This window comes from Klebsiella sp. CN_Kp113 (genome assembly GCF_040064585.1).
Taxonomy (GTDB): domain Bacteria; phylum Pseudomonadota; class Gammaproteobacteria; order Enterobacterales; family Enterobacteriaceae; genus Klebsiella; species Klebsiella michiganensis.
Genome location: NZ_JBEAID010000018.1, coordinates 110511 through 319827, shown reverse-complemented (window position 1 = coordinate 319827; position 209317 = coordinate 110511). Strand labels below are relative to the sequence as shown.

187 protein-coding genes, 2 tRNA genes and 7 pseudogenes (1 of these 196 running past the window's edge) are annotated in these 209317 nt (G+C 55.9%); 91 read left to right on the top strand and 105 right to left on the bottom strand.

Annotated elements, in window-relative coordinates; translation table 11 throughout:
• The 6 genes and pseudogenes from ABLV30_RS11595 to ABLV30_RS11570 all read left to right on the top strand — a co-directional run.
• Window positions 1-499: iron ABC transporter permease (locus ABLV30_RS11595; RefSeq protein WP_241182819.1), on the top strand; the 499-nt coding region annotated here is incomplete at its 5' end.
• A pseudogene (locus tag ABLV30_RS11590) lies at window positions 493-1463 on the top strand (iron-siderophore ABC transporter substrate-binding protein); the annotation flags it as partial. The gene ABLV30_RS11595 and the pseudogene ABLV30_RS11590, both read left to right, overlap by 7 nt.
• Window positions 1460-2359: a MurR/RpiR family transcriptional regulator gene (locus ABLV30_RS11585; RefSeq protein ID WP_102804043.1), complete on the top strand. Its 900-nt coding sequence runs from the start codon at window positions 1460-1462 to the stop codon at window positions 2357-2359. The pseudogene ABLV30_RS11590 and the gene ABLV30_RS11585, both read left to right, overlap by 4 nt.
• Window positions 2360-2454: 95 nt before the next feature.
• Window positions 2455-3222, top strand: coding sequence for a basic amino acid ABC transporter substrate-binding protein (locus ABLV30_RS11580; RefSeq protein ID WP_004851663.1), 768 nt, complete (start codon window positions 2455-2457; stop codon window positions 3220-3222).
• A 65-nt stretch (window positions 3223-3287) separates the two neighbouring features.
• A complete protein-coding gene (locus ABLV30_RS11575) occupies window positions 3288-4055 on the top strand; it encodes an amino acid ABC transporter permease (protein WP_004102832.1) in 768 nt (255 codons plus the stop codon).
• Entirely contained in the window at window positions 4039-4761 is a 723-nt protein-coding gene (locus ABLV30_RS11570) for an amino acid ABC transporter ATP-binding protein (protein ID WP_025108184.1), read from the top strand. Before ABLV30_RS11575 ends, ABLV30_RS11570 begins: the two co-directional genes overlap by 17 nt.
• A 100-nt stretch (window positions 4762-4861) precedes the next feature.
• Here the strand turns inward: ABLV30_RS11570 and ABLV30_RS11565 are convergent, their stop codons facing one another.
• Window positions 4862-6067, bottom strand: a complete 1206-nt coding sequence (locus ABLV30_RS11565; protein ID WP_154950542.1) for an MFS transporter — start codon at window positions 6065-6067, stop codon at window positions 4862-4864.
• Window positions 6068-6349: 282 nt separating this feature from the next.
• Here ABLV30_RS11565 and ABLV30_RS11560 point away from each other — a divergent pair, with 282 nt between their 5' ends.
• The gene (locus ABLV30_RS11560; RefSeq protein WP_025108182.1) at window positions 6350-7501 is read left to right on the top strand and encodes a M20 aminoacylase family protein; all 1152 of its coding nucleotides are present in this window, start codon (window positions 6350-6352) and stop codon (window positions 7499-7501) included.
• Between the two features lie 271 nt (window positions 7502-7772).
• On the opposite strand, the gene fdhF is transcribed toward ABLV30_RS11560, so the two are convergent.
• The gene (gene fdhF, locus ABLV30_RS11555) at window positions 7773-9923 is read right to left on the bottom strand and encodes a formate dehydrogenase subunit alpha (protein ID WP_047723678.1); all 2151 of its coding nucleotides are present in this window, start codon (window positions 9921-9923) and stop codon (window positions 7773-7775) included.
• A gap of 236 nt (window positions 9924-10159) precedes the next feature.
• The gene (locus ABLV30_RS11550; RefSeq protein WP_042945327.1) at window positions 10160-11242 is read right to left on the bottom strand and encodes a malate/lactate/ureidoglycolate dehydrogenase; all 1083 of its coding nucleotides are present in this window, start codon (window positions 11240-11242) and stop codon (window positions 10160-10162) included.
• Window positions 11243-12102: 860 nt separating this feature from the next.
• Between ABLV30_RS11550 and tssB the strand changes: the two genes are divergently transcribed.
• The 30 genes and pseudogenes from tssB to ABLV30_RS11400 all read left to right on the top strand — a co-directional run bounded on the left by tssB (window position 12103) and on the right by ABLV30_RS11400 (window position 49722).
• A complete protein-coding gene (gene tssB, locus ABLV30_RS11545) occupies window positions 12103-12594 on the top strand; it encodes a type VI secretion system contractile sheath small subunit (protein WP_014229069.1) in 492 nt (163 codons plus the stop codon).
• A 40-nt stretch (window positions 12595-12634) separates the two neighbouring features.
• Window positions 12635-14170 (top strand): annotated as a pseudogene (gene tssC / locus ABLV30_RS11540) (type VI secretion system contractile sheath large subunit).
• Between the two features lie 13 nt (window positions 14171-14183).
• The gene (gene tssK, locus ABLV30_RS11535; protein WP_116281124.1) at window positions 14184-15524 is read left to right on the top strand and encodes a type VI secretion system baseplate subunit TssK; all 1341 of its coding nucleotides are present in this window, start codon (window positions 14184-14186) and stop codon (window positions 15522-15524) included.
• Window positions 15521-16195 (top strand): type VI secretion system protein TssL, short form, encoded by a 675-nt coding sequence (gene tssL, locus ABLV30_RS11530; RefSeq protein ID WP_025108177.1) that lies wholly within the window; start codon window positions 15521-15523, stop codon window positions 16193-16195. The genes tssK and tssL overlap by 4 nt, the downstream gene beginning before the upstream one ends.
• A complete protein-coding gene (locus ABLV30_RS11525; RefSeq protein WP_129896987.1) occupies window positions 16195-17856 on the top strand; it encodes an OmpA family protein in 1662 nt (553 codons plus the stop codon). Before tssL ends, ABLV30_RS11525 begins: the two co-directional genes overlap by 1 nt.
• A 144-nt stretch (window positions 17857-18000) precedes the next feature.
• Window positions 18001-18492, top strand: a complete 492-nt coding sequence (hcp, locus tag ABLV30_RS11520; protein WP_129897003.1) for a type VI secretion system effector Hcp — start codon at window positions 18001-18003, stop codon at window positions 18490-18492.
• 158 nt (window positions 18493-18650) lie between these two features.
• Window positions 18651-21017 (top strand): type VI secretion system tip protein VgrG, encoded by a 2367-nt coding sequence (vgrG, locus tag ABLV30_RS11515; protein WP_348865600.1) that lies wholly within the window; start codon window positions 18651-18653, stop codon window positions 21015-21017.
• A 6-nt stretch (window positions 21018-21023) separates the two neighbouring features.
• Window positions 21024-21569, top strand: a complete 546-nt coding sequence (locus tag ABLV30_RS11510; RefSeq protein ID WP_224226603.1) for a DUF3828 domain-containing protein — start codon at window positions 21024-21026, stop codon at window positions 21567-21569.
• Window positions 21570-21642: 73 nt separating this feature from the next.
• Entirely contained in the window at window positions 21643-22113 is a 471-nt protein-coding gene (locus tag ABLV30_RS11505; RefSeq protein WP_025105892.1) for a DUF3828 domain-containing protein, read from the top strand.
• Entirely contained in the window at window positions 22114-25029 is a 2916-nt protein-coding gene (locus tag ABLV30_RS11500; protein WP_025105891.1) for an N-acetylglucosaminidase, read from the top strand.
• Window positions 25030-25031: 2 nt separating this feature from the next.
• Window positions 25032-25808 (top strand): hypothetical protein, encoded by a 777-nt coding sequence (locus tag ABLV30_RS11495; RefSeq protein ID WP_154950820.1) that lies wholly within the window; start codon window positions 25032-25034, stop codon window positions 25806-25808.
• Window positions 25809-25835: 27 nt separating this feature from the next.
• Complete coding sequence (locus ABLV30_RS11490) at window positions 25836-26099, top strand: PAAR domain-containing protein (RefSeq protein WP_071998059.1); 264 nt, start codon at window positions 25836-25838, stop codon at window positions 26097-26099.
• Window positions 26100-26101: 2 nt separating this feature from the next.
• Window positions 26102-27310, top strand: a complete 1209-nt coding sequence (locus tag ABLV30_RS11485) for a membrane protein (RefSeq protein WP_025105889.1) — start codon at window positions 26102-26104, stop codon at window positions 27308-27310.
• Entirely contained in the window at window positions 27303-30674 is a 3372-nt protein-coding gene (locus tag ABLV30_RS11480; protein ID WP_154950822.1) for an ImcF-related family protein, read from the top strand. Before ABLV30_RS11485 ends, ABLV30_RS11480 begins: the two co-directional genes overlap by 8 nt.
• Window positions 30675-31064: 390 nt before the next feature.
• Window positions 31065-32831 (top strand): type VI secretion system baseplate subunit TssF, encoded by a 1767-nt coding sequence (gene tssF, locus ABLV30_RS11475; RefSeq protein WP_154950824.1) that lies wholly within the window; start codon window positions 31065-31067, stop codon window positions 32829-32831.
• Complete coding sequence (tssG, locus tag ABLV30_RS11470) at window positions 32795-33877, top strand: type VI secretion system baseplate subunit TssG (protein WP_064357242.1); 1083 nt, start codon at window positions 32795-32797, stop codon at window positions 33875-33877. Before tssF ends, tssG begins: the two co-directional genes overlap by 37 nt.
• 160 nt (window positions 33878-34037) lie before the next feature.
• A complete protein-coding gene (tssJ, locus tag ABLV30_RS11465; RefSeq protein WP_064357243.1) occupies window positions 34038-34562 on the top strand; it encodes a type VI secretion system lipoprotein TssJ in 525 nt (174 codons plus the stop codon).
• A 4-nt stretch (window positions 34563-34566) separates the two neighbouring features.
• Complete coding sequence (vgrG, locus tag ABLV30_RS11460) at window positions 34567-37299, top strand: type VI secretion system Vgr family protein (RefSeq protein ID WP_154950826.1); 2733 nt, start codon at window positions 34567-34569, stop codon at window positions 37297-37299.
• 1 nt (window position 37300) lies between these two features.
• Window positions 37301-39715, top strand: a complete 2415-nt coding sequence (locus tag ABLV30_RS11455) for a phospholipase D-like domain-containing protein (RefSeq protein ID WP_265801882.1) — start codon at window positions 37301-37303, stop codon at window positions 39713-39715.
• Window positions 39712-40941, top strand: coding sequence for a T6SS immunity protein Tli4 family protein (locus ABLV30_RS11450; protein ID WP_048262264.1), 1230 nt, complete (start codon window positions 39712-39714; stop codon window positions 40939-40941). The genes ABLV30_RS11455 and ABLV30_RS11450 overlap by 4 nt, the downstream gene beginning before the upstream one ends.
• Before the next feature lie 59 nt (window positions 40942-41000).
• Window positions 41001-41084 (top strand): annotated as a pseudogene (locus ABLV30_RS11445) (type VI secretion system lipoprotein TssJ); the annotation flags it as partial.
• Window positions 41084-42343, top strand: a pseudogene (locus ABLV30_RS11440) (DUF2345 domain-containing protein); the annotation flags it as partial. The pseudogenes ABLV30_RS11445 and ABLV30_RS11440, both read left to right, overlap by 1 nt.
• Before the next feature lie 11 nt (window positions 42344-42354).
• Window positions 42355-42495 carry a hypothetical protein gene (locus tag ABLV30_RS11435; protein WP_177986830.1) on the top strand — a complete coding sequence of 47 codons (141 nt, stop codon included), beginning with the start codon at window positions 42355-42357 and terminating at the stop codon, window positions 42493-42495.
• A 218-nt stretch (window positions 42496-42713) separates the two neighbouring features.
• Window positions 42714-43148, top strand: coding sequence for a hypothetical protein (locus ABLV30_RS11430; protein WP_154950828.1), 435 nt, complete (start codon window positions 42714-42716; stop codon window positions 43146-43148).
• Entirely contained in the window at window positions 43129-43494 is a 366-nt protein-coding gene (locus ABLV30_RS11425) for a hypothetical protein (protein ID WP_129896993.1), read from the top strand. The genes ABLV30_RS11430 and ABLV30_RS11425 overlap by 20 nt, the downstream gene beginning before the upstream one ends.
• 83 nt (window positions 43495-43577) lie before the next feature.
• A pseudogene (gene tssE, locus ABLV30_RS11420) lies at window positions 43578-43856 on the top strand (type VI secretion system baseplate subunit TssE); the annotation flags it as partial.
• A gap of 13 nt (window positions 43857-43869) precedes the next feature.
• Window positions 43870-45144 (top strand): annotated as a pseudogene (gene vgrG / locus ABLV30_RS11415) (type VI secretion system tip protein VgrG); the annotation flags it as partial.
• A gap of 585 nt (window positions 45145-45729) precedes the next feature.
• The gene (locus tag ABLV30_RS11410; RefSeq protein ID WP_004851647.1) at window positions 45730-46818 is read left to right on the top strand and encodes an ABC transporter substrate-binding protein; all 1089 of its coding nucleotides are present in this window, start codon (window positions 45730-45732) and stop codon (window positions 46816-46818) included.
• A 71-nt stretch (window positions 46819-46889) separates the two neighbouring features.
• Window positions 46890-48659 carry an iron ABC transporter permease gene (locus tag ABLV30_RS11405; protein WP_154950830.1) on the top strand — a complete coding sequence of 590 codons (1770 nt, stop codon included), beginning with the start codon at window positions 46890-46892 and terminating at the stop codon, window positions 48657-48659.
• Window positions 48652-49722 carry an ABC transporter ATP-binding protein gene (locus tag ABLV30_RS11400; protein ID WP_032692928.1) on the top strand — a complete coding sequence of 357 codons (1071 nt, stop codon included), beginning with the start codon at window positions 48652-48654 and terminating at the stop codon, window positions 49720-49722. Before ABLV30_RS11405 ends, ABLV30_RS11400 begins: the two co-directional genes overlap by 8 nt.
• A 56-nt stretch (window positions 49723-49778) precedes the next feature.
• Here the strand turns inward: ABLV30_RS11400 and ABLV30_RS11395 are convergent, their stop codons facing one another.
• The 3 genes from ABLV30_RS11395 to budA are packed head-to-tail and all read right to left on the bottom strand — an operon-like array spanning window position 49779 to window position 53042.
• Window positions 49779-50549, bottom strand: coding sequence for a (S)-acetoin forming diacetyl reductase (locus ABLV30_RS11395; protein WP_047723697.1), 771 nt, complete (start codon window positions 50547-50549; stop codon window positions 49779-49781).
• Between the two features lie 23 nt (window positions 50550-50572).
• Entirely contained in the window at window positions 50573-52252 is a 1680-nt protein-coding gene (gene alsS, locus ABLV30_RS11390) for an acetolactate synthase AlsS (protein ID WP_047723698.1), read from the bottom strand.
• Window positions 52253-52262: 10 nt separating this feature from the next.
• Complete coding sequence (gene budA, locus ABLV30_RS11385; protein ID WP_004851637.1) at window positions 52263-53042, bottom strand: acetolactate decarboxylase; 780 nt, start codon at window positions 53040-53042, stop codon at window positions 52263-52265.
• A gap of 106 nt (window positions 53043-53148) precedes the next feature.
• Between budA and ABLV30_RS11380 the strand changes: the two genes are divergently transcribed.
• Window positions 53149-54021, top strand: coding sequence for a LysR family transcriptional regulator (locus tag ABLV30_RS11380; RefSeq protein WP_014229640.1), 873 nt, complete (start codon window positions 53149-53151; stop codon window positions 54019-54021).
• Window positions 54022-54049: 28 nt separating this feature from the next.
• On the opposite strand, the gene cspF is transcribed toward ABLV30_RS11380, so the two are convergent.
• Entirely contained in the window at window positions 54050-54262 is a 213-nt protein-coding gene (gene cspF / locus ABLV30_RS11375) for a cold shock-like protein CspF (RefSeq protein ID WP_348865599.1), read from the bottom strand.
• On the opposite strand from cspF, the gene ABLV30_RS11370 reads away from it, so the two are divergent.
• On the top strand, window positions 54210-54488 hold the full coding sequence (locus ABLV30_RS11370; RefSeq protein ID WP_162097154.1) for a hypothetical protein: 279 nt from the start codon (window positions 54210-54212) through the stop codon (window positions 54486-54488). The two genes, cspF and ABLV30_RS11370, sit on opposite strands and share 53 nt — an antisense overlap.
• On the opposite strand, the gene ABLV30_RS11365 is transcribed toward ABLV30_RS11370, so the two are convergent.
• The gene (locus tag ABLV30_RS11365; protein WP_213220741.1) at window positions 54433-54603 is read right to left on the bottom strand and encodes a YnfU family zinc-binding protein; all 171 of its coding nucleotides are present in this window, start codon (window positions 54601-54603) and stop codon (window positions 54433-54435) included. The genes ABLV30_RS11370 and ABLV30_RS11365 overlap by 56 nt on opposite strands.
• A gap of 464 nt (window positions 54604-55067) precedes the next feature.
• Here ABLV30_RS11365 and ABLV30_RS11360 point away from each other — a divergent pair, with 464 nt between their 5' ends.
• Both ABLV30_RS11360 and ABLV30_RS11355 read left to right on the top strand, forming a co-directional pair.
• Window positions 55068-56255: a PLP-dependent aspartate aminotransferase family protein gene (locus ABLV30_RS11360; protein WP_047723700.1), complete on the top strand. Its 1188-nt coding sequence runs from the start codon at window positions 55068-55070 to the stop codon at window positions 56253-56255.
• On the top strand, window positions 56248-57666 hold the full coding sequence (locus tag ABLV30_RS11355; RefSeq protein ID WP_047723702.1) for a Na+/H+ antiporter NhaC family protein: 1419 nt from the start codon (window positions 56248-56250) through the stop codon (window positions 57664-57666). The genes ABLV30_RS11360 and ABLV30_RS11355 overlap by 8 nt, the downstream gene beginning before the upstream one ends.
• A 122-nt stretch (window positions 57667-57788) precedes the next feature.
• Here ABLV30_RS11355 and ABLV30_RS11350 read toward each other — a convergent pair whose 3' ends face one another.
• Window positions 57789-57929 (bottom strand): hypothetical protein, encoded by a 141-nt coding sequence (locus tag ABLV30_RS11350; RefSeq protein WP_004851627.1) that lies wholly within the window; start codon window positions 57927-57929, stop codon window positions 57789-57791.
• 315 nt (window positions 57930-58244) lie between these two features.
• Here ABLV30_RS11350 and ABLV30_RS11345 point away from each other — a divergent pair, with 315 nt between their 5' ends.
• A complete protein-coding gene (locus ABLV30_RS11345) occupies window positions 58245-59153 on the top strand; it encodes a DUF535 family protein (RefSeq protein ID WP_154950832.1) in 909 nt (302 codons plus the stop codon).
• 115 nt (window positions 59154-59268) lie between these two features.
• On the opposite strand, the gene ABLV30_RS11340 is transcribed toward ABLV30_RS11345, so the two are convergent.
• Entirely contained in the window at window positions 59269-59940 is a 672-nt protein-coding gene (locus ABLV30_RS11340) for a helix-turn-helix domain-containing protein (protein ID WP_154950834.1), read from the bottom strand.
• Between the two features lie 404 nt (window positions 59941-60344).
• Here ABLV30_RS11340 and ABLV30_RS11335 point away from each other — a divergent pair, with 404 nt between their 5' ends.
• Window positions 60345-60896 (top strand): tyrosine-type DNA invertase, encoded by a 552-nt coding sequence (locus tag ABLV30_RS11335; RefSeq protein WP_014838689.1) that lies wholly within the window; start codon window positions 60345-60347, stop codon window positions 60894-60896.
• A 37-nt stretch (window positions 60897-60933) separates the two neighbouring features.
• Here the strand turns inward: ABLV30_RS11335 and ABLV30_RS11330 are convergent, their stop codons facing one another.
• The 6 genes from ABLV30_RS11330 to ABLV30_RS11305 form a co-directional block, all read right to left on the bottom strand.
• A complete protein-coding gene (locus tag ABLV30_RS11330; protein WP_154950836.1) occupies window positions 60934-61461 on the bottom strand; it encodes a fimbrial protein in 528 nt (175 codons plus the stop codon).
• A gap of 45 nt (window positions 61462-61506) precedes the next feature.
• A complete protein-coding gene (locus ABLV30_RS11325; RefSeq protein WP_154950838.1) occupies window positions 61507-62508 on the bottom strand; it encodes a fimbrial protein in 1002 nt (333 codons plus the stop codon).
• 15 nt (window positions 62509-62523) lie between these two features.
• Window positions 62524-65094: a fimbria/pilus outer membrane usher protein gene (locus tag ABLV30_RS11320; protein ID WP_154950840.1), complete on the bottom strand. Its 2571-nt coding sequence runs from the start codon at window positions 65092-65094 to the stop codon at window positions 62524-62526.
• Window positions 65095-65154: 60 nt separating this feature from the next.
• A complete protein-coding gene (locus ABLV30_RS11315) occupies window positions 65155-65844 on the bottom strand; it encodes a fimbria/pilus periplasmic chaperone (protein WP_025105871.1) in 690 nt (229 codons plus the stop codon).
• 100 nt (window positions 65845-65944) lie between these two features.
• On the bottom strand, window positions 65945-66463 hold the full coding sequence (locus tag ABLV30_RS11310) for a fimbrial protein (RefSeq protein ID WP_049079334.1): 519 nt from the start codon (window positions 66461-66463) through the stop codon (window positions 65945-65947).
• 456 nt (window positions 66464-66919) lie between these two features.
• Entirely contained in the window at window positions 66920-67468 is a 549-nt protein-coding gene (locus ABLV30_RS11305; RefSeq protein WP_032749775.1) for a tyrosine-type DNA invertase, read from the bottom strand.
• Window positions 67469-67892: 424 nt separating this feature from the next.
• On the opposite strand from ABLV30_RS11305, the gene ABLV30_RS11300 reads away from it, so the two are divergent.
• Window positions 67893-70298, top strand: coding sequence for a membrane-bound PQQ-dependent dehydrogenase, glucose/quinate/shikimate family (locus ABLV30_RS11300; protein WP_109240444.1), 2406 nt, complete (start codon window positions 67893-67895; stop codon window positions 70296-70298).
• Window positions 70299-70373: 75 nt separating this feature from the next.
• Here ABLV30_RS11300 and ABLV30_RS11295 read toward each other — a convergent pair whose 3' ends face one another.
• The 11 genes from ABLV30_RS11295 to ABLV30_RS11245 all read right to left on the bottom strand — a co-directional run bounded on the left by ABLV30_RS11295 (window position 70374) and on the right by ABLV30_RS11245 (window position 81248).
• The gene (locus ABLV30_RS11295) at window positions 70374-71339 is read right to left on the bottom strand and encodes an oligopeptide/dipeptide ABC transporter ATP-binding protein (protein WP_049102257.1); all 966 of its coding nucleotides are present in this window, start codon (window positions 71337-71339) and stop codon (window positions 70374-70376) included.
• The gene (locus ABLV30_RS11290) at window positions 71336-72316 is read right to left on the bottom strand and encodes an ABC transporter ATP-binding protein (protein WP_154950841.1); all 981 of its coding nucleotides are present in this window, start codon (window positions 72314-72316) and stop codon (window positions 71336-71338) included. The genes ABLV30_RS11295 and ABLV30_RS11290 overlap by 4 nt, the downstream gene beginning before the upstream one ends.
• Window positions 72313-73263, bottom strand: coding sequence for an oligopeptide ABC transporter permease (gene opp4C, locus ABLV30_RS11285; protein ID WP_025105865.1), 951 nt, complete (start codon window positions 73261-73263; stop codon window positions 72313-72315). The genes ABLV30_RS11290 and opp4C overlap by 4 nt, the downstream gene beginning before the upstream one ends.
• On the bottom strand, window positions 73260-74219 hold the full coding sequence (locus ABLV30_RS11280; protein WP_154950843.1) for an ABC transporter permease: 960 nt from the start codon (window positions 74217-74219) through the stop codon (window positions 73260-73262). Before ABLV30_RS11280 ends, opp4C begins: the two co-directional genes overlap by 4 nt.
• Window positions 74220-74262: 43 nt before the next feature.
• A complete protein-coding gene (locus ABLV30_RS11275) occupies window positions 74263-75966 on the bottom strand; it encodes an ABC transporter substrate-binding protein (RefSeq protein ID WP_064377223.1) in 1704 nt (567 codons plus the stop codon).
• Window positions 75967-76115: 149 nt separating this feature from the next.
• On the bottom strand, window positions 76116-77162 hold the full coding sequence (locus ABLV30_RS11270; protein ID WP_048262240.1) for an ATP-binding cassette domain-containing protein: 1047 nt from the start codon (window positions 77160-77162) through the stop codon (window positions 76116-76118).
• Window positions 77163-77224: 62 nt separating this feature from the next.
• A complete protein-coding gene (locus ABLV30_RS11265; RefSeq protein ID WP_046878498.1) occupies window positions 77225-78001 on the bottom strand; it encodes a MetQ/NlpA family ABC transporter substrate-binding protein in 777 nt (258 codons plus the stop codon).
• 22 nt (window positions 78002-78023) lie between these two features.
• The gene (locus ABLV30_RS11260) at window positions 78024-78698 is read right to left on the bottom strand and encodes a methionine ABC transporter permease (RefSeq protein WP_049102267.1); all 675 of its coding nucleotides are present in this window, start codon (window positions 78696-78698) and stop codon (window positions 78024-78026) included.
• 1 nt (window position 78699) lies between these two features.
• A complete protein-coding gene (locus ABLV30_RS11255; RefSeq protein ID WP_047723712.1) occupies window positions 78700-79923 on the bottom strand; it encodes an SfnB family sulfur acquisition oxidoreductase in 1224 nt (407 codons plus the stop codon).
• A 272-nt stretch (window positions 79924-80195) separates the two neighbouring features.
• A complete protein-coding gene (locus ABLV30_RS11250; protein WP_265801898.1) occupies window positions 80196-80834 on the bottom strand; it encodes a CatA-like O-acetyltransferase, family 1 in 639 nt (212 codons plus the stop codon).
• Window positions 80835-80864: 30 nt separating this feature from the next.
• Complete coding sequence (locus ABLV30_RS11245) at window positions 80865-81248, bottom strand: VOC family protein (protein WP_154950847.1); 384 nt, start codon at window positions 81246-81248, stop codon at window positions 80865-80867.
• A 93-nt stretch (window positions 81249-81341) separates the two neighbouring features.
• Here ABLV30_RS11245 and ABLV30_RS11240 point away from each other — a divergent pair, with 93 nt between their 5' ends.
• Window positions 81342-82112 (top strand): DeoR/GlpR family DNA-binding transcription regulator, encoded by a 771-nt coding sequence (locus ABLV30_RS11240; protein ID WP_004851588.1) that lies wholly within the window; start codon window positions 81342-81344, stop codon window positions 82110-82112.
• Window positions 82113-82125: 13 nt separating this feature from the next.
• On the opposite strand, the gene ABLV30_RS11235 is transcribed toward ABLV30_RS11240, so the two are convergent.
• Window positions 82126-82755, bottom strand: a complete 630-nt coding sequence (locus ABLV30_RS11235; protein ID WP_014229623.1) for a LysE family transporter — start codon at window positions 82753-82755, stop codon at window positions 82126-82128.
• Between the two features lie 224 nt (window positions 82756-82979).
• Here ABLV30_RS11235 and ABLV30_RS11230 point away from each other — a divergent pair, with 224 nt between their 5' ends.
• Window positions 82980-83615 (top strand): carbonic anhydrase, encoded by a 636-nt coding sequence (locus ABLV30_RS11230; RefSeq protein WP_004119381.1) that lies wholly within the window; start codon window positions 82980-82982, stop codon window positions 83613-83615.
• 106 nt (window positions 83616-83721) lie between these two features.
• A complete protein-coding gene (locus ABLV30_RS11225) occupies window positions 83722-84528 on the top strand; it encodes an MBL fold metallo-hydrolase (protein WP_154950849.1) in 807 nt (268 codons plus the stop codon).
• A 22-nt stretch (window positions 84529-84550) separates the two neighbouring features.
• Here the strand turns inward: ABLV30_RS11225 and ABLV30_RS11220 are convergent, their stop codons facing one another.
• Window positions 84551-85435, bottom strand: a complete 885-nt coding sequence (locus tag ABLV30_RS11220) for an SDR family oxidoreductase (protein WP_064377232.1) — start codon at window positions 85433-85435, stop codon at window positions 84551-84553.
• A 373-nt stretch (window positions 85436-85808) separates the two neighbouring features.
• Here ABLV30_RS11220 and ABLV30_RS11215 point away from each other — a divergent pair, with 373 nt between their 5' ends.
• A complete protein-coding gene (locus ABLV30_RS11215; protein ID WP_025105854.1) occupies window positions 85809-86201 on the top strand; it encodes a YdeI family stress tolerance OB fold protein in 393 nt (130 codons plus the stop codon).
• Window positions 86202-86222: 21 nt separating this feature from the next.
• The gene (locus ABLV30_RS11210; protein ID WP_004851580.1) at window positions 86223-86372 is read left to right on the top strand and encodes a hypothetical protein; all 150 of its coding nucleotides are present in this window, start codon (window positions 86223-86225) and stop codon (window positions 86370-86372) included.
• Window positions 86373-86409: 37 nt separating this feature from the next.
• Here the strand turns inward: ABLV30_RS11210 and ABLV30_RS11205 are convergent, their stop codons facing one another.
• The 5 genes from ABLV30_RS11205 to ABLV30_RS11185 all read right to left on the bottom strand — a co-directional run bounded on the left by ABLV30_RS11205 (window position 86410) and on the right by ABLV30_RS11185 (window position 94009).
• On the bottom strand, window positions 86410-88020 hold the full coding sequence (locus ABLV30_RS11205) for an FAD-NAD(P)-binding protein (protein ID WP_154950851.1): 1611 nt from the start codon (window positions 88018-88020) through the stop codon (window positions 86410-86412).
• Window positions 88021-88202: 182 nt separating this feature from the next.
• Window positions 88203-89777, bottom strand: coding sequence for a carbohydrate porin (locus ABLV30_RS11200; RefSeq protein WP_032749761.1), 1575 nt, complete (start codon window positions 89775-89777; stop codon window positions 88203-88205).
• 117 nt (window positions 89778-89894) lie between these two features.
• Window positions 89895-91292, bottom strand: coding sequence for a PTS transporter subunit EIIC (locus ABLV30_RS11195; protein WP_047723713.1), 1398 nt, complete (start codon window positions 91290-91292; stop codon window positions 89895-89897).
• A 7-nt stretch (window positions 91293-91299) separates the two neighbouring features.
• A complete protein-coding gene (locus tag ABLV30_RS11190; RefSeq protein ID WP_224381896.1) occupies window positions 91300-92967 on the bottom strand; it encodes an alpha-glucosidase in 1668 nt (555 codons plus the stop codon).
• 43 nt (window positions 92968-93010) lie between these two features.
• Entirely contained in the window at window positions 93011-94009 is a 999-nt protein-coding gene (locus ABLV30_RS11185) for a LacI family DNA-binding transcriptional regulator (protein WP_182157882.1), read from the bottom strand.
• Window positions 94010-94363: 354 nt separating this feature from the next.
• Here ABLV30_RS11185 and ABLV30_RS11180 point away from each other — a divergent pair.
• The 4 genes and pseudogenes from ABLV30_RS11180 to ABLV30_RS11165 all read left to right on the top strand — a co-directional run bounded on the left by ABLV30_RS11180 (window position 94364) and on the right by ABLV30_RS11165 (window position 96865).
• Window positions 94364-94866 (top strand): annotated as a pseudogene (locus tag ABLV30_RS11180) (hypothetical protein).
• A 9-nt stretch (window positions 94867-94875) separates the two neighbouring features.
• A complete protein-coding gene (locus ABLV30_RS11175) occupies window positions 94876-95322 on the top strand; it encodes a YetF domain-containing protein (RefSeq protein ID WP_025105847.1) in 447 nt (148 codons plus the stop codon).
• 12 nt (window positions 95323-95334) lie between these two features.
• Window positions 95335-95853 carry a 2-oxo-tetronate isomerase gene (locus tag ABLV30_RS11170; RefSeq protein ID WP_009653693.1) on the top strand — a complete coding sequence of 173 codons (519 nt, stop codon included), beginning with the start codon at window positions 95335-95337 and terminating at the stop codon, window positions 95851-95853.
• A 22-nt stretch (window positions 95854-95875) separates the two neighbouring features.
• Complete coding sequence (locus ABLV30_RS11165) at window positions 95876-96865, top strand: SDR family oxidoreductase (protein WP_032749757.1); 990 nt, start codon at window positions 95876-95878, stop codon at window positions 96863-96865.
• Here the strand turns inward: ABLV30_RS11165 and ABLV30_RS11160 are convergent.
• The 10 genes from ABLV30_RS11160 to mdtK all read right to left on the bottom strand — a co-directional run bounded on the left by ABLV30_RS11160 (window position 96862) and on the right by mdtK (window position 105369).
• Window positions 96862-98487 (bottom strand): alpha-amylase family protein, encoded by a 1626-nt coding sequence (locus ABLV30_RS11160; protein WP_265801906.1) that lies wholly within the window; start codon window positions 98485-98487, stop codon window positions 96862-96864. The genes ABLV30_RS11165 and ABLV30_RS11160 overlap by 4 nt on opposite strands.
• Window positions 98488-98495: 8 nt before the next feature.
• Window positions 98496-99506, bottom strand: a complete 1011-nt coding sequence (gene cydB / locus ABLV30_RS11155) for a cytochrome d ubiquinol oxidase subunit II (RefSeq protein WP_046878487.1) — start codon at window positions 99504-99506, stop codon at window positions 98496-98498.
• Window positions 99506-100909, bottom strand: a complete 1404-nt coding sequence (locus tag ABLV30_RS11150) for a cytochrome ubiquinol oxidase subunit I (protein WP_014229613.1) — start codon at window positions 100907-100909, stop codon at window positions 99506-99508. The genes cydB and ABLV30_RS11150 overlap by 1 nt, the downstream gene beginning before the upstream one ends.
• A 62-nt stretch (window positions 100910-100971) precedes the next feature.
• Window positions 100972-101853, bottom strand: coding sequence for a manganese catalase family protein (locus ABLV30_RS11145; protein WP_046878485.1), 882 nt, complete (start codon window positions 101851-101853; stop codon window positions 100972-100974).
• A 19-nt stretch (window positions 101854-101872) separates the two neighbouring features.
• Entirely contained in the window at window positions 101873-102379 is a 507-nt protein-coding gene (locus tag ABLV30_RS11140) for a ferritin-like domain-containing protein (protein ID WP_009653688.1), read from the bottom strand.
• A gap of 32 nt (window positions 102380-102411) precedes the next feature.
• A complete protein-coding gene (locus ABLV30_RS11135) occupies window positions 102412-102909 on the bottom strand; it encodes a ferritin-like domain-containing protein (RefSeq protein WP_265801908.1) in 498 nt (165 codons plus the stop codon).
• A gap of 88 nt (window positions 102910-102997) precedes the next feature.
• A complete protein-coding gene (locus tag ABLV30_RS11130; protein ID WP_004136767.1) occupies window positions 102998-103183 on the bottom strand; it encodes a general stress protein in 186 nt (61 codons plus the stop codon).
• A gap of 444 nt (window positions 103184-103627) precedes the next feature.
• Window positions 103628-103704, bottom strand: a tRNA-Val gene (locus ABLV30_RS11125).
• A gap of 4 nt (window positions 103705-103708) precedes the next feature.
• Window positions 103709-103785, bottom strand: a tRNA-Val gene (locus tag ABLV30_RS11120).
• A gap of 210 nt (window positions 103786-103995) precedes the next feature.
• Window positions 103996-105369, bottom strand: a complete 1374-nt coding sequence (gene mdtK, locus ABLV30_RS11115; RefSeq protein ID WP_014229610.1) for an MdtK family multidrug efflux MATE transporter — start codon at window positions 105367-105369, stop codon at window positions 103996-103998.
• A gap of 229 nt (window positions 105370-105598) precedes the next feature.
• Here mdtK and ABLV30_RS11110 point away from each other — a divergent pair, with 229 nt between their 5' ends.
• Entirely contained in the window at window positions 105599-106234 is a 636-nt protein-coding gene (locus ABLV30_RS11110) for a riboflavin synthase (protein ID WP_004851490.1), read from the top strand.
• Window positions 106235-106263: 29 nt separating this feature from the next.
• Here the strand turns inward: ABLV30_RS11110 and cfa are convergent, their stop codons facing one another.
• Both cfa and punC read right to left on the bottom strand, forming a co-directional pair.
• Entirely contained in the window at window positions 106264-107412 is a 1149-nt protein-coding gene (gene cfa, locus ABLV30_RS11105) for a cyclopropane fatty acyl phospholipid synthase (RefSeq protein WP_014838673.1), read from the bottom strand.
• A 298-nt stretch (window positions 107413-107710) separates the two neighbouring features.
• Window positions 107711-108895, bottom strand: a complete 1185-nt coding sequence (punC, locus tag ABLV30_RS11100) for a purine nucleoside transporter PunC (protein WP_025105838.1) — start codon at window positions 108893-108895, stop codon at window positions 107711-107713.
• 112 nt (window positions 108896-109007) lie between these two features.
• Here punC and punR point away from each other — a divergent pair, with 112 nt between their 5' ends.
• Window positions 109008-109919, top strand: coding sequence for a DNA-binding transcriptional activator PunR (gene punR, locus ABLV30_RS11095; RefSeq protein ID WP_004851483.1), 912 nt, complete (start codon window positions 109008-109010; stop codon window positions 109917-109919).
• 18 nt (window positions 109920-109937) lie between these two features.
• On the opposite strand, the gene purR is transcribed toward punR, so the two are convergent.
• Window positions 109938-110963 (bottom strand): HTH-type transcriptional repressor PurR, encoded by a 1026-nt coding sequence (gene purR, locus ABLV30_RS11090; protein ID WP_004851481.1) that lies wholly within the window; start codon window positions 110961-110963, stop codon window positions 109938-109940.
• Window positions 110964-111258: 295 nt separating this feature from the next.
• On the opposite strand from purR, the gene ABLV30_RS11085 reads away from it, so the two are divergent.
• Entirely contained in the window at window positions 111259-111348 is a 90-nt protein-coding gene (locus ABLV30_RS11085; RefSeq protein WP_049082851.1) for a YnhF family membrane protein, read from the top strand.
• Window positions 111349-111512: 164 nt separating this feature from the next.
• Window positions 111513-112679, top strand: coding sequence for an MFS transporter (locus ABLV30_RS11080; protein WP_004851479.1), 1167 nt, complete (start codon window positions 111513-111515; stop codon window positions 112677-112679).
• A gap of 56 nt (window positions 112680-112735) precedes the next feature.
• Here ABLV30_RS11080 and sodB read toward each other — a convergent pair whose 3' ends face one another.
• Both sodB and ABLV30_RS11070 read right to left on the bottom strand, forming a co-directional pair.
• Entirely contained in the window at window positions 112736-113317 is a 582-nt protein-coding gene (sodB, locus tag ABLV30_RS11075) for a superoxide dismutase [Fe] (RefSeq protein WP_004851476.1), read from the bottom strand.
• Window positions 113318-113441: 124 nt separating this feature from the next.
• Window positions 113442-114296, bottom strand: coding sequence for a C40 family peptidase (locus ABLV30_RS11070; protein WP_025105837.1), 855 nt, complete (start codon window positions 114294-114296; stop codon window positions 113442-113444).
• A 339-nt stretch (window positions 114297-114635) separates the two neighbouring features.
• Here ABLV30_RS11070 and grxD point away from each other — a divergent pair, with 339 nt between their 5' ends.
• A complete protein-coding gene (gene grxD / locus ABLV30_RS11065) occupies window positions 114636-114983 on the top strand; it encodes a monothiol glutaredoxin 4 (protein ID WP_004102692.1) in 348 nt (115 codons plus the stop codon).
• A gap of 51 nt (window positions 114984-115034) precedes the next feature.
• On the opposite strand, the gene rnt is transcribed toward grxD, so the two are convergent.
• The 4 genes from rnt to ABLV30_RS11045 all read right to left on the bottom strand — a co-directional run bounded on the left by rnt (window position 115035) and on the right by ABLV30_RS11045 (window position 118023).
• Window positions 115035-115679 (bottom strand): ribonuclease T, encoded by a 645-nt coding sequence (gene rnt, locus ABLV30_RS11060; protein ID WP_014229602.1) that lies wholly within the window; start codon window positions 115677-115679, stop codon window positions 115035-115037.
• Window positions 115680-115785: 106 nt separating this feature from the next.
• Complete coding sequence (gene gloA, locus ABLV30_RS11055) at window positions 115786-116193, bottom strand: lactoylglutathione lyase (protein ID WP_004119471.1); 408 nt, start codon at window positions 116191-116193, stop codon at window positions 115786-115788.
• Between the two features lie 79 nt (window positions 116194-116272).
• Window positions 116273-117370, bottom strand: coding sequence for an alkene reductase (locus tag ABLV30_RS11050; RefSeq protein ID WP_004851469.1), 1098 nt, complete (start codon window positions 117368-117370; stop codon window positions 116273-116275).
• Between the two features lie 53 nt (window positions 117371-117423).
• Window positions 117424-118023, bottom strand: coding sequence for a TetR/AcrR family transcriptional regulator (locus tag ABLV30_RS11045; RefSeq protein WP_014229601.1), 600 nt, complete (start codon window positions 118021-118023; stop codon window positions 117424-117426).
• 121 nt (window positions 118024-118144) lie between these two features.
• On the opposite strand from ABLV30_RS11045, the gene ABLV30_RS11040 reads away from it, so the two are divergent.
• Genes ABLV30_RS11040 through sodC form a run of 3 tightly spaced genes read left to right on the top strand, consistent with a single transcriptional unit; the run spans window position 118145 to window position 119931 of the window.
• Window positions 118145-118405, top strand: coding sequence for a DUF1289 domain-containing protein (locus ABLV30_RS11040; RefSeq protein WP_162140793.1), 261 nt, complete (start codon window positions 118145-118147; stop codon window positions 118403-118405).
• Between the two features lie 48 nt (window positions 118406-118453).
• On the top strand, window positions 118454-119350 hold the full coding sequence (locus ABLV30_RS11035) for an aldo/keto reductase family oxidoreductase (RefSeq protein WP_009654772.1): 897 nt from the start codon (window positions 118454-118456) through the stop codon (window positions 119348-119350).
• Window positions 119351-119409: 59 nt separating this feature from the next.
• Entirely contained in the window at window positions 119410-119931 is a 522-nt protein-coding gene (sodC, locus tag ABLV30_RS11030) for a superoxide dismutase [Cu-Zn] SodC (protein WP_004119475.1), read from the top strand.
• On the opposite strand, the gene ABLV30_RS11025 is transcribed toward sodC, so the two are convergent.
• Genes ABLV30_RS11025 through ABLV30_RS11015 form a run of 3 tightly spaced genes read right to left on the bottom strand, consistent with a single transcriptional unit; the run spans window position 119924 to window position 123091 of the window.
• Window positions 119924-121948: an FUSC family protein gene (locus ABLV30_RS11025; protein ID WP_025105834.1), complete on the bottom strand. Its 2025-nt coding sequence runs from the start codon at window positions 121946-121948 to the stop codon at window positions 119924-119926. The genes sodC and ABLV30_RS11025 overlap by 8 nt on opposite strands.
• Window positions 121948-122844 (bottom strand): HlyD family secretion protein, encoded by an 897-nt coding sequence (locus ABLV30_RS11020; protein WP_014229597.1) that lies wholly within the window; start codon window positions 122842-122844, stop codon window positions 121948-121950. Before ABLV30_RS11020 ends, ABLV30_RS11025 begins: the two co-directional genes overlap by 1 nt.
• Window positions 122845-122854: 10 nt before the next feature.
• The gene (locus ABLV30_RS11015; RefSeq protein WP_004851455.1) at window positions 122855-123091 is read right to left on the bottom strand and encodes a DUF1656 domain-containing protein; all 237 of its coding nucleotides are present in this window, start codon (window positions 123089-123091) and stop codon (window positions 122855-122857) included.
• 171 nt (window positions 123092-123262) lie between these two features.
• On the opposite strand from ABLV30_RS11015, the gene slyA reads away from it, so the two are divergent.
• Complete coding sequence (slyA, locus tag ABLV30_RS11010) at window positions 123263-123703, top strand: transcriptional regulator SlyA (protein WP_016810099.1); 441 nt, start codon at window positions 123263-123265, stop codon at window positions 123701-123703.
• A gap of 41 nt (window positions 123704-123744) precedes the next feature.
• On the opposite strand, the gene ABLV30_RS11005 is transcribed toward slyA, so the two are convergent.
• Both ABLV30_RS11005 and slyB read right to left on the bottom strand, forming a co-directional pair.
• The gene (locus tag ABLV30_RS11005) at window positions 123745-125097 is read right to left on the bottom strand and encodes a GGDEF domain-containing protein (RefSeq protein WP_109240437.1); all 1353 of its coding nucleotides are present in this window, start codon (window positions 125095-125097) and stop codon (window positions 123745-123747) included.
• Window positions 125098-125323: 226 nt separating this feature from the next.
• Entirely contained in the window at window positions 125324-125791 is a 468-nt protein-coding gene (gene slyB / locus ABLV30_RS11000) for an outer membrane lipoprotein SlyB (RefSeq protein ID WP_004851450.1), read from the bottom strand.
• Between the two features lie 271 nt (window positions 125792-126062).
• Here slyB and anmK point away from each other — a divergent pair, with 271 nt between their 5' ends.
• The 5 genes from anmK to pdxY all read left to right on the top strand — a co-directional run bounded on the left by anmK (window position 126063) and on the right by pdxY (window position 130767).
• Entirely contained in the window at window positions 126063-127187 is a 1125-nt protein-coding gene (anmK, locus tag ABLV30_RS10995) for an anhydro-N-acetylmuramic acid kinase (RefSeq protein ID WP_014838667.1), read from the top strand.
• Window positions 127188-127279: 92 nt separating this feature from the next.
• A complete protein-coding gene (gene mliC / locus ABLV30_RS10990) occupies window positions 127280-127603 on the top strand; it encodes a C-type lysozyme inhibitor (RefSeq protein ID WP_014229593.1) in 324 nt (107 codons plus the stop codon).
• Between the two features lie 57 nt (window positions 127604-127660).
• Window positions 127661-128317: a pyridoxamine 5'-phosphate oxidase gene (gene pdxH / locus ABLV30_RS10985; protein WP_004851446.1), complete on the top strand. Its 657-nt coding sequence runs from the start codon at window positions 127661-127663 to the stop codon at window positions 128315-128317.
• 253 nt (window positions 128318-128570) lie between these two features.
• Complete coding sequence (gene tyrS, locus ABLV30_RS10980) at window positions 128571-129845, top strand: tyrosine--tRNA ligase (RefSeq protein ID WP_004851444.1); 1275 nt, start codon at window positions 128571-128573, stop codon at window positions 129843-129845.
• A gap of 61 nt (window positions 129846-129906) precedes the next feature.
• On the top strand, window positions 129907-130767 hold the full coding sequence (gene pdxY / locus ABLV30_RS10975) for a pyridoxal kinase PdxY (RefSeq protein WP_009654806.1): 861 nt from the start codon (window positions 129907-129909) through the stop codon (window positions 130765-130767).
• Between the two features lie 47 nt (window positions 130768-130814).
• Here pdxY and gstA read toward each other — a convergent pair whose 3' ends face one another.
• The 13 genes from gstA to blr all read right to left on the bottom strand — a co-directional run bounded on the left by gstA (window position 130815) and on the right by blr (window position 142649).
• Window positions 130815-131420 carry a glutathione transferase GstA gene (gene gstA / locus ABLV30_RS10970; RefSeq protein WP_004851441.1) on the bottom strand — a complete coding sequence of 202 codons (606 nt, stop codon included), beginning with the start codon at window positions 131418-131420 and terminating at the stop codon, window positions 130815-130817.
• A 108-nt stretch (window positions 131421-131528) separates the two neighbouring features.
• Window positions 131529-133034 (bottom strand): dipeptide/tripeptide permease DtpA, encoded by a 1506-nt coding sequence (gene dtpA, locus ABLV30_RS10965; protein ID WP_032748929.1) that lies wholly within the window; start codon window positions 133032-133034, stop codon window positions 131529-131531.
• Between the two features lie 597 nt (window positions 133035-133631).
• Window positions 133632-134267 (bottom strand): endonuclease III, encoded by a 636-nt coding sequence (gene nth / locus ABLV30_RS10960; protein ID WP_004851438.1) that lies wholly within the window; start codon window positions 134265-134267, stop codon window positions 133632-133634.
• Window positions 134260-134967: an electron transport complex subunit E gene (locus tag ABLV30_RS10955; protein ID WP_004851436.1), complete on the bottom strand. Its 708-nt coding sequence runs from the start codon at window positions 134965-134967 to the stop codon at window positions 134260-134262. Before ABLV30_RS10955 ends, nth begins: the two co-directional genes overlap by 8 nt.
• 3 nt (window positions 134968-134970) lie before the next feature.
• On the bottom strand, window positions 134971-135591 hold the full coding sequence (rsxG, locus tag ABLV30_RS10950) for an electron transport complex subunit RsxG (protein ID WP_004851434.1): 621 nt from the start codon (window positions 135589-135591) through the stop codon (window positions 134971-134973).
• A gap of 10 nt (window positions 135592-135601) precedes the next feature.
• The gene (gene rsxD / locus ABLV30_RS10945; RefSeq protein ID WP_103814329.1) at window positions 135602-136654 is read right to left on the bottom strand and encodes an electron transport complex subunit RsxD; all 1053 of its coding nucleotides are present in this window, start codon (window positions 136652-136654) and stop codon (window positions 135602-135604) included.
• A complete protein-coding gene (gene rsxC / locus ABLV30_RS10940; RefSeq protein WP_154950896.1) occupies window positions 136655-138841 on the bottom strand; it encodes an electron transport complex subunit RsxC in 2187 nt (728 codons plus the stop codon).
• Window positions 138834-139412, bottom strand: coding sequence for an electron transport complex subunit RsxB (rsxB, locus tag ABLV30_RS10935; protein ID WP_025105826.1), 579 nt, complete (start codon window positions 139410-139412; stop codon window positions 138834-138836). Before rsxB ends, rsxC begins: the two co-directional genes overlap by 8 nt.
• The gene (gene rsxA / locus ABLV30_RS10930) at window positions 139412-139993 is read right to left on the bottom strand and encodes an electron transport complex subunit RsxA (protein ID WP_004102633.1); all 582 of its coding nucleotides are present in this window, start codon (window positions 139991-139993) and stop codon (window positions 139412-139414) included. Before rsxA ends, rsxB begins: the two co-directional genes overlap by 1 nt.
• Before the next feature lie 77 nt (window positions 139994-140070).
• Window positions 140071-140511, bottom strand: coding sequence for a DUF2569 domain-containing protein (locus tag ABLV30_RS10925; protein WP_004851426.1), 441 nt, complete (start codon window positions 140509-140511; stop codon window positions 140071-140073).
• 79 nt (window positions 140512-140590) lie between these two features.
• Window positions 140591-140806 carry a transcription modulator YdgT gene (gene ydgT / locus ABLV30_RS10920; protein ID WP_004134363.1) on the bottom strand — a complete coding sequence of 72 codons (216 nt, stop codon included), beginning with the start codon at window positions 140804-140806 and terminating at the stop codon, window positions 140591-140593.
• 219 nt (window positions 140807-141025) lie between these two features.
• Window positions 141026-142396 (bottom strand): GH1 family beta-glucosidase, encoded by a 1371-nt coding sequence (locus tag ABLV30_RS10915; protein WP_025105825.1) that lies wholly within the window; start codon window positions 142394-142396, stop codon window positions 141026-141028.
• A 103-nt stretch (window positions 142397-142499) separates the two neighbouring features.
• Entirely contained in the window at window positions 142500-142649 is a 150-nt protein-coding gene (gene blr, locus ABLV30_RS10910; protein WP_014229585.1) for a division septum protein Blr, read from the bottom strand.
• 188 nt (window positions 142650-142837) lie between these two features.
• On the opposite strand from blr, the gene ABLV30_RS10905 reads away from it, so the two are divergent.
• A complete protein-coding gene (locus tag ABLV30_RS10905) occupies window positions 142838-143878 on the top strand; it encodes an oxidoreductase (RefSeq protein ID WP_348865598.1) in 1041 nt (346 codons plus the stop codon).
• Between the two features lie 70 nt (window positions 143879-143948).
• Here the strand turns inward: ABLV30_RS10905 and add are convergent, their stop codons facing one another.
• Window positions 143949-144950 (bottom strand): adenosine deaminase, encoded by a 1002-nt coding sequence (gene add / locus ABLV30_RS10900; protein ID WP_025105823.1) that lies wholly within the window; start codon window positions 144948-144950, stop codon window positions 143949-143951.
• 272 nt (window positions 144951-145222) lie between these two features.
• Here add and metQ point away from each other — a divergent pair, with 272 nt between their 5' ends.
• Window positions 145223-146038, top strand: coding sequence for a methionine ABC transporter substrate-binding lipoprotein MetQ (gene metQ, locus ABLV30_RS10895; RefSeq protein WP_348865597.1), 816 nt, complete (start codon window positions 145223-145225; stop codon window positions 146036-146038).
• 84 nt (window positions 146039-146122) lie between these two features.
• Here metQ and yedF read toward each other — a convergent pair whose 3' ends face one another.
• The 5 genes from yedF to malX form a co-directional block, all read right to left on the bottom strand.
• A complete protein-coding gene (yedF, locus tag ABLV30_RS10890; protein ID WP_004102619.1) occupies window positions 146123-146356 on the bottom strand; it encodes a sulfurtransferase-like selenium metabolism protein YedF in 234 nt (77 codons plus the stop codon).
• The gene (gene yedE, locus ABLV30_RS10885; protein ID WP_025105821.1) at window positions 146353-147564 is read right to left on the bottom strand and encodes a selenium metabolism membrane protein YedE/FdhT; all 1212 of its coding nucleotides are present in this window, start codon (window positions 147562-147564) and stop codon (window positions 146353-146355) included. The genes yedF and yedE overlap by 4 nt, the downstream gene beginning before the upstream one ends.
• 188 nt (window positions 147565-147752) lie before the next feature.
• A complete protein-coding gene (gene ydfZ, locus ABLV30_RS10880) occupies window positions 147753-147956 on the bottom strand; it encodes a putative selenium delivery protein YdfZ (RefSeq protein WP_004851411.1) in 204 nt (67 codons plus the stop codon).
• Window positions 147957-148139: 183 nt separating this feature from the next.
• Entirely contained in the window at window positions 148140-149312 is a 1173-nt protein-coding gene (locus ABLV30_RS10875) for a MalY/PatB family protein (protein WP_148851299.1), read from the bottom strand.
• 47 nt (window positions 149313-149359) lie between these two features.
• On the bottom strand, window positions 149360-150952 hold the full coding sequence (gene malX / locus ABLV30_RS10870; protein WP_004119586.1) for a maltose/glucose-specific PTS transporter subunit IIBC: 1593 nt from the start codon (window positions 150950-150952) through the stop codon (window positions 149360-149362).
• A gap of 174 nt (window positions 150953-151126) precedes the next feature.
• Between malX and ABLV30_RS10865 the strand changes: the two genes are divergently transcribed.
• Window positions 151127-152155: a Mal regulon transcriptional regulator MalI gene (locus ABLV30_RS10865; protein ID WP_004851407.1), complete on the top strand. Its 1029-nt coding sequence runs from the start codon at window positions 151127-151129 to the stop codon at window positions 152153-152155.
• A gap of 25 nt (window positions 152156-152180) precedes the next feature.
• Here ABLV30_RS10865 and ABLV30_RS10860 read toward each other — a convergent pair whose 3' ends face one another.
• Complete coding sequence (locus ABLV30_RS10860) at window positions 152181-153743, bottom strand: YdgA family protein (RefSeq protein ID WP_148851271.1); 1563 nt, start codon at window positions 153741-153743, stop codon at window positions 152181-152183.
• Between the two features lie 98 nt (window positions 153744-153841).
• Window positions 153842-155020: a mannose-6-phosphate isomerase gene (gene manA / locus ABLV30_RS10855; RefSeq protein ID WP_025105820.1), complete on the bottom strand. Its 1179-nt coding sequence runs from the start codon at window positions 155018-155020 to the stop codon at window positions 153842-153844.
• 197 nt (window positions 155021-155217) lie between these two features.
• On the opposite strand from manA, the gene fumA (ABLV30_RS10850) reads away from it, so the two are divergent.
• Window positions 155218-156864 (top strand): class I fumarate hydratase FumA, encoded by a 1647-nt coding sequence (fumA, locus tag ABLV30_RS10850; RefSeq protein WP_025105819.1) that lies wholly within the window; start codon window positions 155218-155220, stop codon window positions 156862-156864.
• Window positions 156865-157006: 142 nt separating this feature from the next.
• Window positions 157007-158407, top strand: coding sequence for a class II fumarate hydratase (gene fumC / locus ABLV30_RS10845; protein WP_025105818.1), 1401 nt, complete (start codon window positions 157007-157009; stop codon window positions 158405-158407).
• Here fumC and tus read toward each other — a convergent pair.
• Complete coding sequence (gene tus / locus ABLV30_RS10840) at window positions 158397-159329, bottom strand: DNA replication terminus site-binding protein (protein ID WP_014229577.1); 933 nt, start codon at window positions 159327-159329, stop codon at window positions 158397-158399. The genes fumC and tus overlap by 11 nt on opposite strands.
• A 74-nt stretch (window positions 159330-159403) precedes the next feature.
• Complete coding sequence (gene rstB, locus ABLV30_RS10835) at window positions 159404-160705, bottom strand: two-component system sensor histidine kinase RstB (protein ID WP_014229576.1); 1302 nt, start codon at window positions 160703-160705, stop codon at window positions 159404-159406.
• Window positions 160706-161023: 318 nt separating this feature from the next.
• Between rstB and ABLV30_RS10830 the strand changes: the two genes are divergently transcribed.
• Window positions 161024-161713 carry a VIT family protein gene (locus ABLV30_RS10830; protein WP_064374892.1) on the top strand — a complete coding sequence of 230 codons (690 nt, stop codon included), beginning with the start codon at window positions 161024-161026 and terminating at the stop codon, window positions 161711-161713.
• A 176-nt stretch (window positions 161714-161889) separates the two neighbouring features.
• Here the strand turns inward: ABLV30_RS10830 and ABLV30_RS10825 are convergent, their stop codons facing one another.
• The 4 genes from ABLV30_RS10825 to iraM form a co-directional block, all read right to left on the bottom strand.
• Window positions 161890-162372 (bottom strand): glutathione peroxidase, encoded by a 483-nt coding sequence (locus ABLV30_RS10825; protein WP_048262187.1) that lies wholly within the window; start codon window positions 162370-162372, stop codon window positions 161890-161892.
• A gap of 88 nt (window positions 162373-162460) precedes the next feature.
• On the bottom strand, window positions 162461-164233 hold the full coding sequence (locus ABLV30_RS10820) for an EAL domain-containing protein (RefSeq protein WP_048262185.1): 1773 nt from the start codon (window positions 164231-164233) through the stop codon (window positions 162461-162463).
• A gap of 309 nt (window positions 164234-164542) precedes the next feature.
• Complete coding sequence (gene rstA / locus ABLV30_RS10815) at window positions 164543-165259, bottom strand: two-component system response regulator RstA (protein WP_004851385.1); 717 nt, start codon at window positions 165257-165259, stop codon at window positions 164543-164545.
• Between the two features lie 348 nt (window positions 165260-165607).
• Window positions 165608-165955, bottom strand: a complete 348-nt coding sequence (gene iraM, locus ABLV30_RS10810) for an anti-adapter protein IraM (RefSeq protein WP_014229571.1) — start codon at window positions 165953-165955, stop codon at window positions 165608-165610.
• Window positions 165956-166985: 1030 nt separating this feature from the next.
• Here iraM and ABLV30_RS10805 point away from each other — a divergent pair.
• Complete coding sequence (locus tag ABLV30_RS10805) at window positions 166986-167321, top strand: GlpM family protein (RefSeq protein ID WP_014229570.1); 336 nt, start codon at window positions 166986-166988, stop codon at window positions 167319-167321.
• Here the strand turns inward: ABLV30_RS10805 and folM are convergent.
• The 3 genes from folM to ydgH all read right to left on the bottom strand — a co-directional run bounded on the left by folM (window position 167318) and on the right by ydgH (window position 170592).
• Entirely contained in the window at window positions 167318-168043 is a 726-nt protein-coding gene (folM, locus tag ABLV30_RS10800; RefSeq protein ID WP_014838648.1) for a dihydromonapterin reductase, read from the bottom strand. The two genes, ABLV30_RS10805 and folM, sit on opposite strands and share 4 nt — an antisense overlap.
• A 36-nt stretch (window positions 168044-168079) precedes the next feature.
• Window positions 168080-169462: an amino acid permease gene (locus tag ABLV30_RS10795; RefSeq protein WP_014229568.1), complete on the bottom strand. Its 1383-nt coding sequence runs from the start codon at window positions 169460-169462 to the stop codon at window positions 168080-168082.
• Window positions 169463-169641: 179 nt separating this feature from the next.
• Window positions 169642-170592, bottom strand: coding sequence for a DUF1471 family protein YdgH (ydgH, locus tag ABLV30_RS10790; protein ID WP_032748948.1), 951 nt, complete (start codon window positions 170590-170592; stop codon window positions 169642-169644).
• Between the two features lie 522 nt (window positions 170593-171114).
• Between ydgH and pntA the strand changes: the two genes are divergently transcribed.
• From pntA to ABLV30_RS10775, 3 genes are all read left to right on the top strand, one after another.
• Entirely contained in the window at window positions 171115-172644 is a 1530-nt protein-coding gene (gene pntA, locus ABLV30_RS10785; protein ID WP_004851372.1) for a Re/Si-specific NAD(P)(+) transhydrogenase subunit alpha, read from the top strand.
• Window positions 172645-172654: 10 nt separating this feature from the next.
• Entirely contained in the window at window positions 172655-174043 is a 1389-nt protein-coding gene (pntB, locus tag ABLV30_RS10780) for a Re/Si-specific NAD(P)(+) transhydrogenase subunit beta (protein ID WP_014229565.1), read from the top strand.
• A 144-nt stretch (window positions 174044-174187) separates the two neighbouring features.
• The gene (locus ABLV30_RS10775) at window positions 174188-174376 is read left to right on the top strand and encodes a YdiH family protein (RefSeq protein ID WP_004102581.1); all 189 of its coding nucleotides are present in this window, start codon (window positions 174188-174190) and stop codon (window positions 174374-174376) included.
• Between the two features lie 128 nt (window positions 174377-174504).
• Here ABLV30_RS10775 and uspE read toward each other — a convergent pair whose 3' ends face one another.
• The 6 genes from uspE to ABLV30_RS10745 form a co-directional block, all read right to left on the bottom strand.
• The gene (uspE, locus tag ABLV30_RS10770; protein ID WP_004851366.1) at window positions 174505-175455 is read right to left on the bottom strand and encodes a universal stress protein UspE; all 951 of its coding nucleotides are present in this window, start codon (window positions 175453-175455) and stop codon (window positions 174505-174507) included.
• Between the two features lie 137 nt (window positions 175456-175592).
• Window positions 175593-176345 carry a fumarate/nitrate reduction transcriptional regulator Fnr gene (fnr, locus tag ABLV30_RS10765; RefSeq protein WP_004851364.1) on the bottom strand — a complete coding sequence of 251 codons (753 nt, stop codon included), beginning with the start codon at window positions 176343-176345 and terminating at the stop codon, window positions 175593-175595.
• Window positions 176346-176539: 194 nt separating this feature from the next.
• On the bottom strand, window positions 176540-177055 hold the full coding sequence (gene ogt, locus ABLV30_RS10760) for a methylated-DNA--[protein]-cysteine S-methyltransferase (RefSeq protein WP_014229564.1): 516 nt from the start codon (window positions 177053-177055) through the stop codon (window positions 176540-176542).
• A 454-nt stretch (window positions 177056-177509) separates the two neighbouring features.
• The gene (gene abgT, locus ABLV30_RS10755) at window positions 177510-179036 is read right to left on the bottom strand and encodes a p-aminobenzoyl-glutamate transporter (RefSeq protein ID WP_025105810.1); all 1527 of its coding nucleotides are present in this window, start codon (window positions 179034-179036) and stop codon (window positions 177510-177512) included.
• 112 nt (window positions 179037-179148) lie between these two features.
• On the bottom strand, window positions 179149-180594 hold the full coding sequence (locus tag ABLV30_RS10750; RefSeq protein ID WP_064377262.1) for a M20 family metallopeptidase: 1446 nt from the start codon (window positions 180592-180594) through the stop codon (window positions 179149-179151).
• Window positions 180594-181904, bottom strand: a complete 1311-nt coding sequence (locus tag ABLV30_RS10745; RefSeq protein ID WP_265800050.1) for a M20 family metallo-hydrolase — start codon at window positions 181902-181904, stop codon at window positions 180594-180596. The genes ABLV30_RS10750 and ABLV30_RS10745 overlap by 1 nt, the downstream gene beginning before the upstream one ends.
• 166 nt (window positions 181905-182070) lie before the next feature.
• Between ABLV30_RS10745 and ABLV30_RS10740 the strand changes: the two genes are divergently transcribed.
• Together ABLV30_RS10740 and smrA are read left to right on the top strand one after the other, a co-directional pair.
• Complete coding sequence (locus ABLV30_RS10740; protein ID WP_014229560.1) at window positions 182071-182979, top strand: LysR family transcriptional regulator; 909 nt, start codon at window positions 182071-182073, stop codon at window positions 182977-182979.
• 82 nt (window positions 182980-183061) lie between these two features.
• Entirely contained in the window at window positions 183062-183625 is a 564-nt protein-coding gene (gene smrA, locus ABLV30_RS10735) for a DNA endonuclease SmrA (RefSeq protein WP_004851345.1), read from the top strand.
• Here the strand turns inward: smrA and ABLV30_RS10730 are convergent.
• Entirely contained in the window at window positions 183622-184428 is an 807-nt protein-coding gene (locus ABLV30_RS10730) for an IclR family transcriptional regulator C-terminal domain-containing protein (protein ID WP_004851343.1), read from the bottom strand. The two genes, smrA and ABLV30_RS10730, sit on opposite strands and share 4 nt — an antisense overlap.
• A gap of 167 nt (window positions 184429-184595) precedes the next feature.
• Between ABLV30_RS10730 and ABLV30_RS10725 the strand changes: the two genes are divergently transcribed.
• From ABLV30_RS10725 to pcaC, 6 genes are read left to right on the top strand one after another with little or no spacing between them, the layout of a single operon-like run.
• Window positions 184596-185282: a 3-oxoacid CoA-transferase subunit A gene (locus ABLV30_RS10725; RefSeq protein WP_064377263.1), complete on the top strand. Its 687-nt coding sequence runs from the start codon at window positions 184596-184598 to the stop codon at window positions 185280-185282.
• Between the two features lie 10 nt (window positions 185283-185292).
• A complete protein-coding gene (locus tag ABLV30_RS10720) occupies window positions 185293-185949 on the top strand; it encodes a 3-oxoacid CoA-transferase subunit B (protein ID WP_014229557.1) in 657 nt (218 codons plus the stop codon).
• A gap of 10 nt (window positions 185950-185959) precedes the next feature.
• Window positions 185960-187162, top strand: a complete 1203-nt coding sequence (gene pcaF, locus ABLV30_RS10715; RefSeq protein WP_148849561.1) for a 3-oxoadipyl-CoA thiolase — start codon at window positions 185960-185962, stop codon at window positions 187160-187162.
• 9 nt (window positions 187163-187171) lie between these two features.
• A complete protein-coding gene (locus ABLV30_RS10710; protein ID WP_064357300.1) occupies window positions 187172-188524 on the top strand; it encodes a 3-carboxy-cis,cis-muconate cycloisomerase in 1353 nt (450 codons plus the stop codon).
• Entirely contained in the window at window positions 188514-189281 is a 768-nt protein-coding gene (pcaD, locus tag ABLV30_RS10705; RefSeq protein WP_348865596.1) for a 3-oxoadipate enol-lactonase, read from the top strand. Before ABLV30_RS10710 ends, pcaD begins: the two co-directional genes overlap by 11 nt.
• Window positions 189271-189654, top strand: coding sequence for a 4-carboxymuconolactone decarboxylase (gene pcaC / locus ABLV30_RS10700; RefSeq protein WP_046876593.1), 384 nt, complete (start codon window positions 189271-189273; stop codon window positions 189652-189654). Before pcaD ends, pcaC begins: the two co-directional genes overlap by 11 nt.
• Before the next feature lie 80 nt (window positions 189655-189734).
• Here pcaC and fumA (ABLV30_RS10695) read toward each other — a convergent pair whose 3' ends face one another.
• Window positions 189735-191390, bottom strand: coding sequence for a class I fumarate hydratase FumA (gene fumA, locus ABLV30_RS10695; protein WP_064374898.1), 1656 nt, complete (start codon window positions 191388-191390; stop codon window positions 189735-189737).
• A 51-nt stretch (window positions 191391-191441) separates the two neighbouring features.
• Entirely contained in the window at window positions 191442-192947 is a 1506-nt protein-coding gene (locus ABLV30_RS10690; RefSeq protein WP_004851326.1) for an anion permease, read from the bottom strand.
• Window positions 192948-193574: 627 nt separating this feature from the next.
• Between ABLV30_RS10690 and ABLV30_RS10685 the strand changes: the two genes are divergently transcribed.
• Window positions 193575-196352 (top strand): flavocytochrome c, encoded by a 2778-nt coding sequence (locus tag ABLV30_RS10685; RefSeq protein WP_025105802.1) that lies wholly within the window; start codon window positions 193575-193577, stop codon window positions 196350-196352.
• A 67-nt stretch (window positions 196353-196419) separates the two neighbouring features.
• Window positions 196420-197370, top strand: coding sequence for an FAD:protein FMN transferase (locus tag ABLV30_RS10680; RefSeq protein ID WP_014838638.1), 951 nt, complete (start codon window positions 196420-196422; stop codon window positions 197368-197370).
• Here the strand turns inward: ABLV30_RS10680 and dcuR are convergent.
• The 3 genes from dcuR to ABLV30_RS10665 all read right to left on the bottom strand — a co-directional run bounded on the left by dcuR (window position 197351) and on the right by ABLV30_RS10665 (window position 200684).
• On the bottom strand, window positions 197351-198070 hold the full coding sequence (dcuR, locus tag ABLV30_RS10675; RefSeq protein ID WP_004851320.1) for a two-component system response regulator DcuR: 720 nt from the start codon (window positions 198068-198070) through the stop codon (window positions 197351-197353). The genes ABLV30_RS10680 and dcuR overlap by 20 nt on opposite strands.
• On the bottom strand, window positions 198067-199680 hold the full coding sequence (locus ABLV30_RS10670) for a sensor histidine kinase (protein WP_032750118.1): 1614 nt from the start codon (window positions 199678-199680) through the stop codon (window positions 198067-198069). Before ABLV30_RS10670 ends, dcuR begins: the two co-directional genes overlap by 4 nt.
• 80 nt (window positions 199681-199760) lie before the next feature.
• A complete protein-coding gene (locus ABLV30_RS10665; RefSeq protein WP_122117984.1) occupies window positions 199761-200684 on the bottom strand; it encodes a LysR family transcriptional regulator in 924 nt (307 codons plus the stop codon).
• 107 nt (window positions 200685-200791) lie between these two features.
• On the opposite strand from ABLV30_RS10665, the gene ABLV30_RS10660 reads away from it, so the two are divergent.
• The 4 genes from ABLV30_RS10660 to ABLV30_RS10645 all read left to right on the top strand — a co-directional run bounded on the left by ABLV30_RS10660 (window position 200792) and on the right by ABLV30_RS10645 (window position 205767).
• Window positions 200792-201532, top strand: coding sequence for an SDR family oxidoreductase (locus ABLV30_RS10660; RefSeq protein WP_154950894.1), 741 nt, complete (start codon window positions 200792-200794; stop codon window positions 201530-201532).
• Window positions 201533-201763: 231 nt separating this feature from the next.
• The gene (locus ABLV30_RS10655) at window positions 201764-202669 is read left to right on the top strand and encodes an N-acetylmuramic acid 6-phosphate etherase (RefSeq protein ID WP_049082727.1); all 906 of its coding nucleotides are present in this window, start codon (window positions 201764-201766) and stop codon (window positions 202667-202669) included.
• Window positions 202670-202969: 300 nt separating this feature from the next.
• Window positions 202970-204625, top strand: a complete 1656-nt coding sequence (gene mqo, locus ABLV30_RS10650) for a malate dehydrogenase (quinone) (protein WP_025105795.1) — start codon at window positions 202970-202972, stop codon at window positions 204623-204625.
• 215 nt (window positions 204626-204840) lie between these two features.
• Complete coding sequence (locus ABLV30_RS10645; RefSeq protein ID WP_004135593.1) at window positions 204841-205767, top strand: LysR substrate-binding domain-containing protein; 927 nt, start codon at window positions 204841-204843, stop codon at window positions 205765-205767.
• Here the strand turns inward: ABLV30_RS10645 and mdcH are convergent.
• From mdcH to ABLV30_RS10620, 5 genes are all read right to left on the bottom strand, one after another.
• Complete coding sequence (mdcH, locus tag ABLV30_RS10640; RefSeq protein WP_025105794.1) at window positions 205757-206659, bottom strand: malonate decarboxylase subunit epsilon; 903 nt, start codon at window positions 206657-206659, stop codon at window positions 205757-205759. The two genes, ABLV30_RS10645 and mdcH, sit on opposite strands and share 11 nt — an antisense overlap.
• Complete coding sequence (locus tag ABLV30_RS10635; RefSeq protein WP_025105793.1) at window positions 206656-207276, bottom strand: malonate decarboxylase holo-ACP synthase; 621 nt, start codon at window positions 207274-207276, stop codon at window positions 206656-206658. Before ABLV30_RS10635 ends, mdcH begins: the two co-directional genes overlap by 4 nt.
• Window positions 207277-207278: 2 nt before the next feature.
• Window positions 207279-208238, bottom strand: coding sequence for an AEC family transporter (locus tag ABLV30_RS10630; protein ID WP_004851304.1), 960 nt, complete (start codon window positions 208236-208238; stop codon window positions 207279-207281).
• Between the two features lie 129 nt (window positions 208239-208367).
• Complete coding sequence (mdcE, locus tag ABLV30_RS10625) at window positions 208368-209168, bottom strand: biotin-independent malonate decarboxylase subunit gamma (RefSeq protein ID WP_025105792.1); 801 nt, start codon at window positions 209166-209168, stop codon at window positions 208368-208370.
• On the bottom strand, window positions 209168-209317 hold the 3' end of the coding sequence (locus tag ABLV30_RS10620) for a biotin-independent malonate decarboxylase subunit beta (RefSeq protein WP_004851300.1). It continues 684 nt past the right edge of the window; only the last 150 of its 834 coding nucleotides appear in the window; its start codon lies beyond the right edge, outside the window; it ends in the stop codon at window positions 209168-209170. Before ABLV30_RS10620 ends, mdcE begins: the two co-directional genes overlap by 1 nt.

Genomic DNA, 209317 nt, shown 5'->3' with positions numbered 1-209317 from the left:
CCCCCCCCCCGACGTGCGCGATGTTCAAACGGCGATGATCTGGCTGGCGGGCAGCCTGCACGCGGCGACCTGGCCGCTGTTGGCCGTCGCCTTCTGCTGGGCGCTGCCCGGGGCGCTGATCCTTTTTTTGACCGCCAGGGCCGCCGATGCGGCGCTGCTCGGCGACCGCACTGCCATTGGTCTCGGCGTACGCCTGCAGCAGCTAACCCTGCTGCGCTTTTTCGCGCCGGTGCTGCTGACCTCCGCCAGCGTTTCCTGCGTCGGAAGCCTCGGCTTCGTTGGCCTGATGGCGCCGCATATGGCGCGGTTTCTGCTGCGCGGCGGCCAGGTGGCGCTGCTCTGTGGCAGCGCGTTGGTTGGCGCGCTGCTGGTGTTAGCCACCGATACAATTGGCCGACTGGCTTTCGCGCCGCTGCAGATCCCTGCAGGGATCGTTATTGCGCTGGTCGGCTGTCCGTTTTTTATCGTTCTGCTCTGGCGTCGCCGTGACGCCCTGTAAATCAAAAAGGATCGCTATGCGTTGGTTCGTTTCTCTGCTGGTGCTGTTGGCGGGCGTCGCCTCGGCCGCCGATACGCAAACCTTCACCGATGATTTGGGTCGTACGGTGACCGTTCCGCTGCACCCGCAGCGCATTGTGTCGCTGCACGATCTGGATATCACCATCCCGCTGATCGAGCTTGGCGTCCCGCCGGTGGCCAGCCACGGGAGGACGCGTCCGGACGGCAGCCACTTTTTACGCGCCAGCGCACAGCTGACCGGCGTTGATTTCGATAACAGCGCGATTCGGTTTATCGGCACGGCGGATATCGATCTCGAAGCGGTGGCCGCCGCGAAACCGGACCTGATTATTACCGAGCCCAGCCGCCACGTTTCGGTGGAGCAGCTGGAGAAGATTGCGCCAACGGTCAGCATCGACCACCTGCAGGGCAGCGCGCCGCGCATCTACCGCAAGCTGGCGCAGCTCACCGGTACCCAGCCGCGGCTCTTAATCCTCGAACGCCGCTATCAGGCGCAGATAGCCCAGCTAAAGGCGATGGTGGATACGCAAAACATCGTAGTCTCGGTGATTCAGGCCAACAACGGCAAGGTTACCGTGCATCACGCCTATCATGCGCTGGGACGCGTGCTGCGCGATGCCGGATTCCGCTTCCCGCCGCTGATTGACAACATCCCCGATGGCCAGCGTATTGACGTCAGCGCCGAGCAGCTGCCGGCGCTGGATGCTGATTTCGTATTTGCCACCTGGCGTTCCGATACCGGCGGCAGGCCCCAGGATGAGCTGCAGGCGATGGAGGGCGTGATGCCCGGCTGGTGCGACTTTATGCGCGCCTGCCGCACCGGGCGCTACATTCTGCTGCCGCGCGAGGAGGTTATCTCTAACTCCTACGCCTCGCTGTCGCTGATGGTCGCCCAGGTACAGTCGCACATTGCCGGTCGTCCTTTGCCCGAGGGGCTGAAATGAAAACGGTGGTCAAAAGAGAGAAGGGGCGGGTTGACCTGTTCGGCGAACGTTTTCGCGCCCGCGCGCATCAGCTGTCGCCGCGTCTGCTGGCGGTGGTGAGCTATATCAACGAAAACCGGGAAGCGGTGCTGGAGCGCACGGCCATGGAACTCGCCGCCGCGACCAATACCTCGGACGCCACGGTGGTGCGCGCCATCCAGGCGCTCGGCTTCGCCGGACTGCGGGAGCTGAAGCAGACCATGGAGCGCTGGTTCGGCCCGTCGGCGACCTCGTCGGAAAAAATGATCTCCACGGTGAGCGCCTTATCCAGCGACGTCAATTCGAGCATCGATTTCGTGCTGGAAGGGCATCAGCGGGCCTGCGAAGTGCTTGCGCGCCCCGACAACCGCGCCGCGGTGGCCCAGGCGGTGGCGCTGCTGACCGACGCGCGCCAGGTGGGGATTTTTGGGATCGGCGCCTCGGGCATTCTGGCGGAGTATACCGCCAGGCTGCTGAGCCGCATCGGCCTGCCTTCGTACGTAATGAACCGCACCGGGTTTAGCCTCGCCGAGCAGCTGATCGGCCTGCAGCGCGGCGACGTGCTGATTATGATGGGGCAGAAGTCGCCGCACCGGGAGGGGATGACGACCCTGCGCGAGGCCCGCCGTCTGGGGATCCCGACGATTTTACTCACCCAGGCGCTGGACTCCCGCTTTAGCCAGGAGGCGCAGGTGGTCATTGAGGTGCCGCGCGGCGGCGATAATGGGCGGGTGCCGCTGCACGGGACGGTGCTGGTTTGCCTGGAGATGATCGTGCTGTCGGTCGCCTCCACCGCGCCGCAAAAAACGGTGAAATCGATGAAGCGGATCAATGAATTGCATCGGGCCATCGGGAAATCCGGCGGTAAACGAAGCTAAACGGCAGATAATTTACCGTCGGGAAGGTTTCCGGTTGCATGCCATGCTGACAGTGTGTATTTTTATGCAAAATTAATGCATAAAACGGAGTTGTCATGGTTAAGAAGTGGATGAAAGCATGCTGCCTGGTGGCGGCGATGATCGGCACCGCCCACGCGGCTCAGCAAACTTACGTGGTGGGATCCGGCGGAACCTATCGCCCGTTTGAGTTCGAGAACAGCCAGAAACAGCTGGAAGGTTTTGATATCGATATCATCAAAGCGATCGCCAAAGCGGAAGGCTTTGATATCAAACTGGTCAATACGCCGTGGGAAGGGATCTTCGCCACCCTCAACACCGGCGACCGCGACATTATTATCTCCGGGATCACTATCACCGATAAGCGTAAGCAGATGGTGGATTTCTCCGCCCCTTATTTCCCGGCCGAGCAGTCCATCGTCGTGCCGGCGGATTCAAAGGTCTCCTCCCTTGAGGCGCTGAAAAACGAGAAAGTCGGCGTGGTGAACTCCAGCACCGGCGATATCGTGGTTTCCGACGTGCTGGGCAAGAACAGTACCGCGATCAAACGTTTTGATAATACTCCGCTGATGCTGCAGGAGCTGTTTGAAGACGGCGTGAGCGCGGCGGTCGGCGACGTCGGCGTGGTGAAATACTACATCAAGCAGCACCCGGAGAAGCAGTTCAAGCTGGTGCCGGATGCCAAATTTGAGCGCCAGTATTTCGGCATCGCGGTGGCGAAAGGCAACAGCGAGCTGCAGGCGAAGATCAACGCCGGTTTACAGAAAATCATCGCTGACGGCACCTACGCCAAAATCTATAAAACCTGGTTCGACGAGAACGTCCCGACGCTGCCAGCGCAATAATTCGCATTTTTATTTTCATCACGGCTATCGACTCTGGCGATAGCCGTATTTTTTAGGGAAGGGCTATGACGGGATTCCGTTGGGAGATCATTGAGGAGTACGGTCCGCTGTTTATGGACGGTGCCCTGATGACCATTAAATGTACCATTATCTGCGTGATCCTCGGCACCCTGTGGGGGCTGACCCTCGGGCTGGGGCGGATGGCGAAAGCCGAGCACGGGGTATGGAAATACGTTCTGCGTTACCTGGTGCAGTTTCCGGTGCGCTTTTACGTCAGCGCGTTTCGCGGTACGCCGCTGTTCGTGCAAATTATGGTGGTGCACTTCGCGCTGGTGCCGCTGTTTATCAACCCGCGCGACGGACTGCTGGTGACCAGCGGCATGATGAGCGCTGATTTCGCTCGCGAGCTGCGCTCAAACTACGGCGCGTTTCTCTCCTGTATCGTGGCGATTACGCTGAATGCCGGGGCCTACGTGTCGGAGATCTTCCGCGCAGGGATCCAGTCGATCGATAAGGGGCAGATGGAAGCTTCCCGCGCGCTGGGAATGCCGTGGTGGAAAACCATGCGTCAGGTGATTCTGCCGCAGGCGTTTCGTCGCATTCTGCCGCCGCTGGGCAACAACGCTATCGCCATCGTTAAGGACTCCTCGCTGGCGTCGGCCATCGGTCTGGCGGATCTGGCCTACGCCGCGCGCACCGTTTCCGGCGCCTACGCCACCTACTGGGAACCCTACCTGACCATCTCCCTGGTTTACTGGGTTATTACTTTCCTGCTGGCGCAGCTGGTTAACCGTCTGGAAAAGAGGTTTGGCAAAAGTGATTCACATTCATAATTTACACAAGCGCTTCGGCGACAGCCACGTTCTGCGCGGCATCAGCTGCGACATTAAGCCGCAGGAAGTCGTGTGTATTATCGGCCCGTCCGGTTCCGGGAAAAGCACTTTTCTGCGCTGCATGAACGCGCTGGAAACCGTCAGCGAAGGCGAGGTTGAGGTAAACGGCTTCGCTGCCCACGATCGCGCCACCGATCTGAATAAGATGCGGGAAAGCGTCGGCATGGTCTTTCAGCGCTTCAATCTGTTCCCGCACAAAACGGTGCTGGAAAATCTGATTATGGCCCCGATGAGCCTGCGCGGCACGGCGCGCGCGGAGGCGGTGCGTCTGGCGGAAGAGCTGCTGGCGAAGGTCGGGCTGAGCGACAAGCGCGACGCCTGGCCCTCCAGCCTCTCCGGCGGGCAGCAGCAGCGGGTGGCCATCGCGCGCGCGCTGGCGATGAAGCCGTCGATTATGCTGTTTGATGAGCCCACTTCGGCGCTCGATCCTGAGCTGGTGGGCGACGTGCTGGAGGTGATGAAAAACCTCGCCAGCGAAGGGATGACCATGGTAATCGTAACCCACGAGATGGGCTTTGCTCGCGAAGTGGCCGACCGGGTTATCTTTATCGACCAGGGCATTATTCAGGAAGAGGGGAAACCGGCGCAGATCTTTAGCGCGCCGACTAACCCGCGCACCGCCGCGTTTTTGAGTAAAGTGCTGTAACGGCTACCGGCCCCGGCGCGCGACTGCGCTGCCGGGGAGAAGACCCTGCGCGGGCGATGAGGGAGCTTTCGTTCTGCCGAACCGTGCCTGCCCTTAAGCGTTACCGCGCCGCCTCGCTAATATCATCCATCTCTTCTTCGCGCTCGCGTTCGTCCGCCAGCAGGGCTTTTTCGCTTTTCCCCAGGCACTGAATCAGCAGGAACAGCGCGCCGCTGACAAACAGCGTCATCAGCAGACCATCATACCCTGCGACGCTGATCAGCAATCCGCTGACCACCGGTCCGGCGACGCTCCCCGCGGACCAAAAGAATCCCAGCAGGGCGTTGATCATAATCAGCTTCTGCCCGGAGAAGGTCTTCCCGGCGCGGACCAGCGACAGGGTATAGAGCGCCCCCGCCGCAGCGCCGAGAAGCAGGCAGCCGACAATCAGCTGGATATGCGACGCCAGCAGGAACGGTAAGGCCAGCAGGGCGAGGCAGAAGACCACCGCGCAGGTCAGATGCACGCGGCGGATACCGAAGCGGTCGGCAATCCAGCCCAGCGGCGCCTGGAATACGGCATCGCCGGTTAATACCACGGTGACCAGCAGTACCGCCGTCACTTCACTCAGCCCTTTATCCATACCGTAAAGCGGCAGCAGCGCCAGTATGCTGGCATCAAAAAAGGCGAAGCAGAATACGCCGGAAGCCAGTACTGGCAAAAAGGCGCCGAGGCTGCGCCAGCTGGCGCGTTCCGCCAGCCGTTCGCGGCTGCCGGAGGGCAAATGGCGGAGCATCAGCAGACAGGCGAGGGTCACCAGTCCGACGAGCAGCAGAGTCCATGATTGATACGCTTCTCCGGCGGAGATCAGCAGCGGCCCCGCCAGCTGACAGCCGGTAAAGGCGGAGGCATAAATGCCGGTCAGGGTTGCCCGGTTTTTACCCGCCGCGCCGCCGGTGATCCAGCTTTCGCCAATGACGATAATCACCCCTGACGCCAGGCCGGTCACCAGCCGCGGCAGCAGGAGATGAACCATATCAAACGACAGGCAGGAGGCGATGGTTGCCACCGCCAGCGCCACCAGGCTGACGGAGAGCAGAAGCCCCATCTCGAAGCGCCGGCACAGCGCGGGCGAGAGGAAGGAGGAGATCATCATCCCCGCTGGCGGTAGCGCGGCCAGCAGGCCGACGTAAACGGTATCAACCTGCTGCTGCGCCAGCTCCAGACTGATTAAGGGTACCGTGTATCCGGTGATAAATCCCACTAATGAAGCCGCCATGATCATCGCCAGCGTGGGGGCAAGACGATTCTGCTCTGGGTTGAACATTTTATTTCCGGTTAAGGAGGTCTGTAGAGTGAATTATTCGGCAAAACGCCAGTATAGCTGCATAATAATTAATCGCACGCCTTATGTCACCGTTGATATGACTACAAAAAAACGCAGTGCAGGCGGGATGCCGCGCAAAGGCGCGTTGGCGCAGGGTTTGGCGGCAGTTGTCAGCGAGCGGGCGAAAGGATATAACCAATAGGCTAGCGGGTTACCTGTAGCCCCAACGTATTGCATAAAACACTCGTTCAGCGCTGAAGCTGTGCAGGAAAGGAGTAAGACATGGCTGTATCCCCTTCACTGATCGCCGAGGCCATTCGCTGGCGACGTGATTTTCATGCTTGCCCTGAGCTGGGGTATCAGGAACAGGAAACCTCCCGCCGGGTCGCTGAACTGCTCGCTTCATTTGGCCTTCAGGTGCATAGCGGTCTGGCGGGCACCGGCGTGGTCGCGACGCTGGAGAACGGCCCGGGTCCGGTAATTGGCCTGCGGGCCGATATGGATGCGCTACCGATCACCGAGCAGAGCGACGTCGACTATAAATCGCGTAATCCGGGCGTGATGCACGCCTGCGGCCACGACGGCCATAGCGCGATGCTGCTGGCGGCAGCGGCGCATCTGGCGCAAACCCGCCGCTTTCGCGGTACCGTTCACTTTGTTTTCCAGCCCGCTGAGGAGAACCTGGGCGGCGCGCGTAAGATGGTGGAAGAGGGGCTGTTTGCGCGCTTCCCGATGGATGCCATTTACGCGCTGCACAACTGGCCGGGTATGCCGCTGGGCCAGGTGGCGATCGGCAGCGGGGCGATGATGGCCTCTCTCGATGCGTTTGAAATTACCCTGACCGGCAAGAGCTGCCATGCGGCGATGCCGGAGCGCGGGGCGGACCCGATTGTCGCCGCGGCGCAGCTGATTATGGCGCTGCAAACCATTCCGTCGCGCCGCCTGTCGCCGCAGGAATCCACGGTGGTAAGCATTACCCAGATTTCCGGCGGGGAGGCGATCAACGTGCTGCCGGATAAAGTGGTGCTGCGCGGAACCTTCCGCTGTCTGAATAACCAGGTGCGTGAGCGGGTCAGGGGGCTGATTGAAAGCTATGTCGCCGCCCAGCCGCAGGTATCAGACGTGGAAGGCAAAATCGCCTGGTATCCCGGTTATCCCGTCACCACCAACCACCCGGCTGAAGCACAAAAGGTTCGCGAGGTGGCGACCGCGCTGCTGGGGGAATCGGCGGTGAGCTGGAACGGCAATCCCTCTATGGCCTCGGAAGATTTTGCCTGCATGCTGGAGGCCTGCCCGGGCGCCTATTTCTGGATTGGCACCGATGGCGAGACGGCGTCAAAGCCGCTACATAACGCCGGATATGATTTTAACGATGCGCTGATCCCGCACGGCGTGGCGCTGTGGACGGCGCTGGTGGAGAAACTGTTGGCGTAAGAGACCGATCCCGGAGGCGATGCTGCGCATCTGTCCGGGCTACCGGCCCGCAGACGGCACTGAATCTGTAGCCAGGGCAAGGCGCGTTGCGCGCCGCCCCCGGGAACAGAGCGCAGAGTAGCTGAATTTCCCGGAGGCGATGCTGCGCATCTGTCCGGGCTACCGATCCGCAGATGGCGGTGAATCTGTAGCCGGGGCAAGGCGCGTTGCGCGCCGCCCCCGGGAGCAAAAGTGGATATGTGGGGAGATGCGCGCATCTCCCCGCGGTGTTTTACACGTTCACCGCCGCTTTCAGGCGGGCTTTCATCTCACTATAGCTTGTCCAGGCATACTGCTCGGCCCAGCGCTGATCCGCGATAGCCTCCACCTTCACCGCGCAGTATTTGGTTTCCGGCGTTTTCGAGATCGGGTCGAGATTATCCTGCGTCAGCTCATTACAGGCGCCGACCCACCATTGATAGGTCATATACACCGCGCCTTCGTTAATGCGATCGCTGATGTCGGCGCGGGTAATCACCTTACCGCGCCGCGAGCTGACCCATACCAGCTGCTGGTCGGCGATTCCGAGGCGCTGCGCGTCGGCGCGGTTGATTTGCACCCGGCCCGGCTCATCGGCAAGCGATTGCAGGGCCGCGCAGTTGCCGGTCATCGAACGACACGAGTAGTGGCCGACTTCGCGCACGGTACAGAGCACCAGCGGATACGCTTCATCCGGCGTCTCGGCAGGCGCGCGCCACGGGGCGGCGAACAGCTGGCCTTTGCCGGTTGGCGTATCGAAGAGGTTATCTTTATACAGCCACGGCGTACCGGGGTGATCCAGCGTCGGGCACGGCCACTGGACGTGGTTCATATCGCCCATTTTCTCGTAGGTGACGCCATAGAACAGCGGACAAAGCTCGCGCATTTCGTCCCAGATCTGCTGGTTGTTATCGTAATGCATCGGGTAGCCCATTTCGCTGGCCAGCAGGCTGATGATTTCCCAGTCGCGCTTAACATTACCGGTGGCGATAATCGCCTGCTCGAAGCGCTGGAAGCCGCGGTCGGCGCAGGTAAAGACGCCGCCGTGTTCGCCCCATGAGGTGGCGGGCAGCAGCACATCGGCGATTTCGGCGGTTTTGGTCATAAAGATATCCTGCACCACCACAAAATCGAGCGCTTCAATCCCCTTACGCACCAGGCCTAAATCGGCTTCGGTTTGCAGGGGATCTTCACCCATGATGTAGTAGGCTTTGATTTCGCCAGCCAGCGCTTTGTGCGGCACTTCGGTGATCCGGGTACCGACCTGGTCGTCCATGACAGCCGGGTTAACGCCCCATGCTTTGGCAAACTTATCGCGAACGCTGGCGTCGGTGACGTCCTGGTAGCCCGGGAACATATTCGGCAGGACGCCCATATCGCAGGCGCCCTGGACGTTGTTTTGTCCGCGTACCGGACCCACGCCGACGTTGGCGCGTCCGAGGTTACCGGTTAACAGCGCCAGGCTCGCCAGCCCTCTGACGACGTCCACCGCCTGGCCGAACTGGGTGACGCCCATGCCCCACATAATGGTGGCGGAAGGCGCGGCGGCAAACATGCGCATCGCCTGGCGAATTTCAGCGGCCGGCACGCCGACGATCCCTTCGACGGCTTCAGGGGAATAGTCTTTCACCGTTTCGCGATAGGCGTCCAGCCCCTCGGTAAAGCGGTCGACGTAGTCGTGGTTATACAGATCCTCTTCCAGCAGCACGTGGGCGAAGGCGTTGACCAGCGCCATATTGCTGCCGTTATTGAGCTGCAGATGGCGATCGGCGATGCGGGCGGTTTCGATACGGCGCGGGTCGCAGACGATGATTTTCGCCCCGTTTTCGCGAGCTTTAATCACCCGGCGGGCGACGATAGGGTGGGAGTCAGCGCAGTTATAGCCAAAGACCAGCAGACATTTCGAGTTTTCGATATCGCTAATCGAGTTGCTCATCGCGCCGTTACCGAGTGCCAGCTGAAGCCCGGCTACCGACGGGCCGTGGCAGACGCGGGCGCAGCAGTCGACGTTGTTGGTGTGGAGCACGCCGCGGGCGAATTTCTGCATCACATAGTTGGTTTCATTCCCGGTACCGCGCGATGAACCGGTCGTCATAATGGCGCGCGGGCCGTGCTTCTCCTTTATTTCACGCAGTTTATTCGCCGTATAGCGGATAGCTTCCTCCCAACTGACCGGGGTGAACTTACCGCCTTTCTGATAGCGAATCATCGGTTGCTGCAGACGCGGCGTCAGTAGCTGGGTGTCGTTGAGGAAATCCCAGCCGTAATAGCCTTTCAGGCACAGCTGATTTTGGTTGGTGACGCCATCGGCGGCTTCGGCACGGAGAATTTTATTGTTTTCGACGACCAGCTTAAGTTTGCAACCGGCCCCGCAATAAGGGCAAACGCTCGTGATTTTTTTCATCAGTAACAGACCTGTTAACAGAGAATAAACAACAACGACAGACCGGGCCCGGCCCGCCTTTGTCAGGGCGTCATGAGCCAGCGCACCGGCAAATGACGGGAGCGTTATGCATACGCTGTGCCAAAACTTAACTTATTGAATTTGTATAGAATAGTTGATCAGGCGGGGCGGGGCGGCGGTGATGTCGACACTAATGACGATGACATGACGCCCGTTCGGGCGTCATCGAGGAAAAATCAGGCCAGCTTCTGGCGCAGCTGCGCGAGGGTGTCGGCGGGTAAACCGACTTCTTCGGCGGCGGCGCAAATCGCCTGCCAGCTGCCGGCGTCCAGCGGTATCCCCTGCGCCAGACGCTGCTGGCGGTTAGCCTCTTCCCACTCGCCCGGGGCCAGAATCGGCGCGTCCGGGTCGTGCGGCGACCGTTTACACCAGTCGATAAACGCTTCGGTCTCGCGCTGCATATCCGGCGCATCGAACGCTTCCGGGCTGAGAATAATGGTGGTCATGCAGTTGAAGATAGCGTCCACGCTGCCCTGCAGCGTCTCCTGATGCGAGGTTTTACCGCCGGATACCGCGCCGCCGATAATTTCGCACAGCGTCGCCAGCGCGTAGCCTTTATGTTCGGCAAAGGTCAGCAGCGCCCCCAGCGGCGACGTCTGCATCACCGCCGGGTCGGTAGTGGGGACGCCGTGAGCGTCGATCAGCGACCCCGCCGGTACCGGGACGCCTTTATGCCAGGCGACGCGGGTTTTACCGAAGGCGATGGCGCTGGTGGCGTAATCCAGCAGCAGCGGCGGATGGCCGGCGCGCGGGAACACCACGCACAGCGGGTTAGTACCGAAGCGGCTGTCTTTCCCACGGAACGGGGCGACCATCACGTTGCCAACGACGTTAACGAAATGGATAGAGATCATTCCGGCGGCCGCGCACTGTTCCGCCCAGTAGCCGATGCGGCCAATATGGTGCGCATTGCGCAGCGCCACGGCGGCCATACCGTGCTCTCTGGCTTTCTTAATGCCGATCTGCATGGCTTCATGGGCCACCACCTGGCCGAAGCCGCCGTTGCCGTCCAGCGTGACCACCGCGCCCGCGTCTTTCATCACGCTGGCGTGGCGATTGAGCTGGAGATAACCCTGCGCGTGGGAGCGTACGTAGCTTGGGATCATGCCGACGCCGTGGGAATCGTGCCCGGCCAGGTTAGCGGCAATCAGATGGTCGGCGATAAGCGATGCTTCGGTGAGGGAGCTTCCCATATGGGTGAAAAGGGTTTTAACAAATTGATGCAGATCCGTGGCCTGGAAGCGATGTCCTGTTTGCACTGATTCTCTCCTGTGATTGGGTTGCGAATTCTTGTTTTAGTGTGTTTGCATTTCCATGCTGCGCTGAGCCACGGAGAAGATCAAGGTTTTGAATCTGTGACGGTAAAGAGAAGGGCTGAGGGGGAAAGTGCAGCGTTGAGGCCGGGCAGTCTGGTTATGATGTGAGGGATCATTAACGCTGAATGCTCTCTCTGGCGACTTGACTGGGATGGCTCACAGTAGAAAGACGCTGTCTCTCTCTGTCTACGGGGAGGGCGCAAGGAAGGTTATAGGACATGATATGAGTGAGAGGCATTATTGTAAGTTGTGTTTTAATATATCCGCTGAATGAAATGCCGCTATTTCTTTTTCTCTCAGCGCGAATCTATACATTGTCCGGTTTAACCATCGATACCGGATATTTGGCAGATATTATTTGTGAGTTTTATATTAATCCTAGTAGCCATTAATTATAGCCATATTAAAATCCACTACTGGACTTTTTCATGGCCGGTAAACGATAAAAAATAATTTATTTCTTACGCCCCTGCTCGCGCGCTTTTCAGTATCCGGAATGACCAGTATTTGCGTTACATATTGATTTGCATCAATCAATTCTGTGTATTCAGATATGAATTTAATTCATATTGCTGCATGAGGTATACATTCTTCCTTTATTGTAAGCAAATGGTTGTTATTACATACCGGCTTTGTTTGTCTCATGCATTTCATTTTTACATTTGCCTTAAGATGCCTGAGGAAAGTCTTATAATGGACTTTGCAACCGGCTGGTTGATATTTTTTGGCGCTTTGCTCTACTATATCCGGGTCATCACACACCGTTATCTTTAACACATTATTCCTCACGGGAAGGGACCGCTATGGCTGATACGTTCCAGAATGAGGTGCCCAAGGCACGCATTAATTTAAAGCTGGCTCTGCACACAGGAGGCGCGCAGAAGAAAGTCGAGCTGCCGCTGAAACTCCTCACCATCGGTGATTTCAGTAATGGCAAAGAAGACCGGCCATTATCGGAAAGAGCAAAAATCAACGTCAATAAAAATAACTTCAACAGCGTACTTTCGGAATTCAGCCCGGAAATCAGCCTCACGGTACAGAACACGCTGGCCGGCGATAGCGCCGAAGAAAATATTCAGCTCCGCTTCGCCGATATGAAAGATTTCGAACCGGAGCAGGTGGCCCGCCAGATTCCCCAGCTCCGCGCCATGCTGGCGATGCGGAATTTATTACGCGACCTCAAATCCAACCTGCTTGATAACGCCACTTTCAGAAAAGAGCTTGAGAAAATCCTGAAAGACCCGGCGCTGACGCAGGAATTACGCGACGAAATGAGCGCGCTGGCCCCGAAATAAACGGCGTGCGTTATTTAATGGATTAACCGGGAATATGCTGATGTCTGTAAATACTGAAACCGCCCCCGCTCAGGGGCAGACCGCTGTACTGGAAAAAGAGAGCGTTTACGCTTCCCTGTTTGACAAAATCAACCTGACCCCGGCGTCCCGCCTGGGCGATATTAACGACTTTCTGGATGATGCCGCGCTGTCCGACGCCCCGGCGGGCGAACGACTGACGGCGGCGATGCAGGTGTTTATGGACTGCATCCGTCAGTCCGGAAAGACCGTGGAGAAGCTCGACAAGACCCTGATTGACCACCACATCGCGGAGCTGGACTATCAAATCAGCCGCCAGCTGGACGCGGTGATGCACCATCCTGAGTTCCAGAAGGTGGAATCCCTGTGGCGCGGCCTGAAGCAGCTGGTGGACAGCACCGACTACCGCCAGAACGTCAAAACCGAAATTCTGGACGTCTCCAAAGACGATCTGCGCCAGGACTTCGAAGACGCGCCGGAGCTGATTCAGAGCGGTCTCTACTGGCACACCTACACCGCCGAGTATGACACCCCGGGCGGCGAGCCGATTGGCTCGGTGATCTCCGCGTATGAGTTCGACGCCAGCCCGCAGGACGTGGCGCTGCTGCGCAACATCTCCGGCGTCTCCGCCGCGGCGCATATGCCGTTTATCGGCGCCGTCGGCCCGGCCTTCTTTCTGAAAGAGTCCATGGAAGAGGTCGCCGCCATCAAGGATATCGGCAACTACTTCGACCGCGCCGAGTACATCAAATGGAAATCCTTCCGCGACACCGACGACGCGCGCTATATCGGCCTGGTGATGCCGCGCGTGCTGGGCCGCCTGCCGTATGGACCGGACACCGTGCCGGTGCGCAGCTTCAACTACGTCGAGCAGGTGAAAGGCCCGGACCACGAGAAATACCTGTGGACCAGCGCCTCGTTCTCTTTCGCGTCCAACATGGTGAAAAGCTTTATTAATAACGGCTGGTGCGTGCAGATCCGTGGCCCGCAGGCGGGCGGAGCGGTGAAAGATCTGCCGATCCACCTCTACGATCTGGGCACCGGCAACTAGGTGAAGATCCCGTCGGAGGTGATGATCCCGGAAACCCGCGAGTTTGAGTTCGCCAGCCTCGGCTTTATCCCGCTGTCGTACTACAAAAACCGCGACTACGCCTGCTTCTTCTCGGCCAACTCGGCCCAGAAGCCGGCGCTGTACGACACCGCCGACGCCACCGCCAACAGCCGCATCAACGCGCGCCTGCCGTATATCTTCCTGCTGTCGCGTATTGCGCACTACCTGAAGCTCGTTCAGCGTGAAAACATCGGCACCACCAAGGATCGCCGCCTGCTGGAGCTGGAGCTCAACACCTGGGTGCGCGGTCTGGTGACGGAGATGACCGACCCGGGCGACGAGCTGCAGGCCTCACACCCGCTGCGCGACGCGAAGGTGGTGGTGGAAGATATCGAGGACAATCCGGGCTTCTTCCGCGTGAAGCTGTACGCGGTGCCGCACTTCCAGGTGGAAGGGATGGACGTGAACCTGTCTCTGGTCAGTCAGATGCCGAAAGCGAAAGCGTAAGGCGGGGGCAGGGATGAAAATTTATCGTCCGCTGTGGAGTGAGGGGGCGCTGCTGTCCCCTCAGCAATTCCAGCAGCAGTCAGCGTGGGAATCTTTTCGCAGCACAGGCGTTGCGGCTCTCTCTTCGCCGTTTTCATGGGGGGTTGAGCGGGTTGAATTCGATGAGAGGCTGCTGGGCTCGGGCCTGATTCAGATCTCTCAACTGCGGCTCTGGCTGCCTGATGGCACGCTGGTGGATACGGCCGTCAGCGATCTGCCGCCTGAACCTCGGGAACTGGAGTTAGCGCAGCATTCAGACGCGGTCACGGTGATGATTGCGCTGCCGCTCATGCAGCCTGGGCTGAATAATGTGCAGCGGGAATCGGCTATGACCGAGCGGCCGCTCCGCTACCGTGAGGAGTGGGTGAATGTTCAGGATGCGTTTGGCAGCGAGGAGGAGTCCGTTGCCGTTGCCCGCTTTAACCTGGCGATCCGTTTTGACCATGAAGATAACGCGTCATGGCAGTGCTGCGCGATCGCGCGGTTGATCCGCGATCGACAGGGATGGTGCCAGGATCCGACATTTATTCCACCCCTGGCATTGTTCTCTGCCAGTCCGGCGATGCGTGAAAGACTGGCGCTACTGAATCGTCAGCTTCGTTCCCGCCGTCAGCGTTTGATGTCCATGCGCCGCGAGAGCAACGAACGCCTGGCCGATTTCGCTGTGGCGGACGTCTCTCTTTTCTGGTTGCTCAATGCGCTTAACTCCCATGCGCGCGTGCTGGTGGAGTTTGAACGTTCTCCTGCCCGTCATCCGGAGCAGGTGTGGGCAGAGCTCGTCCGTCTGGCGGGCAGCATGCTGACGTTCTCTCTCGACAGCGATCTGGATGCCATTCCCGCCTATGACCATGCAGAACCTGAAAAAACGTTTCCTCCACTGTTTGAACTCATCACTGCTTTGCTGGAGGCCAGTTTGCCGTCCCGAGTGGTCGCACTGGAGATGTCCCGACCGGACGAGCAGACGTGGAAAGCCGCGCTGCACGACGCTCGCCTGCGCGAAGACGCCGATCTCTATCTTTCTGTCCGGTCTGATGTTCCGGCCTGGCAGGTAGCTGAGAAATTCCCTGCGTTATGCAAGGCGGGTTCACCGGATGAGGTGAATGCGATTTCCGCCGTCGCGCTGCAGGGGATCCCGCTCATTGCCGTTAGCCGCGTTCCGGCAGCGTTACCTGTGCGGATGGAAAACCAGTACTTCGCGCTGGATATGGAGAGCTCTGCGGCCCGGGACATGCTGGAGCAGGGGGTATGCATGTTTTACGTGCCGGCCCTCCTGGGACGGCTGGAACTTGAACTGTTTGCGGTACTGCGATCATGAGAAAAGACATTGATATTGATGAACTCATGGCGGAAACCTGGCTTACCGTCACCATGCTTAAGAAAGGGGCAACAACGCCCGACGGCAGCGCGTTATATGACACCTGCTGTAAACACGTGGAAGGCGTGCGCGAGGCGCTGGAGCGCGCCGGGTACGATGAGGCAAGCATCGGGCATATCTCTTATGCGCAATGTGCGCTGCTTGACGAAGTGGTAATGAGCAGAACGCTGAGTGCAGGTGCCGAAGCTGATGCGGGTCAGGCGGCATGGCGAAAAGCGCCGCTACAGGCGCGCTATTTCGGGTCATTACACGCAGGCGAAGCCCTCTGGGATCGTATCACTGAGGTCTTACGGCAGCCTGCGCCGAATATAGCCGTTCTGACCTGTTATCACCGGGTGATCGCGCTGGGGTTTCGCGGATTATACAGCATCAGTTCAGTTAGCCAGTCACAGCGGGAAGAGGTGATTAAAGCGCTTTCTGAGCAGGTGCCGCCTCTGAATGCGGATATCTCTCTGGTGGTTCGCCGGACCCGAAAACATCGCTATAGCATCCTGCGTTCAGTCTGGTTCTGGGCTGCTACGGCTGCGGTGATCGCTGCCGTGGCATGGTGGGGAGGCCACCTCTGGCTCCAGGGGCTGTTATCCGCTCAGTTACCGGAGTTACCTCATTGATGCGTAAATCGGTCATGGTTTCTCTGATACTTCACGTTCTGGCGGCTGTCGCCGCGTTTCTGTGGCTGCTATGGGGATTCATTCCGGCAGGCACGTTGTTTAAGGGCGTGATGACGGTGTGCATTGTCGCACTGGCCTTCTGGCAGGTCTGGAGAAAGCGTTGCCCTGTTCAGACGATGGCGGAGGGTGAAATGTCCACCTGTGAACTGCTGCTGTTTGATGCCGGGGGACCTGTTGTTCTCGTTTGTGGGGATGAGCTGGACGCGTTGTTCCAGGGGCAAACACTGCGCAAAACCGCGCAGGGCTGGTGGCTGAGGGTGAATGACGTCAACAGGCTAAGCGACATTGTTCGCGATATTCACGAACAGCAGCCGCATCAGGGCGGACAGCTCGCCGTTATGTATTCCTGCCAGCCCGACAGACATCAGGATGAAGCCGTACTGCGCGCGTCCCTGAAAGCGTTGCGTCAGCAAATGAAGCTGCTGGGTCAGATAATTGGATTCACGCCGCCGATGGTTCTGAGCGGTGAATTTTCCGGTCCTGCAACGCCGTGGCTTGTTGTTTGTGGCGATAAGCTGGCGGTATATCCGGCTGATAAAACGCCGCAGGCGGTGGATGACTGGCAACAGGACGCTCAACATCTTGCGTTGATGCCTGTCCTATGGGAGGCCTTTGCTGTTATGCGCGCCATTCTGGCGGATGAACTGACGAAGGAAGATCGGCTCCTTCCGGCGGTTCACCCGTTTGCGGTGGTGATTCGAAGCGGTGTGGCTTCTGCCGATCGTGCTTCGCTGTGGTCACATCGCCTTTTTCGCCTGACCCATCTGATTTTTCCGCAGGCAGAGGGGGCGGCGGAAGTAACGGAGCATTTTCCTGATGCGGTATTACCGATGCTCGCGCCTTACTGCGCTCCAGTACAGGGGGGGCAACGCTCTCGTCGTCTCGTTTTATGGGTTCTGGCGTGCGCTCTGGCAGCTCTGGCTTTTTCTGCTGTGAATAACGCGGCGCTGATTCGCCAGGTCTCAACGGATCTCCAGCGCTGGTATGCCATTCCCGAGAATCATGATGAGCCCAGGGCTCAGTCCCTCCTGGCGTTGAAACAGGATGCTCTTCTGCTGGAGCGCTGGCAGCGGCAGGGCGAACCACTCCGGTACGCGCTCGGCTATTACCCCGGCCTGCGTTTATGGCTGGCGCTTCAGAAGGCTATTGATACGTATGCGCCACCGCCGGCACCTGCGCTAAAGCCACAACCGAAAATCATCCGCCTCGACAGCATGTCGCTGTTCGACACCGGCAGGTGGGCGCTGAAGCCCGGCTCGACAAAGCTGCTGGTGAACTCGCTGGTCGGCATCAAAGCGAAGCCCGGCTGGCTGATTGTGGTGGCGGGCCATACCGACAGCACCGGCGACGATAAATCCAACCAGATACTTTCGCTTAAGCGTGCCGAATCGGTGCGCGACTGGATGCGCGACACCGGCGACGTGCCGGAGAGCTGTTTTGCGGTGCAGGGCTACGGCGAGAGCCGACCCGTTGCCCCCAACGACACGGCCGAAGGCCGGGCGCTGAACCGCCGTGTCGAAATCAGTCTGGTGCCGCAGGCGAACGCCTGCCAGCCACCGGGCATGACCCCCGCGCCATCGCAGGATGATGGCGCTTTTTAAAATGATACACACAGTCATTCGGGCTGCTTCGCAGCGGCAACTGAATGCGTCCCCGGAAGCATAGTTCACTATGTGACCGGGGCAAATGAAGGCAGCCAACAAAGAGGCAGCCTGAAGGACGACGTGTATAAATGGAGAAGTAATATGGCAATACCAGTCTATCTGTGGCTGAAGGACGACGGCGGCGCGGACATCAAAGGTTCCGTGGACGTGAAGGACCGCGAGGGCAGCATCGAGGTGGTGGCGCAGGAGCATAACCTGTACATCCCGACCGACAACAACACCGGGAAGCTGACCGGCACGCGAATCCATACGCCGTTCCTGTTCACCAAGGAAATCGACGCCTCCAGCCCGTACCTGTACAAGGCGGTAACAACCGGCCAGACGCTGAAGTCGGCAGAGTTCCGCTGGTACAAAATCAACGACGCCGGTCAGGAAGTGGAGTACTTCAACACGAAGCTTGAGAACGTGAAGGTGGTGAAGGTCAGCCCGCTGATGCACGACGTCAAGGACCCGTCCTACGAGAAGCATAACCACCTCGAGCAGATTGAGCTGCGTTACGAAAAAATCACCTGGACCTACAAGGACGGCAACATCATCCATTCCGACAGCTGGAACGAACGTACCACCGCGTAATCCTGATGCGGACAGGTTTTCCTGTCCGCGTTTTTTTGCTGATTACCTGAGACGCGGGTACTCGGCAAAGAAAAACTCAATCTGCTGCCTGACCTGATGCGCTTTGGCGAACAGCGAGGGGCGGTAGCGTGCCCAGGAACCGACAAAGAGAGAGACTCATGGATAATCCCGCCATCCCTGTGATAAACGATGCGGCCAGTCAGGCAAAACAACGATTAGGTCAGTCACGCTACCGGCTGGACGTGCATGGCTGCACAGAATTTCTTGATGTGCTGAAATTCAGTTCGGTTGAGTCGCTCAGCAAGCCCTGGAGATTTGGTATCTCCGTGACCTGCTCGACACCGGATATCGCCAGTGATTTGGTGCTGTTAAAACCTGCGTCGTTTACGTTTCAGACCCCGCAGTTTTACGGGGCTCCGGCCGTACCCGTTCGTTCCGTTTATGGCGTGGTGGCGTCATTCGAACGCCTGTCCACGTCCAGAGAGGATACCGTTTATGCGCTGACGCTGGTTCCACGTATCGCTCTGTTAGCACATACGAAAGGCAGTGAAATTTTCCTCAACCAGACTGTGCCGGAAGTCGTGGAAAAGGTGTTGCGTAAACACGGGCTGGAAGGCGCGGACTTTGAGTTTCGGCTGTCCCGCGAGTATCCGGTGCGAGAGCTAATTACCCGGTGGCGGGAAACCGATCTTGAGTTCATTGAGCGTCTGCTGGCTGAAGTCGGTATTTACTGGCGCTTTGCGATGGATAGCCGCCTTGAGCAGGATGTGGTCATTTTTCAGGACTCTCAGGAGCAGTATCAGTTTGGTGTGACCCTGCCGTTTCGTAACCCGGCAGGCATGAGTGACAGCGGGCAGGAAAGCATCTGGGATATTCAGACCGCATACAATGTGGTGAGCGGAAGTGTGGCCACCCGTGACTACAACTATCGCGAAGCGCTGAAACCTCAGGGCAGCACTGAAAGCATTTTTAGCAAAGAAGGGATCACCGCCGGAGAAACGTACCATTATGCGGAACCCTTCCTGACAGCAGGTGACGCTGATAGCCCGGAGACCGGGGCATACTTCGCCCGTCTGCGTCACGAACGCATTCTGAATGCGCAATATCACGTCACCGGGCATTCCTCCAGCCCTCATCTGGCTCCGGGTCAGGTACTGGAAACGGACGGAACGCTTCCCGATGCCGTCAGGGAAGGCATCGTCATCACCACGGTGCGCACCAGTGGTTCGCGCAAAAGTAGCTTTACGCTGACGTTTGAGGGCATCCCCTACAGTGAAACCGTCTGTTATCGTCCGGCACTGCTCAATCGACCGGTGATATCCGGCTCGCTGCCTGCCCGGGTGGAAAGCACACAGAAAGGCGACACCTATTCCTGGCTCGACCCGGACGGGCGATACCGGGTAAAACTGGACTTTGACCGCAGCAGTACTGAACAGGGCTATGCCTATTTGTGGCTGCGGCTGGCTAAACCGTATGCCGGTGATACGTACGGATTCCACTCCCCGCTTATCGACGGAACGGAAGTGGCCGTCGTTTTTGACGGCGGAGACCCGGATCGTCCCTACATCGCTTATGCCCTGCATGATTCAGAACATCCGGACCATGTCACCAGTGACAATCATACGCGGAACGTGTGGCGTACCCCGGCGAACAATAAGTTGCGGATGGAGGATAAGCGCCAGGAAGAGCATATCAAGCTCGCGACGGAATATGGCAAAACGCAACTGAACCTGGGACACCTGGTCAACAGCCAGCGTGAAAAGCGCGGCGCCGGTTTTGAACTGCGTACGGACGAGCATGGCGCGGTTCGTGCGGCAAAAGGGCTGTTCCTGACGGCGGATGCCCAGGCCAAAGCCCAGGGCCCGGTGCTGGAAATGGCGCCTGCCATTAACCAGCTTAACCAGGCCAACAGCCAGATGCAGGCGCTGAACAGCGCTGCTGAAGCCGCCGGAGCCCTGATCTGTGACATCAATACCCAGATTAGTCTTGTGACCGACAAAATCAAAGATCTCCAGTCTTCGGTCCTGCTGGGTAGTGCTCCGCAGGGGGTGGCAATGACCTCAGGTGAACACCTTCAGCTCAGCAGTAGCCGCAATACCATGATCAATGCCGGTCAGCATCTTGATGTCGGTGCGATGAAGAATCTGTCTGTAACGGTAGAAAAAGCCCTGCGTATGTTTGTCCATAAAGAAGGGGCTAAGCTGGTTGCCAACCAGGGAGACATCGAGATTCAGGCTCAGCACAACACGATGGCACTGTTTTCTGAAAAGCAGCTGACGGTGACCAGTAGTGAAGACGAAATTATTATCAGCACGCCGGAAACACTGACACTTAACGGTGGTGGGTCTTACCTGAGGCTGAGTAAGAACGGCATTGAACATGGTTCATCAGGTGAGTTCATTATGAAAACGTCTGACTATCTGGTACCAGGCACCGGCGCGAATCTCCCCAACGAAACACCTAATTTCAGCCTGACGGATATCACCCAGGAAAATAAAATCGGCAGCAAATCTTTTAATGACTAAGGGCTGATGATGGATCCATTAATTCCTCATATGCGTAATGTGTTTTTATTTGCATTTTTGCTTTGTTTATCAAATTTTACACAGGCATCCGAGCAAACAAGCCCAGAAAGCATCGTGTACAATTTTTATAAGTCATATTTGAAAGAAGAATCATCGGACAACAGTCGATTTCTCAGTCAATATGTTTCTGATGAATTAATGAAAAGCATTAACGACTCTATGATGTGTAATTATGATTCTGATGATTCAGCGTCGGCAGAAGAACTCGAAGGGAAATGTTCACAAAAGCGCGAATGCAAGCAGTTTAAAGGGCGTTATATTTGTAACTGGCATGGTGCTTGGGTTGATACTGATGTTGATTATTTTACAAAATCACAAGATGTTTATCCTTCATGGAAAGCAAGTATAAGTACCTTTGATGTATATCGGAAAGAGAATGACTCTTCAGTCAACGTTATTTTAGGAGCAGGTTCCGAGCCTAAAGTTAAATTTAAGGTTGTGCTAGAAAGAATTGATGAGAAGTGGAAAATCACCAGCGTAACGGAACAATAAGAACGTGGTCATTTTCTAAATTTCTCACCTCGACTACTTATACAAATACCAACATATCTACGGAGAGACGTTCATGTTGAAGAAGATTATTTTTGCTTGTTGCTTATTCTGCGTGGCCAATATAGCCTCAGCTTCAGCAAACGATAGTTCAATGCCTCGGGAAATTGTTGCAAAATTTTATCATGATTACCTTGTTGCGTCTGAAACGCCTGATATGGAATCAGCTGATAAACTAACTCAAAAAGCTATTTTTGAATATACAACTGAGCATCTCAGAAGTCTGCGGGATAATGATGAATCGGGTGCTGATTATTTTGTCGATGCTCAGGATATTTGTGAAGAATGGAAAGACAGCATTAATGTGGAAACTGTTTCAGAGAATGACCAGGTCGCACAAGTGAAGCTAACATTAGGATATGGTAAGGGCGTATCCCTGTATGCCGTTAACCTGGTTAAAGAAAAAGGGAACTGGTTAATGGATTCTGTTAAGCCCATATCTCATAGTAGTATTTATTGCCCTCGACAAGCAGAGGGGGGAGAATAAATGCTGGACAAGAATGTAGCAGTTAGTGTTTTAAACACTCAAGCCCTGGCCAGAGCGAAAATTAACGCTGAAAATTTTAAAAATGGCATAGATAAAAAGCTTAAATATGGCGAGTCAAAATGTGCCCGCTATGTTAAAAAAGCATTAATCGCTGGAGGGGCATCTGCAAAAAATTCAGGAATTGAATCAGCTAAAAATTATGGCCCATGGCTGCTTGAAAATAACTTTAAAGTTGTGGATAACGCTACAACAGTGCGTACTGGCGGTGTATTCACAATTTCTGGTCAGCAAGTGGGGGATGTTGTCGTAATCCAGGCAGCACCACATCATGTGCATGGTCATATGGCGATGTTTAATGGTACACACTGGGTATCTGATTTTGTCCAGGAAAGGGGGTTCTATCCTGCCCAGATATATCGTGATCAAAACATACCCTATGCACTTTATCGTTATGGCGCTAATACCACATCAGAGCAGAACGCCACGGCTATCCGAAAAGGAAAAATCAAAATAGTCTGGCCGATCCCCTCCAACAGTCGGGGAAGTGAGTTCAAAAATCAGGAAGAGATCCTCTCTCATATTGGGGGGGAATCCACCGGGCAGTATATGATTGGTCGCAGTGGGATGTGGCATGGCGGGATCCATATCACGGAAGCAACGACCCCGTGGTGTGCTCTGAGTGGCAAGTCTCCTCTTGAAGCATTAGATTTCCCAGTTCCCTTTAAAGGTGAGCAGGCTGTGCGATGCATGGCTGACGGCGAAGTGGTTGCTTATCGTGTCTGCAAGGATTATCTGACGCTTGCATGGGAATCCGGCCCACTGAGCTTTTCTGGTTCGTTTGTTCTGGTTAAACACTTTATTCAACCGGGGGAGAAAGAATCCAGCGGGCTGCATTTCTACACCCTGTATATGCATCTTGCGCCGTATTCAGCTTATGAGGCTGAAGCAGAAAATCAGTGGGCCATTCAGAATACTCTAAGAGCATATTCTGAAATGGACTGGCTGACGGCAAAACTGACTTCAGATAAAACTTCTCCACAAATTGCAGGGCACATACCTAAAGGGGCAAGAGTGGAGTGGGACCCGGCAGACAGCAATCTTAACGCCACAGGAAATAACAAGCGAAAATATGGTCTTGTAACACTGAAAGGATTACCAGAAGAAACCAGCAGTACCCTCACACCTGGTCAGCGCTATTGGGTTGTTGTGGATAACAACAATATTAAGCCAGCGCCGGGGGCTGGTCCAGGCTGGTGGCGGCATTTGCTTCCTCCCGCAAAGGAAGTCATGGTATTCGATAAGACAGTAAGTCTCAGTTTTCCATTTGCTATTAAGGCCGGTGACCCGATTGGCCACATGGGCTACTATCAGGCACCAAAAGATGGTGGTTATGAGGCACGATACCAGGTACATATCGAATGCACGAGCATGGATGATAATCTGGAGAATTTCCTGACCAACCCAGAAAAAGTGGGGGAGAAAAACCCGCTCTGGTTGAAGTATTCTCCTGGCCTTGCTCTTTTCACAAAAGATGTTGCGAAGGGCACTTTCGCAAAGGGCTCGACGTCGACAACGCGGACAGGCATTCTACCGTTGAGTAAGGTCACAACTGAAACTGATACCTCAACAAAGCAAGAATACTGGCAGCTGCGACCAGAAAATGCTTACGTCCCCAAAGGCCAGGCGGAACCTCAACTCTTGTCGCAGTATGATCTGGCAAAGCTGGGCTTCAGAACTGAAACCTCAGAGCCTACCAGTTTTGATTACTTGGATGGAAAAAACCAGCCTGTTGGATTCTTCCGCAGCCTTATCAACTCGCTCTATGAGGTTGCGACCAGTGATACGCGAACCAGTCATGCCCTGGTTAAGCATAATTATCAGCGCCTGCTGGATAAAATTGATAGTGGAAGCGACCGTTACTCTCCGATGGAATACTGGAGAGCACTTCATAATCCCGACTATCGTGACACCATCCAGAAAACAATCGTAAAACATCCCAGCGATTGGTACTTCAAAAAAGATGATGCTATCTGGCAACCTTTCCTCAATGCGCTGAAAAAAGAAGCCCCAGAATGGAAGAAATATAGCGAAGATTTTCTTGATAAAATGGCATGGATGCAGGATGTGTCCACTGAGAAACTAGGGCCTTCACTGTGGCATATGCATCCTATCCTTTTTTTGGGTACGTTAAAAAGTGCTAACCGGATTACTATCGTCTACAAGAATTACGATTATACTTTAGATTATGCCTTGAACAAGCAAATGTCACTTACTGGCGATAGTGTTCCTACATATGGCAATTATGGTGCCGTAACACGTGAGCAAGTTCGGGACTATATGAATCCTGAGCTTCATCAGGAAAACAGTGAAATATATCAATTCCTCGACATTTCTGCACCTTCGGGTATTTCTCGCGAAGATTTAGGTAAGTTACTTTCCGGTCAAGGTGTGTTATCAGGGAAAGAAGATGTATTTATTGCTGCTGCACAAAAATATAATGTAAGCGAAATTTATTTAGCATCACATGCAATTCTGGAAACTGACCGTGGTAGACATGCGTTTGCCAATGGAAGCAAAATGTATAACAACAGGCATGTTTATAATATGTACGGTATAGGTGTTTTTCCTGGCAACACTCAAAACGGGGTTGTAGTTGCTTATAACAAAGGTTGGTTCTCAGTAGATGAGGCTATCGATGGTGGCGCAAAATGGATTTCGGAAAAATTTGTTAATAATAGTAAAAACCAACAAAACACGTTATATAAAATGAGATGGAACCCATCCAATCCCGGAACCAGGCAGTATGCAACATCGATAAACTGGGCTCTTATACAAAAAACTGACATGAAGAAAATGTTTGATCAGTTCCCGGATGCAAACTTACGTTTCGAAATACCTGTTTATAAGAAGGGCTAAAAATGAAGAAAATCTTGCTATTAATAATGTCTATGCTGTCATTTCATTCTTATGCTGCTTGCGATGAGTCTTGGAAAAAAGCTGACTACGAACAAAACATACACTCATATAAAGTGATTAACAAAACTTTTTTCCATTCAACGCCAGATGACAACTCAAGAAATAATAAGCTTTTTCTAATTAGTAACAACACGTTTCTCGGCTTTTTGAAATCCGGAGGATATGAGTTCGGGAGATATACAAGAAAAGATGGCAGCATTGTCATGGGATGGCTTAAAGACGATGATCTCTCTGAAACGGAAAAAACAAACACACCAGAATTTAATGGCGCTGACTTAAGCATTTACTCCCCAAATGGAAATATAGAATTAAGCTCTTCGTTCGAAGGGTTTTATAAAGCATGGGGTAGGTGTGGGAAAAAAGAGCAACTTGAAACGGGGGCCTGGAGCAACTATATATCGAAAGGTGATGAAACGTACAAGTATTTTGATAACTACTGGAAAGGATTCATTATTCGCTCTTCAAATATAAACTACAAGCATTTTGGTGATGATTTTGATTTATATCGAATTACTACCATAACTGTAATAAATAATAAGTACATCACTGGTCGTGGTATATATGTTGGCATGAATGAAAATGAAATAATAAATGCTTATGGAGAACCCACATCAAGAAGCAAAGACAAAATAAGCTATCATTTCAAAAATAACACCCTGAGTTTCATGCTAGATAATGATGTAATTAAAAATATCATTTTGGAAGAGAGCATCCTGTAAATCCCCCCTATAAATAAAAGGCATAGTATGCTTCAGATAATACGTAAAGGCGATAAAACCACTCACGGCGGTTCTGTACTGACCGCTTCTGAAACGATGAAATTCGGTGGTATTGGTGTTGCCCGCAAAGGCGACAAAGTGTCCTGCCCGGTTCCGGGACATGGCCCTACAACTATCATAGAAGGCAATCCTGATTATCTTGATCATGGTATCCCGGTTGCATTTCACGGCCACAAATGCGCCTGTGGTTGCACGTTGATCAGTTCATTTTCCGCTGCAAAGGTTGCCTGATTATGCCCGTTTGGCTGGATGCCATCCCTGAAAAGGCTCCTAAGGTAGCGCGTCCCGGCACCGGTCGTTGGTTGCTATTCCTCGCGTTTATCATGCTGGGGGGCATAGCGCTCACGCTATGGTGCTGGACGTCAGAGAGAACCGGATTTGTCTTCTGGTTCACCGCTTTGGGTCTTCCATTTTGTACCTGGGGGCTTATTTTCGGCTTACGCCGGTTTGCCTACAAAGCCGAACAGGTGGGGGCCGAGTCCCGAAATGTCGAGCGAGAAGCGCTTATTGACAGTGAAATTCTGCGCGGTCAACGCTGCGCCTGGATCCTCGGTACTTATATTCAGAGTCCGGCCGGAAACAGCGCCGATGACCTGCTGAAGGCAATGAAAGTCGCGGCCCCCGCTATCGACTTCTCTCGCCCAAGAGGATATGACAAACCGGTCAGATACGCGGCATTAACAGAATACCAGACTGATTTAACAAAGGCCCTGACAGCGGCGGTGACTAAACTGACAACGCGTGTAGAAGGGATCGTTCAGCCGCTTCCGCCGGAGTTGCCATGCTGGCTGGTACTGGATTGTGATAACGACCTGTACCCCTTGATTGAAGAGCAGCTTAAGGCCGCTCTCTCACTAAAGACCGGCAGGATTTTTCGCCTGATGGCCGGAAAAGGTCTGGGGGCGTTTGATGCCTGGCTGGACAAGCGATGGGACAACCCGGGCATTCTGGTTGCCATTACCGTGTCGTTACCGGCGTATCCCCGGGAAGAAGATGCTGATGCTGTCTCAATGGTGGTATTAAGCAACCGCAAAGCCCATGCCTGGCCGGATGCTCTCCGCCTTCATCGCCCCGAAAGGGGAACAGAAACAACGCTCACAAAGACGCTCACCCGGGCGCTGCTCTGGTCGAAGACCCTGCCCAATGAACTCAAAGGAAGCTGGATCTCCGGTCCCACATTGACGTCGGACAGCGGCTGGAATAATGCCTGCGAAGAGAGCGAAGTGGAATTTAGTCTTTCAGAAGACAATTCCAGTATCGATCCCGTGCTGGGATATACCGGCCATGCTGCTCCATGGCTGGCCATCACGCTTGCTAATGCTGACGTTGAACAACGAGGGGCGCAGGTTATCGCCGCACAACCCGCCGCTGATAAGGACGACATCTGGGTCGCCGTCATCACCAAAGAAGAAGTTCGCAAGGAATCGCCTAAGAATGTCTAAGGTAAAAGTAAAAACTCTCATCGGCTCGGTTGTGACTGTCGCCTTTTTCCTGACAGTCATCGTGGCATTTTTGTTTTATGCCTTTCCGGAAAATGTGGCCTCAGCCACCGGCTTCGGACCGTATGACGGTCAACGGATACTCACATTCTGCGCCATACTGGTTGCCGCGATATTTTTGATCGGCTGGCTAATAGAGAAGGCTTTCGACCACGCGGGTAAATCCGGGTTGTATTTCCAGTGGGGCCAGAAAAAGGCTGAGAGTATCACTCCGGTGACGAACACCATTCTCAGTGAAGAAGATGACGATGAACCGGTCTTCAGCGAAGACGCCGTGTCCGAACACCTGCGCTTTCGCTATGGACGCCGCTGGCAGCGTAAGGTGCGACTCCTGCTGGTGATGGGCAACCCGGACGATGTCCATAAAGCAGCCCCGGGTCTGTGCCATGACCTCTGGCAGGAAGGTGACGGCAACGTACTGATTTATGGCGGTGATGCGCAGTCACTTCCGGATGAGATCTTCCTTTCAAAACTGAAGCGTCTGCGATCTGGCCAGCCGGTTGATGGCATTATTCAGGTGATGAGTACTTCAGCCCTCCCGACGGATAGCGAACGGGATGCTTTCTTGCGTTGCCGCCAGAAAGCCGATCATCAGCTGGGCTGGCAGGCGCCTGTCTGGCTGTGGCTGACTGATAAAGCGAAAGGTGCTCAGCAGGACGCGGACACGGCTGCGACAGGGGTGATATTCGGACCGGAAGGCACTATAAAAGAGGCGGATAGGGCATTGACTACGCTGTCTCAGCGCCTGCAAAAAGCCGGTATGGCACAGATACTGAATAATCCGGCTCATAACGGCCTGCTCCAGTTATCTTCCCGTCTGCAACACGAACTGAAAGCCAGTCTGACCGTTTTGCTCAGTGGGTTGATGCAGGGATCTGCGGCCTGGCGTTTACGCGGTGTCATGTTCAGCCCTGAACTGGCCGTTGCCGGAACGGTACCGAACACGCGCCTCGACACACCGACATGGAAAGCCGTCATTGATGACTGTGATGCCATCAGCGGCAGGAAGCTGGGCTTCGACTGGCAGAAGATGCTGAGGTTAATTCTGCTTTCCCTGATTGTCCTGTGGGGGACCGGTACATTGCAGTCCCTGATCGTTAACCGAACCCAGATTTATGAGGCACAGGAAACGGCGAGGCAGGCAGCGGATACCGCAAAACCACTTGCTGAACGCCTGCACAACCAGCTCGTACTCCAGCAAGCTATTGCCCGTCTGCAACATCGTGAGGCGACCGGAGCTCCATGGTACACCCGTTTTGGTCTTAATCAGGACAGCGATACGCTGGCCGCACTTTGGCCCCTGTATGCGAAAAATAACGCACAGCTGATGAGGGATGCCACAGCCGATAGTCTCAGGCAGCAGCTGAATTCGTTTGTGCAACTTCCTCCTGCCAGTGATGCCCGAACGCAGGGCACACAGCATACCTACGACGTGCTCAAAAGTTATCTGATGCTGGCCCGTCCTGACAAAGCAGACGCAGACTGGCTGGCAAAAAACGTCCTGAAAGCCTTACCGAAACGTCAGAATGTGCCGGATGGCACATGGCAGGACCTGGCACCGAAACTGCTGGGCTTTTATGCGCAGAACCTCCCGGCTCATCCGGAATGGAAAATTAAGCCTGACGCTGAATTAATCAGCACGGTCCGTCAGATCCTGCTCAAGCAGATTGGCCAGCGGAACGCTGAGTCCGGGTTATATCAGGACATGCTTAAGCGCGTGGCCAGCAACTGGCCTGATTTAACGCTTGCCGATATGACCGGCGACACCGATGCCTCAACGGTATTCAGCACTGACGAAGTCGTCCCGGGTATGTTTACGCGTCAGGCCTGGGAAGAACAGGTTCAGGATGCGATTAACGAGGTCGTCAAGACACGCCGCGATGAAATTGACTGGGTACTGACGGATAAGACGCACCAGACAGGGAGCGATATCTCCCCGGAGGCGCTGAAAGCCCGTCTGACAGAACGCTATTTTACCGATTTTGGTAACGCCTGGCTGAATATGGTCAACAGCATTCAGTGGCAGGATGCGACTTCGCTTGCGGAAGCCATTGCCCAGCTCAGCCTGATCGGCGATGTGCGCCGGTCGCCCCTGGTGGCCTTGATGAACACCCTCAACTACCAGGGAAAAACGGGCGAGAAGGGCGAAGCGCTGGCGGATTCGATAGTGGATTCGGCGAAAAAACTGGTTGGCCGGAAAAAATATGCCCGACAGTTCATTGAGCAGGCGCAGGGGCCGAAGGGGCCGCTGGAGGACGTTTTTGGTCCCCTGACGGGTTTCATGGAAGGAAAGGAGGGGACCGGACGTAATGGTAATCTGAGCTTCCAGTCCTGGCTTGCCCGTGTTACACAGGTCCGCCTTAAACTTCAGCAGGTCACCAGTGCGCCGGATCCGCAGGCGATGTCCCAGATGCTGGCCCAGACCGTGTTTCAGGGCAAAGCTATCGATCTCACCGATACGCGTGACTATAGCAGTCTGGTGGCGGCAAGCCTGGGTCAGGAGTGGAACGGGTTCGGTCAGTCATTGTTTGTTCAGCCACTGGATCTGGCATGGCGACAGATACTTGCTCCGGCAGCAGGAAGCCTTAATACCCGCTGGCAAACAACTATTGTCGATCAATGGAACAAAGCGTTTGCCGGTCGCTACCCATTTAAAACTACCGGCAGCGATGCCTCATTGCCTCTGCTGGCTCAGTTCCTGCGCAGCGACTCAGGTCGTATTGCTACGTTCCTGAAAACTAATCTCGGCGGCATACTTCACCAGGAAGGGAATCGCTGGGTCGTCGATCCTTCAGCAAGTCAGGGGATGGAAGTGAGCCCGGATTTCCTGCGGGCCATCAATCAGCTGGCTGAACTGTCAGATATCGTGTTCTCACAGGGCGATGCGGGTGTTCACTTCGAACTGATGGCGCGTCCTTCACGGGATGTTGCCAGAGTGCAGCTTACCCTCGATGAGCAGAACCTGGATTACTTCAATCAGATGGAAAGCTGGCAGAGCTTTACCTGGCCGGGAAACACGTACTACCCGGGCGTCAGCCTCCGCTGGCGTAGCGTAAATAGCGGGATGCAGCTCTATGCTAATCACCAGGGCAACTGGGGATTCATCCGCCTGCTGGACAAAGCCCTGCTCACTCCCCTTGACGCGAGCCGCACGCAGCTGGTGTGGATCACCCCGGACGGCAATCCGCTGAAGTTTGTGATGCGCAGCGAGTTGGGTGATGGCCCGCTGGCCTTGCTGAAGCTCCAGGGCTTTAAGCTGCCCGAAGCCATCTTCACGGTTGCAGCCAGCGCTGAATACGTCGAATGATGAGACAAGGGAAAATGCGCTCACCCCAAATCCTTGTATCGGCATATGCCACAAATCACGAACAGCAGTAAGGCCTTATCGAAAGCGCCTCCAGCACTTTGTCTCACTCTGGATAACGAGCTAAAACCCGTCAACCCTGAAACGGAAACGGACGATGCTCCAGTTTATGACGATAATTTTCCGCTAATGCACACAGAGCTTAATACGCTCTCGGGTACCGATCCGAAGCAGCTCTGTACACGGGCGAAAATAGTGTGTGAACCCGCTAAAGCTATCCGCGTCGACACCTCTGCGAGGGATGTTCTACCGGCGAGGCGGGTTGTTGTCGAACCGGCCAGAACCAGCGGTTGTGTTTGGCTAATATTTTGTTAACTATCAGGAAATTTGTGCATGGATGATTTAACCCTGCGCTACTATGAAGCCGAAATGCGCTATCTGCGCGAAGCGGGTAAAGAATTTGCCCGGGCCCATCCGGACCGGGCGGCGATGCTTAATCTGGATAAACCCGGCGCGCGCGATCCTTATGTAGAACGTCTGTTTGAAGGATTTGCCTTCCTGATGGGCAGACTGCGTGAAAAGCTCGATGACGATCTGCCGGAGCTGACCGAGGGGCTGGTGAGTCTGTTATGGCCACACTATATGCGGACCATTCCGTCACTTGCCATCGTAGAGTTTACGCCGGACTGGCGCAGCCTGCGTCAGGCAGAAACGCTGGCCGAAGGCTTTTCTGTTCTTTCGCGCCCGATTGGGCCGCAGAAAACCACCTGCCAGTACCGAACCACTCGGGACGTGCCCTTACAACCCCTGCAACTTGCCGATGCGCGTCTGCATACTGAAACGGATGGGCGCTCGGCTATTCGCCTGCGTTTTGAGTGTCCGGAAAAAGTGGACTGGAGCAAGTCCGGGCTCGAAAAAGTCGCTCTTTTTCTGAACGCCGAAAGCCCGGTCAGTTCAGCCCTGCATCTGGCGATGACCCGCCGGGTGCATGCTATGTATGCCCGTCATGTCGGTACCGGAACTGAACGCCATAAGTTTGATGGCTGGTGCAGGCCGATGGGCTTTGACGACGACGGCCTGTGGAAGAAAAGCGATACGGCCTTCAGCGGCTATCAGCTGCTGCTGGAGTACTTCAGCTTCCGTCCGAAGTTTATGTTTGTTGAGCTACGCGGTCTCGACACCATCGGGCTCACTGAGGCCAGCTCCTGGTTTGAAATCGATATTGTGCTCAGTGAAGCCTGGTCATCTGACCTGCCTTTTGAGACAGAAAACTTCCGGCTGCACTGTGCGCCGGTTATCAATCTCTTTACCCTGGAAGCCGATCCGCTGACACTTAATCCTCTGGATAACGAATACCTGCTCAGGCCGCTGCGTCTTCAGGATGGCCACACCGAGATTTACAGCGTCGATAACATCCATGGCGCGGTGAAGAATGGCAAACACCCCTATGTACCGTTCACCAGCTTCCGGCACCGGGGCGGTATGATGCGTCATGATGCCCCTGAACGTTATTACCACACCCGCGTGAAACGCGGCCCCTCTGGTCTGTATGACACCTGGTTAATTCTCGGGGGGCGCTCGTTCGAGCTGGAGCAGCTGTCCGATAAACCAGAATCCCTTTCGATGCGAATAACCGGTACCAACGGGCAACTTCCGCGAAAAGCGCTGGAAAGTACCCTGCTGGACAGGGTGGTCAAAACCGGCAAAGTGCCCGTCAGAGTATTAAACGTCACAGCACCGACAATGCCGCTATATCCCCCGGCAAATGACCGTTTTCACTGGCGAGTGATGAGCCACCTCGGATCAAACTTCCTCAGCATGATGGACAATCCGGAGGTTCTGCGGGGAACGCTGGCGCTCTATGACTGGACTGACGATGAGATGAACCGCCGTCGGCTTGAAGCAATCGTCGCCGTGAAGCACACCCTGATCCGCCGTTTTGAGAAGGGCTTTATGCTCAGGGGCGTGGACATTGAGGTCACGCTAAATACGGATAATTTTGCAGGCGAGGGCGATGTGAATCTCTTCGGGGAGATGCTGCACCGGTTCTTCGCGCTCTATGCCGATATTCACCTCTTTAACCAGCTCACGCTGGTACTGCAACCGACAGGGAAACGACTGAGATGGCGCGAGAATCACAGCCAGCACGTACCGGGCTGACGCTGGCCCTTAATAAAGATATCTGGCGGGCCAATTTCTATCGTTTCTGCCAGCTGCTGGAACAGGAAAATCCGGACGCGCCCAAACTGGGCGCCACCAGCCATCCGGGCGACGATCCGGTACGATTCAGACCCTGGCCTGGTATGGGTTTCCCGGTCAGTACCCTGAAGGTGGTGGAGACCGACGAAGACCATCCGACATTACCCCCAACGGTCCGCACGACATTTCTGGGGATGTATGGCGTGGACTCCCCTCTGCCAACGTCCTGGCTGGACGACATTGCGCAGCGCCGGGAAGGACACGAGGCGGTCACCTCGTTTCTGGATATTTTCAGCCACCGCATCACCACGCAGTATTACCGGATCTGGCGAAAATACGCGTATCCGGCAACCTTCGAGGCCGGTGGGCGAGATGCCACATCACAGTGTCTGCTGGGGCTGGTGGGACTCGGTATACCTGGTACGTCTGAGCAGGTGGCAACGCCGGTGTCCCGTTTCCTGGCCCTGCTGGGCACCATGCGTTTGCCCACGCGCAATACCGAGGGCATCCGGGCTGTGGTGAGCCTGCTGGCGCCGAATACCCGGGCAATTATCACCGAACCGGATCCGGTTAAAGTCCATATCGATAATCGCAGTGGGCTGGGGGCCGGAAACCGTATCCGTCTTTCGCAGCGGGCCACTCTGGGTAAAACGGCCAGGGAGGCATGCAGCCGGGTACTGGTGACGCTGGAGACAGCGGATCCGGACGAGGCGGAAGGCTGGTTACCCGGTGGTGTCCTCCATACCGATTTTCTTGTTCTGTTACGCGTCTATCTCGGCTACCGCAGTGACGCCCGACTGCGCCTCACTGTACCCGTACGGCTGTTGCCTGAGCCCCGCCTTGGCAAAGGCAGGCGTATCCAACTGGGCCGCACCGGTTTGCTGGGGCTGAAAGCAGGCAAACTCAGCAACAGCCAGGAGAGTCTGACCGTCAGTCTGGGCTGTTATGAAGGGTTGCAATGGTCTGTGTTACCCCCTGCTGAAGACGGACATTACCGCTTCGACTAATCATCAATCATTAATTCTCCCCAAAATAATTCTGATTGCAGGAAGGCGGCAAACGCGTGAGTCCCCGGGAGCATAGATCACTATGTGACCGGGCGGGACGAGTGCGTGCAGCCAACGCATCTGCAATCAGAAGTATGAAGGGGATAAAAGGAACTTTTGAATGGCAACAATAACCCGCTGGCGGGTGCTGACGCTTATTGCCTGTGGTCTACTCGCAGGCTGCGGTCTGACGCAGACCGTCACGGACGGTACGGTCAGCATCACGAAATCCATCTTCTACAGGAAAATTAAAACGCTGCATCTGGATTTTACCCCGCGCACGGCCATTAACGCCGATGGCGCACAGACGCCGCTGGCGACCATGATGCGGGTTTATCAGCTCAGGGATCGTAAAGCAGTTGATGCCGCCGGTTACCAGACGCTGCTGCGCAAGGCCGATACGGTACTTAAGGACGATATGCTTGCGTCAAAAGAGCTGCTGGTGATGCCCAACGGCAGCGTGACGCTCAATGTTCCCATGGATGAAGATGCTCAGTTCGTGGCGGTGGTGGGATTATTTAACCGCCCGGATCAGAAGGACAACCGCTGGCGCCTGGTGCTGACCCGTGACGATCTCGACCCGGACAAACCCCGTACGATTGAACTGGGTGATGGCTGGCTAAGCCTCGTGCCGGTAAAGGAGTGACGTGATGGATAACTGGTCAGCGCTTTTTGACGGACAGACCCGATACTTTCTGGATATCAATGACAGTACAGTGAAGCCGGATGTCCTGCGCTTTTACGGCAGGGAAGCCCTGAGCGAGCCGTTCAGATGGGACATTGAGTTCACCACGCTGCAGGCGAACATTCCCCCGGAACAGGTGCTGATGAAATATGCCTCTTTCCGGATGCGTGGCGGCAAAAACGTTCACGGCATGGTGACCCGCCTGGAATGGCTTTCCACCTCAAAGGATCAGTCTCACTACCGGCTTACGCTCAGTTCGCGCCTGGCGCTCCTGGGATACACCCGGCAGTGCGCGGTATATCAGAACCAGTCCGTCCTGGAGGTGGTGGAGCAGGTGCTGCGTAAACACGGTCTGGAAGGTCCAGATTTTGAATTCAGACTGGAGCATACATACCCGCCGCGTGAAATTATCACTCAGTGGCAGGAGACGGATCTGCAATTCATCCAGCGCATTCTGTCTGAGGTGGGCATTTACTGGCGCACGGAGATGGACGACGTGCGCGGTCTGGATACGTACATTTTTGCGGACAGCCAGCTTAACTACCAGTTTGATGTGCGCCTGCCGTACAGCGAGCCATCGGGGTTGTTCGACGGCGCGGCAGAATCGGTCTGGGATGTGCGGACCTGGCACAACATCGCCACCGGCACTGTCGTCACGCGGGATTACAACTACCGGACCGCCACCACGCCGATGGATGCGGCGGTGAGTGTGCGCAGTGATGCGGTCACCACCGGGGAGCATTACCGCTACGCGGCACCTTATCGTGAAGCGGGCGATGACGCGAGCCCGGAGCCGGAAACCGAATCTGGCGCGTTCTACGCCCGACTTCACCACGAGCGGGAGCTCAACAGGTCGGGCCGCATTCACCTGTTCAGCAATGCTGCACACCTCACTCCCGGGCAGGTGCTGGAGCCGCAGGGCGACGTCATTACGGCCCTGCAAGAAGGCGTGATCCTCACCCTGGTGACCTTCCGGGGCGCCCGTGATTCCCGCCTGCATGTGTCAGTCTGGGGCCAGCCTTACACCGAACGGTACTGTTTCCGCCCGGCGGAAATCCCTCGCCCGGTCATCCCGGGTACGCTTCCGGCCCGGATCGAAAGTCGCGAAAAAAATGATACCTATGCACACCTGGATGAGCAGGGGCGCTACCGGGTGAAGCCGGACTTCGACCGGGAGGGCACGGAGCCGGGCTACGGCTATCTTTGGCTGCGGATGGCGAAGCCTTATGCCGGTGAAACGCTGGGCTGGCACACCCCGCTCACCGACGGCACCGAAGTGGCGATTGCGTACAGCAACGGTGATATTGACCTGCCGTACATCGCGTATGCGCTGCACGACCCGGAGCACCCGGACCACGTCACCCGTGACAATCACACCCGCAACGTGCTGCGCACCCCGGCGAATAACAAGCTGCGGATGGAGGATAAGCGCGGTGAGGAGCACATCAAACTTGCCACGGAGTACGGCAAGACCCAGCTCAACAGCGGGCACCTGGTGGATGCACAGGGGCAACGTCGCGGCACGGGCACCGAGCTGCGCACCGACGAGTGGGGAACCCTGAGAGCCGGGAAGGGACTGTTTGTCAGCGCGGATGCGCAGGTGAAGGCGCAGGGTGACGCACTGGATATGAGCGCTGCGCTGAAGGAAATCGACAGGCTTAATCAGCAACTGCAGCAGCTGGAAATGGCCGCAGAAAAAGCGCAGGCGCTGAAGGGGGATGTCGACAGCCAGATACAGATGTTTGAGCAGCGGCTGAAACCGCTAAACGAGGTGCTGCTGATGTCCGCCCCGGAAGGGATGGGGCTGACCAGCGGTGAGCATCTGCAAATGGCGGCCACAAAAAATGTCGCCCTGAATGCTGGGGGGGATATTAGCATCGGAACAATGGGCAACATGACCGCGCTGGCCGGGGAGAAGCTGGGGCTCTTTGCCCGCACCGGCCAGCTGAGCGTCAAATCCGGAGAAGGGCCGGTAGAGGTCCAGGCGCAGAACGCCAGCCTGCGGTTGTTTGCTGAGAAGAAGCTGACGCTGAGTTCAGCGGGTGACATTTCCTTTGCCGGGAAAAAACGTATAACGCTGATCGGTGGCGGAAGCTATCTGCGACTTGAGGCCGGGAAGGTGGAGTACGGGACGACGGCGACGTATCTGCGGAAGGTGAAGCGGACTATGGCGGCGGGGGCGGCGAGTATGCCGTTAAATCTGCCAGTGATGCCACTGGTTGATTTATTCACCTCCCAACCGATCAGTCAGAACCTTAAGCCGGTGCTCCGTTTGTCTGATGCGCCAGGAGTAAACGGACTTGCACAATCAGTGCGCCAGTGGCAAATCGTCGAGGCAGGCTCTTACATGCAGGCCATTTCTACCGATGAAGTCCTTATGAACGGACAAACGGACGATGCTGGCAATGTTCTCCAGTCAGAAACACAACAGGCGCAATTGATAAAACTGGCATCACAGTATTCGTCCCGTTTATGGATGGTGGCTGGTGACCGCGCGCACAGGTTGTATTTCAATATGATACCTGCCGACACAGGCAGTGATGCAAAGGACTTCTGTGCACAGGATGCAATGGGATTCCATCGCATGTTCAATTCGGTCTCCGACAACATTCAACCTGGCGAAAAGCTGAAACAATGTATACAGGATGAACAACAGATCAACGGGGCAATACTCGATTCACTCAGGGAGGAAAAATAAGATGGCAGTGCAAAAACTTGATGATGGCATGAATCGGGGGAGTGTGTATTTTGATGACAAAAGCGACAAGAGCTATACAGCCACGTTAACTCACAACCATTGGGTACATTACACCAGTGGCCAGGAGCGTCAGTCAGAAAACTTTGCCGAGTATACCGAAGGTAATGCGGTGCAGGCTTTCCTGGGGGGAAAGGCCTATTTTACTGCGTTACTGACTGCCTTTAAACAGGCCCAAAAATGTGTTTACATCACAGGCTGGCAGGTTAACTGGGATGCCCAACTAGCGGAAGGGGTTCGCCTGGTGGATGCATTACTGGAAGCCGTACAGGCTTCACCGGAACTGCAGGTGTACATTATGCCGTGGAATAATCCCTCACAGGTGGAAACCTATTCGGCGGCAACAGAGCGGGTGTTTGCGGCGATGAATTGTTATCTGAAGCGCAAGGCCTTTTATGTTCAGTGTGCGGATTCTAAATCCGGAATGATGTTTTCGCATCACCAGAAATGCGTGATTGTTGATGAAGAAGTTGCGTTTGTCGGCGGTATTGACCTGGCCTACGGACGCTATGATGACCATTATGGTTTGCAGGCAAATGCAGACGGACGACAGGGGATGAATATGTACAATTCGTGCATCCCGCCTGTTTCGCGGCAAAGCAGTTACAACCCCATGGAGGAATATGTCATCCCGGCAGGGGGATTCCGGCGGGATAACCAGCAGGATGAACGGCAAAAAGCTGAGCGTCGGCAGGCTGACAGTGTACAGCACATTATCAATAACGTGCTCAGCCATCAGCACTGGCAGTCATCCGCCACGTCAAAGGACAGTACCTATCTGGACCCGACGGTCCAGCCCCGGATGCCCTGGCAGGACTACCAAATGCAAATTGAAGGGCCAGCGGTTTATGACCTGGTGCGTAACTTTGTGTTTCGCTGGAACAGTTATAGTCACCCCTATCCGGATCATTCGCTGAAAACCTCTGTTCCTGAACTGGAGGTTCCGGCAGCACCGCCACGGAAAAAAGGCAGTTGCCAGGTGCAGGTGCTGCGCAGTGCCTCACTCGACATGCGTAAAGATGAGCATAAACGTATGCCGGACAGCGCACCAAAGGCCAGGCTCAAACAGGATGATATCCTACGCAGTATCCACCTGCTTATCAGCAAGGCGGAGCACTATATTTATATTGAGAATCAGTTCTTTGTCTCGGCGTTTGGGCGGTCATCGATTAGTGCCGGGAGTGGGCTAAGTCCGGTGGCGGATAGCATTAATCCGTCAGTAGCAGCTTGGGCAACCCGGCTCCTGGCTGATGACACGACACCGCAAAATCCGGTGGCAGAATGGCTGGGAGACCGGGTTAAACGGGCAGTCTTTAGTCATATGCAGCAGGCGTTCCATGTGTATATTGTACTGCCGGTGTATCCAGAGGGGCGGCTTGATGATCCGGCCATTGTGGCGCAAATTCATTTAACCCGACAGTCCTTAGTCTTTGGTTCGCAGAGCCTGCTTAACCGTATTCGCCGTAGCTTATGGGTAAAACAACAACTTGAGCTACAGACGGTCCCGCGCAGGGAGTGGTGGCAGAAAATTACTGAGCTGGAAGAGCAGTGCGGCGATAAGTATAAAACCATTCCACTGGAAGCATGCAATGAGTATGTGACGATGCTGAATCTGCGCGACCACGCTGAACTAAACGGCAGGGCGGTAACAGAGCAGATATATGTCCACAGTAAACTGATGATTGTCGATGACCGCTATGTTCTGGTGGGAAGTGCGAATATCAATGACCGGAGTCTGCAAGGTGACCGGGACTCCGAGCTGGCGGTACTGATATCCGATACAGCCTATTGTTATACGGACCTGGATGGGACGGGCGTTGCTGCCCCGACCCGAAACTTTGCGCGCGAATTGAGACAAAGTGCATGGCGTAAATGGCTGGGCAGCGCAGCGGGAGCGTGTGCAGATGTGCTGGATAAACCGGCACTCAGGACGGGATGGGAAAAAATTCAGATGCTGGCGAAAAAAAATGCCGAAAATTACGAAGCAGTATTCAACTTTATTCCAGGAGATAATTATCAACTGGATGGAGGTAACGATTATCCTGATAGCACTGAAAGTAAAATCAGGTCTTCTGTCTGGCCAGTAATTTCGGTTAATTCTACAGCGGCAGAGTCTGATAAGGAAAATATGCCGTTTTCAGAAACATTCTGGGCTACTAATAGAACAGTCCAGCATAGTAATAAACTGAACGGCGTTAAGGGATATTTTACTATGTTACCCGTTCACTGGACTGAGGGAGAGAATAACCTGATTCCTTATAATATACGACTTATAGCCAATAATAATGGCTTAAATAGTAATGACTTTCAGATTGCTGGTATTTTTGAAAATAATGACAGAAGTGGAGTGTTGCTATGAAAACTCTGTGCTTGCCAGTGTTATCTGTTTGCTTACTCTTTTCATTTAACGCATATAGCCAGGAATGGAAAAATGAGTGTGTGGGCTATTATCAATTAGCGTTGCCAGATAATCTTGAAATAGCATTGTATCAGGTTGAAGATTTTGTTAATCCCAGAGAGCAACCCGAAAACGATGGGGATATAAAAACAAGGTTATATGCAAGCCCAGAAGTAAAGTTCGAAAGGAATACTTTTGTTCGGAATGATAGCTCTGTTCAGGCGCAATTTACTGAATTCTATTACGGGCAATATAAATTGGGCATTTCATCACAGAGTCGCACATCCATTAATTGGGTAGAGTATCGAAACAAAGTAATCGCTAACAGAGATTTTGGTGTGAAGGTTGCCAGGCAATATGAAGATCGTAATCTAGAATTATTTAACGATCCTGTTACGCCAGGATCAGAATTTAAAAGAAAGCATAATTATATCATTAAAGATTATACTGATGCTTTTGTGCTATATGAAAACAGAACTTATAGCCTTTTTGTGAAAAAAGATGAACGTTTATATCATTTCTGGAAGAAATATCAGAAGGACACAGGTGATAAAACACAAACGGCAGAGAAACAACTGCAAGAGAGTGAACCTGAAATTCTTTCATTACTTAACAGATTCCAGTCTCGCAAACTCTATCAGGTTCCCACAGCGCAAGGTTTTTGTATACCCTATGGTTTTATCGCCGGGGATTCTGGCCATGAACTGCGTAATATGGCGGTCACTTACCGTCTGAAAAATCACCCGGATGTGACCATATTTTTTCAGGATTTAGGCATGGAGCCTGGACCAAGGTTTCAGCGTCCTGAAAATGAAAGTGCTAAGGATTTTGTTACTTATTTGTGGAACAGAAAATACCAGTGGTCATCTGTTTCGAAAGAGTTAATCAGCCCGAAATGGCGCCCAATTAAGATGGACGGGCGTGACGGGCTTGGGACTTTTGTGAAGGCAACTTTTCGTGATGTCCCAGTATATGACTATAAGGATCAAGTAATTAATCGCCTGAATTATATTAACTATGGTTATGTTGCTTATGTGCAGGGCAATCATAATGTCAGAAGTATGGAACCTGATTTATTGCTCTATGTTATGCAAGACAGTAGTCAGGTTAAAAAACAACCACCGATGGATAAAGATGACCTAGAAAAACTTGCTGAACATATTGTCAGTTCGATTAAGAGACGGTAATTCATTTATTACTGCTCCCCCAATTTTCTATTCCTTTATTTTCACCCAACACTACTTTTATGATGCAGGTTTATCAGCTCAGGGATCGTAAAGCGGTTGATGCCGCCGATTACCAGACGCTGCTGCGCAAGGCAAATACGGTATCTACGCTCACCTGGACGAGCAGGGGAGCTACCGGGTGAAGCTGGACTTTGACCGGGAAGGGACAGAGCCGGGCTACGGCTACCTGTGGCTGCGGATGGCGAAGCCGTACTCTGGTGATACATACGGCTGGCACACCCCACTCACCGACGAGACGGAAGTGGCAATTGCGTACAGCAACGGTGATATTGACCTGCCGTACATCGCCCATACGCTGCACGATTCTGAACACCCGGACCACGTGACCCGCGACAACCACACGCGCAACGTGCTGCGCACCCCGGCGAACAACAAGCTGCGGATGGAGGATAAGCGCGGTGAGGAGCATATCAAACTTGCCACGGAGTACGGGAAGACCCAGCTCAACAGCGGGCATCTGGTGGACAGCCATGGGCAACGTCGTAGTCAGGGAACGGAGCTGCGCACCGACGAGTGGGGAACCCTGAGAGCCGGGAAGGGGCTGTTTGTCAGCGCGGATGCGCAGGTGAAGGCGCAGGGTGAGGCCCTGGACATGGATGCCGCGCTGAAGGAAATCGACCGGCTTAACCAGCAACTGCAGCAGTTGGAAATCGCGGCGGCGCAGGCGCAGGCGCTGAAGGGCGATGTCGACAGCCAGATAGAGATGTTTGAGCAGCGGCTGAAACCGCTCAATGAAGCGGTGCTTTTCTCGGCGCCGGAAGGCGTGGCCCTGACCAGTGGTGAAGATATGCAGCTGGCCGCTGAACGGAACCTTGCGCTAAACGCCGGAGAAGACTTCAGTGTTGGAGTGATGGGCAATGCGACCGCTTTGATCGGGGAGAAGCTGGGGCTCTTTGCCCGCACCGGTCAACTGAGCCTGAAATCCGGGGAAGGGCCAATAGATGTCCAGGCACAAAACGCCAGTATGCGGTTGTTCGCTGAGAAGAAGCTGACGCTGAGCTCAGCGAGTGACATCTCCTTTGCCGGAAAGAAACGTATCACCCTAATTGGTGGTGGCAGTTACCTGAAGCTTGAGGCCGGGAAGATCGAGTATGGTACGACAGCATCGTATTTGCGCAAAGTGAAGCGGACTATGTTTGCTGGTGCAACCGATCTACCAATTGAGTCAATGAAGCAGATGACAATGATCATTCAGTATTACGACAGAAAGTTAAATTTCTCTTCAAATGTCAATTATCGTGTTGAAACATCGGATGGAGAGGAACTACTTTCTGGCTTCGGCACAGATGGATACATAGACAAAAGAGACAGTGAACATGAATATTGGATATTTGTAAGCTGAGCAATAATACCATGAAAAAAATAAATATTGAAATAGATGGAACCCCCTATCTGATAGTTACAAAGGATGGAAAGACTGAGCTGGGCATAAAAGGAAAAACAACTCCAGAAAATGACAGCACACCTCATGACATTAAAGTACCAACGTTTTAATTATCACCAGAAAAAACGGTGAGGTTCTATTTGTTTTACGAGGTGCCGAAGAGGATGGGTTTTCAATATTAACGGCTCAAACCCTTTATGATCATTTTCAATATCAATGGTTTGAGCCGTTAGCAGATAACTATAGGGAATTACTTTTTATTAATGACGCAGACTATGCTAAAGAAGCATATAAAATATTTACATGGGATGATATAGCTAAGTTTTCCTTGATTGACAGACCATCATATAGTTTTTATAAAAATATGGAAGGAGATTGGAAGCAGAACCCTGAAGGTGGAGCAGGATATCTTTTGGTATTAATCTCCGACATCCCCTATTGGACGGACGCCGTGGGCCAGATACCATTTGCCGTTGACACCTACCGTAGCACTCAGAGCATAACTAAAACAGTACAAATCGGAATTGAATGGGGTGCAGGTACAATAACAGGGAGTGAGGACTATTCCAATGAGTATGATAATTATTTCGTATTAAGAGGGGCTTTATTTGCTAGCAAGAATTTTACATATAAAGTAACATCTACGGGAAAATCTTATCCAGCAGTTGAAGTTAAAGAAATAAGTAACTCAGTAAAAGCAGAAATGCTTGGTGCCCCAATAAAAAATAGTGAGTTGGAAAAATATGGAATTTGGAAAAAATAAAACCATTGCAATAAATATTCTAATTGCAGTCCTTGGATGCATTCTTGTTGTCACTGTTCATTATTTCGGCTACAAATGGTATATGGATCATTTCACTACTCGAAGTAGAGGTGTTGGTCTTGGATTTGTAATGTTATACATGCGGTGCATTATTATTCCAATAATATTTCTCTCAGCCTTCATTAAATTAAAACATTCAATACCCATCCTTGGTGTGGCTTTTGTATTTATGTTTTATACATGGTATGGAACAAATCCACTTCGCGTAATGTTGATGTTTGGTTCCTCATTATCCGGTTACGCAATAATTATTCTTGCAAAAAAATTAAAACGAAATATAGGATAATTCCTATTCCTTAGGACCTAAACCTCTATCATTTTATATAATTCGATATATTATGAAGCAAAAAGCGCCCTCCTTAATATGAAATTCTTACTGGCAACTTTACAGGGGATCTTCCCCTTGAAGTTGTAAACGAAGAAGATCAGGTCATTTTATCTGTACTGGATAACATCCAGCATATTTTGAACGCCCGGGCCGGGACCATATCCCATCTCCCAGATTATGGTTTGCCGGATATGACCAAGATTCTGCAAGGCATGCCCGGGACAGCCCACGAGCTGATCGATACGTTGGCCGGTGTACTACTCAAGTATGAACCTCGTTTACAGTCACACAATGTGACCCTACTCGAACAGCAAGTGCCGTGCCTCTTTCCGGATGCGGAGCGGCAAAAGTGTGCACGGCATGGTGACCCGCCTGGAATGGCTTTCCACCTCAAAGGATCAGTCTCACTACCGGCTTACGCTCAGTTCACGCCTGGCGCTCCTGGGATACACCCGACAGTGCGCGGTATATCAGAATCAGTCCGTTCCTGAGGTGGTGGAGCGGGTGCTGCGTAAACACGGTCTGGAAGGTCCAGATTTTGAATTCAGACTGGAGCATACATACCCGCCGCGTGAAATTATCACTCAGTGGCAGGAGACGGATCTGCAATTCATCCAGCGCATTCTGTCTGAGGTGGGGATTTACTGGCGCACGGAGATGGACGACATGCGCGGTCTGGATACGTACATTTTTGCCGACAGCCAGCTTAACTACCAGTTTGATGTGCGCCTGCCGTACAGCGAGCCATCGGGGTTGTTCGACGGCGCGGCAGAATCGGTCTGGGATGTGCGGACCTGGCACAACATCGCCACCGGCACTGTCGTCACGCGGGATTACAACTACCGGACCGCCACCACGCCGATGGATGCGACGGTGAGTGTGCGCAGTGATGCGGTCACCACCGGGGAGCATTACCGCTACGCGGCACCTTATCGTGAAGCGGGCGATGACGCGAGCCCGGAGCCGGAAACCGAATCTGGCGCGTTTTATGCCCGGCTTCATCACGAGCGGGTGCTCAACAGGTCGGCCCGCATTCACCTGTTCAGTAATGCTGCACACCTCACTCCCGGGCAGGTGCTGGAGCCGCAGGGCGACGTCATTACGGCCCTGCAAGAAGGCGTGATCCTCACGCTGGTGACCTTCCGGGGGTGCCCGGGATTCCAGTCTGCACGTGTCGGTGTAGGGCATGCCTTACACCGAAAGTTACTGCTTCCGCCCGGCTGAAATACCAGGTCCGCAAGTGCACGGCACCCTGCCGGCACGGGTTGAAAACCGGGAGAAGAACGCTGTTTACGCGCATCTGGACGAGTATGGCCGCTACCGCGTCAGGCTCGACTTTGACCGGGACGATGCGGAGCAGGGATTCGCATACCTGTGGCTGCGGATGGCGAAGCCGTATACCGGAGAGACGTACGGCTGGCACACCCCGCTTACCGATGGCACCGAAGTGTCCATCGCGTACAGCAGCGGCGACATCGACCTGCCGTATATTTCTCACACTTTACATGACTCTGAACATCCGGATCCCGTTACCCGTGACAACCGCACCCGCAACGGGCCACAGCCCCGGCAAACAACACGCTGTGGATGAGGGACTGCTGGGGAGAGGTCCGGTCAAACTCGCCACGAACTCCCTTTATCTCGTCTCTGTGGGTTGTGCCCACCGCCATTTCAGCTCCTGAGCGCTTTCGGGCTCGTCAACGCATTCTTCCTCCCGTGCTCGTTTTTTGTTCACGATGGCGATGACATGGTGAACAGCGATCTTTTCTTCAAAACAGTGGCTTCAGCGTGTTTTTGTGATTTTTGTCATATTCATATCAGCTTTCATTTTTTAGTTCATTTGATGAAATGCCTTTCCATTACGTTATTTAACAGCTCAATTGTAAGGCCGATCGCAAAATTTACCCTGATGGCAATATCCATAAGCGCGATTGACGTTCGCCCGGCGCCAGCGGGTGTTATTTTTGTGTGTAAGAAAACGCAACACTGAGGGGGTCAACACAAAAAACTTAATGTTTTCTTAATATTCCCGCCCAACAACCTTTATCTCTTTAGCCGCGTCCCACGAATCTTCCTTTAAATTACGCCAGCGTCACAAAAGCCGTAAAAAAACAAACCCCGGCGTTGCAAGGCTCTGGCGTCTCGCTATATGTTAAATTTAAGTTTAATAATTGATATCTAAAGGTTGATTTTATGTATATGAAAATTAGTGGGTTAGTGATTTCACTGACGGCAGCTATCTCCGGACAGGTCCTTGCCGCAGTTCCTCAGGGCTATCCGGCGGATTATCAAAAGGTGGTGGATGCCGGGATTAAAGAAGGCAAAGTGGTTATCTATTCAACGACCGATACCAAGGCCGCAGGCCCGTTAATTAAAGGCTTTGAAGCGCAATATCCCGGCATTAAAGTTGAATATAACGATATGAACAGCACCGAATTGTACAACCGCTATATCAGCGAACAGGCGGCGGGCGGCGGCAGCGGCGACGTGGTCTGGAGCTCTTCCATGGATACGGCGCTGAAGCTCGCCACCGATTACGCCGAAGAGTACGCCTCGCCGGAGCGGGATAAGCTGCCAAAATGGGCGGTCTGGCAACAGAAAGCCTACGGCACGACCTACGAGCCGGTGGTCTTTATCTACAATAAGCGGCTGATCCCTCAGGGCGAAGTTCCGGACTCGCATACCGCGCTGGCGAAGCTGATCGCCGGCCAGGCCGATAAATTCAAAGGTAAGGTCACGACTTATGACATTGAAAAATCGGGTCTGGGTTTTATGCTGGCGGTACAGGACAGCAAAGCCGATGCCAGCTACTTTGACGATCTGGCGGGCATAGCGAAAGGCGGCCTGACCGTGCAATCGTCCACCGGTACGATGATGGAGCGCGTCTCCTCCGGGGAAAACCTGATTGGCTACAATATTCTCGGATCCTACGCGGAGGCGCGGGCCAAAAACGATCCTTCGCTCGGCATCTCCTATCCGAAAGATTATGTACTGGTGCTCTCGCGGGTCTCTTTTATTACCGCAGAAGCCGAGCACCTTAATGCCGCGAAGCTGTGGTTTGATTACGTGCTGTCGGAAAAGGGACAAAGCATCCTGGCGAACCAGGCCGATATTCCCTCCCTGCGCAATGATATCGAAGGTAAAAATGATATCGACGGTATGACCAAAATGCTCGGTAGCGCGCTGAAGCCTATTCCGGTCGATGAAACGCTGCTGGCGTATCTTGAGCCGAAACAACGACTGGAGTTTATCAAACAGTGGCGCACCGCCGCGGCGAAATAACCCTCCGGCGCTGCGCATCATTTCAGGATGCGCAGCCCGCTTAACGCCCGCCAGGTTTAAAGGGATCGCTTATGAATGTCTTACGTCGAAAATGGCAGGGTTTGCCGCGCGGTATCGTCGTCGTGATGACGGCGCTGGCGATTTATGTCCCGCTGTTATTTATCGTGGTGCAGAGCTTTCTCTCGGCGCCTTTTTTTGCCCGCACGAAATCGTTCAGCCTCGAAGCCTTCGCCTTCATCTTTAGCGACCCGGATTTTTATCTGGCGCTCAAGTCCGGGTTTATTCTGGCCTTTGGTCTGGTGGCGATTGCCATCCCCCTCGGCGGGATCCTCGCCTTTTTAATGGTACGTACCGATTTACCCGGGCGGCGGTTTATCGAGCCGCTGATTCTGGTACCGATTTTCGTTTCGCCGATGGTACTGGGCTTTGGTTACGTGGTGGCGGCCGGGCCGGTGGGCTTCTTTTCGCAGTGGGCCGAGCAGCTGATCGGCTTCGTGCCGTGGAATATTTACTCGATGTTCAGCATCGTGGTAATTGCCGGGCTGACGCACGTTCCGCATGCCTATCTCTATATCTCTTCCGCGCTGCGCAGCGTCGGATCGGATGTCGAGGAGGCCGCGCGGACGGTGGGCGCATCGCCGCTGCAGGTGATGACCTCGGTGAGCCTGCCGATGGTGCGACCGTCGATACTCTACGCCTGCGTACTGCTGTTTTTCCTCGGCCTGGAGGTATTTGGCCTGATGCTGGTGCTGGGCGATCCGGAAGGCAACATGGTGCTGGCGACCTATCTCTATAAGCTCACCAACAAGCTCGGTACGCCTTCTTATCACCTGATGGCGGCGGTGGCGGTGGTCCTGATCTGCATCACCGTTCCGCTGGTGATGCTCCAGCGCCGCCTGATGCGCACCGCCAACCGCTTTGTCACCATGAAGGGAAAAGCGTCCCAGGCCCGCGCGCTGCCGCTGGGGAAATGGCGCTGGGTCGCCGGGATTGTGGTGGTGGCATGGCTGACGGTCACCATTGGGGTGCCGCTGATCGGCGTGGCGCTGCGGGCCTTTATTTCAAACTGGGGCGTGGGCGTTTCGCTGTGGGATGAACTCTCGCTGGCGACGTTCCGTAACATCTGGCAGCAGCCGAATCTGCTGCGCGCCATCGTTAACTCCATGGCGATTGGGGTGATTGGCGGCGCGCTGGCGGTGGTCTGCTATCTGTTCGTGGGCATCGCGATGCACCGCAAACCGGATAACGTCACGCGCTTTCTGGACTATAGCGTGCTGGTGCCGCGCGCGGTGCCCGGGCTGCTGGCCGGGCTGGCGTTTCTGTGGGTATTTCTGTTTCTGCCGATGTGGCTCGATCAGTCGCTGAAAAACGGCTGGCTCTCGGCGCTGCCGGTGGCAGACTGGCTGCGTGAACATCTGATCGTTCAGCTGCGCGCGCTGCGTAACACCATTTTTAGCGTCTGGCTGGCCTATACCGTCGTATGGATGGCTTACGGGCTGCGGCTCATCTCCTCGACGCTGCTGCAGGTAGCGCCGGAGCTGGAGGAGGCCGCACGCAGTACCGGCGCATCGCGCGGGCAGATCACCCGCCACATCACGGTTCCGCTGTCGCGCTACGGCTTAATCGGCTCCTGGCTGCTGATGTTTCTTATCTTCGAGCGCGAATATTCCACCGGGGTTTATCTGCTCTCTCCGGGCACCGAAACCATCGGTTCGATGCTGGTGTCGCTGTGGGCGGCGGGGGCTATCGATATCGTTGCCGCGCTCTCCTTTATTAATATTCTGCTGGTGGTCGTGGGCCTGGGTATCGCCCTGCGCTTTGGAGTGAAATTACATGATTGAATTATCGGTAGAAAACCTGCATCTGACCTACGGTGATAATCCGGTGCTCAAGGGCGTGTCAATGGAACTGAAGCGGGGTGAGGTGGTCTCGCTGCTCGGGCCATCGGGCAGTGGAAAAACCACGCTGCTGCGGGCGGTAGCCGGGCTGGAGAAGCCGACCAGCGGCATTATCACTATTGGTAAAACCCGCGTCTATGACGGCAACCCGCGTAGCGAAATCCCGGCGGAGGCGCGCAACCTGGGGCTGGTATTTCAGTCCTACGCGCTGTGGCCGCATAAAACGGTGTTTGAAAACGTGGCGTATCCGCTGAAGCTGCGTAAGGTTGCCGCCGCGGAGATCAAGCAGCGGGTGCAGACCGTGCTTGAACAGCTGGGTCTGGGGCATCTTGGCAATCGCCATCCGCACCAGCTCTCCGGAGGGCAGCAGCAGCGCGTGGCCATCGGCCGGGCGCTGGTTTACAACCCGCCGGTGATTCTGCTGGATGAGCCGCTGTCGAATCTTGACGCCAAGCTGCGGGAAGAGGCGCGGGTCTTTTTGCGCGAGCTGATCGTCAAGCTGGGGCTGTCGGCGCTGATGGTCACGCACGATCAGAACGAGGCGATGGCGATTTCCGATCGCATTCTGCTGCTCAATAACGGGGTGATCGAGCAGCAGGGAACGCCGCAGGAGATGTACGGTAGCCCGAGAACGCTGTTTGCCGCCGAGTTTATGGGCAGCAATAACCGGCTGCATGGCACCGTCACCGCTCTGGATAATGGTCGGGCGCGAATTGAGGGCGCCAGCTGGGCGCTGTGGGGGATGGTCGGGGAGGGGGTCAAGGTGGGGGAAGAGGCGACGGCGGTGATCCGCGTTGAACGCCTGCGCATCGCCTCAGCGCCTGAGGAGAATATGCTGGCATTGCCGCTGCTGACCAGTATGTATCTCGGCGACCGCTGGGAGTACCTGTTTCGCACCGAGGGCGATGATTTCGCCATTCGCGCCTACGGCAGCGCGCTGCGCGATGCCGAGCGCTGCCATCTGGCCTTGCCCGTCAGCGACCTGTGGATCTTCCCTAAAGGGTGAGATAAAAAAGCCCCGGCGCTGAAGCCGGGGCAAACCATGTCAGAGCTTATTTATTATTAGCTAAATACCATGCCGCCATCGATCAGCAGCGATTGGCCGGTCATATAATCGGAGTCCGGACCGGCGAGATAAGAGACGCAGGCCGCGACGTCTTCCGGCTCGGAAAGCCGTCCAAGGGTAATGCGTTTGGCGAACTCCTGGGTCCCGTAGCCCAGCGGTTTACCCGCCGCTTCGGAAACCTGACGGTCGATTTCCGCCCACATTGGGGTTTTGACGATCCCCGGGCAGTAGCCGTTAACGGTAATTCCCAGATGCGCCAGATCGCGGGCGGCGGTTTGCGTCAGGCCGCGCACGGCAAACTTACTTGAACTGTAGACCGCCAGTTCCGGGTTACCCACGTGGCCCGCCTGGGAGCAGGCGTTGATGATTTTGCCGCCGTGGCCCTCTTTTTTAAACGCCTCTACCGCGGCCTGGATACCCCAGATAACGCCTTTGACGTTGATATTGTAGACTTTATCGATCACGTCCTCGCGAATCTCTTCGATAGGCGTGGAGGGCGCCACCCCGGCGTTGTTCACAATCACGTCAAAACCGCCCAGGCCCTTCCGCGCCTGTTCTACGGCGGCAAAAACCTGGTCGCGTTTAGAGACATCCACCTTCACCGCCAGCGCCTGGCCGCCGCCGCGGTTAATTTCATCGGCGACCGCCTGTGCGGTGGCGTCATTGTAATCGGCGATAGCCACGGCAAAACCATCTTTAACCAGGCGAAGGGCGATAGCTTTCCCGATGCCCTGGCCCGCGCCGGTCACGAGTGCGACTTTTTTCATTGCTGGATTCCTTCTGTAGTGACTCAAAGTATTTGACTGAGATGAAGCTGGCCCATCAGCAGCGGGTTGTCGCTGTAATCAACGGGGATGGCGACCACGGCGGGGCCGTCGACGTCCATCGCCGCCCGCAGCGTCGGCTCAAGGGCGGCTGCGCTCTCAACCGCAAACCCTTTGGCGCCGAAGGCTTCGGCGTAGGCTTTAAAGTCCACCGGACCGAACTCAACGCCGGAGAGCCGCTGGTATTTTTTCTCTTCCTGAATCGCCACCATGTTGTAGCCGTTATCGACCCAGATGATATGCAGGACGTTAGCTTTTAGCCGTACGGCGGTCTCCAGCTCCATACTGGATTGCAGGAAGCCGCCGTCGCCGGAAACCGAAACCACTTTGCGCTGCGGGTTCACCAGCCAGGCGCCAATCGCCCACGGCAGCGCCACCCCCATGGTCTGCTGGCCGTTGGAAATCATGACCTGACGGGCGCGGAAGCTGTAGAGATAGCGGGCGATCCAGATGTGAAAGCTCCCCATATCGACGGTCAGCGTTACGTCGCTGTTGACGATGTCCTGCATGGCGCGAACGATGCGCAGCGGATGAAGGGCAAACTGGTTCAGCTGCGCGCCGCGGCGGTCGAGCAGCTCCCGCTGATGCTGGCGGTCAACCAGGATCTCGGCGGCCTGCGGCGACAGCACCAGCTGGTGGTCGATACGCTGAGAGAGTTTGTTTAGAGTGGCGGCAATATTGCCGACCAGCTCGATGTCCGGGGTATAGTTGCGCTCTTCGTAAGCCGGCAGCACGTCGATATGCACCAGCGTGGCGTTGCCGTTATTCCACATGGCCGGTTCGTACTCCACCGGGCTATAGCCGATGCAGATGACCAGGTCGGCGAGATGCAGGAGTCGATCCCCCGCCTGGTTATTGAACAGCCCAACCCGCCCGGCGAAGCGGGTAAAGTGGTCCTGATTCACCGCGCCGGCGGCCTGATAGGTGCTGGTAACCGGGATATGGCTTTTTTTCAGTAATTCACGCAGCGCCGCGCTGTTTTCCGCCTGGCTGGCCATCAGGCCGAGCAGGAATATTGGATTTTTAGCGCCGGCAATCATCTTCGCGACTCGCTCAATGGCTTCGTCCGGCGCCGCGCCGGTCTGCGGCGCATCGCTGGCGGGCAGAACCCTGGCGTGGACCGGCTCGTCGACCACGTCCTGCGGCAGGCTGACGAAGGCGCTGCCGGGACGTCCCTGCTCGGCGGCGCGAAACGCGTTGGAAACCACTTCCGCCAGCGCTTCCGCGGCGGTGACTTCCACCGAGTATTTGGTTACCGGACTAAACATCGCCACCGTATCCATACTCTGGTGCACCTGTTTGGCCTTGTCGGCGCGTTTTACCGCACCGCCCAGCGCCACCACCGGGTCGCCTTCGCTGTTTGCGGTGGCCATGCCGGTAATCAGGTTGGAGCAGCCGGGGCCGGACGTGACCAGCGCGACGCCCGCTTTCCCGGTGATGCGGCCAACCGCGGCGGCCATAAACGCGGCGTTGGCTTCGTGGCGTACCGGAATAATGCGAATGGAGGAGTCCAGCAGCGAATCGAAGACTTTATCGATTTTGGCCCCTGGAATGCCGAACACCTGTTGTACGCCCTGCGCCTCAAGCTGGCTGACGATAAGGTCGGCGCCGTGCGCCCACTGGCGCGGTTGATGTTGATTATCCACGAGAATCTCCTTAGTTTTCGACTGAGCGAATGGCGGCATCAAGATTGTCAGGATGCAGATCCGCCTGCAGGAAGGCGCTATCGGCAGGAAGGTCAATCATCAATTTGTGGATCTCACCAAAGGTCAGCACGCCGTGGTCGAGCTGATAATCGAGCAGATGGCCGCCGCCCTGGCGGTCATCGGTGATGAAGTGTTCGTGGTAGCCGGCAACGTTAATGCCCTGCATATGCTGCGGCGTGCGAAACCCCACCAGTACCCCTTCGCGCTGGTTGAAGCGGAAAACGGGCTGGTCGTCGAGCACGTCGGTCATCGCCCGGTAGGGCGGCGTCTGGCGCGGTACGGTGCGGGTATGGGCGTGGCGAAAATGGCCGTTGATACGCAGGGCGCAGAACAGATTATCGGAGGGGATTTGCCGGTCGATAATGTCGTGCAGCTGTTCGCGGCTGACCGGTTTATCAAACGTTTTGCGGTACTGCGGCTGAAACCAGGTCATCACCGCGAAGGGCGTGCGCTGCTCCATGCGGGCTTTGCGGGCGCTGCCGTCGGCGCGCAGCTGGTAAACCTCGCTGCTAAACGCGATCAGCTCGCCGTCCAGTTCATTAAAGGTGCCCAGGCCGAAATCGCCGTGGGTGAGCAAATCGGCGATGGTGGTATTGCCCTCATAAACGCCGCTCAACAGCGCGCTCATCAGAGAAGTCTGGTAGATGACGCTATCGGGATGTTGCGCGGAAAATCCTCGTAGAGTTTCACACAGGCTCTCTTCGCAAGAGCATTCAGCAGAATGGTTCATTACCCGCTTCCTCGTTCAACGAATATCAGAAAGGTTAAATAAATGTTGACCCGATTCAGCTCACAGTTCCAATATAGAATCTATGATTGTTTGAGACGTTTTCGATATGGAACTTCGTTATCTGCGCTACTTCGTCGCCGTCGCCGAGGCGCGACACTTCACTAAAGCGGCAAAAGAACTCGGCATCTCCCAGCCGCCATTAAGCCAGCAAATACAGCGACTTGAACGGGAAATTGGCACGCCGCTTTTCCGCCGTTTAACCCGCGGCGTCGAGCTGACGGAAGCGGGGGAGTCGTTCTATGAGGATGCCTGCCAGATCCTGGCATTAAGCGACGCGGCGCTGGAAAAGACCAAGGGGATCGCCCGCGGGCTGAACGGCCGGCTCTCGCTGGGCATTACCAGTTCTGATGCCTTTCATCCGCAAATCTTTAGCCTGCTCCAGCAGTTTCAGCACAGTCACCCGGGAGTCACGTTACATCAGGTCGAGGGCAATATGGCGACGCTGATGGGGGCGCTTGGCGAAGCGGAGCTGGATATCGCTTTTGTGCGCCTGCCCTGTGAAAGCAGTAAAGCGTTCAACCTGCGAATTATCGACCAGGAGCCGATGGTGATTGCGCTGGCGCGTTCGCATCCGCTGTCGTCCCATAGCGAGCTGACGCTGGAGCAGTTAACGGACGTGGCGCCGATTCTTTTCCCGCGGGAAGTGGCTCCGGGGCTGTATGAGCTGGTGTATAACAGCTATCTGCGCGCCGGTATTGATATGCAACGAACGTATCAGTCATCGCAAATATCGTCGTCGTTAAGCATGGTGGAGGCCGGATTCGGGTTTGCGCTGGTGCCGCAGTCCATGACCTGCATCACGCTGCCTAACGTCAGCTATCACCCTTTGTCGGGCACGCCGCTAAAAACCGATATTGCTATCGCCTGGCGACGCTACGAGCGCTCGCGCACGGTGAAGCGTTTTCTGGCCATGTTTTAATCCGCTCGGTAGCGCCTGGAGCCGGTGTTTATGAAAGATAGACATTGGCGGCGGTTGGCCCTCGCAGTCCGTTAACGCGACGAAATTCAACGCTGATTCCTGGGCTGATTGTGGTGGGTTCGCCGGGCGATAATGCGGAAATATGAACCTGAACGTCTTTACGACCATCGGAGGGGATTATCAGGCCTTTGCCTGTTTTATTATCAAATGCTTTGACAATACCTGTCATTTTTTGGAACAACGAAATACCTTTTAAATATGAAAACCGGCACGACTATACAGTAAGCGCGCGGGAAGTCTATTCAAATCAAAATAAAACCCGCGCTGGCGGGCTTTTTTTCGCCAAAAGAGATCGGCGCTGGCTGATTATTGCTCAACCACGCGCGGCAATCGGCATCTGGCAAGAGAAAATTATGCAGCGGGTCGTGATGAGGACTGAAAGAGTTTATGGCAGTAGGGACAAATGAGTTGCGCACCTTTTTGGACTCGGCTGAAGCTGTGTTCTGAATCCTGGGAGCAGTTAGGGCAGGAGCATTTAACGAGATAATTACGGCGAGTTTTAGCGTCTTTGCGTTCTGACATATGATATTTCCTGATTTAAGAGCGTATGACCATACAGCATTCTACAGAAAATAGCTCTAACTCATTCTTCGCAGCGGTGGTTGAGGCTGTGAGCGGCAGGACGAAAAAAAAGATCCAGCGGAAGCGTGCAGGAGAGGATTTTTCCCCATTTTTTTGTGATTAACATCACTCTTTAAAATAAAATCAATTTATATCAATTAATTAGCGATCATCGATTTTGGCGTGTAGAGAACATTTTTCTCCATTTTTCCCGGAATAGAGTGAAAATAGGCAAAATTTTCTTCCTCGTCTGATATACATTTTAATAGTGATTGAAGACGCAAATCACGCTGTTAATGATGAAATAGCTATTCCTTTTTGGCTATTAAACGGAGTTTTGGCTGTTGTTTTATTCGCCAGCTTCGCCGAAGGCGTCAATAAAAAAACACGACCTTTTATGTCTAATAATAATTTGAGTGTACTCTATGAAAACCAAAACTAAAGATATTGCAACTCTGGCGGTACACGCTGGAAACCAATCCGATCCGGTAACCAACGCTATATTTACGCCGATCGTCACGGCCAGCTCATTTATTCAACCTAATCTTTATGAAGGCGGCGATTTTTGTTATTCCCGGGTCTCTAATCCAACGCGTCAGGCTTATGAATCGGCGCTTGCCGAGCTGGAAGGCGGCATTTACGCCACCGCCACCGCATCGGGAATGGCGGCCACCAATATCGTGATGGAACTCTTGCCCAAAGACGCCCATATTATCGCCATGAAAGGCGTCTATGGCGGAACCTGGCGGCTGTTCGAAAAATTAAAAACGCATACCACCGGCGCCACGATTTCCTATATCGATTTGAATGATGAGCAAAGCCTGATGGCCGCTATTCAGGAAAATACCGCTTTAATCTGGATTGAAACGCCGACCAATCCCTTACTGGAACTGGTCGATATCGCGAAAGTGTGCCGTATTGCTAAAGCACGCGCCATTACTACCTGCGTCGATAATACCTTTGCCAGCGCCTGGAATCATAAGCCGCTTGAAATGGGCGCGGATATGGTCATGCTCTCTACCAGTAAATATGTCGGCGGACATTCAGATTTAATTGGCGGCGCGGTAATCACCAATAATGAAACGCTGGCGTCGAAGCTCGACTTTATTAAAACCACCATCGGTTCGATTGCATCGCCATTCGATGCCTATCTTGCCCTGCGCGGTATGAAAACGCTGGATCTGCGCATGGCGCGTCAGTGCGGCAATGCGCTGCGGGTGGCTGAATATCTGGAAAACCATCCGGCGATTGCCAGCGTCTATTATCCTGGCCTGCCGTCGCATCCGCAGCATGCGCTGTGCAAAAAGCAAATGCGTTCAGGCGGCGCGGTGGTAACCGCAACGCTGAAGGGGGATATCCAGAGTCTGAAACGATTCATCGGCGGTCTGCACTATTTTGTGCTGGCGGAATCGCTTGGCGGGGTGGAGAGCATGATCAACCATTCGGCTTCTATGTCCCACGGGGCGATGTCAAAAGAAGAGCGGGAGGCTATTGGGGTTTACGACACGACGCTACGTTTCTCCGTCGGTATTGAACATATCGATGATTTGCTGCAAGACCTTGACAGCGCCTTCGCCGCGATGGGCATCGCACAGGATAATCATCATGCATGACTATGGCATCTGGACGATTATTACCCCGCTGGTCACCATTATTCTGGCTATCCTGACTCGCCAGGTGATCCTTTCCCTGCTCACCGGCATTTTCGTTGGCTACGCGGTGATTAACCACAGTATTATCCAGGGCGTTGGTGCCACCCTGAACGGGATTATCGAAACCTTCGCTTCCGCCGGTAATGCGCGAACGATTGTTTTTATGGTGATGATCGGCGGTATTATGCGGCTGATTGTGGTGACCGGCGGCGTGCGGAAACTGGTGCAGTTTCTGTCGGAAAAAAACGATTTCGTCACCAATAAAAAATCGGTCCAGCTGCTGGCGATGCTGGTGACATCGTTGATTTTTATCGAGAGCTCGATAAACCAGCTGATCGCCGGGGCATCGACGAAAAACCTTGCCCGACGCTATAAAGTCTCACCGGAAAAGATGTCCTATATTATCCAGACATCCTGCGTCTCCGTCTGCTCGTCGGTGATGATCAACGGCTGGGGAGCGGCGATGATGGGCGTTATCGGCGTACAGATTGCGCAGGGGTACCTGACCGGCGAGCCATTTGAAGTCCTGGCAAGCTCAATGATCTGGAACACGATGGCCTGGTTTTCATTAGCCTCGGTGCTGTTTTATATTCTCTCCGGCTGCAGCTGGGGGCCAATGAAAAAGGCGGAGGTGAAGTTTGAAACGATCCAGACCGAAATAGAACAAGAGCATGGCGAAGAGGAGGCGGACGCGGTAATTGACCATCCGGCCTGCAATTCATTGCTGAACTTCTTTATTCCCATTCTTTCCACTGTGTTAATGGTTCCGGTTGTTCTGTATATTACCGGCGATGGACAATTCTCAAAAGGCAGCGGCTCGATGTCGGTCTACTCCGGCGTTATGTTTGGTACCATCGTCTCTTTTATCTGGTTCCGTGCGCGCGGTATTCTGAACGTTGAGAACTTTTTCAAAGAGCTGTATATCGGCTACGCCAGCATGGTTAAAATTAGCTCAATCATGATCCTGGCTTTCCTGATGGGGCATATTTCAGCGGAGCTGAATACCGGGCAGTATATCGCCTCCATTACCTCCGGCGTTATTCCATCCGGTTTCGCGATCGGCTTTATCTTTCTGATTGCCGCGGTGATGTCGCTGGCCACGGGCACCTCATGGGGGACCTTCGCCATTATGATTCCGATTGGCGTTCAGCTGGGCGTCTCATTAGGTATCGACCCGCACTTTATGATCGGCGCGGCGATTTCCGGCTCAATTTTTGGCGACATGACTTCCCCTATCTCCAGCGATGCCATCGTGGCCTCAATGGCGACCAACTGCGACCATATTGAGCATATTCGTACCCAAATGCCTTATGCGCTGGTGACGGGTAGCCTGGCGCTCGTTGTTTATTTAATTGTCGGTTTTACGCTTTAACCTACAGATTTAAGGACGCAGGACGGCGCCCGACGGGTAAAATGGGCGCGTTGAAGGCGTTTTTATATCCGTAGCTGGGGAGAGGCAGGTAAAAAAAACCGGCAGGGCAGCCGGTTTCGTCGTTAGATCTTACAGGCGTCGCCGCAGTCATCGTCGGCAACAACGGCCTGCGCTTTTTTATCGGCCTCTTCAAGGCGCTCAGCGTTGCGCTCTTGCGCTTCTTCCAGCCCGCTAAAGACGAGGTTATCGAGATCAATTTCCATGCGTTACCCACTTAAGTTCAGTTTTGACCGTGAGCAAGTATAGGCAAAACGCCGGGGGGATGCACCCGGTGTGAAGCCGTGTAGCACATAGCGATAAGTGCGGGTGTGTTATTGCGTGCTGTCGGGAGCGAGTGCGGGTCGGGATCCTACTAATAATAATAGTTGAAAGCATGTTTTATAACCTGCCGGCGATTATTATAGTCGCGATCAAATTATTTATTAAACGAATCGACAACGAGCGCTGGGTTAGACATTGACTTGTATAAAATATGCTAATATTGACCGGCTTATGGATGTATCTATGGATTATGGTCAATGGTCTCGACAACAGCAGTAGCCGCTATCAAAGAATGGCGGAAAACTAATAAATTTATTTGTCACGTTAAACTCAACTATAAAAAGGTATTGCGGAAATGCAGAGAAATATCTTTAATCGGAGGAAAATATAAGGAATATCAGACGTTATGTGAAAATTACGCTTGCGCAAAACTAACAGGAGCAACCGAGGGGCTGGTTAACTTTGAAGATAAACCCTTTAAGGCCTATTTAAATAAAAAGATGTCAAAAAGAGCGAAGCTCAATATTGCTCATGGCGCTTTGAATTTTATAGAGAAAACCTTTCTTCCCGAGGCGTTGCCGCAGCTGTACGATATGAAAGCATTTGGTCGTTCGCTAATCACTATTCCGCTGAAAAACGGTACCTGCATTGATGTGAAGCTGCTGGCATCGCCTTTTCAGGAGGAGGGGGAGCTGATGATCTTAATGTTCCTGGGTGATAAACGCGTCTACAGTATCTGTTTTTCCTGCACCGAAGATGGCCAAGCCTGGATTGGCGGCATTCAGGGTGGGAAAGACATTGATAATGAAGAAGTGAAAGCGCTGACCAAGGAGCTTTACGGCATCCGACCTAAGAACTTAATTATCACGCTGCTGTACGGTTTTTTGTCGCATTTCAATATCAAGGAGATCTATGCGATCGACAGCCATTACCATGTTAAAAGCGACAGAGTAAAAACCAGCTATTCTGAGCTTTGGCTGGAAATTGGCGGTGAGAAGCATAGTCGCGGCTGGTATAAATTACCGGCGAACGAGATAAAGAAAAGCCTGGAAGAGGTTAAAAGCAAGCACCGGAGCCAGTTTATCAAGCGAGAAGGCTTGAAAGAGCTGGCCCAGTTGGATATGGCCGCCGCGCTACGCGACATTAGCGTGAATCGTCACGGCTGATTATCCTCGTTTCGCATTTGCCGGTGGGCAGGGGGCTGCCCACCGGCAATGGCGGAGTCTACGCAAGCTGAATGCGGCCGGCGCCTTCATCGCGTTGGCCGCTCGGCTAAAGACGTTATTCACTAAGCTTTAGGCTGGGAGGCAGTTGATTCATCGTCACCAGAATCCCTCGATGGAGCTGAATAGCGCCCAGCTGTTTTAATTTGGCCAGGGTTCTCATGACCCCACTGCGCGACAAGAAGGTTCGCGACAGAATATAATTGGCGGCGGTGATTTTATTTTTGATCGCTTCCGGTTCATTATTTAATTCTATAAGCTGATGAACGATGATTTCATAACAGGAAAGTTTAGAAACCTTAAAGCAGTGGGCGTAGACTTTTGCCGACGAATATTCCAGAAGTCGTGAGACATTTTCCCATAATTGCTGTTCGGCGATGATCTTATGCGCCTCGTTAATTGATATCAGGCCAATAGAAGATGTTTCCTGGGTGCGCAGGTAAATATGCCGAGAATAACGTAGCTGACTATTCATGCCAAAGATGAATGGACTCGTTTCGGAGTTGATGATGAGTCCATCGTTGTTGCGATATAAAGACATCGTGCCACGGAACAAAACCAAGCATTGATGCTGTTTTTCTTTTACTATGCCGATGTTTCGTCTCCCATCCATTAACATTTGGTTACATTTTGGTGCCAGGCAGCGAATGAGTTTATCAATGTCGTCTATGGGTTTGGTGATGGTCCGGAGCAGATCTGTGTCATGTTGCACACGAGGGATTGTTTCCATGCTTATGATTTCCTTATAAAAAAGAGAACTCCCAAAAAACAGCAAACTGTAGCCAAAACATTATCGATGACGCTGAGGGGGCGAATAAACCCCCAATGAGTCTACACATAGACTTAAAAAAACTTGCCGCCTCATCAGACTTAAGATAAATATTAATAGCATAAGCTTATAAATCTCCTTATTTACATAACAGCGAAATCTATTTGGTTTTAATTTTATCGATGTGATATTTGGGCTATTCCTGATATTTGATATTATTGGGCGGTAGCGTTTATGACTATTAACAGTGTTCAGGACTTGCAGTTATCAAGGATTGCTCGACAGTGGATTGCCAGTAGCCATGAGCAGAGTCAATACAGGAGCCGAATCTCAGGGGCTCCATTGAAGAAACCGTCAGGTTGGCTATGAAAAAAAGAAAATATTTAAGTAAAAAAGAGGTGCAGGCATTAATTGATGCTTCGCAGCAGCAGGATGGCTCGCTGCGTGATTATTGCATGCTCCTCATGTGTTTTATTCACGGACTGCGCGTAAGTGAATTACGTTTTTTAAAAGTGAGCGATATTGATTTATCCAGCCAGCGGATCGCCATTCGGCGTTTAAAAAATGGCTTTTCAACCATTCATCCTCTTCAGCCCCGTGAACAGCTGGCGTTAAGCCAGTGGCTGGTTAAGCGCACGAGCTGTTTAAACGCCGATCTTCCCTGGCTGTTCCTGTCGCGAAAAGGCACTCCGCTTTCCCGACAGCACATTCACGTTATGATGCGAAATTATGGCGTGCAGGCCGGCATTGCCGTTCCGGTACACCCGCATATGCTGCGCCACGCCTGCGGTTATGCGCTTGCGGAAGAGGGCGTTGATACACGTTTGATTCAGGATTATCTCGGCCATCGCAATATCCAGCATACCGTCTTGTATACGGCGAGCAATCCGGCGCGCTTTAGCTCGATTACCCTCTGAAGCCGGAGTATCTGGCTCGATAAGAGCCAGATACCCTTTAGTTATAGGTAAAGTTCATAACGACCATCGCGCTGATATGACCCGCGGTGGCGTCCCCTGCGACGCTAAATATGCGCGCGCGCATATCGAATATGGCCTGACGGTTATTATCGACGTCGACGGCAATAGATTTTCCGCTGCCTGCATTAATTGAACCGGTTATACGCTGAAGTTCTATCGCGACATTGCGTGAACTGTCCGGGCTGCTCACGTTGGCATATAAATCAGGGTCAGTACCGTCGACAGGGCCTGTAAAGTGAGCGGTAACGCTTGATGTTCCTACAGGGCAGTGGCTCAGCGTGACGTAAAATTCTTTCCACTCGGAGTAAGAGTTGGCCGCGCTAAGCCGGCGGCTGGGAATATTTTGTCCGAGATCGATATTATAAATACCGTTGTTTTCGACGGTGCAGGAAGACGCAACAATATCGCCGTTGATATAAAGAGTGACATCCGCAGCATAAGCGGGTAATGACGACGAAATCGCCGTAAATAACGTTATGACGGCCGGGCTGGCGATAATTCTCATTATCGACTCCTTAAGTAAGCAGTGAGAAACGAGAGCGGGATAAACTCAGTTGTACATCATCGTTAAGGTGGCCACCGCGTTGGCGTGGCCGGGATGGATCTCCGGCGTGTTCTGGTAATAGCGAAAGGTGAGCGGCAGGGTTATCGATGCGCCAGCCTCAGGGATGGTGCCGACCGGGAAAAAACGATCGAACTGGACGGGCGAGCCGTTATAAAGCACCTGAACGCCGACCCCCTGGGCTACGCCGGTTTCATTGCTTAAGGCCACTACGCCGAGCGTCGGGGAGAGATAACCTTGACTGCTTATTGACGTATTCACGGCGACCTTATCGTCGCACCGCACCGGAATTGACAAACTCTGTTCGCCGCTGGTGCTGCCCGGACCAGAGAATTGGCCCACCGGAACAGTACCCATGTTGACAGTTAACGTCGAGGGGACGGTGCAGCTTACCGCTTTATAAACAATATCTCCGGCATAGCCGATATAGTTTTGCTGCCCCTGGCTGCCGATACCCAGACCGGTATCATAGACCCCCATACCAAATTTGGTTTGCGCGACATCGAGAGTGCCGCTCGTTGCCGTATCCCCCGTTTTTACCAGCGTTAGTGTGACCGTATATCCAAAGGTCATGCTGGCGTCGCGGGAGATATACCCCAGCGCCTGCGCGCGCGTATCGCAATCGCTGCCGATACCACTCACCCTTTGGCCGGCGCTATTTTGCAGCGCAATACCGATGCCTTCGACGCCGGTTTCATAGACCCCCGGAAAACCCGCGACTTCTTCGCCGCTGCCGTAATAGCAGGCGATAATGGGGTGCCCCGGGGTGACATCCGCCCAACCGCTGCGGCCTTTGCAGTTTCCGTTAAAGGTGAAGACCCGCTGCGTGCCGGGAATATCGCTGCCTACCGGCAGCGCCCGCGATACCGCGATCTGCGCGAGCTGCTGGGTAAACGGCGTGGGCGGAGAACTGGGACAATAGTTGTTCTCCGCGTGGGCAGCGCTGGCGATCAGAGTAACCAGCATAAGGGGGACGTTGACTCGTTTCATATCGTCATGCTCCTGCTATAAACACTGTGCATTAAGGTTGATGATCCCGCTGGCGCTTTGCGTCAGGCTGTAATTCACTCTGCACCGGCCATCAGGGTCGTGACTCCAGCTAACCTCCAACTGACCCGCGTCTTTTAGCCCCGTCAGATAAACCTGTCCGCCATCGCCTACGATGAAGCTTTTTGGCGTCGGGGAGGCGGGATCGATAACCGTTGCGCCGAACGGTACCGACGCGCCGTTGCGTTTTCTCAGGGTCATCAGGACCCGTTTACCGAGGCTGGTTTCATAGCTGGCCTTCACCAGCGCGCCGCGCGTGGGGATGACCGTCTGCGTTGCCAGCGCCAGTTCGGCATCATCGGCCAGGGTTTCGGTATTCAGCGTGAGATCGTTTTTGCGATAGGGGCTGAGGTAGGGGACGACGGTGTAGCCGAAGCGATCGGTTTTGACGCCTGACTGCCCAAGCACCGCTACGTTTTGTGCGCCGGGCGCGGCGATCAGCGCCATCGTTTCGCCGAGGGGCTGGCTAAAGGTGAGGCCGTTGCGATGCGCCACGATCCCGCCCTGCAAACCATAGTTAACGCGTTCGCTGTAGCGATCGCGGGCGTAGCCGACGAGGGTCTCGGCGTAAGAGGCGCGCCAGTCGGCATTAATCCCGCTATTGCTTCCCTGGCCCTGAGAACCATAGCCCTGCATGACGCTCCAGCTCAGATTGTTATCGGCCAACAAGGTACCGCCCAGGCTCAGATTATTGGTGGTATTTCCCTGCTTGCTGGTATTCATCATGTAGCTGACGTAGGTGGGATGGCCGCCGAATAATTTCTCCAGAGGAATACTCATGGTGAGCGCAAACAGCCCATCGCGCTCGTAGATGCGCCCGGATCGCTGGCCGTAGCGTTCCGCGGAGTGAATGTTATAGCTGTAGCTCAGACCGAAACTGACGCCTTTGTACGAACCGTTGTAGCTCGCGCTATATGACTCCATGCGCTTGTTTGTATCCCAATAGTCTTCCACGATGGCGCTAAGCGCGAGGTTGCCTGGTATCTGAAACAGGTTCTGGCTGACGGTTAACTCGGCGCGGTTGCGCCTGCGTTCCGGCATCACGTAGCGCCGCCCATCGCGCCAGGTATTAAGAACGTCCTGCATATCCCAGTAGCCGCTGGTGGCATAGCGATAGCCCGCGAAGGTGAAATTAGTCCCGGTCTGCACCAGGTTTTTGCTGTAGCGAATACGCCAGGATTGGCCTTCTTCTCGCGGTCGATTTTTTTGCTGCGACCAGGCCTGGGTGATATCGGTGGATAGGGCGCCAATGGGGCCCAGATTTTTACCTATGCCCAACGCTAACGCCTGGTATCTGTTACTGAACTGGCCGCCGCCGTATACGGTGTAGCCGGCGGGAAGGCCATAAATCGCCGTGCCGGCGGCCAGCGGGGCTTTATCAATACCGTTGTCATAGGCGCGGTAAACGCCGGCGGTCATGGCGTATTTTAACCGGCCTTCGCGCTGCAGCACCGGGACCGATGCGTAGGGCACCACGAGGAATTGTTCGCTGCCGTCAGACTCTTTAATGGTGACGTACAGATCCCCGGAACCGCCGGTGGGGTACATATCGGTGATTTCGAAGCTGCCGGGCGAAACGTAGGTCTGATAAATGATGTATCCGTTTTGCCGGATCGTGACCTGGGCATGGGTACGGGCGATCCCCCGGACTACGGGGGCATAGCCGCGCAGGCTCTCCGGCAGCATATCGTCGTCAGAGGCCAGCTGGCCGCCGCGAAACGGAATACTGTCGAAAATATCGGAAGGCGTGGTGCTATCGCCCAGCGTCAGTCGGCTCTTCAGCGAGCGTATATCGCGCTGGGCGTAGGTATAAACGGTATCCCATTTTGTTGAGGTGCCGCTTTCACCGTTCTGGCTGTTGCGGTTCCAGGTGGTGTAATTACGCAATCGCCAGGGACCGATATTAAGACCGGGGCGTAAATTAATGTACTGCGCGTTTCCGCCGCCGCCGCCGCCTTTTCTGTCCCGGTTGTTGGCGCCGCTGACGCTGTAATTGACCAGCGCCGCCGGAATGCCGTCATCCCATCGCGCCGGATCGACCCAGCCGCGCGCGGCGTTGGTAAGGGAGGATTGGGGAAAACTTAACAGCAGCTGCTGGTGCGAGAAACGAAAGTCGGCGCTGGCCTGAGGAATCGCCGACAGCCTTGCGCAGCTGGCATCGGGCTGGCCTAACGTCGGATAACGCTGGATCATGACGCCCCATGAGGCCAAATCGTTCAGGGACAGGCAGGGCTGTAATGTGCTCTGTCCCTGCGCGTTTTGCTGTATGCGGAACTCAACGTCCCGGGTATCCACCTTGCTGTCATTGACATAAATATCCACCCTGTAGCGTCCGGGCTGCTGCCCGCCATGCTCCTCGAAGGCGGAGAGATCGGTGGTGGCCAGCCCGCCTGCGCCGGTTTCCAGATGGGCGGGGTTGAACCGTTCCCGGGCGTTAGCTGAGGGGCTTATCCCCACAATCAGGGCAATCTGGGTGGCGATAAGGTAAGCTAAATTCAAGGGCGAGTCGCTTGAGGTTCTTTTGTTCATCCTGAAATGCTCCTTAGCTGACGGCAAATCGCCGCAGCGCAAACCGTCGGCAGCGGCGGGTTAGCGAACCTGCGTGTGGCTTTTTCCCACGCCGCCAAAGTCGCTAATGATTTTCCATGACACCAGGCCGGTCACCTTGCCAGGGGTAGCAAACGTGGCTGAGCTCATTGGTGCGACAAAGGTGGCTTCGGTAATGGGATGATTGCCCACCGTGACCTCGTTGAAATTCATGTAAAACGGCGTCGGATTCGATACCGTTAGCCTGCTGCCCGTCAGGCTCCATTTCAGCTTATGGGTCACCTCTTCCGGGATACCCTTCAGCGTTTTGGGACGATAAATAAGCTTGAGGCGCGTTCTTACGGCGATTTGCAACGTGTTCGCGTCTTCCGGGGCGGTATTTGTCGGAATAGCTTTGACGTTTAGCCAATAAAGCGACTCGCGATCGGTAGGGAGCTGGCCGCCGGTATTGACGATCCGCAGCAGGTTTTGCTGATTGCCGTCGAGGCGGAACAGCGGCGGGGTAATAATAAACGGCGGCCTGGCCGGATCGTTATTGCGCGGCTCCACCCACGACTGGATCAGATATGGGCCGGTATCCGAATTGCTGACGCTTAAAGAGGCCTCTTTTTTGCCGCCATCAAAAATCAGTCGCGTGCCGCCAATTGTGACGCCGCCGCTTTCTGTCGCCGCCGCTAATTCGCTCGCCAGCACCAGGAGGAGAAGGGGAAATATTCTATATCCTTTATGCATGATAGCTATTGACTCCACAAATACGAAAAGGGACGGACCGGCCGCTGCCGGTCCGCGGAAATAACGCCAGCGCAACAGAAATACGCCGACGAAATATCCGTTAGTTGTAATTGAGGGTAAATGTGCTGGTAGAGTTAGCGAACCCTGCGTTTACGGTGCTTGATGTCGCATAATAGCGGGCGACGAAAGCGAGACTATTTCCGCCCGGCTGCAGCGGGTAAGCGGATGAGGCGGTATATAATGGAACGACGACGTTTTTATTATCCATTAACTGGATCCCGACGCCCTGTGCCACGCCAGGCTCTTGGGTGAGCGCCAGAATAGTGCCGACGCTGCTATCCGCCGTGCCGTCGAATTTTACCGTGGCCGACTTAGCGGATTTCGGGCAATCTTTCAGCTCAATAATAAATTTAGTCGCCGAGGCCGTGGAGCCAGCGCCGTTGAAGGCTTTGCTGGAGACATTCCCCATCATAACCGACAGCGGGTTGGTCATATTATTGATCACGGTACAGGCGCTATCGGTGATGGAACCGTAAAAATCAATACGGCCATCATCCGCGAATACGGAGGCGGACATGACACCGGCTAACAGACCAACAGCAATAAGACTCTTGTTCATAAGGTAGTCCTTATATGCAATATAGAAAGGTAATAGCTTCACAGAAATAAATTTCTCATGAGCCTTTATTAATCTGATAGCCAGATGTCGTGCTGAAATAGATTCAGTTACGCTGAGGTTTATTTCTGCAGAAGACATTTTGTATCAAAGTGTCATGTTTAGTTTTATCTATTTTGTTTGTTGATTTTTTAGATGTAGATGCCAGGGATGGCGTTTTTTGCAATATTAAAAACCATAAATTCAGGATTGGATGGTAAATAATCTGGTGTTTCGGAGGGTGACGTCTGAGGTCAGGGTTTGCTGGAAAATGCGCGTCAGTTTCTAATCTATTGATAATTAATGTTTTTAATTTTTCGAGATGCGAAAAGCCTTACTGGTTGACAGGTTATTGGCGATTTATTATGTTAGTGACAATCTGATACATTATGTCAAGTAAGAAATATATTGGTTATTGCGTCACCATATATTTTTAAATCTTGCAGCATTGCTCGCAGTATAAAGCACCGTATGCTGAATATTTCTGTGACCGAGATAATCCTGAATTAGCCGGGTATCCATGCCCTTATCGGCCAGCGAAAAACCGCAGGCGTGGCGCAGCATATGCGGATGGGCCGCAATCCTTAAACCCGCACTTTGGCTATAGTGGCTAATCAATACGTGGATCCGCTGACGCGATAGCGGCGTTCCTTTTTGCGAAAGAAATAGCCAGTCGCTGTCGCTGTTGCGATAGTTTTTACGCACCGACAGCCATTCACGGATAAACGTCATCTCGCTGGAAAACAGAGGATGCGTTGTGGAAAACCCATTTTTAAGCCGTTTGACGTAAATTGAGTGGTTATGCAAGTCAAGGTCAGATAGCCGCCAGTGGCGAATTTCGCTGACGCGGCAGCCGTGAATGAAGCACATCCAGATTAAACAACGATCCCTCTCCGGGTTCGCTCCCTTATACGCCTCGTTGATGATTTTTTTTATCTCAGTTTCGGTGAGATATTTTCGTTTATTCATGTTTAATCTCCTGAACAGCCATGAAATTTTTCCCCTTCAGGTGTCAAGGCGAATGGCTTCGCCCGATGTAAGCGGTCAAATGAACGCGCCGGGTATGATTAAACAGCGGGGGGAGGATAGCAAGACGATCGGACTGATTCGCCTGGATCGAAACGGGCTTAACAGCGGATGCAACGCGGGCTTTGCGGCTTTCGTTATAACCCATCATTCGTTCAACTTACTTTTATAAATTAAAAAATTTTAAACATTTAATGCCTGATAGTTTTACATTATTTTTACAAATACATATAATTCCTTACGTTCTTCGCTCTGTCCGAGAGCGTCCAACCAACATGATATGCGGTATGCGCTTTTCTTGGTCTGATAACGCGCTGTTTATATGAGATGTTTTGGTTTTTTCGACTGACGTCGTATGGGATGAAATATGGACGAACAACAAGGTAGCGGTAGGGGCCTGTTCTTTACCGTTTACCGGGTACTTTTTGCATTACTGAGCTTTGGCACTGGACTCTTTTTCACTATCTGGGGGGGCAAACTCCTCTCTCTCGGCGGCAGCGCCTGGTATCTGTTAGCCGGTCTCGCTTATCTGCTTATCGCCGTCGGCTATCTTGTCCGCAGCCGCTATGTCCTGCCTTTTGCCATTCTGACTTTCCTGTTGACCCTTTGCTGGGCGCTGTATGAAGTGCAGCTCAGCTATTGGGGCCTGATCCCCCGGCTGGTCGTTCCCGCGCTGATGCTGATGCTGGCGCTGTGGCTGGCGGCGACGCTGCCGATCCCGCCTGCGCGCAGACGCTACGCCAACTGGAGCGCCTCGGCGATTTTCCTCCTGCTGCTGGCGACGCTGGTTTCCGCCTTCTACCCGCACGGCGGTATTCATCACGGCGTGGTGAAAGCGAGCGACGACAGCACGCCGACCCTGGCTGCCAAAAGCGATAACTGGGCGTTCTTCGGCCGCGATGCCTCCGGTACCCGTTTTGCGCCGTACGATGAGATCACGCCGCAAAACGTCAAAAACCTGAAAGTCGCCTGGACGTATCACACCGGCCGCCGGCTAACCGGCGCCGGGATTGGCGTCGATGAAAATACCCCGCTGCAAATTGGCGACACGCTGTACTCCTGTACGCCGCTGAACGTGGTTACGGCGCTGGATGCGGATACCGGGAAAGCGCGCTGGCGTTTTGACCCGCACGCAAGTACCGCCGAACACGTCACCTGTCGCGGGGTCGGCTATTACGATGTACAAAGCGATGATTCGCTGAGCGCAGAAGAGAAGGCCAGCCCGGCGCTGCAGCAGTGCCCGCAGCGTATCCTGGTGTCTACCGTCGACGCCCGTTTGATCGCCCTGAACGCCAAAACCGGCGAACTGTGCGATGACTTCGGCGATCACGGTAGCGTCGATCTGAAACAGGGTATGGACAATACCGAAAACAGCAAACGCTACCACCCGACCTCAACGCCGGTGATTATGGGGCATATTGCGGTGCTCGGCGGCTGGGTGCGCGATATCGTGCACGGTGAACCGTCCGGGGTGGTACGCGCGTTTGACGTACGTAACGGAAACGTGGTGTGGGCGTGGGACGTCGGCCAGCCGGAAAACGTTACCGACCCGGTAAAAGGTCGCGTCTATACCCTCGAAACGCCGAACGTCTGGACGGTGCCGGGCTTTGACAAAGAGCTGAACCTGATTTATCTGCCGACCGGTAACGGTCCGCCGGACTACTGGGGCGGCGATCGCAACGCGGCCAAAGAGAAATACGGATCTTCCGTGGTGGCGGTGGACGCCAGCAGCGGCGAGACGAAGTGGGTCTTCCAGACCGTGCATCATGATATCTGGGACTATGACCTGCCGTCGCAGCCGGTACTGTTCCATATGAAAAACGAGCGGGGCGAAGAGGTTCCGGTTCTGATCCAGACCACCAAAACCGGGCAGATTTACGTACTCGACCGGCGTACCGGTAAGCCGGTGACCCGCGTGGAAGAGCAGCCTGTCGCCCATGACGGCGCGGAAGGCGAGCATCTCTCCGCCACCCAACCTTTCTCCACCGGCATGCCGCAGCTGGGCGTCGAGCCGCTCACCGAGAAATCGATGTGGGGCGTGACGCCGTTCGATCAGCTGATGTGCCGTATCGACTTCAAAGCGTCGACTTATCTTGGCATGTACACGCCGCCGTCAGAGAAGCCGTACATCGAGTGGCCAAGCCTGCTGGGCGGCATGAACTGGGGCGGTATCACTATCGATGAGCGCACAGGAACGCTGTTCGTCAACGATATGCGGATGCCGTTGAGAATGTCGCTGGTGCGCAAAGAGGATATGGCGAAATATAACGTCTCCACCGACGAGGTGCCCGGCTTTATGGGAACCGTGCGGCCGCAAATTGCCGGGCCATACGGCGGCGTGCGGATCGATATTTTGCAGTCGGCGCTGGGCGTTCCCTGTAATACCCCGCCGTTTGGCACCATGAGCGCCATTGACCTCAACACTCGCCAGCTGTTGTGGCAGGTGCCGATGGGGTCGGTGGAGGATACCGGTCCGCTGGGGCTGAAAACGCACATGCATATCCCGCTGGGTATGCCGACGCTGGGCGGCCCGACGTCAACCGCTTCCGGACTGGTGTTCTTCGCGGGAACTCAGGATAACTACCTGCGCGCGCTGGATTCCGCCACCGGTAAAGAGCTGTGGCGCGCTCGTCTGCCGGTTGGGGCAGTGGCGGCGCCGCTGATCTATAAATCACCGAAAAGCGGTAAAGAGTACGTGGTGATCTCCGCCGGGGGCGCCAGCCACTCGCCGGACGTGGGCGATGATATTATTGCCTTCGCGCTGGAAGAGTAGCCGCAGCCGTTTCGCTCTTGCGCAAGTAACCGCCCCCTGTGGGCGGTTTTTTTATGGTCCGAAGGCTGGCCGGCGCTAAACCGCGTGACAGGCGACGTGGTGGCCGTCGGCGACCTCCCTTAATAGTGGAATATCGCGACGGCAGCGGTCGCTGGCCTGCGGGCAGCGGGAGGAAAAGCGACAGCCGGAAGGCGGCCGGGACGGGTCGGGAATTTCACCTTGCACCACCGCGACCGGCTCGCTGTCCGGATCGAGGGTCGGTACCGCCGCCAGCAGTGCCCGGGTGTAGGGATGCAAAGGCCGGCTGAATAGCGCATCGCGGCTGGCAGTCTCCACCAGTTGCCCGAGATACATCACCGCCACGTCATCGCAGAGATGTTCTACCACCCCGAGATCGTGGGAGATAAACAAAAACGTCACCCCATGATCGTCGCGCAGATCGGAAAACAGATTAATAATCTGCGCCTGAATCGACACATCGAGGGCCGAAATCGGCTCATCGGCAATAATAAAATCCGGGTTTAAGATCAGCGCCCGGGCAATGCCGATGCGCTGACGCTGGCCGCCGGAAAACTCGTGCGGGAAGCGGTTGTAATGCTGCGGCGCCAGCCCGCAGATGCGCATCACCTCAAGGGTTTTGTCATACAGCTCCGCCCGGCGACAGAGCTTGTGCTCCAGCATCGCTTCGCCAATGGCGTCGCCGATGCGAATGCGCGGGTTTAACGAACTGTAGGGGTCCTGAAACACCAGCTGGATTTTAGGCCGCAGCGCGCGCATTGCCCGCGGCTGCAGTTCGGCAAGTTCCTGACCGCGAAACTTGACGCTGCCGGCGGTCTTCTCATACAGCCCCAGTAGCGTACGGCCAACGGTGGTTTTCCCGCTGCCGGATTCGCCCACCAGACCAAAAATCGTTCCCCGGCGAATCTTAAAGCTCACGCCATCCACCGCCCGCAGTACGCCGGTCTGCTGACCGAACAGCCCATCGCGCAGCGGGAAGTGTTTTTTCAGCCCATCCACTTCAATCACGTATTCATGACTCATGTCACGGACTCCGAAAGTGCACTGTAAAAGCAGGCGGCCTGCCGGTCTTGCCCTGACAGCGGCGGAATGCTCTGTCGGCAGCGCGCGGTGGCTTTTGCGCAGCGCTCGGCAAAGGCGCATCCGGCGGGAAGGGCGGCGAGGTCCGGCACCTGGCCGGGGATTGAATAGAGGCGTCGGCGCCGGGCCCCCGGCACCGGCCGCGAGGCAATCAGCCCCTGGGTATAGGGATGCTGCGGGTGACGCAGAATCGCGGCGGTCGCGCCCTGCTCGACGATACGCCCGGCGTACATCACCACAACGTGCTCGGCCATCTGCGCGATAACCCCGAGATCGTGGGTAATCAGCATCATCGCCATCCGGTTGGCCCGCGCCTGGTCGCGCAGCAGGCGCAGGATCTGCGCCTGCACGGTGACGTCCAGGGCGGTTGTCGGCTCATCGGCAATCAGCAGCTTCGGCTGGCAGCTCAGCGCCATGGCAATCATCACCCGCTGCAGCATGCCGCCGGAAAGCTGATGCGGATAGCTGGCCATCAGGCTATCCGCGCGCGCCAGCCCGACATCCGTCAGGCGCTGGGTAGCGTGCCGCCATGCGGCCTTCGGCGGCTCGCCGCGGTGGCGAATCAGCGGTTCGCAGAGCTGCTCGCCGACGGTGAGTACCGGATTCAGGGCGGTCATCGGCTCCTGAAAAATCATCGCCAGCTGATTGCCGCGCAGGTCGGCCATACGGGCGTTTTTCAGCCGCAGCAGGTCCTGGCCCTCAAAAAGAATTTCCCCGCTGTCAATGCGCGCCGCCTGCGGTGGCAGCAGACCCATTAACGACATGGCGGTGACGCTTTTGCCGCAGCCGGATTCGCCGACGACGCCAACGGTCTGCCCGGCGCGAATAGTGAACGACACATCCTGTACCGCGCGTACCCGGTTTTTGTCGGCGGCAAAAGAGACCGAAAGCTGATTAAAGGTGATTAATGCGCGACTCATTTCAGCCTCTGTTTCATTTTAGGGTCCATGGCGTCGCGCAGGCCGTCGCCCAGCACGTTAATGGCGATGACGGTGATAAAAATGGCGATCCCCGGCGGCATCCACAGCCAGGGCCGGCGCTGAAAGTCGATCAGGCTGTTGGCGGCGTCCATCATATTGCCCCACGACGGCGTCGGCGGTACCACGCCAAGCCCGAGGTAGCTGAGCGCCGACTCGCTGAGGATGGCGTTCGCCACCGCCATGGTCGCCATGACCACCAGAATCGGTACCGTATTCGGCAGCAGATGACCAAACAGACGGCGTCGCGCCGACAGTCCCAGCACCTGGGTTGCCAGCATAAAGTCGCGCTCGCGCAGGGAGAGGCACTGCCCGCGTACCAGACGCGCCAGCTTCGGCCACTCCAGCAGGCTCAGCATAATCACCACCATATAGATGCGTGAGTCCGGTGAGAAATCGAGCTCCGAGAGCATCGCGCCCGCGACAATCAGCAGCGGCAGGCCGGGGATAGTCATCACCAGATCGGCAAAACGCATAATAAGTTTATCGGTCAGGCCGCCGGCGTAGCCCGACAGCGCGCCGAGCAGATAGCCAAGGGTGACCGACAGCAGCATGGTCAGCAGGCCGATGATCAGCGAAATGCGCCCGGCCAGCAGCAGGCGGGTGTAAATATCGCGACCGAGAAAGTCGGTACCCAGCCAGTGTTCCGCGCCGGGCGGCCTGTTAATCATCAGCGCGTCGGTGGCATCGTCTTTCCACGGCGACCACAGCGGCCCCAGTATGCACCAGAGGGCCATTACGACCAGCAGCAGCAGGCACAGCATCGCCAGGCGATTGCGGCGCAGCGCCTGCCAGGCCTGACGCCAGGGGGATGGGGTCACCTGCGCCAGCGCCGGGATTTCCGCCTTGCGCAGGCGTCGGTTAGCAGAAAACAGAGAGCTGAGCATCAGGACCTCACGCGAATGCGCGGGTCGACCCACGCGTAAAGCACATCGGCAATCAGGTTGCCAAGAATGGTCAGCACCGCCAGAAACAGGGTAAAGCCCATTAACACCGGGTAGTCGCGGGCGGCCAGCGAATCGATATGAATATGCCCGGCCCCCGGCCAGTTAAACACTTTTTCGGTAATGATCGCCCCGGAGAACAGCCCCGGCAGCTCGAAGCCGAGCAGGGTGATGATCGGCAGCAGGGCGTTACGCAGGGCGTGCTTCAGGATAACCGTGCGTTCGCGCATCCCTTTCGCGCGGGCGGTGCGGATAAAATCCATTTTCACCACGTCGAGCATGCTGGCGCGAAAATAGCGGGTCAGGCTGCCCGCCTGGAGCATCACCAGCGCCAGTACCGGCAGCACCAGATGGGCGGCGACCTGCAGCACATACTCCCAGCCGCTGTCGTCGCTGCCGGTATTGGTCATGCCGCCCACCGGCAGCCAGTGCAGGTCGACGGCGAACCACTTGATGAGCAGCAGACAGAGAAAAAAGGTCGGGAACGACATGGCGGCGAACACCGCGACGCTCACCAGATGATCGAACGCAGAATTGGGCTTTAGCGCTGAGACCACGCCCGCCGTCAGGCCAATTCCCCAGTAAAATACCAGCGCCACGCTGGCCAGCAGGAAAGAGTTCCAGATGTACTGGTTGAGCAGCTGGCTGACCGGGATCTGGTACTGCAGCGAAAACCCGAGATCGCCGCGCAGCAGCTGGCCGAGCCAGTGGATATAGCGGGTGAGCAGCGGCTGATCCAGGCCGTAAATGGCTTTCAGTTCGGCGGCGCGGGCGGCGGTGAGGGTGATATTGCCGTCGATAAAATCGCCCGGCGTTTTGGCAAACAGCATAAAGATAATAAAGGAGGCCAGCAGCAGCATCGGCAGCGTTTGCAGCAGCCGTCTCAGGATGAAATTTCTCATGACATTCTCACGTCAGCCGCCGGTCATCCCGGCGGCCGGGGATTTACTTAACGATTTTGACATCCGGCAGGCTGCCGGTCAGGCCGTTGTAGATATCCGGTTTGAAGCCGGTGACCCGGGCGCTGCTCGCCGAGAGAATTTCACGGTAGCCGAGAAGGATCACCGGCGGGTCCTGCGCCAGTACCTGATACAGCTGGTGGTAGATAGGCTTACGTTTCTCGACGTCGAGCACCGAGTTACCTTCGGTAATCAGCTTATCGACCTGCGGGTTGTTATAGCCGGACTCTTTCGCTTCCGCGCTGTAAAAATCCCACACGCCATCATGCGGGTCGTTAAGGGTACTGGTGCTGAACGACGCCAGATCGTAATTACCCGACTTACGCTGCGCCATCAGGGCGTTGAAATCGACGACCTGCGGTTTTAACAGGACGCCGATCTGCTGCCAGTTCTCTTTGGCGATGGGGATCAGCGCATCGTTGAGCACTTTCTTGCTCACCAGCAGCGTTAACTCCAGGCGTTTGCCCTCTTTGACGCGGATACCGTCCGGCCCCGGTTTCCAGCCGGCTTCGTCAAGCAGCTTTTTCGCCTGCGCCGGGTCATAGTGATACGGGTTCACCCCCTCGGCGTTCCAGGCCCAGGAGATCGGCGCGATAGGCTCAATCGCCACCTTGCCGTATCCCTGGTAGACCACATCAATCAGCTTCTGGCGGTCGAGGCCGTAAATCAGCGCCTGGCGTACCTTCACGTCCTTCAGCGCCGGGCGGCGGACGTTAAATTCCACCTGGCTGTAGTCGCTGGAGCCGTAAAGGTTGATGTTGGCAAAGCCGAGCATTTTCAGCTGTTCGATATCGTCAGGACGCGAGGTAAAGGCGTCATAGTCGGTTTCGCCCGTCTGGAAGAGCTGGAAGTTGGTTGACGGGTTGGTCACGCGATAGATAAAGCGCGGAGTGGGCGGCGTACCGCGATAAAAATGGCTGTTGGCGTGGAAACGAATCTCCTGGCCGGGGATGTATTTGTCGTAAACGTAAGGACCGTTGCCCAGCGGTTTGCCGTGCAGGGTGCGCAGATAGTCGAGATTGCCGCGCTGGTAGCCTTTGCCGTAATAGGCTCTGGAGAGTACCGGACCGCCAATTTTTGCCAGCGTCGTCGCGCCCGGCTGGGTGGTGGTCACCTGCAGCGTTAAGGGGTCAAGCACTTTCAAACCGCTGACGCTATCGGCTTTCGCCGCTTTGTACTCCGCGCCGCCGGCAATATTGGCGAGCGTGATATCGGTATCGCCGTCGTATTTCGGATCCAGCAGCACGGTAAGGGTAAAGGCGACATCGTCGGCGGTCAGCGGCGAACCGTCGCTAAAGGTCAGGTTGGGGCGCAGCTTGATGGTGTAGACCTTGTTATCCGGACTCACCGTCCAGCTTTCGGCGAGACCCGGCACCAGATTGCCGTGGCTGTCCCAGTCGATCAGGCGAGAGAAAATCACGTTGGTGACGTTCTCATCCCAGCCGTTGACGAAGAAGTAGGGGTTAAAAATGCCCTGCGGCTCGGAGATGCCGGCCACGACGGTATCTTTGCGCAGCTTCGCGGCCGCGGGGATCTGGCTGGCATCGCTGGCCGGGGTGATCCCTTCTTTTAAAATGTCGTCGGCGATGGCGACCGAAGAAAATGCCACCGCGCCGCCGAGCAACGCGATTTTCAGAGCAAGCGCGAACCGCGTCTGTTTGGTTTTTAACCCGTGCAGTAGTCTGGACAAAAGTGCTCCCTCATCAAAGAATTGCGTAAAATATTTACAAATCATGACGAAAGATAAGAGGCGCACCGCGCACTGTCTAACACCGAAAAGCTATGGCTTATAGCGATTTAGCATTAGCAATAATTCAGCATTAATCTGTCATTTTTGCGCTAAGCGCCAGCATTCTCTGCTGTTGGTTCGCCGGAGAAGGTCAGGCGGTCTGCTACCCAGCCGGCATGCTGCGCTAAGCGCTGATTTGCCAGCGGTGTCGCCAGGCGTACCCGCAGCTGGCCAATCACCCGTCCCTGAATCTGCTCGCAGCTGCCGTAAAGCAGGCGAGCATCGTCGCCCAGCAGCGCGGCGATATGCTGTAAGTTGGGTTCATGTCCGCTGCTGCCGTCAAAATGCAGCGTGACCAGCTGCTGGTTTCCGCTCAGCGGCGGACGCTCGTCCGGGCGGTCATGGTGCAGCGTGCCGAGCAGGCTTTGGGTGACTTCGTGCCGGGGATGGCCAAATACTCGCCACACCTCCCCCTGTTCGATAATTTCTCCGCGCTCAAGCACCGCGACCCGGTCGCAGAGGGTGCGAATGACGTCCATCTCATGGGTGATCAGTACGATGGTCAGACCGAGGCGCTGATTAATCTCTTTGAGCAGTTTCAGCACCGCAAGGGTATTTTCCGGGTCGAGGGCCGAGGTGGCTTCGTCGCACAGCAGGATCTCCGGCTGCGTAACCAGCGCGCGGGCGATGCCGGTACGCTGCTTTTGTCCCCCGGAAAGCTTAGCCGGCCAGCTGTCGCGCAGGGCGCTGAGGCCGACCAGCGCCAGGATCTCATCGACCCGTCGCCGCCGCTCCGCTCGCGGTACCCCGGCCATTTTCAGCGGCAGCTCAACGTTCTGCGCCACCGTTTTGGTGGCCATCAAATTAAAGTGCTGGAAGATCATCGCGACCCGGCGGCGCAGGTCGCGCAGCTGGCTGCGGGAGTAGTGCCGCGTATGCTCGCCGTGAATGATAATTTCACCGCTATCGGCATTTTCCAGGCGGTTGAACAGGCGCAGCAGGGTTGATTTTCCGGCGCCGCTGCGCCCGATAATGCCGAAGATTTCTCCCTGCGCGATCTGCAGATTAATATCCCGCAGCGCCTGCACGCCGTTGGGGTAGGCTTTACTTATCTGGCTTAGCTGAATATGCGTTGTGGCGTTGGGTTTTTGCGTCACGATAGCGGCTCTGTTAACGAAATTAAGCGGCAGCCCGCAGGCTGCCGATGAACATCCGGCGATTAAAAACCGGGCAAAATTTTGCCTTTATAGCGGGTGAGAATAAAGCTGCGCACGCGGTCTGAGTTCAGGGCTTTCGCCAGCTTCTGAATGCCGGGATCGTTGATGTTGTCGGGACGCGCCACCAGATACTCGACGTACAGGTCGCTGCCTTTTTCCACCAGCAGCGCCTTGTCGGTATCAATTCCGGCCTCCAGCGCATAGTTGGCGAAGATAAACGCCAGATCGACCTGATTCACCGCCCGCGCCAGCATTGCGCCTTCCAGCTCGCGAATTTTAAAATGGTGCGGATTAGCGGTGATATCTTTGGTCGCCGACTGCGGATCCTGCGGGTTTTTAAGGGTAATCAGCCCGGCATTGCTGAGCATCACCAGCGCGCGGCCGGTATTCACCGGATCGTTCGGAATGGCAACGGTGGCGCCATCCGGTACCTCTTTGAGCGTTTTATATTTACTCGAATAAGCGCCAAAGGGTTCAATATGCACGCCGACCACCGGAAGCAGATGGGTATGGCGGGTCTGATTGTAGTTATCAAGGAAAGGGCGGTACTGGTAGTAGTTGGCGTCGAGATTTTTCTCCGCCAGCTGCTGGTTAGGCTGGATAAAGTCGTTAAAGACTTTAATTTTCAGATCGACCCCCTGTTTCGCCAGCTCGGGCTTCACGAACTCGAGAATTTCGGCATGGGGGACCGGCGTTGCGCCCACGGTCAGCGTCTCATTGGCGCTGGCGGACAGGGAGAAAAGGGCCAGAAGCCCCGCTGCGAGGATTGTTTTTTTCATTGTCTTATTCCTGAAGCTATTGTTATTTGCGGCTCATCGCCTTCACCAGACGATCGCCGCTCATTTGTACTATCTGCACCAGCGCAATCAGCAGCAGAACGGTAATCGCCATGACGTCCGTCTGGAAGCGTTGATAGCCAAAGCGGATGGCCAGGTCGCCCAGCCCGCCGCCGCCGATGACCCCGGCCATCGAGGTGTAATCCACCAGTAAAATCGCGGTCACGGTCACGGCGGCAATCAGCCCGGCGCGCGACTCCGGCAGCAGGGTGTGCCAGATAAGCTGCCAGGCGTTGCCGCCCATCGACCAGCTGGCCTCCACCAGGCCGTGCTCCACCTCGCGCAGCGCGGTCTCAACCAGCCGGGCAAAGAAGGGCGCGCAGCCGACAACCAGCGGCGGGATGGTGCCTTCAACGCCGAGCGAAGTGCCGGTAATCAGCGTCGTCACCGGGATCATCACGATCAATAAAATGATAAACGGCAGCGATCGCAGGACGTTGACCCCCAGCGACAGCAGGCGATAGAGGCGCGGCGCGTGAAGCAGGCGAGGCTGGCCGCTGAGATAGAGCACAATCCCCAGCGGCAGGCCAATCAGCACGGTAAAGCCCAGCGACCAGCCCAGCATGGTCAAGGTATCGACGCTGGCCTGCGCCACGTCGCCCCAGTCGATATTCGCGAAAAAAGCCAGCGCGCGGTTCATCTCAGTTCCAGTCATGGCGTTGCGGACGAATGCCGTTGAGCACCCAGTTGCCCAGCAGCTGATATTTCCAGCGCACCGGGTCGTGCAGGGTGTGGACGCGCCCGTTGCGCCAGTGGCGATCAAGATTGAGGGCGATGCTGGTCGAGCGAGTGCCGCTAAGCTCAAACAGGCGGCTGGCGGCTTCCAGCGCCGCTTCGGTGGTAAAGACCTTGGCGCGCGCCACGGCGATAGACGCCTGGGCGACGTTATCCTCGCTCAGATCGTATTTATACCGGTCGAGCACCTTCCCGGCCCGCTCCAGCAGCGCGTCGGCGGCCGCCAGGCGGCTGTCAAGCTGGCCTATCTGATAGATAGTCAGCGGATCTTCGCTGGCGCGCTCAACGCCGGCATCAATCCACGGCCGGGCGAATTCGCTGACAAAGCTTACCGTATCGCTAAGCGCCGCGCGGGCGATCCCCAGATCGATGGCGGCGGTGGTGAGCTGGGCAAACGGCCCGGCAAGGGTTGGCGTCGCGTAGGATTTCCACGTCGGGAACAGGTGGAAAGGCTCGACGGCCAGATCCTCCGCCAGGACCGTCCCGCTGGCGGTGGTGCGCTGGCCGAGGCAGGCCCAATCGTCGATGACCGTCAGCCCTGCAGATTCGCGCGGAACAAACGCCAGCTGCGCGTTATTCTCCGCATCCAGCGCCAGAATGCCGATCCAGTGGGCGTAAAGAGATCCGGTGCAGTATCCTTTACGACCGGTGATGCGCAGACCGCGATCGCTGGCCTCCAGGCGGGTGCGGATATCAAGCACCGTCTTACCGCCGGTCTCAGAAAGGGCATTGGCGAAGCGATAGCCTTTCAGCACCTGAGCGAAGAAAAAGGCCTGCTGCGCTTCGCTGCCCTGCAGACGAATATCCTCCAGCAGGCAGTAGTGGTTCTGCGGGATTTGCCCCAGCGACGGGTCGGCGGCGGAAATAATCGCAATCACCTGAGCCAGCGTCGCGGCAGAAACCTCGGCGCCGCCCCACTGCCGCGGGACGGTAATCCCCCACAGGCCGCTGTTGGAGTAGGTATCGATAATCTCCGGCGGCACGCTGCCGCTGCGATCGCGTTGCGCCGCGTCGGGCTGCAGTACCGCCGCGATCTCATGGGCGATGGCGATCGCTTCGTCATCGCTGCGGATAACGTATGCCTTTGGCGTCTGGCGGGTATAGCGAAGGGTTAGTTTTTCGTCGGGCATAGTCACATCTCACGGTTCAATAAACGGTATATGCAAAAAATAACTATCTAAATAGTTAATAATTCCTGTGGGTTATATGACAGCTAAAGCAAAGGCTATGCCAGAACGCATTTCATTTTTAATGTTTATTAATCAGTGAGATAGGTTTTGTGGAAAGCGCGCGGGCTGCTGCAATTGCAACCTGAGGCAACCCGCGTGTTGGATTTGCAGCAGCGCAGGGAGGGGAAGCCACCCCGGGAAAGGTCGGGGCAGGGGAATGACAGGGACGATATTTATTCTGCCTGCCAGAGGGTCTCCAGCTCGGCGAACCCCTCTTCGACTCGGGCAAAGAAGCGGCTGGCGTGCAGGCCGTCAACAAAGGCGTGATTGAATTTGCCCGCCACCGGGATTATGCCGTTTTTCAGCTTGCCCCAGGTGAGGGCGGGCACCGCCGCGCCGACGTAATACTCCGCGTGGGTGATGGCGCTGAAATGCAGCCACGGCAGGCAGCTGGCGCAGAAGAAATTCTCGCCGTTGACGATAAGCGGCGCCGGCGCGGTATGTTTCGCCGCTTCAATGTTCGGCGTGGCGGCATGGCTGAAGGCGGCAAAATCGGCGGCGTTGTCGCACCAGACCTGGCGAAAGCCTTCCTGGGCGGTCATCACCGGCGTCATTACCGCCAACTGGTCATATTCGATAATATCGTCGCCCAGCAGCCGCTGTTTCAGCTGCGGCACCCCGTTCGCCGCGCGAACCAGGGCGTAGAGCGCCAGCTGGAAAAACGAGACGCCGCGATCTTTCGCGCACTCATATAGCCGCTGCGCCTCGACAGGAACGCAGAGATTAAAGCTGGGGTTGGCAAAACCGCGATAAAAATCAAAATGATCTTTACGCGGCCAGTTTTGTTTGTCGATTACGCGATAGTTGGCCACGGGCGTCTCCTGTTGAGTCAGTGCCTGATACTATGCGACGATTTCAATCAGGTTGCCATCGGGGTCTTTAATCACCGCTTCATAATAGCCATCGCCGGTGGTCCGCGGCGGCGAGACCAGAATCCCCTGCGCGGCGGCGCGGTTTGCCAGCGTATCCACCTTTTCAGCGCCGCCAACGGTAATCGCCAGGTGTACCCAGCCGGTGTGGTTGTTATCCGCCGTCTGCGCGACAAGCCCCGGCTTGGTCATCAGCTCAATGGCAATGCCGTCGCCAATCTTGACAAAAAAGGACTCAAAGCCCGGGTTGGTTTGGCTGCAGTACTTCTCATTAATCTCGCCGTCGAAGAAGGCCACCCAAAAGCGGGCCTGTTGCTCAAGCTGGCAGGTCCATAGGGCGATGTGGGCAATTTTCATAGCAAACCTCTTTATAGGGTGTATTGACAGTCAGGGTCTGAATGCACGATCATGCACTTTGTTGCTCGATGAAGATTTTATCAGGAGTTATTTGTGCTCGATTATGCTGCTTTTCCTAAACAACGACAAGCGCTTATTTGCCAGATCCTGCAGGAGAACGGCAGGGTGGTTTGCGCCGAACTCGCCAGCCGCCTTAACGTCTCCGAGCATACTATTCGCCGTGATTTACATGAACTTAGCCGAGAAGGGTACTGTAAAAAGGTCTACGGCGGCGCGGTGATGACCCTGCCGGAGGCGGGGGACTATAGCGAGCGCAAAGAGAAAAATACGGCGACAAAAAGCAGGATCGCGCAGAAGTGCGCAAAGCTGGTGAAGCCCGGCGGCTGCATTTTTATCGATACCGGCACCACTAACCTGGCGATGGCGGAAGCGCTGCCGGCGGAGCTGGCGTTAACGGTGGTCACGAATTCTCCCGAGATTGCTGCCGTACTGCTCAAAAAACCGCTGTATGACGTGGTGATGCTTGGCGGTCAGATCCAGCGGGCCAGCGGCGGCTGCGTGGGCGCCTCCGCCGTGGCGCAGATTCAGGGCATGCTCTTCGATCAGGGATTTATCGGCGGCTGCGCCATGGCGCCTGAGTCAGGTTTGACGGGCTTTGACTACGCCGACTGTGAATTTAAAAAAGCGGTGATAAAACAGTGCAGCGAAATCATCGTCGGCCTGACCTCGGACAAAATCCCGGCGGTGGCGCGCTTTGTGGTGGTCGAAAGCAGCGCCATTGACGTGCTGGTGGTCGAGGAGAATATCAGTCGCGAATATCGCGACGCGTTTAGCGAACACGATATTCGTATTTATACCGTTTAAACGGTTTGCTGGCCTACTTTGACAGCGAAGTGGCAATCAGGCGCAGGCCGAGCGCGCCCAGCACCGTGGCGGTGACGATATCGATCTTACGCTTCATGCGCAGGTAGACGCTGCGCGGTCGCGCGGAAGAGAGCACCAGGGCTACCAGCGAATACCAGCTGACGTCAATCAGGAAGCTCATCAGCGGCACGATATAGTAAAAGGCCAGCGGGATGCGCTCCGGCAGCAGGGCGGTAAAAATAGAGGCGAACACCAGCGCCGTTTTTGGGTTGCTGAGCTGGGTATAGAGGCCATCGCGGAAGGTTTTCAGCAGGGAATGTTCCGCCGCCATGCCGCCTGCCGCAAAATCCATCGGCTGCGCCGCGCCGCGGTAGATTTTATACCCCAGCCAGAGCAGATAGAGGCCGCCCGCGACCTTCAGGCCAATAAACATTTCCGGCACTGCCGTCAGCACTTTTTGCAGCCCCATCATGGCCATAATCGAAAAGATAGCCGCCCCCGTCCCGGTTCCCAGCGCGGTGACCAGACCATGCATCCTTGAGCGCGCAACGGCGTTGCGGGCCACGTAAATAAAGCTTGGGCCGGGGCTGATCACGCCCATAATGAGTACGGCGGCAATGGCCATCAGGCTGGATAAAAACATAAACGCTCCTGGTTGATGTTGAGCGCTAAAGTCGCATCAGGCTCCCGCTCATGATTGTTTCACCGTCAAAAAATAAACAATCTTTAGCGCGCTGTCACCCGACTTTACGGCGCGATGTTTCATCGCCTGTTCGAATAACGATTCCCATTTCGCGCGTCGGTGATAAACTGGCTAAATGTGATCTTTGTCATATCGTCATTAAAACAGAGAAAAGAGACACTGCTATGCAACATATCATTGAGGGCTTCCTCAACTTCCAGAAAGAGATTTTCCCGCAACGTAAAGAGCTCTTCCGCAGCCTGGCCTCCAGCCAAAATCCTAAAGCGCTGTTTATCTCTTGTTCCGATAGCCGCCTGGTGCCGGAGCTGGTGACCCAGCAGGAGCCGGGCCAGCTGTTTGTGATCCGTAATGCCGGGAATATCGTGCCCTCTTTCGGTCCTGAGCCGGGCGGGGTTTCCGCGACGATCGAGTATGCCGTCGTGGCCCTGGGCGTGACCGATATCGTCATTTGCGGCCACTCCAACTGCGGCGCGATGAAAGCCATCGCCACCTGCCAGTGCCTGGACCCCATGCCTGCCGTTTCCCACTGGCTGCGCTACTCCGATGCGGCGAAAGCCGTCGTGGAGAAGAAAACCTGGGCCAACGAGACCGATAAAGTCAACGGTATGGTGCAGGAAAACGTTATCGCCCAGTTGAACAATATTAAAACCCACCCGTCGGTTGCCGTGGGTCTGCGGGATAGCACGTTGCGTCTGCACGGCTGGTTCTACGATATTGAAAGCGGTGACATTCGCGCGCTGGATAAAAACAGCAAAACCTTTGTGTCGCTGTCGGAAAACCCTGACGTTTATTTCGAATAAACTTCTCTTTCAGGGCACGGAAGCCCTGAGATGCCCACCTCCTGCCATAAATTTCCTGTCTGCCATACTCATTACGGCTCCCTGAATGATTTCTTAAGGAGAAGTGATGATTAAGCTGTGCGCAACCTGCGGGACGTCCTACGACGATCGCGGCAACACCCTGAACCATTGTCGTATCTGTGAGGATGAACGCCAGTACGTCCCGGCCAGCGGGCAGGTCTGGATCAATCCAGACGATCTGACCGAGACGCATACGAATACGTGGCAGCAGCATAACGATCGGCTGTTGAGTGTCAGGACGGTACCGAAATTTGCAATCGATCAGCGCGCGTTTCTGCTGCTCACGCCGCAGGGGAATATTCTCTGGGACTGCATCGCCAATCTTGATGCCGCCAGCAAAACGCTGATTACTGCCCTGGGCGGGATAAACGCGATCGCCATCTCCCATCCTCATTACTACACCACGATGCAGGACTGGGCCGACGCCTTTAATGCGCGAATTTATCTCCACGCCAGCGATCGCGAATGGATTATGCGCGATAGCCCGGCCATCACGCTATGGGAAGGAGATGCGCTGGAGATCCTCCCGGCGGTGCGGCTGCTGCGCCTGGGCGGCCATTTCGCCGGAGGAACCGTTCTGCACTGGGCGAAAGATGACGGTATTATGCTGGCGGGCGATATTATCCAGGTGACGCCGGGGGCGCGCGCCGTTTCGTTTATGTGGAGCTATCCCAATTTGCTGCCGTTGGCGGCCGCCAGCGTGGAGAAGATCGTTGAACGTCTGGGCGATACGCCTTTCGGGGCGCTGTACGGCGCCTTTAAGGGGCAGAACGTTCCCAAAAATGCCCGGCAGATCGTTCTGGACTCAGCGCAGAAATACCTCGCCTGTCTTAAGACGACGGCGCACCGCTGAGGGGCGCGCCGCCGCGCGGGATTTACAGCACGCCGTCGCCGCCGTCGGAGCACCACACCTGGCCGGAGGTGAAGGAGCAGGCATCAGAGGCAAGGGTAACGTACAGCGGCGCAATCTCCACCGGCTGCCCGGGACGCCCCAGCGGCGTATCGGCGCCGAACTGACGCACCTTCTCATCCGGCTGGCCGCCGCTTGACTGCAGCACCGTCCAGTAGGGACCGGGGGCGACCGCGTTTACCCGGATACCCTTCGGCCCCAGCTGTTTGGCCAGCGATTTCGTGAACGCCACCAGGCAGGCTTTGGTTTGCGCGTAGTCCAGCAGGATGGGGCTCGGCTTAAAGGCCTGGACGGATGAAGTATTAATAATCACGCTGTGTTCTTTAAGATGTCGCAGGGCGGCTTTGGTGATCCAGAAGGCCGCATAAACGTTGGTTTTGAAGGTGGCGTCAAAGTCGGCGGTAGTGAGTTCTTCCAGTGATTCGCAATATTGCTGGCGTCCGGCGTTATTGACCAGAATATCCAGCCCGCCGAGTTCGCTGGCGGCCTGTTCCACCAGGGTTTCGCAGAAGGATTCGTCGCGCACATCTCCCGGAATCGCGACGGCTGTACGTCCTTCGGCCTGAATCAGGGCAATCACGGTTTCCGCATCGGACTCCTCTTCCGGCAGATAGTTTATCGCCACATCGGCGCCTTCGCGGGCGAAGGCGATCGCGACCGCGCGCCCAATCCCGGAATCGCCGCCGGTAATCAGGGCGCGTTTACCGGCGAGCCGGCCGGAACCGACATAGCTCAGCTCACCGTGATCCGGCTGCGGCTTCATCTCTTCGGCAAGACCCGGAGGCGATTGCGGCTGGTCAACAAAGGGGGGACGGGGATACTTCGCGGTATTGTTAGCGTTGTCGCTCATACTGACCTCCTCGTGTTAAAAGAGTAAGCGTAGTTGCCTGGTCAGCCTGCCGTGGAATATTGAAGAATAATTGAACGGCTTCGCTGTTATAATTTTGGCGCTTTGATTCCTCTCCCATCGGTAATTTACTGATTGCCGGGAAACTTTTCAAAATGAGAGGCGCCAGCGGCGTTTGGCATTTTAGGATTATTCTATCGCAAGCCTGACGGTATATTTAGCGCCTTTTTAATGCTGTCCGGCGCGCATATTTACGCGGGCGGTGAAGTCGTTAAAAATATTTCCCGGGCGACTCACCAGGTACGGAACTTGTGAAAATGAACATCAGCAACCAGACTTATTAAGACAAGACAAAAATATGCCGGAGGTATGGTTGATGAAAAAATTACTGCCCGTTATTTTCTGTGCGCTGATGGCTCAGGGCGTTTATGCCGCGGACGACGGGGGATTTAAAAAAGATGCCGCTCCGCCGCCGCCGCATAAAATTGACGATGGCTACCGCGGGACGGAGGACGGACGAATTATGACCGTGCGCCAGGCCCTGGAAATGCACGATGGGGCAACCATCTCATTACGCGGCAATCTTATCGAGCAGCACGGTAACGACCGCTATAGCTTTCGCGATAAAACCGACACCATCGCAGTGATTATCCCCGCCGCGGTTTTTGATGGCCGCGAAGTGAAGCCCGATCAGATGATCAGCATCAACGGCAGCCTCGATAAAAAAATGACGCCGCCGGTAGTGCGGGTGGACCGGATCCAGAAATAACCGCTCAAGCAGGAGGAATTGATGTCCGTACAGCATCCAGCCGACCCGGATAAGCGGGGCCGTCATCCGTCGAAAGAGGACCCGCGCGAGCAGGGGGAAGTGCCGCGTAAAAGAGACGACAGCGAAGATCATAAAAAAGATCCCTGGCATCCCCAGCCTGAAAAGCGTTAAAAATAGCCGCCCGTCAACGGGCGGCTATTTTTCTTTCCTAAAGATCGAGCGGGGATAAACGCCTGCGCGAGCGGCTTGCCGGCTGGGATATCGCTTTCGCTATCGCCGCGCCGATCTCCGCGCAGGCGGTGATACCCTGAACGAAAGGCTGATCGTGCATCAGCCAGGGAATGGCGGCGAACGCGATGCGCCCGCGTACTTCGGGCGGTTCCCGCAACGTATAGTCGTCTCCGACCTCAGGAATCTCTTCTCCGGTCGCCAGCAGCTGCTCCCTTAAATGCGGGAAGGGAAGATCTTTATTTTTCAGCGGCTTTTGCCCTCTGGCATCAATAAACACATCAAACGTATAGCGATTTTGTTCGCTGGTAATCACCGTTTTTTCCTGCTCTACCGCCATCTCATAGTCATGCCCTAAGGCGAGAATAGTGATGACGCCCGCTTCGCGCAGCGCCAGCAGCCGGCGGATAGACTCTGAAGGAATGGCGGCATAGCAGTCGATAAATACCCGCGCAAGACCATTTTTGAAACGCTCCCGGTCATGGTCATTAAGGTGAGGCACCATCGCCTGAACGGCTTCATGCAGCCGCAGGATCGCGTAGCGCCAGGGAACCGTATATCGCGCGCGTTTGTTGCGCTCAACTTCTTCAAGGTTATCCAGCGCCCAGTGGAACGGATTATGCTGCTGGCGTTTAGCAAACCACGCCTCGCTGAAGGTGTCGGCGTTGAGGCTGTGAAGGGCGATATTTTCGCTCCATAGGGGGTCGGCAAGCGTGATTTCCTGCGCCACAAGCTCAAAGACGCGATCGAGCAGACCGTCGTTGCCCGCGGCGATGGCTTGCTCCATCGCGCTTTCGCTGACGATGCTCAGCGGCTCCCAGGGAATAGGGCAGTAAAAATCCGCTTCCGGCAGAATGCCGGAGCGCGACATCAGCGCGATGCTTAGCGCCTCGCTTGCCTCGTCCAGCCTGAAGGCGAGGGCGTCATCGTCGGACCCTATAAACCGACCGTGCTGGACGGCGACGGCCATCGCGGCGTCAATTCCGCTTAGCGAGGTACCCATAATGCCCACCCGGCAGGGGGGAATGCTGGCCTCCATGAGGCCAGACCACGGGCTGGGAAACCAGGTGCGGGTCGACTCTTCTTCATCGGGCCAGACGTGTCCGGTGGCGATCACCGCGAGGTCAAAGGCTTCGGCGACCGGCTCATCCTCAACCCACAGTCTGACCCCTTCTTCGGTCGCCTGCAGGTCGCTGACCCGGCAGGACTCATTGACCCGGATGCGAAAACCCTGCTCCCTGGCCTCTCCGACCAGCGCAAGAAACTGGTCGCGAAAGTATTCACCCAGCAGGATGCGCGGTAAAAATTGACGATCGTGCAAAGCGTCGTAATCCACGCCGTAGCGCGCAAGGCGCGTCCGGCTCTGGGCTTTCAGCCAGTCGAGATAGCTGCTCTGAATGGGGGGGATTTCAATGCTGGCGATATTGGCCAGCATCATGCGCGAATTCTCTTCATCGCTGTAGGGCATGCCCACGCCCGCTTCCTCGGCCTGCTCGTAAATTGACACGTCCAGCGGCTCGCCCTGTTTGAGTAATGAGAACAGGGTATAAATTCCGGTTGGACCTGCGCCGATAATGGCAATTTTCTTCATAATGACTGACCCGCCGTTGTTGTTATCACATTTGTTGTCGGTGGCCTTCCGCCAGTTGAAAAGCTCCACGATAGATCATTTCCGGGTAACGGAAATCTGGCCCAATAATTGTGGTTCAAAATGAGGAAGAGGGCCAATTACTGGCGCGCCTCTTCCTCGGGGTTAGTCAAAGAGGCAGGCTTTCAGAACCAGGTTTCGAGCTGGGCGCCGAAGAATAACGTCCCCGCGCTATGGTATCCGGCGCTGCCGAAGGTGTCCGTCGAGGAGTAGTCATCCAGCGATTTGTCCCAGCGCATCCAGGTGGCAAAAAAGCGGATTTCCGGGCGTTCAAAGAAGTCCGTCACGTTCTGCATCTTGAAAGTAGGAGCAAACGTCAGCTTGTAATAGCTGCCGCTGGCAGCTCTGTTGCCATTAAAGCCTTTCGGATCGATATCCATATACTGATAGCTGGTTTCGTACTGCAGGGCGAAGTTCTGATTAATCTGCTGAATTATTCTCGCGTTCAGGGTCACCCAGTCGTAATGGTCTGAATCGATATAGCGGCTATTGCTGCTTTGGGCGACGATCAGCGGCGCGAAGCTCAGCCTGTCGGTGAGGGACGTTGTCCCGTAAGAGGCAAACTTGACGGTCCATGCCGGGTTTATCAGATAGCCGTCGGAGCCCGGGCCGCGAACCTCTGCTCCCAGCGCGCGGCCATAAAGCAGGGCCGTTTTGGTACTGCCGGGACGCAGGCCGTAGAAGCTGTCGCCATGGTACGCCAGCATGGTGTTGAACCCCTGCGAGGCCGCTTTATCCGACGCCAGGCCATCGTTAATGCGTTTATCGTTGTCCTGCGAGTATAACCCGTTGAGCATCCACTGCCAGCTGTCCAGCCGGTTATTCAGCGAGAAGGTGTAGTTTTGAATATAGGTGTTATCCGCGCCGGTCATGTTGTTATATTCAACGTTGTCCATCGTATCGATATCGTTGAAATTACGCCCGTATACGGCGAGATTGGTTTTGATATCGCCCCACAAGTTCACGTCATAAATACCTGCGCCGGTACCGATTAAATTCATCATATCGGAATCAAGCCAGTGAATATCAAAGTTATCCCGGTCTTCACGCTTGCCGGCCCACAGCGTGGCCTGTTTAAATGCGCCGCTAAACGAAGGCATATCGCTCATTTCGACAAACGCCTGCCGTACGTTCATCTGACCGTTGAATGAACTGTCGGTATTGTACGTTTTATCCCACTCGGCGATTTTCATGTAATAACGCAGCTGGCTGTTATTATCATATTTTCGCCGGTAGTTGATATCGGCGGTTACGTAGGTATCTGATTCATTGCCCAGGCGCCCGACGCTGCCGCCGGTACTGCCCGCAGGCGTCAGAGAGGGGCCTACGGTGCTGGTGGTGCCTTTGCTGGTCAATATTCCGCTGCGCGCGTAGCCGCCGAATTTAATCTCCCGATCCTTCTCTTGTGCGATAAGAGGCTGCGACGGTTTGCTTTTTATTCGCGCCAGGTCTTGCTCGGTTTGCTGTTCGACAAACTGTAATCTTTCTTGCGCGCGCGCCGCGTTTTTTTCGGCGCTGGCCGCTCTTTTTTCCGCAGCGTCTATTTTTCGCGTCGCATCCTGTAATTGGATGCGCGACTGTTTTAATTCGGCCTCAAGCCTTTCGAGTCGGGCGTTAATTTCATTCAGGGTCGTATCCGCCGCAGCGGCGGATGCTGGCAAAGCCAGCGCGCAGAGCGTAAGCATATAGGCTTTCATCATTAATACCTGTACAGGGGTAGCTGTGCTCTGGACGCGCGGGCGCAGAGCACAGGTTACTGTGCCATTAAAATGGGATGTTTATTGGGGTGTTAAATTAATAGTTGGGCTTTATTTTTTTCAGGCCTCTTTGGTCGCTTTATCGGTTTTGACAAAAATGAACGTGATAATAAAGGCAAAAATAAAGACCGCGAGTCCGACGGTAATATAGGTAACAAACTGATAGCGATCGTAGAGATACATCAGCGGCGACAGCAGGACCGCCAGACCGTATGAGTTCGCTTTTATCGACAATAGCGACAGCACCATGCCGCCCAGCGCCGAGCTGGTGAGCATCACCATTATCGCCCGTAGCCCGGATTGCATCACGATACCGAATAAAGCCGGTTCCGAAACGCCTAATAGCTGAGTAATGGTCGCGGAAATCCCGGCGGTTTTAAACGCGATATTTTTCGCCTTCAGTGAAATAGCCAGACATACGGCGGCGTTGGCAAAGCCGTACATCGCGCACACCGTAATTAATGGATTAAACCCGGTACCGGCAATCAACGAGGTTTCAATCATAATAAACATATGATGCATCCCGGTCATCACGGCAATGGGATAGATGAAGCCGATTAACAGACCGCCAATACCCGCAGGCAACGTCAGAAATTGCTGAATAGCCATCACGGCATAATGTTCAAATGCATGCACCAGCGGCCCTAAAACCAGTAAAGCGATGGCCACCGCAATCAGGATGACGATAAACGGCGTAAAAATCAGATCCATCGAGTTGGGCATCACCCGGCGGAAAAAAATTTCCAGCTTAGCGCCGATAATGCCGGTGACCAGGGCGGTCAGAATAGACCCCTGATAGCCGACCAGAGGAATAAAACCCAATACATAAATCGGGCTGCTGTTGCCGTACGCCACGTCATAGGCGTTCGGCAGCGCGGGGGAGACCAGCATCAGGCCGATTAAGAAGCCGATTATTGGCGTACCGCCAAATTTCTTAAACGCCGACCAGCAAATAAACGCTGCCAGAAAGGCGAAAGCGGTGTCGCAAAGCACCGTGGTCAGCGTTTGCAGCGCCACCGGAACCTGATGAACGCTGCCGCCAAACCACGCCTGGACGGTATCGTTAAAAATGACCCCCTTCAGGCCGAGAAACAGGCCGGTGGCCCCGAGTACCGGGACAATCGGCACAAACACGTCCGATAAATTGCGAATTCCCCGCTGTAACCGGCCCGTACTCTGCTTCGTCATTTCATCCTTGCTGATTTCGGCCACCTGGAATTCGTTAACAAACGCCTGGTAAACCTTATTGACGATCCCGGTTCCGAGGATTATCTGATACTGGCCAGCATTAAAAAATACGCCTTTGACTTCGCTAATATTGCGGATTTTATCGTCATCAATTTTCTGTCGATCTTTTACCTGCAAACGTAAACGGGTGGCGCAGTGGGTGGCTGAGGCAATATTTTCCTTGCCGATGATATTCACGATCTCAACGGCGATATTTTTATAGTTGTTCATATTTGACTCATTCCTTAACGAGAAGGGTTTGATAGGGTTTCAGGGGAGTCTCAGCGTTGGCATAATTATTGAGGACAATCTCACCCGCCGGGAGCGTAAAGGGCAGAGGCTGTGCGCTTAAATTGGTTATCGAGATAAAACGCTCGGTCGCCGTTCTCCGTTCGTAGGCAATGATGCGATCGTCAACGTCTTCTATGGCGGCGAATGAACCATAGATCAGCGTTTGCGGATAGTGCTTATTTCGCAAGGCGATCATCTTTTGGTAAAACGCGAATACTGAATCCGCATCGTTTATCTGGCTTTGCGCGTTGACGCTGAAGTCAGCTGCGGAAAACGCCAGCCAGGGCCGCGCGCCCCGGTTAAATCCGCCGTTGGCGCTATCTGACCACGGAAAGGGCGTTCGCGAATTGTCCCGCGAGCGCTGGTTGATAAAGCCTAACGCCTGCTGTTCAGAGAAACCTTCCGCCAGGGCGCGGTGGTAGTTATCAATACTGGAAATATCGTCAAATTCCGCGATCGATTGTCGGCGGAAATTTTTCATCCCCAGCTCCTGGCCCTGATAAATAAACGGCGTTCCGGCCATAAAGAAGTACATCGCGGCCAGCGCTTTGGCACCGATGTCATTTTGATAATCCGCGTCGCGGATAAGCTTGGACAGCGCGCGGGGCTGGTCGTGGTTTTCAATAAACGTCGTTCCCCAGCCGGCCTGGCAAAAGGCCCGTTGGCTGGCAAATAGCGCCTCCCTGAATTCGCGAACGTTCCAGTCGCGCTGCTTAAACCATTCAGAACCGTTTTCGACATCAATATCGGCGGCGTGAAAATCGAAAATCATATTAAAGTAGCCGTCTGCCCCAATATAGCTGTCGTACTCTTCCAGAGGCACGCCCGGCGCTTCGCCCACGGTTACGCAGCGGTGACGACGGAAAGTGCGCTCTTTTAGCTCATGGAGAAAGTGCTCGATGCCCGGACGGTTGCGCGATTTCGCTTTAATCGATGCCAGACCATCAATACCGTCTGCGGGCAGAGAGGCGTAGTCCTGATCTTTTTTAATAAAGGTAATTGCATCGATGCGAAAACCGGCGATGCCTTTATCCAGCCACCAGTTAATCATGGCGTAGATTTCCTCGCGCAGCTGCGGGTTTTCCCAGTTGAGATCCGGCTGCTTTTTATGAAAAACGTGCAGATAGTAGCACTCCTCGCCAGCGACTTTTTCCCACGCGCTGCCGCCAAAAATCGATCGCCAGTTATTGGGCGCGCCGCCCGCCGAGGCGGGTTTAAAGATGTAATAATCACGATATTTCGATTGAGGGTCGGCCAGCGCGGCCTGAAACCAGGGGTGTTCATCGCTGGTATGGTTAACCACCAGGTCGACCATTACCTCAATGCCCAGCGCGCCAGCCTGTTTAATCAGGTTATCAACGTCCTGCATCTGGCCTAAATCGGGATTCACCGCATAGTAGTCCGCGATATCGTAGCCGTTATCTGCTCCCGGCGAGCGGTAGAACGGCGAGACCCAAATCAGGGTGATGCCCAGCGTTTTCAGATACGGCAGTTTAGCGATAATGCCCGGGATATCGCCAACGCCATCGTTATTGCTGTCATAGAAGCTTTTTGGGTACACCTGATAAATAACCGATTCTTTCCACCATGCGCTTTGTTGTGATTGATTCATCATTTCTCCTGAGTATGAAATCGATACCATATTGAGTGAAAAAAAATTACGCCGAGGCTCTGATAACCAGTTCCGATTTCAGGTCTTCCTCGTCATAGCGATATTGCGTGTGGTTGATCAGGGACAGCAGGCGTTCTACAGAGATGCGGCCCAGTTGCTCAATGGGCTGGCTAACGGTAGTGAGCGGAATATGCACCATCTCCGCCACGGGAAGGTTATCAAAGCCCATGACCGCCAGTTCGCCGGGAACGCTGACGCCGTGGGCCGATAGCGCGGAAATCAGGCCGCAGGCGACCTCATCGCTGCCGGCGAAAATCGCATCGGGACGTTCGCTTTTCGTCATCTGCAGAATTTGCTCAGCCAGGCGCTGCCCGTCGCGCCAGGTGTGGACATGACGAAAAATAAACCGCTCGTTAACCGCCTGCTGTCTGTCTTGCATAGCGGCAATAAAGCCGCGGTTCCTTCTGCTGCCGTGGCCCTTTTGCTGGAATGCGCCACCGGTGGAGTAGGCGATTTTTTTATACCCTTTGTTAAGCAGCCAGCTGACGGCGTTATAGGTTGCCAGTTCATCGTTCATTCTGACGACGGGCAAAGTGGTATTATCTATGCTGGTGTTGCACAGCAGGATAGGGCCATATTTCTGATATTGCTCAATGACGTCTTTGTCACTCTCAACGGCGCATAAGATCAGCCCGTCGATGATTTTTTTCTTCAGCAGATCGAGACAGTTTTCTTCTTCGCCCGCGCTATTGTGGTTCTGGACGATCAGCACCGAATAGCCGTTTTTTCGTGCCGTAACTTCAAGGGCGTCGACCAGGCTGGCAAAAAAAGGGTTGGTTATCCTTGAGATAAGCACGCCAATCCGGTGGGTTTTCACCCCGCGCATCTGCTGCGCGACGGTGCTCGGCTCGTAATCCAGCTCTTTCATGGCCGCGAGGATTTTTTCCTTTTTATCTTCAGAGATATAAGGATGATTGTTGAGGAAGCGGGATACCGTCGTGACCGACAGGCCGGCTTTTACAGCGACGTCTTTTATGGTTGCCATGGTTCTTATGAAATCGATATCACATGGGCATAAAATATTTTCGCGCAGGAGCCGGGTCAACCTCATTTTTATAAAACATGACCTGACTCACAATAAAGTTAACGACACGCCTGCTGAGCGGTACGGATGTTGTCGCGGGCAACGGCCTAAGCTCGAGACAACATCCGTGCACCCGCCGCGCTAAATGGAAACATCTTCCTCCGGATGGATACGGGGGAGATGCTCAACGAATAACAAGCGAGATGTCCCGTTTAGCTATTATTCCGGCTTTGGCGCGACGAACTTGACATATTAAACCGGGTTGCTATTCCTTAAACTGGCGCTCCGATAATAAGCGCAACGGTGAGGTGAAAAATGGCAAGTGAAAAAGAGAGGCTGCCCGGGATTAAAGAGAACGAATTTTTCTTAATTTTGAATGCGCTGCCCGCCAGATAGGCCTCGGAATATTATTGGCGATCATACTGGCAGCCCTTTTGGGTCTCTTTTCTGGAGGCTATTTTAGCACTGCCGAAAAAACAACTGCGCAGCGCAATTTAACGGTGGCCTATGACCGCTTCGGTCGTTTGCAAACTGAATTCAGGTTAAAGATTACCGCCCATCCGCGGGTCGCGGATAAATATATTTTTAGCCTTGGCGGTGATTTTACCTCTTCTTTTGAACCAGGCAGTATCTGGCCCCGGCCAGACAGGATGTACAGTCAGAATGACCGGCTCTTTCTGGTCTATAATGATTTGAAAAGCATGAATAATTTTTCTATATGGCTCTACGTTACGCCCACCCGCCCAGGTAAGTTGAACCACTCTTTGCAGCTAAACGGAGAACCCGAAATCCGCTTCTGGCAATTTATTTATCCTTAGGAGGATGCGATGGAGATGGTCTTGCGTGCGTTAGCGATATATTTAATTTTGCTGGTGGTGTTTAAAATCGCCGGCCGCCGGGCACTATTACAAATGACCAGCTTTGATCTGATTTTATTACTTATTATCAGCGAGGCTACCCAGCAGGCGCTGCTGGGGAACGATTTTTCGGTGACCGGCGCAATGCTGACGATTATGACGCTGGTGGTCGTGGATATGCTTTTCGGATTAATGAAGAAATATTCCGCTGGCGCAGAGTCAGCGCTTGATGGTTGCCCGGTGATTTTAGTCGAAAATGGCGTGCCGTTAATTGACAAGCTGAAAAAAGTGGACGTCTCCTGTGATGATATTCTGGTCGCCGCGCGGCAGAATCAGGGTATTACGGAATTAAGTAAAATCAAATATGCCATACTGGAACGGAATGGCCACATTTCTATTATTCCTGCTGAGAGTTAAAAAGGTCTTTTTATGTCAAATAACCCTTATAACCAAGCGAAAACCACCGGTGAGCTGACTAAACAGGTCGCCAGCGCGCTGATTGACCGTCGTTTACGCTTAACCACCGCGGAATCCTGCACCGGCGGTAGCCTGGCGGCAGCGCTGTGCGCGGAAGCGGATACGGCCGCATTCTACGATATTGGTTTAATCACTTTTAGCGATCGGGCGAAACAGCAGCTTCTCGACGTCAACGCCTCAACGCTGGAAAAATATAGCGCCGTCAGTCGGCAGACCGTTGAAGAGATGTCCACCGGCGCGCTGGCGCGTTCCGGCGCGGATATCAGTATCGCCATTAGCGGATACGCGGGGCCGGACGGCGGCGATGACGGGACGCCTGCGGGGACCGTCTGGTTCGCGTGGAATTTTCGCGGCAGTATCGACGCGCATAAAACGCTGTTTTCCGGCGAGTGCCAGGATGTTGTGGAGAAAGCCGTACGCTATTCACTGGCGATGCTCATCGAGAAACTGCCCGGCTGGCAGAGCGCATAACGCTTTTATTGCGGAGGTTTATATGGCAGTCATGGCGATCACTGGCGGTACTGCGGGAGTCGGTAAAGCAACGGCCCTGCGCTTTGCACGGGCAGGCTATGACGTCGGCATTATTGCCCGCGATGGCCGAAGCCTTGAGGCGACGAAGCAGGAGCTCCTTCGTTGCGGCGTTCGGGTGCATACCGTGCAGGCCGATGTGGCAAATGCCGATGCGCTCTTGACCGCCGCCGGCGAAATCGAAAATCGACTCGGAGCTATCGAGGTATGGGTCAATAACGCGATGTGTGCGGTGCTGGCGCCTTTCAGAGCGATGACCCACGACGAATTTAGACGGGTAACCGAGGTCACCTACCTCGGCTACGTCAACGGGACTCGCGCCGCGCTGGCGCTGATGACGCCCCGCGATCGCGGAGTGATTATCCAGGTTGGCTCCGCGCTCGCCTATCGCTCCATTCCGCTACAGTCCGCCTACTGCGGGGCAAAGGCCGCGATTCGGGGTTTTACCGATGCGGTGCGTACGGAGTTGATGCATGAAAATAGCGGCGTGAGTATTGCGATGGTACAGATGCCGGGGCTGAATACGCCGCAGTTCGAGTGGGCGCGCAATAAGTTTGCCTGGGCGATGCGCCCGGTGCCGCCCGTATTTCAGCCGGAAGTGGCCGCCCAGGCTATCTTCAACGTCGCGCGCCGGCCCGTACGCGAACTCTGGGTAGGGAGCAGCACGATTCAGTCCATTATTGGGCAATTTCTTTTCCCGGGCTTCCTTGACCGGCTGATGGTCAAAAAAGCGTGGGAAGGGCAAATGACCCGGCGCTTGAATGCCGACGACCGTCAGGACTATCTCGAACAGCCGGTCAGCGGATTGCATAAAACGCACGGGCGTTTTTCCTCTGAGGCGAAATATCGCGCCACCGCCATCACTTCCGGCGTGCCGGGAAAAGCGCTGCTGGGCGGCGCGGCAGCGGCGGGGTTACTTTTAGCAAAATGGTTTATCTCGCGTAAAAAACGCTAACGCAGCGCGCTACTGTTGGTCCAGAACCATCGATAGCCATATGCGCTAATCTCCAGCTTAGCGTGCTTACCGGGAGTGAGCGCGTCCGCGTAGGTTTTGTCGGCCAGGCAGGGCGTCCACACCGCCGCATAGATCCCTTTCGCGGTAAAACGCAGCGGTTTATCACTGAAATTAAGAAAGGCGATGACGCTGCGCTCGTGGTCATCGTAGCAGATTCCGAGAATCGCCTGCCGATCGGTGCTAATGATGCGGAAAGGCGCAACGGCGATTTCCGGGAATTCTGACCGCGTATTGGCGATATCAATAATACGGTGCAGGAGAGAATGGCGGTGCAGCAGAGAATCAGCGACGTTGACTTTCTGATAGCGAAACGGTCCCCGGTCGATCATGGGAGCCACAAACGTCTGCGGATCGGCTGCGGAGAAGCCGCCGCCCGCTGAACCGGCCCACTGCATCGGCGTACGCACCGCGTAGCGCTCTTCCAGCGCCAGGTCGTCACCCATGCCGATCTCATCCCCGTAGCGCATGATCGGTACGCCGGGCAGTGAAAAAAGCACGGCATGACAGAACGCCAGCCACCGCCGGTCGCCGTTCAGCATGGGCGCCAGCCGACGGCGAATACCGCGCTGATAAACGTTCATCTCCTTATCCGGCGCGAAGGCATCCAGCACGGTCTGCTTGTTCTTGTTACCGATCCCTTCAAGATCCAGTTCATCGTGGTTGCGCAGCCAGTTTGCGAAGCAGCAGGCGTCAGGAGGCACCACCATTTTCTTGATGGCGTCGATCAGCGGGTGGGCGCTCTGGCTGGCGAGGCTGACGTAAAAATATTTGTTCAGCCAGAAGTTAAGTACCATATTAAGTCGGTTATTATCGCCAAAATAGTCGCGATACTGCGCCACCTCAACGTCGACTTCGCCGAGCAGTATGGCCTGCGGATTATGTCGTTCAACCAGCCGACGCAGATGTTCCAGGAGCCATAGCCCGCGTTTCTCCTCGCCGCGTCCGGCCTGTTTCGTCAAATGCGAGGCGGCATCCAGACGAAAGCCGGAAACCCCCAGCTTCAGCCAAAAGATAACGATATTTTCGACCTCTTTGATCACCGCGGGAGAGGCCAGATTGAGATCGGGTTCATGGCGGTAAAACATATGGCGAAAATATTGCCCGGCTTCGTCATCCCACGACCAGATGCTCTCTTCGACGCCGGGAAACATGGGCGGCGTATTGTCATCATCGCTATCTGCCCACAGATAATAGTCGCGGAACGGCGAGCGACGGCTGCGCCGCGCTTGTTGAAACCAGGGGTGAGCGTCGGAGGTGTGCTGGATCAGCAATTCAATAATAACCTGCATGCCTAATTCGCCGGCCTGCTCGATAAAAGCAATGATATCCGCCAGTTGACCAAATCGCGGATCGACCTGCAGATGGTCGCTGACATCGTAACCCTCATCCAGAAACGGCGTCAGGTAGAAGGGCGTTATCCAGATCACCGTCGCGCCCAGTCGGCGAATATAGCGCAGCTTCGCGGCGATCCCGGCGATATCGCCGCAGCCATCGCCGTTAAGATCGTAAAACAGTGCTGAATCAATCTGATAGATAATGGCCCGCGTATGCCAGTCAGCCATAGCCCACCTCAGTGATAGCCTTCATTTCCGGAAACTTTGCCGCGGAATACGTAGTAGCTCCATGCGGTGTAAACCAAAATCACCGGAATGATAAGCAGGGTTCCTACCAGCATAAATAGCTGGCTGGCCGGCGGCGCGGAGGCTTCCCACAGCGTGATATGCGGAGGGATGATATTGGGCCACAGACTGATGCCCAGGCCGCTGAAGCCGAGAAAAATAAGCCCGAGCGTCAGGAGGAAAGGGCGGGCGTGGCTCGCGGGGTGAGCGCTCAGGCGCCAGATCCACAGGCTAAAGACGAGTACCAGAATGGGAACGGGCACAAACCAGTAGAAATTAGGCAGGGTAAACCAGCGTTGAGCAACGGACGGCCAGCCCAGCGGCGTCCAGACGCTGACCACGGCGATGACCGCCATCAGCGCCAGAAGCGTGTGGCGGGTCAGCTCACGCATGCGCTGCTGCAGCGCGCCTTCGCTTTTCATGATAAGCCAGGTGGTGCCGAGGAGCGTATAAGCCACCACCAGCCCTAAGCCGCAGAACAGGCTAAAGGGCGTCAGCCAGTCCAGCGCTGAGCCGATGAACCTGCGGTCGGCAACCTCAAAGCCGCTGATGACTGCGCCCACGACTATCCCCTGGCTAAAGGTGGCCAACAACGAGCCGCCCACAAATGAGTAATCCCAGAATTTTTGATGAGAGGGGGTGGCCTTAAAACGAAATTCGAAGGCGACGCCGCGAAAGATCAGGCCAATTAACATGGCGGTGAGCGGAATCGTTAGCGCATCGGTGATGACGGCGTACGCCAGCGGAAAGGCGCCGAATAGCCCCGCGCCGCCCAGCACAAGCCATGTCTCATTGCCGTCCCATACCGGGGCGACGCTGTTCATCATCACGTCGCGCTCGTTGGCGTTGGGCACAAAGCTGAAGACGATTCCGATGCCGAGATCGAAGCCGTCCATAACGATATACATCAGCGTGGCAAACACTATGATGACAAACCAGATAACGGGGATATCGATGCCCATTAGCGAGTCTCCTCTTCAGGCACGGCCTCTGCGGCGGAAAGGGGGCGAGCCGGCGTACCGGAGGTTGTCGATGTCAATTCGCTGACGGGCTGAGGCCCTTTCTGAATCAGCCGGATAATGTAGTAATAACCTACGCCAAACACCGAACAGTACACCACGATAAAGACCAGCAGGCTGACGATCATTTGCGCTGTGCTGTGGAGAGAGACCGCATCCCGGGTGCGTAATAAACCATAGATGACCCAGGGCTGGCGTCCCGCTTCGGTCGTGATCCAGCCGGCCAGCAGCGCCAGCAGCCCCGCCGGCCCCATCGCCAGCGCAAACCACTGAAAGGCGCGGGAGTGAAAAAGACGCTGCCGGTAGCGAAGCCACAGGCTCCATACGCCGAGGGCAATCATCAACACGCCCATGCCGACCATGATGCGGAAAGACCAGAAGACGATAAGGGAGTTTGGCCGATTCTGCGGCGGAAAATCTTTCAGCGCCGGGACCTGCTTGTTCAGGCTATGGGTGAGGATCAGGCTGCCAAGCGCAGGGATTTCCAGCCCGTATTTGGTGCGCTCTTCATCCATATCGGGCACGCCAAACAGCAGCAGCGGGGTGGCTTCTCCGGGTTTGTTCTCCCAGTGGCCTTCTATGGCAGCGATTTTTGCCGGCTGATGTTCAAGCGTGTTGAGCCCGTGCATATCGCCAACGATAGCCTGAACCGGCGCGACCAGCAGGGCCATCCACATCGCCATGGAAAACATTTTACGTATGGCCGGCGTATCATTGCCCCGCAGAAGATGCCAGGCGGCGGAGGCGCCGACGAACATCGCGCTGCTGAGAAAAGCGGCAATCGCCATATGGGACAGACGATAGGGGAAAGAAGGGTTAAAGATAATCGCCAGCCAGTCCTGGGGAATGACATGACCGTTTTCAATGGTAAAACCCTGCGGCGTCTGCATCCAGCTATTTGATGCGAGGATCCAGAAGGTTGACATCAGCGTGCCCAGCGCCACCATGCAGGTGGTGAAGAAGTGCAGACCGGGAGGAACTTTGTTCCAGCCAAAGAGCATAACGCCTAAGAAACCGGCTTCGAGAAAAAAGGCGGTGAGCACTTCGTAAAGCAGCAGGGGGCCGGTAATGCTACCGGCAAACTGTGAGAAACCGCTCCAGTTGGTGCCGAATTGATAAGCCATGACCAGGCCTGAAACCACGCCCATCCCGAAATTAACGGCAAAAATTTTCAGCCAGAAATTATACAATGAGCGCCAGACGTCATCTTTTGTCCGCAGCCACATCCCCTCCAGCACCACCAGATAGCTGGCCAGTCCGATGGTAATCGCCGGAAAAAGGATATGAAAAGAGACGGTAAATGCGAACTGCAGCCGAGCCAGATTAAACGCGTCGAGTTCAAACATATTCCGGACCCCATCACAGAACACCCCCCCGAATTGAGCAGGGGGAAGTGATTAACAGCAGGTTATCGAGGACCAGGGCTTTTCTTGCCTGCGCCGAGCTCTGCGCCGGTCAGAGGATCGCCATCCGGATCGGATTGGGTCCGTTTCGCCATGGTTTTCGCCAGGGCCTTTTGTTTGGCCGTTAGCTTAACGCTGGCGCCACCCTCTCCGCCATCCACTGCAGGCTGTGGATTTGCCACATATTCGAAGTGCCTATCGCTATTCCAGCTACCGCGAATGTCGTCGCCCTCTGACATATTGTAGTAGGTGCTGGCGTATTCAGGGACGGGCGGTAATTTTCCCGGCGGATAGTTATTTCTGATGGACTGGAGCGCTTTTTCGAAAGAGAGCTGATGAGCGGCTTCCCGGGTCATCAGAAAGGCCAGCGCATCCTTCACTCCGGGGTCATCAGTGACGTTGATCAGGCGCTCATAAATGATTTTGGCCCGCGCCTCGGCCGCCACGTTGGAGCGTAAATCCGCGGTTGGCTCACCAATCGTATCAATATAGGCGGCGGTCCAGGGCACCCCGGCGGAGTTGGTCAGCGGCGTGCCTGCGCCATACAGCAAAGAGGTGATATGGCTGTCGTTACCGTTAGCGGTAAGCGAGCGGTACAGGTCGGCTTCGTTTTCCGCGCCTTCCGCCAGGGCGCCTTTGGCCCCTTTATTGAGCATGCCAACCAGCGAGCCGATAATTTCAAGGTGGCTCAGCTCTTCGGTGGCAATGTCCATCAGCATATCTTTACGGCCCGGATCGTCATCGCTCAGGCCCTGAGTAAAATACCGGCATGCGGCGGCCAGTTCGCCCTGGGGACCGCCGAATTGTTCCAGAAGAAGGTTCGCCAGTCCCGGATTCGGCTCGGCGACCCTTACGGTATACTGAAGCTGCTTAACGTGTCGGAACATAGGCTCTTATCCTTATTGCTTATTTTTTCGCTTCAACGCCTTCGGCTTCAGAGCGCAGAAGGAACTCTTCCGTTGTTTGCGGAATATGTTTCAGCAGCCAGTCGGCCATGGCCCGCTCTTCTGCCAGAATCGATTCGATGGCGGGGATTGAGGCGGTGTCGCCGGCTTTATTCGCGGCGGCAAGCAGGGAGGTATAACAGGCAATTTCAAACTGCTCAAATACATAACCGCTAATTGACCCTTTAACGATTTCATCGGAAGGGAACATCCCGCCAATGGATTGGCCCAACGCGGCCATTTTGCTCATGGAATCCTTCAGCACCGAGCGTGATATATTATTACGATCCAGAATCTCCTCAAGTACCGTAATTTGGCGTTTGGTTTCAGTTACGTGCTGTTGAATTCTGCTGCGCAGGTCAGGATAATTATCGATGCGGCTCGCCATGGATTCCAGCATAGATTCTGCCTGTTTTTCCATTGCATGCGCATCGCGTAGCCAGTCGTGATAATGTTCAAGATAATTCATAATCAACTCCTTAATATTGGTTTACCATCTGGCTATTCATTTTGGGCGTCTTTATTAATATTGCCGACCGCCAGGTCAGTTAATTTAAGGTCGGTTGATTTTTCTTCTTCTAACGTTTCCGCTAAAAGTTTAACCGCTTTTTTATAGCCAAGCTGTTCTGCTAAAGTGGCGAGAGTGCCGTAGCTGGCAATTTCATAATGTTCAACCTTTTGCGCAGCAGCAATTAATGCCGCATCCCGCACTTCATTTTTCTCCGTGCTCTCAATAACTTCGTTAGCTTCTTCAATCAGCCCCTCCATGGCCACGCATTTCATCCGTTTAATTTTGATATCAGGCTCTTGCTCGACAATTTGATCGATACGTTCAATTTGCCCCTGAGTCTCCTCCAGGTGGGCCTTGAACGCGGCGCTAAGCTGTTCGCTGGACGCCGCTCTGGCGAGTTTCGCCAGGCCGCGGGTTAATTGTTTTTCTGCGCTATATGTATCCGATAAAAGATGAATAAAAACGTCTTCTATGCTCTTCATATTCATATTAATTACCTTTATAAACGGAGAATAACTGCGAGTCCGCAGACTCGCAGGTTACTCTTTTAGTTACAAGAGAATGAGGCGATTAATATCAGGAATTATCAGATTTACGCCCGCCGCCATGGCTATTTTGGCCGCCTTTCTTACCGGCCTCAGATGCGCGCTGCGGATCGTTTTTAAAGTTACCACCGCTGTGCTGACCGCCTTTACGTCCTGCTTCAGATGCTTTATCACGGTCTTCAGCGAAATTACCGGAACCACCACGATGTTCTGCCATATTTTCATACCTCTGTTGTTGAGTTTATGTCAGGAAGATACGCTTCAGGTACGTATCCGTTGTCGTTCAGAAATTAAATTTAGTCGTTATTTTTGAACAGTCAAACCGGTTTGTGGTGATATTTTTTGAAATACTCTGAATTGCGCTGCTGTTACCGTTTCGCTTGTTTTTAATGAATGTCAGCATAACGGGTTATGATCTAACGAAAGATTTTTATTCGCGAGGGAATATCGGCGGGGCCGCTGCGTTAATAAATGCAGCGTAGACGCGGCGCAGGGCTTTACGTCTCTTTACATAAGCGCGGGAAATAAGTTGTCGGAATGGTGAAAGATATTAAGGACACGACCGGGAAAAATCAGAAAATAGCGTATCGCCAGTGCTGAAAGTAATTTTCGGATATTTCAATGCGGGAGATAAAAGGCACCAGATCACGAGGCTGTGAAATGGTGCGTCCGAGTGGACTCGAACCACCGACCCCCACCATGTCAAGGTGGTGCTCTAACCAACTGAGCTACGGACGCATTATGGTGCGTTTAATTGGACTCGAACCAACGACCCCCACCATGTCAAGGTGGTGCTCTAACCAACTGAGCTATGAACGCAATGTTGCAGTGGCAACGGGGACGCATATTAGCGGGAGGGAGGGGTTGTGGCAAGAGGCAAACGTCACTTTTCTTCCAGATTTCTCACGATCGCAGAAGTTTTATCCATATTGGTTATATTTTACTGATGCAAAAGAATATTTCTTCACCAGCTTGAGAAAACGGCGCTGAATCAGCGCCGTTGGATAGCGACTTCGCTTCCGCGACGGGTTAGCGCGCCGCGCGTTGTAAAATGACGCTGGAAGGCTGACGCTGCAGGAAACGCATGCGCAGCATCATCATTACGGCGGCGGAGGTGAGGCCAATAATAAAACCGCACCAGAACCCGGCGGGGCCCATGCGCGGTACCACGATATCGGTCAGCGCCAGCAGGTAGCCGCTCGGCAGTCCCAATACCCAGTAGGCGGTAAAGGTGATAAAGAAGATGGAACGCGTGTCTTTGTAGCCGCGCAGAATCCCGCTGCCGATCACCTGAATGGAGTCGGAAATCTGGTAGATCGCCGCCAGCAGCATCAGCTGGGACGCGAGGGTAACCACCTCGGGATTATCGTTATACAGCAGCGCGATTTGCTTGCGCATCAGGATAGTGAAAACCGCCGTGAAAACAGCCATGCACACCCCGACGCCGACGCCGGTTCTCGCCGAGGTCTGGGCCTCCAGCGTGGAACCCTGCCCGAGACGGAAACCGACGCGAATGGTCACCGCTGCCGCCAGCGAGAGCGGCAAGACGAACATCAGCGAGCTGAAGTTGAGGGCTATCTGATGCCCGGCGACGTCAACGATCCCCAACGGCGAAACCAGCAGCGCCACGACGGCGAAGAGCGTCACTTCGAAAAACAGCGCGAGCGCAATCGGCAGGCCCAGCTGTACCAGACGCTGAATGACGGCGAAATCCGGTTTGCTGAAGCGCTCTGTGTGATGAATATCGCGCATCGAACGCGCGCGGCGCACCCAGAAGAGCATGCTGAAAAACATAACCCAGTAAACCGATGCCGTCGCCACGCCGCAGCCGATACCGCCGAGCTCCGGCATACCAAAGTGGCCGTAGATAAAAATGTAGTTCACCGGAATGTTGACCAGCAGACCGATAAATCCCATTACCATACCCGGCTTGGTTTTCGCCAGTCCTTCACACTGGTTGCGAGCGACCTGAAAGAACAGATAGCCGGGCGCGCCCCACAGCAGCGCCCGCAGGTAGCCGACCGCCTTCTCTGCCATCGCCGGGTCGATGTTATGCATTGAGCTGATAATGTAACCGGCGTTCCACAGCACGACCATCACCAGCAGGGAGACGAAGCCAGCCAGCCAGAACCCCTGGCGTACCTGGTGAGCGATACGCTCGCGACGGCCGGAACCATTCAGTTGGGCAATAACGGGCGTCAGGGCCAGCAGCAGGCCGTGGCCAAAGAGGATCGCCGGTAGCCAGATAGAGGTGCCGATGGCGACGGCCGCCATGTCGGTGGCGCTATAGCCACCCGCCATCACGGTATCGACGAAGCCCATGGCGGTTTGCGCCACCTGGGCGAGTATAACGGGTATAGCCAGTGCTAATAACTGACGCGCTTCAATAAAATACTTCTGCACGTAAACACCTTTATATTGTTGTTATTGGAGGACTAAAAAAGCCGCCATATGTGGCAGCAAGAAGAAAAGCAGAGGGATTTGCCAGACTATTGTAGCGAGGATTAGCCATTTAGCCAGTGAAAAAATTCCACTGCACGTTGTGCGCTGGCAACCTGTTTTGCCACCTGTTATTGTTCGTCATAGCCTAAAACGGTACTGATACCGTCACGAATTTATACAGGAGCAAAATATGTTTACCGGTATTGTGCAGGGGACCGCCAAAGTGGTGGCGATCGATGAAAAACCTAACTTTCGCACCCACGTCGTGGAGCTGCCTGAGCATATGCTGGCGGGGCTCGAAACCGGGGCTTCCGTGGCGCACAACGGCTGCTGCTTGACCGTCACCCATATAGACGGCGCGCGAGTGAGTTTTGACCTGATGAAAGAGACCCTGCGTATAACTAATCTGGGCGAGGTTGGCGAGGGCGACAGCGTTAACGTTGAGCGCGCGGCGAAATTCAGCGATGAAATTGGCGGTCACCTGATGTCCGGCCATATTATGACCACCGCGGAAGTAGTGAAAATTCTCACCTCGGAAAATAACCGCCAGATCTGGTTTAAGGTTCAGGACCCGACGTTGATGAAATATATCCTCTATAAAGGCTATATCGGCGTAGATGGGATTAGCCTCACCGTCGGTGAAGTGACGCCAACCCGCTTTTGCGTTCATTTAATTCCGGAAACGCTGCAGCGCACCACGCTTGGGGTGAAAAAGCTGGGCGATCGGGTGAATATTGAAATCGATCCGCAGACTCAGGCGGTCATCGATACCGTCGAGCGCGTGCTGGCGGCGAAAGAGGCGGCACTGAAAACGGCGGCCGAGTAAAAAATATCCCCGCCGATGCGGGGATATTTTTAGCGGGCCACGCGCAGGCCGTGTTCGGCCCCGCGAGAAAAAACCACCTGCCAGAGCTGAATATCGCGCGCGCGGAAAGCGCCAGCGCAGGCATTCAGATAATAGCTAAACATACGTTTGAAGCGTTCCGAGTAGTTGTCGGCGATTTCCGGCCAACTGGCGAGGAAGCGCTCATACCAGGCCATCAGCGTCGTGTCGTAGTCGGCACCAAAATTATGCCAGTCTTCCATAACGAAATGCGATTCGCTGGCTTCGGCAATATGGCGCACCGACGGCAGGCAGCCGTTAGGGAAGATATATTTGTTAATCCACGGGTCAACGCTATGATCGGTTTTTTTCGAACCGATGGTATGCAGCAGGAAACGACCGTCGGGTTTCAGATTACGATCGACCACATCAAAATAGGTGGCGTAATTTTTAGGCCCGACATGTTCGAACATGCCGACGGAAACAATACGATCGAAGCTTTCGTGCAGGTCGCGATAGTCCTGGAGCAGAATGGTGACGTCGAGGTCCGCGCAGCGCTGCTGCGCCATTTTCTGCTGCTCTGCCGAGATGGTCACGCCAACCACGCTGACCTGGTAATGTTTGGCCATGTAGTAAGCCAGCCCGCCCCAGCCGCAGCCGATATCCAGCACCCGCATCCCTGGCTCAAGCTCAAGTTTACGGCAGATCAGATCTAATTTTGCCTGCTGCGCGTCATCGAGAGTCTGCGCGTCTTTCCAGTAAGCGCAAGAGTACTGCATATAGGGGTCGAGCATGCGGCTGAACAGATCGTTACCTAAATCGTAATGCTCTTTACCGACAATCCAGGATCGTTTTTTACTTTGCAGATTGAATAAGCGTGCGCTGGCGATACGCAAGGTATCTTTGAAATGATGGGGAAGCTGATTTTCCAGACCGGCGCGTAAAACTTTATGGAAAAATATATCCAGCCGCTCACAATCCCACCAGCCGTCCATATAGCTCTCGCCTAACCCCAGCGACCCTTCCTGTAAAACGCGCTTAAAAAAGAGAGGGTTTTTAATTCGCAGGTCGGAGGGAGCAGGACCATTAATTTCAATGCCCGCACGGCCTAATAATTCAGCTGCAATTCGGTACCAGTCATCATTTGGTACACTTACTTCTTCTATACACGATGAACTCATAGCTTCTCCATCACGCCCAAGTGATCAGAACCTTAAAACAGCGTAGACGCTTTTTTGGCTTTGTGAGAAATCTCACGGATAATCCGTGAGGCTGCTATCCGACGTAGAACAGAGGAAGGGAGGTAACCCTTGCCGAAAGGCCTTCCATGGTGAAACGGGATGCATCCTGCTCCCGTTAAAATCAATTAGTTTTCTATTTATGTGACGCCGGATCCAGTATAGGCCGCTAAAAACAGGCTTTCAACAAAAATATCTTAGCAAGCTAATTACTGGATCTTATCACTATCAGTACATTACCTTAAGCATGTGACGATTTTGTTGCCAGATGCGCGGCTTTGTGCTGCATGCGGTAGCCCATCCCGGCCAGCACGATGGAGACCAGCATCACGCTGGTGGTCGTTTGCAGCGGGGTGGCAATCAGCGTCGAGACTAGCAGGCTGGTAAGGAAACAGAGGCCAAGCTGCAGGGTGTTTTGCAGCGCAGCGGCGCGGCCGGTCGCCTGCGGGAATGGCTTCAGGGCCTGCGCGACGACGATAGGGTAAATACCGCCATTTACCACCGCCATGGCGCAGAACGGAATCATCAGACCAACGAGCGTGGCGTTTTCCCGCAGGCCTACCAGCCAGGTGGCGGCGACGCTGAGGGCGAAAATAGCCAGCAGCCAGGGCAGAATTTGCTGGCCCTGCCATTTTTGCAGCGCCGCGCGGCAGCCATAACCGCCCACCAGAAACGCGATAGTTTGCGGAACGTAGCTCAGGCCGATAACGGTCGGGCCATAGCCCATTTCATGAAGAATAAACGGCGACCCCGTCAGCCAGGCAAAAAAGCTGGCGGAACAGGCGGCGTAGATGAGCACGTTACCGCTATACTCGCGCGAGCGCAGCAGGGTGAGAAACGTGAGCTTCTGCTGGGCGCTGGCAACCGGTTTGTTCGCTGGCTTCAGGCGCAGGGCGGGCAACATCAGCAGCAGGGTAATCGCGAACAGCACGGCAAAAATAGCCTGCCATTCAAAATGGACCAGCAGCCAGCTGCCGAGCAGCGGCGCCAGCGCCGGCGATAAACCGACCAGCGGCATAATGGCGGCGAAAATCCGGTTGGTTCTTTGCGCTGGATAATAATCGGTGACCATCGCCTGCCAGGTCACCGCGGCGGCGCAAACCCCCAGGGCCTGAATAAATCGCAGCGCGAGCATCAGGTTGGCATCGCGAACCCACAGCATCCCCAGACAGCCGATAGCAAAAATGGCCAGCCCGCTCAACAGCACCGGCTTGCGGCCATAGCGATCGGAAAGGGGCCCCCAGAAAAGCTGGCCCAGCGCAAAGCCTGCCAGGAACAGGCTCAGGCTGGCGCTGACGGAGGCCGCAGAAGTGTTCAAATCTTGTTGCATGGCGGCGAAAGCCGGAAGATACATATCGGTCGCCAGAAAGCCCAGTACGCTGAGTCCAGCCAGCCAGACTAAAAATCCTTTCCCAGGTTGTTGCATTATCTTCTCTTTTTATTGTTGCAGGTACGATGGCGCAGAGTGTAGGGAGTGCATTAAGGCTTGTGAAACGCTAATATTTGTCAGGTGAATTCAAAAATTTTGCAGGCAGAAAATGTGGTCCGAATACTCGCTTGAAGTTGTCGATGCTGTCGCCCGTAACGGCAGCTTTAGCGCCGCAGCGCAGGAACTGCACCGCGTACCCTCGGCCGTCAGCTATACCGTGCGTCAGCTGGAGGAGTGGCTGGCGGTACCGCTGTTCGAACGCCGTCATCGTGATGTGGAATTAACGCCGGCCGGCGTCTGGTTTTTACAGGAGGGGCGCTCTGTTATCAAAAAAATGCAGATCACCCGCCAGCAGTGCCAGCAGATAGCCAACGGCTGGCGCGGGCAGCTCTCTATTGCGGTGGATAATATCGTTAAACCCACGCGCATGCGGCAGATGATCGTTGATTTCTATCGTCATTTTGATGACGTCGAACTGATTGTTTTTCAGGAGGTGTTCAACGGCGTCTGGGATGCGCTCGCCGACGGTCGCGTGGAGCTGGCCATCGGCGCGACGCGCTCAATTCCGGTAGGGGGCCGCTACGCCTTTCGCGATATGGGAATGCTGAGCTGGGACTGCGTCGTCGCGAGCCACCATCCGCTGGCCAAAATGGCCGGGCCTCTGAGCGATGACGTCCTGCGCAACTGGCCGTCGCTGGTCAGGGAGGATACCTCGCGCTCGCTGCCGAAGCGGACCACCTGGCTGCTGGATAACCAGAAGAGGGTGGTGGTGCCGGACTGGGATGCCTCAGAAACCTGTCTCTCCGCCGGACTGTGCGTCGGTATGGTTCCCGGGCATTTAGCGCGCCCGTGGCTTGATAGCGGCGCATGGACGGCGCTGGAGCTGGAGAACCCCTTCCCGGACGCCGCATGCTGCCTGACGTGGCAGCAAAGCGATGCCTCGCCGGCGCTGCTATGGCTGCTGGATTACCTTGGCGATAGCGAAACGCTAAACCGGGAGTGGCTGCGGGCGCCGGAATGACCGACGCCGCGGGAAAGGTTAACGGCGATAATCAACAAACGGGCCATCGGCCACGGAACGGCGCTCGACCAGGCGAGGGTGGACTTCAATCGACTGCGAGATTTCACGCTTATTAACGATGCGGTCCAGCAGCATGTTAAACGCCGCTTCGCCAAGAGAGTCTTTAGGCTGATGAATGGTGGTCAGCGCCGGGCTAAAGTAGCGGGCGTTGCGCACGTTATCATAACCGATCAGCGAAATATCCTGCGGCACGCGCAGACCCATTTCATCCGCCGCGCAGATGGCGCCCATCGCCATAATATCCCCGCCGCAGAAGATGGCCGTTGGGCGAGGGTGCTGGCCGAGAATCTGCTGCATGGCGCGGTAGCCGGATTCCGGCTCAAAATCGCCCTGCACAATCCAGTTTTCCGGAACGCTAATCTGCGCCTCTTCCATCGCTTTCATAAAACCTGCCAGCCGGCCTGCGCCGGTGTTACGCTCCAGCGGGCCGGGGATCACGCCGATATCGCGATGCCCGCGTTCAATAAGGTAGCGCCCGGCGATATAGCCGCCTTCAAAGGCGTTATCGACAACCGAGTCGGTGAAGTCGGCTTTTGCCTCGCCCCAGTCCATCACTACCATCGGAATATGACGATACTCTTCCAGCATGCTTAACACCGACTCCGGATACTCGGAGCACATCACCAGCAGGCCGTCTACGCGTTTCTGCGCCATCATTGACAGATAGGCGCGCTGTTTCTCAGGGTCGTTCCACGCGTTGCCGAGGATCAGGGTGTAGCCCTTCTGGAAGCAGCTCTTCTCGACGGCTTCGATAATCTCAGCGAAATAGGCCGCTTCGCTGCTGGTTGCCAGCAGACCAATAGATTTGGTGTGATTGACCTTCAGGCTGCGGGCAACGGCGCTGGGGGAGTAATGCAGTTCTTTTATTGCCGCCCACACCGCATTGCGCGTCTCTTCCGCAACGAATCGGGTTTTGTTAATCACATGTGACACTGTTGTAGTGGAAACGTTTGCGCGCTTCGCTACATCTTTAATAGTTGCCATTACTTCTCACTCCAGACCTTGACCTGATCGTCTGTTTATCGGTACGTAAACGTTTGCCTGTACACACCCTGGCGCCAAAATTGAGCATGGCATCACGTCGGGAAAACGACACAGAACGACAGGAAGGGGTCAATGGCCGATACGCTTTCAAATTAGCGTGGGATTTTGTCCGATCTTGGGGCAAAGGGGAAGAGCAAAAATGTGCATCACTCTAAATCTCGGAAGATTTTTACGCTATTCTGTGTAAAAATGAGCAAGCTCACTTTTCATGTGGGGATAATCAGGGGAAAAATTGATGGATACAAATTTAAAGTTTTCGCTGACGACGACGATTATTGTTCTTGGTTTGATTGTTGCCGCAGGTTTGACTGCAGTACTGCACTAATTATGCGATAAGGGAGGGGCCGCTCTCCCTTTCTCTCCGCCATTATTATCATTTTCGCAAAAATCTTTTGCCATTTCGTTCACTTTTGTTTTTCTGTGATTGATGTCATGCTTTTGACTTCTGATGAGATGCCGTCGCGGAAGGCGGCCTGATGGAGTCCCTGCATGAAAATCAATTTTCCCCTGCTCGCGCTGGCGATCGGTGCCTTTGGTATCGGCACAACCGAGTTCTCCCCGATGGGGCTATTACCGGTTATCGCTAAAGGCGTGGACGTTTCGATTCCGGCGGCGGGAATGCTGATTAGCGCCTATGCCATCGGCGTGATGGTCGGCGCGCCGCTGATGACTCTGCTGCTCTCCCACCGCGCGCGCAGAAATGCGCTGATCTTTCTGATGGCGATTTTTACCCTCGGTAACGTACTCTCTTCCATTGCTCCGGATTACACCACGCTGCTGCTGTCGCGCATTATTACCAGCCTTAACCACGGCGCCTTCTTCGGCCTGGGTTCAGTGGTGGCGGCGAGCGTTGTGCCAAAACACAAACAGGCCAGCGCCGTGGCGACGATGTTTATGGGGCTGACGATAGCGAATATCGGCGGCGTTCCCGCGGCGACCTGGCTGGGCGAAACCATCGGCTGGCGGATGTCGTTTCTTGCCACGGCGGGGCTGGGCGTGATTGCGATTATCGGTCTGTGGTTTTCTCTACCGAAGGGCAGCGCCGGCGAGCGCCCTGACGTCAAGCAGGAGCTTTCCGTGCTGATGCGTCCGCAGGTGCTGTCGGCGCTGCTGACGACGGTACTGGGGGCAGGGGCGATGTTCACGCTTTATACCTATATTTCTCCCGTTTTGCATACCATCACCCACGCCTCTCCGCTGTTTGTGACCGCCATGCTGGTGCTGATTGGCGTCGGCTTCTCGCTGGGTAACTACCTTGGCGGTAAGTTTGCCGACCGTTCCGTTAGCGGGACGCTGAAGGGCTTTCTGCTGCTGCTGATGGTTATCATGCTGGCGATCCCGCTGCTGGCGCAATCGCAGGTGGGCGCGGCAATCAGTATGGTGGTCTGGGGCGCGGCGACCTTTGCGGTGGTGCCGCCTTTGCAGATGCGCGTGATGCGCGTCGCCCACGAAGCGCCGGGGCTGTCATCATCGGTCAATATTGGGGCTTTTAACCTCGGAAACGCGCTGGGCGCGGCGGCGGGCGGCGCGGTGATCTCTGGCGGCCTGGGCTATGCCTTTGTCCCGGTGATGGGGGCGATTATCGCAGGCGTGGCGCTACTGCTGGTGCTGTTCAGCGGCCGGGCGCAGCCGGAAGAGGCGTTCGCCAACCGTTAATATTGCGTGAAGTCATACAATAACCGCAGAAGCTGCAAGGCTTCTGCGGTTTGCTTTTATGCAGCCAGATTAGCAGCAACAAACTTCCAGTTTACCAGCGCCCAGAAGTGCTCCAGATAGTTCGGACGGGCGTTACGGTAGTCGATGTAATAAGCGTGTTCCCAGACATCCACGGTCAGCAGCGGAGTTGCGTCGCTGGTCAGCGGCGTACCGGCGTTGCTGGTGGAGACAATAGCCAGGCTACCGTCGGCGTTTTTCACCAGCCAGGTCCAGCCTGCGCCGAAGTTTTTTACCGCTGCGTCGGTGAATTTGGCTTTGAAATCAGCGAAGCTGCCGAAGGACTTAGCAATAGCCGCCGCCAGTTCGCCTTGCGGTTCGCCGCCGGCGTTCGGCGCGAGGCAGTTCCAGTAGAAGGTGTGGTTCCAGACCTGAGCTGCGTTGTTAAAAACGCCGCCATCGGAAGAACGCACGATCTCTTCCAGGGTTTTGCCTTCAAACGGGGTGCCTTTGATCAGGTTATTCAGGTTGGTGACGTAGGCCTGGTGGTGTTTACCGTAGTGGTATTCCAGGGTTTCTGCGGAAATGTGCGGCGCCAGGGCGTCTTTTGCATATGGTAATGCAGGTAATTCGAACGACATTGCTACTCTCCTTTTTATAGTTTGCCTGCGTAATAACCATGTATTACGCAGGGTAATAATAGTAGCAAATTAAAAGATGTGGCAAAAGAGAGAGTTACCCTGCCGCCGCAGCGACAAGGCACAATTAGCGAATGGTTTTCGGCGTCATGACGCGACGCGCGCCAACGTAGTGGCGTACCCAGTAATCGTCGCTTAATGAGGTGATCTGAATATCGCGGCCGGTACGCGGAGACTGGATAAATTTGCCGTTGCCAACGTAAACCCCGACGTGATCGGCAGTGCCGCGCCCGCGGGTGCGGAAGAAGACGAGATCCCCGCTTTGCAGCTCGCCGCGATCCACCGGACGGGCGTCGCGCAGGTGATACATCTCATTGGCGGTGCGCGGAATGTGAATTTTAACCAGGTCCTTATAGGCGTAATAGACCAGACCGCTACAATCAAACCCGGTACGCGGAGAGGTGCCGCCCCAGCGATAGGGTTTGCCAATCTGATCCATCAGCTTGGACATGGCGGTGCTTTGCGCCTTTTGTACCCGAGCTTTATGCGCGTCGGCAATGGTCAGCTGCGGCTCGTCGGCAACCGGTTTGCAGCGGGTTTTATAGCCTTTACGCACCACGCACTTTTTCTGCACGCTTGCGGTTGCCAGCTTGCTTTCCGCTATCGACCTTGTCGAGCTGGCGCACAGTTTTTTATAGCCTTTGCGTAGAACGCATTTTTTTGTGGCGCTGGCAGTCTGGCGTGACGCGGTTGATTTGCTGCGGCTGGCGGTCGACGTTTTCTTGCTGGGGGTTTTGGCGGTGGTTTTACTTTTAGAACTGGCTGCTTTTTTCTTACGCTCTGCGGTCGTGCCCTTGGCCGGATGCGCTTTTGGCGTGGCCGAAGCGTGCGTATGCCCGGAAGCATGCGCCAGCGGCGTAAGTGAAATAGATGTGAAAAGTAATGCACAGAGCGAAATCGCGATTTTGTTAAGACGCGCCACTGAGCAATCCCCTGATTAAATTACAGACATATACAGATGCCTGACGATGAATGACAAACCGCATCGATTCTAAAGCATAAAATCGTGGAGAGTTACTACTCTTTTGTATCTAACGTCTCGTTTGGTTAACATTTGCAAAAAAATGCTTCCGTCAGCGGTACCTGCGCGTGAAAAACGCGCAGCGCGTTGCCGCGTATAGCAATAAAATGATATTTTTAAGGCAACTTATGCCGACAGAAGATAAAATGTGGCAAGTGAAAAAAATGTTATTATCGGTCCTGCGCCCAGGGCGCTACAATGACAAATTACTGCCGTAAAGAAGTTTAAGGAAGCACGACAATGAGCACGACTTTAGAAAAAATCCAACGTCAAATCGCTGAAAACCCGATCCTGCTGTACATGAAAGGGTCGCCGAAGCTGCCAAGCTGCGGTTTCTCCGCTCAGGCCGTTCAGGCGCTCTCCGCCTGTGGCGAACGTTTTGCCTACGTCGATATCCTGCAAAATCCGGACATCCGTGCAGAGCTGCCGAAATACGCTAACTGGCCGACCTTCCCGCAGCTGTGGGTTGACGGTGAACTGGTCGGCGGCTGTGACATCGTTATTGAAATGTATCAGCGCGGCGAACTGCAGCAGCTGATCAAAGAAACGGCCGCGAAGTACAAGACTGACGAACCGAAAGCAGAGTAATTCGGCTGCCAATAAAAAAGCGACTTCCGGTGAAGTCGCTTTTTTTATCGCTTACTCTTCGGCCACGGGTAATGGCCAGCCGCCAAGGCGCTTCCAGCGGTTGACGATTTCGCAGAATAGCTGGGCGGTTTGCTGGGTATCGTAAAGCGCCGAGTGTGCCTGGGTACCATCAAATGCCATTCCCGCGGCAATGCAGGCTTTCGACAGCACCGTTTGACCCAGCGCCAGGCCGCTCAGAGCCGCGGTATCGAAGGTCACGAACGGATGAAAGGGGTTACGTTTCAGGCCAGCCCGCTCTGCCGCCGCCATGGTAAAGCTGTGATCGAAGGTGGCGTTATGCGCGACCATAATCGCGCGGCTGCAGTCGCTCTCTTTCATTCCCTTGCGGACCATTTTAAAAATCGCGTGCAGCGCATCGTATTCGCTCACCGCGCCGCGCTCGGGATCGTTAGGGTTAATACCGTTAAAAGCCAGCGCTTCGGGCTGCAGGTTGGCGCCTTCAAAAGGCTCAACATGAAAATGCAGCGTTTCGTCCGGCATCAGCCAGCCTTCCTCATCCATTTTCAACGTAATAGCGGCGATCTCCAGCAGGGCGTCGGTTTTGGCATTAAACCCGGCGGTTTCAACATCGATTACCACAGGATAAAAACCGCGAAAACGGTCGCACAGACCATTAAGTTGAACGTTCTCGGACATCAGATTCTCTTAGCTGGAAAAAAGTAGCGCGCATTATGGCAAATTTTGCCGCGGCTTGCAGCAGGAAGGGGATAAAACAGCAGGCACCGCGGGTGCCCGCAGCCGATTAGTTGCCGAGGCCTTTTCCGGCGTCTTTCTCTTCAATCAGTTCAATTTTATAGCCATCCGGATCTTCGACGAAGGCGATGACGGTGGTGCCGCCTTTGACCGGGCCGGCTTCACGCGTCACGTTGCCGCCGTTCTGGCGGATACGCTCGCAGGCTTCGGCCGCGTTTTCAACGCTGAGCGCGATATGGCCATAAGCGCTGCCGAGATCGTACTTATCAACGCCCCAGTTATAGGTCAGCTCAATCACGGCGGTATCGCTCTCTTCGCCGTAACCCACGAATGCCAGCGAGTATTTATACTCAGTGTTTTCGCTGGTGCGCAGCAGTTTCATGCCCAGCACGTTGGTGTAAAACTCAATAGAACGTTGCAGGTCGCCAACGCGCAGCATGGTGTGAAGTAAGCGCATAATGTCCCCTATGCAGTTTATTTTGATACATCAGAGCGTTGAGTATAGCGGCGATAACCCGCCGCTATCAATGGAGGGATTACAGGGTAGGGTAATCGGTATAACCTTCCGCGCCGCCGCCGTAGAAGCTTTCCGGACGCTGCGGATTCAGCGCGGCCTTCTTCTGCAGGCGCGCGACCAGATCCGGGTTGGCAATATAGTCGCGACCGAAGGCCACGGCATCGATCAGGCCTTTACCGATCAGATCGTTTGCCTTTTCCACCGTGTAGGCGCCAGCGCCGATAATAGCGCCCGGGAAGCGGTCGCGGACTTTCTGACGGAATTCATCGCTGTACGGTTGGCCGCCAGCCCAGTCCGGCTCGGACATATGCAGGTAAGCAATACCGCGTTTGGCCAGCGCTTCGATGAGATAGAGCGCGTCGGCTTCTTCATTCGGGCCATTATCGACGTTCTGGAAGCTGCCGATAGGCGAGACGCGAATCCCGATACGGTCGGCGCTCCACTCTTTACTCGCCGCATCAACCACTTCCAGCACCAGGCGAGCGCGATTTTCCACGCTGCCGCCGTACTGGTCAGTACGATGGTTGGAAGAAGGGGAAAGGAATTGGTGCAGCAGGTAGCCGTGGGCGGAGTGCAGTTCGACAAGGTCAAAGCCGGCATCGCGGGCGTTGCCTACCGCCTGGCGGAAATCATCAACGATCCCCGGGATCTCGGCGGTTTCGAGCGCGCGCGGCATCGAGGTGTCTACGCGAATAGCGTGGCCGTTTTCATCACGCAGCGAGGTACGGGTGCCCGCGCTAATGGCCGATGGCGCAACCGGCGCGGCGCCACCCGGCTGGATGCTGCTGTGGGAAATGCGCCCGGTGTGCCACAGCTGAACGGCAATACGCCCGTTTTCGGCGTGTACGCCGGCGGTGATTTTTTTCCATGCGGCAATCTGCTCCGGGCTGTGCAGGCCCGGTGCGCCCGCGTAGCCTTTAGCCTGAGCGGAGATCTGGGTGGCTTCGGAAATAATCAGACCTGAGCTGGCGCGCTGGCGGTAGTATTCGCCCATCAGCGGGGTAGGAATATCGCCCGGTTCAATGCTGCGCAGACGCGTCAGCGGAGCCATAAACACGCGATTCGGTACGGTTACCGCACCCACTTTCAATGGGGTAAACAACTTTGATTCTGACATAATGACTCCTGAGTAGACCGGTCGTCTTGAAACGGGGTAAATAAAAACGCCTGTTAAACGGCAGGCGCAGCAATAATACGTTTGGCGTGGGCAAGGGCGCTTTCCAGCGGCGTTGCGCTACGCGTAATTTTAGCCTGCAGATTCGCCCCCAGCCACAGGGAGTAAAGCACCTGCGAGAGCGTTAAGGCGTCTCCGTCAAACGCAAGGCTGCCCTCCTGACGGCCTTTCTCCAGCGCGTCGCCGAGGAGAACGATGATCTGGCTGGCGCCTTTATCCATCGCGGTGCGCATATCTTCCGACAGATCGCAGACCTCTGCCGACAGCTTCACCGTCAGACAGCCGCTGATGATGCCCTGCTGGCAAAACTGCGTCAGCGTATGCTGATAGTAGGCCAGGAGGCGATCGCGATAGTTCCCCTCGCCGTGGTCAAAATGATCGACCAGGCGCTGAAGATATCCGGCGTAGTGATGGTCGAGCAGCGCAACGCCAAAGGCTTCTTTAGAGCGAAAGTAGTGATAGAAAGAGCCTTTCGGCACCTCCGCTGTTTTCAGCAGTTCGCTCAGACCCATACCGGTAAACCCCCGATGCATGCAGAGCTGCTCGCCGGTGGCCAGGATATGTTCGCGGGTGTTACATTCACTGTGCTTGTTCATGGCGTTCACTGTAATAGACCGATTGGTCTAATGCAAGTCATAATTAAAAATGCCGCCTGACGCAGAGGCTGATGAACAAAATTTGCGTACGGCGGATGAAACGTCTTCAATAAAGAAAGAGATGAGCGGCAGGAGAGGCGAAGTGGCTGAACAACTGGAATTCTTCCCGGTACAGAGTCCGTGCCGGGGGATTTGTCAGTCTGATGAGCGCGGCTACTGTCGGGGGTGTATGCGTAGCCGCGACGAGCGTTTCAACTGGCAGAAAATGAGCGATGCGCAAAAGCAGGATGTTTTGCGTCTGTGCCGACAGCGGCTACTGCGCAAATTACGCGCAGCTAAGCAGGATAGTGCGGAAGAACCGCAGCAACCCTCACTGTTTTAAGCCTAAAATTGCGTATACTCAGGGCACTTTTTTATTGAGGAAGCTGTTATGGTTCAGCGTATTGCTATGGCTCCGCAGGGGCCGGAATTCTCTCGTTTTGTGATGGGCTACTGGCGTCTGATGGACTGGAATATGTCCGCTCAGGCGCTGGTGGGCTTTGTTGAGCAACACCTGGATCTGGGCATTACCACCATCGATCATGCCGATATTTACGGTGACTATCGCTGCGAGGCGGCGTTTGGCGAAGCGCTAAAGCTGGCGCCGCATCTGCGCAGCAGGATGGAAATTGTCACCAAGTGCGGGATTGCCACGAAAGCGCGGGCGGAAAACACCATCGGCCACTATATTACCGACCGCGACCATATTGTTCTCAGCGCGGAGCAGTCGCTGCGTAACCTTGCCACCGACCATATTGACCTGCTGCTGATTCATCGTCCGGACCCGCTGATGGATGCGGATGAAGTGGCGGAAGCCTTCCTGGCCCTTCACCATAGCGGCAAGGTTCGTCACTTCGGCGTATCGAACTTTACCCCCGCCCAGTTTACCCTGCTGCAGTCGCGCCTGCCGTTTACCCTGGCGACCAACCAGGTGGAAATTTCTCCGGTTCATCAGCCGCTGCTGCTTGACGGTACGCTGGATCAGCTTCAGCAGCTGCGTATTCGCCCGATGGCCTGGTCCTGCCTCGGCGGCGGTCGTTTGTTTAACGACGACAGCTTCCAGCCGCTGCGCGATGAGCTGGCGCGCGTTGCTCAGGAGCTGAATGCGGAGAGCATTGAGCAGGTGGTGTATGCCTGGATCCTGCGCCTGCCGTCGCAGCCGTTGCCGATTATTGGCTCAGGGAAAATAGAGCGCGTGCGTTCCGCGGTGGTGGCCGAAAAGCTGAAGATGTCCCGCCAGCAGTGGTTCCGTATCCGCAAAGCGGCGTTAGGTTACGACGTTCCGTAAACCCCATCACCTCCGCAATGGCCTACACTTAGTAGCGACAGAGCCATTAAGGAGGTGTTATGCAACGATGTATTCTCGCCATACTTACCCTGGCCGCGTGCGCAGGCGCGCAGGCGGCCAGTGAAAGCGTCGATATCAATCTTGTCACCAGCCAGAGCGTCGGTCAGGCTATCGGTAGCGTTAAAATCAGCGAAACCGCGAAAGGCCTGGAATTTACGCCAGACCTGAAGGCGCTGCCTCCCGGCGAGCACGGCTTCCATATCCACGCCAACGGCAGCTGCCAGCCCGCGATTAAAGAGGGTAAAGCCGTCGCCGCTGGCGCAGCAGGCGGGCACTACGATCCTCAAAAAACCGGTAAGCATGAAGGTCCCGACGGCGCCGGTCACCTCGGCGATCTGCCGTTCCTGGTGGTCAATAACGACGGTAAAGCAACCCAGCCGGTGGTCGCGCCGCGCTTAAAAACGCTGGATGAGGTTAAAGGGAAGGCGCTGATGATTCACGTGGGGGGCGACAATATGTCCGATAGCCCGCAGCCCCTTGGCGGCGGCGGCGAGCGGTTCGCCTGCGGCGTGATTAAGTAGTTCTTTCCGTTAAGGTGCCGGCAATGGGCGCCTGTTCCAGCTGCGACAGCGCGCACCACAGTCGCCAGATAACCGCCGCCAGCTCTTTGGCTGCCGGCTGGTGGTGGTGATTAAGCGCGTCGCAGATGCGCTGCAGCTCCTGCAGCGTCGAGGCGAGTGGCCGCTGCTGTACCCCGCGCTCGCTCATCACATCCCGCAGCAGACTGATGCATAAATCGCGCACCTGCGATAGCGGGTCGGAACGGGTTTCCCACTCGCGAAGCTGCCACACCACGTGGGAACAGTTGAGCAAAACCACGCCCCAGCGCAGCAGCCAGCGGCGCGCCAGCGCATCCTGGCTATTGCTGAGCTGGCTGATGTGGTGATAAACCAGCGATTCAAATTCATGCTCGCTATGCTGCGGGCGGCGGCTTAGCTGGTCGACAAAGTGACGCCGTAACGCACGGATATGACGGCGGCTTTTACGCGCGTCTGAACCCGGGCTGATGATGGCGAACGCCAGCCAGGCAAGGCCGACGCCGATGATTTTGCCCAGATTATCGTTAAGAAACGATGCGTAGTCGTAGACCGGCGGGTTGGTCACCGAAATAAACGACCCCATAAATACAATCAGCTGCCCCCACAGTCCGGCGAGCTTAGGCATCTGGAGTTTCAGCAGCTGCATGGTGGTCAGCAGGGGAAACAGAAACAGCAGGAACTGCCATAAATCGGTTATCTGCACCATCAGGCCAAACTTCACCACAAAGCTAAAGAGTGAAAGCAGGATCAGGGTACGCATCAGCAGCGTTAGTGACTTAAACGGCGAAGGAGAGACCGAATAGAGCACGCAGCAGATCGCCGCCAGGGTCAGAGCTGCGGCGCAGGCCTGCCATTGGGTGCTAATTCCCCAGGCGCCGACCATCACCAGCGCGCAAAAAGTGCGTACGCCGTTCCATAAGGCTTCGGCCTGATCGGTATGGCGAGCCAGCGCTGGCGCGGAAGGTACGTTAAATTCGGTTATCGCGCTGGCGTTTTCGATGCGCCTGAGCCAGCGGCTGCTCTCCAGATAGAGACGACAGAAGTAGCGCAGACGCTTCCAGAAGGCGATATGCCGGTAGTCAGCGTCCGCGGGGGGCGCCAGCGGAGCGATGATGCGGGCAACGCTCAGGGCGTCGGCGTTGGCATGAGATAACTCGTTGAGCAACGACTCCAGTATCTCGCGGGTGCGGGCGGGCGCGGTGGGCCAGTTGAGCAGCATTCGCCGCAGGCTCGAAATCACGCTGGTCATTCGCAGCTGTTGATGCAGCAGGTAGTTCAGCAGCGGATTTTGCCGACGAAAGCGATAGTGGCTCCAGAAGGCCTGAATGCGCAGCAGATTCATGGTCAGGATTTGCCCGATCACGCTCTCGTGCGCGGTGCGAATGGCATCGGTCGTTTCCGGCACCCACAGCAGGCTGGCGTGTTCCAGCAGGCGCGCATGCATGTTTTTCAGCGCCGTCAGCAGCGTAGCGCCATCGGAGGTGCTCGGTAAGATCATCATCATCAGCCCGCCGCACAAAATACCGACGATGACTTCGCAGACGCGCGACTGGGCGATAGTCCACAGTTCGTTCGCGTCGGTGATATTGATAACCGGGAACGCGATAATCGCGCAGGTGTAGCCCGCAAGCTGGAAAGCGTAGGCGACGTTATTGGTAAACATCGCGCAGGCCCACGTGCAGAGGGCTATCCACGCCGAAATGCTGAACAGAAACAGCCACGGATCGTTGAGCGTATGCCCGGCCAGCAGCAGCGCCGCGCAGGCGCCGAGCAGGCTGCCGGCAATACGCCCGAAGCTTTTGCTGATCACCCCGCCGACGGTGGGAAAGCTGACCACCGCGGCGGAGGTCATCGCCCAGTAGGGTTCGTCAAGATTCAGCCAGTAGGCGACGCTCAGCGCCAGGCACATGGCAATCCCGTTACGCAAGGCATAGCGCCACTGCGGACGGCTGGCCTTAATCCACGGGAGCGAGCGCCACGTCAGAGCCTGCAGCTTCATTATTGCGCGCCGATGGCTACGGTGCAGGTGGTACCGGAGACCAGGATGGTATCCGGCGGCAAATGATCAAACTCAATACGCACCGGCACGCGCTGGGCAAGACGGACCCACGGAATATTCGGTTTAATGTTCGCCACCAGATCGCCGCCGCTCTCCACGCTCTGGTCGACGATGGCGCGTCCGATGCTGCTCACGTGACCCTGTAACTTCTGCTTACTGCTATAAAGAATGATCTGCGCGCTGTCGCCGGGACGGATATTGCGCAGTTTCGTTTCTTCAAAATAACCCACCACGTAGAAGGAGCGGCTGTCCACGAGGGCGAAAACCGGGTGGCCAACGGCGGCGTAGTCGCCAACCCGGGTTGAGAGATTGGTAACCCAGCCGTCAACCGGCGCTTTTATTTCCGTCTGCGTGAGCTGCCATTGGGCGTGATCGAGAGTGGCCTGCGCCACGCCAACCACGGCTTTAGCGGCTTCGAGGTTGGTCGTGGCGGTATTCAGCGCGGTATTGGCGTTTTCTAAATCCTCTGCCGAGATAAAGTTCTGTGAAAGATGACGCCGACGGCTGGCATCGCTGGCGGCTTTTTTCTGTTCTGCCTGCGCGCGGGCGACTTCCGCTTTGGCTTTAGCAAGCTGCGCCCGGGCGTTGAGCAGGGCGATTTTATAAGGCGTGTCATCGATTCTGAACAGCACGTCTCCCGCCTTAACCAGCTGGTTGTCGCGCACGTTGAGCTGCAGGATGCTGCCGGAAACCTGGGGCGTGACGCCAACCTGCTCGGCGCGGACCTTGCCGTCGCGGGTCCACGGGGATTGCGTGTAGTAATTCCAGACCAGCCAGGCGGCAATAATAGCCAGCGCGGCGACCAGCAGCGTGGATAAGTATTTTAGTTTCTTCATGTAATGAACATTACCAGATAGTCAGTAAAACCAGCGCCAGACAGACGGAGAGCGCAAAGAAGGAGAGGTCCATTAGCAGGGGATGCCAAATCTCGCCTGCATACATCCAGTCCCGCAGCTGGCGGTGGATAATCAACCAGATAAAAAAGCCCAGCAAAACGGCTTTAAAGACGGGAGGGAAATAGACAGAAGCGCCGAACACCAGGTCCTGGAGCGACAATCCGGCAGTGTTAAGACTCAGTTTCACAAGCAAAAATCCTTTGCCGTTGCAGGAAGAATGTTCAGGTTATGCGATTATTCACATTGTAAATCATTGTTCTGATTTTAGTGAATCGGGTAATTCATTTGTTTTGGTAATTTAAATGCTGCACACTATTCTAAAATCAGTATAATAACTTAGCAAGCTAATTATAAGGAGATGAAATTGGAATCGCCACTTGGTTCTGATCTGGCACGTTTGGTGCGCGTCTGGCGCGCGCTAATCGACCATCGCCTGAAACCTCTGGAGTTAACGCAGACGCACTGGGTCACGCTGCATAACATTCACCAGCTGCCGCCTGAACAGTCGCAGATTCAGCTGGCGAAAGCCATTGGTATTGAGCAGCCGTCGCTGGTTCGCACGCTCGACCAGCTGGAGGAGAAAGGGCTTATTTCTCGCCAGACCTGTGCTAACGATCGGCGGGCAAAACGTATCAAGCTTACCGAAAAAGCCGAGCCTCTGATCAACGAAATGGAAGAGGTTATCGGCAAAACGCGTGATGAGATTCTGGCCGGCGTATCTAAGGAAGAGGTGGAAACGCTGCTTAATTTGATTCGTAAACTTGAACACAATATTCTCGATCTCCAGGCAAAAGATTGACCTTAGCGAGGCCTTGAGGAGTCTCAAGGCCTCTTTTTTATTCATTCATGCCAGACCACTACGCGGTTACGCCCGCTGTTTTTCGCTTCGTACATCGCGGTATCCGCGCGCTTAACGCACTCTTCTGCCGAAACGTGCGCATCCTGCGTGGTGAACACGCCCATACTGATGGTCATTCTCTCCGGTAATCCCTCCTGCTTCTCGCTGACCGACAGGCGGATACGTTCGGCGATTGCCAGCGCTTCGTTGGCGCCGATATTCACCAGCAGCACGGCAAACTCTTCCCCGCCGATACGCGCGGCAGCATCGTCCTGGCGCACGTTGTTCTGCAACACGCTGGCAGCAAACTGAATCACCTTATCTCCCTGCACGTGACCGTAGGTGTCGTTGATGCGCTTAAAGCGATCGAGGTCGCAGACGATAACCGACAGCGGCTGTGAAGCGGAAGCCTTCGACAACCGCTGAGTCAGGGTGTCATAGAAATAGCTGCGGTTATACAGCCGGGTCAGGGGATCGCGAATCGAGTTCTGGTAAGAGCGGACGTATCTTTCGTTTGATTCACGATAGAGTATAAAAACGTCACCAAGTAGAATTAAAATCAGAAACAGGGTGCTCAGCGTTTCAAAAAGCCGCGCCTGGTTCCAGGAGTGAGCGTTACCGCTAACCGTGGAGAGCAGCACCAGCAGCGTAAAGATATAGGCGGTACAAAAAAAAGCGCCGCTGTACCAGAATATATTACGCAGCCGAGTCAGGCCGATCAGTAAAATCAGCGTTAATGACCATATGATAATTAATAGCCAGCCAATGCGATTATGCCATAGTGGCGTAAAGGTGTAGGTTAGATTGTCAATGAATTCAATGCTTAGCAACGGCGAGTTGCTTGAATGAACCCACGATAATATGAGCGTTGCGGTGATAAAAATAAAACAACTACTGAGCACCGCACCGTGAATTTTTCTTGAGTGGCCGGTAATATGTCGGATGCGATATAAAATAATTGAGGTTATAAATAAAACAGCCATCATTACGTTGCGGAAAAAATAAAAAATCAGCGCGTCATTTTGATTGATCTCGCGCCCCTGAGCGCAGACCAGCCAGTCGGGATAGCTGCCTATCGTTCCCAGCATCAGCAGGGCCGAGCAGGTAAACGCGAAGGCTATCGGGGCCAGGTACAGCTGTTTTTTATCACACAGATATTTCATGCCCATAAAGCAGGCAATCATAATATGGAAACCCATCAGTGAAATAGTTAGCACAGGGAAAAGCATGGATGATGTTGTAGAAATACGATGAATTAATGAGGTGGTAATAAAATTAACCACAGCAATAGAAAGACTGCACGCGATAGCGTAAATAAATATCCGGTAGGGTAAGCTTTTTATATTAACGCGCATAGTCAACATCCCTGAAAAATGCGAAGGTAAAACGACAGAATTGCCGCAATGTTTAAATAATACTGGCTGGAGAATACTTGATGGTGACGGGCGGAATATTGCGCGGGCGCAAATTAGTGTATGTATAAAAGAAAAATATAAATATATATGAATTATTTATTTACGCTGGGAAAATAATACGTATTTTATATCAATAAGCGGCCCGTCCGGGCCGCAGAGAGAAGATTTAGCGCGGGGAGACCGTCACCTGGCTGCCGCTGCCGGCAATGGCTACGCGCTGGCCGACGGAGAACGGCGTGCTGCCTTGCTTCTGCACTACCATGATGGTGTTACCGTCATCTTTGCGGATTTCCAGCTCAACGCCCTGAGTTTTGTTCATCGCGCCCTGTACGCCCTGACCGGCTACGCCGCCGGCGACAGCGCCTGCCGCCGTTGCCAGGGAGCGACCCGTGCCGCCGCCAATGGTGTTACCGAGGAAGCCGCCGAGCACCGCGCCGCCGATAGCGCCGATGGCGTTGCTGTCATCTCCGCCCTGAATCTGCACCGCACGGGTATGCACAATGGTGCCGTAGGTCACGCTCTGGACCTGTTTGGCTTCAGATGCGGAGTAAACATCGCCGGACAGGCCGCTGCTGCTGACGCAGCCTGCGAGCGTAAAACCAATCATCGAGACAGCCAAAACACGTAAAATCATTTATGAATCTCCTGTTCACCAAGAAGCGTTCTGTTGAACTTCCTTGTAGCCAATTATATGGCATTTCAGCGTCTGCTGGCATAGCAGATGCAACGACTATACAAAAAATAATAATCAGAGTCGTCTCAACCTAAACTAAACACAAGTTCTTTACCCTAAGAACCGGCAGCGCTGCTTGTATTGTTAAAAAGTATTATAGCAGCGTAGCTTTGCCCCCTCGTTTATGATGGAGTGTGGGGATATACGAGAGTCATGGAATGAAGGAAAGCGTATGAAATCAGGCCGCTTTATCGGCGTTATGTCCGGCACCAGCCTTGATGGTGTTGATGTTGTTCTCGCAGCAATTAATGAAAATCTGGTTGCCCAGCAGGCCAGCCTGACCTATCCCATCCCCATCGCGATTAAAGAAGATATCCTGGCCATCTGCCAGGGGCAGCAGCTGACTCTTTCGCAGCTGGGGCGTCTCGATACGCGCCTGGGACGGCTATTTGCCGATGCGGTTCTGGCATTGATGGCTCAGGAAAAGCTCAAGGCGGCGGACATCATCGCTATCGGCTGCCACGGCCAAACGGTCTGGCATGAGCCAGCAGGCGATGCGCCGCATACTCTGCAGATTGGCGACAATAACCAGATTGCCGCGCATACCGGCGTGACGGTGGTCGGGGACTTTCGCCGTCGCGATATGGCGCTCGGCGGGCAGGGCGCGCCGCTGGTCCCGGCGTTCCACCACGCGCTGCTGGCGCACCCGGTTGAGCGTCGAATGGTTCTCAACATTGGCGGGATCGCTAACCTCTCTTTGCTGGCGCCAGGTCTGCCGGTGCGCGGCTACGACACCGGCCCGGGCAACATGCTGATGGATGCGTGGGTCTGGCGTCAGTGCGGTAAACCCTTCGATAAAGACGCACAGTGGGCCAGCGAGGGTAAAATTGTGCTGCCGTTGCTGCAGGATATGCTAAGCGATCCGTGGTTTGCGCTGCCGGCGCCAAAGAGCACCGGTCGTGAATACTTTAACTACGGCTGGCTGTCGCAGCATCTGGCGCGTTATCCGGGGCTTCGCGCCCAGGACGTTCAGGCGACCCTTGCGGAGCTGACCGCCGTCAGCATCAGTGAACAGGTGCTGCTCAGCGGGGGATGTGAACGTCTGCTGGTATGCGGCGGCGGGGCGCGCAATCCGCTTCTGATGGCCCGTCTGGCGGCGCTGCTGCCGGGAACGGAGGTATCGACGACCGATGAGGCGGGGATCAGCGGTGATGATATGGAGGCGCTGGCTTTCGCATGGCTGGCGTGGCGGACGCTTGCCGGACTACCCGGCAATCTCCCTTCCGTGACCGGCGCGTCGCAAGCTTCCGTGCTTGGTGCGATTTTTCCGGCCAATCCGCCGCAAAATCAGAGTTAACTGAAATCACCCGCGCCGGTTTCTTCGTAAACTGGACAGCGTTGAGGGAGGGCGTTATGCCTTCCCGGACCGGGAAAGTCGAAGGCAAATTGATGAAAAAAATTCTTATTCTTGCTGTACCTTTTATGCTGGCGGGCTGTAGCTACTACAACCAGTTTGTCGAGCGGATGAATACGGACACCCTCGAGTATCAGTGTGACCAGAAACCGTTGACCGTCCATCTCAATCATACTCGCCAGCAGGTCAGCTTTATTTACGATAATCAGCAGCTCAATTTACAGCAGGGGCTCTCCGCTTCTGGCGCGCGCTATACCGATGGCGTTTACGTCTTCTGGTCGAAGGGCGATAGCGCCACCGTCTATAAACGGGACCGTATCGTGCTGGAAAACTGTCAGCTGCAAACCGCCAAACGTTGAGATTTCAGCCATGGGGGCGCACAATAACGCTACCCTTTGATTATTTTCTCAATTGCCATGTCTGATAACGACGAATTGCAGCAAATCGCGCACCTGCGCCGTGAGTATACCCGTGGTGGCCTGCGCCGCCACGATCTTCCCGCCGAACCTCTGGCACTCTTTGAGCGCTGGCTGCGTCAGGCCTGTGACGCAAAGCTCGCTGACCCAACGGCGATGGTTGTCGCGACCGTCGATGAAAACTCGCAGCCTTACCAGCGCATCGTGTTGCTCAAGCACTACGATGAGAAAGGCCTGGTGTTCTATACCAACCTCGGCAGCCGCAAAGCCCATCAGATTGAAAAAAATCCCCGCATCAGCCTGCTTTTCCCATGGCATATGCTGGAGCGTCAGGTGATGGTTATCGGTAAAGCGGAACGTCTTTCAACGCTGGAAGTGGTGAAATATTTCCATAGCCGTCCGCGCGATAGTCAGATTGGCGCATGGGTGTCGCAGCAGTCCAGCCGTATCTCGGCGCGCGGCATCCTTGAGAGTAAGTTCCTCGAGCTTAAGCAAAAATTCCAGCAGGGCGAAGTGCCGCTGCCGAGCTTCTGGGGCGGATTCCGCGTCAGTATCGAACAGATGGAGTTCTGGCAGGGCGGCGAGCATCGTCTGCACGATCGTTTTCTCTACCAGCGGCAAAACGGCGGCTGGCAAATCGACCGACTGGCGCCATAAAGGACGCAAAAATGTTGTGTTAAGCGCTGGTGCATCGTGGCCCGGCGCTTTATTCTATACGCTTCATTTTTCAAGCTGCATCTTTGTTAGCTGCGCCTGCCTGGCTCTGTCGCTTACCTGAGTAAGTTCCCTGGGCTTTCACATGCTTGCCGCGGCGACGCAGCTTGAATAATTTTGCGTAGATATTTTTTTCGCGTCTGGCGAAAAGTCGTGTACCGGCAGAGGTGCAGTCGTTTTATAGATGGAGAATTTGATGGCAAGCAGTAACTTGATTAAACAATTGCAGGAGCGGGGGCTGATAGCCCAGGTGACGGACGAAGAAGCGTTAGCAGAGCGACTGGCGCAAGGCCCGATCGCGCTCTATTGCGGCTTCGATCCCACCGCTGACAGCTTGCATTTGGGGCATCTTGTTCCATTGTTATGCCTGAAACGCTTCCAGATGGCCGGCCATAAACCGGTTGCCCTGGTGGGCGGCGCGACCGGTCTGATTGGCGACCCGAGCTTTAAAGCCGCGGAGCGTAAACTGAACACTGAAGATACCGTGCAGGAGTGGGTAGATAAAATTCGTAAACAGGTCGCGCCTTTCCTCGACTTTGATTGCGGTGAAAATTCTGCCATTGCCGCCAACAACTACGACTGGTTTGGCAGCATGAACGTGCTGACTTTCCTGCGTGATATCGGCAAGCACTTCTCGGTAAACCAGATGATCAACAAAGAAGCGGTGAAGCAGCGTCTGAACCGTGACGACCAGGGCATCTCTTTTACCGAGTTCTCCTACAACCTGCTGCAGGGGTACGACTTTGCCTGCCTGAACAAGCTGCACGGCGTGGCGCTGCAAATCGGCGGTTCTGACCAGTGGGGCAACATTACCTCCGGTATCGACCTGACCCGTCGTCTGCACCAGAACCAGGTCTTTGGCCTGACCGTTCCGCTGATCACCAAGGCGGACGGCACGAAATTCGGTAAAACCGAAGGCGGCGCAGTGTGGCTGGATCCGAAGAAAACCAGTCCGTACAAGTTCTACCAGTTCTGGATCAACACTGCGGATGCCGACGTTTATCGCTTCCTGAAGTTCTTCACTTTTATGGACATGGCTGAAATCAATGCCCTGGAAGAAGAAGACAAAAACAGCGGTAAAGCACCGCGCGCCCAGTATGTGCTGGCCGAACAGGTGACCCGCCTGGTGCACGGTGAAGAAGGTCTGGTGGCGGCAAAACGCATTACCGAGAGCCTGTTCAACGGTAACCTGAGCGATTTGAGCGAAGCCGATTTCGAACAGCTGGCGCAGGATGGCGTGCCGATGATCGAAATGGATAAAGGCGCCGATCTGATGCAGGCGCTGGTGGATTCTGAACTGCAGCCGTCCCGCGGTCAGGCGCGTAAAACCATCGCATCCAATGCGGTGACCATCAACGGCGAAAAACAGTCCGACCCGGAATACGTATTTGTTGATGCCGACCGTCTCTTTGGTCGCTACACCTTACTGCGTCGCGGTAAGAAAAATTACTGTCTGGTCTGCTGGAAGTAATTGCGTAAAGGCAGGGGCGTGGGAAACCGCGCCCCTTATTTTTTGCTCTCAGGTAATCAAGATGAAGAATATCCTCGCCATCCAGTCCCACGTTGTGTTTGGCCATGCGGGCAACAGCGCCGCTGAATTTCCGATGCGCCGCCTTGGCGCCAACGTCTGGCCGCTTAATACCGTACAATTCTCCAACCATACCCAATACGGAAAGTGGACCGGCTGCGTGATGCCGCCAGCGCATCTGACGGAAATTGTTCAGGGGATTGCCGATATTAACCAGCTGCAGCGCTGTGACGCGGTATTAAGCGGATACCTGGGATCGGCGGAACAGGGCGAACATATTCTTGGCATCGTGCGTCAGGTGAAAAGCGCCAATCCGGCCGCGAAATATTTCTGCGATCCGGTCATGGGGCACCCTGAAAAGGGCTGTATCGTAGCGCCCGGCGTCGCGGAGTTTCATGTACGCTATGCGCTGCCGGCGAGCGATATTATTGCGCCAAACCTGGTTGAGCTGGAGATCCTCTGCGGGCATCCGGTGGCGAACGTTAACGAAGCGGTGCTGGCCGCGCGCGAGCTGATTGCACAGGGGCCGGAAGTGGTGCTGGTGAAGCATCTTTCGCGGGCCGGGCTGAGTATGGATCGTTTTGAAATGCTGCTGGTCACCGCGCAGGAAGCCTGGCATATCAGCCGTCCGCTGGTGGATTTTGGCATGCGCCAGCCGGTGGGCGTCGGCGATGTCACCAGCGGGCTGCTGCTGGTTAAGCTGCTGCAGGGCGCGGGACTGCGCGATGCGCTGGAGCACGTGACCGCCGCGGTGTATGAAATCATGCTGGCGACAAAAAATATGCAGGAGTATGAGCTACAGGTTGTGGCGGCTCAGGATCGCATCGCGCAGCCGGAGCACTACTTCAGCGCCACGCAGCTTTAAGAGGCGTGAGAACAACTTGCCCGACCTGCGTCGGGCAAGCATCGGCTTCACTTCAGCCCTTCAGCCTCGAGGGCGGCGGCTACCGCAGGCCGCGCGGCAACGCGCTTCATCCAGGCCGCAATATTGCTATAGCCTTCCATATCCAGCTTCACGGCGTACGCCCAGCGCAGCACGGTAAACAGGTAGCCATCGGCGATAGTGAAACGGTGCCCGTTAATCCACTCTTTATCTTCCAGGCATTCGTTCACGTACTGCATTTTTTTGTCCAGCAGCGCGCGAGCGACAGGTTTATAATCCTCCGGCGTATCCGGGCGAAACAGCGGAGTAAAACCTTTATGCAGCTCCGTCGCCACGTAGTTTAGCCACTCCAGCGTCTGATAGCGGGCGATGCTTCCCACCGGCGCCAGCAGCTGGCGGTCCGGCACGCGATCGGCGATATATTGCATAATGGCCACGCCTTCCGTCAGCAGCACATCATCGTCCAGCAGCAGCGCCGGTACCTGACCCTTCGGGTTGATCTGCAGATAATCATCCCCGTTTTCGAGACGTTTTTTCATCACGTCAACGCCCTGCAGGGTGAAGTCCAGCCCGCTTTCGCGTAGCGCGATATGCGAAGCAAGGGAACAAGCGCCGGATTTGTAGAACAGTTTCATCGGTAACTCCTCGTGGCTGCGGTTTCCTGTATGTTAGTCCGCCCAGGGGTAAAAAAAAACCGCTAACAGCGCGTTAGCGGTTTAAATTTATGGGTTTTCCCGGGGAGCTTAAGCCGTAGCGGTATCGCTGGCTTTTGCCGTTTTATCGTCGTCCTGGGTCATACGGTTCAGCTTCGGCGCCGTCATGAGCATCAGGATGGCGATAATGCCGGTGGCGACACCGATATGCAGGAACACGCGACCGTAAACTTCCAGCGACATCAGCGGGTCAGTCACGTTATCCGGCACCGCCATCATGTTCGCCACGTAGCCGCCGATCAGGTTGGCGCCAGCGGTAGTCAGGAACCAGCTACCCATAATGAAGCCCATCAGGCGCTGCGGAACCAGCTGTGCCACCATCGCCAGACCCAGACCGGAAATCATCAGTTCACCGATACTCTGCAGGCCGTAGCTGATCACCAGCCAGCTGACGTTTACGATGCCCGCATCGCTGGCGAACTTAGCGCCCAGCGGCAGGACAAGGAAGGCGCCGGAGCACAGGACCATACCAATAGCAAACTTCATCGGCATCGGCAGGGTATCGCCCATCTTGTTATAAATGGCGGCCAGAATCGGGCTACCGATAATGATCCAGAAAGGGTTCAGCGCCTGGTACTGCTCAGGCTCGAAAGCGATGCCCAGTAGAGAGTGTTCAACGTTGCGAATCGCAAAGAAGTTGAGGGAGGTTGGCATCTGGCTGTACAGAACGAAGAAGATAATCGCCTGCAGCATCAGGATGAAAGCGACGATCATTTTGCGACGGGCCGCGCCCTGCATCGCGAAGGCTTCTTTAGCGAAAATAACGATGATGCCCAGCGCAACCACGCCCAGCGCCATACGTGCAATACCCTGGTTGTGCAGCAGCCAGGTTGCAATCGCGATGAGAACCACCACGCCAACGATAGTCGCCAGCAGCTTGCCTATCTGCAGCGGGGCGAAGTCAGGCTTCGAGCCGTACTGTTTAACCCAGCGCTGGCAGAAAGTGAAGTTGACGATGGTGATCACCAGGCCGACAAAGCTCAGGGCGAAAGCGACGCTCCAGCCGAACTTCGCCGCCAGCCATGGCGTGGCCAGCATAGAGAAGAAAGAACCGATGTTGATGGACATGTAGTACATGGTAAATGCACCGTCCAGACGCGGGTCGTTCTTTTCATAGCAGGTTGAGAGCAGGGAAGAGGGGTTAGCCTTAAACAGGCCGTTACCGACGGCAATCGTCGCCATACCTATATATACGATGCCTGCATCGTGCCCTGACCACGCCACCAGGCCGTAGCCGATAGCCAGAACGATTGCGCCGAGCATGATGACGCGCTTAGTGCCAAGCACCTTGTCGCCCAGCCAGCCGCCAATCGCCACCAGACCGTAGACCAGGGCGCTAAAGGAGGAGAACAGAGTAATAGAGTCCGCTTCTGACATACCCAGCTGTTTAACCAGGTAAACGGCCATGATCCCTTGCAGGCCGTAGAAACCAAAACGTTCCCACAGCTCAATAGAGAAGATGAGATAGAACGAACGTGGTTGTTTGAAAGCGTTTAAACTTACGCTTTCTGTTGGTTTATTGTTTGCAGTCGACACAAATACCTCTTTTTTTACATCCCATATTAACGGGGGGTGTTCGGGGCGCAATCTTCTCAGACCGCCGCCTTTATAGTTATTCTGGAGGGAAAACGGCAGGTAATGTTCACTATCCTGCCCCTTCAGGCAATAGCTTTGCAATAATCTGTTACACATATTCCATGCGGCATAATACACCGCCTACTCAAATGTTATTCAGAGTTAAATTTCAAGGTTTAGCCAAAGGGAGAGTTTTTATCTGTTGGAATCCGAAGTTTTTCGCATAATGGCGATATGTTCGGCTGTATGCGCTTGCATCCAGTGATATAGCCCGTAATCCTAAAAATTGATGGGTTATTGTTTTGGTATTTAACTTAAGGGTATTTGAATCAGCAGGTTTGCACGCAAAAGCGTTAACATTAAATCAACAATAAATTGACCAGGTGATCTCGATCACAAATGTATAGAAATTTTGCCTCTAAAAAAAATGAATAAGCTGGCCGATGATTATATAACCGCATAATCACCCGCAACAGCGCGAAAATGATGGCGTGAATGTCGATGAAGGCGGGGGAAAAGCAGCGTCATCACCCTGATGGATAATGACGCGGTGCGTGTTCAGAGATCGACCTTCTCTTTGTACTCGCAAAGGTCTTCTATCAGGCAGGAGCCGCAGCGCGGTTTGCGGGCAATACAGGTATAACGACCGTGCAGGATTAACCAGTGATGGCAGTCGACTTTAAATTCCGCTGGAACCACCTTTAACAGCTTTTCTTCGACCTGTTCAACGTTCTTACCGGGCGCAAATTGTGTACGATTGCAAACGCGGAAGATATGCGTATCGACGGCGATTGTCGGCCAGCCGAAGGCGGTGTTGAGTACCACGTTCGCGGTTTTACGGCCGACGCCGGGAAGCGCCTCAAGGGCCGCCCGATCTTCCGGCACTTCACCATTGTGCTGCTCAAGCAGGATACGACAGGTCTTGATGACGTTTTCTGCTTTGCTGTTAAACAGGCCAATAGTCTTGATATACGACTTCACGCCCTCAACGCCCAGCGCCAGCATGGCCGCCGGCGTGTTGGCGACCGGGTAGAGTTTTGCCGTCGCTTTGTTGACGCTGACGTCGGTGGCCTGCGCCGAGAGCAGGACGGCGATCAATAATTCAAACGGCGAGTGAAAATTCAGCTCCGTGGTGGGGTGCGGGTTGTTATCCCTGAGCCTGGTGAGGATCTCCAGGCGTTTACTCTTATTCATTCCAGGCTTTTCCCGTCACATCAGACGGCGCAACGACATCGGCTTGTACCGCTTTAGCTTTGCGCTGTTTGCTACGTTCATCGATAAGGTATTTTACCGCCAACATCATGCCGAGGCCAATAAATGCCCCCGGCGGCAGCATCGCCAGCAGAAACGGCGTATCGGTATGAAATACTTCAATGCGCAGAACTTTAGCCCAGCTGCCGAGCAGGCTGTCGGCACCATCAAACAGGGTACCGTTGCCGAGAATTTCCCGCATTGATCCGAGCACAAACATCGCACAGGTGGCCCCCATGCCGATGGAAAAACCATCCAGCGCCGACAGCGCCGGGCCTTTTTTCGCGGCAAAGGCCTCAGCGCGCCCAACCACGATACAGTTGGTGACAATCAGCGGGATAAAGATCCCCAGAGACTGATAGAGGCCGAACGCGTAGGCGTTGATCAGCATCTGCACGACGCTCACCACCGAAGCGATGATCATGACGTAAATCGGAATACGGATTTCCGCCGGCGTCCAGCGGCGCAGGCTGGAAATGGTCAGGTTCGTCAGGGTGAGCACCAGCGTCGTCGCCAGCCCAAGGCCAAGGGCGTTGGTGGCGGTCGAGGTCACGGCGAGTAGGGGACACATCCCCAGCAGCTGAACCAGCGCGGAGTTGTTTTTCCACAACCCCTGAACAATAACGTCTTTTACTTCGCTCATGATTTAGTCTCCACAGGGAGTGAATGCGGAAATCTGCGCGGGCAGCGTTTGTGCGTACAGGCCGGCGCGCTTGACGGCATTGACCACCGCGCGCGGGGTAATGGTGGCCCCGGTAAACTGGTCGAAGTCGCCGCCGTCTTTTTTCACGGCCCAGTGGCTGTCGTTTTGCCCATGAATCACTTTACCGGCAAAGAGGGTGATCCAGTCGGAAATTCTGAGTTCGATTTTATCGCCCAGCCCCGGCGTCTCATGATGTTCGGTGACGCGGGTACCCAGCACGGTACCTTTAAAATCGGCGGCCACCAGCAGCTGAATGGCCCCGGAATAGCCGTCCGGTGCGGTGGCTTCCATCACCGCAGCCACCGGTTTTTCGCCATCCTGAGCGATCCAAACCTTGTGCTGGCCTTTTCCCAGCGCCGGGGCGGTAACTTGATAACAGCTTTTCAGCAAGTCGTTGTTATAAAGATTAGCCGGCATAACCTGGTCAAATAAGGCTTTTTGCTGCTGGGCAGCCTGGTCTTCAATGGTGCTTTTGGTCAGCTCGTTAATCGCGGCCGTCAGCCCGGTAGACCCCGCCGCAAAGAGGGCCAGCGTGATGCCGTGTTTACGCATGCTTTGTAACATGTTCGGGTCCTCAGCGGTGGCCGTACGCGCGCGGGCGCGTATAGTAATCGATCAAGGGAACGGTAATATTGGCCAGCAGAACGGCAAAGGCCACGCCATCCGGATAGCCGCCAAAGCTGCGAATTAGCCATACCAGTAATCCCGCCAGCGCGCCGAAGATCAGGCGTCCGCGATTGGTGGTGGAGGCGGTAACCGGATCCGTCAGAATAAAGAACGCGCCCAGCATGGTGGCGCCGGACAGCAGATGAATCAGCGGCGAGGCGAGGCTTTCCGGGGAGAACAGCCATCCGAGGGTAGCACAAACGGCAAGGCTCAGCAGAAAACTGACCGGAATATGCCAGCGAATGGCTTTCTGCCATAACAGGAACAGACCACCCGCCAGATACGCCACGTTAACCCACTGCCAGCCGAGGCCGGCGAGCGCGCCGCCGTAGACAGGATACTGGAGAATCTCTTCAACCGCGTGACCGGCATGAAGCGAGGTTTTGAAGGTATCCAGCGGCGTGGCCTGGCTGATACCGTCAATGCCCATTCGCAGGCTGTTCATGTCTCCACCGCTCGCCGTATGGCCTGTGAAAATCATCCGCAGCGCGTCGCTAAATCCGGGAACATTGGCGGCTATCTCATGCGGCGGGAGCCACGAAGTCATCTGGACCGGGAAGGAGATGAGCAGGACGACATAGCCGATCATCGCCGGGTTAAAAGGATTATGACCCAGACCACCGTAGAGCTGTTTAGCGATGATCACCGCGAACGCGGTCCCCAGCACCACCATCCACCAGGGAGCAAAAGGCGGAATACTGATGGCCAGCAGCAGGCCGGTCAGCAGCGCGGAGTTATCGGCGAGGATCGCGGGAATATTTTGTTTGCGCAGTTTAAGGATGGCCGCTTCGGCTCCCCACGCCGTGATGGCGGCAAGGATAATTTGCAGCACGGTACCCCAGCCGAAAAACCAGGTCTGAACCGCGATGCCGGGCACGGCGGCGAGCAGCACCAGCAGCATAATCCGCGAAGTCTGGCGCTGATTGTGGGTATAAGGGGAACTTGCGATTCTGAAAACCATTTAATCCTCGTTAACTGCCTGCCGGGATGCTTTCCGGGCCTGAACGCGGGCGATTGCTTCAGCGACTGCCGCTTTGCGGGCGTCATCATTGGCTGCCGACGGGGGAACTGCTTGTTGCTGTTGTTCTGCTTTACGCGCTTTAGCCCGGGCGATGGCGGCCTCAACGGCGGCCTTGCGCGGGTCAACGGCGGCGGGCTGCTCCGCTGGGGCGTCTTCTGCCGGAGCGGCCTGCTGTTGGGCTTTACGCGCTTTGGCGCGGGCGATGGCGGCCTCGACGGCGGCCTTGCGCGGGTCAACGGCGGCGGGCTGCTCGGCTGGGGCGTCTTCCGCAGGAACCGCCTGCTGTTGGGCTTTACGCGCTTTGGCCCGGGCGATGGCGACCTCGACGGCGGCTTTGCGCGGGTCACTGGCGGCGGGCTGCTCTGCTGGGGCGTCTTCCGCAGGAACCGCCTGCTGTTCGACTTTGCGCGCTTTGGCTCGGGCGATGGCGGCCTCGACGGCGGCTTTGCGCGGGTCAACGGCGGCGTCAGATGACGGCCCGGCGACGTTGCTTTGTGCCTGTTGCTGAGCTTTGCGTGCCCGGGCCTCGGCCTTGCGGGCTTCGCGGGCGGCAATGGCTTCGCTGTTATCCGGTTTGGCGCCGGAGAGCACGATAATCGGCTGCGCCGCGTCACGCTGCTTTTCCCGTACCCGGGCAAGGGCGGCGTTAATCGCGTCCTGATCTTTCGCCGCGGGCTGGACCGCGGCCTGCTTATGCCGTTCAAGACGCGCGGCTTTATCGCGCTCAAGACGCGCCTGACGGGCCTCAAAGCGTAATTTCGCCTCCGCCGCGCGTTTCTCTTCCTGAGCAAGCGCGTAAATCTCCGCTTTTTCCTGGCGGAAGTACTGCACCAGCGGGATATTGCTTGGACAGACCCAAGCGCAGGCGCCGCACTCAATGCAATCCGCCAGGTTATGGCTGGTGGCTTTGTCGTGCTGCTGGCCTTTGCTGAACCAATAAAGCTGCTGCGGCAGAAGATCGGCCGGGCAGGCGTCCGCGCAGGCGCTGCAGCGGATGCAGCCTTTTTCCTCTTCCGGCTCGCCCATTTCGCTCGCCGACGGCGCCAGCAGACAGTTGGTGATTTTCACGACCGGCACGTCGAGCCACGGCAGGGTGAAGCCCATCAGCGGCCCGCCCATAATTACCATAGGATCGCCGCTTGGACAGAAACCGGCATCGTTGAGCAGATGGCTGACCGGAGTGCCGAGGCGCGCCCAGACGTTGCCCGGACGCGAGATCGCTTCCCCTGTCAGGGTGACGACGCGCTCCGTCAGCGGCTCGCCGTCGATTACCGCGCGTTTCACCGCATAGGCGGTGCCGACGTTCTGCATCAGCACGCCGATGTCAGAGGAGCGTCCGCCGTGAGGTACCTGCTTGCCGGTAAGGATCTGCGTCAGCTGTTTCGCGCCGCCGGAGGGATATTTCGTGGGGATCACGCGCAGGGAAATACCGTGCGTGTCGGCTAATACCGCGCGCAGCATCGAAATCGCCTGCGGTTTATTATCCTCGATGCCGATCAGTACCTGAGCTGGCTGCAGAATATGGGCAAGGATGCGAATACCCTCGACGATCTGCGCCGCGCAATCCTGCATCAGACGGTCGTCGGCGGTAATATAGGGTTCGCACTCGGCGGCGTTGATAATGAGTGTGTCGATTTTGTCGCCGCCGCCGCGCAGCTTGGCACCGGTCGGGAAACCCGCGCCGCCCAGTCCGGCCACGCCAAACTGGTGAATACGCTCAATCAGCGCTTCGCGGGATTTATTCTGGTAATCGTTCCAGCCATCGCGTTCAATCCAGCGGTCTTCGCCATCGGCATCAATAATCACGCTCATTTCCGCCAGCGCGGAAGGGTGGGCGGTAGAGTGGGGAGCAATGGCCGCCACCGTACCGGACGTCGGGGCGTGCACCGGCAGCATTCTGCCCCAGCCGCGCGTTAACGGCTGGCCGCGCAGGACGCGATCGCCAGGCTGAACGCAGAGCTCACCTTCCGCGCCAATATGCTGTTTTAGCGGAATGACAAAACGCTGCGGCAGTGAAACCTGACGCAGCGGGGTACCGTTGGACTGGGTTTTCATTTCTGGCGGATGGATGCCGCCGTTGAAGTCCCAGACTTTATCTTTGCGAAAAGCGGAAAATAACTTAAACATGTTGTTCCACGGGAATAATGCGTACCGGGATGGTCTGAAGATCCCATTTCCAGGTTTCTGTCGTCGGCGCCACCGGGCGCAGTTCAATACATTGCGTCGGACAAGGCGCGACGCAAAGATTACAGCCGGTACAGAGATCGCTCATCACCGTATGCATGGCGCGCGTGGCGCCGACGATGGCATCGACGGGACAGGCCTGAATGCATTTTGTGCAGCCGATGCAGTTCGCCTCGTCGATCACCGCCAGCATTCGCGCCGGTTCGGCTTCCTGCGCATCGCCGTCTGTCGGCTGCGGATCGACGTTCAATAGCTCGGCGATTTTCAGCATCACCGCTTCGCCGCCGGGGGCGCAGCAGTTGATTTTCTCGCCCTGGGTCCCCACCGCTTCAGCGTAGGGACGACAGCCAGGGTAGCCGCACTGGCCGCACTGGCTCTGCGGAAGCAGGGCATCAATTTTTTCCACCACCGGGTCATCTTCCACCTCAAAGCGGCGGGAGGCGTACCCCAGAATTAAGCCGAAAATTAGCCCCAGCAGGCTAATGGCGACCACGGCTATCCAGACAGCGTTCATTACAACTTCACCAAACCACTAAAGCCCATAAAAGCAAGGGACATTAAACCTGCGGTGACCAGCGCAATCGCGTTACCGCGAAACGGCGCGGGAACATCCGCTACCACCAGCCGCTCGCGAATGGAGGCGAAAAGCACCATAACCAGCGAAAAACCGACCGCGGCGGCAAAACCGTACAGCGCCGATTGCAGGAAATTATGCCCAAGGTTAATGTTGAGCAGCGCCACGCCGAGCACCGCGCAGTTGGTGGTGATCAGCGGCAGGAAGATGCCCAGCAGGCGATACAGCGCCGGGCTGGTTTTACGCACGACCATTTCGGTAAACTGCACCACCACGGCGATGACCAGGATAAAGGCCAGCGTACGTAAATAGACCAGATCCAGCGGGATAAGGATCCAGGTATCAATTAACCAGGCGCAAATAGAGGCCAGCGTCATCACAAACGTGGTGGCGAGCCCCATCCCCATAGCGGCTTCCAGCTTTTTGGAAACCCCCATAAACGGGCACAGTCCAAGAAACTTCACCAGCACGAAGTTGTTAACCAGGACAGTGCCAACAAAGAGCAGTAAATAATCAGCCATCATTCGACCTGAAATAGAAAAAGCCGTCTATTATCGAATAAATCGATACCGGCGACAACAGGTTAACTGTGTGGTTATTACGGATTCACAAAGGTCCGCTTAACCCGTTGAGAACGCCTGAAATAGGGCGCAAGCAGCGCTGCGGCGAGGAGAGGGAAAAGCAGCTGGCGCAGCGCGAGCGCGTCGGAAATCGGGGAAAAGGCAAAGGCTTTTACCGCCAGTAGAAGCGTGATCAGCAGCCAGATAATGTAGTGCTTCGGTACCCCTTTCCGCCGTTTAAAGAAGGCGATGGTCAACCACAGCGTGTAGTACCACATGGCGATCGCAAAGGCTAAGGAGGCGATCCACAGGGCGAGATGTTCGATACTCATCGCGCTCAGCAATGTGTAAGTCTGGGAAGACATCAGGGCATCAGCAAAAAACAGCAGCGACAATGAGGCGCTAAGCAGGGCTACCAGGAGCCATGCCAGCGGTGCCAGAAGCCATCCGCCAATACGTTCCACAGAGTCAGAAGACATTATTACTCCAGAATTCAACGCCAGTTATAAATAAAAGCAGGGCGGAAGTATAAGCAACTGGCGTGAATGATGACAGTCTTTATTGCACGTAGCGCCAGACGGACTTGGGCACTTCGCCGATGTTGAACAATTTGCCGCCAGAAACCAGCTCCGCCCGGCGATGGTCGGCTGCGCGATACATGTTGACGATCTCTTCGTTATCGGTCAGGGAATAGTTAAGGTGATCAAAAAGTTTTTCCAGACTTTCCAGCGAACTGATTTTACGAAATTTTAATAAGTAGTCCTGAACGGTCATTTGCGTATCCATTTTATAATCGGAATAAATTAAGTTGAATATACCCATACTGAGTAAACCTGTTCTCAACCGGCAGTTCCTTTCTAAGATAAACTGTATGCAATTATTTCGGTTGTAAATACCGGTGACAAGAACAGATGATGTTTCCGGCCTGGTAAAAAGAAATTTAAGAGTATTCCAGAACTGAATCAGGCGCCGGAAGGCGCCTGGGAGAGAAGATTAACGCTGTTCGCCTCGGCTGGCAATAACGTTTTGGTACCAGAAAAAACTCTTTTTCCGTTTACGCGCCAGATTTTGCTGGTGATCGACATAAACGAATCCGTATTGTTTTTTATAACCGTTCAGCCAGCTCAAAAGATCAATAAAGGACCAGGGGTAGTAGCCGCGCACGTCGGCGCCCTGTTCCAGCGCTTTTTCCAGCGCGGTAATATGGCTACTGAGATAGTCAATCCGCGGGTCGTCGACGATTTCGCCATTGATAATCGGGTCTATTGCCCCCAGGCCGTTTTCGGTGATGTAGATCGGAATATCACCGTAGCGCGCTTTAATCATCATGATCCCGTCGGTTAAGCCCTGAGGCCAAATTTCCCAGCCCCATTCGGTATAGGTGCTTTGCGGGTTGCGCACGAAGTGGAAGAGCCCATCCACGCCCGGCTCGCCGCCGGTCGGTACTTCAGGAGGCTGCGCCGACACGGTTTCACGGCGATAGTAGTTCAGGCCGATAAAGTCACAGCGGTTGTCACGCAGCAGCGCGTCGTCTCCCGGTTCAAAGACCGGAACCCCCCACAGCGCCCGGGTCTGCTGCAGTAGCTCTTCGGGATAGCCGCCTTTTAATACCGGATCGTAGAGCCAGTGGGTATGGATGGCGTCCGCCATCTCTGTCGCCCGCTTATCTTCCTCACTGTCGGTTAATGCGGTGTGCGGCTGCAGCACGTTGACAAACCCTATCTCCCCCGCCACGCCCATTTCACGAAACGCTTTCACGGCCAGCGCATGGGCGATAAAGACGTGATGGCAGGCCTGAATGGCGCGCGCCGGATCGCGCACCGCAGGAGGATGGAGGCCGTTAATGTAACCGTGGCCGATAAAGACGATAGTCTCGTTAAAGGTTGCCCACAGTTTGACCCGGGAGCCAAAACGTTGATAGCACAGGCGAGCGTACTCAGCGAAGGCTTCCGCGGTACTGCGCGCCTCCCAGCCGCCTTCATCCTGCAGCGCCTGGGGAAGGTCCCAGTGGTACAGGGTAATCATCGGTTCAATGTTATGCGCCAGCAGTTCGTCAATCAGGTCGCTGTAGAATTGGACGCCAGCCTCGTTCACTTCACCGCGGCCGCCAGGCAGCAGGCGGGGCCAGGAAATAGAAAAGCGATAGCTTTGCAAACCCATTTCCGCCATCAGCGCTACGTCTTCGCGAAAACGATGGTAGTGGTCAACGGCGACGTCACCGGTCGTCCCCTGATAGGTGGTGCCCGGAAGGTGGGAATAAATATCCCAGATAGAAGGGCCTTTGCCGTCGGCATCGTGACCGCCTTCAACCTGCCAGGCCGCGGTCGCGGCGCCCCATAAAAAGTGTTGCGGGAATTTGGACATGAAGAAACTCCTTATCGATTGATAAAGAGAGTGTAATAAAGGCGTATGCAACTATGCAACCGGTTTCAGAAACCGGTTGCATAGTTGCGAAGCGGGTCACTGTTTATTTCGACAGCGGCTTCGTCTGAACAGCATCAACGGCAGGCGGGGACTGGTAGTTATCAATATGATGAGCGATAACTAAAAGCAGGGCCGAAACGCCCAAAACAATCCAGCCAATAAGTTCTACAATACGGTTAAAAACGTTTTCCATAACTCTACGGCAAATGGTGAAACCAGACTGAAATGGTACTCAACGGCTGAAGTAACGCAAGTGTTACATGATCTTAGCTGCGCAAATGGCGTAAAGCTGAGCAACCGGTGCAGGGGCAAACGCGTCGAAGATGCGTTCAGAATCGCGGTGTTAGTGCGGCTGCGACATTTCGTTAAGGGGGCAGAAAAATGAGTGACCCTATCCGGGTAGGTTTAATCGGGTACGGCTATGCGAGCAAAACCTTTCATGCGCCGCTGGTCAGCGGTACGCCGGGGATGACGCTGGCGGCGGTCTCGAGCAGCGATGAAACGAAAGTGCTGGCCGACTGGCCTGCGGTGAAGGTGGTGACCGCACCGCAGGCGCTCTTTAGCGACCCCGATATCGATCTGGTGGTGATCCCCACGCCCAATGATACCCATTTCCCGCTGGCGAAAGCTGCGCTGGAAGCGGGCAAGCATGTAGTGGTGGATAAACCGTTTACCGTGACACTGTCACAGGCTCGCGAGCTTGAGGCCATTGCCAAAAGCGAGGGGCGACTGCTGTCCGTGTTCCATAACCGCCGCTGGGACAGCGATTTTCTGACGGTGAAGTCGCTGATTAACGAAGGCCTGTTAGGGGAAGTCGGCTATTTTGAGTCGCATTTCGACCGCTATCGACCGCAGGTACGGCAACGCTGGCGCGAGCAAGGTGGGCCGGGCAGCGGCATCTGGTACGATCTTGCCCCGCATCTGCTGGACCAGGTGGTAAATCTCTTCGGTCTGCCGGTGAGTATGCAGGTCGACCTGGCTCAGCTACGGCCTGGCTCCCAGTCCACAGACTATTTTCATGCGGTGTTGGCCTGGCCGCAGCGTCGCGTGGTGCTGCACGGAACCCTGGTGGCCGCGGCGGAAACGGCGCGCTTTATCATCCACGGTTCGCGGGGAAGCTATGTGAAATACGGCCTTGATCCGCAGGAAGAACGGCTGAAAAGCGGCGAGCACCTGCCGCAGGAGGATTGGGGGTACGATATGCGCGACGGGCTGCTGACGCGTGCCGAAGGCGAGGAAATCACCGAGGAGTCGTGGCTGACGCTACCGGGCAACTATCCGGCCTATTACGCCGCCATTCGCGATGCGCTTAATGGCATCGGCGTTAACCCGGTTCCGGCAAGCCAGGCGATTCAGATTATGGAGCTGATTGAGCTTGGGCTGGAGTCGGCCAGGCATCGGGCGACGCTGTGCCTGAATTAGGCCGACCTGACGAAACGCGCTGGCCAGGCGCTGATTGAGCTTCCCCCCGTGCTGGCACGGGGGAGAAACATCAAGCCTGCTGCACGCGCTGGATCAGCGCCGCTTTTTCCTGGGCGCTTAAAAAGGCGAGCTCCAGACCGTTTCTCTGCGCCTGGCGAATTTGCTCGCGGCTTAAACCGGCAGCCGGGGCGGCGACGGTGTATTCGTGGATAATATCGACGCCCTGAACGGCAGGGTCGTCGGTATTGATGCAGGCCAGCACGCCGTGTTCAAGGAATGTTTTCAGCGGATGCTCGGCCAGGGATGGCACGGTGCTGGTCTGAATATTAGAGGTCAGGCAGGACTCAATCCCGATTCGCTGCGCGGCGAGATAATCCATCAGCGCCGGATCCTGCACCGCCTTCACGCCGTGGCCGATACGCTCGGCGCCCAGTTCGCGAATCGCCTGCCAGATGCTTTCCGGGCCAGCGGCTTCGCCCGCATGTACGGTGATGCGCCAGCCCGCATCGCGCGCGCGGCTGAAGTGATCCATAAACAGATTTCCCGGGAAGCCGAGCTCATCCCCGGCGAGGTCGAGGGCGGTGATGCCATCGCGATGGGCGAGCAGGGCCGCAAGCTCCTCTTCGCAGGCCGCTTCGCCAAAGGTGCGGCTCAGAATGCCGATCAGGCGGGCCTCAACGTTAAAGTCGCGGCTGCCTTCTTTAACCCCGGCGATCACCGCTTCGACTACGCCCGCGACCGGCAGCTGGTGGGTCATCGCCATATAGCGCGGAGAGAAACGCAGTTCAACGTAGTGCAGGCCGTTGCGAGCGGCATCTTCGAGGTTTTCATAAGCGACGCGGCGGCAGGCTTCCAGCGAGGCCAGTACCTTTACGCCCCAGTCCAGCTTAGCGAGGAAGCTGACCAGATCAGGCTCATTGCTGGTGACCTGTACATGAGGACGTAAGGTGTCGAGGGTGTCTGCCGGAAGGGCGAGGTTGTACTGGCGGCCAAGATCGAGAATGGTTTGGGCCCGGATATTACCATCAAGGTGGCGATGGATGTCGGTTAATGGCAAAGTTAAATCAATCATGGTCGCACTCTTTTTTTAGTTAAAGTGCGCGTCATTGTACATCAGAACGATAAATGGTTAAAAGCGGAGAAAATTACCGAACAATACAAGGGAAAACGGTGAGGGAAGGGAAGATTGCCCTCTCAAAGGGAGCAATGACGAAATCGCTCATAGCAAAACGCTATTAATCATAGACAATCAGTATTTAATTTCGCGCCCGAGATTTTCTATAGTCTCAGGCGCTGGTTTTCCTGCAATGAATGGCAGGCAATTTTAAAAAGGACTCTGGGAATATGATCTTCACGTTAAAAAAAGTCGCGGTACCGCTGGTTGTCGCAGGCTCGCTGCTGCTGGCCGCCTGCAAACCTAGCGAGCAGGACCCCAACCACATCAAAGTGGGCATAAGCGCAGGCGTTGACCAGGAAGTCTGGGCGGTGGCGCAAAAAGTGGCGAAAGAGAAGTACAATCTCGACGTTGAGGTGGTGACATTTAATGATTTCGTCCTGCCCAACGAGGCGCTGAACAATGGCGATCTTGATGCTAACGCTTTCCAGCATAAGCCCTATCTGGACAAACAGATCCAGGAGCGCGGCTATAAGCTGGTTCAGGTTGGCACCACGTTCGTTTATCCGATAGCGGCCTATTCGAAGAAAATCACGTCGGTCGCTCAGCTGCCCGATGGCGCGCAGGTGGCGGTCCCCAACGATCCAACTAACCTCGGCCGCTCTCTGCTGCTGCTACAAAAGCAGGGGCTGATTACGCTGAAGGACGGCGTGGGTCTGCTGCCCACCTCGCTGGATATTATTAACAACCCGAAAAAGCTAAAAATCGTCGAAATTGAAACGCCGCAGCTCACCCGCGCGCTGGACGACCAGCAGATAACCATGGCGATTATCAATACCACCTTCTCAAGCCAGGTCGGGCTGTCGCCGTCGCGCAACGGCCTGTTTGTGGAAAGCAAAGATTCCCCTTACGTGAATATCTTCGCCAGTCGTATCGAAAATAAAGACAGCGAAAAGGTGAAAAACCTGGTGAAGGCCTACCAGAGCGATGAGGTGGCCGCGGCAGCAGAGCAGCTTTACAAAGGCGATGCGGTTAAGGGCTGGTAATCGTTGACGTTTCAGGCCCGTGACGCGCGGGCTAGCGCATGTGATGCGGAAGACAGCCGGTAGCCCACTACCGGCTTTTTCTGGCTATTTTTGAATCAAATAGCGGATGGTTGGCCCATCCTGCTGAATGTCGAGCACGGTATAGCCGTGGTTTTTGGCATCCAGCGGGATGTTGTTAATCGACTGCGGACAGTCGCTGACCACTTCCAGAATCTCGCCTTTCTTCAGCGAAGGCATGGCTTCGAGCGTGGCGATGGCCGGATAGGGGCAGGGTTCGCCAACCATATCGAGGCGATAATCGGGGACCAGAGTTTTCATGCGCTTTCCTTAACGGTCGAGGGGGCGAGAGACTGGCGGCGGAAAAACCGTTTTTCCCAGCCAATCACCAGAATCAGCGCGATCAGCAGCAGGAGATAGGTCACCAGCAGGCCGCCGAATGGCCCGAAGGTCGCCAGCAGGTTGATTTTATCCCAGCTTGTGGCCAGCGCCGGAGAGAGCCCGTCCCAGTAGTAGGCGAGGATCGTTGAACCGATAACGTTGCCCAGCCCGACCCACCAGTAGTGCACCTGACCTTCCACCGCGCGGTACATCCAGCCGGTTTCGCAGCCGCCCGCCAGGACGATGCCAAAGCCAAACAGCAGGCCGCCGATAACCGCGTTGGGCCCCGCCCACATGATTTTCGGCTCCATACCCAGCTGCACGTAGCTGAAGATCCCAATAGCGCTGGCGGCCATGCCGAAAATAATCGCCTTCGCCATATTGGTACGTCCGGTGATCCACATATCGCGAAAGGCGGAGGTGAAGCAGATCTGCGCCCGCTCGATGAGCAGGCCAAATCCGACGCCAAACAGCAGCGCCAGGCCGAGCTTCGGCCGATCGGCCGCGGTGAGCAGGCCCCAGGCGATCATGGCGAAAAAGACCACCATGCCGAGACGGAACCGGCGCCGCGCCTGGTCAGGTTTTTGCGTCAGCGGCGAGGCCTGGGACACTTTCTGCATTTTTACCGGAATACGGAAGATGGGCAGTAAGGTAAAGCGCGCGCCGAACCAGGTTCCGATAGCGGTAGCGATGGCAAAGAACCAGGCGTGCAGAGAAAACTGTGGGATACCGGTAAAAAATGCGGCCAGATTGCAGCCCATCGCCAGACGGGCGCCGAAACCGGCGATGATTCCCCCGGCGACGGCCTGCAGAATGCGGATCCGGCTGCGGGGGAAGCGCAGCTTGACGTTATTCGCCCACAGCGCGGCGGCGAAACAGCCGCCGAACATGCCGATGATCATCATGCCGTCGATACGGGTGAGCGGGGTGCCCTCGAGATGAATGAGCTTATAGTAGCCCCACTCTTCGCTGTGCACGCCGACGAGCTGCAGCAATTGCCCACCCCAGCGGGTGAATTCGCCGGTGACGGCCCAGAAGGTGCCGGTAATGCCAAAGTAGTAGGTTGAGAGAATACCCGCGGCGATAACGGCGGGGACGGGCGACCAGAATTTAATCAGCCACGCCTGTTTGAACTGTTGCCATGTCATGAAGATGCCTCTGAACTCAGAAGGTATATTACCCGTAGCGGGTAGAAGAGGGGCGATAATACGCTGCTTATTAATGTAAAACGCTCGATGGGATCAAATTGAACGATAAAGAGAATATCAAAGGCCACGCTTGGGTGGCCTTTTACGCCTGCGGATCCGCGGTCAGATATTGATGACGGATATTGCGATTAATTAAAGCCCAGGCGAATAAGGTTTAGCGGGCAATATAAACCCTGATGTCCGTCTATTTCCACGCAGTCCGCCCGGCGGAGCTGCTCCGCCGTTTTACCCTCGGCGTGGATGGCTTTGATGACGCCCGTCGCGCCGCTGTCGGCCACCATAACCATGCTGCCGGTAGCGATAGCGTTACGGTTACGATCGTAGGTGTTCATATTTTTTCCTCCTGGTGAATATTTTGACGGGAATTAAAAACGGCATTTAAATACACCTTTGTGAAATAGCGTTTTTTGAGTCTCGTCAAAATATCGTTTTATTGTGCGGGGAGGACGGATGAGTGAGCGGAGAGTCAGCGGTAGCGGACAGGCCGCTACCGCGTTGGCGGCCAGCGAAAACAGTTAGCGCAGCGAGCCCAGGGCGGCAATTAATCCCTGCACGCCTTTTTCCAGCTTTTCACGTGGGCAGCCGGCATTCAGGCGGACAAAACCCTTACCTTCATCGCCGTAGGTGTCCCCTGGCATAATGGCGACCTTCTGTTCCTCAATAAGTGCTTTTTGCAGGGCGCGATCGTCCACCGCCAGCGGGCGCAGGTCAATCCACGCCAGGTAAGTCGCCTGCGGCGGCTGCCAGTTTAGCTCGGGAAACGCCTGATTCAGTTCGCGCGCGATGTAGCGCATATTCTCCTGCAGATAGCCGCGCAGGGCATCCAGCCAGGCGGCGCCCTCGCGATAGGCGGCGATATGCGCCACCAGCGCCAGTACGGAAGGGGAAGAGAGGCCATCGCGGGCCTTAAGCGCGTGCAGATAGCTTTCGCGCGCCGCGGGATCGTCAATCAGCCCGTATGCGCCGGTAAACGCCGGAATGTTGAAGCTTTTCGATCCGGAGGTGAACAGCGCCCAGGGACTGCGCGCCACCTCGCACCACGGGGTGTGCTGATGTTCGTCCCACACCATGTCCATGTGGATCTCGTCGCTAATTACCTTTACGCCGTGCTTCTCGCACAGCCGCGCCATGGTTTCCAGCTCTTCGCGGGTCCATACCTTGCCGGTGGGGTTATGCGGACTGCACAGCAGCAGCACGGTATTACGCGGCTGAGCCAGTACCCGTTCCAGCTGCGCCATATCGCAGCGCCACTGATGGTTGTCGAGGGAGAGCGGAACCGCCGCGACGCGTCGCTGGTTGCCTTCAATGGTTTTATAAAAGGCATCGTAGGCCGGAGTGTGTACCACAATACCGTCACCCGCTGCCGACCACTGACGAATCATCTCCGCCACCATATAGATAACCGACGGCCCGTAAACAATTGCTTCGCGGTCGATTGGGCTATGAAAACGGCTGGCGAACCAGTGGCTCACCGCGCCGAGGAATTCATCGTTTTTCCAGCGGCTGTAGCCAAAAACGCCGTGCGCCAGGCGTTTGCTGACGGCATCGATGATGCAGGGGGCGGTGGCGAAATCCATGTCGGAGATCGTAAAGGGCAGCAGGTCGGCCGCGCCAAAACGGTCGGCGACGTAATCCCACTGGGTGCACCAGGTGCCGTGACGGTCGACCGGCGTTGAAAAATCAAACATCTGCACTTCCTTCATCATGTCCCCCTCCTGTACGGAGGGGGCGGAGCCTATGCCTCGACGGTATTCATCAGGACAGCCATTTCATCTTTCACCGACTGCACCTGCGGGCCAATCACCACCTGCAGGTTGTGCTGGTTAAGCTGCACCACGCCGATGGCGCGATTCGCTTTCAGCGCGGCGCTGTCGACTTTGCTCATGTCGTTAACCGACAGACGCAGGCGGGTGATGCAGTTATCGAGCGAAACGATATTTTCCGCGCCGCCGAGCGCCGCCAGAATCGCCGGAACGTTATAGCCTGATTTTCCGGTCACGCCGGTGACGGCCTTTTCGAAAGCGCTATTGGTTTCAATATCGCGTCCCGGGGTTTTCAGGTTAAAACGGGTGATAGCGAAACGGAAGATACCGTAGTAAACCGCAAACCAGATGGCCGCGACCACCGGTACCAGATACCACTTGGTTGACAGACCGTGCAGAATGCCGAACACCACAAAGTCGATAACGTTGCCGTCAGTGTTGCCGATAGTCACGCCCAGAATGGCCATCATGGTAAAGCCCAGTCCGGTGAGGAGCGCGTGGATAACGTACAGCACCGGGGCGACGAACAGGAATAAAAATTCCAGCGGCTCGGTCGTGCCGCCTACCACGCAGGCAATAACGCCGGAAATCAGCAGCCCCTTAATTTTATGGCGGTTTTCCGGGCGAGCGCAGTGGTACATCGCCAGCGCCGCTCCCGGCAGGCCACCGAGGAAGGCCGGCATTTTGCCTTGCGAGAGGAAACGGGTCGCGCTTTCGGAGAAGCCGTGGGTGGTGGGGCAACTGAGCTGGGCCTGGAAAATGGTCAGCGCGCCGCTGACGCTATGGCCGCAAACGTCCATGGTTCCCCCCGCCTCGGTAAAGCGGATCAGCGCCACCAGAATATGGTGCAGGCCGAAAGGCAGCAGCAGGCGCTCTCCGGTACCGAAAATCATCGGTCCGAAATCTCCCGCGCTATTGATGACGTGACCGAGGGCATTAATCCCCATGGCGAAGACGGGCCAGATCAGCGGAATGACCAGACCGACCAGGCCGAGAACCACGGTGGTGATAATCGGTACAAAGCGGGTGCCGCCAAAAAAGGCCAGCGCGTCGGGCAGGCGGATATTGTGAAAACGCTCATGCAGCATCCAGACGATGATCCCGGCGATCACCGCGCCGAGGATCCCGGTGTCGATCGATTGAATGCCGATAATATTCTGGATGTTGTTCGCTTTGAGGACGGCGGCATCGGTGGTCGGCAGAATGCCTTTGGCCGTCAGCCAGAAGTTAACCGCCAGATTCATCACGGCATAGCCGACAAAACCGGCAAACGCGGCGACGCCTTTGTTTTCCCGGGCCAGTCCTAGCGGAATGGCGATACAGAACATCACCGGCAGAAAGCTGAAGGCGAAGGAGCCGACTTTGCCCATCCAGATGAATACGGCCTGCAGCAGCGGCACGTCCAGCCACGGCAGGAGCGTCAGGACATCATGGCTGCTCAGAGAGCTGCCGATCCCCAGCATGATCCCGCAAAAGGAGAGCAACGCCACGGGTAACATGAAGGTTTTCCCTAACTGCTGGAAAAACTCCCACAGGGTAATTTTGGTTGCTGTTTTCGCCGTCATAACACGAATCCTGGTTCTTTAAGTTATCGGTAGGATGTAACGCCACGGAAAGATAAAACGTTTTACCAAATTTTAGTGCGATAAAAATCACATATTCCGGCGATAATAACGTTTATAAAGAGAGTATCTTGATAAAACGTTTTATCGACAGCCAAAGGGAGTCGGCCTGCAGTTATGGCTATCGCGAAAAAAATCACCATTAATGATGTCGCCCAGGCGGCAGGCGTGTCGGTCAGTACGGTATCGCTGGTGCTGAGTGGCAAGGGGCGTATTTCGTCGGCCACCGGCGAGCGCGTCAATCATGCCATTGAACAGCTGGGCTTCGTGCGCAACCGCCAGGCGGCGTCGCTGCGCGGCGGCCAGAGCGGCGTTATTGGCCTGATCGTCAGCGACTTATCGAAGCCTTTCTACGCGGAGATGACCGCCGGATTGACCGATGCGCTTGAGTCGCAGGGCAGAATGGTGTTTCTCACCCAGGGGGGGCACAGCGGTGAAAAAATGCTCCAGCGTTTTGATACCCTGGTGGCGCAAGGGGTCGACGGCGTGGTGATTGCCGGGGCGATCGACCAGGGAGCGGAGCTGCGCGATCGCGCGGCGCAAGCTGGAATGCCGCTGGTGTTTGCTTCCCGCGCCAGCTATCTCGACGATGTCGACCTGATCCGCCCGGATAATATGCAGGCGGCGCAGATTGTCACCGAGCACCTGATCCGCCGCGGCCATCAGCGCATTGCCTGGCTGGGAGGGCAGAGCTCGTCCCTGACGCGCGCCGAACGGGTAGGCGGCTACTGCGCCACCCTGCTGAAGTATGGCCTGCCGTTTCATAGCGAGTGGGTGCTGGAGTGCGAGTCGAGCCAGAAGCAGGCGGCAGAGGCGATGGCGGCGCTGCTGCGGCAAAACCCAACGATTAGCGCGGTGCTGTGCTACAACAGCGTGATTGCCACCGGGGCGTGGTTTGGGCTGATGCGCGCCGGGCGCCAGAGCGGCGAAGCTGGCGTCGAAAGCTATTTTGAACAGCGGGTCGCGCTGGCGGCCTTTGCGGAGTTACCCGAGGAGGCGCTGGACGATCTGCCGCTGACCTGGGTGACGACGCCCGCCCGGGAGCTGGGACAAAGCCTCGCGGAGTGTATTTTACGGCGTATGGAAGAGGGACAGGGCGCGGCGAGAAACCAGATTATTTCTCCCCGACTGATTACCCGAAAATAGCCCCTGGGCAGGGGCTATTTGCCGTTTATTGCTGCGGCGCGGCGGGTGGCACCACGTCTTGCGGCGCGTCATCTTGCGGCTGAGTTTCCTGCGGCGCTGCGGGTTCAGAGACGGCGGGAAGCGCTAAACCGAACATTCCGGCAAACTCATCCAGCGGCATTTTCTGTCCGTTCAGCGTAACCTGGCCGTCAGCGTACTGCAGGCTTGAGGTGATGGCGTTATCTTCCATGGTGGTGATGCGGAACATCTGCCCCATCGCCGCCAGGCCTTTCACCTGCTGATCCGCAAGCTTAGCGGCGTCGGCGGGCTGATAGCCTTCCAGCCCGGCAATCTGGGTCATAAACGCCGTCGCCATATCCACCGGGATCACCAGCTTGCCGTCGAGCGATTTAACGCTACGATCCACTTCATCCGCCAGCGTCTGCGGCGGCGTGGTGGTCAGCGACGGGTCTTTGAGCAGAATCGAAAGATTCAGGGTGGTTTCCCCCTTCGCATTGCGCCAGCTCAGCGGCGAAATGGTCAGGGACGGGCTGCCTTTCAGCATCATCGGCAGCGCGCTAAAGAAGGTTTGCGTTAACGCCTGCTGATAGAGCTCAGGATTCTGCGCCAGCTGCGGATCCGCCATCAGCGCCTGCGCTTCAGCGTTGTATTTTTGGCTGAACTGATGGAAGGCTTCGCCATCAATATTGTCCAGCTTCAGCGTCAGCCGGCCGCTACCGATATCCTGATTTTGCAGCTTGAGGCTGTTGACCGTGTAGTCCAGCTGGCTGTTAATGCCTTTACCGTCGGCAGTCAGCGACGAATTGCCGTCAATTTTCATCCCTTCGAACAGCGCCAGCTCTTTGCCTTCAACGCCAATCGCCAGCTTGTCCAGCGAGATAGCCTGTTTACCGATACGCTCGTTGAAGCTGGCCATTTCGGTAGAGCCGTCGGTTTTCAGGTTATTAAAGGTGAGCTGAACTTTCTGGTTGTACTCGTTAACCGCGTTAATCTGCCCGCTACCGGCTTCGCCGCTCAGGCTGAGGGTTTTCCCTTCGCGGTCAGCGTTCAGCTGGAACTGTCCGCCGCTGAAGGTCACCTTCTCATCGCCTTTCGCGTAATCAAGCGGGTTGAGCACAATAGCGGATGTGTTGTCGCCGCTATAAGCGATACGGGTATCAATGGTGAACGGCGTTTCGCCTTTAGCGATGTCGAACAGCGCCTTGCTGGCGTCGTTATTGGTCAGGGTGGTTTTGACGGACGCCATCGCCGGGGCGAGGTTAAAGGATTTGAGCGAAGCCAGCGGGAAAGGGCCGTGATCGACGACTTCATCAAACACCAGCGACTGTCCGGCGGCAAGCCAGCGGGGCGCCTTGCCGGCAGCAGGCTTCAGCACCAGCTGTAAATGGCTGCGGAACAGTCCGCGCTGATAGCCCTGATACGTCAGCTCCACGCCAGCCTGCGGCGCGCTGCTTTGCAGCTGAGCATTAGCCTGCTGCACCATGTCGGCAATGCGGCTTTCCAGCTGCTTCCCCGTATACCACGCGCCGCCCGTCCAGACGACGCCCAGCGCAATGATAACTCCTGCTGCGACCAGCGATTTTTTCATAGCATTTGTCCATAAATGAAACCAGGCGGATCGGGCCGCCTGGTTGTGTTGTCATGATGGGTGAAAGTCTAGCAACTGTGGCTAAAAAGTTCAGTAACTTACTGGAGCTTATTAAACACGCGCGCCACGCGGCCGCGGCCGCTAACCTGCACCGGTGATTCATTACAGCCGATAAACGCGGATTCACCCGGCTTCAGCGTCAGGCGCTGTTCGCCTTTGGCAATCGTCGCCTCACCCTCGACGCAGAACAGGATCGCCGCGCTCTGCTGGGCGATGGTTGACGCCTGCGCTGACAGGTCGTGCAGCGAGAAGGCAAAATCGTCAACCGGGATGGGGAAGTCCAGCTCCGCGCCGTGAATTACCGGCTGGGTCAGCAGTTGGCCCGCGGGTTTTGGCTCAAATTTGACGTTCGCCACCAGTTCCGGAATATCGATATATTTCGGCGTCAGGCCCGCGCGAAGCACGTTGTCAGAGTTGGCCATCACTTCCAGCGCCACGCCCTGCAGGTAGGCGTGCGGGGTTTCCGCAAACAGGAACATCGCCTCTCCGGGATTCAGTTTGACCACGTTGAGCAGCAGCGGAGAGAAGAGGCCGCTATCGTCCGGGTAGAACTCGGCGATCAGGCGGATAGTCTGCCAGGGCTCACCCTGTTCGCTGTCCAGCGCCGCCTGCAGCGCCCGTAAGGCGTGCGCTTTTTCATCGCCTTTCATGTTCAGCAGGCTGGCGAACAGCTGGCTCAGATGCCCGGCGTCAGGCTGCGCAAGGAACTGGGCAATCGCCGGATGCGCATCGGCAACCGGCTGCAGCAGGGTGACGATTTCGGCAAACTCGCGGAAGGCGTTCATGGCGAGGAACGGCGTTAAGGCGAAAACCAGCTCCGGCTTGTGGTTCGGATCTTTATAGTTACGTTCGGCGGCATCAAGCGGGATCCCGGCAGCGTTCTCTTTGGCAAAACCGATTTCCGAGGCCTGCTTGTTGGGGTGGACCTGGATAGAGAGCGGCTGCGCGGCGCACAGAACTTTGAACAGGAACGGCAGTTCGCCAAAACGCTCGGCGACTTTCGCGCCAAGCAGGGTTGCTTTATCGCTTTCGATCGCGTCGCGCAGAGAGCGCGGCGCCCCGCTATTATCCACAATCTGCGAGCTGCTCTTGGGATGGGCGCCCATCCACAGCTCCGCCATCGGCAGGTTGTCCGGGTTAGCAATCCCATAAAGTTCGGTTAAGGCGGTATGGCTTCCCCAGGCGTAGTTTTGCACTGAGTTAATGAGCTTTTGCATTCTCAATCCCTGTTTCCACTTAATAGTCATGGCACTATTAAACCAGCAATCGACCGATAAGCAACCGGCGCGAAGAAAAAGTCGTCCTTGTCTCAGTTTTTGTTAAAAAATTGTGTAAAATCGATCGACTCGCTTTTCCACGGGCAAATGGAGTGTCTGCCTGAAATATAATCAGCTAAGCAGTAAGTGAGAGCACAATGTCGAATAAACCGTTTGTATATCAGGATCCTTTTCCACTGAAAAAGGACGATACCGAGTACTACCTCCTCAGCAGTGATTACGTCTCCGTCGCCGAATTCGCCGGCCAGGAAGTTCTGAAAGTTGAACCTCAGGCGCTAACTTTACTGGCACAACACGCTTTCCACGACGCCTCCTTTATGCTTCGCCCGGCGCACCAGCAGCAGGTGGCCGATATTCTCAACGACCCGGAAGCCAGCGAAAACGATAAGTACGTGGCGCTGCAGTTTCTGCGCAACTCGGATATCGCCGCCAAAGGCGTGCTGCCGACCTGCCAGGATACCGGTACCGCGATTATTACCGGCAAAAAAGGCCAGCGCGTGTGGACCGGCGGCGGCGATGAAGCCGCGCTGGCGCAGGGCGTTTATAACACCTATATCCAGGATAACCTGCGCTATTCGCAGAACGCGCCGCTGGATATGTATAAAGAGGTCAACACCGGCACTAACCTGCCTGCGCAGATCGATCTTTACGCCACCGACGGCGAGGAGTACAAATTCCTCTGCATCGCCAAAGGCGGCGGCTCGGCGAATAAAACCTACCTGTACCAGGAAACCAAAGCGTTAATTACCCCGGCGAAGCTGAAAAACTATCTCGTCGAAAAGATGCGCACTCTGGGAACCGCCGCCTGCCCGCCGTACCATATTGCTTTCGTCATTGGCGGCACCTCGGCGGAGTCCACCCTGAAAACCGTTAAGCTGGCCTCAACCAAGTACTACGACGGCCTGCCGACCGAAGGCAACGAACACGGCCAGGCCTTCCGCGATATTCAGCTGGAGCAGGAACTGCTGGTGGAGGCGCAAAACCTCGGTCTCGGCGCACAGTTCGGCGGCAAATACTTCGCCCACGATATCCGCGTCGTGCGCCTGCCGCGCCACGGCGCCTCCTGCCCGGTGGGCATGGGCGTCTCCTGTTCGGCGGATCGCAATATCAAAGCCAAAATCAACCGCCACGGTATCTGGATTGAGAAACTGGAGAGCAATCCGGGCAAATATATTCCCGAGCATCTTCGTCAGGCCGGCGAGGGCGAGGCGGTCAAGGTCAACCTCAACCAGCCGATGAGCGATATTCTGGCGCTGCTGTCGCAGTATCCGGTGTCGACCCGCCTGTCGCTGAGCGGGACGATTATCGTGGCCCGCGATATCGCCCACGCGAAGCTGAAAGAGCTTATCGACAGCGGTGAGGCGTTGCCGCAGTACGTCAAAGACCACCCGATCTACTACGCGGGCCCGGCGAAAACGCCCGACGGCTACGCGTCCGGCTCCCTTGGCCCGACGACCGCTGGCCGCATGGACTCCTACGTCGACCTGCTGCAGGCGCACGGGGCGAGTAAAATCATGTTAGCCAAAGGCAACCGCAGCCAGCAGGTGACCGATGCCTGTCATAAACACGGCGGTTTCTACCTCGGCAGCATCGGCGGCCCGGCGGCGGTACTGGCGCAGCAGAGTATCCGCAGCCTCGAGTGCGTGGCGTACCCGGAGCTGGGTATGGAAGCCATCTGGAAAATTGAAGTCGAAGACTTCCCGGCGTTTATCCTCGTGGATGACAAAGGCAACGACTTCTTCCAGCAAATCCAGAGCTCGCAGTGCGCCCGCTGCGTGAAATGATTTCAGCCGCCCTTCGGGGCGGTTTTTTTATGCCGCTTAGCGGCACGAACCACCAAAACAACTTATAAATCTGACCCATACTTTACCCTTTGAGCAGGTGAGCTTTGTCGCTATTACGCACGTTGAATCCAAGGAGACAGTCATGACAACGCATCGCAGTGAAAAAGACTCAATGGGCGCCATCGATGTGCCTGCCGACAAGCTATGGGGCGCGCAAACCCAGCGCTCGCTGGAGCATTTTCGTATTTCGACGGAAAAAATGCCGGCCGAGCTTATTTATGCGCTGGCGCTGACCAAGCGCGCAGCGGCGAAGGTGAATAACGATCTCGGCCTTCTGGCCGCGGAGAAAGCGCAAGCGATTATTCAGGCCGCGGACGAAGTGCTGGCAGGCAAACATCCGGACGAGTTTCCGCTGGCTATCTGGCAAACCGGCTCCGGCACGCAAAGCAACATGAATATGAATGAGGTACTGGCCAATCGCGCGAGTGAACTGCTGGGCGGGGCGCGCGGGATGGAGCGTAAGATTCACCCCAACGATGATGTCAACAAGAGCCAGAGCTCTAACGACGTGTTCCCGACGGCGATGCACGTGGCGGCGATGATTGCCCTGCGGGAGAAGCTGATCCCGCAGCTCAACGTGCTGAAGCAGACCCTGAACAATAAAGCCGTTGCCTTCAGCGATATTGTCAAAATAGGCCGCACCCATCTGCAGGATGCGACGCCGCTGACCCTCGGTCAGGAGATCTCCGGCTGGGTAGCCATGCTGGAGCACAATTTAAAACATCTCGACCATAGCCTGCCGCATCTGGCCGAGCTGGCGCTGGGCGGGACGGCGGTGGGAACCGGGCTCAATACCCATCCGGAATATGCGGTACGCGTCGCCGCCGAGCTGGCGGCCTTAAGCGGCCAGCCGTTTGTCACCGCGCCGAACAAGTTTGAAGCGCTGGCGACCGTTGATGCGCTGGTGCACGCGCACGGGGCGCTGAAAGGGCTGGCCGCTTCGCTGATGAAAATTGCCAACGATGTGCGCTGGCTGGCCTCCGGCCCGCGCTGTGGGATTGGCGAGATTGCGATCCCGGAAAATGAACCGGGTTCGTCGATTATGCCTGGCAAGGTGAACCCGACCCAGTGCGAAGCCCTGACCATGCTGTGCTGTCAGGTGATGGGCAACGATGTCGCGGTGAATATCGGCGGCGCATCGGGCAACTTTGAGCTCAACGTCTATCGCCCGATGGTGATCCACAACTTCCTGCAATCGGTGCGGCTGCTGGCTGACGGGATGGCGAGCTTTAACGAGCACTGCGCGGAAGGCATTGAGCCGAACCGTGAACGCATCAGCCAGTTGCTGAATGAGTCGCTGATGCTGGTAACCGCGCTGAATACCCATATCGGCTATGACAAAGCGGCGGAAATTGCCAAAAAGGCCCATAAAGAGGGGTTAACCCTGAAAGCGTCGGCGCTGGCGCTCGGCTACCTGACGGAAGCCGAGTTTGACCGCTGGGTGCGCCCGGAAGAGATGGTGGGCAGTATGTCTACTCGCTAGCCAGCCACAGGTGCAGCCGCGGAATCAGTAGCCTGAGCGACTGCGCCTGCGGTTTGTAGCGATACTGCACGTTATCGGCGTCATAGTTCAGGAGTTCACCGAGGTCCGGCACGCTGACGCCCTTCGTGCCGGATATCAGCGCAATCATCGGTCCCGGACAGGCGTATTGTACCTGTTTTTGTTCCCCGCTGTACCAGACCCTGGCGATGGGCTGCACCTTCACCGGCCGCTTTATTTTCAGCTTTGCCCGCTGCGGCAGGGCGGCAATATCCTGATACTCTCGCTCCAGCTTGCTTTGCCACTGCTCGCGGGTCCACGGCGGAACCGCCCGGGGCGACTGAAGGCTTTTTTCCAGCTGCATGAGTACCCGATCGCGGGTGAGATTTTTAATCACGTGCTTATTGGCCCAGCCGAAGCGGATGGTGCTCGGATCGAGGAGGGGAGTTAGCGTGCGATAGGCGCTCAGCGTAATCAGCCCCGGCAGGTGGCGATGGACCCACTCAAACCGCGCGGCGGCAGGCAGGCCGGAATCCACGGTGATAATCTTCTCGAAGCGCGCTTTGAGGGCGTTGATATGGGTGATTTTGTCTAAGAGTTCAGCCTGTTCGCGGGCGTCAGTTTGCAGACAAATCGCGCCGGGTAAACGCACGGCGGCTTTGCTGCTGCGGGTTTCCGACTGCTGCTGGATAAACAGATGACTATAGTGCCTGAGCGCCATCTCCAGCGCGGTTTTGCCGGTGTGCTGAACCACGTTGATGCTTTCCAGCGGCTGGTGTTCTGCGTCTTTACTCACCGGCGGCAGCTCAAAGACGCGGGCGGCCAGCAGGCGGCACTGGCTCAGGGCGTGTTTTAGCGCCTGTAGTTCATGCTCGAGCTGGCGAAAGGTGTCGTTCAGACGTTCAACAAGGTCATAGCTGGCCATATTCCCCACCTTAGTTACAACATACTTAGCGATTTTTTAACTATAGCAGGCCTCAGCTTTTGCGCAAAGGCGTATCAGGCGGAGGTAAAATCCGGCAACTGATGATAGACCGGCCAGCTAAAGCAAAAACAGGCCCCGCCCAGCGAACTCGCTTCGCAATGCACTTCCCCGGCCATTGCCTGGGCGATGCTGTGGACGATAGCTAAACCAAGGCCACAGCCGCCGGTCGCGCGATCGCGGCTCGGGTCGAGGCGTACGAAAGGCTCGAACACTCGCTCACGTTCATCAGGCGCAATTCCGGGGCCATCATCTTCGACCCGCAGCGTCGCGCGCGAAGCCTGCAGCGTCAGGCTGATCTGAATACGCTGGTTACTGTAGCGCAGGGCATTATTCACCAGATTATCCAGCACCCGTTCCATTAAGCGCATATCCAGCGCGCCGTAACTCCCGGCCACGACGTCGGTTAGCGCAATCTCGCGCTGGGGATTAACCGTCTGAATATCTTCCACGTGATCGCGGATCCACGCCGGGAAATTGGGGGTCGTCAGCTTCAGTTCGTTCTGCGGGCGGTCAAGCCGGGCGTAGGTCAGAAGTTCTTCAATCAGCGCCTCCAGCTGCCCGATATCGCGGTTCAACGCCTGCGATTCGGCTTCGGTGAGGTTCTCACTCATTTCCAGGCGATAGCGCAGGCGCACCAGCGGGGTCCGCAGTTCATGGGCGATGCCATCGATCAGCTGTTTTTTGCTGGCGATAAGCGCGTTGATGTTATCGGCCATCTGATTAAACGCCACCCCCAGCCGCGCGAAGCTGGACATGCTGTCGAAATGAATGCGTTCAGTAAGATGTCCGTCGCCGAAGCGCTGGGCGGCGGTCTCAATACGCAGCATCTCCTGCCAGTGAGGACGCATCCAGATAAAGACCGGAAAGGCCAGCGAGATGGCGATAAAAGCCATCAGGGCCAGATCGAGCAGGCGCATCTCATGCAAAAAATAGAGATACGGCACCGGACCGACGGAGAGCACGTAGTGGCTGCGCGGGATCCGCTGGATAAAGGTGTACTGATCGTCGAGGGCGACGATATCCCCGGCGCGCAGATGCTGCATCGAGTTTTCCGAGAGCTTGAATTTGCTGATGGGCTCGATATGCAGATCGAAAGAGAGATTGAGGTCCAGCTCTTTGAGCGTTTTGCTCCAGTCGCGCGGCGGGATCTCCCGCAGCTCGCTGCGCATCAGATACAGCGAACTTTTCATCAGATCGTCCAGCGACTGACGCCCTGCGCGTTCGGCGGTGAATTTGTACACCAGGCCCACCATCATGGTCATGACCAGGAAGCAGACGAACAGCAGGAGGTAAAACTGCACAAACAGCTTTTTCATTAAATCTCACTCAAAATCAAAAGGTTAAATTCCTGCTTTTACCTGCAGGGGCACTGCGGGGGCATTTATCCAGGCGCAATCTACGTCAAAAGTCCTTGTTGCGTTTTATGCCCATTTGATTTGCTATGAAAGCAGGGTTCGCTGCGGCTGACAACATCCGGCACGCATAAGTATGATGGTGTGGGTTGAAGCCAAATCAGAGAAGAATGTAATGTACCTCGGTCGGCGCCGATGTGCGAAGCGTTCTCTGTTTTAATCCGTTTTATTCCACCCTCATCCCGCCAGGCTGAACAGGCGTACTTAAAGGAGAATAAAAGCATGCATCTTGAACGACACAGCATTGAACGCGTCGGATGGTTGAGGGCTGCTGTACTCGGGGCTAACGATGGTATTGTTTCGACAGCGAGCCTTGTTCTTGGCGTTGCGTCTGCTAATACGGGCTCTTCCGGGGTTTTACTTGCGGGCATTGCCGGGCTGGTCGCGGGGGCGATGTCGATGGCCGCGGGGGAATATGTTTCCGTCTCATCTCAGGCCGATACGGAAAACGCGGCTCTCGCTCAGGAAAAGAGGGAACTGGAAACAGATTATCAGGGAGAAGTACGCGAGCTGACTTTACTTTATGTGCAACGCGGACTCGAGCCAGAGCTTGCCCAAAAGGTTGCCGAACAACTCATGGTGAAAGATGCTCTGGACACGCATGCCCGCGAGGAGCTGGGACTGACGGATACCAATTCTGCGCGCCCCCTGCAGGCTGCCGTTTTCTCGGCGCTGAGTTTTTCCGCTGGCGCAACGTTGCCTTTAGTCGTTGCATGGCTTTCTCCAGCAACGCTGGTTTTTCTCTTTGTTATTCTCTCCTCCCTTTTTTCACTGGCCGCTCTTGGCTATATATCTTCAATTGTCAGCAGAGCCTCCCCTCTCAGGGCGATCGGCAGAATTACTTGCTGGAGCACCCTGGCGATGTTTTCGTCGATGGGAATAGGTCATCTTGCCGGGCAGGTATTGTTTTAATAGATTGCTTAACTCGCAGAAAAGAGAAATATCTGGCGTGTGGTGGGCTGAAAAATGAGTGATTTGTATCGCGTGCGCGGGACTTATTCCTAACCCATTGTCATTTTTCCAGGCGCACTTCCGGCGCGGAACGAACATTCACTCGCGCACAGGCAGTGGTCAGGGAGGCAAAAGATTTAAATCTTTAGTGCGGCAAGGATGGCGGTCTCCATTTTCTCCGGGGTGGTGAACGGCGCGAAACGCGTGAGAGGGGTGCCGTCGCGACCGATCAAGAACTTCGTGAAGTTCCATTTGATCCGCCCGCCCAGCACGCCGGGTAACTCATCTTTCAGGTAACGAAACAGCGGGTGCGCGCTGGCGCCGTTGACCTCCACTTTCTCGAACATCGGGAAGCTTACACCGTAATTGATCCGACAGGTCTGCTCGATGTCATCGACGCCGCCGGGCTCCTGCTTACCAAACTGGTTGCAGGGGAAACCAAGCACTATCAGCCCATGGGCAGCGTATTTCGCGTAGAGCGCTTCCAGCCCTGCATATTGCGGTGTGAAGCCACAGTGGCTGGCAGTATTGACCACCAGAACGAGCTTGCCAGCATAGTCAGCCATTGAGATGGGCTGGCCGTGCAGGCTGGTGGCAGTCAATTGGTAAAAGGTAGTCATATCGTGTTCCTCAGTGCAGCGCCCGTTGCGCGTCTTTATCGCTGGATTGGTTCATAGACTGAAAGAACATTGAAAAGAGTCGTTCATCTCAGGATTGCTTTCCCAGGTCTGCCTTTCTGGCGCGATACCATGCGGCAAAATCAACGGAGACCATCGGCCGGGCATAAAAATATCCCTGAACCTCATCGCAGCCCAGGCTGCGTAAAATCTCAACCGTTTCGAGATCCTCGACGCCTTCGGCAAGGACGACGTAATCGAGCTGCTTGAGGAGCCTGATAACGTTGTGCACAATAATGCGGCTGGCTTTCTCATGGACTATATGCCTCACAATAGACCGGTCGAGTTTGATGATGTCCAGCGGGATTTGCCGCAGGTAATTAATGTTGCTGTATCCCGATCCAAAGTCATCCAGAGAAATTTTAAACCCGCGTTTTTTGAGCATGTCTAGTCCGTTCAGCGCGGCCGGACTTTCAAGCATCTTCTCAGTCTCCAGACACTCCACCCCCAGCAGGGCTGGGTCAAGACACGCCTCCCGCAGTTTCTGCTCAAGCTCCTCAGCGAAATCGGGTCGAGAAAAATCGCTGGCGGCGAGATTAATTGAGACGGGAAGAGAAAGCCCCCGATCCCGCCAGTCACTCAGTTGCGCGATAGTATGATCGATAACCCAGGCCGAGAGTTCGCGCATCAGGCTAGTCTTTTCGACCAGCGGAATAAATTCACCCGGCAGCACTTCGCCATTGATAGGATGCTTCCATCTTATCAAGGCTTCAGCGCCCGTCACGTCTCCCGTCGTCAGCGAAATTTTTGGCTGAAAGACCAGATATAACCCCTGGTTTCCCTGCAGCGTTTGCCTGAGTTCGGTGAGCAGGCTGAAATCTCGCTTCTTGCGGATGTCCAGTGCGTCATTATAGGTCGTAAAACGGTGCCCCTGGCTTATCGCTTCATGCAGTGCGCTCACCGCGCGCCGCAGAATTTCATTTGGCGTCATGTCGCTATCGCAAATACCGGAGTCACCCATGTGAATATTCAAATCCAGGGGAACGTCCGGGCCGATCCTGGCCTGGGTTCCCTGAAGCCGTAGTGCTATACCCTCCAATGACAGCGCCATGGGTTCCGGGGTGAAAAAGGCAAAGCGTCCCACCGCCACGGCGTAAAGTTTGCTCGCCATGGGCAGGCGCGCCTGCAGCGCGACGGTCATGTCACGAAGCAAATTCTCTACCGCCAGCATCCCCAATGAGCGGGCCATCTCGTAGGCAAATGGCATATCAATGCAGTCAATAATGACCAGCCTGAAAGTACCCTCCGCCGACACCTCAATGTCCTTGAGCAGGCGCTGCCGATTGGGTAAAAGCGTGACGACGTCGATATACCCCACTGAGTGCCAGGAGGCTAAGAAATCCGATATCAGCTCGGCCAGAGTCTTAAAAATAGCGATCTGCTCATCTGAAAGTGTCCTGGGTTGCGTATCTAAGATACTCAAGGTACCCACGGTCACTCCATCGCGGGTTTTCAGCGGGCATCCTGCATAAAAGCGAATGAATGGCGCTTCTCTGACCGCCCGATCGCGATGAAAGATCGGGTGCTGATGCGTATCAGGACAAAGGAGAGTCTCACCCTGTTTCAGGGTCTGTTCGCAAAATGCTCCGCCCAGGCTGGTGTCCGTGGGGGCGATATTCTGAGCGGATTTGATGTACTGCTTTTCATCGTCAAGGATTGACACAAAACTCATTGGCATTTTTAGCAACTGGCAGACCAGATGAGTGTATTTTTTTAACGCTTCGTCTCGCCCTTCGTCCGCGTTTTTTAACAGGTCAATCGCCGCGCGTCTTTTGCTTTCATCGCTGCTGAGATCGTTCAACATATAGATGCTCCCGTGCAGTAGATATTGCGGTCATCCCAACCCACTGAAGGTGTGAATCTCTATACTCACGACGGGTGTCGATACTGGCCAGGCGCCAGCGCTATCACTCCACAGTAGAATGTTTTCCGTTGATTGTCTGCAAAGAGTATCACCCGCCCGGCAAGTCGTGAGGCGCGCCGCGCGGTGAAGCGCGGGTTTTGCGTGGGAAAAGCAATTTCACCCCCTGTTTTAAAAATAATTAACAGGAGGTTGAATTGGCTCTGACGGCTAACTCCGCACAAACAGCTATTCCATCGCCATATGCCAAAATTAATTGTCCCAGGCGTGCGGGGCGAACAGGTAACCTTTATTGCGTACCGTTTTGATACGATATGGCTCAGTCGCATTATCGAGAAGCTTTTTACGCAGCCGCGAGATGGCGACATCGACGCTGCGGTCCATACCATCGTAGCTGACTCCGCGCAGATTTTTTAATAACGCGTCCCGATCCATAATTTGTCCAGCATGGGTCGCTAACTCCCACAGGAGATCGAAATCCGCAGTGGATAAGGCGACGCTTTCGCCGCCGAGCATCACCTGTCTATTCACCGGGTCGATACTCAGGGAGCCAAAAGCGATCGCTTTATGCGGGGTGAGCGAGGAGGGGACGCTGCCGTCCGGCACGGCGATATGCTGGCGCAAATGCAGGCGCAGGCGAGCTAACAGCACCGCGGGCGGCGTGGTTTTCAGGATATAATCGCTGGCGCCCATTTCGAGTGAGAGAATATGGTTCATATCGCTGTCCAGTGAAGTGAGCAATACGATTGGTCCCTGCCACTGGCCGCGTAAATCGCGGCACAGCGTCATACCGTCTTTACCCGGCAGCATGATATCCAGCAGCACCAGGTCCGGCTTTTCGCGCGCGATAACCTCTTCCGCCCGATCGCCGCGCGGTTCTACCACCACGTCCATATCGTGTTTGCCAAGGTAGGCCGCAATCAGTGCGCCGACCTCGGCATCATCCTCAACGAAAACAATTTTATTCATATTGTGTATGCTTGCACTCATCTTTTAATCGCTTGAATCTCTTTACCTGCATCGCGGCTGAGGTGGCGCATTCAGTATCTGAAGTCAGGTGCCTATTCATTCGCTACCGCCATTGTAAACCATCCGGACATTAATATGAGCTATATATTAGCCATGAAATTCGCTATGATTCCCGGAGCTGCGGTTCAGGACTATTTTTTGCGGAGCCAGACAATGATTCAGATACGAGCAGAAGCATTGCGCATTAAGGGAACAGGGTGCGGCACAATGTGGGCACGGGCTGTCAGGACAGCGCGTGCCCACATAGAAAATAAGTACCGGTACGCTAGCGCGAATGATGGGGAAGCCTTATTGCGGCCTCTTTTGCCTGGCGCCGTAGGGGCACAAGGCGAACTTGCAGAGGCTTCTTCGATTGCAGATGAGCAGCATAGGGTTCTGATTACCGGGGCATTCAATATTCTTTGAAAATGTTGACCATAAATTTTCCGTATAGGGGAATGCATGAATAACCTGTAAATCGCCGGGCACACCATTAATGAAAACTTCATTTTGTGTGATGTTAATAACCGAACCAATGCTCAAAAAATAATCCCCACTATACCAAATAATTAATTTCAGATTTTTGGCACTTGCCGCAACTGAAAAACCTGTTCCTGTTACAGGACATACAAGGCTATTTTCAATATTCCACTGCATGCTTGACGCTCTCCGGTAATTTACGAGCATTTTCGCGTTGATGAATATATTTTGATTAAGTTCATGGCCATTTTTACTTTGCGTGAAGCAGGTCCGAACATGGAGATTCCTTTAACTGGTTCTTATGCTGATTAATATAAAATAATAACAATTAGATGAGTGTCTAATACTAGTAATGATAATAGCAACAAGTAAAAGATTCGAAAAACTGGCATGAGCTGAACTAAATGGCTGCATTGAGGATTGTGAACAGAATAAAATTCTGTTCTGGATATCAGGAACAGATCGAAAGATTGTGAAATCATATAATTACGATCATATCTACTACCGCGCCTGTTATTAACGGCAAAGTATGCTTCCTTATGAAATCGGTTTTATATTGATGTAAATCAAAATAATTGGTTTTATTTAGCCATTTTGCTAAAAAATGGCTATGTGCGCTTATTCAGGATTTGCGCAAAAAGAATAATTTCAAAATAACCTCTTATGATAAAAATCAACCATATCAATTAACCACTTTCACTCTATTTTGCCAGTATTGATTTGAATCATTTAGTGCAAAACAATAGCTGCACTGAAGCGGTGCGGTTATTGAGCTGGGCATTTTGTAAATGCCCGCCAGGCAAGCGCGCCAGACTTTAAAATCTGTGTAAATACGTGAGGAAGAGATGCGCCGAAAATAGGCTAATTTGATTTGTATCTAAAAATACGAAAAATAATATGTTATACGTATAACTCAATAATCAGAAAAAACATTCTCTTTTTGATTTAATGAATGTATTTAGCCGAAGAGTTTTTAAGGCAGCAAAAACGGCCATCTAATAACGCGCTCCGCTTGCCAGGGATATCATCCTTGCGAACGGTTATCGCCAGGAGCGGATATTCGGCATAGGGGGGGGCGGCAGTGATGAGACCGCTAAAAAATAGGTCTTTTGCTTCTACACGGTATCGGCCGCTCTTGCGCGTTTATAATTGTCGGCGCTTCCGTTATGCTGCGGGGTCTTGTTGTTTAAATGTTAAGGCAAAAGGAATGGGGTTGTTGATAAAAGCGCTGCTCGGCGCGCTGGTCGTTGTCCTGATTGGCGTGCTGTCTAAAACGAAGAACTACTACATCGCCGGGTTGATTCCGCTCTTTCCGACTTTCGCCCTGATCGCGAACTATATCGTTGCCAGCGAGCGGGGGATCGAAGCGCTGCGAACCACCATCGTATTCGGGATGTGGTCGATCATTCCGTACTTTATCTATTTGCTCTCGCTATGGTATTTCACCGGCGTTATGCGCCTGCCGTTCGCTCTGGCAGGCGCAGTGGGGTGCTGGAGCCTCTGCGCGTGGCTGTTAATTATCGGCTGGAGCCGTTTCCACTAGCGCAGATGGCGGCCGCCGTCGACGGCAAATGAGCGACCGGTCACGTAGCGGCTGCTGAACAGGTATTCGATCAGGTCGCTAATCTCTTTTTCACCTGGCGCGATTTTCATCAGCGATTTATCAAGCGCCTGCTTGCGGTATTCCGCGTCATCGCCTTCGTTAAATAAAATCAGCGAAGGGGCGATAGCATTGACCTTAATTTCCGGCGCCAGCTTGCGGGCGAACGAGCGGCTCATATTATCCAGCGCCGCTTTGCTGGCGGCGTAGGCAATGTGTTTGTCGCTGCCGCGCTCCACAACGTAGTCGGTGATATGGATAATGTCGCTGGCCGCATGGCCGTGGCCGCGCAGCAGGCTCTCCAGGGCATGGTTGAGCAAGTAGGGGGCGTTGACGTGAATTTGCATCATGCTGGCGAGCACCGTGGTTAACGGCACCCCGGGCTTTTCCGCCATCCAGCCGCTGGCGTTATGGATGATGGCGCGCAGACCGCTGCCGGCGTGCGCCTTCACCTCTTCGGCGAACGCCAGAATACTATCGTCAGTGCTGAAATCCGCGTGCAGACAAACGGCGCCCGCTTCACGTAGCGCGTCGATGGCGGGATACCAGGTGCGGTAGCTGATAATAACGGGCTGCTGCCGGGCCAGAAAATGGCGGGCCAGGGCGAGGCCGATACGACGGCCCCCGCCGGTAATCAGGATTGGACGAGGCTGGATGTCAGCCATGGGTATCTCCTTTGAGTTCAGCGGCAGGGTAACCGCTTACCCTACCAACATCCACGTTGCCGGTACGGCGGCAACCAGCAAAAAACCAATTAATGCCAGGTCACGGCGTTTGAGCGGGCGATCGTGCTGGTGTGTACGACGGGCATACAGGAAAACCAGAAGACCCGGAGCGTAAAGTATCACTGACAACAATAAATGCACAGGGCCGGACGCATATAATAACCATAAGCCATAAATACAGGCACCGACACCGACGGCCTTGTGTAGCGGGCGCTCAGCAATCTTCAGCAAAAATGCGCCGACGAGAAAGTAGGGCACCAGGATCATCTCAGAGGCGATGGTCAGCAGCGTGTTGTAATCTGAGCCGGTAAGCCAAATCAATACCAGCGAAGCCTGTACGCTGACGTTGGTGAGCCACAGCGAAGCCGACGGGGCATTGTTTTTATTGGTCCGGGCAAACAGGCGCGGGAAGGCTTTATGCGTTGCTGCCAGATAGGGCACCTCCGCCGCCATAATGGTCCAGCTCAGATACGCGCCGCAGACGGAAATAATCAGCCCGGCGGCAATAACAATCTCCCCCCATGAGCCCATCATGTTGACCATCAGCCCGGCCATTGAGGGGTTGCGTATTTCCGCCAGCTCGCTACGCGGCACGACGCCTAACGAGAGAAGCGTCACCAGCAGATAGACCGCCAGCGCGGAGAGTACTGCCAGCAGCGTCGCGCGGCCAACATCCTGTTTATTACGCGCGCGTGCGGAAACAACCACCGCGCCTTCGACGCCGATAAAAACCCACAGGGTGATCAGCATGGTGTTTTTCACCTGCTCCCATACCGGTACGCCCAGCGCCAGGCCGCTGAAATCCAGGCGGAATGTCTCCATACGAAACGCGATGGCGGCCAGCGCGATAAACGCGCCTAGGGGCAGCAGTTTGGCCAGCGTCGCGGCCAGGTTGATACCCGCGGCCGTTTGTACACCGCGCAGCACCAGGAAATGGACAATCCACAGCAGGACGGAGGCGCCGACGATGGATTGCCAGGTGTTGCCGTCGCCAAATAGGCGCAGCTCGGGGGTATCGGTAAAGAAGCTTAGCGCAGAGAAGACGATAACCAGATAGGAGACATTGGCAACAACCGCGCACAGCCAGTAGCCCCAGGCGGAGCAGAAGCCTATCAACTCGCCAAAGCCTTCCCGGGCGTAGGTAAAAATACCGCCGTCGAGTTCGGGGCGAATGCGGGTGAGCAGCAGCATGGCAAAGGCGAGGAACAGGATCCCTACGCCGGTGATACCCCAGCCGATAAGCAGTGCGGAAGGGCTGGCGACGGCTGCCATATTTTGCGGCAGGCTGAATACGCCTGCACCCAGCATTGAGCTGAGAACCAGCGCGGTCAGGGCGCTAAGGCCCAGTTTCTTTTCCATTGCATTCCCGAGGTGACAATCATCAAACTAAGAATATTTATTTGGCGAAATCGCATAAAAATGGAGGATTGCGCTAAGGCGCGGGATTTTACGGAGTGTTTTGTATGCATGCAATGGCGAGAAATGAAAAAAAGAAAAAAGGCGGCAGATCGCCGCCTTTTTGTTCAGCTCAGACGCCGTTATTTATACAGGTCGGCGCTGATGGTGATGTTGCCACCGCGCTCCTGCCACTGGCGGGTAATGTGGTAGTACTTCGCGCCTTTCTTCGCCGCGCGCTTAGCCGTCTGGTAGGAGATTTCCGTCATGTTACCGTAGTTACCGGTGAACTTGATGCTGTCGTATGGCACCATCTGCGCGGCGGTGATTTTGTTCACTTCCTCGACTTTGGTACCGTCCGGCAGAGTGACGGTGTAACGCCCGCCTTTAGAAGATTGCGTTTCAAAGAAGCGGCCTACGCCGGTGCCGGAACCGACCGCTGCGGTGGTCGCTACGCCCGGGATCTCCACTTTCTTCGCGGCTTCTCCGCCTTCAGCCAGCGCAGCGCGACCGGCTTCTGAATCTGCCGGGATAGCGTCCGGGCTTTGCAGAACGCGTTTTTTGGCATCGGCTTTGTAGATATAGGCGGTGATTCGCTGGTTGCCGCCCTGGTTGGCATCAACCTGGCGCACGATAAAGAAGGAGGCGGCGCCCTTGGCCTTAGCGGCTTTGGTGATGGCGTCGTTAACTTCCGGCTGGCTGCGGTAGAAGCCCTGTACGGTGACGGTATCAAACGGCTCCAGCTCGACGGCCTGGTCCTTCGGTAATTCCATTACGCCGTTAATCACACGATTTTTCGGCGCGTCGGCCTGCGGGGCATTTTCTTTATAAAAATCGGCCGTTACGCGCAGGTTGCCGCCGCTGCCAAAATCAGACGTGTCGACAACATAAAAGGATGCTGCGCCATCTTTGTCTGCTTTACGGGAAACGGCCTGCACCGCGTCGCCAATGGCGTTAAAACGGCCGGTAACCACTACGCGATCGTAGGGCTTCAGCGCTGCCGCCTGCTCCGGAGTCAGCTCGGTCGCTGCATGGGCAGACAACGCGGTTGTAGCCAGAAGAGCAGACGCCAGGAGTGAGTTCTTAAGCTTCATAAAAATAATCCTTTGCCTTGCGCAAACCATGTACTGGTATTGTTGTTGACTGAAAACATTTGATTATTGCATTTATCGTGAGTGACTGTCTGCGTCAATTTTCAGTTGTCGCCCTAAACGTATACTGCAGAAATATAACATTTTTCGATATGTTGAAAAAACAGCCGCTTGACCAGCAAAATCGATAATCGATATCACTTTCATAAGTTAACGTAATGTTAATGCGATGATCAAGACGGCGATAAATGGTGAATTAACCCCTCTGCCAAGCGGATTATCAGGCGCTGGCATAAAAATAAGGTAAATATTGCTGCCTGGCACGGTTAGCCGTGCGTTTTACCAATAAAATCAAAATTTCTGTTTTATTGCTGTAGATCACAATCGGTATTTTCAGTAGGTTATAAAAAGTTTGTTACTGTTTTATTTTTTCAGACATATGTTGGAAGGCACGTTCATCCGCCTTCGCGACGGTCGTTTGTAAGAAAAGTAAACCATCATCAAAAACCGATGGAAGGGAAAACTATGCGTATTGGTGTACCAAAAGAGAGACTAGCCCTGGAAACCCGGGCCGCCGCCACGCCGAAAACGGTGGAGCAGCTGCTGAAACTCGGGTTCAGCGTCGCGGTAGAAAGCGGAGCAGGTAAGCTGGCCAGTTTCGACGACGAGGCCTTCGTTCAGGCTGGAGCGGAGATCGTTAGCGGTGATGACGTCTGGCAGTCCGACGTCATTCTGAAAGTGAACGCGCCCGATGACGAAGAGATCCTGCTGCTTAATCCCGGCACGACGCTCATCAGCTTCATCTGGCCGGCGCAAAACCCGCAGCTGATGGAAAAACTGGCGGCGCGTAATATCAACGTGATGGCGATGGATTCAGTGCCGCGTATTTCGCGCGCTCAGTCGCTGGATGCGTTAAGTTCGATGGCTAACATCGCCGGCTATCGCGCAATCGTTGAAGCCGCCCACGAGTTTGGCCGCTTCTTCACCGGGCAGATCACCGCGGCAGGTAAGGTTCCTCCCGCGAAGGTGATGGTTATCGGAGCCGGGGTTGCCGGTCTGGCGGCCATCGGCGCGGCTAACAGCCTCGGCGCAATCGTCCGCGCGTTTGATACCCGTCCGGAAGTGAAAGAACAGGTGCAGAGTATGGGCGCCGAGTTCCTTGAGCTGGATTTTAAAGAGGAAGCGGGCAGCGGCGACGGCTATGCCAAAGTCATGTCTGAAGCCTTTATCAAAGCCGAGATGGCGCTCTTTGCCGCGCAGGCCAAAGATGTCGACATCATCGTTACCACCGCGCTGATTCCGGGTAAACCGGCGCCGAAGCTGATTACCCGCGAGATGGTTGACTCCATGAAGTCCGGCAGCGTGGTGGTTGACCTGGCGTCGCAAAACGGCGGCAACTGTGAATACACCGTGCCGGGCCAGGTGGTTACCACCGCCAACGGCGTGAAGATTATCGGTTATACCGATCTCCCTGGTCGTCTGCCGACGCAGTCCTCACAGCTGTATGGCACCAACCTGGTTAACCTGCTTAAGCTGCTGTGCAAAGAGAAAGACGGCAATGTCGTTATCGATTTTGATGATGTCGTTATCCGCGGCGTTACCGTGGTTCGCGAGGGTGAAATCACCTGGCCCGCTCCACCCATTCAGGTATCTGCTCAGCCGCAGGCGGCAGCGAAAAAGGTTGAAGCGCCAAAAGCAGAGGCGAAACCGAGCTCGCCGCTGCGCAAGTATGCGCTGATGGCGCTGGCGATTATTCTGTTTGGCTGGCTGGCAAGCGTGGCGCCGAAAGAGTTCCTCGGCCACTTTACCGTTTTCGCGCTCTCCTGCGTGGTCGGTTACTACGTCGTATGGAACGTCTCCCATGCGCTGCATACGCCGCTGATGTCGGTCACTAACGCGATTTCCGGCATTATCGTGGTAGGGGCATTGTTACAGATAGGCCACGGCGGCTGGGTCAGCTTCCTGAGCTTTATCGCGGTGCTGATCGCCAGCATTAATATTTTTGGTGGTTTCACCGTCACTCAGCGCATGCTGAAAATGTTCCGCAAAGGATAAGGGGTAACAAATGTCTGGTGGATTAGTTACAGCTGCATACATTGTTGCCGCGATTCTGTTTATTTTTAGCCTGGCGGGGCTTTCCAAACACGAAACCTCCCAGCAGGGGAACTACTACGGCATTGCCGGGATGGCGATTGCGCTGGTGGCGACCATTCTGGGGCCGGATAGCAGCAACGTCGCGTGGATCCTGCTGGCGATGGTTATCGGCGGCGCGATCGGTATTCGTCTGGCGAAGAAAGTTGAAATGACCGAGATGCCGGAGCTGGTGGCGATTCTGCACAGCTTCGTGGGCCTGGCGGCGGTACTGGTTGGCTTTAACAGCTATCTGCAGCATGAAACCGGTATGGAACAGATTCTGGTCAATATTCATTTGACCGAAGTGTTCCTCGGTATCTTCATCGGCGCGGTGACCTTTACGGGTTCCGTTGTGGCGTTTGGCAAGCTGTGCGGCAAGATGTCTTCTAAGCCGCTGATGCTGCCGAACCGTCATAAGCTAAACCTGGCGGCGCTGGTCGTTTCTTTCCTGCTGCTGATCGTTTTCGTGCGTACCGACAGCATTGGCATGCAGGTACTGTGCCTGCTGGTGATGACCGTGATTGCCCTGGCGTTTGGCTGGCACCTGGTGGCCTCCATCGGCGGCGCGGATATGCCGGTCGTGGTATCAATGCTGAACTCCTACTCCGGCTGGGCGGCGGCGGCGGCGGGCTTTATGCTCAGCAACGACCTGCTGATCGTAACCGGTGCGCTGGTAGGTTCTTCCGGTGCAATTCTGTCCTACATCATGTGTAAGGCGATGAACCGTTCGTTCTTCAGCGTGATTGCCGGCGGTTTTGGTTCTGACGGCACGGCGTCCACAGGTGATGAAGAAGTGGGCGAGCACCGTGAAATCAGCGCCGAAGAAACCGCTGAGATGCTGAAAGGTTCTCAGTCGGTCATCATCACCCCGGGCTACGGCATGGCGGTTGCGCAGGCCCAGTATCCGGTCGCGGAAATCACTGAAAGACTGCGCGCGCGCGGAATCAAAGTGCGTTTCGGTATTCATCCGGTTGCCGGGCGTCTGCCGGGCCATATGAACGTCCTGCTGGCGGAAGCGAAAGTCCCGTATGACATCGTGCTGGAAATGGATGAGATCAACGATGATTTCTCCGATACCGACACCGTACTGGTCATCGGCGCTAACGACACGGTGAACCCGGCCGCGCAGGACGATCCGGGCAGCCCGATCGCCGGTATGCCGGTGCTGGAAGTGTGGAAAGCGCAGAACGTCATTGTATTTAAACGTTCAATGAACACCGGCTACGCTGGCGTACAAAACCCGCTGTTCTTTAAAGAGAACACCCACATGCTGTTTGGCGATGCCAAAGCCAGCGTCGATGCGATTCTGAAAGCGTTGTAAGGCCTGGTCGTTTAAAACCTGTGCTTCTTAAGCCGTCTCTTCTGAGACGGCTTTTTTATATAGGTGACGAAGGGGTTATTTGCTCATAAAATAATCAGGCGAAGGTGTTACAATAGGCTGTTTTTCACCCAAACTGAGGATATTATGGATACCGAGTTAACCCCCACGCAACTGGCCATCGAATTTCTGCGCCGTGACCCCGCTGCTTTAACCCCCGCGCAGTATCTGAAAAAGCTGAAATTGCTGGAACTTGAGTTCGCCGATTTAATGGCGCTTTCGTCCATGGAGCTTAAAGAAGAGATCGATCACGCCTGGCGCTTAGGTATCCACTAACGTTTTCGTTACCCACAAAGCTGTTGAAATCGGGGCCAAATGGCCCTTTATTTTTGTTAATGGGATGCAAAAAAATCCCCCGCGCGGGCGGGGGATGACGTCTTATTACCACGAATGAAGTCAACGGACTAATCGTCTTCTTCGTCGTCCAGCTCAACCGGCGTCTGGTACTGGTCAGGCTTCAGAGCCAGCAGGTCGCAGCGCAGGTGGTCAATAACCTGTTCAGCGGTATTGCCGAGGAAGGCTGCCGAGAGTCCGGTTCGACCAATCGTACCCAGTACCACGATCCCCGCCTGAAGATGCTCTGACAGGTCGGGAATGACCTCCTCAGGTAACCCTTTTTCAACGTGGGTGCGGCCTTCATCGATGCCGAATTTTTGCCGCAGCGCTTTCATGGCCAGCAGATGCTGACCGCGAATGGCGTCGTTATAGACGCTGGGGTCAAAATCAGGGAGCTCAATCGCGATATTGATGGGCGTGACGGGATAGGCGCCCACCAGGTGAACCTCTGTATGGTTAACCTGTTCCGCCAGCTCAATGGTTTCTCTGACCAGTTTTTCATTGAGCGCGTTGTGGTAGTTCTCTTCACTGGCGAGATTGACCGCCACCAGCGCTTTACCGCCTTCCGGCCACGGCTGATCTTTGACCATCCAGACCGGGCATGGGCATTTACGCAGCAGGTGCCAGTCCGTTGGGGTGAAAATCACCGCTTCCAGCTTGTCGTGCTGGTGCGCCATCTTCAGCACTAAATCATGCTTGTCGCTGATGATTTCCTGAATAATGGCTTCGAAGGGACGATTGTGCCACACCACTTTAATATCAATGGGCACGCCGGACTCTATATAGAATTTCGCCTGCTCGCGGATCCAGGCGGTACGCTGCCCGATGACGCCCTGGCGCATGGCCGTGCGTTCGTCGGGGGAGAGCAGGGTGGTCATTTCATAAGAAAAATCATAGATCGGCAAAAAGGCTTTGATGCGGCCACCAATCCGTTGGTGCAGATACACCGCGCGCCGCAATGCAGGCTGGTCGTCCTGATTGGGGTCGATTACTACCAGCATGTTCTGATACTTCGCCATACAGGGTCTCCTTACAACTGTAACTACAGTCTGTATTAAAAAGATAACCTATATGGATGAAATGAAACAGGGGATGAGCCTGGCCAGATCAACAAATTAGAAAAAAATTCGCGATCCGGCCGGATACGGGAGGACTATCAGGCGACGTTGCGGGCCTGGCCAGCAAGCTGCGCCAGCAGGTCGCTGTTTTCGATGGTGATATATTTGCCTTTAACCGCCAGCATACCGCTTTTCTGGAAACGTCCCAGCAGGCGGCTGATGGTTTCTACCGTCAGGCCCAGATAGTTGCCGATATCGCCACGGGTCATGGTGAGGCGGAACTCACGCGGCGAGAAGCCGCGCTGCGCGAAACGGCGGGACAGATTGTAGATAAAGGCCGCCAGGCGCTCCTCTGCGTTCTTTTTGGAAAGCAGCAGGATCATATCCTGATCGCCTTTGATCTCGCCGCTCATCAGACGCATCATCTGCTGACGCAGGTTCGGCATCTTACCGGAGAGGTCGTCCAGCGTTTCAAACGGAATCTCGCAGACCATTGAGGTTTCCAGCGCCTGGGCAAAGCTCGGGTGGTGGGCGGTGCCGATAGCGTCAAAGCCGACCAAATCGCCGGCCAGATGAAAACCGGTGATCTGCTCATCGCCCTGTTCGGTGATGGTGTAGCTTTTAATGGTGCCAGAACGAATTGCATACAGCGATTTCAGCTCATCACCGGCTTTGAACAAGGTCTGTCCTTTCTGGATAGGCTTTTTCCGCTCGATGATGTTATCAAGCTGGTCAAGCTCATGCTCGTTCAGAGTAAAAGGGATGCAAAGCTGGCTAATGCTGCAATCCTGGCAATGGATTGCACAACCGCCAGACTGAATGCGTCGTATAATTCGCTTTTCCGGGATCATAAGTCTGCTCAGGCTTTAATTGATATTGGTCAATTTTAACATCTTTTTGGTGAGCAGGTAAGTCTCGAACCCCTGAAACACGTAATATTAAAAGGGTAAATCAGTTACCCATTTTATCTCATTGATTATGAATAAGTTATCTGGCGATATTGGATTGTAAAATTACCGGAAGATTCCAGAAAAGGCACTTACGGTCAAAGGAGCAGATAGCCTTCGTGACGCAATAGCCACTCTTTTCGCTGCACGCCGCCGGCGTAACCCGTCATGGTGCCGTTACGCCCGATCACCCGGTGGCAGGGCACCACAATACTGACAGGATTTGAACCGTTGGCGGCACCCACGGCGCGCGCCGCGCCCGGACGTCCCAGCGCCTCCGCGAGCTGACCGTAGTGCATGACCTGGCCGCAGGGGATGGTGCGCAGCGTTTGCCAGACTTCCCGCTGAAACGGCGTCCCGCCGGTGGCGGTAGGTAAGGTGTCGATAACGGCGAGATCGCCCGCGAAGTAATCGCTAAGCTTACGGCTCAGGTTACCGGGATTACGCGAATCAACGCGTTGGTAGCCTTCACGGCGATAATGCACATCCAGCAGTTGTTCCATGCGGTCGCGGTGCTGATCCCACTCAACGGCCCGCAGGTTAAACTGCTCATCGCAAATCACCCACAGCGGCCCCAGCGGGGTGTCAATTTTATCTTGCAACAGCGTGAGCATCGGTCCTCCTTCAGCGAGGTTATTTTGGCAGGGCATCACCATAGCACGACGCGATGTGGGCAAACCATACTCCGAAAAGGTCAACAAACAGGGTCAGCATGGACTATTAATTATGAGGTGAGGAAAGCGATGTTTATTTTTACATTCACTCGCAGACGCGTTGGCAAGGCGATTTTGCTACCTTTATCCGGCGGCGAATTCACCGGCAACCATCCGGCGCGGCAGATAAACAGACTGGCTTTCCTTGAGTCCATGATTTCCCGGCGTTTCTGCGCGGGTTTTTACCAACAAAGGTGGTGATATGCAATATATGATGACTGGCGTTGTAATTGTGATTATCAGCGGCTTAGTAATTCATCTGATCGCTTTGGCGATTGAAGGACTGTATAAAGTCATCAGTAACCGCACGACCTGGCGTTAACGTTTTTGTGGCCTTCCCTGGCCTGTCGCGACGTTAAGGTAATCGCGGATAAATACCCGGTCCGATGGGCAGCCCCACGAGGTACCAGCCAACCAGCAGCAGTAGCCAGACGGCAAGGAATATTAATGGATAAGGCAAGACCAGCGAGTAGTAGGTTCCAAGCTTAGCGTCGGGCCGGTAGCGCTGTAAGAAGCCGAGAAATAGCGGCACAAACGGCGATACCGGCGCCAGCGGCAGCACCGATGAGTCGGCGATGCGAAACAGAATCTGCGCGAATGCCGGGTGAAAGCCCAGCAGCATAAACATCGGCACGAAAATCGGCGCCAGAATCGACCAGATTGCCGAACCGCTGGCGATAAACATACACAAAAAGGCGGATAGCAGCGCCAGGCCGACAAACGCCGGTACGCCGTTCATTCCCGCACTCTCCAGCAGATCCGTCAAGCCGACGGCCATAAATTTCCCCATATTGCTCCAGTTGAACATGGCGACGAACTGGGCCAGCGGGAAGACCATCACGATAAAACCTGCCATCTCTTTCATCGGCTCAATCATCAGCTGAGGCAGATCGGCCTGGCGGCGAATTTTGCCGGTGGCGATGCCGTAGGCCAGTGAAACGACGAAGAAGAAAAAGATAATGAGCGGGACGATCCCTTTTATAAACGGCGAAGGCATCACGGTATGCTTGATGGGATCGCGCAGGATACCGTTTTCCGGCACGACCATCAGCGCGATCGCCGCCACGAATAACAGCGCGGCCACGCCGGCCACGCGCAGGCCGAAGCGCTGTTCCGGCGTCAACGTCTGCAGCGTTTCATCGCTGTTGCCTTGCCATTGCCCTAACCGCGGTTCCACCAGTTTATCGGTAATCAATCCGCCAACCAGAGTGAGAACGATCACTGAGGTTGCCATAAAATACCAGTTATCAATCACGCTGACGTGGAGCGAGGCGTCAAGGGTTTTTGCCGCTTCGGTGCTGATGCCAGAGAGCAGGACATCGGTGGTGACGATGAGCAGATTGGCCGTGAAGCCGCAGCCGACGCCGGCGATGGCCGCCAGCAGCCCGGCAACCGGGTGGCGGCCGACGGCGAGGAACATCAGGGCGCCCAGCGGCGGCATAATCACCAGCGCGGCATCGGAAGAGATGTGGCTAAAGAAGGCGATAAAAAGCACCATATAGCTGGCGTAACGGGCGCTAACGTGGGATGACATTTTCACCATCAGCGAAGGCAGCAGGCCCACTCGTTCCGCAAAACCGGCCCCCAGCACCAGAGCCAGAATGGCCCCCAGCGGCGCGAAACCGCTGAAGTTCTTAATGACGTTCGGCAAAAACCAGTGCAATCCTTCAACGCTAAGCAAATTTTTCACCACCACTCGCGAGCCGTCGGTGGGGTTCTGTACCCCGACGTTCAGCGCCGACAGGATGGCGGTGGCGACCATTAACGCCACAATCAGATAGATAAACAGTAAAAACGGATGCGGGACCTTGTTACCTATTTTTTCAACCCAGCCATAAAGCTTACCGGTGGGGGAAGGCGACGGTATGGATGACATACTCATGGGCGTTCCTCAGTTGTCGTTGTTGTGTTGGTTGTCTCTTTACCCCTGGGCGTGTCAGCCGTTATTTTTTTGGCGATTACCGCGTTGCCGTACTCCATCCAGGGGGCTTTTATTATTTTAAAATCGAAGGGTTGATCTCCTGTGGAATGGGGCACCGGTAGGGCCTTTCGGCTAAGACCTGCGCCAGTTCCTGCTGGCTGGCGGTCAGTAACGCCCTGTCGCTGAACAGACGAATGGCCGTCGCGCCCAGCACTTTCCCCGCCAGCAGCATCCCTTTGTGGGCGATGGAGGTTCTGCCCTGGCTCACCAGTTGCCAGGAGTGCAGCGGCGTCCCGACGGCAAAACAGGGGCTGAAGCACTGGGCCATGGGGGCCTTCCAGCTCACGTCGCCGACGTCGGTAGAGCCCGCAAGGATGTTGTCCGTTGCCGCCCACGGCGCCACTTCATCGATCAGGCGCGTTTCGCGGTGGCGGCGGGCGAACGCTTTCCCGTCCTCGCCGCCGGTGTCGGCAATGTTTTTCAGGCTGTTATTGATATCGTTCGCGCTCAAGGTTGCGCGAATTTCGGCGGCGAATGCGCGCTCTTCCGCGCTCCAGGGCGGCGTGCCGTAATGGCAAACCGCCTGATACATCGCCGCTTCCAGCGTGCGGTTGGGCAGATAGCTGGAACAGGCTTTTTCGAAGCGACAGCTGACGCGGGTCTCGGTCATCAACGCCGCGCCCTGGGCGATTTTCTCGATCCGGGCGAAGATTTGCTGCGCGTCGGCCATTTCCGGCGCGCGAATGAGATACAGCACCTCCGCCTGCGCCTGAACAACGTTGGGAGAGACGCCGCCGGTATCGGTGATGGCGTAGTGCACCCGCGCTTTTTCGATAATATGTTCGTTAAGGAAGTTGCTGCCGGTGGTCATCAGCGTCACGGCATCCAGCGCGCTGCGGCCCAAATGCGGCGAGTTTGCCGCGTGCGCCGCGGTGCCGGTAAACCGCCACGCCGCCTGAATGTTGGCAAGGGTGCGGGTGCTGAACATCCCGGCCCAGGCTTCCGGATGCCAGGTCAGAGCGGCATCGATGTCATCGAATAACCCCTCGCGGACCATGAAGGTTTTCCCCGAGCCGCCTTCCTCGCCGGGACAGCCATAGAAGCGAAGCGTGCCGGCGCCGCCCTGTTGCTGCAGCCAGTTCCTGGCGGCGACCGCGGCGGCGAACGCCGCCGTACCAAGCAGATTATGCCCGCACCCGTGGCCGTTTTCTCCCGGCGTCGAAGACGCGGGTTCCGCGCAGTGGGCCTGCTGGCTGAGCCCCGCCAGGGCGTCAAATTCGCCGAGGAGGGCAATCACCGGTTGGCCCGCGCCGAAGCTGGCGATAAAGGCGTTGGGGATCCCGCCGGCATTGCGGGTCAATTGAAAGCCTTCCGCTTCCAGCGCATCGGCCAAACGCGCAGCCGACCAGAATTCCTGAAAGCGGGTTTCCGGATGGTCCCAGATATCATCGGCAATGGCGCAAAAATCGTTGCGCCGCCCCTCAATAACGTCATCGACAAATTGATAAACGTGTTCCATTACACACCTCGCTGCCAGGGAAAGTTCAGGGCGACGCGTGCTAACGTTTCGACGGCCAGGGTCATCACGTTCTCGTCGAAATCGAATTTTTCATTGTGGTGACCGGCGCTCAGTTCCGTGCCGAATATCATGTATGAGGCGAGACCGCCGCGCTCCTGGACCCGGGCCATCATCAGAGTGGCATCCTCGGAACCCGCCGGGGCAGCGATACGATCGACAGCCTGTTTAACGCCGGGGACCTGGGCCGTCTGCTGGCGCAGATAGTCCACCCACGCCGGCGACGGGGCGCTGGAGGTGGCCGCGCCCATCAGCTGCAACTGGTAACTGGCTTCATACATGGTCGCCGCGCCGGCGATCGCCTGTTTAGCCCGCTCAAAGACGTACTGGTTAATGGCATCGGTTTCGCCACGGGTTTCGACTTTTAATAGCGCGGAGGAGGGAACCACGTTACGTCCGGTACCGGCCTGCATGACGCCGACGTTAACCCTTGATGCCCCGGCGCTGTGCGGCGCGATGGCGTGCAGGGCAAGGGCGGCCTGGGCCGCCGCCAGTAGCGCGTTACGGCCATCTTCCGGTTTACCACCAGCGTGGGCGGCGACGCCGCTGAACTGCACATCGAATTTGGTGGTGGCCATAAAGTTATCGCCGCCGCAGACGACGGTGCCGGCAGGGACGCCGGTACCGATATGAATGGCGGTAAAGTAATCCACCTCATCAAGTACGCCCGCCGCGACCATGGCGCGCGCGCCGCGGGTACCTTCTTCCGCCGGCTGGAAAATCAGCACCATCGTCCCGTTGAGCTGCGCGGCATACTCCTTCAGAACGTGCGCCAGACCCAGCCCGATTGCGGTGTGACCGTCGTGGCCGCAGGCATGCATCATGCCGTCGTTGCAGGAGGCAAAACGATCGCGATGCGGACGGTGACTATCGTCATGCTGCTCGTTGAGATCGAGCGCATCCATGTCGACGCGAAACGCCAGCGTCGGCCCCGGCCGCCCGGTATCGAGGGTCGCCACCACTCCGGCGTAGCCGCCTTCAAACGCCGGTAGCCAGCGTTCAGGCGCACCCTGCGCGCGGGCGCGCTGGAACGCCTGCGCCAGCGTCTCTTCATCAGGCAGGCCCATACGGCTATCGGCGTCGATAACGTCGCGCCCCAGCGCCAGCTGATAACCCAGACCGTCTAATACTTCCGCCACTTTGCTGGCGGTGCGGAACTCCAGCCAGCCGGATTCCGCATGCAGGTGAAAATCGCGACGCCATTCGGTCATTTTTGGCGCCAGCTGGTTGATGAAATCATAAAGTTGCGGCATAACCTTTCCCGTTATAAGCAAAAACTGTGATGGTGTTCACGAAGTGATAGCCTTTACTTATCACCCATCACTTTCATGCACTCTCATCCTTAACCTGCCACAGCACAATCGATTACAGTAGATGTCATTTTCTTCTGTCTGATAAACACTGGTTATCACTCACAACATGTCATTTCAGATTAAATTTCACCACATTCGCGCCTTCGTTGAGGTCGCGCGCGAAGGAAGTATTCGCGGCGCCAGCCGGGCGTTGGCGATTTCGCAGCCGGCGTTGACCAAAGCGATTAAAGAGCTGGAAGAGGGGCTCTCCGCGCAGCTGTTTGTGCGCCGTAGCCAGGGGGTGGCGTTGACCGAAAATGGCGAAAGTTTTTATCAACATGCGAGCCTGATCCTGGAAGAGCTGCGGGTGGCGCAGGATGAATTGCTGCAACGTCAGGGCGAGCAGGCCGGGCAGATTAATATCGGCCTTGGCGCCAGCGTAGCGCGTTCGCTGATGCCTTCGGTTATTTGCCGCTTTCATCAGCAGCATCCGCTGGTGAAGGTGCGGATTATGGAAGGACAGCTGCTGGCGATGATTAATGAACTGCGTCAGGGTGAGCTGGATTTCACCATCAATACTTACTATCCCGGCCCCTACGATCATGAATTCAGTTTTGAGAAGCTATTTGAGAAACCCTTCGCGGTATTCGCCCGCGCCGGTCACCCGGCGGCACACGTCACTTCACTGACCGAGCTGCTCGATCACCACTGGACGATGCCGACGCCGCGCGGCAGCTACTTCAAACAGCTGCAGGAGATGTTTAACCAGGCCGGACTGGCGCCAAAGGTGGATATCGTTTGTGAGACCTTCTCTTCGTGCATTAGCCTGGTGGTGAAAAGCGATTTTCTCAGCATTCTGCCGGTCGAACTTGGCAACGACCCGATGATGGCGGATAAGCTGGTGATGATCCCCATTCGAGAAGCGTTACCCAAAGCCACCTATTTTCTGATTCAGCGCCGCGATACGCGGCAAACGCCCTTAACCGCGTCATTAATCACGCTGTTTCGTCGTCAGAGCCGACAACTATTTCCATAATCGCGCAGAGGTGGCTAAACGCGTTGAGGAGGCGCCGCGAGACGGCTATAGTAACCACCCGGTAGTAGCTGGAGGAGCGCGCATGAACCTTGACGACAAATCCCTATTTCTTGGCGCCATGGAGGACGTTCAGCCTCTGAAACATAATCACGACGTTCACTGGCACCCCGCGCGCAATACTCGCGCCGCGCAGCGGATTGATCCCCTGCAGCTGGATAACTTTCTGACCACCGGCTATCTCGATATTGTGCCGCTGGCAACCGCCCTTGAGTTTAAGCGGGAAGGTCTGCAAAGCGGCGTACTGGAGAAGCTCCGGCGCGGCAAATACGGCCAACAGGCAAGCCTCAATCTGCTGCGCCAGCCGGTGGAGAAGTGCCGACAGAATCTGTTTGCTTTTGTGGTCCAGGCGCAAAAAGAGGGGCTGCGTAATGTGCTGATCGTGCATGGCAAAGGGCGCGACGATAACGCGCACGCCAATATTATTCGCAGCTACCTGGCGCGCTGGCTGGTGGAACTCCCGGAAGTCCAGGCGTTCTGCGCGGCGTTACCGCACCACGGCGGCAGCGGCGCCTGCTACGTGGCCCTGCGGAAATCGGCGGAGGCAAAGCAGGAAAACTGGGAGCGCCACGCCAAGCATAGCCGCTAGCGCATCAACAGCGTCAGTTCCCGGGCTGCTTTCTGTAGCTCGGGTAACACCCGCTCCAGCATCTCGTGCGTGGAGACCTGCCCGGCGTGTACGCCGACGTTCAGCGCCGCCTGAATCTGCCCCTGAGGGTTAAAGAGCGGCACCGCCAGCGAGCGCAGCCCCATCTCGAGCTCCTGATCGTTAAGCGCGTAGCCCTGCTGGTGCACGCGCTTAAGTTCGGTACGCAGCTTTGCAACCGAATCAACGGTTTGCGGGGTATAGCGAATCATCGTGACCCGGCCCAGCATATCGTTCAGCTTCTCCTCCGGCTGATAGCTCAGCAGCACGCGTCCCATGGAGGTCGCCCAGGCGGGCAGGCGGCTGCCGATGTCGAGATCGATGGTCATAATGCGCGAACTCGACGCGCGAGCGATATAAAGAATGTCGTCGCCGTCGAGAGTGGCGATGGAGCAGGACTCATTGAGCATTTCGCTTAAATGCTTCAGCACTGGCTGCGCCGAACGCGCCAGCGGCGTGGAGGCAAGCCAGGCGTGGCCCAGCGCCAGAATTTTCGGTCGCAGCTGGAAATTTTTACCATCTTCGGCGTAAACAAAGCCCAGTTTGCTCAGCGTATACAGGCAGCGGCGCACCGCCGCGCGCGGAATGCCGGTCTTTTGGCTGATCTGCGAAATTGAGAGCAGCGGGCGCTGCGGAGTAAACGCCTGGATCACCTCCAGCCCGCGCGCCAGCGAAGCCATAAAGTTCGGATCGCCCTTAAACGGATCGCTATCGCCCGTCAGTAAATCATCTGGATGCTTCTCCATTTTCTTCTCCGTATTTGCCGTCGATCACATTCTTTCGTTAAACATACACGATGTTCGATTATCGCACCATATTTCGATTATCGCCCTTGACCAGCATCGTTAAGCGGGTCACATTTTGTGCGAACAACGAATAAAAGTGCGATTACCGCACATACAGGAGCGACCTGATGATTGATAAAAGCGTGTCGACGCTACGTGATGCCATCGCCGGGATCCACGACGGGGCGACCATAATGATTGGCGGTTTTGGCCCCGCCGGGCAGCCGACGTACCTGATAGATGCTCTGATAGAACAGGGGGCCCGTGATTTAACCATTATCAATAACAATGCGGGCAACGGCGAAGTCGGCCTGGCGGCGCTGCTGAAGGCCGGTCGGGTGCGAAAAATGATCTGTTCGTTCCCACGTCAGGTTGATTCGCAGATTTTCGATGACCTTTATCGCCGCGGCAAAATTGAGCTGGAGCTGGTACCGCAGGGCAACCTCGCGGCGCGGATCCAGGCGGCAGGCGCTGGCCTCGGCGCGGTGTTTACCCCCACCGGCTACGGTACGCCGCTGGCGGAGGGGAAAGAGACCCGCGAAATCGACGGGTGTCATTACGTGCTCGAATACCCTATCAGGGCCGACTTCGCGTTGATCAAAGCCCACCAGGGCGACCGCTGGGGAAACCTGGTTTATCGCAAAGCGGCCCGCAACTTCGGCCCGATTATGGCGACCGCCGCGAAAACCACCATTGTAGAAGTTTCGCAGCTGGTGCCCCTGGGCGATCTCGACCCGGAAAGCATCATTACCCCGGGCATTTTTGTGCAGCGCGTCTACTCCCTGGAAAACCTGATTGCCGCTAAAAGCGCCTGAGGAACTCTTAATGCAAAAACTGACTCGCGATGAGATGGCCCAGCGCGTGGCCCGCGATATTCCCGAAGGCGCTTACGTCAATCTGGGGATCGGCTTGCCCACCCGCATCGCCAACTATCTTCCTGCCGATAAAGAAATCTTCCTGCACAGCGAAAACGGCCTGCTGGGGATGGGGCCGAAACCGCTGCCGGGGGAAGAGGATCCGGAGCTGATTAACGCCGGGAAAGAGTATGTGACTCTGCTCAACGGCGGCTGCTACTTTCACCACGGCGACTCCTTCGCCATGATGCGCGGCGGGCACCTCGATATCTGCGTGCTTGGCGCCTACCAGGTTTCCGCCAGCGGCGATCTGGCGAACTGGAGCACCGGCGCGCCCGACGCCATTCCTGCCGTCGGCGGAGCGATGGATCTGGCCATTGGCGCTCGTCAGGTCTTCGTGATGATGGATCACCTGACCCGCGACGGGGAGTGCAAGCTGGTAGAGCACTGCACCTATCCGCTGACCGGCGTCGGCTGCGTCAGCCGTATCTATACCGACCTGGCGGTCATCGATATCAGCGAAAGCGGCCCGGTGGTGCGGGAAATCTTTAACGGCCTCTCTTTTGAGGAACTGCAGCGCATCACGCCGGTGGCGCTGACTTTTGCACAACTGGCGGAAAGCGCGTAAGGAACCTATGATGAATCAGGCATTTATCTGTGATGCGGTGCGGACGCCGTTCGGCCGCTTTGGCGGTACCCTGGCCACCCTGCGCGCCGACGATCTGGCGGCGCTGCCGCTGAAAGCGCTGCTGGAGCGCAACCCGGGACTCGATCCGGCGCGTATTGACGATGTGATTTACGGCTGCGCTAACCAGGCGGGGGAAGATAACCGCAACGTCGCGCGCATGGCGCTGCTGCTGGCCGGTCTGCCGGAATGCGTACCGGGCAGTACCGTAAACCGCCTGTGCGGTTCCAGCCTTGATGCGATCGGTATCGCAGCGCGCGCGATTAAAAGCGGCGAAACTCAGCTGATGATCGCCGGCGGCGTGGAGAGCATGTCGCGCGCGCCTTTTGTGATGGGCAAGGCCGAAAGCGCCTTTAGCCGCACGATGCGGATGGAAGATACCACCATCGGCTGGCGCTTCATTAACCCGCAGATGAAAGCGCTGTACGGCGTGGATTCGATGCCGGAAACGGCGGAAAACGTGGCGGACGATTTCGCCATTTCGCGGGAGGACCAGGATGCGTTTGCGCTGCGTAGCCAGCTGCGTACGGCGGCGGCGCAGGAGGCCGGACGCTTTGCCGACGAGCTGATTGCCGTCTCGGTGCCGCAGCGTAAGGGCGAACCGCTACTCTTTAGCCGCGATGAGCACCCGCGCAGTACCACGGCGGAGGCGCTGGCCAGGCTGCGCGGCGTTGTGCGCGCCGACGGTACGGTGACGGCAGGTAACGCTTCCGGAGTCAACGACGGCGCCTGCGCGCTGCTGCTTGCCAGCGAGCAGGCGCTGGCCGCCAATGATTTACAGCCGCTCGCCCGCGTGGTGGGCGTCGCGACGGCAGGGGTGGCGCCGCGTATTATGGGATTTGGCCCGGCGCCGGCGGTACGTAAGGTGCTGGCGCAAACCGGGCTAACGCTTGGGCAGATGGACGTCATTGAACTGAATGAGGCCTTTGCCGCTCAGGCGCTGGCGGTCACGCGCGATCTGGGTCTGCCCGACGATGCGGCGCACGTCAACCCTAACGGCGGCGCGATAGCCCTCGGACATCCGCTTGGCGCCTCCGGCGGCCGTCTGGCAATGACCGCGGCGTACCAGCTGCGCCGTACCGGCGGGCGCTATGCGCTGTGCACCATGTGTATCGGCGTCGGTCAGGGGATCGCGCTGATTATAGAACGCGTTTAAGGAGCCATAATGAGTTTGTTGACCCCGATGATGCGCACCAGTCCGCTGACCGCCTGGTTCAGCGATGCGCAGCGGGTACAGGGGATGCTGGATTTTGAAGCCGCGCTGGCTCGCGCTCAGGTCGAATGCGGCCTCGTGCCGCAGGCGGCGCTTAATCCCATTATTGAGAGTTGCCGGCACGAAAACATCGACTTCTCCGCGCTGGGGCAGGCCGCCGCCAGCGCCGGGAATCTGGCGATCCCGCTGGTCAAACAGCTGACCGCGCGGGTTAAACAACGGGATGACGCGGCGGCGCGCTACGTACACTGGGGGGCGACCAGCCAGGATGCTATCGACACCGGCTTTATCCTGCAACTGCGCGGCGCGCTGGCGGAAACGGACTCCCTGCTGCAGCAACTGCTCGACGCGTTAGCCCATCAGGCGGCGCGCTATCAGGATACGGTGATGCCCGGACGTACCTGGATGCAGCATGCGCTGCCGGTCACCTTCGGTCTGAAACTGGCCGGGACGCTGGATGCGCTGCTGCGCTGGCAGGTGCGTCTGCGAGAGATGCGCTCAAGGGTGCTGGCGCTGCAGTTTGGCGGCGCGGCGGGCACCCTCGATTCCCTTAAAACGCAGGCGCCGCGGATCGCCGGCGCGCTGGCGAAAACTCTCGACCTGCAGCTTCCGGACGCGCCGTGGCACAGCCAGCGCGACCGGCTGCTGGAGGTGGGGGCATGGTACGCGGGCGTCTGCGGCACGCTGGGTAAATTCGCCAATGATTTTTCTCTGCTGATGCAAACCGAGGTTGCAGAGGTGGGTGAACCGGTCGCCGAAGGACGCGGCGGATCGTCTACCATGCCGCACAAACGCAATCCCATCTCCTGCGCCGCTATTTTGACCGCCGCCCAGCGTACGCCCGGGCTGGTGGCAACGCTCTATGCCGGGCAGATCCAGCAGCACGAGCGGGCGCTGGGCGGCTGGCAGGCGGAGTGGGAAACGCTGCCGGAGCTGATAACCCTCGCCGGCGGCGCGCTGGCGCAGAGCGAAACGCTGGTCCGCGACATGCAGGTCTTCCCGCATAAGATGCGCGCCGACCTCGATATCACCCATGGCCTGATTATGGCCGAGGCCGTCACTCTGGCGCTGGCGGAGTTTGTCGGCAAAGCCGAGGCTCATCACCGGGTTGAGGCGCTGTGTCGCCAGGCGCTGGATGAGTCACGTTCGCTGTTAAGCGTGCTGGAAACCGATCCGCTGGTGAGCGAGCATCTCTCCGCCAGCCGCTTAACCCAACTGCTGGACCCGACAACGGCGACCGGCAGCTCAGCACTCTTCGTGCGCCAGGTTGTGGCGCGCTATAAGGAGCAACGTTATGAATGTTGATTATCAGATAGATGGGCCGCAAGACGCGCCGGTCATCGTTCTCTCTAACTCGCTGGGCACTACCCGGGCGATGTGGCAGCCGCAGCTTGAGGCGTTAACGCAGCATTTTCGCGTGCTGCGCTACGATACCCACGGCCATGGTGCCACCCGTAAAAACGGTAAAGTGACGCTGGCGCAGCTCGGCGAAGATGTGATTGCGCTGCTCGATCATCTTAATATCGCTAAAGCCTGGTTCTGCGGGATTTCAATGGGCGGCCTGACCGGCCTGTGGCTGGGGCGCTTTGCCCCTGAACGTTTTCAGGGGCTGGTCGTTGCCAACACCGCTGCGCGTATTGGCGACCAGGCCGGCTGGCTGTCGCGCGCCCGCACGGTGCGTCAGGAAGGGATGGCAGTGGTCGCCGCAGGCGCCGCGGACCGCTGGTTTACCCACGCATTTCGCCAGAAGGCGCCGGAAGTGGTGGAAGCATTGTGTCACCAGCTGAACCATATCGATGCTGAAGGCTATGCGGCCTGCTGCGAAGCGCTGGCCGCCGCCGATCTGCGTGGAGAGGTCGCGCAGATCGCGATTCCGGTGCTGATCGTCGCCGGAGAAAGTGACCCTGTCACAACGGTGGCGGACGCCAACTTCCTGCATCAGCAGATCCCGGTCTCTGAAGTCGTCGTGCTGGCGGCTTCGCATTTATCGAATATCGAAGCGCCGCAGGCGTTCAGCTCGGCGCTGCTGGGTTTTGTTCAGGGGGAAAAGCATGGACGATAAACAGCGGTATCAGCGGGGAATGGAGGTCCGGCGGAAGGTGCTCGGCGATGCTCACGTCGATAAGACGCTGGAAAAGCTGACGCCGCTGAATGAAGAGTTCCAGGATTTTATTACCCGCTACGCCTGGGGAGAGACCTGGACCCGGCCGGGGCTCGATCATCATACCCGCAGCATGATCACCATCGCCATGCTGATTGCGCTGAACCGCGAAGCAGAGCTGAAAATGCATCTGCGCGCGGCGTTTAATAACGGCGTCACCCGCGATGAGCTGAAAGAGCTGATTATGCACTCCGCGCTCTACTGCGGCCTGCCCGCCGCCAACGCCACGATGCATCTGGCGCAGCAGGTATTTGAAGAGATGGATGCCGTATAGCCGCCAGGCAGGTTTGTCGCTCATCTCAGGCCGTCATGCGACGGCCTTCGACGGTTACCCGCCGCCAGGGGCGGGTAATATCATCCTCTTTGCTGCGAACAGCCTGCGCACTGCTTATTCTGGATCTGCTGGAAGAAGTCATTGCCTTTGTCATCCACCAGAATAAACGCCGGGAAGTTTTCCACTTCGATTTTCCAGATGGCTTCCATCCCCAGTTCAGGATAGGCCACGCACTCCAGGCTCTTGATGCTCTGCTGCGCCAGCACCGCCGCCGGACCGCCGATGCTGCCGAGGTAAAAACCGCCGTGTTTGTGACAGGCATCGGTGACCTGCTGGCTGCGGTTGCCTTTGGCCAGCATCACCATGCTTGCGCCGTGGGATTGCAGCAGGTCGACGTAAGAGTCCATGCGGCCTGCGGTGGTGGGGCCAAGGGAGCCGGACGCATAGCCTTCCGGGGTTTTCGCCGGGCCGGCGTAGTAGATCGGGTGATCTTTGACGTACTGCGGCAGTTCCTCACCGTTATCGATAAGCTCTTTCAGCTTCGCGTGGGCGATATCGCGGGCCACAATAATGGTGCCGTTGAGCGTCAGACGCGTCGAGACCGGATGGGCGGAAAGCTGGGCCAGAATCTCGCTCATCGGCTGATTAAGATCGATGCTGACGACCTTGCCTTCGCCCTGCTGGCGCAGATGTTCGGGAATATACTGACCCGGGTTGCTCTCCAGTTTCTCAATCCAGATACCGTGGCGGTTGATTTTGGCTTTGATATTGCGATCAGCCGAACAGGAGACGCCCATGCCCACCGGGCAGGAGGCGCCGTGGCGCGGCAGGCGGATGACGCGGATATCGTGGGCGAAGTATTTGCCGCCGAACTGCGCGCCGAGACCGAGGTTTTGCGCCTCCACCAGCAGTTCCTGCTCCAGCTGAATATCGCGGAAGGCCTGGCCGTGTTCGTTGCCTTCGGTCGGCAGTTCGTCGTAATAGTGGGTAGAGGCCAGCTTCACCGTTTTTAGCGTCGCTTCTGCCGAGGTACCGCCAATCACAAAGGCGATATGGTACGGCGGGCAGGCGGCGGTACCGAGCGTGCGCATCTTCTCAACGAGATAGTTTTTCAGCTTCGCCGGAGTGATTAACGCTTTGGTTTCCTGATACAGATAGGTTTTGTTGGCCGAGCCGCCCCCTTTGGCCATACAGAGGAATTTATATTCATCGCCGTCGACGCTGTAGAGGTCGATTTGCGCAGGCAGGTTAGTCCCGGTGTTGACCTCTTTGTACATATCCAGCGCGGCGTTCTGCGAATAGCGCAGGTTATCCTCGGTATAGGTGTTATAGACGCCGCGGGCGAGGGCCGCTTCATCACCGCCGCCGGTCCACACGCGCTGGCCTTTCTTACCCATAATAATCGCCGTGCCGGTATCCTGGCAGGTGGGCAGCACGCCTTTGGCCGCGATTTCAGAGTTGCGCAGGAACTGCAGCGCCACGTACTTATCGTTATCGCTGGCTTCAGGGTCGAGAAGGATCTGCGCGACCTGTTTTTGGTGGGAAACGCGCAGCATAAACGCCGCATCGTGAAAGGCCTGTTGTGCCAGAAGGGTGAGGGCCTGAGGGTCTACTTTGAGGATCTCCTGGCCTTCAAATTCGGCCACGGACACGTGCTCTTTGCTCAGCAGATAGTATTCAGTCTGATCTTTTGCTAGCGGAAAGGCTTCCTGATAGACAAATGGTTTAGTCGACATTGCTTTGCTCCCTAAGAGTAAAACCGCCGGGTTCGGCCCGACGGTTATGAATCAGAACATCATGGACATCCACGGATAGCCAATCAGCAGCAGGGCGGCCAGGAAGATGGCGCCGAAAATGGTGCCGAGACGCCAGTAGTCTTTGGTCGGCAGATAGCCGCTGCCGTAGTAGATTGGGCTGGGGCCGGTACCGTAGGGGGTGATAATCCCCATCACGCCGAGCGAGGTCACCATCAGCAGTACGAACACCTGCATATTCATCCCCGGAATGGTGGAGGCGATAGTCAGCATGGCCGGCAGCAGCGCGGTGGTGTGTGCGGTGGTGCTGGCGAACAAGTAGTGCAGCAGATAGAACGCCAGCAGCAGGACGACGGTCGCGACGCCCGGGGAGATGCCGCTCATCAGCGCGCCGCCTTCTTTACCCAGCCAGGCGATAAAACCGGTGGAGGAGAGGCCGTCGGCCAGCGCCACCAGGGTCGCGAACCAGGCAAAGGTATTCCACGCCGCTTTGTTGCTGGTGATATCGTTCCACGAAAGTACGCCGGTCCACAGCATCAGCACGATAACCAGCAGGGCGGCCAGCGCCGGTTCAATCCATTCGGCGGCGAAGATCCACATCATCAGCGCAAAGCAGACGAAGACCAGCAGCAGAATTTCATTGCGCGACAGGCGGCCAAGTTTTTCCAGCTCGCGGGCGGCCCACAGCGGCACTTCATCGTTGACTTTCACTTCCGGCGGGTAGAACCAGTAGGCCAGCAGCGGCATTGCCAGAATCAGCAGGATACCCAGCGGCAGGAAGGCGATAAACCAGGTGCCCCAGGAGATATTAATGCCGACGATGCTTTTCACCAGCGCCAGCGCCAGCAGGTTCGGCGCCAGTGCGGAGAGAAACATCGAGCTGGTGATACAGGCGGCGGTAATGGCCACCCACATCAGGTAGGAGCCGATACGGCGCGCGCTCGGGTCGTTAGGCTTAGAGCCGTACAGCGGCGGCAGGTTAGCGATAATCGGGTAGATAGTCCCCCCGCTGCGCGCGGTGTTGGAGGGGGTAAACGGCGCCAGCAGCAGGTCGGCGAAGGTGATGGCGTAGCCCAGCGTCAGGCTGCGGCGGCCGAGGTACTTCACCAGAATAAGCGCCAGACGGCGGCCAAACTGGGTCTTATCGTAGCCGGCGGCAAACATAAAGGCGCCGAAGATAAGCCAGACGGTGGAGTTACCGAAACCGCTCACCGCCCATTTAAAGGAGGCGCCGGCAAGCTTGAACCCTGGCGCGGCCAGCTGTTCAGGGCTGAACAGCAGCCACTGGCTGCACAGCGCAATCACCACCACGCCGGTAATACCGATGACCGCGCCGGGCAGCGGTTCGAAGATCAGACCGACGATCACGCCGACAAAAATGGCAAAGTAGTGCCAGGCGTAAGGGGGAAGGCCGTCGGGCACCGGGACGAATAAGAGTAAGACGGCAACGATAATGGGCATCGCCATCATCAGCAGACGTTTATAAGCAGCATTTGTTGCTGCACCGGCAGGCGGTATGGTTGTCTTTTTCTCTTTCATAATGAGTATCTGCAAGTAGTTAAAAATAGGGTTTGGTCATCGCTTAACCGTTCGATTTCTTTAGTTGCAAAACTTTCTTTAATTATTAATTGTCGATTTTGGTTATTGCGCTGACTGTTATTTAACGCGCTTCGTTGGGCGTTAAATTAAAATATTGGGTTATTTATATATTGCGCTTTCATGCGCCGTTGCAATTGATTTAGATCAAAAAAAGCGGGTTGTTAGCCACTTTTTTATTATTACGAATAACCCTGTTTAGTGAGGTGTTTATTTGTCTGAAATTTGGCTTAATGTTAAATCACGAATGATTTCATGAACTGATAATGTATTTATCTTATTGAATTTTATCATTTTATTTTGATATCTTCCTGGCGATGCATGTTAAAAATGGTTTCAGATTTGTTATTGGTTATATCCACTATGTGAACGAATTATATTTAATTAATAATACAAAGGAGGTATCGATGTTATTGTTGGTATTAAATAGTTTTTTAATTAACGTAATTATTTTGGTAACTAAAAAAAGCGCTATATTATTGGCATGACTTAAGGGATTACCAAATACAAACAAAAACAATTCCGTCACCCAATTCTCAATTTTCAATATTTAAAATCTGGAGCGTCATTATGACCAGTCATCCACGAATTTTGCGTCCTTTTACTTTACCGAACGGTACTGAGCTTAAAAACCGCCTGTTAATGGCGCCGATGACCACCTGCACCGGTTATTTTGACGGTACCGTGACCAGCGAACTGGTTGAGTACTACCGCGCTCGCGCAGGCAGTATCGGCACCATTATCGTTGAATGCTGCTTTATTGATGACTACGGTCTGGCGTTCCCCGGCGCCATCGGTATCGATAATGATGAAAAAGTGGCTGGCCTGGCGAAAATTGCCGCCGCCATCAAGGCGGAAGGGTCAAAAGCGATTCTGCAGATCTACCACGGCGGCCGGATGGTCGACCCGCAGCTTATCGGCGGACGCCAGCCGGTGGCCCCGAGCGCGATTGCCGCGCCGCGCGATGGCGCAGCAACCCCCCGCGCGCTGAGCGGCGCTGAAGTCGAGGGCATGATCGCGAAGTTTGGCGAAGGCGTACGCCGCGCCATTCAGGCCGGTTTTGACGGTGTCGAGATTCACGGCGCGAACACCTATCTGATCCAGCAGTTTTATTCGCCAAACTCTAACCAGCGCGACGATGAATGGGGCGGCAGCCGCGATAATCGCGCGAAATTCCCGCTGGCGGTACTGGACATCACCCACAAAATGGCCCGCCAGTACGCCGACGATGCCTTTATTATCGGCTACCGGTTCTCCCCGGAAGAGATGGAAGTCCCCGGAATCCGTTTTGCTGACACCATGTATCTGCTGGAAAAGCTGGCCGCCCGCGGCGTCGACTATCTCCACTTCTCGGTTGGCGCCACGCTGCGACCCTCGATTGTCGATACCACCGATCCCACGCCGCTGATTGAAAAATATTGCGCCATGCGCTCTGAAACCCTGGCTCAGGTGCCGGTGATGGGCGTGGGCGGGGTAGTGAACGCGGCCGATGCCGAGCAGGGTCTGGATCACGGCTACGACCTGATGGCGGTGGGCCGCGCCTGTATCGCGTATCCTGACTGGACGGCGCGCATTGCCGCTGGCGAAGATCTGGAGCTGTTTATTGACAGCACCCAGCGCGAAGCGCTGAACATCCCGGAACCGCTGTGGCGCTTCTCGCTGGTGGAGGCGATGATCCGCGATATGAGCATGGGCGATGCCAAATTCAAACCGGGGATGTTCGTCGAAACCGTTCAGGACGACGCTAACGAGCTGGTGATCAACGTCAGCCTGGAAAACGACCGCATTGCCGATATCGCGCTGGCGGCAAGCCCGGTACAGACCGTCGAGTTCACCACCAGCTTTGAAGAGATCCGCGAGCGGATCCTCAGCGCCAACACCCCGCACGTGGATGCGATTTCCGGCGCAACCAGCCAGAGCGAAGCGGTGAAAAAGGCGGTTTCCAAAGCGATGCTGAAGTCCAGTAAAGCGCTGGCCGCCGAAGAGGGCGCGGGCGATGCGGCGCCGAAAAGCTACGATGTGGTGGTGGTCGGCAGCGGCGGAGCCGGTCTGGCGGCCGCGATTCAGGCACACGATGAAGGCGCGAGCGTTCTGATCGTTGAAAAAATGCCGACCATCGGCGGTAACACCATTAAAGCTTCTGCCGGGATGAACGCCGCAGAGACCCGCTTCCAGCGCGTGAAAGGTATTGAAGACAGCAAAGAGCTGTTTTACCAGGAAACGCTGAAAGGCGGTAAGAACAAAAACGACCCGCAGCTGCTGCGCCGCTTCGTGGAGAATGCGCCGGAGGCCATTGAGTGGCTGGCGCGTCGCGGTATTATGCTTAACGATATCACCACTACCGGCGGGATGAGCATCGACCGCACCCACCGTCCGCGTGACGGGTCGGCGGTCGGCGGCTACCTGATCAGCGGCCTGGTGCGTAACATCACCAAACGCGGTATCGATGTCCTGCTGGATACGTCGGTGGAAGAGATCCTGATGACCGACGATGAGGTGAGCGGCGTGCGCCTGCTCACCGATGAAAACGAATCCGTTGTGGTACAGACGAAGAGCATCGTGGTGGCTACCGGCGGCTTCAGCGCCAACAGCGCGATGGTGGTGAAATACCGCCCGGATCTGGCGGGCTTTGTGACCACCAACCATAAAGGGGCGACCGGCGGCGGTATCGCGCTGCTTGAACGCATCGGCGCGGGCACCGTGGATATGGGTGAAATTCAGATTCACCCGACCGTCGAGCAGCAAACCTCGTACCTGATTTCCGAGTCGATTCGCGGCGGCGGGGCGATACTGGTGAACCCGCAGGGCAACCGCTTCTTCAACGAAATGGAGACCCGCGATAAGGTTTCCGCCGCGATTATCGCGCTGCCTGAGCACTTCGCCTATATCGTCTTTGACGAGCACGTCCGGGCGAAAAACAAAGCCGCCGATGAGTACATCGCTAAAGGTTTCGTCACCAGCGCCAGCTCGCCGCGTCAGCTGGCGGAGAAACTGGGGATGGATTACCATGCTTTTCTCAATACGCTGGAACGCTACAACGGCTTTGTTGAAAAACAGCATGACGATGACTTTGGTCGTACCACCGCGCTGCGTGCGCCGATCAATGAAGGCCCTTACCATGCGATTCGTATCGCCCCGGGGGTTCACCACACGATGGGCGGCGTGACCATTAACACCGATACCGCGGTGCTGAATGCCGGTCATCAGGTGATTGCGGGCGCGTTTGCCGCGGGCGAAGTGGTTGGCGGCATTCACGGCGGTAACCGTATCGGCGGTAACGCGGTGGCCGATATCATTATCTTCGGGACCCTCGCGGGCCATCAGGCGGCGAAACGCGCCAGAGGTTAAACGTCAGCGACACCCGCCGGGCTGGCAAATAGACGGCCCGGCTTCTTATCTCTCTGAGGAGTGCGATATGTCCGACAACCGCGTCTACAGCTACTCCGCCGTACTGATGGGTTCGCCCATTCTCCTCAAGCTCTACGTTCATGATGAACCGCTCGCCTCCCGCGTCTTTCAGCTGATTAAAGGCTATGAAGATCTTTTCACCGTTAACCGCGCGCACTCCCAGGTGATGGATATCAACCATGCCGCCGGGCGCCATCCGGTGACGGTGAGCCGCCCGGTGTATGCGCTGATTAAATGCGCCAAAGCCGCCAGCATGGTGCGGGATAGCGCGTTTAACCTGGCGATCGGCCCGCTGGTGAAGCTGTGGCGCGTTGGTTTTCAGGGCCAGAGCGTGCCCGCCCCGCAGGATATTGCCGCTCGCCTGACGTTAACGCGTGCTCAGGATGTGATCCTCGATGACGCCGCCAGCAGCGTCTACCTTGCGCGGACGGGAATGGAGATCGATCTTGGTGCCATCGCGAAAGGCTATATCGCCGACCGGGTGCGCGACTATTTGCGGCAGCAGGGCGTGAACGCCGCGCTGATTAATCTCGGCGGCAATGTCCATACCCTGGGCGAATGGTCAATCGGGCTGAAAAAACCGTACTCAGCGGCGGATGCGCTGATTGGCAGCATTGCGGTGGCGGGGCAATCGGTGGTGACCTCGGGCATTTACGAACGCTACTTCGAGCAGGACGGCAAACGCTGGCACCATATTCTCGACCCGCGCAGCGGCTACCCGCTGGATAACGAGCTGGAGAGCGTAACGATTATTTCCGCCGACTCGCTGGACGGCGATATCTGGACCACCCTGATCTACGGTCTTGGCGTAGAGAAAGGCTGCGCGGCGCTGCGCCAGCGCGAGGATATCGAAGCGATTTTCGTCACTAAAAATCGCGACGTTATCCTCTCTTCACAGCGTCGTTTCCGCTTTCAGCTGCTGGATGACGGCTACCGGCTTACTGGCTGTACTGCTTAAGCAGGCCGTACTGTTCCGCTATCAGGTGGTAGCGGTACACCGGACGTCCCGTGGCGCCGTAGTGGATACTGGTGTACAAAATATTAATTTGCGCCAGCCAAATCAGGTATTTGCGGCACGAAACCCGGGATATATTTACCGCTGCCGCCAGCTCGTCGGTGGAGAACTCCACGTCCGGATGGGCATCAATCCACTGACAGAGGGTGCGCAGCGTCTGGGGCGTCAGGCCTTTCGGCAACTTGCGGGCGTCAGCGGCTTCCGGTACGCCGCCGTGCAGCAGCCGGTCGACATCCGCTTGTTCATAATAGGGTTGACCGGTCATCAGCTTACGCTTTTCGCGCCAGGCGGTGAGCGCCTCTTCAAACCGTGGAAACTGGAAGGGTTTGATCAGATAGTCCACCACGCCGTAGCGCATCGAGGCCTGAACCGTCGCGGCATCCGCGGCGGAAGTAATCATAATCACGTCGATGGCCCGTCCGGACGCGCGAATGGCGGGCAGCAGATCCAGACCGCTGTCCTGCTGCATATAGACATCCAGCAGCACCAGGTCTATCTCCAGATCCTTGTCGTTAATCATCTCCCTGGCTTTACTCAACGTAGACGCCGTGCCGCTGCAGCGGAAGCCGCTGACCCGTCCCACGTACAGGCGGTTCAGTTCGGCAACCATGGCATCATCGTCAACAATTAATACATTTATCACGCACTTTTCCTTTTACTGTCCCACGGGAGATGAACAAAAAATTGAGTAAATACGCCGGGTTCGGATTCCACGGCCAGCGATCCGCCCAGTTCGCGAAGCTGCTGGCTGGCGAGAAACAGCCCGACGCCGCGGTTTTCGCCTTTGGTGGAGAAGCCTTTATTAAAAATATCATCGATAAACGCTTCCGGGATACCGGGACCATCATCGCTGACTTCGCCGCTTAACCAGCCGTTCTGGTAATGCAGCAGCAGGCCGACTTCGCCTTCGGCCTGGCCGCTCATGGCATCCAGCGCGTTCTCGATTAAATTACCCAGAACCGTAACCAGTACGGTGACCTGTTTTTCATTCGGGCAGTCCGGCACCAGGCTCTCATCGGCGAGAGTGAGGGTAAAACCCCGCTCCTTAGCGCGCTGAATTTTACCGATCAAAAAGCCTGCCACTACCGGTGATTTAATCCGGTGCTGGATTTCGCCGATATCCGCCTGATAGGTGTGGGCGGTCTGCAGCACGTACTCTTCCAGCTTATCGTAGCTTTTCATATTCAACAGGCCGAGGATCACGTGCAGCTTATTCATAAATTCATGGGATGTGGTACGCAGGGCGTCCACATAGTTCACCATCCCGTCAAGCCGCTGCAGCAGCTGGCTGACTTCGGTTTTGTCACGGAAGGTGCTGATGGCGCCGACCACGTCATCCTCGTCGCGGACGGGGACCGTGTTGCTGATCAGCAGCAGACCGTTACAGCCCAGCTCCCGATCGTAAATCGGCTCGCCGGTTTGCAGCACTTCCTGCAAATCCGCCAGCAGCGGCGTTTGCGCGATATCGTTCCCGGGGCCGTTAAACAGAATGTCGCGCGCGGCGGGGTTAATCAGCGTCACCTTGCCGTCCGTATCCACCGCCACGACGCCCTCTTTTAATGAGTGCAGCATCGCCTGGCGCTGCTGGAACTGCGTTGAGATCTCCTGCGGCTCAAGGCCCAGCAGGACGCGCTTCAGGCCGCGAACCAGGCTCCATGTACCGACGGCGCACACGAGCGCGCTGAACAGCACGGTCAGAATCACATCCCAGCGGCTGGCGGCGATCTGCGTATCGACTTTGCTCAGCGAAATGCCAATCGCCACCACGCCGATTTGCCGGCGGCTATCGTCAAACACCGGGGTGAAGACGCGCAGCGCCGGAGCCAGCACGCCGTGGTTGACGGCAACGTTCTCTTTGCCCGCCAGCGTGGGCCGGATGTCATCGCCGATAAAAGGTTTGCCGATAATCTGGCTATTGGGATGCGAGTAGCGAATGCCGTCCATATTGGTGACGACGGCAAACAGCAGGCCATTGCGCCGGGTGACGGCCAGCGCCAGCGGCTGAATAATGCCGCTGTCCGGCGGCAGCGTCAGGCCGCGCTTGACTTCCGGGGTGTCGGCCAGCGTCCGCGCCACCGCCAGCGCCGTATCTTTCACGCCGTCGCGGGTGGCGCCGCTAATCTGCATAAACCACAGGGCATAGACCAGAATCAGTACTGAACCGATGACGCTGCCGATCATTAAGGTCACGGCGGTGCTCAGCTTCATGCTCATTGCGCGTTTACGCGCGGGCTGCTGCGCGAATTCATTCATACCGACCCCGGGAGAAAACGGATAGAGGCGTATTATCGCTGAATGCGCGGTTTTCATAAAGCCGCGTAATAAAAGCAAAATCAGCCAGACGGCAATTCTGGCGGACGCGATTTGCCGCCGACGGCCAGCAGATAGTCAATAAACGCCCGCAGCGGCGATGCCATCTGCTTACGGCTGGGGTAGTAAACGTAAAACCCGGGAAATGCCGGGGTCCACTCTTTCAATAGCTGGACTAGCTGGCCTGTCTCCAGCCAGGGATCGACCTGATGGGCAAACTGATAGGCAATACCGATGCCCTTGAGGGCTAACGGCGTCAGCATGGCCGGTTCATCGACGACGATCGGCCCTTTGACCGCAATCTCGTAGCGTTCGCCGTCGCGCTGAAACTCCCAACGATAAACGCTGCCGTCGCTGGGCCTGCGATAAGTCAGACAGGGGTGCTGTAGCAAATCCTGCGGCTTTCTCGGCTGCGGCGCTTGCGCCAGATAGTGCGGAGAGGCGACGACTTTCATTTCAAGGTCGCCGCTCAGCCTGACGGCAACCATATCCTGATGGAGCTTTTCACCGAGACGAATTCCGGCGTCAAAACCGGAAGAAACGATATCGACTAAAGCATCGTCGGTAACAATATCCAGCTCAATGTTGGGATAGCGTTGCATAAATCCGCCCAGCAGCGGCGCCAGATAATGAATCGCGGCGATGCGCGACACATTGAGGCGCAGGCGGCCCGCGGGCGCGCTGGCCGTCCGGGCATCGGTAACCGCGTCTTCCAGCGCCGCCAGCGCAGGAGCCAGCCGCTGCATCATGCGCTGGCCGGCCTCGCTCGGCGCGACGCTGCGCGTTGTCCGGTGTAATAAACGTACGCCGATGCGCTCCTCGAGACGCCGGATGGTTGCGCTTAAGGTGGAGGTCGTGACGCCGAGATGCGCCGCCGCCCGGGTAAAACTGCCTTGCTCAACGACCATCGCGAAGGCTCTTAATTCCGCAAAATCACTTCCGCGCATTATGGCTATTACCCCAAACAGTCATATTGATAATACTGGTATTATCAAACGGTTCTTCGCTGGTTACCATCCTGATAAATGTGATTACGCAGAGAGGGGCAATGACCATGGCGAGATTTAGCGCAAAAAGAGTTCTTATCACCGGTGCGACAAGCGGAATCGGGCTTGCCGGGGCAAAGCGCATCGATAGCGAAGGCGGTTGGGTGATCGCCACCGGGCGCGATCCCGGACGGCTGGCGTTTCTTCGCCGGCAGCTATCGGATCGGGCGCGGGTCATTGACAATGATGCCAGCGATCCGCTGACCGGCGCGGCGTTGGCCGAGGCGATCGATTCATCCGGCGGGCTTGATGGCCTCTGGCTCAACGCCGGATACGCAGCGGTTGGGGAGCTGTCGCAGGTGGATGCCGCGGCCTTTGATCGCATGATGGCGACCAACGTGCGCGGGCCGGTTCTCCAGATGGCGGCGCTCGCCGGAAAGCTTAATGCGGGAGCCTCGGTGGTGGTGACGGCGTCCACTTCCGCTCATGAAGGGGCCGCGGCGGCAAGCCTCTATTCGGCGACCAAAGGCGCGCTGATTTCGTTAACCCGCTGCTGGGCCTCGGCGTTAGGGGAACGAAATATCCGCGTTAACGCGCTGGTTCCCGGCCCGATTGACACCCCATTTCGCCATTTTATGCGCGACGAGGTGCGCCGCGAATTTGAAGCCTCGGTGGTGAGCCGCCTGGCGCTTCACCGCCAGGGGACGGCGGCTGAAGCGGCTGATGTGGCGCTGTTTCTGCTTTCCGACGCGGCGTCCTTCGTGAGCGGTAGCCAGTATGTCGTGGATGGCGGCCTGACGTTGCGCTAATAGCGCATTGGCCTCGCCTCGCAACCTCGGCGCGCCGAACGCGCCGCTGGTTGGATAACGACCAATCGGCAGCTGAATGGCTTCAGGGGGATGAAAACTGTGACTCCGGTGGCGGTAAAGCGCGTCGCTTAAGCTTTACACTGCCATTAATAGCCATGGTCAATGAAAGGGTTTGCCTCAGGCCTGCGCTTTCGTCCCGGAAGGTTCTTTCGCGTTTAAATGGAGGTTTTTATGAGCAGTAAGCCAACCGCTTCAATGATGGAACGACGCCACCCTGAAACCACCCATATTGATAGTCTTGCCACCCTCGATATGCTGACGCTGCTGCATAAGGATGATAAGCGGATTGCCGATGCCGTTGAGGCCTGTTTGCCGGCGATCGCGCGCCTAATGGATAACGCGACGGCGACGCTCAGCCGGGGAGGGCGGCTGGTGATTGTGGGGGCCGGGGCATCGGGTCAAGCCGCCGCGCAGGCGGTGAATGAATTTACCCCGGAGGGAAAACATTCGCTTGTCGCCCTTATCGCCGGAGGAGCGACCGCCGCGCGGCAGGAGATGGAAACCGCCGCGAGTCATTACGATCTTGGGGCTTTCGAACTTGAGGCTCTACGATTCAGCAACCAGGATATGCTGCTGGCGCTGACGGTTAGCGGCAAAACGCCGTGGGTCTGGGGCGCGATGCGCCACGCCTGGTCGCTGGGGGCGCCGATTGCGGTTGTGACGCAGCAGCCCACCAGTGAAGCCGCGCAGCTGGCGGATATCATTATCGCCCCGCAAACCGGGCCGGAAGCGGTGGCGGGTTTCGGGAATCCGAAAGCGCGCATCGCGCAGCGGCAGATCCTGACGATGCTGACCACCGGGCTGGCGATTCGCGAAGGACGGGTTTATGAAAACCTGCGCGTCGATCTGCAGGCCAATACGCCGCACGAGGCCGAGCGGCAGATAGCGATCGTGATGGCGGCGACGGGGGGCTCGCGCAGCGAGGCCAAAGCCGCGCTGGCCAGCTGCAATCAGCACTGCCGGACGGCAATACTCATGCTCCTCAGCGGGCTGGATGCCTGGCAGGCGCGCGAGCTGCTGGCAGAGCATAACGATCATCTGCGGATTGCGCTACGCGCGGCGCAGACGGTTGCCTGAACTTAACCCGACGGCGCGTATTTCCACAATACGCGCCGGATAACGCAAAATAATCTGGTCATACACAGCATCGTTATTCCATACTCTTCATCCGCTTACCCGGGTTTAATTCCCCTTCTGAAAATGGCCATCGCAAGGCGTATTTATTGCTGCTGGCGAGGAATTTACTTTTTTAAGTTAAAAAACCAGGTTAACAATAATTAGCTATGTGTGCGGATGTGTAAATGATATTTTAAAATAAAGTAAAAGTGCGTTAATATGCACGCTCTTATTACACTTGTGCTATGTGATATTTCTATTATGCCTGCAATTAAAAATACGATTATATCTATGACCGCATTAGCGATGTTCGTCAGCTCGGCGACCTTCGCAAATGACGATACCTCGAAAAAAACCGATTTCCTGCTGATTGGCGGCGGTATTATGAGCGCGTCGCTGGGGACCTGGCTGCAGGAATTACAGCCGGACTGGAAACAGGTGATGGTTGAGAAGCTGGATGGCGTCGCGCTGGAATCCTCTAACGGCTGGAACAACGCCGGTACCGGGCACTCCGCGAATATGGAGCTGAACTATACGCCGGAACGCCCGGACGGCACCATCGACGTCAGCAAAGCGCTGGATATTAACGAACAGTTTATGATCTCCCGCCAGTTCTGGACGGCGCAGGTCAAACGCGGCATTTTGCACGATCCGCACTCTTTTATTAACTCCACGCCGCACATGAGTTTCGTCTGGGGAGATAACGTTGATTATCTGCAAAAACGCTACGCCGCGCTGCAGCAAACGACCTTATTCCAGGGGATGAAATTCTCCACCGATCACGCGCAAATAAAACAGTGGGCGCCGCTGGTGATGGAAGGGCGCGATCCGCAGCAGCGCGTTGCGGCAACCTGGACTCCGGTGGGTACCGACGTTAACTATGGGGAAATAACCCGCCAGCTGATCGGTAGCCTGAAGAAAAATAATAACTTCACGCTGCAGACCTCTTCAGAAGTCACCGATTTTAAACGCAATGCCGATAATTCCTGGCACGTGACGATTAAAAACGTTAATAGCGGTGAAGAGCAGGCGATCGATGCGAAATACGTATTTATCGGCGCCGGCGGCGGCGCGCTGAAATTACTGCAAAAAACCGGTATTCCGGAAGCGGATAACTATGCGGGTTTCCCGGTAGGCGGCTCTTTCCTGATGACCGAAAACCCGGCGGTGACCAATGCGCACCAGCAAAAAGTTTACGGTCAGGCCTCTGTAGGCGCACCGCCGATGTCGGTCCCGCATCTTGATGCCCGTTTCCTCGACGGCAAGCGCGTGGTGCTGTTTGGGCCATTCGCCACCTTCTCGACGAAATTCCTGAAAAACGGTTCGTTCTTCGACCTGCTTAGCACCACCACCACCGATAACGTCCTGCCGATGACCCACGTAGGTCTGGACAACTTCGATCTGGTGAAATACCTCATCAGCCAGGTGATGCTGAGCGACGACGACCGTTTTGCGGCGCTGAAAGAGTATTATCCTGGCGCGCGTAAAGAGGACTGGAAGCTGATCCAGGCCGGTCAGCGCGTGCAGATCATCAAAAAAGATGCAGAGAAGGGCGGCGTACTGAAGCTGGGTACCGAAGTGGTGGTCGATCAGCAGAAAACCCTCTCCGCGCTGCTGGGCGCTTCGCCGGGGGCTTCTACCGCCGCGCCGATTACCCTGAACGTTCTTAAGCAGATGTTCCCTGAGCAGTTCCATTCAGCGGAATGGCAGCGCCGTATTCACGATATCGTCCCGAGCTACGGCCAGAAGCTGAACGGCAACGTCGCGCTGACCCAGCAGGTTTGGGATGATACCGCGGCGGCGCTGCAGCTGACCAAACCGCCGGTGATTGAGATGAACGCCACCGCGCCGGTGATGACCGCCAAACCGGCAGAGCCGAAGGCGGAAACGTCGCCGCAGCACGATATGGCGCTGTAAGCCCACGTCGTTGACATTGCCCGGTGGCGGCTGACGCTTCACCGGGCCTACTGGCCTCTCTTCGCTGCCCCGGCGAAAACGTGACATTGCTCTAATCTCTCCCCCCGCGCTGATATCCCCCTTCCGGCTAATCCTTCATTCGTTAATTGTGGTTATACTGTCTTGAAATCACGAAAGAAAATGCTAATGAAGACCGAAACGCGGAGCCCAGGGCAATGAAAGACGACATTAATCAGGACATCACCTTCCGCAAGCTGTCGGTATTTATGATGTTTATGGCGAAAGGGAACATCGCCAGAACCGCTGAGGCCATGCAGCTGAGCGGCGTCAGCGTCCACCGGGCGCTGCATACGCTGGAAGAGGGCGTCGGCTGCCCGCTGTTTATTCATAAAGGGCGCAACCTGCTGCCGCTCCCGGCGGCGTGGACGCTGCTGGAGTACTGTCAGGACGTTATGAGCCTGATGACCCGCGGCCTGGAAGCGACGCGTAAAGTAGCCGGCGTCGGGCAGGGGCGGCTGCGCATCGGCACGCTTTACTCCCTGACCCTTGAAACCGTGCCGCGCATTATTATGGGCATGAAGCTGCGTCGGCCGGAGCTGGAGCTGGATCTCACCATGGGCTCCAATCAGATGCTGCTGGATATGCTGGAAGATGACGCGCTTGATGCGATCCTGATCGCCACCAACGAAGGTGAATTCAATAATTCGGCTTTTGATGTGGTCCCGCTGTTTGAGGACGATATCTTCCTCGCCGCCCCGGCGACGGAACAGCTGGATACCACCGCTCCCGCCGAGCTGCGCGATTACGCCAGGCGCAAGTTTGTTTCGCTGGCGGAAGGGTTTGCCACCTATGCCGGATTTCAGGACGCCTTCCAGGTGGCCGGATTCGAGCCTGAAATCGTCACCCGGGTTAACGATATCTTTTCGATGATTAGCCTGGTGCAGGCGGGCGTAGGCTTTGCGCTGCTGCCGGGACGAATGAAAAAGGTGTATGAAAACGACGTACAGCTGCTGAAGCTGGCGGAGCCGTATCAGATGCGCCAGCTGATCTCCATTGTCTACTCACACCATCGCGAGCGCGACGCCGACCTGCTGGCGCTGGCGGCAGAAGGGCGGATGTACGCCCGCAGCCTCAGCCGTTAAGCCGGTTCGCCAGGTGACGGGCAACGTCGATACCGCTGCGCTCCAGCGCAATACACTCCCCCTGCCAGCCCGCCTGGCGGGTGAGACAGGTCAGCACGCCGCCGGGCGGCATCTCGATCGCCAGCCGCGCGTCCCGTTCATCAGCGGCGATCATCGCTTCCTGCCAGCGCACGGTTCGCGCCATATTCCGCGCCAAATCGTCGGCAATGCTTAACGGGTCCCATAAAACGCGCGCCGTGGAGCCGCTCAGATAGGCGCAGCGCGGGCGCTGCAGCGTGACGTCAGTGAACGCTTTTGCCAGCTTAGCCGCCGGTTCATCCAGCAGCGCGCAGTGGGAAGGTACGCTGACCGCCAGCCGCTGTGCTTTACCGGCGCCAGCCGCCAGCGCCAGCCGGGCCACGCGGGCCATCTCGTCGTCGCGTCCGGCAATGACAATCTGCGTTTCCGCGTTCAGGTTGGCAATATAGAGGTCGCTGTCGGCAATCAGCTTTTCCACGCGGTCGAGCGTCAGGCCCATAATCGCCGTCAGCCCGTAGCCGTGAGGATAAGCCTGCTCCATTAAATCGCCGCGCAGCGCCACCAGCCGCAGGGCGTCGGTGAAATCCAGCGCGCCGGCCATCACCGCCGCCGGGAAAGCCCCTATCGACAGGCCGCTGACCATGTCCGGATTTACTCCCTGACGCTGCAGCTCCCGCGCCCAGGCTGTGCCTGCGATCAGCAGGCACAGCTGCACCGCACGGGTATGTTTTAACGCGGCGGCGGTATCTAAATGGTCTACTTCATCGCCGAGCACGGTTCGCGCTTCAGCGAGGATATTCTGGCGGTCGGGAAGCGCGGCGAGCATATCCGGCCGCTGGTTTCCCTGACCGGGAAAGGTAAAGAGAATTTTCATGCTTCCTCCCTGTTCCACGGCGCAGCGGTCAGGCGCGCGCCGCGGGACGTTTTCAGCAGGACGCGGCCATCGCGCAGCCACTCATTTAGCGCGAAAGCCCCTGCGGGCGTTTCGACCTGGGTATCCGCCCGGCAGGGCAGCTGCGCGACGCGGGACTGCCAGGCGAGCAGCGCTTCGCGTGCGATCGGCTGCGGCGCGCGGATCAGCAGATCGAGATCGCTGGCGGCGTGAAGCACCGGAATCTCGGTGGCCAGCGCGTAGCCGGTGCTGCCGGTAATGCCCCAGCGCCACGGCCAGGGGTGTAAGGTCAGTGATATCGCCGCCTGTACCGGCGGCTGGGAGACAAACGGCGAGCGCAGGAGCTGTTGGCGATCGGCGAGGGTTTCCGGGCTGACGGTACGGACGATATTTTCCCTCTGTACCCAGGCTGCGGCCCGCTGATCGCGCTTCATCCCCCGTACGCCCACCGGAATGCGGGCGTTAGCATCAACGTCGCGTCGTACCACCACCGGCAGGCTAATACGCCAGTGCTGCGCGACCCAGGACTCCTCAATCGCCTCCAGCGCGGCGGCATTATTCAACCAGACTAAATCATGAGGACGCGGCGTTGATGACATCGTTAGATTCCTGACGTTAAGGTGATAAACAGCGGCAGCGACAGAATACACAGAACCGAGCTTAACAGCAGCACCGCTTCCGCATCCGGCGACTGCACGCCAAAGCGGTTGCCGAAGACCACGCCAAAGAAACCGGCCGCCAGCGCAATCATCAGAATGGCGGTAATGGCGATAGAGCCGTGCAGCCCCAGCAGCATCACCAGACCCCAGGCGATAAACGGCTGCACCAGCAGTTTGACAATAGTGGAAGTGGCAATCAGCGCATTGAGCTGCAGCTTACGCGCCGACAGAATCACCCCGGTCAGGAACAGCGCGGCGGCGGTCGCCGCCAGGCCCAGCGGTTTGATAGAGGCCAGCAGCAGATCCGGCATTTTGATACCGATGGCTGAAAGCACGACCCCCAGCAGCGGACCCCAGACAATCGGTTTTTTCACCGAACGCCACATCAGAACCGGCAGCATTGCCAGCGTCGAGCCGCTGTTCTCTCCGGCGGCGAGCGCTTTTTCACGTTCCAGAATCAGCAGGCAGAACGGCGTCATCAGTACCGATCCGCAGGCGATGGAAACGGCGACGGAGAGGGAGGTGGAGGCGCCTTCGCCGAGCACGCTGCCCAGAATAGGCAGGCCAAGCGCGGCGTAGTTAGGCAGCGCGACGGTCAGGGTCAGCACGGCGGCATCCTGCGGCGAGCGCTTGAAGACGCGGGTCGCGAGGAAGTAGATGGCCGCATAGGTAATCCACATCGCCCCGGTCAGCACCAGCACCAGCGGCGATTGCGCGACAATACCGCTCCACGGCGTTTGCACCGTGGCGCTGAACAGCGTGGCGGGCAGGGCGAAGTCCATCACGAAGATGTTGAGTAAAGAGACGTTTTTGTTATCGACCATTTTGGCCTTGCCGGCCCAGAAGCCCAGCAGCATGATGACAAAAATCGGCGCGAGGGCATGAATAATCACATAAGTCATAAATCACCTGTAAATGAAAATAGAGTACTGGCGCGATTGTTATAATTTCTAAAAGCGGTTTCTTTCCGGGGCGCGCGATGGCGCCCCGGGCGGCCGCTTCCGGCAGGTTTTCTTCTACTTAGGGACTGACTACCAGCTGGCGCGCATGCGATCGCGCACCTGTTGGGAACTACGGCGGTTCTCCGCGCCAAGGCGGCACTTCAGCGAGACATCCCGGCGGGCGTCAGCGATGGCGTCGCGCAGGGTGTCGGTGACCAGCGTCAGATCGCGGGCGTCCGGCGCGTCAGGATTGCTGATATCCAGCAGGGCGGAGAGCAGGCCGAGCGTTGCGTAGTTGCTGACGTCATAGGCCATCGGAGGGATGGTTGCCGCCAGTTTCTCCAGCGCCTCAACGGTACGTAGCGTGATGCGCGCGGCGGACGCTTTGCCCATCGCGTGCACCAGCACGCCGGCGTCGTTAAAGGCGATCAGACGATTGGCCTGGTAGCCGTGGGCGAGAAACGCCCCGGACATCGCTTTGCCGACGATCAGGCCAATCACCGGATGTCCGGCAAGCCGCGCCTTGGCGTAGGCGCCCGCGGCGCCCGCCAGCGCCTGATGAATACCGAACGCTTCTTCGCGACGGCCATAGGCCTGGCTGGGGACATCGATAACCGCGATAATCGGGCGCTTCACCGCGTTATCGGCATCGGCGTCGATGGTTTCGTTGACCACTTTGGCCAGCGTCCAGCCTTCGAGCAGGCCGACTTCACCCTGAGCGGCGCGTGGATAATGGTTATTAGCATCCGGCACCACGGCGATAAAACGGGCGGTTTCACCGTTAAAATCGGCATCGGCAACCTGCACCGAGGGGCACAGACCGGTCATTAGCGGGGCGTTCGGCGCCAGCTGGTTTAGCCACAGCGCGGCGCGGTTTGTGAACTGGTTCATTATTTCTCCTCCCGGGCGAATAGCTGTTTGATCTGAGCGGTATCCGCCTGCTGGCGGGTATCGAAATGGGTCAAACGGGTCAGGAAATCTTCATATTTGTCGCTGCGATGCTGCGCGGGCACGCCTTTGGCAATGGCTTCGTTCATCGC

Coding starts and splice junctions, on each gene's coding strand:
- ABLV30_RS11560 (WP_025108182.1), top strand. CDS start 6,350: ATGGCTGTATCCCCTTCACTGATCGCCGAGGCCATTCGCTGGCGACGT.
- ABLV30_RS11130 (WP_004136767.1), bottom strand. CDS start 103,183: ATGGCAGAACATCGTGGTGGTTCCGGTAATTTCGCTGAAGACCGTGAT.
- ogt (WP_014229564.1), bottom strand. CDS start 177,055: ATGCTCACGCTGTTGCAAGATAAAATTGACACCCCGCTGGGGCCGCTG.
- ABLV30_RS11215 (WP_025105854.1), top strand. CDS start 85,809: ATGAAAAAATTACTGCCCGTTATTTTCTGTGCGCTGATGGCTCAGGGC.
- ABLV30_RS10685 (WP_025105802.1), top strand. CDS start 193,575: ATGACCAGTCATCCACGAATTTTGCGTCCTTTTACTTTACCGAACGGT.
- ABLV30_RS11005 (WP_109240437.1), bottom strand. CDS start 125,097: ATGCGCGTTAATATAAAAAGCTTACCCTACCGGATATTTATTTACGCT.
- ABLV30_RS10740 (WP_014229560.1), top strand. CDS start 182,071: ATGTCATTTCAGATTAAATTTCACCACATTCGCGCCTTCGTTGAGGTC.
- yedF (WP_004102619.1), bottom strand. CDS start 146,356: ATGAAAACTCTGGTCCCCGATTATCGCCTCGATATGGTTGGCGAACCC.
- ABLV30_RS11205 (WP_154950851.1), bottom strand. CDS start 88,020: ATGAAGAAAATTGCCATTATCGGCGCAGGTCCAACCGGAATTTATACC.
- anmK (WP_014838667.1), top strand. CDS start 126,063: ATGAAATCAGGCCGCTTTATCGGCGTTATGTCCGGCACCAGCCTTGAT.
- vgrG (WP_154950826.1), top strand. CDS start 34,567: ATGGATAACTGGTCAGCGCTTTTTGACGGACAGACCCGATACTTTCTG.
- ABLV30_RS10955 (WP_004851436.1), bottom strand. CDS start 134,967: ATGAGCGAAGTAAAAGACGTTATTGTTCAGGGGTTGTGGAAAAACAAC.
- ABLV30_RS10660 (WP_154950894.1), top strand. CDS start 200,792: ATGGCGAGATTTAGCGCAAAAAGAGTTCTTATCACCGGTGCGACAAGC.
- ABLV30_RS10720 (WP_014229557.1), top strand. CDS start 185,293: ATGCAAAAACTGACTCGCGATGAGATGGCCCAGCGCGTGGCCCGCGAT.
- mliC (WP_014229593.1), top strand. CDS start 127,280: ATGAAAAAAATTCTTATTCTTGCTGTACCTTTTATGCTGGCGGGCTGT.
- ABLV30_RS11235 (WP_014229623.1), bottom strand. CDS start 82,755: ATGTTTTTATCCAGCCTGATGGCCATTGCCGCCGTACTCATTATGGGC.
- ABLV30_RS11265 (WP_046878498.1), bottom strand. CDS start 78,001: ATGAAAAAAACAATCCTCGCAGCGGGGCTTCTGGCCCTTTTCTCCCTG.
- ABLV30_RS10865 (WP_004851407.1), top strand. CDS start 151,127: ATGGCTATCGCGAAAAAAATCACCATTAATGATGTCGCCCAGGCGGCA.
- ABLV30_RS11170 (WP_009653693.1), top strand. CDS start 95,335: ATGTCAAATAACCCTTATAACCAAGCGAAAACCACCGGTGAGCTGACT.
- mqo (WP_025105795.1), top strand. CDS start 202,970: ATGCCTGCAATTAAAAATACGATTATATCTATGACCGCATTAGCGATG.
- rstA (WP_004851385.1), bottom strand. CDS start 165,259: ATGAATAAAATTGTTTTCGTTGAGGATGATGCCGAGGTCGGCGCACTG.
- ABLV30_RS11330 (WP_154950836.1), bottom strand. CDS start 61,461: ATGAGAATTATCGCCAGCCCGGCCGTCATAACGTTATTTACGGCGATT.
- ABLV30_RS11575 (WP_004102832.1), top strand. CDS start 3,288: ATGACGGGATTCCGTTGGGAGATCATTGAGGAGTACGGTCCGCTGTTT.
- tssK (WP_116281124.1), top strand. CDS start 14,184: ATGAAAATTTATCGTCCGCTGTGGAGTGAGGGGGCGCTGCTGTCCCCT.
- ABLV30_RS11045 (WP_014229601.1), bottom strand. CDS start 118,023: ATGAACAAGCACAGTGAATGTAACACCCGCGAACATATCCTGGCCACC.
- ABLV30_RS11145 (WP_046878485.1), bottom strand. CDS start 101,853: ATGTTCCGACACGTTAAGCAGCTTCAGTATACCGTAAGGGTCGCCGAG.
- ABLV30_RS11410 (WP_004851647.1), top strand. CDS start 45,730: ATGTATATGAAAATTAGTGGGTTAGTGATTTCACTGACGGCAGCTATC.
- ABLV30_RS11230 (WP_004119381.1), top strand. CDS start 82,980: ATGCAACATATCATTGAGGGCTTCCTCAACTTCCAGAAAGAGATTTTC.
- ABLV30_RS11190 (WP_224381896.1), bottom strand. CDS start 92,967: ATGATGAATCAATCACAACAAAGCGCATGGTGGAAAGAATCGGTTATT.
- ABLV30_RS11355 (WP_047723702.1), top strand. CDS start 56,248: ATGCATGACTATGGCATCTGGACGATTATTACCCCGCTGGTCACCATT.
- ABLV30_RS10925 (WP_004851426.1), bottom strand. CDS start 140,511: ATGTCTTCTGACTCTGTGGAACGTATTGGCGGATGGCTTCTGGCACCG.
- ABLV30_RS11565 (WP_154950542.1), bottom strand. CDS start 6,067: ATGTTCAACCCAGAGCAGAATCGTCTTGCCCCCACGCTGGCGATGATC.
- ABLV30_RS11455 (WP_265801882.1), top strand. CDS start 37,301: ATGGCAGTGCAAAAACTTGATGATGGCATGAATCGGGGGAGTGTGTAT.
- ABLV30_RS11165 (WP_032749757.1), top strand. CDS start 95,876: ATGGCAGTCATGGCGATCACTGGCGGTACTGCGGGAGTCGGTAAAGCA.
- uspE (WP_004851366.1), bottom strand. CDS start 175,455: ATGGCGAAGTATCAGAACATGCTGGTAGTAATCGACCCCAATCAGGAC.
- pcaD (WP_348865596.1), top strand. CDS start 188,514: ATGAATGTTGATTATCAGATAGATGGGCCGCAAGACGCGCCGGTCATC.
- ABLV30_RS11340 (WP_154950834.1), bottom strand. CDS start 59,940: ATGGAAACAATCCCTCGTGTGCAACATGACACAGATCTGCTCCGGACC.
- ABLV30_RS11450 (WP_048262264.1), top strand. CDS start 39,712: ATGAAAACTCTGTGCTTGCCAGTGTTATCTGTTTGCTTACTCTTTTCA.
- ABLV30_RS10725 (WP_064377263.1), top strand. CDS start 184,596: ATGATTGATAAAAGCGTGTCGACGCTACGTGATGCCATCGCCGGGATC.
- fdhF (WP_047723678.1), bottom strand. CDS start 9,923: ATGAAAAAAATCACGAGCGTTTGCCCTTATTGCGGGGCCGGTTGCAAA.
- ydfZ (WP_004851411.1), bottom strand. CDS start 147,956: ATGAACACCTACGATCGTAACCGTAACGCTATCGCTACCGGCAGCATG.
- ABLV30_RS11200 (WP_032749761.1), bottom strand. CDS start 89,777: ATGATGAAAGCCTATATGCTTACGCTCTGCGCGCTGGCTTTGCCAGCA.
- grxD (WP_004102692.1), top strand. CDS start 114,636: ATGAGCACGACTTTAGAAAAAATCCAACGTCAAATCGCTGAAAACCCG.
- ABLV30_RS11255 (WP_047723712.1), bottom strand. CDS start 79,923: ATGCCCGACGAAAAACTAACCCTTCGCTATACCCGCCAGACGCCAAAG.
- ABLV30_RS11345 (WP_154950832.1), top strand. CDS start 58,245: ATGGTCTCGACAACAGCAGTAGCCGCTATCAAAGAATGGCGGAAAACT.
- rnt (WP_014229602.1), bottom strand. CDS start 115,679: ATGTCCGAGAACGTTCAACTTAATGGTCTGTGCGACCGTTTTCGCGGT.
- fumA (WP_064374898.1), bottom strand. CDS start 191,390: ATGTCGACTAAACCATTTGTCTATCAGGAAGCCTTTCCGCTAGCAAAA.
- ABLV30_RS10875 (WP_148851299.1), bottom strand. CDS start 149,312: ATGTTTGATTTTTCAACGCCGGTCGACCGTCACGGCACCTGGTGCACC.
- ABLV30_RS11360 (WP_047723700.1), top strand. CDS start 55,068: ATGAAAACCAAAACTAAAGATATTGCAACTCTGGCGGTACACGCTGGA.
- tssG (WP_064357242.1), top strand. CDS start 32,795: ATGGCGCGAGAATCACAGCCAGCACGTACCGGGCTGACGCTGGCCCTT.
- ABLV30_RS11280 (WP_154950843.1), bottom strand. CDS start 74,219: ATGAGAAATTTCATCCTGAGACGGCTGCTGCAAACGCTGCCGATGCTG.
- pcaC (WP_046876593.1), top strand. CDS start 189,271: ATGGACGATAAACAGCGGTATCAGCGGGGAATGGAGGTCCGGCGGAAG.
- ABLV30_RS11425 (WP_129896993.1), top strand. CDS start 43,129: ATGGAATTTGGAAAAAATAAAACCATTGCAATAAATATTCTAATTGCA.
- purR (WP_004851481.1), bottom strand. CDS start 110,963: ATGGCAACTATTAAAGATGTAGCGAAGCGCGCAAACGTTTCCACTACA.
- rsxC (WP_154950896.1), bottom strand. CDS start 138,841: ATGTTTAAGTTATTTTCCGCTTTTCGCAAAGATAAAGTCTGGGACTTC.
- ABLV30_RS11050 (WP_004851469.1), bottom strand. CDS start 117,370: ATGTCAGAATCAAAGTTGTTTACCCCATTGAAAGTGGGTGCGGTAACC.
- fumC (WP_025105818.1), top strand. CDS start 157,007: ATGACAACGCATCGCAGTGAAAAAGACTCAATGGGCGCCATCGATGTG.
- ABLV30_RS10645 (WP_004135593.1), top strand. CDS start 204,841: ATGAAAGACGACATTAATCAGGACATCACCTTCCGCAAGCTGTCGGTA.
- ABLV30_RS10710 (WP_064357300.1), top strand. CDS start 187,172: ATGAGTTTGTTGACCCCGATGATGCGCACCAGTCCGCTGACCGCCTGG.
- ABLV30_RS11035 (WP_009654772.1), top strand. CDS start 118,454: ATGGTTCAGCGTATTGCTATGGCTCCGCAGGGGCCGGAATTCTCTCGT.
- tus (WP_014229577.1), bottom strand. CDS start 159,329: ATGGCCAGCTATGACCTTGTTGAACGTCTGAACGACACCTTTCGCCAG.
- fnr (WP_004851364.1), bottom strand. CDS start 176,345: ATGATCCCGGAAAAGCGAATTATACGACGCATTCAGTCTGGCGGTTGT.
- ydgH (WP_032748948.1), bottom strand. CDS start 170,592: ATGAAGCTTAAGAACTCACTCCTGGCGTCTGCTCTTCTGGCTACAACC.
- ABLV30_RS10670 (WP_032750118.1), bottom strand. CDS start 199,680: ATGAATGAATTCGCGCAGCAGCCCGCGCGTAAACGCGCAATGAGCATG.
- ABLV30_RS11485 (WP_025105889.1), top strand. CDS start 26,102: ATGCCCGTTTGGCTGGATGCCATCCCTGAAAAGGCTCCTAAGGTAGCG.
- folM (WP_014838648.1), bottom strand. CDS start 168,043: ATGGCTGACATCCAGCCTCGTCCAATCCTGATTACCGGCGGGGGCCGT.
- ABLV30_RS10730 (WP_004851343.1), bottom strand. CDS start 184,428: ATGGAGAAGCATCCAGATGATTTACTGACGGGCGATAGCGATCCGTTT.
- gloA (WP_004119471.1), bottom strand. CDS start 116,193: ATGCGCTTACTTCACACCATGCTGCGCGTTGGCGACCTGCAACGTTCT.
- ABLV30_RS10915 (WP_025105825.1), bottom strand. CDS start 142,396: ATGTCCAAATTCCCGCAACACTTTTTATGGGGCGCCGCGACCGCGGCC.
- slyA (WP_016810099.1), top strand. CDS start 123,263: ATGAAATTGGAATCGCCACTTGGTTCTGATCTGGCACGTTTGGTGCGC.
- ABLV30_RS11510 (WP_224226603.1), top strand. CDS start 21,024: ATGATGGATCCATTAATTCCTCATATGCGTAATGTGTTTTTATTTGCA.
- rsxA (WP_004102633.1), bottom strand. CDS start 139,993: ATGGCTGATTATTTACTGCTCTTTGTTGGCACTGTCCTGGTTAACAAC.
- ABLV30_RS11585 (WP_102804043.1), top strand. CDS start 1,460: ATGAAAACGGTGGTCAAAAGAGAGAAGGGGCGGGTTGACCTGTTCGGC.
- ABLV30_RS10825 (WP_048262187.1), bottom strand. CDS start 162,372: ATGACTACCTTTTACCAATTGACTGCCACCAGCCTGCACGGCCAGCCC.
- ABLV30_RS11040 (WP_162140793.1), top strand. CDS start 118,145: ATGAGCGGCAGGAGAGGCGAAGTGGCTGAACAACTGGAATTCTTCCCG.
- manA (WP_025105820.1), bottom strand. CDS start 155,020: ATGCAAAAGCTCATTAACTCAGTGCAAAACTACGCCTGGGGAAGCCAT.
- ydgT (WP_004134363.1), bottom strand. CDS start 140,806: ATGACCGTTCAGGACTACTTATTAAAATTTCGTAAAATCAGTTCGCTG.
- ABLV30_RS11310 (WP_049079334.1), bottom strand. CDS start 66,463: ATGAACAAGAGTCTTATTGCTGTTGGTCTGTTAGCCGGTGTCATGTCC.
- ABLV30_RS11020 (WP_014229597.1), bottom strand. CDS start 122,844: ATGAAGAAACTAAAATACTTATCCACGCTGCTGGTCGCCGCGCTGGCT.
- ABLV30_RS10805 (WP_014229570.1), top strand. CDS start 166,986: ATGGGGTTGTTGATAAAAGCGCTGCTCGGCGCGCTGGTCGTTGTCCTG.
- sodB (WP_004851476.1), bottom strand. CDS start 113,317: ATGTCGTTCGAATTACCTGCATTACCATATGCAAAAGACGCCCTGGCG.
- ABLV30_RS11160 (WP_265801906.1), bottom strand. CDS start 98,487: ATGGCTGACTGGCATACGCGGGCCATTATCTATCAGATTGATTCAGCA.
- ABLV30_RS11365 (WP_213220741.1), bottom strand. CDS start 54,603: ATGTCAGAACGCAAAGACGCTAAAACTCGCCGTAATTATCTCGTTAAA.
- ABLV30_RS11435 (WP_177986830.1), top strand. CDS start 42,355: ATGAAAAAAATAAATATTGAAATAGATGGAACCCCCTATCTGATAGTT.
- nth (WP_004851438.1), bottom strand. CDS start 134,267: ATGAATAAGAGTAAACGCCTGGAGATCCTCACCAGGCTCAGGGATAAC.
- rsxG (WP_004851434.1), bottom strand. CDS start 135,591: ATGTTACAAAGCATGCGTAAACACGGCATCACGCTGGCCCTCTTTGCG.
- budA (WP_004851637.1), bottom strand. CDS start 53,042: ATGAACCATTCTGCTGAATGCTCTTGCGAAGAGAGCCTGTGTGAAACT.
- ABLV30_RS11295 (WP_049102257.1), bottom strand. CDS start 71,339: ATGAGTCATGAATACGTGATTGAAGTGGATGGGCTGAAAAAACACTTC.
- ABLV30_RS11395 (WP_047723697.1), bottom strand. CDS start 50,549: ATGAAAAAAGTCGCACTCGTGACCGGCGCGGGCCAGGGCATCGGGAAA.
- tssF (WP_154950824.1), top strand. CDS start 31,065: ATGGATGATTTAACCCTGCGCTACTATGAAGCCGAAATGCGCTATCTG.
- ABLV30_RS11245 (WP_154950847.1), bottom strand. CDS start 81,248: ATGAAAATTGCCCACATCGCCCTATGGACCTGCCAGCTTGAGCAACAG.
- pntB (WP_014229565.1), top strand. CDS start 172,655: ATGTCTGGTGGATTAGTTACAGCTGCATACATTGTTGCCGCGATTCTG.
- pdxY (WP_009654806.1), top strand. CDS start 129,907: ATGAAGAATATCCTCGCCATCCAGTCCCACGTTGTGTTTGGCCATGCG.
- ABLV30_RS10830 (WP_064374892.1), top strand. CDS start 161,024: ATGCATCTTGAACGACACAGCATTGAACGCGTCGGATGGTTGAGGGCT.
- ABLV30_RS11505 (WP_025105892.1), top strand. CDS start 21,643: ATGTTGAAGAAGATTATTTTTGCTTGTTGCTTATTCTGCGTGGCCAAT.
- ABLV30_RS11195 (WP_047723713.1), bottom strand. CDS start 91,292: ATGAACAACTATAAAAATATCGCCGTTGAGATCGTGAATATCATCGGC.
- iraM (WP_014229571.1), bottom strand. CDS start 165,955: ATGCAGTGGAATATTGAAAATAGCCTTGTATGTCCTGTAACAGGAACA.
- ABLV30_RS10860 (WP_148851271.1), bottom strand. CDS start 153,743: ATGAAAAAATCGCTGGTCGCAGCAGGAGTTATCATTGCGCTGGGCGTC.
- tssL (WP_025108177.1), top strand. CDS start 15,521: ATGAGAAAAGACATTGATATTGATGAACTCATGGCGGAAACCTGGCTT.
- ABLV30_RS11335 (WP_014838689.1), top strand. CDS start 60,345: ATGAAAAAAAGAAAATATTTAAGTAAAAAAGAGGTGCAGGCATTAATT.
- ABLV30_RS11025 (WP_025105834.1), bottom strand. CDS start 121,948: ATGAAGCTGCAGGCTCTGACGTGGCGCTCGCTCCCGTGGATTAAGGCC.
- metQ (WP_348865597.1), top strand. CDS start 145,223: ATGATCTTCACGTTAAAAAAAGTCGCGGTACCGCTGGTTGTCGCAGGC.
- ABLV30_RS11300 (WP_109240444.1), top strand. CDS start 67,893: ATGGACGAACAACAAGGTAGCGGTAGGGGCCTGTTCTTTACCGTTTAC.
- rstB (WP_014229576.1), bottom strand. CDS start 160,705: ATGAAAAAGCTGTTTGTGCAGTTTTACCTCCTGCTGTTCGTCTGCTTC.
- ABLV30_RS10690 (WP_004851326.1), bottom strand. CDS start 192,947: ATGAAAGAGAAAAAGACAACCATACCGCCTGCCGGTGCAGCAACAAAT.
- add (WP_025105823.1), bottom strand. CDS start 144,950: ATGATTGATTTAACTTTGCCATTAACCGACATCCATCGCCACCTTGAT.
- ABLV30_RS11525 (WP_129896987.1), top strand. CDS start 16,195: ATGCGTAAATCGGTCATGGTTTCTCTGATACTTCACGTTCTGGCGGCT.
- ABLV30_RS11260 (WP_049102267.1), bottom strand. CDS start 78,698: ATGAACCGCGCGCTGGCTTTTTTCGCGAATATCGACTGGGGCGACGTG.
- ABLV30_RS11150 (WP_014229613.1), bottom strand. CDS start 100,909: ATGTTTGAACTCGACGCGTTTAATCTGGCTCGGCTGCAGTTCGCATTT.
- ABLV30_RS10680 (WP_014838638.1), top strand. CDS start 196,420: ATGTCCGACAACCGCGTCTACAGCTACTCCGCCGTACTGATGGGTTCG.
- ABLV30_RS11290 (WP_154950841.1), bottom strand. CDS start 72,316: ATGAGTCGCGCATTAATCACCTTTAATCAGCTTTCGGTCTCTTTTGCC.
- ABLV30_RS11315 (WP_025105871.1), bottom strand. CDS start 65,844: ATGCATAAAGGATATAGAATATTTCCCCTTCTCCTCCTGGTGCTGGCG.
- gstA (WP_004851441.1), bottom strand. CDS start 131,420: ATGAAACTGTTCTACAAATCCGGCGCTTGTTCCCTTGCTTCGCATATC.
- mdcH (WP_025105794.1), bottom strand. CDS start 206,659: ATGAAAATTCTCTTTACCTTTCCCGGTCAGGGAAACCAGCGGCCGGAT.
- slyB (WP_004851450.1), bottom strand. CDS start 125,791: ATGATTTTACGTGTTTTGGCTGTCTCGATGATTGGTTTTACGCTCGCA.
- ABLV30_RS11175 (WP_025105847.1), top strand. CDS start 94,876: ATGGAGATGGTCTTGCGTGCGTTAGCGATATATTTAATTTTGCTGGTG.
- mdcE (WP_025105792.1), bottom strand. CDS start 209,168: ATGAACCAGTTCACAAACCGCGCCGCGCTGTGGCTAAACCAGCTGGCG.
- vgrG (WP_348865600.1), top strand. CDS start 18,651: ATGGATAATCCCGCCATCCCTGTGATAAACGATGCGGCCAGTCAGGCA.
- ABLV30_RS11305 (WP_032749775.1), bottom strand. CDS start 67,468: ATGAATAAACGAAAATATCTCACCGAAACTGAGATAAAAAAAATCATC.
- blr (WP_014229585.1), bottom strand. CDS start 142,649: ATGGAAAACGTTTTTAACCGTATTGTAGAACTTATTGGCTGGATTGTT.
- ABLV30_RS11400 (WP_032692928.1), top strand. CDS start 48,652: ATGATTGAATTATCGGTAGAAAACCTGCATCTGACCTACGGTGATAAT.
- rsxB (WP_025105826.1), bottom strand. CDS start 139,412: ATGAACGCTGTCTGGATAGCCGTGGTCGCCATTAGCCTGCTGGGGCTA.
- tssJ (WP_064357243.1), top strand. CDS start 34,038: ATGGCAACAATAACCCGCTGGCGGGTGCTGACGCTTATTGCCTGTGGT.
- ABLV30_RS11080 (WP_004851479.1), top strand. CDS start 111,513: ATGAAAATCAATTTTCCCCTGCTCGCGCTGGCGATCGGTGCCTTTGGT.
- ABLV30_RS11325 (WP_154950838.1), bottom strand. CDS start 62,508: ATGAAACGAGTCAACGTCCCCCTTATGCTGGTTACTCTGATCGCCAGC.
- cfa (WP_014838673.1), bottom strand. CDS start 107,412: ATGAGTTCATCGTGTATAGAAGAAGTAAGTGTACCAAATGATGACTGG.
- ABLV30_RS10665 (WP_122117984.1), bottom strand. CDS start 200,684: ATGCGCGGAAGTGATTTTGCGGAATTAAGAGCCTTCGCGATGGTCGTT.
- ABLV30_RS11210 (WP_004851580.1), top strand. CDS start 86,223: ATGTCCGTACAGCATCCAGCCGACCCGGATAAGCGGGGCCGTCATCCG.
- ABLV30_RS10635 (WP_025105793.1), bottom strand. CDS start 207,276: ATGTCATCAACGCCGCGTCCTCATGATTTAGTCTGGTTGAATAATGCC.
- ABLV30_RS11185 (WP_182157882.1), bottom strand. CDS start 94,009: ATGGCAACCATAAAAGACGTCGCTGTAAAAGCCGGCCTGTCGGTCACG.
- tyrS (WP_004851444.1), top strand. CDS start 128,571: ATGGCAAGCAGTAACTTGATTAAACAATTGCAGGAGCGGGGGCTGATA.
- cydB (WP_046878487.1), bottom strand. CDS start 99,506: ATGGGCATCGATATCCCCGTTATCTGGTTTGTCATCATAGTGTTTGCC.
- sodC (WP_004119475.1), top strand. CDS start 119,410: ATGCAACGATGTATTCTCGCCATACTTACCCTGGCCGCGTGCGCAGGC.
- ABLV30_RS11495 (WP_154950820.1), top strand. CDS start 25,032: ATGAAGAAAATCTTGCTATTAATAATGTCTATGCTGTCATTTCATTCT.
- ABLV30_RS11320 (WP_154950840.1), bottom strand. CDS start 65,094: ATGAACAAAAGAACCTCAAGCGACTCGCCCTTGAATTTAGCTTACCTT.
- rsxD (WP_103814329.1), bottom strand. CDS start 136,654: ATGGTTTTCAGAATCGCAAGTTCCCCTTATACCCACAATCAGCGCCAG.
- punR (WP_004851483.1), top strand. CDS start 109,008: ATGTGGTCCGAATACTCGCTTGAAGTTGTCGATGCTGTCGCCCGTAAC.
- pdxH (WP_004851446.1), top strand. CDS start 127,661: ATGTCTGATAACGACGAATTGCAGCAAATCGCGCACCTGCGCCGTGAG.
- ABLV30_RS11110 (WP_004851490.1), top strand. CDS start 105,599: ATGTTTACCGGTATTGTGCAGGGGACCGCCAAAGTGGTGGCGATCGAT.
- ABLV30_RS10655 (WP_049082727.1), top strand. CDS start 201,764: ATGAGCAGTAAGCCAACCGCTTCAATGATGGAACGACGCCACCCTGAA.
- ABLV30_RS11225 (WP_154950849.1), top strand. CDS start 83,722: ATGATTAAGCTGTGCGCAACCTGCGGGACGTCCTACGACGATCGCGGC.
- ABLV30_RS11220 (WP_064377232.1), bottom strand. CDS start 85,435: ATGAGCGACAACGCTAACAATACCGCGAAGTATCCCCGTCCCCCCTTT.
- ABLV30_RS10820 (WP_048262185.1), bottom strand. CDS start 164,233: ATGTTGAACGATCTCAGCAGCGATGAAAGCAAAAGACGCGCGGCGATT.
- pcaF (WP_148849561.1), top strand. CDS start 185,960: ATGAATCAGGCATTTATCTGTGATGCGGTGCGGACGCCGTTCGGCCGC.
- ABLV30_RS11480 (WP_154950822.1), top strand. CDS start 27,303: ATGTCTAAGGTAAAAGTAAAAACTCTCATCGGCTCGGTTGTGACTGTC.
- ABLV30_RS11490 (WP_071998059.1), top strand. CDS start 25,836: ATGCTTCAGATAATACGTAAAGGCGATAAAACCACTCACGGCGGTTCT.
- abgT (WP_025105810.1), bottom strand. CDS start 179,036: ATGAGTATGTCATCCATACCGTCGCCTTCCCCCACCGGTAAGCTTTAT.
- punC (WP_025105838.1), bottom strand. CDS start 108,895: ATGCAACAACCTGGGAAAGGATTTTTAGTCTGGCTGGCTGGACTCAGC.
- smrA (WP_004851345.1), top strand. CDS start 183,062: ATGAACCTTGACGACAAATCCCTATTTCTTGGCGCCATGGAGGACGTT.
- ABLV30_RS11140 (WP_009653688.1), bottom strand. CDS start 102,379: ATGAATTATCTTGAACATTATCACGACTGGCTACGCGATGCGCATGCA.
- ABLV30_RS11500 (WP_025105891.1), top strand. CDS start 22,114: ATGCTGGACAAGAATGTAGCAGTTAGTGTTTTAAACACTCAAGCCCTG.
- ABLV30_RS11405 (WP_154950830.1), top strand. CDS start 46,890: ATGAATGTCTTACGTCGAAAATGGCAGGGTTTGCCGCGCGGTATCGTC.
- hcp (WP_129897003.1), top strand. CDS start 18,001: ATGGCAATACCAGTCTATCTGTGGCTGAAGGACGACGGCGGCGCGGAC.
- ABLV30_RS11135 (WP_265801908.1), bottom strand. CDS start 102,909: ATGAATATGAAGAGCATAGAAGACGTTTTTATTCATCTTTTATCGGAT.
- fumA (WP_025105819.1), top strand. CDS start 155,218: ATGTCGAATAAACCGTTTGTATATCAGGATCCTTTTCCACTGAAAAAG.
- ABLV30_RS11380 (WP_014229640.1), top strand. CDS start 53,149: ATGGAACTTCGTTATCTGCGCTACTTCGTCGCCGTCGCCGAGGCGCGA.
- ABLV30_RS10795 (WP_014229568.1), bottom strand. CDS start 169,462: ATGGAAAAGAAACTGGGCCTTAGCGCCCTGACCGCGCTGGTTCTCAGC.
- yedE (WP_025105821.1), bottom strand. CDS start 147,564: ATGACATGGCAACAGTTCAAACAGGCGTGGCTGATTAAATTCTGGTCG.
- ABLV30_RS10745 (WP_265800050.1), bottom strand. CDS start 181,904: ATGCCGCAACTTTATGATTTCATCAACCAGCTGGCGCCAAAAATGACC.
- ABLV30_RS10905 (WP_348865598.1), top strand. CDS start 142,838: ATGAGTGACCCTATCCGGGTAGGTTTAATCGGGTACGGCTATGCGAGC.
- ABLV30_RS10750 (WP_064377262.1), bottom strand. CDS start 180,594: ATGGAACACGTTTATCAATTTGTCGATGACGTTATTGAGGGGCGGCGC.
- malX (WP_004119586.1), bottom strand. CDS start 150,952: ATGACGGCGAAAACAGCAACCAAAATTACCCTGTGGGAGTTTTTCCAG.
- ABLV30_RS10630 (WP_004851304.1), bottom strand. CDS start 208,238: ATGACTTATGTGATTATTCATGCCCTCGCGCCGATTTTTGTCATCATG.
- pntA (WP_004851372.1), top strand. CDS start 171,115: ATGCGTATTGGTGTACCAAAAGAGAGACTAGCCCTGGAAACCCGGGCC.
- ABLV30_RS11580 (WP_004851663.1), top strand. CDS start 2,455: ATGGTTAAGAAGTGGATGAAAGCATGCTGCCTGGTGGCGGCGATGATC.
- ABLV30_RS10775 (WP_004102581.1), top strand. CDS start 174,188: ATGGATACCGAGTTAACCCCCACGCAACTGGCCATCGAATTTCTGCGC.
- ABLV30_RS11085 (WP_049082851.1), top strand. CDS start 111,259: ATGGATACAAATTTAAAGTTTTCGCTGACGACGACGATTATTGTTCTT.
- ABLV30_RS11350 (WP_004851627.1), bottom strand. CDS start 57,929: ATGGAAATTGATCTCGATAACCTCGTCTTTAGCGGGCTGGAAGAAGCG.
- tssB (WP_014229069.1), top strand. CDS start 12,103: ATGGCTGATACGTTCCAGAATGAGGTGCCCAAGGCACGCATTAATTTA.